This is a genomic window from Pilosibacter rotomagensis, assembly GCF_045062245.2.
Classification (GTDB): Bacteria; Bacillota; Clostridia; order Lachnospirales; family Lachnospiraceae; genus Pilosibacter.
This window is the reverse complement of sequence record NZ_CM170323.1, coordinates 485,858-716,543: the sequence shown is the minus strand read 5'-3', so window position 1 is coordinate 716,543 and position 230,686 is coordinate 485,858. Positions and strand designations below refer to the sequence as shown.

The window sequence follows — 230,686 nt, the reverse complement described above, 5'->3', positions numbered from 1 at the left end:
TATGCTGATGTGCTGGATTGCGTATCTCGCCCTTTTCTGGTCGCGCTCATGCACTTCAATCCTGCTGATAAACTCGTTGAGAATGGCGGGTGTAAGGTCGGTAAAGGCAGCATGGCGTTCCGTCAGCTTCAAAAACTTCTGCGCCCGTCCTCCCGCGTTCTCATAAGCGGATAGCTGCTCTTGGAGCGTGGCAAGCTCCGCTTTCAGCGCATAGTATTCTTCCGAATACTTCTGCGACATCTGCTCATAACGGTCTTGTGGGATCGTGCCGAGGGCATTGTCCTCGTAGAGCTTATTCAGCACCTTGTCAATCTGTTCAAGGCGCGTCGTGATTTGCGGAATACGCTTCTGCTGCTTCTTGGTCTGGTCGGTCTGCTGCATGGCAAGGTTCTTTTTCACTAAGGCTTCAAACTCCGCCCGGTTGCTGATGGAATAGTCCTCGATTTTCTTCAGCACTTCCGCGATGGTCTGCATGAGCAAGTCCGCGTCCATGATGTGCGGGGAATGGCATTTGGGGTTCTTGGCTTTCCCCTTGTGGTACTCGCTGCAATAGGCAACATGGCGCTTGCCGCCGTTCCGGTAATCAATACGAATGTGCATTTTTGCACCGCAGTCCTTACAGAAAAGCAAGCCGGACAGAGGGTGGATTTCCCCGTCCCCGTTGGGGCGTCTGACGGATGCGTTTTCCAAAATCCGCTGTACGGTTTCAAAATCGCTGCGGCTGATAATCGGCTCATGCACATTTTCTGTGATGTGCCACTGGCTCCGGTCTACATAGTGGTTATGTTTATCCCGGAAATGCTTTGTAGTCTTGAAGTTGACTACATCGCCGCAATACTCCTGCCGTGTGAGGATATTGGTCAAGGTGGCTTTGTTCCACTTGCAGCGGTTATCCTCGTTGAGCGTCTTATTTTTACAAGTTCCCCGCCCCCGGTCTTTCATATAGAAAGTGGGGGTAGGGATTTGCTCGTTTTTCAGATGCACGGCGATTTGGTTGCGGTTCTTCCCACCGATAAACAGACGAAAAATCAAACGGACAACCGCGGCGGCTTCCTCGTCGATTATCCAAAAATCCTTGTTGTTCGGGTCTTTGACATAGCCGTAAGGGGCTTCGGTGACAATCGGCTTTCCGCTCATGCCTTTGGTCTTAATGCCTGTTTTCACTTTTTTGCTGATGTCCTTTGCGTACCACTCCGACATGATGTTGATAAAGGGCGCAAACTCCAGCGTGTCGGGCTTCTCGCTGTCTATGCCGTTGTTGACCGCGATAAAGCGCACATTGTTCCGTCTGAATATCTCCATCGCGTTGCCGACTTGGAGATAGTCGCGCCCCCAGCGGGTAAGGTCTTTCATAATGCAGACACCGATTTTCCCGTTTTCCACATCGTCCATCATGCGGGAGTAGGCGGAACGGTCAAAAAACCTGCCGCTTTCGTCATCGTCGATGTAGTGCCGGATATTGGTTAGGTGCTGCCCTCTGGCATAGTTCTCCAAAAATATTTTTTGGTTCTGTATGCTGTTGCTCTCGCCGCCGTCCCTGTCCTCGTCGCCCACGGAAAGGCGGGAGTAAAGGGCTGTAATTTTGCTATAATCAGTCATGTGCATAACCTCCTGTGCGTCCATGTATGTGTCATTTACACTTAAAATTATGCACTCCAGCGGGCCGAACCATATTCCAAACCATGTCGATATTTCTTGGCGTTCTTGCTTTTAAGATACACCGCCAGCCTCAGACTGCCTCCACAACACAGTCCTACCAACAAGTCCAATGGATGCAGGCTTGGCCAGAAACTTTGCAGCGCCCCAGGCAGAACCGCAATCAGCGAAAGAAACTTTTCTGAAGCATCCGCCCCTTGTGCCATTCGCCATGCCTCTCCAAAATTGGTAGCAAACAGCCCCAGCAGGATATACGGCATATTCAGCAAAATGAGCTTTTTGATGTCCAATGTCTTTTTCATCGTTCCAGCTCCTTTCGCTTGGTGCGATCCACCACAGCATTTTTAACCATCTCTTTGAACTGGTTAAGTTTTGCCAGTACGGACGGGCGCTCTGTTTTCGTTGCCTTTTTGACCTTTTTGTTGGTGTACTCTGTAAAAGCTGCTGTCAGAGCATCTGCATCACGGCCTTTGAAAAAAATCAGGTACTTTGGCGGAGAACTGCTGCGGTCCTTTTTCACCGCATAATCCACACCATATTTCCGGGCGATTTTCTCAAACTCCTTGATAGAGGGGTCTGTGATCTCAATGTTGGATATTCCCTGATTCTGCCCGACAAGCTGCTTCACAGTCTGTTTTCCATGCGGAACAACCGGCGCATCACGGCTTCTCTGTTTTTCCAGCTTCTTTTCCTTTCGATGTGCCATGTACTTGCTTATGGCAGCCTTAAACATTCTGCCGGTAAACTTTGTTCCACTGACAACCAGCGTCAAAGTTCTGTTTTCCACTTCTTCCTGCATTTTCTCGCCTCCTTTCCACGAAGTTTGCAGGGAATCTCTTTTTTTGCTAAGGCGGAACCACCAGCCGCCGCAGAAGATAACGCTTCATACCGCCCTCCTTAGCGTAACTGGTCAGAACGGTCATAGTGCAGATTGCCCTGACGTACCTTTGCGTGGCTCAAAATCTTAATCTGCCCCTTTTCCTGACTATCCAGCGCTTTTTCATAACCGGTATCCGACAGGAACAGGCGGGTTCGTTCGCCTTTCCAGCCAACAGGGGAATCGTTCGTCAGCACATCAAAAATAATCATGTGCCGGGTGTCCTCCGCAAAACGCTGGAGATCCATATATCCATGACCGTGATAATTCTGCGCTCCTGCCTTTGCCCGCATTTCTTCCATCAGCTGCCCTATGGTCTTTCCCTCAGACATCATGCTTGCTCCTTTCTCCCGGCAGTTCCGGGCAATAAAAAAGCGACCATTTACCAGCCGCCATACAGATCGTGATTTACTTGTGAGGTGTAATGATTGCTTATCGTGGTCGGTGCATTGAACAGAACGGTCAGAAGATACTGCTTCATGTTACGAATTTCCGTGGTGTTCTTCTGTAAACAGTCCATGACAAACTCAATGTGCGAGTTATCCAGCTTCAAGAATCTGGAACGAACGATTTCATGCGGAAAATCACTTCCTGCAATACGGGTGGTCTTTCGCTTTGCACAGACCGTTTCCACGATTAGCTCCACAATCTCATCCAAATCCTCCCGATAAGTTTCATACTGCTGACACAGGTATTCATACCCGATATTCTCCTGAATCAATTCCCGATAACTCTCTATCTCTGTGAGTGACATCGCATCCCTTCCTTTCCGTTCCGGCAGACAATCTGCCGCGCAATCCCGGAAGGGAATGGAATCGGTACTTGATCCATAAATATTTTGTTTTTGAGTATTTGATTTCTCTATATTTAATTCTGCGGGCTTTTCCGTATCCGGTTTATCCATATACGGGTTTTCCGTATCTGGTGAATCCGTATCCGGTTTTCTAAGCTGTGGCTGCTCGTATATGACATACTCTGTATCGCTGATGCGTCCCTGCCGGTCACGCAGCTTGTGCCGTACAATATAACCGGCGGCCTCCAATTCCCGCAACGCAGCGCCTATGGCATCCACGCCCTCCTTACAGATCTTTGCAAGACCACGGGTGGTGTAATTCCAGTCCTCTGGCAAAGACAGCATCATGGAAAGCAGCCCCTTGGCTTTTAACGACAGGTTTGCATTTCGTAAATGATGATTGCTCATCACAGTATAATCACGGGTCCGTTCAATGCGAAAAACGGCCATCGACCTCACTCCTTCCGAATTTTGGGTACAAAAAAACCGCAATCCTCATTCCAAAGAATTGCGGTGTTCAACACTTTTCAAATTTTCTTGCATAGAACCAAAACAGCGGCTTTCGAGGACGCGCCTCTGTAAATGGCTCCTCCTGGGCGAAAGGAAGTGTTTGCATCACTCGGTCAATATCCGTTGATTCCATGTCATGCTGAGATTTGCAATCTTCCCGGATTGCTTCTTGAATTTCCTTTACCGTACACATAGTCATTCCTTTCCTTTCGCTGTATGGGTTTATGAGCGGCGGCGTTTTCCCGGTTTGAAATCGAGGATATGTCCCTCAATCACACGAGCGTAACGCTTGATCTTAATCTCCCGACGCTGCTGGCTTTGCAGGGCAGCCTGATACCCGTCCTCGGTCAAAAACAGCCGCATTTCCTCTCCGGGGCTGCCGTAAGCTGTGCTGGGACGCAGGACGGAAAACTCAATCATCCAGCGTGTGTTATCCCAAAACCTCTCCACGGCGAGAATGTTGTGTCCTTTCAGCTCACGGGCTGAAATATCCATCATAGGCGGCTCCTTTCATCGTTCCTGGTCTCTCTGACGCTTTTTCTGCCATGCCTCCAGCAGCTTGATGATGGTTTCCTGCATCCGCTGGGGCGTATAGCTTTTAGGAAAATACTTCCGCAAGGTGTCAGAGGTAAATGTCACTCGGTCCAGATCGCTTTTCTTTTCCTCACCCATGATGACACGCATCATATCGAGGGTCAGATGCCCCTCCTGACTGTATTTTTTAAGCCGCTGGGCTTGAGAAAGAGAAGGGGTAGCCTGTTCGCTGTCCATCGCGTCCAACAGGTCTACCTGTTCCTCCTTTTTGAGAAAGGACAGCTCATAAGCAGGATTTAAGGCAATTTTCTTTTCATCCACCATGTCCATCAATTCAGGAATCAGCTCTGTCAGACGGATATAGCGCTGAATTTGATTTCGACTTTGCCCCACTTGTTCAGCAAGCAACTGGTCTGATCGCTTTTGTGTCCCAACTTGGGACACATTTTCTTTACTCGGTCTGCCAGCCTGTCTTTTCATGGCATCCAGTTTCATCTTGTAAGCAAAGGCTCTTTCACTTGGGAGGAGACTTTCGCGTTGCAGATTGCTGTCAACCATAATGATCGTGGCGGCATCATCATCTAAATCCCGAACAATGACCGGCATGGTCTCCTTTTCTGCCAGCTCACTGGCTCTGTGCCGCCTGTGTCCGGCCACCAGTTCATAACCACCCTCCGGGTCAGGGCGGGCAATCGCAGGAACCAGCACACCATACTGTTTGATACTGTCTGCGGTTTCCATCATTGCTTCGTCATCCTTGACTTTGAATGGGTGGTTCTTAAAGGGATGCAGTTCAGACAGCGGAATCTCCTGAATCTTTTCCAGCTTTGCATCCTGACGGCCTTCTTCGGTGGAGAACAGATCATCTACCGAGGCCAGCTCTATTTTTTTCGCGCTGCTTTTCAAGTTTCAACACCTCCTTCGTCAGATTTCGATACCCCTCTGCCACCTTGCCGCCAGGGTCATGGGCGAAAATACTTTTTCCCTCTGCGCTGATTTCCTTTGCACGGACAGAATGGGGGATCTCTGTGCCGAATACTTTGATCTTGCTGCCATAGGTCTCCCGCAGGAGCGCGGAAATCTCTTTGGCAAAGTTGGTTCGGCTGTCCACCATCGTCAGCAGGATACCGTCAATCTGGAGCTTGGGGTTGATTTGCCTCTTTACCTTGTTTACCGTGGAGAGCAGCTGTTCCAGCCCTTTAGCGGGCAGATACTCTGCCTGAACGGGAATGATGATCCTATTCGCAGCCGCCAGCGCATTGACCGTAAGCATCCCCAACGAAGGCTGACAGTCAATCAGGATATGGGAATATTGTCCCTTCAGTGTGTCCAGGTATTGCCGTAAAATCGTTTCACGGCTCATGGCATTTACCAGAGAAACCTCCATACCGGAAAGCTGAATATCCGCAGGCATCAGGTCAACGCCTTCTGCATGATGCAGAATACCTTCTCCGGGGCGTATAGGCTGATCCATCAGAATTTTGCCCATTGCATCCGACAGTGTAAATGGCAGCTTGTCCGGTTGCGGATTTCCCAAGCTGATTGTCAGGCTTCCTTGTGGGTCCCCGTCGATCAGAAGCACTTTCTTTCCGGCCTGTGCCAGACCTATTCCCAAGTTCGCACAGGTTGTTGTTTTGCCAACGCCGCCTTTCTGGTTGGCGATGGCGATGATTTGCGTGTTCATTGACTTCACCTCATTTCTAATTATTGCTGTTGCTTCTGGAAATAGAAAAAGCCGCCACTTCAAAATTAACAGTGAAGTGACGGCTCTTTCTATCGCCGGAATACGAGTTCCTGAAATGAAAAAAGCACCCAGCATTTATACTGTGTGCTACATCAAATTCATATTCAATTATTCAAATTAGCTCAAACTATGCCAAACTGCCACAGCCAAAAAACGAGGGGAAGGAGGGCTGAAAAGCACCCCAAAAATCGGCTCTCGGTTAACCACTTTGGGAACCACTTTCCCCTCTTTTTGCCCTCTTTTTAGCCAGTTAACCACTTGCGGACCACTAAAAATTGGATGAAACCGGCTCTCGTTTTGCCAAATTTGGTCAAACCATATCAGCCCGTTTAGATATAGCAAAAGCCCGGAAAACCTTGATTTTCCGGGCTTTTTGAACCATTTTGATATAGTCTGAGCAGTCGATTATCGCTTGCTGAACTGCGGAGCGCGACGAGCTGCTTTGAGACCGTATTTCTTTCTTTCTTTCATACGCGGATCTCTTGTTAAGAAACCAGCTTTCTTTAATACCGGACGGTACTCGATGTCTGCGTGAAGCAGAGCTCTGGAGATACCATGACGGATAGCGCCTGCCTGTCCGGAAACTCCGCCGCCGCGAACGTTAACGATAACGTCGAACTTATCAGCTGTCTCTGTTGCTGCTAACGGCTGACGAACGATGAGCTTTAATGTCTCAAGACCAAGATACTCATCGATATCTCTCTTGTTGATTGTGATCTTACCTGTTCCCGGTACAAGATATACTCTTGCGATAGATTTTTTTCTTCTGCCTGTTCCGTAATATTTTGTGCTAGCCATTATGAATTTCCTCCTTTCAGACCTCTAATTAAAATTTGATTTCTAAAACTTCCGGCTTCTGTGCTGCCTGCTCGTGATCCGGGCCAGCGTAAACGTGAAGTTTTGTGATCATGCTTCTTCCTAAAGGTCCCTTCGGGAGCATTCCCTTAACTGCTAACTCGATAACCTTCTCCGGCTTCTTCTCGAGCATTTCTCTTAAAGTTGTCTCTTTCATTCCGCCTACATAGTCGGAGTGGCTGTAGTAGATCTTCTGGTCTAACTTCTTACCTGTAACTTTGATCTTGGAAGCGTTTGTTACGATCACGTAATCGCCGCAGTCGATGTGCGGAGTGTAGATCGGTTTGTTCTTTCCTCTTAAGATCTTTGCTACTTCTGATGTCAGACGACCTAATGTATATCCTGTAGCGTCAACTACGTACCATTTTCTCTCAATTGTTGCTGGACTAGCCATAAAGCTCTTCATGGGTTGACCTCCTGTTTGTACTAAATCAATCAATGTTCCTTTATCGTAAAATACTGTCTCCGGGGCTTTGGCTACAGCATTTTCAACCGATGTCACAGTTATACATTATATTATACATGGTCGGGTGTGTCAACCATTTTTCTTCAAAATTTCGATTAAATTTTGCCGAAAAACCTATATTTTATCGTGGTTTTGGCATGGTCCGCTTAATCGTTCCCCGATACACGATCTCAGCCACAACTGCTGCCGCAAACTCCGTGATCCAGAACGCGTTCCAGACTGCGCCGCCGCCGAACAGATGGCAGAGAATAAAGGCAGACGGAAGGATGACTACGATATAGCGGAGCAGGGAGATCACAAGGGACTGGACACCCATGCCGATTCCCTCCAGGGCACCAGACGCTGTTACTGAGACCGTTGAGACGATGAATCCGGCGCTGATGATCCGGAGGGCCGCGCCGCCTGCTGCGATGGTCTCCGCGTTGTCGGTAAAGGCACCAATCAGCGTGTTGGAGATCGTAAGGCAGAGCACCGTTCCTGCTGCCATAATTACGCCGGCCATAGCTAACGTTATCTTATAGATCTTCCCGACTCTCTCACGCTCTCCGGCGCCGAAATTGTAACCGATCACCGGGCGCATGCCCTGGATGATGCCGCTGGCCGGGAAATAGAGGAAGGTCTGCAGTTTATAGTAAATTCCAAGAATAACCACATAGCTTCTGGAATACTGCGCCAGCAGACCATTTAACACAAAGATCATGACGGAGGGCAGCGCCAGATTGAGGATCGCCGGGATCCCAATCCCGTAGAGCTTCTTCATCGTATTTCCACCGGGAATCTTATACCTTGCTTCCAGCTTTACCGGAACCGGACCTCGGAAATAGAAGGCAAGGTAGACTGCGAGCGAGATAAGCTGCCCCACACCTGTGGCAATTGCCGCGCCGGAGATTCCCATTTTCGGAAAGAATGCCAGTCCAAAGATTAAAATCGGATCCAGGATAATGTTTGTGATGCAGCCGCCAAGCAGGGCAATCATGGACACCTTCATCCGCCCCACTGCCTGAAAGATCTTTTCGAAAGCCAGTCCTGCCATGATGATCGGTGAAAACAGGAATGCGACGGATGCGTAGCGCACACCGTACCGGATGACCTCCTGATCGCCTGTGAATCTCCTAAGGAATCCTGGCATGATGACGATGCAGATCACAGAGAGGATGATCCCGTGGATCACAGACAGGACAACACCCTGAGTCGCTGCCCGGCGCGCTTCATTCTCTTTTCCGGCACCTCTCGCTGTGGCGATCAAAGCGTTGATCCCCACCCCGAAACCGATGGCCATGGCATTGATGAAATTCTGGATCGGAAATACCAGAGACAGCGCTTCCATGGCATTCTCGCTGATCCGGGCAACAAAATAACTGTCTACTATATTATAGAGGGAATTCACCAGCATGGACAGGACCATGGGCATTCCCATTCCGAGGAGAAGAGGAAAGATCGGCTTCTCCTTCATGAAAGTTTCATTCATGATTCTAACCTCCCATATAATTTTTAAAGTAACGGTTCCATATGTAAAACTTCGTTGATATAAGCAATAAAAAGAATGTACCTCGACACATCATTGGCACGTAGTTCCTTTTTGTTTAGCGGGAAGTTCTATCGGAATTTTCTGTTAAACAAAAAACGCCACACAACCACCCATAAAGCTTTTAGGTGATTGTGTGGCGAAAAAAGTTCTTCTCTAAAAATCCACACGAGTTTTAACGTCTGGTAGAATAACATAGATTTCGGATTCTGTCAACTATCCGGAGCCCGAAGACTCGGTGATCCGAACCTCTCACTCTCTAAGGCCCGAACATCTCACTTCCGCATCTGTCCGGCAAAATCTGCCATGTCCGATGCTGGCAGCTGATCACGCATCTGCGATGCTGCGATTCCTTCTGTTTCACAGCGATTTCGTACCTTGCTTCTTTTTCTCCAGATAATCATTTAACTCCGCGTTCTTCACATTTGTGATAAACATATGACCCGGGGCGTGGGTGATGACGATCGGCGGCTTCGCCCGCTCGACGGCTGCCTGTGGGGTCACGCCGCAGGCCCAGAATACCGGGATCTCGCCCTCGCGGATCTCCACTGGATCTCCATAGTCCGGATGGTCGATATCCTTGATGCCGATCTTTTCCGGATCGCCCATGTGGACAGGACCACCGTGAACATTCGGGAACTTTTCTGTAATCTCTGCTGCCTTCTTTGCGTTCTCCGGCGTCATCGGGCGCATGCTGCATACAAGCGGACCTTCAAACACACCGGCTTTCTCGCATTCGATGTTCGTCTTGTACATCGGAACATTTCTGCCCATTGAGATGTGGCGCACGTCGATTCCGGCCTGTAAAAGCGCCTCCTCGAAGGAAAAGCTGCAGCCGATAAGAAAACCAACGAAATCATCCTGCCAATATTCAGAAGCATCTGTCACCTCATCGACCTTCACGCCGTTTTTATAGATAAAGTACCGCGGAATATCGGTAACGATATTCGCTCCCTCGCCCATATCATGAACCAGCGGGGAGCCGTCCATGATCTCGAGGATCGGACACGGTTTCGGATTGCGCTCCGCGAACTTTTTAAAATCCTCCGCGTATTTTTTCGGCAGGATCACAAGGTTTGCCTGTGCGTATCCCCCGCACATTCCGGCTGTCGGTTCTGTGATCTCACCGTCACGGATCTTTTTCCAGATCTCTTCCGGTCTTGCCGTTCTGTAATCTCCCATTTTTCACTACCCCTTTCTCCTATGCCGTTCTTTTCCTTTCCGGCATCTTAAGGTCCCTGTTCCCCATGACCCATTCTGCTGAAATGCTTCGCCGATCAGGTCATTTTCCGGTCTGCATCTTCATATTTCTTCTTACCGGAATCTCACAACCTCTTTTTCAAGCTCCACAAGAAACTCTTTTCCATTTACCGAGATCTTATAAGTTCCCGCCTTTACCCATGCGGTCTTGTTCGCCTCGGATGCCGCTGCGATCGCCACCGCCTGCTCATCATCCGCCGGTTCCACCGGGGTATTCAGTCTCTTCGCAAGCGCGTCAAACTCTTCTTTTTCCTTACAATAGAGAGCCTGCGCCTCATCCACCGTGACTTTCTCAAAGTGGATCTTCATTCCCGGCATACACTGGGCAAGCACCGGAAGATCCACAGAGATCACATTGGCGATCTTTGTGTAGCCGCCTGTGGTCTGATGGTCCGCCATCATGACGATAGGATTTCCGTGGGACGGAACCTGGACAGCGCCGAAGCTGATGCCGTCAGTGATGATGTCACCGCCGTTTTTATGCTCGATCACATCGCCTTCCATGCGACAGCCCATGCGGTCGTACTCGTTGGAGATCGTGTAGGTGCTGTTTAAGAAGGTGTTGATTCCCTTATCTGTAAAACAGTCGTCCTGCGGGCCCATAACGACTCTGAGGGTCCATTCCTTTGCCCCGTAGGACGGAAGTCCGTATACACGCTCGGCCATATGCGGGAGCCAGGATGCAGGAGCGCGGAAAGCGATCTCATCGCCGGTTCCTAATTTTCTTCCCTCGTATCCGCCGACTTTTGATTTCAGGTTCGTGGATCTGCTTCCCATAACGACCGGGATATCAAGTCCGCCCGCAAAAGCGATATACGCACGGCTTCCGCCGTACATGCCCATGAAGCTCAACGTCTGGCCCGCTTTTACCAGAACCGCACGGTATCTCTCCACCGGTTTTCCGTCGATCTTTGCCCCGAGGTCGCCGCCTGTCACCGCGATGATCTCATCTTCTGTAAATTTCATCGTCGGGCCCATCATCGTGATCTCGATGACCGCCTCGTTCGTATCATTTCCAACAAGGATATTGGCGAGTGACGCTGCCCTGGTATCCATGACACCAGATACGGACATTCCAGTCTCCTGAAATCCGTAACGTCCCATATCCTGAATCGTTGTCAGGAATCCGCCGTTTATGATCTGAATGCCCATCACTCCGCCTCCTTATCATATACTACATACTGATATGTATCGTTCTCCACCTGTTTTTCGATGGCTTTGTACTCTTCTTCCGTCACCGGGCGGAATTTGATATACTGTCCGGACTCCAGGAGTACCGGTTTTTCCCGCTCGGAATCATACAGCTTTAACGGAGTTCTTCCGATGAGCTGCCAGCCGCCCGGGGATGCCACCGGATAGATTCCAGTCTGCTCTCCGGCGATTCCCACGGAGCCGCCCTCGATCTTTACGCGCGGACTCTTCAAACGCGGAGTCGCGATACGCTTGTCCATGCCGCCGAGGTACGGGAATCCCGCGATAAATCCCAGCATGTAGATCAGGTACTCTTCGGAGGAGTGGATCTTTACGACTTCCTCTTCCGTAAGTCCGTTATGCTCTGCCACATTCGCAAGGTCCGGTCCCATCTCCCCGCCGTAAAGCACCGGGATCTCGATCACCGTTGGCGGCGGGATCTGGATGCTGCCCATGGAGGACAGAACCTGCTCAAATTTTTCTGTCAGTGCTGAGAACCGGATCACTTCCGGCTTGTATACAACAAGAAGGGAACGGTAGGTCGGTACGGTCTCGACGATTCCCTCAATCTGTTCTTTCTCTAACGCGATCTTGAATGCGCGGATCTTCCGGTTGATCTCCGGACTGATCTCATTTCCAAATTCCACGGTGACTGCACAGTCACCGGAAACCAGATATCTTACATTTCCCACAGCGAGTCTCCTCTCTATACATTTGCGGCTGTTTGACATTTGTAAAATGTCAAACAGCTGCACTCTTTTTCCTATAAACTTAAATTTTTGATCTCGACGCCTTCCGCGATCAGTGTCTCACGGATATTCTTTACGAACTCCAATGCCTTTGGGTTATCTCCGTGAACGCAGATAGAGTCTGCCTTGATCGCGATATCGTTTCCGTTGATGGACTCGACTTTTCCTTCTTTTACCATACGGATCACACGTTTGATCGCAAGGTCTTTGTCCTTGATCACTGCGCCCGGAAGCTTTCTTGATACGAGAGTTCCGTCATCGTTGTAAGCGCGGTCAGCGAAGACCTCACTTGCAGCGCGGAGACCGACTTTTTCTGCTGCCGTGATCATCTTAGAACCTGCAAGTCCCATGAAGATGATGTCCTTATCTACCTCATAAACTGCCTCACACATTGCGATGGCTAACTTCTCGTCAACAGCTGCCATGTTGTAAAGAGCGCCGTGCGGTTTTACATGCTGGATCTTTACGCCGTGGGCGGTACAGAACGCCATGAGAGCGCCCAGCTGGTAGCGGACATAAGCTTTCGCTTCATCCGGCGTCACTGCCATATTGCGGCGTCCGAATCCCACAAGGTCCGGGAATCCCGGGTGTGCGCCGACGGCTGTTCCGAACTCTTTCGCCAGAGCAACGGTCTTTTCCATCACCATCGCGTCACCTGCGTGCCAGCCACATGCCACGTTTGCGGAGGAGACGTACTTTAAGATCTCCTCATCCATTCCGATCGTATAATTTCCAAAGCTTTCTCCAAGGTCACTGTTTAAATCTACACGGTACATAATATTTCCTCCTTGCTTTCCCTGCCCGTATTTTCTAAATTTCCTATCTACTATTTTAAACGACTTGCATCACAATCTCAATACATAATTAACCGAACATCTTTAATATTCCCGGAAGAGCTTTGATTCCGGAGAATCCTGTGAGCAGTACCACGCACACGCCTAAAACGATGAGGATCGTCGGATGCTTGTAATCCTCGCCGACGATCTTCTTGTTTCTGCTCGCGAGAAGGATCGTTAAGAGGGTCAGCGGAAGGATCAGTCCGTTTAAAGCGCCCGCAAGTACGAGAAGTGCTGCCGGCTTTCCGAGGATCGCCATGATCAGTGTGGAGGCTGTGATAAATCCGATCACGAACCACTTTTCATTCTTCATGATAAACGGATGAAGAGTCTTTAAAAATGAAACCGATGTATAAGCCGCGCCGATGACGGATGTTGTAGCGGCGAAGAAAAGAACAAGACCAAAGATCTTATATCCGATCACGCCAGCTCCGAGACGGAACGCGTCTGCTGCCGGATTTGAAGCGTCGAGTGTCACATCCGGGTTTGCTGTCACGACACCGAGAACCGCAAGGAACAGCAGGATCCTCATGATTCCGGAAACGCTGACACCCATTAAAACGGACTGGCGTACATGCGGAAGATCTTTCTTTCCGGAATATCCGGCGTCAAGAAGACGGTGCGCACCGGAGAATGTGATATATCCGCCGCAGCTTCCTCCGAGAAGCGTGATGAGCGGAAGGACAAGGGCACCCACATCGCCCGGGTGGAAAATACTGCTCACAGCGTCCCCTACCGGAGGTTTGGATTTGATCGCCACATAGAGAACTACGATGATCATGATACTTCCAAGGTATTTTGTCAGCTTATCCATGCTGGCCTTCGCGTCCTTGGAGAGGAAGATCAGGATTCCGATGATTCCCGCGATAAAGGTTCCAACCGTCGTCGGTATTCCGAACAATACGTTGAGTCCCAGGGCTCCGCCTCCGACATTTCCGATGTTGAATGCCAGACCGCCGAGGGCAACCATGAACGCGATAAAGTATCCGAGCCCCGGAAGGACTTTATTTGCAATATCCTGTCCGCGCATGCCGGACACACCGATCACCGACCAGATATTTAACTGTGTCGTCACATCCAGCAGGATCGTACAGATGATCACCAGCGCGAAAATGCTTTTATACTGAGCCGTAAATGTGGAAGTCTGTGTCAGGAAGCCCGGTCCGATCGCGGATGTCGCCATCAGGAACGCAGCTCCCATCAAGGTCGTCATGTTGCTGTGTTTTTTCTTTTCCCCCATAAATGAGTACCCCTTTCGTATCTTTTCTACAACTGATGCCTTTATTTTATCTGACTTTTTAGTGATATTCAACTATATTTTTCGGTTTCGGAAAATATTTTTGAAATTTTCAAAAAAATCGTGCGAATCCGCTCATTTTCAGCGAGCGATTTCGCACGATGTGAATTTTTGCACGTTTTCAATTGTTCAGCAGATCTGCGCCCTTCCGCGAGGGCCGTAAGATTTCAGTCTTCCTTATCAAGTCTTCTCTTCATGGAGAATCTTGTGATCCCCAAAAGGGCCGCCGCTTTTGTCACGTTGTTTCCGCAGAGCTTCAGCGCCTGGTCCATGTAGATCTGTTCCAGCATGGAAACCTCCTGATCGAGACTGATCGGTCCTTTCCGAAGATCCTTTAGCGCAAACGGCTCTCCTGTCCGGGTATCATCTTTCCAGTCCACCCGTTTTAATTCCACATGTTTTTCAAGCACGTCCCCCTGACAGAATAAGAAGCAGCGCTCAAAAATATTTTTCAGTTCCCGAACATTCCCTTTCCAGTCATACAAAAGCAGCTCCCGCATAAAATCAGGATCCACATGGGTGATATTCTTTCCAAACATGCCGTTATAATATTTCAGGTAATAATCGCAGAGCGCCGGAATATCCTCTTTCCGCTCCCGTAACGGCGGGATCACAAGCTCCATGACATTGATCCGGTAGAAAAGATCTTCCCGGAATTCCCCCTGCTTTACGGCGTGTTCCAGATTCCGGTTTGTCGCCGCGATCACCCGGGCATCCACTTCGATGTCCTCCAGGCCACCCACACGCTTGAACTTCTTATGGTCCAGGAACGTGAGGATCTTTGTCTGCATGGACAGTGGAAGTTCCCCGATCTCATCCAAGAACACGGTTCCGCCTGCTGCCAGCTCGATCAGGCCCTTCTTCGTCTTCATCGCACCCGCAAAGGCCCCCCGCTCATAGCCAAAGAGCTCGCTCTCCATCAGATGTTCCGGAATTGCGCTGCAGTTGATGCGGACCATCAGGTGGTCCCTCCGGTCGCTGCAGGCATGGATCAGGGACGCCGCAACCTCTTTTCCCGTTCCGGTCTCGCCCCGGATCAGAACATTCACCGTGGAATTCTTTCCAAGAAGTCCGATGTGGCGCCGGATCCGCATCGCGGCATCGCTGACTCCGATAAATTCCTGCGTTTTTCCCTTTAGGAACTCCAGGGATTCCCGATCCTGCATCTGACCAATGCAGCGGCTGGCGATCCGGTCGATCTCGTCAATATCAAAGGGCTTTAAAATATAGTCGTAAGCGCCGCGCTTCGTCGCCTCCACCGCCTGGGCGACAGAGCCGTACGCCGTCATCAGGATCACCTGAACCTCCTCATCGGCGGAACGGAACGTGGAGATCTCGTCGATCCCGAGGCTGTCCTGCAGGCGGTTATCCAGGAGGATCACCTGCGGATGGAACGTTTTCATCTTCTCGAGAGCGTCCTTCACCGTTTCCGCCGACTGGGTCTCGTATCCCCGGTCCTTCAGTCCTTCCTCCAGCGTAAACCGGATCAGAAATTCGTCATCAACGATCAGTACCTTTTTCATGTTCATCCCTGCTTTCAAAAATCAGGCGCACCGTTGTTCCGCAGCCCGGAGCGCTTTCCATTTCCATTTTGCCGTGGTTCTGCTCGATCAGCCGGTTTACGATCGCCAGACCGAGCCCGACGCCGTTAATGCTCTTCGTGTAGAACGGCTCTCTTGCACGTTTCAGTTCCTCTTCATTCATTCCTTTTCCGTTGTCGGAGACGCAGAATGTAGTCATACCTCCGTCGGAAGACACTGAGAGACGGATCTTCCCCGTGCCGTCCCGGCTGACCGCCCGCATGCTGTTCGTCAGAAGATTGTACAGCATCTGGCGCATTTCATTCTCATCGGCAAACACCTCACATGCCGCGCAGTCTGTCTCGAACGTGACATTCTGCTGTTCGCACTCCTTCGCGTAGATAGATGCCACCTCCCGCAGCACCGCATCCGCCGGAAAGACATGTCTGTGGTTTTCCTTCTTTACCGACAGCGTAAACAGGTCATTGATCAGCCCGGTCACCCGGTCGATCTCATGGAGCATGCTGTCGCAGAGAAGCTTTTCATTCTCCTTCACCGCCCGTCCGCCCAGGACCTGGATCCCGGAACGGATCCCGGCCAGCGGATTCTTGATCTCGTGGGCCAGCGCCGATGACATCCGGCTCGTATACTCCATTTTTGTGTAGTTATCAAGGTTTTTCAGAAGATCCTCAAAAGTTCTCGCCAGCTGGCCGATCTCGTCCTTTCTCGCTGTCTCCGGGAAACTGTACTCCCGGAACCCGTCCTTGTTCTCATCGAGCTTTTTACACGCTGCGCCCATGCTGCGGATCGGTTTTGTGAGACTCCAGGCGAGGAACACGCTGACCTGGACGATAACCAGGAGACTGGCCACAGCGCCCACAATGACGTAATTCTGTTCTTCTAGGATCGCGTTCTCGAATGACTTTTTATCCATCCAGTATTCCAGACGCCACCCCAGGGAATTTCCACTGTCCGCGTACAGGAGTTCCATGTTCCCGTCCGGGATCTCCTCGTCACCCGTGATGACCGTACCGTCGGCAGCCATGATCCGCACCGCCGGATCATAATAGAAATTATACTTCTGCTGGATCTCATCCTCACTCAGTTTTCCCTGCAGATAGTAAATATCCGCCTCCATGCCGCGGATCGTGGTCCTCGCGTACTCTTTTCTGTCCTTAAGCTTTTCTGTATATCCATTATACACCGAAATAGCACAGAATGCACAGACCACCAGAATTCCCACCGTGACGAACGGCAGCATGATCTCATGCTCGATCCTGCAGAACCATGATCGAAACAGTTGTTTTTTCTTTCCGCTCATTCTTCTGCCCCTCTCTTCTTCTCAAACATCGGGATCACAACATAGACCGCCGCTGCGCACAGTGTTGCCGGAAATGCCCAGTATATCTGGAGATCCATTTTCCAGAACAAGACAGAGCAGATAAGTCCCGTAAAGAACGCTCCCACCGCCCCGGCTTTCGTTCTCCGTTTCCAGTACAGTCCACCGTAGATCAGAGGGGCAAGCGCCGCCGAGAATAATCCCCAGATGTCCGCTCCGAAGGACAGCATGTCCTCCGGCGGATTTACGGATAAGATCAAAGCAGCCGTGCCACCTATGAAGATAAATACCCGCGCCAGGATGAGGATCTGTTCCTCCGACATCTTCTTTTTTGTGATCTGGGCAGCCACATCGTAGGACAGCATGCAGCCGATCAGGTGAAGCTGGGAGTTCGCCGTTGAGACACAGGCGCCGATCACGCTGATCAGAAAGAAACCGCTGAACGGTGTGTTCATGAGATTGACCACTGCATAGATAAATACGTCATCCGCGGAGCAGTAATTTTTCAGCTGCGGAAAGAGGATCCGCAGTCCAAGACCGATCTGGGTCAGTGCAAAGTACAGCACGCACAGGAATATCAGTGCATGCAGGATCATATGTTTTGCGGTTTTTTTATCCTTCGCCGCCAGGATCCTGACCATATACTGGGGATTCGATGCCAGTCCCATTCCCCAGCCGAAGAACATAGAGATATATACGAAGATTCCAATCTCCGCTGTCTGATTTTCAAAAACGCCCTTGCTCTTTATGAGTTCATGCACAGTCTGATCCGTCAAAAACCAGTGTCCCGGAACATTTTTTACGATAACCAGATACAGAACCCCGATGCTCACAGAGAGCATAATCAGATTGAGGCAGTCCGACTTCGTGACGGAGTTAAAGCCGCCGAAGCTCGAATAGAGGATAAAAAGATAGACAAGAAAGACAGCTACCTTGTAATTGATATTCAGCAGGCTGGATACCGCGATGCCAAATCCCTTGATCTGGATCATCAGATAGAAAATATAGCCGCAGATCATAAAAATGGCCGATGCTGTCTGCAGAAATTTTGAATCATGCTTTTTTCCAATCAGCTGTGGGATCGACAGGACATCATTCTCGTATAGCCGGTCCGTCATCAGATACAGGAGACCCGCGCCGATAAACCACGGGATGACCGACGACGCGATGACAGAGAGTCCGCTGTGGTATACGTTTCCCGTAAATCCCAGAATCGTCGCCGCGGAGACCCAGGTTCCGACAAATGTGAAAAACAGGCGTTTTTCGTCATTTTTTCTCTCACCGACGAAAAACTTGGAGAGAGAATCGCTTTCCGAAAAGGAGAGCTTTCCGATGACCAGGAACACAACGGAATAGATCACAAAATAGATCAGCTGGATCAGTACCTGGTTCATAGCGCCCTCCCCGTATATTCCGTTCCGTAGCTGCCGTCATCCAGCCTGCGGAGTCGGTAATATCCATAACTTTCCGTCTCCGACACCTCATATCCATCCGGAATCGTCACAAACACTTCCTTCGCCCCATTCCGGTATGCCTGATGCACCATGCGGCGGATCAGGCGGGGGAGTTCTTCGGGTTCGGAGAACCTGATCCGCACGCGGGAAACTCCGTCGGATTCCAAGCTGGTCTGGTCCAGAACAGCGTCCCAATGTTCATTTCTCCCAATGATCTCCTTTGGGATCTCCCTCTCATACTCGATTCCCACAAGTGTCAGCCCCTTCGCCGGAGCAGTCTGTCCCGCCTCTTTGCGGTTTCTTGCCTCCAGTACCTCTTTCACATGTTCCGGCTCCCACTCACCGGTTCCGACTTTTAACAGGGTTCCCGCGATGATCCGCACCATGTTGTAGAGGAATCCGCTGCCGCAAAGGCGGATCGTTACGATGTCCTCATCATTCTTTTTCACCTCGGCCCCGTAGATCGTCCGGACCGTCTCCTCCGCCTGGTGGTTTGCGGCGCAGAAGCTGATGAAATCATGTTCCCCGATGAGATATTTTGCCGCCTCATTCATCTTTTCCACGTTTAACGGGTAATAGCAGAAATGGGCGTAGAGGCGTCTTGTCGGGATCTCGATCTTACAGTTTAAGATCTGATACTCGTAGGTCTTTACGCAGTTCTGCTTTCTCGGATGCCAGTCCAGGGGAACCTCCTCGGATTCCACCACACGGATATCCTCCGGAAGTCCGCGGTTTACCGCGTAACAGAATTTATCTCCCGGGATCCGGCTCTCCGTGTCGAAGACCGCCACGTTTCCTCTTGCATGGACACCGGAGTCAGTCCGGCTTGCCCCAATGACGCAGACAGGCTCTTTCAGAAGATCCGAAAGAGCCTTATTTAACATCTCCTCTATGGTAACGCCATTGGGCTGGAGCTGCCAGCCCTTGTATGCGGTGCCGTCGTAGGCAATCGTCAGTTTGATTCGTCTCATAGCTTTATTGTTTTCCCTCTGCTGCCCGGGGATTCCCGGGCAAATTTACTTTTATACAAATCCAGCAGCTAATTTGCAGCCGAATCCAATTCTGCCCGGTTTTCCGGATAGAATCAGATATCAAATTACCTTTTCCCAGCTGAAATCGCTCATTTCTTGTAACTATTCAGTACCTTCATAGTTACGTGCAAAAATCCATTCCAGATCAGCTTCGCTGATGGGATTTTTGCCTTCCAGCCTATGTTTCCTTACGGTCAGCGCAGCAAGTGCGCAGACCTACTGAACAGTTACCATTTCTTTACAAAACGACCTTAAGCAAAATTGCCACCACAAAATACACCAGATACGCCCCATAAACCATGTGGTCCCTCTTCGCGTACTTAAGCGGTTTCATCTTCGTTCTTCCCTCGCCGCCGCGGTAGCATCTCGCCTCCATGGCCATCGCGAGGTCCGTGGCACGGCGGAATGCGGATACGAAAAGCGGTACAAGAAGCGGTACCATGGATTTCGCCTTCTGGATCAGATTCCCGCTCTCGAAGTCAGCACCTCTCGCCATCTGCGCTTTCATGATCTTATCCGTCTCCTCAATTAAGATCGGGATAAACCGGAGCGCAATAGACATCATCATGGACACCTCGTGGACCGGAACACCGACCTTCTTTAAAAATCCAAGGCTCTTTTCCAGACCGTCTGTCAGCTGGTTCGGCGTCGTTGTGAGTGTAAGGATCGTGGATCCCATAACGAGATAAACAAGACGGATCGCCATGAATGCCGCAAACCGGAGACCTTCCCAGGTCATCTGCAGGAAACCGATCTTAAAGATCGGGGTACCCGGCGTCAGGAACAGGTTAAAGCTGACGCTGAGGAGAAGCAGGAACATGATGGATTTTAAGCCGCGCACCATGAATTTTACCGGGACATTGGAGAGCTTGATGGCAGTGATCAGAAAGATCGTCGCCGCAAGGTATGCCCAAAGGTTATCCGCGATAAATAAGGTTACAATGTATACAAGAGTTCCAAATAATTTTGTTCTCGGATCCAGCCTGTGAAGCAGGGAATCAACCGGGTAGTACTGTCCAAGTGTGATATCTCTTAACATGTCTTTTCCTCCCCGGCTGTCTTTTCTGTGATGTCCGCATTCCCAGAGGCTGTTCCGGCGGCGTTCCCATGACCTGCGTTCTCGGAAACTGCTCCAGCTGTGCTTACCTGAGCTGCATTTCCGGAACTTTTTCCATTCTTTTCGTGCCAGATCTTAAGGATCGCATTCTTCGCCTCTTCCACCGTCGTGATATCCGGATCCAGCGGGATCCCCTTGTCGATCAGCTTGTGCACCACATAGGTGATCTGCGGAGCCGCAAGGCCAATGGCTTCCAGCTCTTTATAGTGGCGGAATACTTCCTTCGGGGTTCCGTCGAAGACCTTCTCGCCGTGGTTCATGACTACAAGACGTGACACATATCGCGCCACATCCTCCATGCTGTGGGAGACGAGAATGATCGTCAGCCCCTGCTCGTTATGGAGCTTTTGTACGAGTCCTAAAATGTCGTCGCGGCCTTTCGGGTCGAGGCCGGCTGTCGGCTCATCTAAGATCAGGACCTCCGGCTTCATTGCGAGAACACCCGCGATAGCCACTCGACGCTTCTGTCCGCCGGAGAGGTCGAAGGGGGACTGCTTATAAAAGCTCTCATCGAGTCCCACCATGTCAAGCGCCTCTTTCGCGCGCTTCTCGATCTCCTCCTTCGGGAGTCCCAGATTCTTCGGTCCAAAGCAGACATCTGAGAATACATCCACCTCAAACAGCTGATGCTCCGGATACTGGAAAACAAGCCCCACATGGCTGCGGAGCTCTTTCATGGAATATCCCTCTTTATAAATACTCTCTCCGTTATAAAGGATATCTCCACTCGTTGCCTTTAAAAGTCCGTTTAAATGCTGGGTCAGGGTTGATTTTCCGGATCCGGTATGACCGATGAGGCCGATAAACTCGCCATCATGGATCGTAAGATTTACATCCTTTAAGGCATACTGCTCAAATATCGTTCCCTGCCCGTATATATGATTCAAGTGTTTAATTTCGATTGCCATATTTCCACCATTTCTCCACTATTTTAAGAGCGGAACAAGTTCGTCCACAAGCTCGTCGATGGAAAGAATTCCATAAGGAAGATCCATTCCGGCTTCCTTTAATTCATCTGCCAGTTCCGTTACCTGCGGCACATCGAGGCTGTATTTTTTCAGTTCCTTGACTCTGGAAAAGACCTCTTTCGGGGTTCCGTCCATCACGACATGTCCACCGTCGATAACGACTACGCGGTCCGCGTCGATGACCTCTTCCATATAGTGGGTGATCAGAACTACCGTGATCCCTTCCTGACGGTTCAGTTCATGAACCGTTTTAATGACCTCACGGCGTCCGTTCGGGTCTAACATCGCTGTCGGCTCATCCAGAACGATACACCGGGGCTTCATCGCCATAACGCCAGCGATAGCCACGCGCTGTTTCTGTCCACCGGAAAGCTTATTCGGAGACTGAAGTCTGTAGGCCGTCATGCCGACCGCCTCAAGGCTCTTGTCGACCCGCGCCCAGATCTCCTCCGTCGGAACTCCCATATTCTCCGGGCCGAATCCGACGTCCTCTTCCACCACGTTTCCGATGATCTGGTTGTCCGGGTTCTGGAATACCATTCCCGCCGTCTTTCGTACATCCCAGAGATGCTCCTCGTCGTCCGTCCTCATTTTAGAAATATAGACTGTTCCATCCGTTGGAAGCAGGATTCCGTTCATCAGCTTCGCGAAGGTGGATTTTCCGGATCCGTTATGTCCCAGAATCGCTACAAAATCGCCTTCCTTGATATCCAGAGAGACGCCTTTTAACGCATGGCTGACCTCATCCTTGTCTTCCTCTTCATCGTGCCTGATATAGTCAAAGATCAGGTTCACTGCTTTAATGATTCCCATAGAAATCCTTTCTCGTTTTTCATAAACTTCAAGTGACTGCGGCGCCGCATACACCTTCAGGCTGCCGCGACAAATGTTTACACGTTTCTAAATTTTAGTTGATATCTCATAGTAAGTCAAGTGTTTTCGCATGGTTCCAGGAGCTTACCTCTTCAGATATGTGAAAACGGCATGCCACAGGATTTCTCCCATGACATGCCGTCCATCATTCCTTTCTAACTTACCCAGAGCCCCGATGCATCCAACGTATATCCGTCGATCACAGTGGACGCTGCCATCGCTCCGTTCGCGTTCAGGTAATACCACTGTCCCGGTGCTGTCTGGCGCCAGCCGATAGCCATCGCGCCGTCGGCATCCATGTAGTACCAGACACCGCCGATCTGCTTCCAGCCGGTCACCATCTTTCCGTCACTTCCGAGGTAATACCACTTATTATTGACCAGTCTCCATCCCGTCGCCATGTATCCGTTCTCGTCGAAATAATACCAAGTTCCGAGGATCCGGTACCACTGGGAGGTCACGATCTGGCCATTCTCGTCCACATACTTCTTTCCGTCCGCGTAATTCTTCCAGCTGCCCTCCGTGTCACCCAGGTCATCCAGGTAGCGGTCGGAGGAGACGATATACTCGCTGCTCTTGCGGTACTTCGCATCGTTCGTTGTCTTTCCCACCGCGCGGATCTCGTAATAGTAGTTTCCCTCTCTTCCCATATACTCGGAGAGGTCCTTGCTGGTTCCCGTCGCATCGATGGTCCGGAGATAATAGTCATCCCGGTACAGGCGGATCTGATATCCCGTCGCATAATCGACTTTCTTCCATACCGCTTTCATATGGTTCGAAGCGCTCCAGCCGGCTTCATCCGGGGACTCCAGCCATACCACCGGGTAGTAAGTGACTGTGACCTTCAAGTCATCATCCACTTTCACTGCCTTACTCAACGTCGCACCGGAGATCTGGCAGGACTTTGAACCGTAGCTGGAGGAGAACTCTCTTCCGCTGGAGGAAAGAATCAGCGTTGCCGTCACTTTCGTTCCAGGATTCCATTTTTCTACATCCTTGCTCCACTCCACGGATGTGATCTCGATCCCGTAGCTGCTGCAGCTGATCTCCGGCTCCTCGATCACGCCGGGATCTTCATACTTGTCTTTAAAGGTGATCCTTATAGAATTCACCGTCGGCGCAGCCAGTGCAGGAAGAACCATCCATATCGTCATCACGATCAGAATTCCTGCTGCCGCAAGCCATTTTCCAAAAGTTTTCTGTCTCATAAGGTGCTCCTTTCCTGTATTTTCAGTCTGCTGGAAAATATTCCGACGATTTTCACCGCATAACCGCATGCCCTGCAGGTTCAGATCTTTACTGCGGTTTTCTCCAGATACCGTCCTGATCTAAATAGAAGGTATCGATCACTTCATTGACCGCCTTATGTCCATCCGGATACAGGTAGTAGATCTGTCCGTCGATGTTCTGCCATCCTGTGAGCATTCCGCCGTCGCCGCCGAGGTAATAAGCCTTATCACCCAGCGTGATCCAGCCGGTCACCATAACTCCGCTCTCGGAGAGATAATACCAGGTATTGTTGTAGAGAAGCCAGCCCGTCTGCATCTTTCCGTCACCGTTCATGTAGTAATAAACGCCGTTCTTCATCTGCCAGCCGGTGAGCATCATTCCGTTTGCGTCAAATAAATACCAGATATTTCCGATAAATCCCCAGCCGTTCTTTAAATAAGTTCCGTCCGGGTAACGATAATACCAGCGGTTTCCGTCGAGGATCCAACCGACCGCATTCCCATTTGACGGGGCCTGCTGGGAATTTCCGGAATTATTTGTGCTGCTGTTGTTGCCGCTTGACGGCTTTTTCTTTGCCGCTCTCGCCGCGTCATTCTCATCGATATAGACCTCATCGGATATGGTCCAGTCGCTCTTTGACGCGTACTTGGATACCTCATCGTTTGACGGGAGCGCGCGCACCTTAAAGGTGTAGGTTCCCTTGGAGCTCATATACGGAAAGAGATCACAGCTGCTGGTGTGGATCTCGCCGCTCTTGTAGACGTTCTTGCTGCCGCGGTAGAGGTACACCTCGTAGGACGCGTCCTCAACGGCCTCCCACTTCGCGAGTCCGAGATCGGAGCTTCCGGACTTTGTGGTCTGCCAGTATGCCTCGCCCGGCGCGTCAAGATCGCCCTTTGCCGGTTTTGTCTTTACGGTAACCACCAGACGGTCGGAAGATGTTCTCGAAGCGCTGACAAAAGTTCCGTTCTTTACCTTTACCTTTGAGGAAGTGTAGGAGCTGCTGCTGAACCTATAGTCATTTAAAGTCTTTAAAGTAACTTTCATGGTGTAGGTTCCGCCGATCTTCACGTCGTTCTTTGTGGAAGACCACTTTGCGGATACGATATCATATTTATCGTTGTTCGGGATCGATACCTCGCAGTTATCAGAATTGTATCCCACATCGAGATCCGGCAGGGATTCCCCCACCGTCGGTGTCACATCCAGCGTGATGCTGACACTGTTCACATAACTGGTCGCCGCAAACGCTGTCTGCGCCCCAGATACCGCAAACACGACCGCCATGACCCATGCGGCCATCCATGTACTTATTTTTTTCCATTTTCTTTCTGCCATAGGATTGCCTCCCCTCAAGTATCTTTCTTTAACTATATTATAAGGTTGGACAATATCTCCCGTCAACTTACGATATTCTGTCTTTTATCGGCAAATCCGTGGCAAATCAAGACTTTAATCCGTTCTCAGAGCATCAATCGGGTTCAGCTTCGCCGCACGGCTCGCCGGCATGTATCCGAAGATGAGTCCGATGGCAACCGAAACAGTAAATGAGATCACAACTGCCGTCATGGTCGGCGGCGCGTCGATTCCCATGAGGGCGCCGATTCCCGTACTTGCTAAGGCTCCGATCATGATTCCGATGATTCCGCCGATGGAGCTTGTGACCAGCGCCTCGATGACGAACTGCAACATGATCACGCTCTTCTTTGCGCCGAGGGCCTTCCTGATGCCGATCTCCCTGGTTCTCTCTGTCACGGACATCAGCATGATGTTCATGACACCGACGCCTGCAACTAACAAGGAGATACCCGCGATACCGCCCAGCATCATGCTCATCATGGCAATCTGCTCATTTAAGGAATCGAGAAGGGAGCTCATTGCTGTCACCGTGTAGAGGTTTTCGCTCTTCATCTTTTCATAGAGAAAATTTTTAAGTTCTGTCGTGCATGTTTCCGTGTCGTTGATGTCCCGCGATGTGAAGGTATAGTTGTTGATCACAGCATTTCTCGCCATCTTCACAGCTCTGGAATACGGGATCCACACAAAGTCATCCATACATCCGTCATCGAACTCAGAGCTGCTCTCCGTCTGCCGTTCCACAACGCCTACGATGGTGTAGCTGTCACCGTTTAACTTGACCGTCTCGCCCACGGCGTTCTGGGAGCCACCGTAGAGTTCCTCCGCCACATAAGCGCCGATGACCGCGACTTTTCGTCTCGCCTCCATGTCGGAGTACTGGAGATTTCTGCCATACTCGATCTCGTAGTCCTTGATTGCGAGATAATCCTCACTGTAGCCGCCGACACTGGTGGAATCCATGGTGTCAGAGTCATGTTTTACCGTGACGCTGACGGACACGTTCGGGGACATGTTCTCGTAGAGGTCTGAATGTTCCTCGTAGAACTCATAAAATTCGTCCACATCGATGGTTCTTGAGGCCACCGCCTTGTACTGGACCGTGATCTGGTTTACGCCCATGGAAGAAAAGCTCTCCACCATGTAGGACATATAGCCGTTGACGATGCTGACCAGGATGATCACCGACGCGACTCCAATGATGATGCCGAGCATCGTCAGAAAGGACCTCAATTTGTTGCCCCAGATACTTTTTAACGCCATTTTAAATGATTGCAGCATACTCTTTCACATCCCCGTCGAAATTGATCTTTCCGTCATGGATCCGCACCACCCGCTTCGCCTCCAGGGCGATGGAGCTGTCGTGGGTGATCATGACGATCGTGTTTCCTTCTTCATTGAGTTTCTTTAAAAAATCAAGCACTTCCCGGCCCGTCCTGGAGTCCAGGGCACCCGTGGGCTCATCCGCCAGGATTAAGGACGGATCTCCTGCGAGAGCCCGCGCAATGGAGACTCGCTGCTGCTGGCCGCCGGAGAGCTGGTTCGGAAGATTCTTCCATTTTTCTTCAAGTCCGACCCTTTTCAGGGAATTCATAGCCCGCTCCCGACGTTCCTTTTTGTCATAACCGGCGTAGAGAAGCGGAAGTTCCACGTTTTCTAAGAGATTTAACTTTGGAAGCAGGTTGTACTGTTGGAATATAAAGCCGATCATGCGGTTTCTGATCTCCGCCAGCTCGTTGTCGGACATATCCGCCACGTCCTCGCCGCCGAGGAAATATTCGCCCTCCGTCGGGACATCCAGGGCGCCGATGATGTTCATCAGAGTTGATTTTCCGCTTCCAGATTTGCCGACGATGGCGACGAACTCGCCTTTGTTGATGGAAAGGCTAATGCCGTCGTTGGCGTGGACTTCCTCGTCGCCCATGTAGTAGATCTTGTAGATATTGCGCAGCTCTATCAGGGGTTCCTGCTTTTCCAACTCCTCATGAACTTTTGAAACTGCCTCTTCCTGTTTCATCGGCTCTTCAGACATTTTTTTCTGCTCTGCGGTATCTATTTGTATTGAGAATTCAGTCTTTTCCATACAATTTATCTCCTATGCACTACTGAGATCTTCGTCCGCTGCCGTTGCCGCCGCCATTTCCGCCGTTTCCTCCAGGACCGCCCGGTACGCCTCCGCCCATATCACCGCCAGGACCGCCCATGCCGCCCATCTGCATCTGATCGGTCTGCGTCGAGCTTCCGGAATCGGAGGAAATGTAGACCTCGTCCCCCTCAGAGAGGCCGGAAAGGATCTCCACATAATCGTCGTTGATGATTCCAGTTGTCACCTGGACCGCCTCGAAGCCGTCCGGGACGTTGCTGCTGCCGGATTTTCCGGAGCCGGTGCTCTTCTTCACATACACTCTGTTTCCACGCATCAGCGCACTCGCCGGGATCACCAGAGCATTCTCAGAGCTGTCGAGAATGATCTTAGCATCCACGTTCATGCCAGGAAGAAGACTTCCCGTATCGTCCAGTGTCACTGTCACCGGATAGTTTGTGACACCGTTGGAGTAGCTGCTCTGCAGACTCACATTTGTGACGGTTCCTGTGAATGTCTCACCTTCCACCGCGTCTGCCGTGATCTCCACAGATTGTCCGACCTTGATGCTTGAGACATCGAGTTCATCCACGGACATCTCCAGTGTCATGGTGGACAAGTCATAGATCACCGCCATGGTGGTCGTTCCGCTGGAGCTCTTGGAGATCTTATCCCCAACCTTCGCGTTTTTCGTGATCACTGTCCCCGAGATCGGCGCTGTGATCGTATAGTCATCCACACTGTCCTGAGTGTTGCTCAGCTTGTTCTCCGCGTTTTCCAGGTTGTCATCTGCGCTCTCCACTGCATCCTTGAATTCCTTTAAATACTCTTCCGCCGTCTTCGCGGTCACCTGGAACAGCTCGGAGTTTTTCTCCACATAAGAACCTTCATGAATCAGAAGGTTCTCGATCTCAAGGCTCTTGTTTCCGGAGATTTCCACGCTCAGGGTCGTCTCCGTCTTCGCGGCGAATGTTCCCTCGGCGCTGCAGACAAATCCATCGACTTTTACGGATGCCGCCGTATCTGTCGTAAGTCCGCCAGGATTGGATACCTCAACGGTCACGTTCTTCACGAGGCGTCCGCCGGAAAGTGTTTCCTCCATGCTGCTGACAACCGTGACGGTTCCGGAGATCTGCTCGCCGGTGTCCTCCAATATCACTGCCGCCTCATCACCCACGTTGATCTCCGCCGCCTCGCCTGAGAGGAACGGGACTGTGATCTTCATAACAGAGTCATCATAGAGATCCGCGATCTTCGTTCCATTATTTACCTTATCGCCCTCTTTGATATAGAGAGTCTTGATATATCCGGACGCTGTGGAGCGGTATGTATTTCCGGCGATCCGCGCTGTCTCCTCGGCGTAATTGGACTGTGCCGTCTGGGCACTTTCCTTCGCGCGCTGGAGACTTGTCTCTGCAGAGCTCAGATCAGAGTCCATGGAAGTCGCGTCGATCCGGTATAGGATCTGGCCTTTTTCCACAACATCGCCCTCCTCAAAGTTTGCCTCGATGACCTCGCCTTCCACCAGTGATGTCACCTCGTAGGTGTCCTTCGGAGACAGGGCGCTGGACGCCGTGAGCTCTGAACTGATGTCCGTCCGCTTCACTGTCGCCGTTGACACAGACTGGTCACCCTGACGTTTCTGGCTCGTGGTCTTTTTCTTATAGAGGAAAAATCCGCCAAGCAGCACTGCCAGAACCACTATAAGCACGATCACGATCCTCCCGCTTTTTCCTTTCCGTTTTTTCCGTTTCTTATCTACGGCCACCTTTTCGTTCTCCATACTCATTCCTTTCCTGTCTATTGAAATCTTCCGCTTCTCTTAACTATGTTCCAGATCTGAATTTCCTTGCCTTAATTTTCTCTACCCGCATTCCTTCTGCGGTATTTCTATTTCATGTATTATATGTATATTCGTAACTAATCAATAATCTCCGACAACATCTACAACCGTATAAGTCGCATTTTCGTCGCTTCCGCTCTTCTCCCACACGATGGCAACCTTGTCATTCACCTCAAACTCTCCGTAGACGGAGAACAGATACTGGAGCTCCGACCCGCTGATCTGGAACTCATCGCCCTCGCCGCCGTTGTCCTGGTAATCGGTGTTTAAGACCACCTTCACCGGTGTGAACGGGTCGCTGGAATCGTAGTAGATCGCCTTGATCCGGCCCTCCGTGGCGCCTTTGTTCTCACCGCCGTTGGAATAGGCGAAGATCATCTTTGTCTCCTCGTGGTAATAGATCACGGTGGCGTAATCGTTGATCTCGCTCTCATCGGACACCTCGCCGTTTAAAAACATGGTAGCGTCTTTCAGGGAAAACGGAACAAGACTCTTTAAGTTCCGGCTGTCATTGTCTAAGATCTTCGGTCCCTTTAAACTGTTATCCAGGATCGAGGATGTATTGATCTCGCCGTCGGAATTGTAGGTCAGGTCAAATATCTTACTGCCGTACTGGTTTCCTTCTTTTGTCTTCGCCTTCATCAGGTTATAGAACAGGTTGATGCAGTCTTCCCTCGTGAGGACCTCGTCAAGATCACGATAGATCCCAGAATCCAGGGACAGGGACTTGAACTTCGCAAGGCGGCTCTCCTGAAGACTTCCGGAGAAATCCTCGTTTGTGTATCCTAAGACTCCCAAAACTGCCTTGATGGCATCCCGCATCGTGATCCCCTCGTCCGGCTTAAAGTTTCCTCCGAGATAACCGGACATCCAGGAATTTGTCGCCGCGGTGCGAATCGCTGAGGAGTATTGGGATTTCGCGGAAACATCTGCGAACACGGACACGGTTCCCGTGGAGTTCGCTGTCTCACGGTAATTGGACGCCTTTACGAGAAGCTCCGCAAACTCACCTCTCGATACGTTTGTCTGATAGTTGCTCGTACTCAAAATTCCAAGCAGTCTCACTGTCTTCTTTCTCATCTCAAATGTGGTGCTGGCCGCATAGGCGTTTACCGTCATCCCCGCGCCCACCGCGCAGACCGTCAGTACCGCCGCTATCATCTTTCCTCTTCTCATTCCCATTCTCCTTTCATCCACCTTGATCGCCAGATCAACATCTCCATGTATTTTTTTCTAATAGTCTCACAGACCCGGTTTCTGTACTTTTAAAGTACATACAGTCAGAACTCCTTGCATTTTTCTTACTGTTTATTTCAATTTCCGTAATAACTCTACCGGAAATTTGTGATTCATCTGTGTTTGACCTGTGTTCAAACTGTGAAAGAAGGCACGCAAAACCGGGCATTTCTGCGTCAAAACTGTGGCGAACGGATTTGCGAGCAGCCGCCTGCCCGTCCCTGGCCGCTACAAGCCTACGCTTATATGCAAAGAAGACCCGGCGCAGATACCACTTTCGGTACCCACTCCAGGTCTTCTCCCTATTCTCACACCCCCGGCAGCCGCCCGATCACATCGATCCCGGCGAATACCAGAAGTCCGTTTTTTATGATAAAATTTAAGATCACGATCCCCGCCGCTGCGTAAGCGATCCGGTCATCCAACTCCGGTCGGAATCTCCTGTTTCCCGTGGCAAAATACAGGATCCAGGAAACCGCAGCCCACACAGCTACCGATGCCATATACGGCACCACCGGATGGTACAGAAAACTTAGTACCGGATGCCCTGAAAGGAGTGCCCGGACGGCTCTCGTTCCCCCGCATCCCGGACAGTAAAGCCCGGTCATCCTCTGAAACAGGCATGGCATCTGGAACCATGTCGGGATCATAATCTGGCTGCGATCTTCTGGCGCAGTCCACCGACCTTTGCTGCTGCCGCGTCGAACTCTTCCCCTGTCATCTCACCGGTCAGAACCGCGAACTCATCTTTTCCTTCCAGTGTCACAAATTTCACGTCACCGAAAGCTGCCGCAACGGCCTCTTTCTTTGCTCTCTCAGAACCCTCAAACCGTGCAAAGTACTTTCTGGAAAGCTCAGCCGCCGGATGTACCTCAAGCTTCTCGCTGCTCCAGCCGATCTTCTCCGGCTCATCGCCGAAGCGGACTGCGGAGATCATATCCCCGACAACGGCGCTGGCTGTCGGCAGTTTTCCTGCTCCGCTTCCATAGAACATGGACGCACCCAGCATATTTCCCACAACGAGGATTCCGTTGAACACATCTGTCACCGCATACAGCGGGTCTTTCGCATCCACGAGGACCGGCGCGACCTCCAGATAGATCTTTCCATCTTTATTCACGCTGGTTCCGAAGAGCTTGATCGCCGCACCCATATGTGCCGCGTAGCTGGAATCCATGGAAGTGATTTTTGTGATTCCCTGGGTCGGGATCTCCTCGTAGTTTACTTCTTTTCCTGTTGCGACCGCAGTCAGGATCGCGATCTTTCTGCAGGTGTCATATCCTTCAATATCTGCCTCCGGGTTGCGCTCCGCGTAGCCCAATTCCTGGGCGCGCTTTAACGCCTCCTCGAAGCTCCATCCCTCTTCATTCATCTTTGTGAGGATGTAGTTTGTCGTTCCGTTTAAGATACCGGAGATTTCTAAAATCTCCTCGCCGCCGAGGCTCTCCACAAGCGGGCGGATGATCGGAATACCGCCGCCGACACTTGCCTCAAACAAGAAGCTGATGTTCTTTTCCGCGGCGATCCGGATCAGCTCTGTCCCATGGGCCGCAACCAGTGCCTTATTGGAAGTCACCACATGCTTTCCCGCGAGCAGGCAGCGCTTTACAAACTCGTAGACCGGTTTTGTTCCGCCCATGGTCTCCACAACGATCCCGATCTCCGGGTCATTTACGATCTGTTCCACATCATGGATCACAAGCTTCTCCACAGGACTTCCCGGAAACTCCCTGAGATCCAGGATATATTTTACTTCGATCGGCTCTCCAGCCTTTTTCTCTACGCTTTTGCAGTTCTTGTCAAGAACCTCATACACGCCAGAACCGATGGTTCCGTATCCCATAATTGCCGCTTTCATCCGTCTATTTCTCCACTCCTAAAATTTTTACGTTCTGCACGCCCTTTAAGTGCTCGATCTCCTCAACCATACCGGCAACATTTCCCGTATCTGAGAGAACTTCCACGCTGAGCGTTACCGTCGCGGATCCGTTTACCGGGATCGTCTGGTGGATCGTAAGGATATTCGCGCGGTAATCCGCAACGATGTGGAGCAGGTCAGACAGAAGCCCCGGCTCGTCCATCATCTGGGTCACAAGTGTCACTGTCTTTCCTCTCGTGTTGTCGGAAAACGGAAGAATATCATCCTTATACTTATAGAAGGAACTGCGGCTTAAACCGACCTGTTCCGCCGCCTCCTGCACCGTCATGTTTTTGTCCGCCTCGAGGAGACGTTTCACCTCAACGACTTTCTGAAGGACTTCCGGCAGCGCTTTGTCACGAACCACATAATACTTGTTTTTTTTCTCCATATATCAGACCTCGCAAGCTAAAAATTTCTTTTTTATTACCGAAATCATACTTTTCGTCCATTGCTCTGGCACGTTACCATATGTGCGTCCCAGAAAAACATGTGTACGCAAGAATCTTAGCATATTTTGGATGCTTATGCAAGCAGATGTTTGTGTGTTTGCCCCTGCCGCTTGACATTTCTCCTTTGCAGGACTTACACTTAATTCATATTAAACCTAAGGAGGTTTCCATATGTCATCCATGACCATCGCCCAGCTTCAGACCCACGTATTTTCCGATAAAATGCAGAACATCGAGGCTCTGCGCCCTCTGATCCAGAAAGCAAAAAATTCCGGCGCAGATCTCGTCTGCCTTCCGGAAATGTTCAACTGCCCCTATGAAACACCGAATTTCCCTGTTTATGCAGAAAAAGCAGGCGGACCGGTCTGGCAGGCGCTCTCTGACCTTGCAAAGGAATTCGGGATCTACTTTTCCGCCGGATCCGTCCCGGAATGTGACCAGGACGGACATGTTTTCAATACCGCCTATGTCTTTGACCGAAGTGGAAAGCAGATTGCCCGCCACAGAAAAGTCCACCTCTTCGACATTGATGTAAAAGGCGGACAGTATTTTAAAGAATCTGATACTCTGACTCCCGGAGACTCCGCTACCGTATTCGACACGGAATTTGGAAAAATCGGTCTCTGCATCTGTTTCGATATACGCTTTCCGGAGATCTTCCGACGGATGGTGCTGGAAGGTGCTGATATCGTCCTTGTTCCGGCAGCCTTCAATATGACTACCGGACCGGCACACTGGGAGCTTACCTTCCGTGCCCGCGCTCTGGACAACCAGATTTTTGTCTTCGGAACTTCTCCGGCGAGAGATCTCTCCGCCTCCTATCAGGCCTTCGGTCACTCTATCGCTGTCTCCCCATGGGGCAGAGTCTTAAATCAGATGGATGAGCACGAGGGAATGCAGATCACTACCATTGATCTTGACGAGATCACGTCCGTCCGGGAGCAGCTTCCACTTCTGAAAACACGAATGGAGAATCTGTAAATCAGGTTCTCCATTCGTTTAAGTTTCCTTTTTATGCTTACAGATGCTCTTCCATCTCACTATTGCGATGAACACCGGTGATCGCGTACTCCGCCCACTCCGCAATATTTGTTGCATGGTCACCGATCCGCTCCAGATATTTGGCGATCATCAAGACATCAAGAATCTGTTCCTGAGTTGCCTCACCGTTTAAGATACCATCGGCAAGTTCTTTTTTGACCTCATTAAAAAGGTTATCGATCACATCATCGTATTCAATAACTTCTTTTGTCTTTTTGAGATCTCCGTTTGCAAAGCTCTCGATGCTCTCACGAACCATAGATGCAACGGCTTTTGCCATCTCGCCAAGTCTTGTGGCCTTTACCGGAGCGGAAAGATCGGTCGTCTTTACGATCTCAGCGATATCGCCTGCCTGATCACCGATCCGCTCCAGATCCGTGATCATTTTTAAGGTGGAGGAAATCGTTCTGAGATCACTTGCCACTGGCTGCTGCTCTAACAGGAGCTTCAAGCATTTGCTCTCGATGTCCCTCTCCTTTAAATCGACATTCGCGTCCGCTGCCAGAATCTTCGCTGCCTGTTCCCGATCCATGTTCATCAGTGCCTCGTACGCTCCGTCGATCATGCTCTCGCAAAGATTTCCCATCTCCGCGAGCATCTTATGCAGCTCTTCCAACTGTTTTAAAAATGCATCTCTCATAATCAGCCAAACCTCCCTGTGATGTAACTCTCTGTGCGCTCATCTCTCGGGTTCGCGAACAGATCGCCTGTATTATTGTACTCGACGACCTCACCTAACAGGAAGAACGCGGTCTTATCAGAAATACGCGCTGCCTGCTGCATGTTGTGGGTGACGATCACGATCGTGTACTTATCCTTTAACTCCATCGCCAGATCTTCAATTTTTGATGTGGAGATCGGATCCAGAGCAGAGGTCGGCTCATCCATCAGGATAACCTCCGGCTCTACTGCCAGAGTTCTTGCGATGCAGAGTCTCTGCTGCTGTCCGCCGGAGAGTCCCAGAGCACTTTTATTTAGGCGATCCTTCAGTTCATCCCAGATCGCCGCCTGCCGTAAGCTTCTCTCAACGATCTCATCGAGATCTGCTTTTTTTGTGATTCCGAAGATTCTCGGGCCGTAAGCCACATTGTCGTAGATGCTCTTCGGAAACGGATTCGGCTGCTGGAAGACCATGCCGACCTTGTGACGCAGTGTGATGGCATCCATATCTTTAAATATGTTCTTTCCGTCAAATTCTACTTTTCCCTCGATCTTCACACCCTCCACAAGATCATTCATGCGGTTTAAGGTCTTTAAAAATGTGGACTTTCCGCATCCGGACGGTCCGATGAAAGCTGTGATCTTATGTTCATCGATCTGCATGTTGATATCCTTCAACGCGTGGAAGGCGCCGTAATGCAGATTCAGCTTTTCGATATCAAATTTCGGTTTTATCGCTGTCATATATTTTTCCTCTCTAAAACTGTCATATGCCGGTCTCATGTATTGTTTCGGCTGTACGGCGTCTCCTTACGCTTCCTCGCCGGAATTCTTCTTCTTTAAGTGATGGCTCCACACATTCGCACCGATGCTGAATGCCAGAACCAGGATCATAAGGACCGCGGAGGCGGTGTTCGCCAGTGCCTTATCCTGACCGTTTACCTGAAGGTTCCAGATCTGGATCGACAATGTCTCTGCCGGGCGGAACGGGTTGAACGGGCAGGTCGGGGCTGCCAGGTTCCAGTTGCCCCAGCGCAGGTCACTTCCAGACCCTGTGGTGTAGAGGAGCGCCGCCGCCTCACCGAATCCACGTCCTGCCGCCAGGATGACGCCTGTCATGATGCGTGGGAGACATGCCGGAAGAAGTACATGGAAGATGGACTGCCATTTTGTCGCTCCAAGACCTAAACTCGCCTGAAAATATCCCGCCGGGAGTCCCTTGATGGCATCCTCGGTGGTCGTCGTGATAAGCGGAAGTGTCAGGATCGATACGGAGAGGGCACCCGCCATCAGGCTCTTTCCCATTCCGAAGAATACGAGGAATACCAGATATCCGAACAGGCCCACAACGATGGACGGAAGGGAAGAAAGTGTCTCGATACACATTCTCAGAAACTTTGTCATTTTTCCCTGTTTCGCGTACATGGCCAGATAAATTCCGGCGCAGACACCGAGGGGGATGGATACCAGCAGGGAGATAAATACGAGATAGATCGTGTTGAACAACTGGTTTCCGATGCTTCCTTTTCTCGCGAAGCGGAACATCTCCGGCTTTGCCCCCATGAGACCGCCGATGATGACCTTGCCCGCAAAGCCGATCAGAAGAGCGAAGAAGAAGATCGCAACCAGGTAGAAAATGACTGTCATAACGCGGTCCACACCGCGTGAACGTCTGATCTTACTTTCCATGGTCTAATTTTCCCCCTTTGCTGCGAACTGCTTTACCGGCACTGCCGTCGTGCTGGTTTTCACAGATGTGCTTGTTTTTTCTTCTTTCTCCGGCTTTACCGCTGTCACATGATGGATCAGGAAGATGAAGAACAGGGAGATTGCAAATAACAACAGTGCCATGGTCCAGAGTGCGGATTTCATCTCGCCGCCCTCCATGGCGTTGCCCATCTGGGCCGCGATCTCGGTGGTCAGAGTCTTTGTCGTTGAAAAAATGCTTGTGGGAAGCGCTGTTGTCTGACCGATGACCATGGCAACCGCCAGGGCCTCACCGAAGGCTCTCGCGAGACCTAAGATCACACCGGAAATGATTCCAGGCGCTGCCGCCGGAACTACGATCCGGTATATGGTCTGCCAGCGGGTAGAGCCGAGTCCGTACGCCGCCATTCTGCATTCCTTCGGTACGGAGTGAAGGGCATCCGCCGCAACACTTGTGATCGTCGGGAAGATCATGACCGCTAAGACCAGACCTGCTGCCAAGATGGAATGTCCCACCTGACGGTCAAACAAGATCTTGATCGCCGGTACAAGCACCGTAAGCCCCACCCAGCCATAGACAACAGACGGGATCCCGGCGAAGATCTCGACTACCGGGCGGTAGAATTTCTCGCCAAACTCCGGGGAGATCTCCGTGATGAAGATCGCTGATCCCAGGGAAAACGGAGTCGCGATGAGAAGCGCCAGGCCGCAGGTGCAGAGCGACCCAGCGATGAAGATCAGCGCACCGATGCTGCCGCCGCCTGCCATATTGTCCTCCGGTGCCCAGTCTGCAGATCCTAAGAATTCCAGGAAGGAATGTCTGTAAACCAGGAATGTGGATGATCCCTTGTATACAAGGAACGCGCCGATCACGATCGTCAGAAGAATTACGAACAGTCCACAGACGGTCATCAGATCCCGCCACAGATATTCTCTGACGAACATGCTTTTTTCTTTACCATTCTTCATAAGTCCTCCTGCTTCCTATATTCGAAGCAAATTCTATCATAAATCATATCGGGGCGGGCCAGATTCGTCTGCCCCGCCCCTGTTTCGCAGCTCTCTTGTCCATGTCCTCTTTTTTCTTTCATCCGGTCGGATCATGGCTCACTGCCCGGTCTTAAGTTTTGTCTCAATTAATGCTCAGTATTTGTCATCTTGGAAGATACGCCGTATCCTAAGGATTCCATCTTTGCGCCGTACTCATCGGACATGATGTAGTCAAGGAATGCGCTTACAACTTCGTCCGGCTCACCCTTTGTATACATATGCTCAAATGTCCATACCGGATATTTTCCAGCGTATGTATTTTCAAGTGTCGGCTCTGCGCCATCGATCGCTACGGTTGCAACTCCCGCATCACCTGTCAGATAGGAAAGTGCTACATATCCGATTGCACCCTTCGTATCTTTTACATTCTGAAGAAGAACACCGGAATCATCTGTTTCCATGGAAGTGTTGGAAGCTTCCTCATTTCCGTCGAGCGCGTATTTCTGGAAGGTTGCTCTTGTACCGGAAGATGTCGGTCTTGTTACAAGGACGATGCTCTCATCCGGTCCACCGACTTCTTTCCAGTTTGTTGTCTTTCCTGTGAAGATGTCGATGAGCTGCTGTTTTGTAAGATCCTCAACGCCGCCTTCTTTTACATCGTTATTTACGATTGGAGCCATTGTGACTACGCATACCTGATGATCAACAAGCTCTTTTGCCTGTGCTTCGTCAAGCTTTGCGGATGCCTCAACATCGGAGTTACCAATATTTACGGTTCCCTCGGAAACCTGCTTTAAGCCCTCTCCGGATCCGCCTGCATCGATCGTGATGGAAACGTCCGGGTATTTCTCGATAAACATGTCTGCCGCATCATCAACCAGCGGTTTTAATGCGGAAGAACCTGCCGCTGTGATGGAACCGGTGAGCGCTGCTGTCTCGGTTGCTGCTGTTGTATCTGCTGCCGCTGCGGTCGTGTCTGCTGCCGCTGTCGTCGCTGCTGCTGTTGTGGATGCTGTACTGCTGCTTCCGCATCCTGTCATCATGCTGACTGCTAAAACTCCTGCACCTGCAAGTGCCATTACTTTTCTTGTTTTCATAATCTTCTCCTCCTCAAAGGTCTTTGTTTTTGTTTTTTCTTTCTCTGTACAGTAATATTTTTATCACGAAACAAAAAATGCAAAAACCATGATTCGGTAACTAGTTTGTATAATCTATGTAAATTGTAAATTCAAAATTTCGTTTAAAAATATAGCCGGGTAAAACCAGTTCTCTCAAACAAGTGAAAACACGCTTCGCGAGTTTCCCCTTGTTATCCCGACAGTCGCCAAGGTCTCGCGCAAGCGCGGACTTTGGCTCGTTGTTCGCGTAAATACAGAAAAAAACGCACCGCCTGACCGCCCGGAATTTTCACTCCGGACTCATCAGACGATGCGTCTTTTCTCTTTATGATCCTGAACTTTTTACATTCTTCGGTCCGCCATAGCAGCTTCCCGCAGCCATTCGATCACCATGATCCTACAGGAGCGGCTTTCCGGCCCTCCTGCGCTCCTTATACTCCTGCTGCCGGACCTTCCGGTGCGACTGCACCACCTGGAACCGTCACGGAGCTCTGTGCTTCTGACTGGGATGCCGGACCGGCGCTCGTTGTCGCCTCCGGTACTGCCGCGGTGGAATGCTCATATCCCGGTCCGACCGGAACTTCCGCTGTTGTCTCCTGCGGATTTGATGGATGGAATGCCTCTGTGGAGGTCTCTGCTTCATCCGTCGGGCTCGCCGCATGACTCTCCGTCGGTTTCACATAGATATTTCCATGCTCATCCGTCTCATAAGCCGCGCTGCTGCTCTCATGACTTCCGGAAGAAGTCTCGATCGGCTTTCCATCTGGTCCCGTCTCAGTCTCCTTTGTGCTCTCCGATTCTTTTCTCGACTCATTGAGCATGGATTCCATCTGGGACTCTTCCTGACTCTCCTTCTTGCTCTCTTCCTCGGCAGAAAGTGTCGTAGACTCTGTCGCTCCCTTCGGGATATAGCCCTGATCAGTCGCTACATGGTCGATCTCCTTGCCTGCCTTGCTGAGTCCTGTAGCCGAGGCGATCTTGCTGCTGATCGTCTGAACAGTGCTCGACGGTGTGTAGTTCTCCTCCGCATAGAGGAAGTTATGGAGACTTGTCACGTTGCTGACAAGCGTCTGCGGGATAACGCAGGCCGCGTTGTTTTTTCCGATCTTGATCTTCTTCTCTCCGCGTGCTGCCGGGAATCCCATGCTGTCGCCGAGATGATACTTTGTGATATTCTTCACCATCGGAAGAAGATCATTGACATTGATGTTTGTTGCACACATTGCGGACATATTTCCCACAAGGCTGTTTAAGGTCGCGAAATCTGCTTTCTTTGCCTTCTCAAATGCCTTCTGGATGACAAGTCTCTGACGCTCGGTACGCGCGTAGTCACTGTCCATCAGACGGAGACGTCCGTAAGCAACGGCCTGGACACCGTCTAAGTGGTTCACACCGGCGCTCTTCAACTGAACAGATCCGATTCCGGTACCTTTTACAGTCTCTGTGATAAATGCGTTAATATAATAAAACTCAGATTTACTGATATCGATATCAACACCGCCAAGGATATTGATTGCAGTCGCGACTGCTTTCCAGTTGAATGCAACATAGTGTGTGATATTGAGATCCAGGTTTTTATTCAGTGCCTTGACCGCCTGTTCCGGACCGCCAAGAGCGTATGCCGCGTTGATCTTATTATATGTGTTTTTGTCACTCACATTCAGGTAAGTATCACGGAATACGGATGCCAGTTTGATCTCACCTGTCTCACGATTTAAGTTTGCGATCATGATAACGTCGGACTGGCTTCCCTTTCCGGTCGATCCGTCACGGGAATCCAGACCAAACACGGCGATGGTCCAGTATCCTTTTTCCATCTTATCCCTCATTTCCAGAGAGATATTCTCATTCAGAACATCTTTCAGATCGAACTCATTCTGTCCGTTCATTTTTCCGAAGTTGTGCTGGATATATGCGTAGACAGCTCCGGAGAACCCAAGCACCAGAACGATCAGTGCGATCAGAACACCGATGATAATCTTTTTCTTTTTGTTTCCGTTTTTGCGTCTCTTGTGGTTATGGGAACCTGCGCCATGGCTCTTCGCTGCTGCGCGCCCTGCCCGGCTTCCCGGATCCGCACTCATGGAATACAGATTTTCTGTCTCGTGGGAATGATGCTTTGCAGCTGTCTCCCTTTCGCTCTCACGCCGTCTGCTTTTTCTTGCGCGCGAACGGTCTAATTCGTCTTCATAATTCATGTCATTTGTCCTCGTATTAGTAAGCGTTTTTATTGATGAATCCCTTGAAAACTGTTAAGAACATGATCTTGAAATCAAGACCAAGCGTCCAGTTCTCGATATAGTAGAGATCGTGCTCGATCCGCTTAATGATCGAGGTATCTCCACGATAACCATTCACCTGTGCCCAACCGGTAAGACCGGGACGGACTTGATGTTTGATCATATATCGCGGGATTTCTTCCTTAAATTTTTCAACGAAAAACGGCCGTTCCGGTCTCGGTCCCACAAGACTCATATCCCCCATGAGAATATTGAAAAACTGTGGAACCTCATCGATGCTTGTACGGCGGATGATTTTTCCGATGAGAGTTACACGGGCATCTCCCTTTGTCGTCCAGCGGCTCTTTTCCTTACTTGGATCCTGGACCGTCATGGAACGGAACTTATACATCTTAAACGGGCGGTTGTGAAGTCCGACCCGTTCCTGACAGAAAATGATCGGTCCCGGAGATGTCAGTTTGATGAGCAGTGCCACGATCAGCATGATCGGGGAGAATAAAACGATCCCCACGATCGCACCCACGATATCCACAGCTCTCTTGATCGCTGCATTCACCGGATCATTTAGCGGAACACGGCGGATGTGGATCACCGGTAGTCCCTGGAGATCCTCCATATAGGGGATCGTCGGGATAATATTCCCATAATCCGGGATAAATTTCGTGTGTACGCCGGATTTTTCACAGAGCGCAACAATATGGCGGAGCTTTTCATATTCGCCAAGGCTCAGTGTAACGGCGATCTCATCGAGACTGTTCTGCTCTAAAATATAATCAAGGTCCTCGACACAACCGATGACCTTAACTCCCTTATACTCACTTCCGCGTTCCTTCGTATCATCAATGATCCCGCGGATCCTGTATCCCCATTCCGGATTCTTATTCACCCGGTCGATAAAACCTTCTGCCGCGGAGGAATATCCTACCAAAAGGATATGTTTCTGATTGTATCCTTTCGAGCGCATGGACCGGAGCACGATCCGGATCCCGTTCCGCTCGATCGTCATAAATGCCACGTTCAGAACGTAGAAATATACAACCAGCCTCTGGGAGAAGTTGTAGAGGTGCGGCTCTTTTCTTCCCAGGTACAGGACAAGACCGAAAATTAAAAATCCGATCGAGTTTGCCTTAAAGATCTTTCCGAATTCGTTTCTGCGCCCAAGCACACGCTTTGGGGTGTACAGTCCAAATAAGGAGTACAAAAGCAGATACGCCGGAATAATAACGAGCAGCGCGCCAAAATAAAATCCGACCTCAAGTGTCCGTTTTCCAAGCTGGTTCGCCCATCCGCTTCCGATCACGATAAACCATGCGAGCAGATAAGAGAACGCGGTCACGCAGGCATCAAGCACCACATGAAAACGGTTGAGGCTCTTTTGATTGTCTTTGATCATATGATTTCACCCTGTTTTCCAAGGAAAATGCTGCCGGTTTTATTGTTCCGCAGCATTGTAATGGTGACAGCCCGGTCAGAGCATAGTACCGCCATCGTAAAATTATGCATACATAGTATACATAAATTTTTCCTGTTTGCAAATAAACGTTTTCTTAAGAAAATCTGAGATTTCCGTAAAATATCGGTTACAGTACGCGGACATTCCCTGTCCGCGCACTGCAGCAACCGTTGAATTGCAATTCAGGCTTTGACTTTCAGCTTTGCTGCCTGTCTCCTGGAAAACTCATAAATATAAACTGCGGTGCCGGCGATCAGCTCGATCTGGATCCCGATCTCCCGCTTTAATCTTCCCTTAAAGGAAGGAACACGCTTACAGTTTTTCAGTGTTCTGATCCCCTCAAGGAACCCGGCCACATAATCTTTTCCGAATCCCATCTTCTTAAAGAACAGGAATTTCACAAAAGTACCGGCCAGAAGACACGGGGAATTCAAGAGCAGCTGCCACCCCCGCATATTCTTATAATTTAAATAGACATTGTTTCTCGCCGCAAGTTTTACCTTGAAGGAGTTATATTTGGAACCGCTGGTCCCGCTTCCCACATGGTACACCACCGCTTCCGGACAGAACACATTGTCATATCCGTAAAGCTTCGCACGATATCCCACATCGATATCCTCAAGGTACGCGAAGTGCATCTCATCGAAGTATCCGATCGTCTCAAACACTTCCCTGCGGTAGATCGCCGCGCCGGCACAGGCCGTAAACACGCGGCAGCTTTTTTTATAAAGACCTTCCGGACGTCCAACGCCTCGCTGGAATGCCCACCCGAGAACGCTGTACATATCTCCGGCATCGTCCATGAGATCCGGATGATACATCTGGATCATCTTGCTGCTGACGGAAAAGATCTTCTCCGACCGGTCCATGGCCCGCTCCAGCGCTTCCACATAGTGCGGAGCCACTTTCGTATCGTTATTTAAGAGGATCACATACGGAGTATCCGCCGCCTTGATCCCGACATTGACCGCACCGGAAAAGCCGGTGTTCTCCGGAAGAAAGATCGACGGGATCTGTTTCTCCTTCAGCCACTCCACACTTCCGTCCGTGGATCCGTTGTCCACCACAAGGATCTTAAAATCCTTTGTCGTCTGTCTATCCAGAGCCTCAAAGCACGGTTCCATAAACGAGAGTCCGTTATAATTCGGAATTATGATCGTTGTCTTCATTCGTCTAACGGTACCTCCAGTTTATATGGTTCCCCGATCTTCTCCTTTTTCAGGTCGCGCAGAGCAAAATTTGATTTCCGCAGCGTCAGGTTCGGGTTGTAATAAGGATCTCCGTTCTTTAAGATATCCGGCCAGCGCTTCGCGAAGGTTGCGATCTCGCGGTTGAATCTCGCCACTTTCTCCGGAGTGTCCTCAAGACCGCGGGACTTCGATTCGTAATGATGCAGCACCGCATACGGAGCATAGACCACGAGTTTTCCGATCTTTCTGACCTTCATGCAGTAGTCGATATCATTGAATGCGACGGCAAGTTCCTCCGTAAATCCGCCCACGGCGTCAAATACGGAGCGCTTGCTCATCATGCAGGCCGCTGTGACGGCGCTGTAATCCTGGGCGCACATTGCCCGGTTGAAGTAGCTGTTCTCAGATTTGTGGAGACCGATAAACGTGTGTCCCGCGATGCCGCCGAATCCGATGACAACGCCGGCGTGCTGGATCGTGTCATCCTCATAGAGAAGTCTTGCGCCGACAATTCCGACGTCCTCTCTCTGGGCAAAGCCGAGCATCTCCTCGACAAAGTTCTTTGCGATCAGCTCGATATCGTTGTTCATGAACAGAAGGTATTCGCCCTTTGCATGCTGTACGCCGAAGTTGTTGATCGCGGAGTAGTTGAACTCCCGCTCCCAGCGGACAACGTGTACATTCGGGAATTCCTTCTGGATCTTCTCATAGTAAGTCCATGTCGCCTGTTCCGTGCTGTTGTTCTCCACAATGACAAACTCGAGGTTCTTGTACGTCCCTTCCGTCAGCATCGGGCGGATACAGTTGTCGAGATCGACGGTGTGGTCCTTGTTCGGGATGATCACGGAGACAAGCGGATCTCCCTTGATCTTAAATGTCGTGTGATAAATGCCGTAGTCCACGCCTTTTTCCACTTTCTCCGCCTCGATCCCCACTCTCTTATAGTGGTCCATAATCGCGCGGGAACCGGCTGTGAAGGCGTAAAGCTTGCTCTCCGGGTTGCTCGCCGTGGAATTCGGATGGCAGCGCCAGTGGTATAAGACCTTCGGGATATGGCAGATCTTCTCTGCATTCTCCGTACAGCGGAAGATAAAGTCATAATCCTGGGCTCCGTCATACTCCGCCCGGAAACCGCCGACTTTATCAAGCAGTTCTTTCTTCACCACGAACAGATGGCAGATATAGTTGACGCTCGTCAGAAGGTCTGGATTGAAATCCGGCTTAAAATGCGGGTCAAACAGTTCATCTCCATCCATATCCAGCTTGTCCTCATCGGAATAGAGGACATCACATGATCTGTTTTCATTCAGTTTTTTCGCGCACTCGAAGAGCGCATTCGGTGTCAGACGGTCATCATGGTCCGCAAGGACAACAAAATCGCCCTCCGCCATCTCGAGAGCCGCGTTGGTATTACCGGAAATTCCGAGATTTTCGCCCAGAACCTTATACCGGATCCTCGAATCTTTCTCCGCATATTTCTTTAATACATTCTCAACGCTCTCTCCTGCCGGGCTGCCGTCCGCGATACAGAGTTCCCAGTTCGCGTAGGTCTGCTCCACGATGGAATCCAGCATTTCCTTTAAAAACTTCTCCGGAGTCTTATAGACCGGGATCACGATAGAGAACTTCGGCATATACTCAAAGGTCTCTTTTTTCTGCGCTTCTAGCTCTTCCTCCGACGGTTTTGTGAGATTCCACCACTCTGCGTAGTCGTAATCGTCATCGATTCCCTGGATCTTATGCTTTGATTTTAAGATCAGGGCCTTCAGACCATTCTCTTTCAGGAAATCCCAGGCAACATGAACCGTCTCCATATTCATCAGGTTCATGAGTTTCTGGACTTTGCGGTTCGCCGCTCCTGTCTTTTTGCGGATCATCATATCGCTGTATTTCACGCGGGTCGTCTTCTTCTCCCCGCAGATTACAAGATAGTAGATCTTTCCATGTTCATACGGGAAACGGATATCAAACCCGAGATCGCGGTCGATGATCTTTTTGTAGTAGATCTGGCTCACGTCGTCCCGCCTTGTCGGAACGATCTTCGCATCCACCGGATTCCCCGCTTCGTCCTCGATCCGGTATGTGATCACGGAATCCGGGTCATTTTCCACAGCCCAGCCATTTAACTGGATCGTCTGCTCACGGACTCTCATCACTTCAACACTGTATTTCATACTTCCTCCTGCGCAGCCGGCGTGTCAAAATTGATCCGCTCCTCCTCGACAACAAGTGGACGGTGCATCACACGGGTATTGATGCTCATGATATACTCGCCGAGCAGTCCGATAAAGAAGATCTGGACCGAACCAAGGAAACACATTCCGATCAGAAGCGGCGCCATACCTGCCGCAAAGCGGTCCCAGTAGAGGAGCTTCATGATCAGATATACCATTCCGACAAGAAAACTGATCCCGCCGCAAAATGCGCCAAAGAATGTCGCAAGGCGCAGTCCCGCTTTCGTGTAGGAGGTGAAGCTTAACATCGCCGCATCGTATAATTTATAGAAGTCATTGTGAGTCTTCCCCGCGCGGCGCTTCGGCTGTTCATACGGGATCTCTTTTCTCTTAAATCCAAGCTCCGCGACAATTCCGCGAAGGAACGGAGTCGGATCATTCAAATTTCTTAACACTTCGATAAACTGTCTGTCATAGAGACCGGATCCCGTGAAATGTTCGATCTGCTCTACATCAGACAATTTACGGATCAGTTTGTAATAGCAGCTTCTGAGCCAGTACATGACCGGATTTTCTTTGCTGCTCGTCTTGATCCCGATAACGATCTTATAGCCATTCTCCCATTCATGGACATACTTCGGAATCAATTCCACCGGATCCTGGAAATCTGCGACCATGGAGATCACGCAGTCACCGGTTACCTGAAGGATTCCATAATATGGGGAGTTGAACTGTCCAAAGTTTCTCGCATTGAAGATCGCCTTGATCTTCGGGTTCTTTGCACAGAGCATCCTGAGCAGTTCTCTCGTCTTATCCGTGGAGTCATTGTCGATAAAGACCAGCTCGTAGTCGTACTGCGGCAGCTCTTTTGTGATGATGCCGATGACCGCTTCACTGATCGGAACGACATTCTCCTCCTCGTTATAGCATGGAATCAAAACGCTGATTTTTTTCATGTTATATTTTCTTCTTCCTTAAATAATTGTTACCTGATCTTTAACTTTTATCATTGTAACCATTTTTTCTGTTTTGTCAATACCGGGCAGTGTTCACGGCATTTTTTGTCGATCCGGATCCGCTATGCACCACCGCAGCCGGTCCTGCCCGAGTTTCCCCGTTTTTCCTCTCTATACGGTCCTTTTCCTGAGTGCGATCATCCGGGTAATGCCGGTCTTAAAGTCGACTTCCGGCTTCCATCCCGTCACCGCCTTTAATTTCTCAATGGACGGCATCAGGTTGATCAGACCTTCCGCATTTTCCCCGCGGGTATTGTATCGGGTTTCGCCCTTTCCGCCGCAGAGTGTATGGATCTCCTCCACGAAATCCTTTAATACCTTTGTCTCCGCGCCTCCGAAGTTAAAGACAGGATTTGAGATCCCCTCAAATGCCGTTTCCTCCGCCTCGCAGAGCGCCGCCATTCCTCTCGCCAGATCATCGATATAGAGGAAATTCCAGTTCTGCGTGCAGGCGCCGAGGGACATCTCCCTATTGTTCAAAAATGCGTCCAGACAGGATTCGACTAACGTCCACGGGTGGTCTCCCGGTCCGTAGGCGCTGAAGATCCGCGCATGAATGTAACGCAGGCCGAGCTCCCCGCAGAGCGTTTCGCCCTTTTCGCGCATCGCGAGCTTCGCTTCGCCGTAGAGGGATTTCGGCTCGCAGGCCGTCTCCTCCGTGATCAGATCCCGGTGCATTCCGTATTCTGCCTGGGATCCGGAGAACAGGAACTTTTTACATCCCAGTGCCTTCGCAGTCCGGATCGTCTCCAGGGAGATCTCCAGATTTTTTTCCTGAAGCGCCCGGTCTGTTCTCGACGCACTTCCGGAACCGCCCCAGCCGAAGTGGCAGAAGACATCCTGCGGCTTTGTCACTTTTTCCAGAAGCTGTTCCGGCTCGGAGAGATCGTTTTCAGTCACGAGAAGCCGCCCGGATAAAAGCGCCTCCTCGTTTCCGTCAAGGATCATGCCGAGTTTTGAGGACGCGGGGCGCGCGATGGCAGTCACCGTATGTCCTCTCCGCAAGAGTTCCCGAACTGTCGCCGCGCCGACAAAACTCGTCGCGCCTGTCATGATGATATTCATATTATGCTGCCCCTTTCCTCTGGCAAACGCAGCTGTTCAGTACCTTCACAGCTACGAGCAAAAATCCATTCCGGATCGGCTGCGCCGATGGGATTTTTGCCTTCATTCCTATCCTTTATTAAGGTCAGCGCAGCAAGTGCGCAGACCTGCGTCACTGACAAACCTACTTATTTTCCACCAGCGGGATATACATATTCTCCTTGAGTTCCTCCTCCGGAAGGAACGGCGCAAGATCCTCAAGCGGTACAGATACCATCGTTCCGTCCGGCAGCATCTTCGCAGATGCCTTTGGCTCAAATCCCTGCTTCATATCAACAAAGATCTCACAGATCACCGGACCTTCCGTCGCAAGTGTCTTCTCCACAGCAGCATCAAGCTCGCTGTTGTGATGCGCCGCCACATACGGATAGCCGTAAGCCCAGGCAAGTTTCTCCATACTCGGGAAGCTTAAGTCATGGCTGTCCACGCCGATTCCGATGAGCGGCTCATGGAAATGGGTCCTCTGGGTCTGACGGATGGAGTGGTAGCCGCCGTTGTTGATCAGGAAGATCTTGATCCCCATATGGTGATGGATGATCGTCTGGAGTTCCTGAAGGTTCATCTGGATGCTTCCGTCACCGGTCACAAGGATAATATCCTTTGTATGGTCCGCCACCCATGCACCGATCGCCGCCGGGAGGTCGTAACCCATGGAAGCGATCGCAGAGTTGCTGATAAACCGCTGTCCTTTCTTCATCTCATAGGCATGTCCGCCTACCACGCACGCGGAGCCGTTGCCCACAACCGTGATCACATCCTCCTCCACGCGTTTGCTGATCTCCTTGATCGCCGCGTAGACGTTTGCCGGCTCATCGTCTCCGGCCTCATAATGTTTCGGCAGAACGACCGGATATTTTTCTTTCCAGGTCTGGCACTGACGGATCCAGCTGTCCACTGCCTCTTTGTCCTTTGCACCGCCGTTCGGATCAAATTCTTCCTCATCGAGAACGAGTTCCAGCTTCTCGAGAAGATCCTTTACGTCCGCATGGACCGGCATATCAACGTGGACCGTCGGTTTCTTTAACTCTTCCGCGTCGATGTCATTGTAGATCACATACGCTGCTCTCGCCCATGTCGGGTAATTGTAGCCAACCTGGCGGATGGAAAGACGGCTTCCCAGCGATAATAAGAGGTCGCTGTTCTGAACCGCAAAGTTTCCGGCGCGGTCGCCCATATGTCCGGCACGTCCCACATAGAGCGGATCTGTATCGTACATGCAGTCGATGCTGTTCCAGCCGGTAACAACCGGGATCCCGAGCTTTTTCACGACTCTTGTAAATACATCAAACGCTTTTCCGATCCGGATCCCGTTTCCGGCATTGATCACCGGACGTTTTGCCTCGCGGACCTTCTTTAAGATCTCTCTCGCCTGTTCTACTGTCACAGGATCCGGAAGTTTCACGCGCTTTTCTCCCTGTCCGCTCACATCGGACGGGATCATAGCCGGTTTTCCTTCAATTTTATTCATCATGCAGATCGTGCATCCGGAACATCCGGTTCCATGTCCGGACCAGCCGGTGCCGCCCGCCTCGTAATCATCTTTGTCGAATCCCAGTAAGGATTCCGTCTCGATATACGCGCCCTGGACATTTAACGGGATGTCCAGCCAGCACGGACCAGGTCTTCCTGTCTGTGCCAGATAAAGGGCCTTTTCCAGGCAGAAGCGGATCCGCATCGGATCCAGCACCATCTCGCTGTACTTTGTCATACAGTCGATTGCCTTTGTGATCTCAAATTCCTGATCTCCCATCGCGCGGATCCCCAGACCTGTGCTGTGGGCCGTCGTGTCGTAGCGGACCTGTCCGGATAAAACGAGCATCGGGATCGAGTCGAGCCAGCCGCCGACAACGCCCGTGATCGCATTTGTTCCGCCAGGGCCTGTCGTCACACAGAGCGCGGCGATCTTGTTGTGGATTCTCGCATACGCCTCCGCAGCGATGGCGCATGCCTGTTCATGGTGGTTAAAATAGCAGTGAAGTCCCGGCTGATGTCCGAGTCCGTCATCCAGGTGCATCGCACCTCCTCCGGTCACCATAAATGCATCGGTGATCCCCTCGTCTACCAGCTTCTGGGCAATATAATCAGAAACTTTCATTCTCATAAGTGAAACCTTCTCCTCTCTCAAACTGTCAAATTCCAGCCATATTGACCTTCCTTTTCCCCCAGACACATGGCTGAGTCTGCGCCGGGTATACCTTTCTCGATTATACCATGCGGACCGCATACAGTCCAGTAAATCATGTTTTTAACGGGATTTTCAGGGGCTTCCCGGGGCATTTTTTCCCCTTTGTTTTCCGTTTTTTCCACCAGGTGAAATCCTTTCCACGGTGTTCCAGATATGCCAGGAACCCACACTGGAATTCCGTCATCACAGACTGTTATAATCAGCCGGTAAACAAAAACAACTGTACGGCATGATCTCAGGAGCTGCTGCCAATCCGTCCTGTCCACAAGCTTCTGACCTGCCGGACAAGAGCATGATTTCATATCAAAAAGGAGAGAAGGATATTATGAAAAAACAGACAAGGATCGCCGCTGTCTTATCCGCAGCAGCATTCATGACAATGGTCTCCGGGCTGCCGGCTTACGCTGCATCCCACGGCTGGGTGACAGAAGGAGATGCGAAGGTCTATTACGATGAAGACGGGTACCTCACCACCGATGCGTGGAGAAAGCGCGGGGAGGACTGGTACTATCTTGGTGAGAACGGTCAGATCGTGACCGATGCGAAGATCGACGAATATTATGTGGACAGCGAAGGAAAAATGGTGACAAGTGCATGGGTAGAATTAAAGAATGAGGAAGATCCGGACTCCCCGGAGACTCCCGATACCTTCTGGTACTACTTTGAAAAGGATGGAAAGTCCGCTGTCTCCAAATGGGTAAAATTTGACTCTAAATGGTACTATTTTGACGAGTCCGGCCATATGGCGACAGGAAAGACGGAGATCGACGGAGCTACTTACTATCTTGGAACAGAAAAAGACGGGGCGATGAAGACCGGATGGATCCGCCTGGAGGAAAACAGTCATGTGCCGGGATCTTCTGAGAGCTGGTACTACTTTAACTCCGACGGAAAGATGGTGACTACCCAGTATGACAAGAAGATCGACGGAAATTACTACACCTTCATCGACGGAAAAATGCAGACAGGCTGGGTCCTGATGCCGTCCGGGAGCGATGCGGACGCGACCGGCAGCAATGCAGCTGTCCCGAACGTTACAGATTATCAGTACTACGGACCGTCCGGGGACGGAAAACGCGCCGAAGGTTTTCACTCCATTGAGGGGATTTCCGGGATCCACGAAGCCGACGAGGTGTACACCTTCTGCTTTAAAGCAGGAAAACCATACGTTTCCACGAAAAAGGGGAATTCTCTCTTCACGATCAACGCAAAAAAATACGCCTTCAGTGATCTCGGCATCATGCAGACCGGAAGACAGATCGTGAATGTGGCGAACGATGAGATCGCGAACTTCTGCTTCGGCGAGGACGGCATCATGAAGACAGGAAAACAGACGATCTTCAATGAGGAGACGGGTGAGACCGAGAACTGGTTCTTCCACACCGACGGCGACAAGAAAGGTCAGGGATACCATGGACTCCGCGACGGCATCCTCTATGTATACGGAAAGAGACAGGACGCCACTGCCGACCAGAGATATGCACCGGCGGACTTAAACGGCACCACCTACCTTGTCGGAACAGCCGGAAATGTACAGAAAGCGTCCGCTTCCTCCACTTCCACAGCGAAACCGGAGCTTGGACGTGGATATAAAGATATCAAAGATGCGAACGGAACGATCTGGACTGTAAATACGGCCGGTGTCGTCCAGTAAACAGGACATTGAATTCCTGCGAAATAACCGCGGACCTGCTGCCTTTCGCAGCCATCCGCGGTTATTTCTATCCACGGCTGCCCGATCAGTTCTGTGCAGCCGCATTCTCCTATTTACTTTCTGTAATATACGCTTTTACCAGGCGGTTCAGTGTACCTTTCATCTGTACCACAATGTCCATCAGCCTGTCGTTCTCTTCGCGAAGCCTTTGGTTTTCTTCTTCCAGAGCACTTTTGTAATGTCGTTCCATGCTCATTGTTTTCGTCCCCCTTACGCCTCGTCCGCAGCCGCCCTTTCCCGCGTCTGCTTCCTTTTTCTTAAATATATAATACATTTTTCCAGAATTGAAAAGTAGTTTTTGAACGCAAGTTTCGACAGCTTTCGAAAACGCAAAGCGACAGTCCCACTCAAAAGCAGAACTGCCGCAAAACTCATCTTTTATATGATATGAAGTTTTTCAAATGCCCATGCGATCCCGTCGTCCTCCACGTCCTTCGTGATAAAGGTCGCGTAAGGTTCCAGGCCTTTCGCGTGTTTTTCCATGATGATGCTGTTTCCGGCATAGCGGATCATCGCCAGGTCATTCATACTGTCACCGAAGGCGTAGGAATCTTCTCTCGCGACCCCATAGTGTTTCAGGATCACTTCCATCGCCGTCGCCTTATCATAGCCTGTCGGCACACACTCATAGAGTCCGTGTCCCCGGTCGATCGCGGTCATATCCGGCGCCAGGATCTTTAAGAAGCTCTCCGCATCACTATTCTCATCCGCCAGAACACAGAACTTGTCAAAATCGACTTCTTCCGTGTTCCAGTCTGCGCTCGCAAGTCCCTGGTTTTTATATACAACGTTCTTCACATGTTCGATCTCTTCCATGTGGGAGACGCCGACCTGGACCGTACAAACCTTCGGTCCCTCAAGGATCCCGTCGAGTCTGCACGCGAGGATCGCTCTCTGGAGCTCCATCCGGCGCTTCGCGGAGATCTTTCTGTGAAGCAGGGCTTTTCCTTCCGCTTCTATGTAGGTTCCGCATCCGCAGAGGTAACCGTCGACCGGTACTTTCCCCTCAACGTCCTTCATCAGGCATCTCGTCCGCCCGGAATTGATGAATATCAGATGTCCGGCGCGGCGCGCCTCGGTGATCGCAGCCGCCGCGCTCTTCGGAAGCTCTTTCGACGCATCCACTAAGAGCGTTCCGTCAATGTCAAAAAATAATGCTTTTCTTTTCATATTGTTCTCTTATCGCATTTCTGCTGTCAGTATCTCTGCTCAGCACTTTGCAGAATAGCCGGACCATTTCCTGTCCGTATTATTTTGCTTCCGTACTGCTTTCGCTTTCCTCTGCAACAGTCTCTGCTTCTTCTAAGATATTCTCTGCTTCCGTTGTCTCTGCAGTGGTCTCCGGCGCTTCAACGTAAGTAGAATTGCCGATCAGGTAGTAGTAGACAGCACCCATATCAAAGATCTGGTTTGCGGAGTCCTCACCGTATGTTGCCGTCATCTGCGCTGCATTCTTGAAGTAATTCATAACAGCGAGCTTATCTTTCTGATCTTCAGTCGCAGAGAGATTTTCCTGTGCCTGAATCGCGTCTAAAACGAGCTGCTGTTTTACAAGGTTTTCAGCAGTATCGCGAAGTCCATCCTCATCCGTTCCGAGGAACATGCTGAGGAACTGGTCAAACTCAAGACCATAGCTGCTCGCATAGCTGGAGTATGTGGTCTTTAACTGGTTGAACATGTCATCAACAGCGTCCGGATCTGCTGTGACTTCGGAGTTATTGATCACTTCATTTAAGAGCTCACTTCCGGCTGCGTTGAAGAACTGGCTGTCGGCCTCCGCCTGGAGATCCGCACACACTTCCTCTTTTAACTGATCAAGAGTCGCTGTATCATCGTTGTAGTAACGTTTTGCGAGGTCATCGTCCACCTTGCTCTCGGACTCAGATTTTAACTGGTTTAATTTCACATGGAATACGACTTCCTGTCCTGCAAGATCTGCGCTTCCGTAGTTATCCGGAAACTTTAAGTTTAAGTCTTTCTCATCTCCGACGTTCATGCCGATCACACCGTCCTCAAAGCCGTCAATGAAAGTTCCGCTTCCAAGCTTCAGATCGTAACCTTCTGCAGTTCCGCCGTCAAACGCAACGCCGTCCTTTGTTCCGGAATAATCGATATTCGCGGTATCGCCTTCCGCAGCCGGGCGCCCCTCGATCGTTACCGGATACTCTGCGCAGAGCTCCTTTAATCTTGTCTGGACCTGTTCATCCGTCACTTCCTCTACCTTTGCAGAATAAGTCAGGTTCTTATAATCTCCGAGAGTCACGCTCTCCTCGTCGTGAAGCTCTTCCTCGGATTTTGTCTCCGTCTCAACAGTTGCAGCTGCTGACTGCTCCTCAGACGCAGAGCTGCTCTCTGTGTTCTGACTCTTATTTCCGCATCCTGTTACGATCACAGCCGCTGCTGCAACACAGAGACCTGCTTTTATGATTTTTTTCATGTTTTCTTTTTCCTTCCATTCTGTCTCATATTTCCCGCGTGTCTCCCGTTTTCCGGAACATCCGCGCGTAATACTCATTCTAACATACCGTCACGCGAAAAAAAAGAGTGTTCACAGAAATTTAAGACATGTGTTAGAAAACAAGTGAAAAAACGCTTCACGAGTTTCCCCTTGTTATCGCGACAGTCGCCAAGGTCTCGCGCAAGCGCGGACTTTGACTCGTCGTTCGCGTAAATAAAAACACTCTGCAAAGATCTTCCATGTCTTACGTCCATCAGGATCTCTTCCAGAGTGTTTTTCAATAATGTTTCAATTTTTTCAAAACGGGGCGTTAGAAATGTCCTTCCGACTCCTGGACACAGCTCCTGCCGGTCCAGCCGTCATCCGCATTTATTTATAGAACGCACAGAACGCCTTATATGTATTGTATACATCAAGCTTCGAAGCCAGCTCAAACGGTGCGTGCATGGAAAGGATCGGAACGCCGAGGTCCACAACATCCACATCCATCATCGCCACATACTGGGCGATCGTTCCGCCACCGCCCGCATCGACTGCACCGAGCTCACCGGTCTGCCAGTACACACCGTTCTCTTCCATGATGCCGATAACCTTTGCCATCGTCTCCGCGCTTGCATCGCTGCTGCCGGACTTTCCTCTCGCGCCTGTATATTTTGTGAGCACGCAGCCTTTGTTTACATAACTCGAGTTTCTGCTCTCGTATACACTCGCGAACGTCGGATCATAAGCCGCGTTTACATCGGAAGAAAGGCAGATGGAATGGCGCAGCACAGTCTTTGTGTCCGCCCCGAAGCTCTCCGCGAGGTCCTCGACCGCATGATGGACATAGTCCGAGTGAAGTCCCGTATTCCCGACAGAACCGATCTCCTCTTTGTCCGTAAGGATCGTAAATGTCGTGTGTTCCGGATTCTTTGTCCCGATCTCCGCCATCAGAGCTGTGTACGCGCAGACGCGGTCATCCTGGCCGTAAGCTCCCACAAGTCCGCGGTCAAGTCCGATATCGACTGCCTTGTATGCCGGGACCATCTCGATCTCCGCACGGGTGAAATCTTTTTCCGTGATCCCGTAGCGCTCGTTCAGTAACTTCATCGCAAGAAGCTTTGCCGGATTTTTGATTTTCTCGTTCTCCTCGTCATGGTACGGGATCGAACCGATGATAATATTGAGTTCCTCGCCCTTTAAACCTTCCGCGAGCTTTCTCCCGTTCTGTTCGGAAGCGAGATGTGGGAGAAGATCTGTCACGCAGAATTGCGGATCGCCCTCATTTTCGCCGATGGAGATCTCAACGACCTCTCCGTCAGCTTTTACAACGACGCCATGCATGGATAACGGCACGGTCCCCCACTGGTATTTGCGGATCCCGCCGTAATAGTGCGGTTTTAAATATGCGATCTCATCCTTCTCAAACAGCGGATTCGGTTTTAAATCCAGGCGCGGGGAATCGATGTGGGCACCGTTCATCCTCAATCCCTCGTTCAGATCTTTTGTTCCGATTGTGGAAGCAATGATCGCCTTCTTCCGGTTGTTCCAGTAGATCTTATCCCCTGCTTTGTAGGAAGCTTTCGGATCAAATTTCTGATATCCTGCGTTTTCCAAGAGTGTAACTGCTTTTTTCACGCATTCTCTCTCTGTTTTTCCCTCATTTAAGAATGTCTTATATCCCTCACAGAAATCCTGTGCCTCCGGGATCTGCTCCGGCGCTTTTTCGCCGATATGCGGAGCTTCCCAGAGAAGTGCTTTTTCAAGATCTTTGCCGTTCATTCTAAAAATCCTCCGTATGTGTAATAGTATCCTATTTCGGGAACAGCTCTTTGCTGTCCAGCATCAGTGTAAACGGTCCGTCATTCAGCAGATCCACCTTCATATCCGCTCCAAACTCCCCGTGCGCCACTTTTTCCACATGCTTTTTGCACTGTTCCATAAAATATTCATAGAGACGGTTCGCATGGTCCGGCGCTCCTGCACCGGTAAAGCTCGGACGGTTGCCCTTCCGGCAGTCTGCATACAGTGTAAACTGGCTCACCACAAGGATCTCGCCGCCCACATCCTGAAGAGAGCGGTTCGTCTTTCCGTTCTCATCCTCAAAAATGCGGAGTCTGCAGATCTTGTCCGCCATTTTATCTGCGATCGTCTCATCATCCTCATCAGATACACCGAGAAGGATCAGGAATCCCTGTCCGATGGAACCGGTCTCCCGCCCGTCCACATGTACCGACGCATGTTTTACTCTCTGTAGTACGACTCTCATCTATCTTTCCTCCAGACTGGCCGCTCTGCATCCGCTTTTCCGGAGTGCAGATCTTTCGTCTTGGAACTTTCTGTCACCAAAACAGCCGAAAACGGTCTATGTCGGACCGTTTCCTGCAAGTTCCTCCTGTTTTCTTTCTGCTTTCTCACGCTCGCGGCGCTTTTCTTCCTCACGCCTGCGCTCTTCCTCCTCGACGGCCATGATCGCCTGGTTTAAGGAGAACATCTTCATATCCAGCATATCCACCATATCTGCACAGGACTTTAACTCCCGTTCCAGATAATCCGGTGCCTTTCCCTCAAACTTATAAGCGATCTTGTGTTCCAGGGACGCCCAGAAGTCCATCGCGATGGTGCGGATCTGGATCTCGACCTTCGTATCTCTCTTTCCCTCCGACAGATAGACCGGGATCGTCACCACCATATGGTAGCTCTTATATCCGTTCGCCTTCGGATATTTAATGTAGTCCTTGACATGCAGGACTGTAATATCCGCCTGTCTGGCGATCATATCCGCGATGGGATAAATATCGGACATAAAGGAACAGATGATCCGGATCCCCGCGATGTCGTTTAAATGCTCCACCATGTTATCGATCGTGACCTCACATCCATCGTGCTTCAGCTTTTTCACGATGCTCTCCGGCGTCTTTAACCGGGAAGTGATGTGTTCGATCGGGTTGTAATTGTATAACTGGATAAATTCATTATTTAAGATCTCGATCTTCGTGTTGATGGATTTTAACGCGGAGCTGTATAAAAACATCGTTGATTTCCACTGATCGATCTGATCAAACTCTCCAGACTCTTTCGTCATGCTGACGCCCCCTTTCTTTGCAGCCGGGAACGTTCCGTCCATGCGACCATGTCTTCACGCTTTCCTGCTACAGCTTCAGACCCTTTAAGAGATCCGCAAGACCTGTGCTTGCCTGACCTTCTTCCTTATATCCGTAGGTGTCCTCAGCTTCTCTCTCCGCTTCCTCCTCGATCAGCTCTTTCATGGACAGACTGATCTTGTTGTTCGCGGTGGAGATGATCTTTACTTTTACGTTCTGTCCCTCTTTCAGCACCGCACCCGGATGTTTGATCCGCTTTGTGCTGATCTGGGAGATGTGAAGGAGACCGGTAAGTCCGTTTTCCAGCTCAACAAATGCGCCGTAATCCTTTAAGGTCTCGACCGTGCCGTTCATGACAGCGCCGACTTCACATTTTGCGATCTTTTTATTTGTCTCTTCCTGTTTTTTCTCTCTCGCTGCCTCGCGTCCGGATAATACGAGACGGTGTGTCTCCTCATCTGCCGTGATCACAGTCACTTCGATCGTCTTTCCGTCGAATTCCTTTAAATCTTCCACATACTCGTCGCTGAGGCGGGAAGCCGGGATAAAGCCGCGGATCCCTTCCAGATATGCGACAGCACCTGCGTTTACGATCTCGGAGATCTTTACCGGAACGACCGTGCGCTCTTCCATCATAGTCTTCAGTTTATCCCACGCAAGGACCTGGTTTGCCTCCTTTTTGGAGAGGACCATGTTTCCTTCCCCGTCATTTGTCGCCATCACGGTCGCCGTGATCTCATCACCCGGATGGATCATCTCCGCCATGTTGAAATCAGGATCTTCGCTCAGATCTTCTTTGCGGATCACGCCGTCCGCGTAGGTCTTTAAGTCCACGATCACCGCGTCATCTGTCACATCAAGCACGGTACCAGTCACAACATCGCCAACTCTAATTTTTTTAAGGGAAGCTTCTAACTCCTCTTTGTAATCGTCCATGGATTCCATATTTCATCTCTCCTTTTCTCATCCTCCATTTTTATTCCGCTTATTTCTATAAAAAGTCCATAAGAATGGATGATAATTTCTTCCTCTATTTAACCATATTCTGTGAATATTTGCCATAGTTTTCATAAAAATTTTATGATAAAATGTGCATAGTGATTACTGTACACAGGTAGGAATTTTCTGAACTGAAACAGGAATTTTCTGATATTTTTGGAGGCATTTACCATGAAAGATTATGCTGATCTGCATACCCATACCATCGCGAGCGGACATGCCTACGGAACCATCACGGAGATGGTCCATGCCGCTGCATTAAAGAACCTGCCGATCCTCGGCATCACCGAGCACGCCCCGTCCATGCCGGGAAGCTGCGGGGAAATGCAATTCTGCAACTTCAATGTGATCCCGCCGGTCTTAGAGGGTGTCCGTCTTTTATTCGGATGTGAATTAAACATCGTGGACTACAGCGGAACCATCGACCTGTCAGAGCGGATGTTAAAGCGCTTATCCTACACAGTCGTCAGTCTCCATGACCTCTGCCTGAAACCGGGAACAATGGAAGACAACACCTTCGCGGTGCTCACAGCGTTAAAAAATCCGTATGTCACGATCCTCGGACATCCGGATGATGGAAAATTTCCACTGGACTATGAGGCGGTCGTAAAAGCCGCAAAGGACAACCACCGCATGATCGAGCTCAACAACACCTCCTTGACACCAGGCGGTTCCCGCATCCACGCATATGAAAATGACAGGATCATTCTCCCGCTCTGCGCCAGCTACAAGGTTCCGGTCATCATGAACAGCGATGCACACTTTACGACATCGGTCGGCGACCACGCGCGCGCGGAGGCCCTCTTAAAAGAGTTAAACTTCCCGGAAACACTCATCGCGAACTATCACCCGGAGATCCTGAAGGAATATATCCCGGACCTGGCGGATTTTCAGGGCTGAACATCTCGTATCGAAATGGCAGAAATTCTCCTGCCCCGCCAGCGAGATCCATAAACCGATGTTTTTTACAGAAAAATGAGCACAAAAACGGCTGTGAAGTGATTCTTTTCTTCACAGCCGTTTTTCTTTCGTAAGAAACCATGTTTCAGGTTATTTTTCTGGACCTGCTCACCGGAACCCGTTCCTGTCAGATCTTTGTTCCACCGGGCAGGCGGTTTTCAGAGCTGAACCTGCGCTCTACTTTAACAGTTTATCAACCTTCGCCCACAGCGCCTGCAGTTCCTTCTGATCGCTCAGACGGTCCTTCTGGATCCGGATAATGTTCTCGAGCGCCGCATTCGCGCCGTCCGCGTTTAATTTCGCGTCACAGGATTTCTTCGCCTTTGTGTAAGGGTCCATACTCTCCTGATCTTCTTCCTGCTCCGCCTGGAGCTTCTGGATCTTATCCACAAGTTTTACCGCCTCATCCGACGGATTCTTCACATCCTGCCATTCCAGCAGATGCGTATTATTCTCCGCATTGATCGTATCCAGAGCGATACTGTTCTTTAACATCGTTTTCCAGTTGTCTGAGATTGCTGTCTCATACGTCTGCTTCGCAGTCTTAGTATCCGCAAAGGCCGTAAGCGGCATTCCCGCAAGACATACCAGAAGACCGAATAAAAATAAAATCTTCTTCATCATTGTGTCCTCCTGTGATGTAAGCTGATAACAGATTTCCAAAAATCCGCAGATATTTTCCATGTTTTCATGTACAGAGAATCCTTCCTCTGAACTGTTACCATCTTATCACACTTCCGTCCATTCTTCTACGGCAAAGCTGCGGCAATCCTGCGGCAGTATGATCGTAAACACGGCACCGTCCGGCGAGCTTTCTGCCGCGATATCGCCTCCCATATATTCCATGGAACGCTTCGCGATGGAAAGCCCCAGCCCGTGATTTCCGTTCTTTCCTTTATAAAAACGGTCGAACAGATGCGGCAGATCATTCTCTGCAATCCCCGGTCCATCGTCGCGGATCGTAAGTTTCAGCTGATCCCCCGACTCTTCCACAGAAATCTGAACCGTCTCCTTTGCATAGCGGATACAGTTTGATGTCACATTTGAGAACGCCCGCCCGAGCAGCATCACATCCGAGATAATCTTATGCTCGTCTCCCGGCAAAAATTCCAGTTTTATTTTTTTCTGGTAAGCAAGACCTTCCAGCCGCTCGATCTGATCCTCGATATATTCCCGGATCCCCAGCTCCACCAGAACGACCTGGTAGCGCATCTGGTCCATTCTCGTGAGCGTCAGGATCCCGTCGACCACCTCCGTCAGACGGCTGCTCTCATCCAGAATCACTCCTGCTGCCTGGGATGTATCTTCAAAGACACCTCGCTGGATCCCCTGGGCATAGCCGCTGATGGACATGAGCGGGGTACGGAGTTCATGGGACGCATTCTGGAAAAAGACGCGCTCCGCCTCGTCCGCCTTCAAAAGATTGTCCTGCATCTGGTTGATCTCATTCTCCAGTTCATAAAGCTCTTTTACGTTTGTCCCGGTCTCCACCTTTTTAAACTTCTTTTCACCGATCCCGCGCGCTGCCTCACAAAGGCGGCTCACCGGATTTGAGATACTTCCAGCTACAAACCAGAACAGCACGATGGAGACTCCCGCCATGACCCCCATGATCATGAGCACCAGTCTCGACACTTCATGTAAGATCACGCTTGTATCATGGATCGGGCAGTACAGCAGGATATTCTGGACACGCCCCGACCGTTTCTGCCCCACATCAAGAAAATAGAGCATGTATCTCGTATCTCCGATCATCTCCTCGGAGATCTCCCCGCTTTCAAACGAAGGATCATTTCCTGTCATTCTTATCAGGAATTCCGAGTACATCTGGGTCATCTCCGGCTGATCATCGTAGTTTTTCGGATACAGTACGCGGTAATTCTTTCCGATCACCAGCATCTTCGTCTCACCGGACTCCGTCTGGGCCGAGTTTCTCAGGGCATTCAGGAGACTTCCGCGGTCATCCTGTGCGCTGTTCTCATCCGGCACATCCACGTTGCTGTACTCCTCCGTAAGTTCCTCCACGTTCTTCACCATCTGCCCCAGATCCCGCTTCGCATTGTAGCTCATATGTCCGTCCAGCGCATAGCTGAACACGAACCATGCCGCCACCGGAAACGCGATCAAAAGCAGCATCACCGGGAGGAAGATCTTCATCCGGATACTTAATTTCATTCCTCTCCTCCACTCGTCAGGCGGAAGCCATATCCCCATACCGTCTCGATCTTCACAGTACTCTTCTGGTCCTTCAACTTCTTTCTGAGACGTTTCACCATATCATCCACAGCTCTCGTGTCTACTTCCTTGCTGTTCACCTTCCACAGGGATTTTAAGAGGTCATCGCGGCTCGCCGCATGTTCCTTCCGCTCCAGCATGTGGCACAGAAAATCAAATTCCAGCGGAGTCAGGGCAAAATCCTCATCCTTTAACTTCGCAGCGCGGCGCTTCGGGTAAAGTCTGATATCCCCGATCTCATAGGAATCCTTCGACTCATCCTCCTGTCCGGAGAACGCATCCACGCGGCGGAACAACGCTTTGACTCTCGTCACGAGTTCCAGCGGCAGGAACGGTTTCACCATATAGTCATCACTTCCGAGAGTGATCCCCGTGATGCGGTCCAGCGGGGAATCCTTTGCGGAAACGATGATGATCGGAACATGGCTCGCCTTCCGGATCTGCGTGCAGACCGTCAGTCCGTCCATTCCCGGCATCATAATGTCCAGGATACAGAGATCCGGAGCTTTTTTCTCAAACGCCTCCAGAAGAGACTCTCCATCCCCGAAACACTCCACCTCATATCCCTCTTTTTCCAGGAAATTCTCTATCAGAAAACAGATGTTTTTCTCATCATCCGCGACATAGATCAGTTTTGACATATATATTTCCTCCTGATTTTTATCTATCCAGATAGTTTTCTCGCATTACTGTCATGATTATATCACGTTCTTCCTCGCATGGTAAATATCTGCCGCAGAATTGCCGCAAGACACAGGAGTATTGCCCTCTGTGCTTTTTCCATTTTCCCAATAACTACCAGCGGTGAACTTCCGAACAGGAGCACCTTGATCCGGGGATCTGGCTCCTCTTAGGTCCCGGGTGACTGCGTTGGAAAAAAGATGACACTTGTTTGAGCGCAGCGAGTTGTGTCATCGTTTTTCCGTCTTTAGCAGTCTCCCGGGAGCTTAGAGGAACCATCCCCGCATCCCTGAGTGCTCCTGCTCGGAAGCTCACCGCGTACTTTCGCCAATACAATCATATCATATTTCCCATTGTACTTTTCCAGAAACTGTAGTAAACTATCCCTATAATGCGGTGCAGTGTAAAAGACTCCGGCATCGCCCACACCCTAAAAGAAAGGACGGACCCCACATGAACAAAGACCTGGAACTTCTCACCCGTGTGATCGACGAGAAATCTGCAAAAATCCTGGATGCCAACGATAAGATCTGGGAATACGCGGAACTCGCTTTCCACGAGACAAGATCAGCAGCCCTGTTAAAATCCATCTTAAAAGAAGAAGGCTTTACCCTGACCGAGGGCGATGCCGGAATCCCAACCTGCTTTACCGGAACCTTCTCCTACGGAACCGGAAAACCGGTCATGGGAATTCTCGGAGAGTACGATGCACTCTCATCCTTAAGCCAGAAAGCAGCAGATCCGCACAAAGAACCTCTGACGGAAGGCGCTCCCGGCCATGGATGCGGTCACTGCGCACTCGGAACCGGTGCGCTCGCAGCAGCGATCGCTGTGAAAGAATACCTGATCGCAAATAAGAAAGACGGAACGATCATCTACTTCGGCTGCCCTGCTGAGGAAGGTGCCGGTGCCAAACAGTTCATGGCCCGCGCCGGAATGTTCGACAATGTTGATTTCGTATACTCCTGGCATCCGGCAACAAAAAACGCCGTCGAATGCAACCACAGCAATGCGATCATGGGTGCAAACTTCTATTTTAAAGGCGTTGCCTCCCATGCCGGCGCGACCCCGTATCTCGGAAGAAGCGCTCTGGATGCCGTAGAACTCATGAACGTCGGCTGCAACTACTTAAGAGAACACATGATCCCGGAGGCAAGAATCCATTATGCCTACATTGATGCAGGCGGAACTGCACCGAACGTTGTCCAGGATCACGCAACGATCCGCTACGAGGTCCGTTCCCCGTGGGTATACCAGGTAAAAGAGCTCTTCGAGCGCGTGAAAAACGTTGCCCGCGGCGCCTCCATCATGACCGATACCTCCGTGGAGTGTGAACTTTCCATGGCATTCACGGAATACCTTCCGAACAATGCCCTCGCAAAAGTTGCCGATGAGTGTTTACAGGAAGTCGGTGCTCCGAAATGGGATGATGCAGATTACGCGATGGCGAAAGAATTCTTAAATACCTATCCGGAAACCACAATGGAAAATATCCGCACACAGATCATCGAGACTTACGGGGAAGACCGTCTCGAAGAGATCCTCGAAAAACCGCTGGATTCCGAGATCCATCCGTTCAACCCGGATAAGATCAAACTGACCGCCGGTTCCACCGATGTCGGCGATGTCGGCTATGCAGCACCGACCTTAAACATCAACATTGCTACCGCGTGCGTCGGAAATGTAGGACATTCCTGGCAGATGGTTGCCCAGTCCTGCAGCCCGCTGGCCCACAAAGGTCTCTTGACTGCCGCAAAAGTCCTGGCTCTCTCCTGCATCCGAACGATGGACCGCCCGGACGTGATCGAAGCGGCAAAGAAGGAAGTCACAAAGCGAAACGGCGGACACTACACCTGCCCGCTGCCGGATTCCGTGCAGCCGCCGCTTGATACATACTAAAATTCATATAAAGAGGATCTGCCCTAGCATCTTTGCTTCAATTTCAGGAGGAATTAACCATGAATATACTGATCGCCGCGGATTCCTTTAAGGGAAGCTGCTCTGCCCGTGAAGTCACTGACACCATCGAATCTGCCGCAAAAGCCGTGATCCCCGATGTGGCTGTCACGAAAATTCCCGTCGCTGACGGCGGTGAGGGAACTGTAGATGCCCTCGTTGCAGCCATGAATGGAACAAAGGTCCGCGTTCCCGCGCATGATCCGTTGGGACGGGCTATCACAGCCGAATATGGACTTTTGCCGGATGGGAGCGCTGTGATCGAGACTGCGGCAGCCTCCGGACTTACCTTGTTAAAGCCTAAGGAGCGGGATGCTCTTTGCGCTTCCACGTTCGGAACCGGAGAGCTGATCCGACATGCGTTGGAACATGGCGTAAAAAAGATCATTTTAGGTCTCGGAGGAAGCGCCACGACCGATGGCGGTGCCGGACTGGCTCAGGCGCTTGGAATTTCCTTTCTCGACAAGACCGGAAAAGAACTCGCCCCTGGCGGTGTTCATCTAAGCGAACTTGCTCAGATCTCCACAGCTGGTCTGCTGACTGAGGCAAGCGAATGTGAATTTGTCATTGCATGCGATGTGAAAAACCGACTCTGTGGATCTTCCGGAGCTGCTGCCATTTTCGGTCCGCAAAAGGGAGCCACTCCTGATCAGGTCCGGATCCTGGATTCAGCTCTGGATCACTATGCATCTGTATTAAAAGATCAACTGAAATGCAGCACAGCGGAAACCGATGGCAGCGGTGCTGCCGGCGGCCTTCTCTGCGGAATTATCCCGTATTTTCCGGTTACGATCTGTTCCGGGATTGATCTCGTCCTGGATCTCACAAATTTCGATGAGCACGTGAAACTCGCAGACCTTGTCATCACCGGAGAAGGCCGGATCGACTCCCAGTCCGCACTCGGAAAAGTCCCGGTTGGCGTTGCCTCCCGCGCAAAAAAGATCAGGAACGTCCCTGTCGTTGCGATCGCCGGTGCAAAAGGCGAGGGCTGTGAAGCTCTCTATAAATTTGGGATTGACGCGATCTTCGATACTGTCCCCGGCATCATAACACTTGAAGAGGCCATGGAGCATGCAAAGGAGAATCTGGAGCGGGCTGCTGAAAATGTTCTTCGGATTTTCCTCGCGGGCAGTCAGGAGCAACTCCGGTAATTTTTGTTCTCACATTTACGGAATCTGTATGGACCTGCATGTGAAATCCAAAAACGCTGCCGCAACCGTAACCGTTCCCGGTATTGTCTCCACCAAACACCGGTCAGCGCAGACAATCCACTTTGATCCACACTGAACTGCATCGTTACTCCACATATTTTCCGGATCTATCCGGACAGTTGCCAAGGTCTCGCGCAAGCGCGGACATTGGCTCGTTGTTCGCGTAAATAAAGGCTCTATATCAATAATCAGGTGGGATTCCAGGAATCCACCACCGATCGATATAGAGCCTTTTGACTTCATTTTTCTACCCTTGTCTCACAAGTTCCGCACTTCTCACCGTATTGACCAGATACCGGATCACCTCCACCGGATAATCTCCGGCCGCAGTCTCCCCAGTCACCATAACGGACGAAGCACCGTCCAGCACCGCGTGGAAGATATCATTCACCTCCGCGCGGGTCGGAACAGGGTTCCGCTCCATGGACGCAAGCATCTGCGTCACCACCATAAACGGTTTTCCGGTCGCCTGGCATTTCTGCGAGATTTCTCTCTGCACACTGGGAAGGTCCCAAAGATGGACCGCATTTCCAAGATCTCCTCTGGCAATTACGATCTCATCGGCTCCCGGAAGCAGCTCTTCCAGTTTCCGTACTCCGTCCAGATTCTCGATCTTTGCAAAAAGCTTCACATCCTCAGCTCCGGCTTCCTGCAGAGCATTTTTTACACATTCCAGATCTTCCCGTCCCCGCACAAACGGCTGCATGACTCCTGTTACGCCCATCTCTTTCGCGAGCCGGATATTTTCAAGATCAGCTTTTGTCAGTGTCGGAGAATTGATCTTCGCTCCCGGAAATGCTGCACTCTTTCTGCTCTTCAACAGTCCACCCCAGAGTACCTTTGCGAAATATCTCCGTTTTTCTCCACTTCCCGGCTTTATATTCTCCGAATTTTCCACAACCTTCAGGTGAATTTTCCCATCATCGAGGAGAATCTCCTGCCCTGGAATCAGGTATGGGATCGTAATATCCGGCAGCTCGATCCGGGCAGACATCCTCTGAGCAGATGTCCGGTTTTGCACCGGCGAACTTTCACTGTTTTTCTTTTTATCGGCCGTTTCCGTTAATTCTTCTCTGCTGTTTTTTTCTAAAAATTCAACAACCTTCTGATCTTTCTGATCCGTTGCTGAACGAATCAGATCCATATCCCCACATCTGTCATTTCTTTCATTTTCAGTCTTCCAATCAGCCGCCGCACAGATCTCCACGATTTCTTCATTCTTCAGCAGGATTGGCTCCGCAACCGCCCCTGTGCGAAGCTCCGGTCCCTGAAGATCGATCAGGAGCTGCGGCTTCACCCCGCATGATTCTGCCGCCCACTTCATCTTCCCGATCAGCTCCCCGGACTCTGCCAGTGTCACATGGGATAAATTCAACCTCATTCCGGTCATTCCAAGCGCAAACATTTCCGTCAGGATCTTTTCATCCTGACATGCAGGCCCCAGTGTTCCATAGATTTTTACCATTGTAATTCTTCCCCCACTCTCCTGATAACCATTCTGTTCCAAGAATAACATAAGGCATCGCACTTGTCACTCACATCTGGTAAACAGGTAACTCTGCGCAGTTGCATCAACGATCCTTCGCGATCCCGGATTTTCCGAGCAGGAACCATCTGTTATTCGAATTTCGTAAAAACAGTTTTCAAACGTGGCAAATCATCCGTTTCGAATTTTGTACATAATTGCTTCCGGCGCCTTGGATCCACATAAATATGGTTTTCTTCTCATTCCGTTACACATAGAAAAACGGCAGCCGGATCTATCCGATCTCATGATCGAAATTCCAACCGCCGTTCTCACTCTTTTACTTTCTTTTACACCTGGATCCGGTCTGCAACCTCGCATCCGATTGCAAGTCTGCATCCATCATTTCCGATGATCATCCAGTCATTGTTCTGTTGGATCACGTCAACCGCATTCCCCTCGCAGAAATCGTGGCGGTGAAGAAAATCCATCACCTGCTGATTTCCAAGCATCCATTTAATCGTGTACCGTTCCCCGGATTTCGCTGTTGATAAAGCCTGCATGATTACGCCCCCTGATTCTATACTCTACAATAAGTTTCCTTTTATGTTCGCTATATATTGTCTGACATCTTTCTCTGCATTATTCTTTTTGTATCTTCTTTTACAGGATACTCTTCAAACTATCGGTTAGTCAAGCATAAAACCAGTTAGGGGCAGATAATCTTTTCACGCTCTATGAAACAACACTTCTTCTTTATCTATGTGCATTTTGGACAGATACACTCTTATCTTCTATATCAGCTGTGACATAACATGCTCCATCGCATTATAAACTTCCAATGCCGTTTTTCGGTCCGATAATAGCATTCGAAAATCCGATCTTTGTAGGTTCTGGTTGGTTCTCCAAGGATGCGGATCAAGCGTTCTGTTGATGTTTTTTCAAAATACAGAAAAACCCGCAGAACTTTGTTCTGCGGGTCTCTTACGCTTGGACACAAATATCTCACGGAGATACTATATATTAAATTTCGAATTAATTACTCGATGATTGTAGCAACTCTACCGGAACCAACAGTTCTGCCGCCCTCACGGATAGCGAAACGAAGACCCTGCTCCATAGCTACCGGATGGATAAGCTCGATTGTCATCTCAACGTTGTCGCCCGGCATGCACATCTCTGTACCTTCCGGAAGCTCGCAAACGCCTGTAACGTCTGTTGTTCTGAAGTAGAACTGCGGACGATAGTTGTTGAAGAACGGTGTATGACGGCCACCCTCGTCTTTAGTAAGAACGTAAACCTGAGCTGTGAATTTCTTGTGGCAGGTTACGGAACCCGGTTTAACAAGACACTGACCTCTCTGGATCTCTGTTCTCTGAACGCCACGAAGAAGAGCACCGATGTTATCACCAGCCTGAGCCTGGTCAAGGAGCTTACGGAACATCTCGATACCAGTTACAACTGTCTTACGAGTCTCCTCGTGAATACCAACGATCTCAACCTCATCGTTGAGTTTAAGAGTACCACGCTCTACACGGCCTGTAGCAACTGTACCACGACCTGTGATTGTGAATACATCCTCGATCGGCATAAGGAACGGCTTATCTGTGTCACGAACCGGATCCGGAATGTAGCTATCTACAGCGTCCATAAGTTCCATGATCTTGTCGCCCCACGGACCGTTCGGATCCTCAAGAGCCTTAAGAGCGGAACCCTGGATGATCGGAGTGTCATCGCCCGGGAACTCGTACTCGTTAAGAAGGTCTCTGATCTCCATCTCTACGAGCTCAAGAAGCTCCGGATCGTCAACCATATCGCACTTGTTCATGAATACTACGATGTACGGTACGCCTACCTGACGGGAAAGCAGGATGTGCTCTCTTGTCTGAGCCATAACACCATCAGTAGCAGCTACAACGAGGATAGCACCATCCATCTGAGCAGCACCAGTGATCATGTTCTTTACATAGTCAGCATGGCCTGGGCAGTCAACGTGTGCATAGTGTCTCTTCTCTGTCTGATACTCAACGTGAGCTGTGGAGATTGTGATTCCACGCTCTCTCTCTTCCGGAGCTTTATCGATATCTTCAAAGTTCTCAGCTGTGTTACCTGCAACTCTTGCTGCAAGAACTTTTGTGATTGCTGCTGTTAATGTTGTTTTACCATGGTCAACGTGTCCAATGGTACCAATGTTACAATGCGGTTTGGTTCTTTCAAACTTAGCTTTTGCCATTTTAAAACGTCCTCCTTAATTTGCGCCCATTGGGCTATTATATTTAACTTAGGCTGAATACTATTATATTCTATTCGAAAAAGTTTTTCAAGCCTATTCTTGCTATATGCAAGAGGAAACCGGAAATAATCCTGTGGGATTATTTCGCAGCGCCCTTTCTCTCAGCGATGATCTTCTCCTGAACGCTCTTCGGTACCTGCTCGTACTTCTCGAAGAACATGGAGTAGTTACCACGACCCTGTGTTCTGGAACGAAGGTCTGTGGAGTAGCCAAACATCTCAGCAAGCGGAACATATGCCTTAACCATCTTGCCGCCGCCGATATCTTCCATACCCTCGATACGTCCACGACGTGCGTTAACGTCACCGATAACGTCGCCCATGTACTCCTCAGGCATTGTAACCTCAACCTTCATGATCGGCTCAAGAAGTACCGGGTTGCCTTTCGCCATAGCATCCTTGAATGCCATGGATCCGGCAATGTGGAATGCCATCTCGGAAGAGTCGACCTCGTGGTAAGATCCGTCGTATACATCTGCAGCTACGCCGAGTACCGGGAATCCGCCAAGGATACCAGCCTTTGTAGCCTCCTCGATACCTTCGCCGACAGCCGGGATGTATTCCTTCGGAATAGCACCGCCGACAACGGAAGAAGTGAACTTGAATGTCTCTTCGCCGTTCGGATCCATCGGTGTGAAGTGTACTTTACAGTGACCGTACTGACCACGACCACCGGACTGCTTCGCGTACTTGCTGTCTACATCAACAGCCTTAGTCATTGTCTCCTTGTAAGCTACCTGCGGAGCACCAACGTTTGCCTCTACCTTGAATTCACGAAGGAGACGGTCAACGATGATCTCGAGGTGAAGCTCACCCATACCGGAGATGATTGTCTGGCCTGTTTCTGTATCTGTATGAACACGGAATGTCGGATCCTCTTCAGCAAGCTTTGCAAGAGCCTCGCCCATCTTATCCTGTCCGGCTTTTGTCTTCGGCTCGATTGCGATATCGATAACCGGCTCTGGGAATACCATGGACTCAAGGATTACCGGATGCTGCTCGTCACAGATTGTATCACCAGTCGTTGTGGACTTGAAGCCAACAGCTGCTGCGATATCACCGGAGTAAACCTTGTCAAGCTCGTGTCTCTTGTTTGCATGCATCTGAAGAATACGGCCAACACGCTCTTTTTTGTCTTTTGTTGCATTTAATACGTAGGAACCGGAATTCATTGTACCGGAGTAAACACGGAAGAATGCAAGTTTACCTACGAACGGGTCTGTCATGATCTTGAATGCAAGTGCGGAGAACGGCTCATCATCGGAAGAATGACGAACAACCTCGTTGCCCTCAAGGTCAACACCTTTGATCGGCGGGATGTCAAGCGGAGACGGCATGTACTCGATGATCGCATCAAGGAGTTTCTGTACGCCCTTGTTTCTGTATGCTGTACCGCAGCATACCGGAACTGCATCACACTCACATGTAGCTTTACGAAGAACCTTCTTCATCTCGTCAACGGTCGGCTCTTCACCCTCAAGGTACTGCATCATGAGGTCATCATCAAGCTCGCAGATCTTCTCAACGAGCTCGCTGTGGTAAAGCTCTGCATCATCCTTCATATCTTCCGGAATGTCTGTTACGGAGATATCATCACCCTTTTCATCGTTGTAGATGTAAGCCTGCATTTCGAAGAGGTCGATGATTCCCTTGAACTCGTCTTCCTTACCGATCGGGAGCTGAATGCAGATTGCATTCTTGCCAAGTCTGTTGCGGATCTGATCTACACAAGCGTAGAAGTTTGCACCAAGGATATCCATCTTGTTGACGAATGCCATTCTCGGTACATTGTAGGTATCAGCCTGACGCCATACATTCTCAGACTGCGGCTCTACACCACCCTTTGCACAGAAAACGCCGACAGCGCCATCAAGTACACGGAGGGAACGCTCAACCTCAACAGTGAAGTCTACGTGGCCTGGTGTATCGATGATGTTGATACGGTGCTCAAGTGCGCCAGCCTTCGGCTTTGTCTTTTCCTGGAGTGTCCAGTGACAAGTCGTAGCTGCGGATGTGATTGTGATACCTCTCTCCTGCTCCTGCTCCATCCAGTCCATGGTAGCTGTACCTTCGTGAGTATCACCGATCTTATAGTTAATACCAGTATAATAAAGGATACGCTCTGTCGTTGTTGTCTTACCAGCATCGATATGAGCCATGATTCCGATATTTCTGGTTCTCTCTAACGGATATTCTCTTCCAGCCAAGGATTTTTCCTCCTATTAGAATCTGTAGTGAGCAAATGCCTTGTTAGCCTCAGCCATCTTATGCATTTCCTCTTTCTTCTTTACAGATGCGCCTGTGTTGTTAGCTGCATCCATAATCTCGTTTGCAAGTCTCTCTACCTGGGTCTTCTCGCTTCTCTTACGGGAATAGAGAGTGATCCAGCGAAGGCCTAATGCCTGTCTTCTCTCCGGCTTAACCTCGATCGGTACCTGGTATGTTGCACCACCGATACGTTTTGCCTTAACTTCGAGAACCGGCATGATGTTGTTCATAGCCTCTTCGAATACTTCTACAGCGTCCTTACCGGTCTTCTCAGCGACCTCTTCGAAAGCGCCATAAACAATCTTCTGAGCAACGCCCCTCTTACCATCAAGCATGATGTTGTTGATCAGCTTGGTTACAACTTTGTTGCTGTAAAGCGGGTCTGCTAATACGTCTCTTTTCTGAGTATGTCCTTTACGTGGCACGTTACTTCCCTCCTTAATTATAAAAATTATATCATCGGTACTCACATGTTTCCATAAAATGTGTTCGCGCGCGGTTTTCTATCTATTTCCTGCAACCACAGGTCAAATACCACCGGCACTAATATGCGTTATCTGCATTCACTTTATTCCTGTTAGTGATCCCTCTTGCGGTTGTTCAAGCTATTGACCGTTCTGCTTGAGACGGAATACCTGAACTCCGCTGCGCTACATTTGAGTAGCAGTTATTACTTTGTAATAACCTTATTTTTTATCTTTCGGTCTCTTTGCGCCGTACTTGGAGCGAGCCTGTCTTCTGTTGGCAACGCCTGCAGTATCAAGAGTACCTCTGATGATGTGGTATCTGGTACCCGGAAGGTCCTTAACACGACCACCACGGATCAGAACAACGGAGTGCTCCTGAAGGTTATGTCCCTCACCCGGGATATAGCTTGTTACTTCAATACCGTTGGAAAGACGTACTCTGGCAATCTTTCTAAGAGCGGAGTTCGGCTTCTTAGGAGTTGCAGTCTTAACAGCTGTGCATACACCTCTCTTCTGCGGAGCAGATGTATCTGTGGCTTTCTTATGAAGGGAATTGTATCCTTTCTGGAGTGCCGGAGCTGTAGATTTCTTTACAGCAGTCTCTCTACCTTTTCTTACTAACTGGTTAAATGTTGGCATTCTTTTCACCTCCTGTGATATTGACTGTTGGTTGCTGCTTTCAGCCTTTATGCGCACAAAAAAACGGGACGTACCCGATGCACGCCCCATTATTATATACAGAGATTTTCCGCATGTCAAGGTGAAACCTTAAATTTTCTTTGAAAATACGGCATTTTCCGACCATGACACGCCTGGATGAGTTGTCTCATTTTTAACCTTTGTGATTTTTGCTGTTTTTGTCTGTTTTCCAAGCGGATTTTCCATCATTTTTATCTCTCGGGATCATCCGTTTCCTGCCCCATTCCACAGCCGCACATCCCGGGCATGCGCCTGTGTTGTCAGGTACCGCATCCATGGTCCAGTACCATGCTGCCGTTCACAGTATTTTCTTACTATTATTTTTCTCCCAGGCAGAACATGTCCACCGTCACATCTGCAAGGAGATTTCCTTTCTCATCTGTCACCTCACTCCGCACGATCGTGATCGTACGGCCACGGCGGACCAGGATCCCCTTCGCATGGACAGTCCCCTCCGATACGTTCCGGATAAAATTCACATGTGCGCTCTGAGTCACATACTTCTTTCCATCTGCTCTCGCCGTCAGTCCCGTGACCACATCTGCGAGTGCGTAGAGCATTCCGCCATGTACCATTCCCATCAGGTTTGTGACGCCATGTGTGATCTTCATGCTGATCTCGCTGCACTCCGGTGAGATCTTTTCGATCTTCATATTCGTATATTCCATAAAGGGATTATTTTTTACATATTCGTCCGGATCGATCCCGTACTGTATCTTTTCACTCATTTCTGCCTCCTGAAATTCTGTCATAACGTGCTGCGCAGTTTTCTGCTGTCATGAAACACGCATGTTCACCTGCTGTCTCCGACTGCATTTTATCATATGTAGTTCTTCCATGCAAGAACCGGAGAAGAGATCCGGCTGTAGATCTCCTCTCCGGGCATTCTCAATCATCGACTGCCAGAAGACCTGCAGTCCGAAGGCTTGCCATCAGGGCATTCAGCTGAGCTACCACATCTTCCGTGCTCGTCGCGTCCGCGACCGGAGCTGCCGCTGTCACGGTTCCTGCCGGGCCTGTTGGACCAGTTGCTCCCGTTGGGCCTGCCGGGCCGGTTGCTCCAGTCGGTCCTGTCGGGCCTACCGCTCCGGTTGCCCCTGTTGGACCGGTCGCTCCCGCCGGACCCTGCGCTCCTGTCGCTCCAGCCGGACCCGCCGGGCCTACTGCTCCGGTTGCTCCTGTTGCTCCCACCGGGCCCTGCGCTCCTGCCTCTCCGGCCGGGCCTGTCGGACCCGTCGCTCCCGCCGGCCCCTGCGCTCCTGTCGCTCCAGCCGGACCTGCCGGACCTGCTGCTCCGGTTGCTCCTGTTGGACCCTGCGCTCCTGTCGCTCCAGCCGGACCTGCTGCTCCGGTTGCTCCTGTTGGACCCTGCGCTCCTGCCTCTCCAGCTGGGCCTGCCGGGCCTACTGCTCCGGTTGCTCCGGTTGGACCAGTCACTCCTACCGGACCTTGCGCTCCTGTCGCTCCCACCGGGCCCTGCGCCCCTGTCGGACCAATCGGCCCCTGCGCACCGTCATATCCAGGAAATCCCTGCGGACCGGTCGGTCCCTGTGGCCCTATCGGCCCCATCGGCCCTGCTGGTCCCATTGGCCCCGGGCATCCCTGCGGACCTCTCGGCCCCATCGGACCTCTGCAGCAGCAGTTTCCACCCGGCCGTCCGCAGTTTCCGCCGCATCCCGCGCCCTGGCATCCATTTTCACAGCGATTTCGCTCCCCTATACAGCCGGCATCACGATAAGGATCATAATCCATATTTCTCATATCTGAATCTCCTTCTCCTTATTTTTCACGAATATTCCGTAACCGGATATCCGTTTACTATACTTTATGCTGCCCGTCCATATTCGTTCCTGCTCTCTTTATCGCTCCATCCGCGGCCTTGATCCTGCCGCAGCATTTTTATTTTCTCATTCCGATCCGTGCAAAATATTCCCGGTTCTTTCTGCACGCTTCCGTTCCCGGATGGCATCGTTCCGCCAGCTCGTTATACCAGCACGCTTTTTTTCTCTCTCCCATCCGGTCAAGGCATACGCAAAGCTGGAGATACGGAATATACCCGCGGTATTCCGGCATGATAAATCCTTCCTCCCCGGCCAATCTTCCCGTTTTCAGTGCCTGGCGGTACCAGAATTCCGCATCCGCATACCGCTTTCCGGAAAAGAACCACCATCCAAGATCACAGCAGAGTTCCGGTCCCGGAATTCCTTCCCGCAGACCCATGAGCAGAAAAAAAAGTGCCTCATCCCGCTTTCCCAGCTGATACATGCAAAATGCCCCGTGCCTGCACGCATCTATCCGGTCGATGTGCCAGCCGTCAGACCTTTCCAGATAAGTCAAAAACACACCGGCCGCCTCTTTATATCGTTTATGGTAATACAGTTCCTTTCCATAGTAATAGTGTTCACGCGCAGTCAGGCCCGCGATTTTTCCCTTCTCCCGTATCATCTTTTCAAAGATCCTGAGATTGCGGTCTGGATCTCCCGTCCCGATCTTCCGATGTTCGATCAGAATATCTTCCCGCACTGTCTTTCCAAACGGTTCGATCACCTCATGGATCCGCCCTTTCCATACCGCTCTTTCGCATCTTCTCAGAAGACGTTCCCGATAAAAGAAAAATGACGGACTTCCGCTTCCGTCATATCCAACCGCATATTTCATCATCACCACGTCCGGTTTCTCCTGATCCAGACGCATTTTTAGTTTCATCAGTTTCTTTTGCTCTTCTTCCGTGATCACATCATCCGCATCCAGCCAGAAAAGATAGTCTCCCGTTCCTTTCTGAAACGCAAAATTCCTCGCCGCCGCAAAATCATCGATCCAGGGAAAATCATAGATCTGATCCGTAAACAATGACGCGATTTCCTTTGTTTTGTCGTTTGAACCGGTATCGACAATGATGATCTCATCCGCAAAATCTTTCACACAGGAAAGGCATCTTCCAAGGACCTGTTCTTCATTGCGGACGATCATGCATAAACTGACCGAAGCCATACATTCCCTCTGTTGTCCCTTTTTATCAATATATGAGATCCTGTAAAATCTGTCCGAATATTTCATATTTTATACCGGCAGCTCTCTTAAAGTTCTCTCATGTTGTGTGAATCCATTGTGTGAATCCATCTGCCCCCGGCGCACCGTATATAAACAGGCGCTGCCTGGATCCATAAGGATTCAAAGGCAGCGCCCGTTTTCTCCGGCATTATTTCCGGCATTCACTCTTCATTTGTATTTATTGCAGGTTTGTCCCGTCTGCCGTCTATCCGCAGAGCCCAGCCTGATGTACCGTTTTTACTCCTGCTCCTCACCTGTCAGATCCAGAAGATTCAGCTCCTCAAATCCGTCTGTGGACGGGAGTTCAAAGAGAACTTCCTTACCCGGATTCTTGCAGTCCATGTTCATGTCGATCTTGTAGTTCATCACATCGACCTCAGATGTCTCCATATCTGTAATGTTCATTGTAACATCCATGAAGATCTTCATGTTCTCGTAGTAGCCATCTTTGTTGATCGTCATCTCGCCGTTTGCCTCGTTGACCTTCATGTCCATGCCAACACCGAGAGTCGCATATGTCTCTGCTGTCGCACCGGTGATCGCCTGGATCACTTCATTGATCTTATCTTCGTTGATGTTGTAGGCAAGTTTCTTTGTATCGCCGTTCTGATACATTCTTAGACCTTTGATCACATCTGTACCCAGGTTCATATCGAGCTGGGTCGCCTGCTTTGCAGCATCTTCCAAAGACATCGGCTGCTTATATTTAATTCCCATCATGTCCACATACATGTTGCCGCCCGTATAGAACATCTCGATCGGCACCTCTGTTCCCAGTGTATTGGATGTTCCGTCGCAGAGGAATTCGATGTTTCCGTCTTCCGTCTCCCTCATCTTGATGTTCATGTCCATAGTCATATCCAGAGTTTCATCAAGATAAGATGTTGTAATCCGGTAGTTCACATCGATATTTTCGCTCTTGAGCGTTTCATTTAACTGCTGCGCTTCCTCGTAAACTTCCATGGCCTCCGGATCATTCTCTTCCACATCAGTCGGAACCGACTTCACCTGGGTTACACTGTTTACGCTCCACGCGCCATTCTTGTCGATCTCATAACCGTCCGCACGACCGTAATCAGTCATCGCATATCCGGTATTTCCGAAATAATAGCACTGTGCCCAGCCGTCATGATCACCATCCAGCCAGTACCAGCCGTTTCTACAGTAGGAACCGTCATCATTCTGGTATTTCCAGCCGTTCATGTCTTCCTGCCACTCACCCGCAAATGCAGGGAACGAGAGTGCCATTGCAAGCGGCATCGCAGCTGTCAGGACCATTTTCCACTTTTTCATAAGAGAGACCTCCTTGTTTTTACCGTCCGGACGCCTTTCCGGCGCAGGACCTTTTTCGCCTGTATCTTCAGGCAGCATCTATTGACAATATAACAGGTTCCGCTCTCTTCCGCAATTCATTTGTATGTCGGATTTATATTTTTTCCGTAATTCTTCAGGATTCTGTTATCATTTCTTTCCTATTCTGTATACGACTGCTCCGCCTGGATCACCGCATAATAGTTGCTCCACTTCTCTGTGATCAGCTTCGCGATCCCTTTCTTTACTTCCTCGTTTGTCTTTCCATATTGGAACGGAACGGCTGCGTCGAAGATCAGGTTCGTGTGGGTTGGTCCCTGCACCATCCGGAAATCGTGGATCGTGACACCCGGGAAATTTTCCCGGATCATCTCCACGACCTCTTTTTTCGTCTCGTTAATCTTCTCGTCATTGACAACGATCGGGTCCATATGGATCACAGCTTCACAGCCGAGTTTTCTCTTTAATTCTTTCTCGATCCTGTCGATCACATCGTGGATCTCAAAAATATCGCTGTCACCGGATACTTCCCCGTGCAGGGAGATCATGCGTCTTCCCGGGCCGTAGTCATGTACCACAAGATCGTGGATCCCAAGGATCTCCGGATGCGCGAGTACGATGGACTTGATCTCATCGACAAATTCTTTTGACGGTGCCTCTCCGAGGAGTGGATTTAAAGTATCCTTCGCAGCGCCATATCCCGCGTAGAGAACAAAGCATGCAACCAGACATCCGCACCATCCGTCCACGTTGACTCCCGTCGCATACGCGATCCCCATCGAGACCAGGACTGCCGTTGTCGCGATGGAATCACTCATACTGTCCATCGCTGTCGCCTTCATCGTCTCCGACTGGATCTTCGTTCCCACGGAACGGTTATAGAAGAACATATATGCCTTCACGCAGATAGAGACAATGAGGATTCCGACCGCCAGAGTGCTTGTCTCGACCGGTTCCGGATGAAAGATCTTCCCGACCGATGTCTTTAAGAGCTCAAATCCCATCAGGATGATGATCATGGAAACGCCGAAGCCGGACACATACTCGATCCTACCGTGTCCGAACGGATGGTCCGCATCTGCCTTCATGCCGGAAAATTTGAACCCCACCAGGGAGATAAATGATGATCCTGCATCTGACAGGTTGTTAAACGCATCCGCCGTGATGGCGATCGATCCGCTGATCACTCCCGCCAGGTACTTGCCGGCAAACAGGCAGACGTTGAGTGCGATCCCGACGATGCTGCAGAGCATTCCGTAGGCGCGGCGCACATTGCCGTCTCCGACCTGATCTCTGTTTTTTATAAATAAGCTCGATAATATTGTAATCATATAAAACACTCCAATCAGTCTGTACTTTGCATACAGACTATAAAACATAAGCCTGAAATTCAGGTCGAACCATCATAAGATCCGCAAATGAAAGAAATCCTTCCAGATATCCCCTGGTAAAAGTTGCCTGTCTCTAACCTTCCGTATACTCAAACAGCGAGGAAAAACATGATCTCGCATGTTCTCCTCGCTGTTCTTATATGCATCAGCCTATGGGAAAGTTCCTGTTTCCAGGAGCTTCCCCACAATATAAACTTGTCTGTTCTGAAAACCTGCACGATCGCCTGTTTTCATAAAGCTTTACACATTATAATCGATTATTCATCAACTTCCTGTGTGTCATCCTCGTTGAGAATGATCTTCTCAGCCTCTTCAATCGGAGCTTCTGTCTCCTCCTGCGGCTCAGCAGCAGTCTGAACTTCCGGCTCCGGCTTCTTCTCCTCGATCTCGCCGGTGCTGAGCTTGATGTTGCGGTAACGCTTCATACCGGTACCAGCCGGGATGAGCTTACCGATGATAACATTCTCTTTCAGACCGATCAGGTGATCTACTTTGCCGTTGATCGCAGCCTCAGTAAGAACCTTGGTGGTCTCCTGGAAGGATGCAGCGGATAAGAAGGAATCGGTTGCAAGGGATGCCTTTGTGATACCGAGCATGACCTGTTTGCCCTCTGCCGGCTGTTTGCCTGCAGCGATGAGCTCCTCGTTCATCTCGTTGAAATCAAGAACATCCATGGATACGCCCGGAAGAACGTCGGAATCGCCGCTCTCCTCGATACGGATCTTCTTTAACATCTGACGCACGATCATCTCGATATGCTTATCGTTGATCTCTACACCCTGTAAACGGTAAACACGCTGTACCTCACGGATCATGTAATCCTGTACGGCACGAACGCCCTTAACCTTTAACAGGTCGTGCGGGTTGATGCTACCTTCTGTGAGAACGTCACCGGCCTCGAGAACCTGTCCGTCCGTAACTTTGATTCTGGAACCATACGGGATCAGATAAGTCTTGGAGTTTCCGGTCTCCGGATCAGTAACGATGATCTCACGTTTCTTCTTGGTATCTTTAATTGTGACAACACCACCAAATTCAGCAATGATCGCAAGTCCCTTCGGGCGTCTTGCCTCGAAAAGCTCCTCGACACGCGGAAGACCCTGTGTGATATCGCCGCCGGCAACACCGCCGGAGTGGAATGTACGCATGGTTAACTGTGTACCCGGCTCACCGATGGACTGTGCGGCAATGATACCAACAGCCTCGCCGACCTGTACCGGCTGACCTGTCGCCATGTTCGCGCCGTAGCACTTGGAGCAAACACCGATATGGCATTTACATGTCAGGACTGTACGGATCTTAACGGTATTTCTGCCGAGCTTCTCAAGAACCTTGATAACGGCTGCGGCACGTTTCGGTGTACACATATGGTTTGCCTTGACAACAACTTCTCCGGTATCCGGATCTGTGATCGTCTCAGCGATATATCTGCCTGTTAATCTCTCCTGGAGAGTCTCGATCGTCTCTTTACCGTCTGTAAAGCCTTCGATCTCCATGTACGGGATCGTTCCTTTTCCTTCGCAGCAGTCTGTCTCACGGATGATGAGATCCTGGGATACATCGACAAGACGTCTTGTCAGGTAACCAGAGTCGGCTGTACGAAGAGCGGTATCGGACATACCTTTTCTCGCACCATGTGCGGAGATGAAGTACTCAAGTACGTCAAGACCTTCACGGAAGTTGGACTTGATCGGGAGTTCGATCGTGTGACCGGTTGTATCCGCCATAAGTCCTCGCATACCAGCAAGCTGCTTGATCTGCTTATCAGAACCACGGGCTCCGGAGTCCGCCATCATGAAGATGTTGTTGTATTTATCAAGACCTGTCAGAAGGTCATGTGTTAACTGGTCATCGGTTGCTTTCCATACATCGATAACTTCTTTGTAACGTTCTTCCTCTGTGATAAGACCACGGCGGAAGTTCTTTGCGATACGGTCAACCGTTGCCTCAGCGTCCGCAAGGAGCTGTTTCTTGGTTGCCGGGACAGTCATATCGGAAATGGATACGGTCATAGCGGCTCTTGTGGAGTACTTGTAACCGATCGCCTTGATATCGTCCAGAGTGATCGCTGTCTGAATCGCTCCGTGTGTATTGATGACTTTCTCGAGGATCTGCTTTAACTGTTTCTTCTTTACGAGGAAATCGATCTCCGGCTTTAACTCGTTGCCCGGGATCGTTCTGTCGACAAATCCAAGGTCCTGCGGGATGATCTCGTTGAAGAGGATACGTCCTACAGTTGTATCAACGATGCCTGTCATCGTTCTTCCGTCCGGAAGTGTCTTTGTCACACGGACTTTGATTCTCGCATGAAGAGTAACGGCTCCGTTCTCATATGCAAGAAGTGCTTCGTTCGGGCTCTTGAAGAACATGCCTTCGCCCTTTGCGCCCGGTCTCTCCTGTGTCAGATAGTAGATACCGAGGACCATATCCTGGGAAGGAACTGCTACCGGACCACCATCGGACGGTTTTAACAGGTTGTTCGGGGAGAGAAGAAGGAAGCGGCACTCTGCCTGTGCTTCCATCGTCAGCGGAAGGTGAACCGCCATCTGGTCTCCATCGAAGTCCGCGTTGAATGCGGTACAAACGAGCGGGTGAAGCTTGATTGCCTTACCTTCTACAAGGATCGGCTCGAACGCCTGAATACCAAGACGGTGAAGAGTAGGGGCACGGTTTAACATAACCGGATGCTCTTTGATTACATCCTCGAGAACATCCCAGACCTCTGTCTGAAGACGCTCGACCATCTTTTTCGCGTTCTTGATGTTGTGTGCAGTTCCGTTTGCAACGAGTTCCTTCATAACGAACGGTTTGAAGAGCTCGATCGCCATCTCTTTCGGAAGACCGCACTGGTAGATCTTAAGTTCCGGTCCAACGACGATAACGGAACGTCCGGAATAGTCAACTCGTTTACCGAGAAGGTTCTGACGGAAACGTCCCTGCTTACCTTTTAACATGTCAGAAAGGGACTTTAACGCACGGTTGCCCGGTCCTGTAACCGGTCTTCCGCGTCTGCCGTTATCGATCAGGGCATCAACAGCCTCCTGGAGCATTCTCTTCTCGTTGCGGACGATGATGTCCGGAGCGCCGAGTTCGAGAAGTCTTGCGAGACGGTTGTTACGGTTGATGATTCTTCTGTATAAGTCGTTTAAGTCGGATGTCGCGAAACGTCCGCCGTCGAGCTGTACCATCGGGCGGATATCCGGCGGGATGACCGGGATCACGTTCATGATCATCCACTCCGGTCTGTTTCCGGAGCTGCGGAATGCATCAACAACCTCAAGGCGCTTGATGATTCTCGCTCTCTTCTGGCCGGAAGCCTCCTGAAGAGCTTTTCTCAGCTCTTCGGAGTCTTTATCCAGATCGATATTCTTTAAAAGTTCCTGGACTGCCTCAGCACCCATTCCTACGCGGAATGTGCCGTAGCCGTACTTTTCAACAGCATCGCGGTACTCTTTCTCGGAAAGGACCTGCTTTAACTGAAGTCCGGTATTTCCTGCATCCAGAACGATATAGGAAGCAAAGTACAGAACTTTCTCGAGGACTCTCGGGGAGATGTCCAGGATCAGACCCATACGGCTCGGGATACCTTTAAAATACCAGATATGGGATACCGGAGCGGCAAGCGCGATATGTCCGATACGCTCACGGCGCACGCTGGACTTCGTTACCTCAACGCCGCAGCGGTCACAGATAACACCTTTGTATCTGATTTTCTTGTATTTACCACAATGGCACTCCCAGTCCTTGGTCGGTCCAAAGATTCTTTCGCAGTACAGACCGTCCTTCTCCGGTTTTAAGGTTCTGTAGTTGATGGTCTCCGGTTTTTTAACCTCACCATGGGACCATTCCAGAATCTTTTCCGAAGAGGCAAGTCCGATACGGATCGCGTCGAATGTCATCGGCTGATAAGTTTCATTTGTCTCAGGCATGAACGGTACTCCCTTCTAATTATTTGTCGTCATCCTCGGTATAATCGTCATCGACATAGTCGTCTTTGGCACCGTCGTTTGTATAGTCATCGTCTTCCACATTGACAAGCTCGTCGCCCTTGAATTCCTGCTTCTGGAATCCGTAGTCGGATAAGTCTTCCTTATCGTTGTAGCGGCGGTCTCCCTCGATGATGGAACGAAGATCGTAGTTTGTATCAGAGTAGTCGATGTTCTCAGACATATCGACTTCCTCACCATTGTCACGCAGCACTCTTACATCCAGTCCGAGAGACTGTAACTCTTTTAAGAGTACCTTGAAGGACTCCGGAATACCCGGCTCCGGAATGTTCTCGCCCTTGATGATCGCCTCGTAGGTCTTTACACGTCCAACAACGTCATCGGACTTCACTGTCAGGATCTCCTGAAGTGTGTAAGCCGCGCCGTAAGCCTCAAGAGCCCAAACCTCCATCTCACCGAAACGCTGTCCGCCGAACTGTGCTTTACCACCGAGCGGCTGCTGTGTAACGAGTGCGTATGGGCCTGTGGAACGTGCATGGATCTTATCGTCAACCAGGTGATGCAGTTTCAGGTAGTGCATGTGTCCGATCGTAGTCGGGCCATCGAAGTATTCGCCTGTACGTCCGTCGCGGAGCTGTACCTTACCGGTACGGCTGATCGGAACGCCCTTCCAGAGAGCACGGTGATCAAGGTGCTCACCGAGATATTCCATAACCTCCGGACGAAGGATCTCTTTATACTTCTCCTGGAATGCATCCCATTCCATGTTTACATAATCGTTTGCAAGCTCCAGTGTATCCTGGATATCATTCTCGTCTGCGCCATCGAATACCGGTGTGGAAACATTGAATCCAAGTGCCTTTGCTGCAAGGCTTAAGTGGATCTCAAGGACCTGTCCGATGTTCATTCGGGACGGCACGCCTAACGGGTTTAATACGATATCGAGCGGACGTCCGTTCGGAAGGAACGGCATATCCTCTACCGGAAGTACACGGGAGACAACACCCTTGTTACCATGACGGCCGGCCATCTTATCACCAACAGAAATCTTACGTTTCTGAGCGATGTAGATGCGGACTGTCTCATTTACGCCAGGAGCAAGCTCGTCGCCGTTCTCTCTTGTGAAGAGTTTTGCGTCGATGATGGTTCCGTATGCGCCATGCGGTACTTTTAAGGATGTGTCGCGGACTTCTCTTGCCTTCTCACCGAAGATCGCACGAAGAAGTCTCTCTTCAGCTGTCAGCTCAGTCTCTCCCTTAGGAGTTACCTTTCCAACTAAGATATCACCGGCACGGACCTCAGCGCCGATGCGGATGATTCCGCGCTCATCCAGGTCTTTCAATGCGTCATCGCCGACACCCGGAACATCTCTTGTGATCTCTTCCGGTCCTAACTTGGTATCACGGGATTCGCATTCATATTCTTCAATATGAACAGATGTGTAGACATCATTCATAACAAGTTTTTCACTTAACAGGACCGCATCCTCGTAGTTGTAACCTTCCCAGGTCATGAATCCGATCAGCGGGTTCTTACCAAGTGCGATCTCGCCATCCTTTGTGGACGGTCCGTCCGCGATAACCTCGCCTTTCTCTACATGGTCGCCCTTGTAAACGATCGGCTTCTGGTTGTAGCTGTTGGACTGGTTGCTTCGTGAGAATTTGATCAGGCGGTAAACGTCGCGGTTTCCGTCAGAATCTCTCTTGATGATGATCTCGTTGGAAGCGGAGCGTTCAACAACGCCGGCATTCTTAGCGACTACGCAGACACCGGAGTCAACGGCAGCCTTGCCTTCGATACCGGTACCAACAACCGGAGCTTCTGTGGAAAGCAGCGGTACAGCCTGACGCTGCATGTTGGATCCCATCAGGGCACGGTTCGCGTCATCGTTCTGTAAGAACGGGATCATGGAAGTAGCAACGGAGAATACCATTCTCGGGGATACGTCCATGAGGTCGATCTGTTTCTTCTGGAAGGAGGAAGTCTCCTCACGGAAACGACCGGATACGTTGTTGTGGATGAAGTGGCCTTCCTCATCGAGCGGCTCATTCGCCTGTGCTACGATGTAGTTATCCTCTTCGTCAGCTGTCATGTAGACAACATCGTCGGTAACACGCGGGTTAGCCGGATCGCTCTTGTCTACGACACGATACGGAGCCTCAACGAAGCCGTACTGGTTTACCTTCGCATAGCTTGCGAGGGAGTTGATAAGACCGATGTTCGGTCCCTCAGGAGTCTCGACCGGACACATACGACCGTAGTGGGTGTAGTGTACATCTCGAACCTCGAATCCTGCACGCTCTCTGGACAGACCGCCCGGTCCTAACGCGGAGAGACGTCTCTTATGCGTAAGCTCGGATAACGGGTTGTTCTGGTCCATGAACTGGGACAGCTGGGAGCTTCCGAAGAACTCCTTCACTGCTGCAGTGACCGGTTTGATATTGATCAGGGACTGCGGAGTGATTCCGTCGATGTCCTGTGTTGTCATTCTCTCACGTACAACGCGCTCCATTCTGGAGAGACCGATACGGTACTGGTTCTGAAGGAGCTCTCCGACTGCACGGATACGACGGTTTCCAAGGTGGTCGATATCATCCTTTACGCCGATGCCGTACTCAAGGTGCATGTTGTAGTTGATGGAAGCAAGGATATCTTCCTTTGTGATGCATTTCGGAACAAGCTCGTGGACGTTGCGGCGGAGTTCAGCTTTTAACTCTTCCTCGTCATCCCCTGCTTTTTCCAGAATGTCTTTTAATACCGGGTAATATACTAACTCTGTGATACCTACTTCTTCCGGATCGAAGGACACATATGCGGAAAGGTCAACCATAAGGTTGGAAAGGACTTTCTCCACGCGCTCTTCTGTCTGGATCCATACATACGGGATCGCAGCGTTCTGGATCGCGATCGCCTGATCTTTTGTGATCGCTTTTCCTGCTTCCGCAAGGATCTCGCCTGTTTCTGTATCAACGATATCCTCGGACGGAATCTGTCCGACGATACGGTTCTTCATATGAAGCTTCTTGTTGAATTTATATCTGCCGACCTTTGCGAGATCATATCTTCTCGGGTCGAAGAACATGCCGTTTAACAGGCTCTCAGCGCTGTCGACAGACAGCGGCTCGCCCGGACGGATCTTCTTATATAACTCAAGGAGACCATCCTGATAGTTGTCGGATGTATCCTTTGTGAAGCTTGCGAGAAGCTTCGGCTCCTCACCGAAGAGATCGATGATCTCAGCGTTTGTACCATATCCGAGCGCACGGATCAGGACAGTTACCGGGACCTTTCTGGTACGGTCTACACGTACATAGAACACGTCGTTGGAATCTGTCTCATACTCTAACCATGCTCCACGATTCGGGATTACGGTACAGGAATATAATTCTTTACCGATCTTATCGTGATCGATACCATAATAGATACCAGGGGAACGTACCAACTGGCTGACGATAACACGCTCTGCACCGTTAATAACGAAGGAGCCGGTATCTGTCATTAATGGCAGATCGCCCATGAAAATCTCGTGTTCATTGATCTCATCTTTATCTTTGTTGCAGAGTCTCACCTTGACTTTCAAAGGTGCGGCGTAAGTTGCATCACGCTCTTTGCACTCTTCGATCGTGTATTTGATGTCATCTTTGCAAAGCGTGAAGTCTACAAACTCCAGGCTAAGATGTCCAGCAAAGTCAGCGATCGGAGAGATATCGTCAAAGACCTCTTTCAGGCCCTCGTCGAGGAACCACTGATAAGAATCCTTCTGGATCTCGATCAGGTTCGGCATCTCAAGAACTTCTTTCTGTCTTGAGAAGCTCATTCTTACGCTCTTGCCGGACGGCACCGGACGCATTCTGCTTTTCTCCATTTGACGTTTCACCCCTGTTTTCTTTCTCTATAATCAATAACTAATTTTGGGCATACTGGTACCATATGCACATGATACCACAATAGTGCACATTTCATACTACCATGGGGTTGTCAATCTGTCAAGCACTTTTTTACAAAGTTTTCCTACTCTACGCTTGTGTAATACCCCGGCGCATACATCTGGATCGAGTAGAAATCATCCCCTGACGGGCTTTCTTTACTTGCAAAAATCTCCGGTCCATAAGCTGTGGTAAATCCGTTGACACTGTCATCTGTCTTACTAACGATCATATCCTCGGTATTGATCAGTTCCTGATATACCTCCTGTCCATTTAGATCCGTATCCAGATAGCCGAATTCCTGGAATGTGGCTTCCAGCACGTCCGCGATCTGGTAGAAGGCCTCCTCGTCGCTGCTGTAGGCACCGATTCCATGGAGATCGTCCGTTGCCGTGTCGGCGTAGATGGTAATGCTTCCCACATACTCCCCATCACGGCTCAGATAATAGGCCTGATCTGTGTTGTACCAGCTCATATCGTCCGAAGCATAGTTGTAGCTGTATGTGTCCTCCATCGACCACTCAGAAAATCCGTACTGCGGCAGGAGCCGGTCCAGGGCGGCCGTCACATCCGCAAGCTGGGCGTCATAGTGACCGTAGTTTGTACAGTTTGTTCCGATGGCCCGCACCTCCTCGTCGGAGAGCTCGCCCTCCCCAAGGACCTCCACGGCGTTGGAATCGGCAGAGGACCAGAGATCGCCGCTGGACGAGTCGAAGATGTTCTCGATCCCGTAGATCGATTCCCGGATCGCATGGGTGATAAGGAACAGCAGGTTTCCGCCGACGGAAAATACCAGCCAGATGATCACGACGATCAGAATGCCGGTAAACGGCTTCTTCCGTCCCCGCTCGGAGTTTACGCGGTCCATGATGTTCTTCGCGGACTGGCTGCTGTAAGTTCCACTCTGGCAGGTATCTGCCTGGCTGCGGTACTGTCCAAGCTGGCTCTTCATATTTTCGAACGCATTCCGCTGTCCCGTCATCCGGTTTCCCATATTCTGGAATGGATCCGCTGTCTTCTTCTCCCGAGCTGGCTTTTTCTTTCCGCCCTGTATTCTGGTTGATGTCCCATTCCCTTTAAATATGCCCGCGTACGAATCTGTACCGGACGTGCTGCTTCCAGGGTATTCGCTTCCGCCATCATGGTACAGGCAGTCTGACTCATGGCGAGGATGCCTCTCATTTAAATAGTAATCCACATCCTGCACATATGGATGCCACACGATCCTTTTGCATCCGCTGCAGTATAGACCCGATGTCATTTTCTGGTCGCAGTATGGACAATATCTCTGTTTCATCCGTTTTTCCTCCTGTCGGTATTCCTCTTTTCAGGTCATTTTAATTTTGTATTTTAAGCCCAACAGCTAAATTTCTACTCTCATTTTAACATAGGTTTCCAGTGTACACAATCGAGATTTCACATCGTCAGCCCAATGCCTGATTCTTGTTACAGTACACGGGCACTCCTTGCCCGCGCACTGTAACAGGATTTTGCCGATGCTTCGCATTCCGAATCGGCAAAATCCACTACCACCACTGTATTGTACGGAATTTTCAGTTCAGAAAATTCCTACCCATGAAAAGTAACTGATTCTTTTCCCAAAACGAAAAAAGACTCAGAGCAGCCACTTTGCATGGTCTCTGAGTCTTCTCACACTGATATACTGCTTTTACCGGTTCAGGATCTCCATAAATTCTTCCCCTGTGATTGTCTCCTTTTCGAGAAGATATCCGGCGAGTTCGTTTAATTTTGCTGCATGGTCTCTTAAGATTCCCATCGCCTTCTCGTACTGTGCCTTCACGGTAGCGATCACCTCGTCATCGATGGCTTTCGCTGTCTCCGGTGAGCATGCGAGGGAGGTGTCTCCACCAAGGTACTGGTTCGTCACGGTCTCAAGGGCAACCATACCGAACTGGTCGCTCATGCCGTAGCGGGTCACCATAGCGCGGGCAAGCTTTGTGGCCTGCTCGATATCGTTGGAGGCTCCGGTCGTGATGGAGTGGAACATAAATTCCTCCGCCGCACGGCCGCCGGTCAGGGTTGCGATCTTGTTGAGTGCCTCCTCCTTACTCATAAGAAGGCGCTCGCCGTCCTCCACCTGCATCGTATAACCAAGAGCACCCGATGTTCTCGGAATAATCGTGATCTTGTGTACCGGAGCGGAATTGCTCTGGCACGCAGCCACCAGGGCATGACCGATCTCGTGATAAGCGACGATCCGGCGTTCATTTTCAGATACGGACGCATTTTTCTTCTGGTAACCGGCGATAACAGTCTCAACGCTCTCCTCCAGGTCAGCCTGGGATACAACGCGGCGTCCCATGCGGACGGCACGGAGCGCGCCCTCATTGATAATGTTCGCAAGCTCGGCACCGCTGGCTCCGACAGTGGCTCTCGCGATGGCGTTAAAGTCAACGGACTCATCCATCTTGACATCTTTTCCATGTACCCGCAGGATCGCCTCACGGCCTTTAAGATCCGGAAGCTCCACCGGAATTCTTCTGTCGAAACGGCCCGGTCTTAAAAGAGCCTTATCGAGGGTCTCCGGACGGTTTGTGGCCGCCAGGATCACAACACCCTTTCGTCCGTCGAATCCGTCCATCTCTGTAAGAAGCTGGTTTAAGGTCTGCTCACGCTCATCGTTTCCACCCATGCCGCTTCCGTCACGCTTTTTACCGATAGTATCGATCTCATCGATAAAGACGATACACGGAGCTTTCTCATTTGCCTGCTTGAAGAGGTCCCGGACCTTCGCGGCACCCATGCCGACGAACATCTCAACGAACTCGGAACCGGAGATTGAGAAGAACGGAACGTGCGCCTCACCGGCAACGGCCTTTGCAAGTAATGTTTTACCTGTTCCTGGAGGGCCTACGAGAAGGGCGCCCTTCGGAAGTGTGGCACCGATATCGGAATATTTCTTCGGGTCATGAAGGAAATCAACGATCTCCTTTAAGGCGTCTTTCGCCTCCTCCTCACCTGCGACATCCGCAAATGTCACACCGGTCTCGCTCTCCGCGTAGATCTTTGCATTGGACTTTCCAAATGTCATCGCGTTTCCGCCCATGCGCTTCGCCATGCTGCGGCTTAAGATCTGCCCGAGCCCAATCATGATCACGAACGGAAGGATCCAGTTCACGAAAATATTCATGATCGCTGACTCTTTTCTCGGAATCACTTTATCGAATGTGACGCCCTTGCTGTACAGGCGATCTGTCAGATCCGGGTCATCCCAGAGTCCTGTCTTGTAGACCTGCTCTTTTCCATTGCTGTCTTTCGCGATAAACACGTACTCGCCGTTCGTGTCATCTTTCTCTACCTGTGTGACCTGGTTATTGTCTACCATAGCCAGAAATTCGTTGTAGCCGACTTCCTTTACCTGACTTTTCAGTGCGGACGGGAATACGAGTCCGTTTAACAGGACCGTCATGACCAGAATTATGATCATATAATAGAAAAATCCCTTAAATGAATTGAGATCATTCGGGTTCGGCTTTTTTCCGCCGTCTTTGGTACCCATACGTGTGCCTCCTTGATTTTCATTTTTCTGCAGAGCTTTTCATCGCATCCGAGCCTCTGCTGTTACTTTTTCTGTCTTTTACATGCTTTGTTTTCTGAAGATCTGCGTGAGATGACACCCTGTCATTTCGTGTGATATTTATCCTATATCAGGAAACATTGAAAGTCAATGGAATTTATGGAAGTTTCTGAAATGTTATATTTTTTTTAGAAATTACCATTTTTCTTTCTGGCTGACAGAGTTTGCAGGTTTCCAAACTTTTTTTATTGTTCTTCTTGACAAACAATCCTTTTCGTACTATGATACCCATAACCAAACAAGAAAAACCGTTGAGAAAGAGGAGTACATTTTCGATCATGTTTTCACAGAGAGCTGCAGGCGGTGGGATTGCAGTATTGCACTGGAAATGGAATGGACTTTCGAGGGCAGTCCTGAATTTTAGTATGGACTGACGGCTACCGCAGTCGTTAAGAAAGCGGCGTATATGTTGGTATACGAAAAAAGCGGACCGAAAGGTCAAATTGAGTGGCACCGCGGATATGAAATTCGTCTCAAGGATCAGATTTAAATCGATATCTGATCCTTGGGATTTTTTTATACCTAAAGGACCTGCCGACGGCAGCTCCCTACAGATGTATGGCAGCAAAAATACATGCTCTGTACAAGATATCCCACACCACGGCACCTTCGCTCCACACCTCCAACAACTACTGGACCGCATGACCGGATCGGAAAGACCCGGAATGCAGTTACGAATCATCTCAATTAAAAAGTAGAAGAGGAGAACAAAATTATGAAAAAATCGATCAAAGCAATCATCGCAGCAACATTCACCGCAGCACTTCTCGCAGGCTGCTCTTCAAACACAGCTTCCACAACGACTGCCGCTGAGACGACAGCTGCCGAGACAACAACTGCCGAAGCAACAACTGCAGGATCCGCAGACGCAGCGGATACCGCTCTCGCAGACGGTTCCTACACGATCGGCATCAACCAGTTCGCTGTTCACGGCTCTCTCGACAACTGCCGGGAAGGTTTCATCGAAGGTCTCGCCGAGAACGGATTCGTGGAAGGCAAAAATCTTACCGTATTAGAAGAAAACGCACAGGCTGACCCAGGGTTAGCAGCACAGATCAGTACAAACTTCGCCGGACAGAAGGTGGATCTCATCTGCGCGATCGCAACACCGAGCGCCCAGAGCGCATACAGCGTCGGCAGAAAGAATGATATTCCGGTCATCTATACAGCAGTTACCGATCCGGTCGCAGCTGAACTTGCAAACGCAGACGGAACACCGGTCGGTGAAGTGACAGGAACAAGTGATAAGCTTCCGGTTGAACAGCAGCTCGAAATGATCCGCGCGATCCTTCCGGATGCGAAGAAGATCGGTATCATGTATACAACAAGCGAAGTAAACTCCGCTTCCACACTCGCAGAGTATAAGGAAAAAGCTGCTGATTACGGTTTCGAGATCGTTGAGTCCGGCGTTTCCTCCACAGCAGACATCCCGCTGGCAGCTGACAGCCTCTTAGAACAGGTTGACTGCTTAAACAACTTAACGGACAACACCGTCGTTGCTTCTCTTCCGCTGATCCTTTCCAAAGCAAACGCAAAGAACATCCCGGTATTCGGAAGTGAGATCGAACAGGTCAAGATCGGCTGCCTCGCTGCAATGGGTCTCGATTATGTTGATCTTGGAAAGCAGACAGGACGCATGGCTGCCGAAGTCTTAAAGGGCGAGAAAAAAGCAAGCGAACTGAACTTTGAAGTCATCGAGGAAGCAGCTTTCTACGGAAACTCCAAAGTCGCTGAGGATCTCGGGATCACATTCCCGGAGGACCTCTCCAAGAATGCAAAAGAATTATTCACTGAGATCACCCAGTAATAATTCAAACAGACACAATGTCAGGAAGTCCGGCAAAGCATTTCATCCGCTTTGCCGGACTTTGCACCAGAATGTAACTGTAAAAGTAACTGTTCAGCAGAGCTGAACACCCACTGTAATAACCGCGATAAAATATAGGTTATTGATTTTCGGAGGATAACATGGCAATCTTATTAGGAATCTTTGAGGAAGGGCTGATCTACGCGATCATGGCCCTGGGCGTATACATCACCTACAAGATCCTGGACTTTCCGGATCTTTCGGTCGATGGAACATTCCCCCTGGGCGCAGCGCTGACCGCAGGGCTGATCGTGAAAGGCATTTCCCCGGTGTGGGCATTACCGCTCTCTTTCTTCGCAGGCGTGCTCGCCGGATGCGTGACCGGCTTTATTCATGTAAAATGCAAGGTCCGCGATCTGTTTTCCGGTATCATTGTCATGACCGCTCTCTACTCCGTAAATCTTCGGATCGCCGGAATGAAAGCCAATCTCCCGTTCCTGTCCCAGGATACGATCTTCGACAATGAATGGACGAGAAACAGCCTGCCGGCATCCGTGAGACCGTACATCGTTGTGATCATCCTTGCAGTGATCACCCTGATCTGCAAATTCGTCCTCGACTGGTACTTAAACACGAGATCCGGATATCTGCTCCGGGCAGCCGGAGACAATGACGCTCTCGTAACCTCTCTCGCGGAGGACAAAGGCCGCGTGAAGATCATCGGTCTTGCGATCGCGAACGGCTTCGCAGCTCTCGCCGGAGGAGTTCTTGCTCAGAAGCAGGCCTTCTTCGATATCTCCATCGGAACCGGAACCATGGTCTTCGGTCTCGCAAGCGTCATCCTCGGAACCCAGCTGTTCCATCGCTTTGGAAAATTAAAAGCGACCACCGCGGTCATCGCAGGCGCGATCCTCTACAAGGCATGCGTCGCTTTCGTCATTTCCATGCGCATCGTAAAAGCAACTGACCTGAAACTGATCACTGCAGCGATCCTTCTTCTGATCCTGATCATCAGTGATTCCATGAAGAGAAAGGGGGCACATCATGCTTGAATTAAAGAACATCAATAAATATTACAATGCAGGCACCGTGAACGAAATGTGCCTCTTTAAGGATTTCAACCTGAGCATCGCCGACGGCGAGTTCGTCTCCGTAATCGGCAGCAATGGATCCGGAAAGACTTCCATGTTAAACCTGATCTGCGGCAGCATTCCGGTCGACTCCGGAACGATCACGATGGGCGGAGTCGATATCACAAAGATGCCGGAGTACAAGCGCCAGCGCCGCATCGGCCGCGTCTACCAGCACCCGGCAATGGGGACCTGCCCGAACATGACGATTCTGGAGAATATGGCACTCGCCGATAATAAAGGAAAACCGTTTAACCTGCTGCCTGGGACAAACAAGTCCCGCATCGATTTCTACCGCGACCAGTTAAAGATCTTAGGACTCGGTCTTGAGGATAAGATGGGCGTGAAGGTCGGCGTTCTCTCCGGCGGCCAGCGCCAGGCGATGGCACTTTTGATGTCCACGATGACCCCGATCGAATTTCTGATCCTCGATGAGCACACTGCAGCCCTCGACCCGAAGACCGCCGATATCATCATGGAACTCACAGGAAAGATCGTTGCGGAGAAACACCTGACAACGATCATGGTCACCCACAATCTCCGCTTTGCTGTCGAGTACGGCGACCGTCTCCTGATGATGCACCAGGGACATGCGGTCATGGACAAAAAGGGCGATGAAAAGGCGAACACGAAGGTAGATGATATCCTCGACATGTTCAACGCGATCAGTATCGAGTGCGGAAACTGATCGGGAAATATCAAAAATCCATTCCAAATCGGCTTCACCGATGGGATTTTTGCCTTCAAGCCTGTGTTTTATTACGGTCAGCGCAGCAAGTGCGCAGACCTACTGACCAGTTACAAAGTATCAGTAAAATCCAGTTACAATACACACACTGAAAATCCCCACACACGGTAACGAAAAAGAGCGATGAACTCCGGGATCCGACATCAGATTCCAGAACTCATCGCTCTTTTTATTCTGTAACTGTTCCTGTGCTTTCCTCAGCTTCTCGAGAATCCCAGCGTCTTCTCCAGTTCTTTCTTAAATGCCAGCACATCCACGGCAAGTTCCGCGATCCGGGCATCCGTCATCCGGCTCACCGGTGCGGAGATGCTCAGGGCGTAGACCGGTTCTTTATGGTAATCCGGAATGCTGACCGCGATGCAGCGGACGCCTTCCTCATTCTCCTCATCATCCATCGCATATCCGACCTTCCGCACTGTCCCGATCCGTTCCATGAGATCCTGAAACTTTGTTACAGTGTACGGTGTCAGGGACACGATCTCTGAGCTGTTCCAGATCTCTCTGATCTCCGGATCCGGCAGCTCCGCGAGCAGCGCCTTGCCGACGCCGGAGCAGTACAGGGGGATCCGGCTTCCGACTCTCGATACCATCCGGATCGAGCTGACGTTGGATTCCACTTTATCGATATACACGGCCTCCGTTCCCTCTCTGCGGACGAGATGGACCGTCTCTCCGGTCTGCTCCGACAGTTTCTTCAGTGACGGATGAACCAGAGAAGCCATGTTCGTCTGTTCCAGGATCTTGCCTCCGATCTCCAGGAACTTCAGAGACAGCGCGTATTTCAGGGATTCCTCGTCCTGCCGGATATAGCCCATATACTGGAGGGAAGTCACGAGCCGGTGCGTCGTGCTCTTATGGAATCCGAGCTGCGCGCTCAGATCCATGATCCCCATCGGACCATTCTCCGCCAGACACTCGATCACCTGGAACAGGCGCTCTGCGACCTGGATCGGATTTTTTCCTGTTTCTTCCATTCTTTCTGTTCTCCTATCTACCCCGACAGTTCAGTTTTCTGTCAGGTATTTACACGCTTCCTCGTAACTGTTCAGTAGTTACCACAACGGTATCATACGGAATTTTCAGTTCAGAAAATTCCTATCCGTGAAAAGTAACGTTCAGTACCCTCACAGTTACGATTTTTCTTAATAAGACTCTGTGTCCGGAACCCGGTCTGAAAAATGACCAACGGATTCCGAGCACCGGCCCGTCATTTATATGAATCGTGTTTTCTTTGTCATTTCCACGAACTCTCTGTTCGTTCTTGTTCGTGCGAACATGTCCAGGATCTTCTCCACGGACTCCTCCGCTTTCATGGAGTTTGTCGCCTTGCGGACGATATCCACAGCTTCCGCCTCCTCGCTTGTGAGCAGGAGATCGTCGCGGCGTGTACCGGACTTTAAGATATCGATTGCCGGGAAGATCCGCTTCTCGGAGAGCTTGCGGTCGAGTACAAGCTCCATATTGCCGGTACCTTTAAATTCCTCGTAGATAACGTCATCCATACGGCTTCCGGTATCGACAAGTGCGGTTGCAAGGATCGTCAGGCTTCCGCCCTCTCTCATATTTCTCGCTGCTCCGAAGAAACGCTTCGGCATGTGGAGTGCCGCCGGATCAAGACCACCCGAAAGAGTACGTCCGCTCGGCGGAACAACCAGGTTATAGGCTCTTGCAAGTCTTGTGATACTGTCTAAGAGGATCATGACATCACGCCCATGCTCTACCAGACGTCTCGCGCGCTCGATGACCATCTCAGAGACACGTTTGTGGCGCTCCGGGAGCTCGTCAAACGTAGAGTAGATGACTTCCACGTTCGGTCCTACAACGGATTCCTTAATGTCTGTAACCTCCTCCGGGCGCTCATCGATCAGAAGAATGATCATATGCATATCCGGATAGTTGGTCGTAACTGCTTTTGCAACCTGTTTTAATAAGGTTGTCTTACCTGCTTTCGGCGGGGATACGATCAGACCTCGCTGGCCTTTACCGATCGGAGCAAGGAGGTCCATGACTCTCATCGCTGTCGTATTTTTTCCACCTCTGACTTCCAGATTCAGTCTCTGGTTCGGGAAGATCGGGGTCAGATCCTCAAAGTTCGGGCGGTGCTCCACAACACTCGTCGGATAGCCGTTGATCGTCTTTACATAGAGAAGTGCCGCAAATTTCTCTGTCGCGGATTTCACTCTCCGGCTTCCGCGGATGATATCGCCGGTCTTCATGTTAAAGCGGCGGATCTGGGAAGGTGCCACATAGACATCGTTATCTCCCGGAAGAAAGTTCTCACAGCGGATAAATCCGAAGCCATCCGGCATGACCTCTAAAATTCCGTTTGCCTCGATCCCGCTGTCGAGATCCTGAAGATCTGCCTTCGGTTCCGCGGTATAACTCTGAGCACCCTGGTTTCTTGTCTGGTAACCAGTCTGATAGGTTCTTGAGCTCTCCTGAATTTCCTGGGCATCCGGCATGCCGCCCTGAGTCTGGCGGTCCTGATAGTTTCCCTGAGTCTGGGAATCCTGCGCAGATGACTGCCCCTGGTAAGCATTCTGACGGTCCTGGTAGCTGCTCTGGCGGTCCTGGTAACTGATCTGGCGATCCTGATGACCACTCTGACGGTCCTGATAGCTGCTCTGACGATCCTGGTAATTACTCTGGCGATCTCTGTAATTGTTCTGACGGCTCTGGTAGCTGCCCTGCCGGTCATTTCTCATCTGGCGCTCCCCACGCTCCTGACGGTCATTTCTCTCATATCGTTCCGCACGCTCGGTTTTCTCCGGACGCCCCGTGCGGTCCTGGAAGACCGCCGGTCTCTCCGATGCCATTTTCTCCTGTCCCGCACCTCCGGAAACATTTCCAGCAGCCGGCGCTTTCTCTTTCTGCGCTGCCGCCTGCATCGGTGCTGCCGTATTCTCTCTATTTTCATTATTTTCTGCCGGTACTTTTGCGCCGCCGGCACTTTCCGCCGCCTCACAAAGGCGATCGATCAATTCTGCTTTTCTCAAGCCGCTGATATTCCTGATTCCCTGGCTCTTTGCCAGCTCTTTTAACTGGGTCAGCGGTAATGTTGCTAATTTTTCACGCATAATAATACTCCTTCATCCTTATTCCGGTTTTATCATCTCGTTGGGAATCAAAAAAAGATCATAACAGCCTCCCCGTCTCCGGATCCGCTGCCTTGGAACCATTAGATTTGAAACTTTTCTCCGATCGGATCACCGCATTTCAGCGATATCGGAGGACTTTTTCGAAACTGCCCGGGAGCAAAGAAGCAAGTATCGTTTCCAATACTTTCCTCCCAGGCTGTTCTGATGAGTATATCTCATTATAACGCACACATAAAAAAATGGAAAGAGGAAATTTCACAATTTCCTCTTTCCCTGATCCTGCTTATTCCATCTCTCCGGCTTCCCTCTGTTACAGTACACGGGTCCTCCAGTGCCCGCGCACTGTAACAGGATTTTGCCGATGCTTCGCATTCCAAATCGGCAAAATCCGCGACCACAACGGTATCATACGGAATTTTCAGTTCAGAAAATTCCTACCCGTGAAAAGTAGCTTCCCGCTTTATAAACTCCATATGCTCCCTGATCTTCTTTTCATACCCATTCTCCGACGGTTCATAGAATCTCATTCCTTCCATCCCGTCCGGCAGATACTGCTGGGTGACATAATGATTCGGATAGTCATGTGCATATTTATAGCCGAGTCCATGTCCCAGCTTCTCCGCGCCTTTGTAGTGCTTATCCTGAAGATGCGCCGGAACCGGCATCGTCCGCATATTCGCTACAGCCTTCATTGCATTCTGGATCCCCACATAGGCCGCATTGCTCTTCGGAGCCGTCGCGACATAGGCGGCCGCCTGGGAGAGAATGATCTGGCTCTCCGGCATTCCGATCCGCTCCACCGCCTGCGCCGCGCTCACCGCGACCACAAGCGCATTCGGATCCGCATTTCCGACATCCTCGGAAGCGCAGATCATGATCCTGCGGGCAATAAACTTCACATCCTCACCTGCATACAGCATTCTGGCCAGGTAATAGACCGCCGCATCCGGGTCCGATCCACGCATGCTCTTGATGAATGCAGAGATCGTATCGTAGTGGTTATCCCCGTCATGATCGTAGCGAACCACCCGTTTCTGGATACATTCCGCCGCGACATCGATCGTGATATGGATCTTTCCGTCCTCCGACTTGTCCGTCGTGAGAATTCCGAGCTCGACCGCATTTAACGCCGCTCTCGCGTCCCCGTTTGCCACATCCGCAAGGAAATCCGCCGCCTCATCCGTGATATCGGCTCCATAAGTTCCCATCCCTTTTTCCGTATCATAGACAGCCCGGATTACCAGTTCCCGGATATCCTGCTTTTCCAGCGGTTTTAACTCGAAGATCCTGGATCTGGAAAGAAGCGCGTTGTTCACCTCAAAATATGGATTCTCCGTCGTCGCTCCGATCAGCGTGATCGTCCCGTCCTCCACGAACGGCAGGAGATAATCCTGCTGCGACTTATTAAAGCGATGGATCTCATCCACGAAAAGGATCGTCTTCTGTCCGTACATGCCGATCGCATCCTTCGCATTTTTCACGATCTCTTCCATATCTTTTTTTCCGGCAACAGTGGCGTTGATCTGCTCAAAGCGCGCACTTGTCGTATGCGCGATCACCTTTGCGAGCGTCGTCTTTCCTGTTCCGGGCGGTCCGTAAAAGATCACCGATCCCAGCTTGTCCGCCTTGATCGCACGGTAAAGGAGTTTATCCTTTCCGATAATATGTTTCTGACCGACCACCTCGTCCAGAGTCGTCGGGCGCATTCTGGACGCGAGGGGCGATTCCTTCTCCATCGTATTTTGTCTCATATAATCAAATAAATCCATGAAAACTGCCTTTCCCGAATGTTTTAATCGACCATCAGTTCGTCTACTGTAACAAAAGTATACCCTTTCGCCGTAAGGTTGTCAATGATCCGGAGCGCAGCTTCCACGGATGTCCGGAACTCATCATGCATCAGGATGATGTCCCCGTCCTCCGTATCTTTTAAGACTTTTGCGGTCACTTTTTCCGTGTTCTTCAGACGCCAGTCGATGGAATCGACATCCCAGAATACCGGGATCATGTCCACCGCCTCCTCCAGCTTCGCATTCCAGCTTCCGTATGGCGGGCGGACGTACTCCGGCATGACTCCGGTCACTGCCCGGATCTTCTCCCCGGTTTCACAGATTTCTTTTTTGGCATCCGAAAGCGGTTCTTTCGTGAGATCCTTATGTGTCATACAATGGACACCGATCAGATGGCCATCCTCCGCCATCTGCTTTACGAGATCTTCCTTTCCGTCAATGCACTCGCCGACAAGAAAAAAGGATGCACGGATCCCGCGTTCCCTGAGACCGTCCAGGAGCGGCTTTGTGTATCTGGAATTCGGACCATCATCGAATGTGAGCGCCACGTATTTTCTCATATCGGTCTCCTTCTCCCGTACCATGTCCGATTTTCCCGCTGCAACTTCTCTCTCTTTTCTGCCGTTTCTTTTTTCCTGCTCCCCTGACTCCCTCTCTTCTTTATTTCTTTCATGATACACGTCTCCCTTAAAATCCTTTTCCCCATCTTCTCCTTTCCACATCCGCAAGGTCACGCCGCACAGGATCAGATCCACAACTACGATCACCAGAAACAGAACGATTTTCTGTCTGAATTTCATTGATACCTCCTGCCTACCTGTTTTCCCATCTCATTTTATAAATATATGCGCGTGATCGTTTTCCTTTCCTCTCCCAAAGAGAAATACACATGACACTCCCAAACAGACAGAACCCCTGAAACAGCGATATTGGGGATCGTCTGCCTCAGGGGTTCTGCGCTCAATATGTATCATCTTTTCCCTTATGGGGATCACGGCCGGAAATGCGGATTTTTTCGCTGTGGCGAGGCAGCGGGCCCTTCGGCCTTCCATTTCTCCTGCGGGCATCCATTCCGCAGAAAAACCGGTCTTTATCACATCCACCACGATGTGAATCTATCAAAGTGGGGGAATCTGCAAATTCAACCAGACAACTTTACAGCTTCCAAAAGCCGGACGTCGTTGTCCAAGTGGGTGGGCTCGGGATCCCTGTGAGTGGATCCCGGGTCCGGAAAAGGATGGGTACAATAACTAAAAATTAGTTTGTTTATCTTTCTTTTTGTTTTTGTGTTTTTATTATAGGCCATACTTCATAGAATGTCAATCATTATTTCAAACTTTTTGTGTGAAAAAATGTTATATAATTGACAAACAGTTTGTTATATGGTATTCTGAGATCAGTTAAGAGTTTCAGAGGTTTGTTCGCCTCTGCTTTGTTAATATTTTCACGTAATATTCCGGCAGTGTATTTCGGGGGGAATGCCTGATCCGGTATCTGTCTCCATGGAGGTACACATTTATGGAAATTTCCCAGTATCTTGATTTCGACTTTCTGATCCGTTTTCTCGAAGGGCTCCAGAAATTTCTCGGTGAAAACAGCGAGATCCTGATCCACGACTACCGGAAAGGTTACGATCACACGATCGTCTATGCCCTGAATGCCACGCTCAGCGGACGCGATGTCGGCGGTTCTCCGAAGGGTGGAATGATCACACAGTTCGGAAAAGATATCGAACCGATGAAGGAAAGTCTCCAGACCTTCTCAAACGGTCAGAAAGATCAGTTTTACAAATCCTTCACGACCCTGATCCCGGATGAGAACGGCAAGATCATCGGAGCTGTCTGCGTAAATCTCGATGTCTCCGACTTTTTAAATGCCCAGCGTGCGCTCCATGCGTTCGTCCAGTATCCGATGACCCACCATGCACCGATGAGCGACAAAGACGCGCTTGCGACCAAGAATGTGGACGATATCCTTCAGTATTATATGAATCAGGCAGAACTCCTCGTCGGAAAGCCGATGGGACTCATGAACAAAGAAGAAAAAATCCGCGCCCTGGATTATCTCGACCAGAAAGGTGTCTTCAAGATCTCCAAGACGAGCGTACTCCTCTGTGAGACGCTGAAGGTTTCAAAATACACGCTTTATAATTATCTTGAGGAGGCGAGAAGCAGCCGAAATACTGCTGATGATTCACAGTAATTATTTCAGATTCTATCTGCATTTTAAGATAGCAGGGTCAAAAGTCGGAAATCCGATGCAAGCTTGCCTGCAAGAGCTTATTTTCCGTAATCTCGCCCATGGCCTTTGCGATGTCGCGGAAGCGGTTCGCATTGCCGATCAGGTTGAACTCTTCCACATGCGGGAGAAGGATCGCGTTGCAGACACCGTGCGGGAGATTGTACATACCGCCGAGCTGATGTGCCATCGCATGGACATATCCGAGGGATGCGTTATTGAATGCGATACCTGCGAGATACTGTCCGTAAGCCATCTTGTCGCGGGCCTTCATGTAAACTCCGTTTGCAACTGCCTTCGGGAGATACTGGGTGATCATCGTGATCGACATCAGTGCTGCCGCATCGGTCAGCGGGTTTGCATTTGTGGAGACATACGCCTCGATCGCATGGGTCAGGGCGTCCATTCCGGTTGCTGCTGTCAGGGCCGGCGGCATTCCCACCATAAGGTTCGAGTCGTTGATCGCGATCTGCGGAGTCACGCGCCAGTCAACGATCGCCATCTTTACATGCCGGCTTGTATCGGTGATGATACAGAAACGGGTGATCTCAGAAGCAGTTCCGGCTGTTGTGTTGACTGCGATCATCGGGCATAACGGATTGCTGGAGCGGTCGACACCTTCGTAGTCTCTGATGTTTCCTCCGTTTGAGGCAACCAGGGCGATCGCCTTCGCACAGTCGTGGGAGGAACCGCCGCCGAGGGAGATGATGGAATCACATCCGTTCTCCCGGAAGACATATCACAGTCACATCTTTCTCTTGCTTCTGTCTTACTCTCCCATACAATAAAACGTAAACTCTCCCTCTGCCAGCACCTTCCCGGTTTCCGACTCCATCACCTGGGATTTTGTGAAGCAGACGGTTTTTCCTCGCTTCGTGATCTTTGCGACTCCGCGGAGCTTCTTCGCGCTGCTGCCGCGGAGGAACCGGAACGAACTGTCCAGTGTCACGTATTTTCTTCCGTCATTCCTCGTCACAAGTCCTGCTGCGATCTCCGCCATCACAAACATCAGTCCGCCGTGGACTGTCTGCATGGCATTTAAGGAATCCTCCGTAACCTCCGCACACACTTCGGCTGCGTCCTCGGACAAAGCGACTGCGCGGATGTTGTTGTGGATCATGAATGGATTGGTGCGGTTTACGCGCTCCATCTGTTCTACGAATGTTTCTTTTGGCTGTTTTTCTGTATCCATCTTATTCCTCCTGCTGCTCTCTTCGTATTTTTGTGCTGAATGACATGATCTCATCTATTTCGTACAGTTCGCCGCATCGATCGCGATCGCCAGCATGAGCGCCATGACCTCATCCTTCGGATCCACGATGTCGATCACATAGGTATCGCCCCATTGAAACGGCTTTTTTGAAATATGGACCGCCACACAGCACGCCTCATAGACATCATATTCCCACGCCAGAAAGTCTCCCTCACACCGCCATCCGTTGTAATCCAGCTCATAGCGCGGCTTGAAAAAGGAAAATTCTTTCTGAACACTTCCGGCCTCTTTTCCTCCGATTTCGATATCAAAACACGGCAAAACCGCAAACAGCCGCTGTTTCACCATGCCAACTTCCTTTCCACTCTTATCATACACGTGGATCTGATGCCCCAGCGCAAAAAATTCCGCTTTTACGAAATACTTTGGGTTCTCATGTTCATCATAGACGTCATAGGTATCGGTCCATGAGAAGACTCTTTGTTTGATCAGTAACTGCATAGTGGCCTCCTTTCCGACTATCTGTTTGCATCCCATCTTGCAAATACTTCCTCCACCGCCGCCAGATATTCCGGCACATGCTGCGATTTACGGATCTTTTTGGCGAGTTTTTCGCTGTCCGGCACTTCTGCCAGCATGTAGCTCCAGAGATCTTTCATCCGGAACAGAAGATTCCGGTCGCCGGACATGGTCTCGCGGTAGTGTTCAAAGAGGGCGTCATGGAACTCGCGGATCCTCGGCAGGATGTCCCCTTTGTTTCTATTCCCTTGAGTCTGTAACTGCCCATCTGCTTCAAAAATCCTAACTCCGTTTTCAAGACGATCCGTACAAGCTTCCGTCTCTTCCTGCAAGATCATCTCCGCCAACGCCGGATTCCGGATCAGTCCACGCCCGATCATGACCGTCCCGACTGTTGGAAACTTTTCCCGAAATTCTTTTACCTTCTCCACGGTAAACAGATCCCCGTTATACACGACCGGATTCCTGCTCTCCTTCAAAATGTCCGCAAACACATCGAGATGCGGGGTTCCTTTATAAAATTCCTTCTGGATCCGGGGATGGACCGTCAGTTCATGGATCGGGTAGCGGTTATAAACCTGCATGAGTTCCGGCCACTCTTCCACCTCATTCTTCCCGATCCGTGTCTTTACCGAAACGAGGAATTCACCATTCCGCACTGCAGCATCCGAAAACACCTCATCAAAAAAGCGGTCCAGATCATCCGGGTAGAGAAGAAATCCGGAACCTTTCTTCTTTGCCGTGACCGTTCCGGACGGACATCCGAGATTCAGGTTGATCTCCCGGTATCCCATCTCTGAGAGTTTCTTCGATGCAAGAAGAAAATCCCCAGCCCTGTTTGTCAAGATCTGCGGAACGACCGGTATCCCGGCATTGTTTTCCGGCAATACATCCCTCATCTCCTTCACGCTCATCCCCTGTTCCGGTCCCGGCGCCAGAAACGGAGTAAAATATTTCTCCACACCGCCAAAATATTTGTGGTGCAGGTTTCTGTATGGATAGGTTGTAATCCCCTCAAGTGGGGCAAAATAGATATGCATGTCTTATGTTCCTCGTATCGTTCGTTTGATTTTTCATTATCGTACCACATTTTATTGCTACAGGCAAATTTCTCTCCTTTTCTCTGGAAAACCTGTCCCATTTCCACTATACTATAGGTACACGGAAAGATCATCTTTCCGCTACCACAGCACTTTCCTTCTGCGGACCTTTCCTGAGCAGCCTCCGCAGAACTGTTATGGCAACATGCGCTTGGCTTGAATATTTTTGGAGGTGTTTTCGTTATGACAGATTTAAGTATTCATGAATTATCCCTTGGATTCGCTCACGATAAACAGATGCTGACCGATTTTCTCGCAAAGCATCATTTAAATTATGAGGATGATATCGAGGCGGCATTCGGCGTGTTCGATGCCGATGAGAATCTGACCGGCTGCGGATGCTGTGCCGGGAATCTTTTGAAATGTTTTGCGGTCGATGAAAGTCTGCGCGGGCAGAATGCGCTCGGAAGTCTCGTCTCCCGCCTTGTGGAAAACCGCTTTGCCGCCGGTCATTACGATCTTTTTGTCATCACCCGGCCGAAAAATAAGGTACTCTTTACCTCCTGCGGATTCTATCCGTTAGCGGAGACAGAGTCCGTTCTGATGCTGGAAAACAAGAAAAATGGACTCGACAATTTCTATAAAAAGTTTCTTGCCGGAACCGAAGATTCCGACAACATCGGCTGCATCGTCATGAACTGCAATCCGTTCACAAAAGGCCATCTTGCACTGATCACCTACGCGGCCAGAGCCTGCGACCTGCTCCACATCTTTGTGGTCGAGGAAAACCGCTCCCAGTTCCCGTTTGCGGACCGCCTGCGCCTTGTCCGCGAAGGAACCGACCACCTTGCGAACGTCATCGTTCATCCGTCCGGCCCATATATGATCTCCAATGCGACCTTCCCGACCTATTTCTTAAAGGAAGGCGAAGACGCCGCAAAGATCCAGAGTGAGCTCGATATCACCCTGTTCGCCTCCCGGATCGCACCGCTTCTTCATATTAAAAAGCGCTTTGCAGGGGAAGAACCGTTCGATCCGGTGACGAGAAATTATAACGAAGCCATGATCCGGATTCTGCCCCGCTATGGGATCTCCTTCATAAAGATCGACCGGATCACCACCGAAGGCCCGGACGGAAAACCGGAAGTTATCAGCGCTTCCCGCGTCCGCAAGCTCCTCGCCGAGCATGGCGTAACGGATGAAGTACTTTCCCTGGTGCCGGAATGTACTGCGAAGTATCTGAAAGAAAAGTTTTCTGCTGAAAGTACGCACTAAGGCAGGAATCCGTTTCAAATCGGCTGCGCAGACGGGATTTTTGCCTTCAGACCTACTGAACAGTTACTTCTTTTACAACATGGGAGGTATCCATGAACCTGACTGACGTGATCACCGGCACTCCGGTGACTTCCGAAGAACTCCGCGCCGCGAGAAACCGGCATATACTGAAAAAGTGGGAGTTGCTCTCCGTGGGATGCGGTTCCTGCCTTGTGGAATTTTCCTTAAATATTGCCGGAGCGGTGAAAGTGTTTCCTTTCGCCCGTGCCGCGTTTCGCGAGGAACTCCGGGAATTGCAGGAAAAACTCGGCCGCTTCTCCATAAAAAATACAAAGATCTGTGAAGAGCCAACCGGCGATCACGCCTTTTTTCTCCTGGATTCCCCGGAAATCCCGGTCAAACAGTTTCTCGTCTCCATCGAGGAGAGTCATCCGCTCGGCCGTCTCTTCAATCTCGATGTATGCGGACTGGACGGAGTTTCCGTAAAGCGGCAGGATCTTCATCTCCTTCCCCGCACCTGTCTGGTGTGCGGAGGGGATGCGAATACCTGCCTGGCCCAAAAACGCCATTCCATGGAACTCATCCAGTGGCAGACGGTAAAACTCTTTAACGATCATTTCAGGGACCGCTCGGCAGATCTTGCCGCCTCCGCGGCGGTCCGCGGGCTGCTCTACGAGGTCTCAACAACCCCGAAGCCGGGACTTGTAGACCGGAATAATTCCGGTTCGCATTCGGATATGGACTTTTTTACATTTCTGGACAGCAGCGCTTCCCTGATCCCATGGTTCCGGGAATTTTTCTGTCTCGGGTGGGACCATGCAGACGAGGCGGACGAACAGATCTTTGAGCGGCTCCGCTATGCCGGGCAGCGCGCGGAGACCGCCATGTTCTCCGCCACGCACGGGATCAACACCCACAAAGGTCTTGTCTTCGCCTCTGCGATCCTCTGCGGGGCGCTGGGAAAAGTCCATTCAGGAAAGAGTCTGCCGCTTCCGGCCGAGGAAGTTCTCAGCGAATGCAGGAAGCTTGGAAGCTGTTCCCTCGGTGATCTGGCAAAACTTTCCAATCATCAGAACAAGCTGTCCCACGCTTCTTCCATTGATGTGAACTCGCAGGATAGCCGGGGTTCTATGCCGATGGACACCAAAAATCATCCCCCACAAGCTGAACCATCCGCCTTGTCGAACGGCGAGCGAATCTTCTCCGCCTACGGAATCCAGGGAGCCAGAGGAGAGGCTGCTGCTGGTTTTCCTTCCGCTGTCCGGATCGGACTTCCGGCACTCAAAAAATGGCTTGCCGCCTGTTTTTCCTTAAACGATGCGGCCGCCATGGCACTCCTCACCCTGATCTCGGAGGTCGATGACACCAACATGGTGCACCGCGGCGGTCCGGAGCTCGCAAAAAAAAGCAAAGAGCAGGCAAAACACCTGCTCTCTGCTGTCACGAATGATTCATTCAAAGAAATATTGTCTTCACTGGACGAACAGTACATCGCCATGCACTTAAGTCCCGGCGGATGTGCTGATCTCCTGGCCGTCAGCCTGATGTTCCATTTTCTGGAAACATGCGGGATGATCAGCCCTGTTATTTCATCGTCACTTCCACACCGTCGTCCTCCGTCCATGTGATCTCGTAGGTGTCCGCTGTGTAAGTGAATCCCTGGATCTCCACCGATGCAGTGTCGATCTTCTTTAAGGAAACCGTAAAATCCGTACAGTCATCCGTGTCCTCTCCCACATATTCGTAGAGGAGACTGTCCGGATCATTCGGTTTCTTCATCAGATCTCCCGAAATCGCTGACAGGCGATCCAGGCTGATTGTTCCGGAAAGACCGTACTCCGCCTCGCAGATCTTCAGTGCCTCCGCGATCCGGTGTCCCTTTTCATAAGCTACCGCGTTCTTCGCGCGCTCCACATATCCATTGTAGACTCCGATGCTCACAGATGCAAGGATCACCATGATGACGATGACTACCATCAGTTCCACCAGGGAATATCCGCCCTGATCTTTTTTCTTTCGTTCTCTGAAGTTTCTGAAATCCCATATTTTCTTCGTCATACTCTGCCCCTGCTTTCTCTCTGCCCGGAGCAATCCGATGACGCGCCTATTCTGTTGTCACGAAACCTGCTCTTTCATGTTCTCGCCCCGGTTGATCTTCATCGTTACAGTTTGTTTATAACATATGGTCATATCGCATTCTATTGTCCGAATTCCGTCAATCATTTCGATTCCAGCACTGCCATCGCGATCTTTTCCGGTGTGATCGGCAGCTCATAAAATCTTGTCCCTGTTGCATTGTAGATCGCGTCCGCCACTGCCGGGAGCGGGGTGTTGATCACGACTTCACCGATCGATTTCGCGCCGAACGGTCCCTCATTCTCATAGCTCGACTCAAAATCGATCTGGATCTTTCCGATATCCACGCGGGTCGGGATCTTATACTGCATCAGGGAATTTTCCGCGAGCTTTCCAAGTTTATTGTAGGTAATATTTTCCGTGAGCGCCATTCCGATCCCCTGCAGGATCCCGCCTTCCGCCTGGACTCTCGCAAGATTCGGGTTCACCGGCGTTCCGCAGTCGACGGCGGCGGCATAATCGATGATCTTCGTCTCACCTGTCTCAAGGTCCACCTCGACCTCCGCGGCTCCGACCATAAACGGCGGCGGAGAGATCGGGGAGCTGTTCGTCACGGTCGCCTCGAGAGCGATCCCGTTTCCGCACATGGAGGCGGTGGCGATATCTGCAAGGGAAACCTGCGAAGTTTCTGAGGATTCCGCGGATCCGCTATTTTCCGGACTACCAGCACCGTCTTTTGCAGCCAGCTCAGCACCAGTTTTTATGTCTGTTTCTTCACTCCTGCCCGGAACATTGCTGCCTGCTGCTCTCTTTTTCTCTCTCCGTACAACCTTCCCGTCAAACACGACCTCATTCTCCGGGCAGTTCATCATCTGTGCACCGAGTTTGCAGATCTGTTCCCGAACCTGCAGTGCACACTTTTCGACCGCCTTTCCCGTGACATACGTCGTACTGGACGCGTAGGAACCGGAATCATACGGCGAAGTATCCGTGTCCGCGCCGAACACCGTGATCTCATCGACAGAGCACTCGAGAACCTCCGCCGCGATCTGCGCCAGGATCGTATCACAGCCGGTTCCCATATCGGCTGCACCGATCGACAGCGTGTAGAATCCGTCGTCGTTCACCTTGATCGTGGCACTTCCCACATCGACGGACGAAATACCGGATCCCTGCATCGCCATTCCCATGCCGACCGCGCGGACCTTTCCGTTGCCCATATCGCGGACCGGATATTTTTCGTCCCAGTGGATCATCTCTTTCACACGCGCAAGACAGCGATCAAGCGCACAGCTCGTATTGACCTGACCGTAATAGGCCGACATCACGTCGCCCTCTTTGATGATGTTCTTCTCGCGGATCTCAAACGGATCCATGTGAAGCTTCGCGGCAAGTTCGTTCACCGCGGACTCCACCGCGAACAGTCCCTGTGTCGCCCCGTATCCACGGTACGCCCCGGCAGACATCACGTTCGTGTATACAACATCACTCACAAACCGGAATGCCTTCGCCTTCCCGTAGAGCGGGATGGATTTATGCCCGGAAAGTCCGACCGTTGTGGGACCATGTTCCCCGTAAGCGCCCGTGTTGGACAGCGTGTACATGTCGATGCCGTTGACGACCCCGTCCTTACTTGCACCGAGACGCACATGGACTTCCATCTCATGGCGCGGTGTAGAGGCGGTCATGCTCTCCTCGCGGGTAAAGATGATCTTTGACGGTTTCTTTGTCATCCAGGTCACATAAGCCGGATAAACCTCGCTGATCGATGTCTGCTTCGCACCGAATCCGCCTCCGATTCTCGGCTTGCTGACGCGGATCATGGACTTCGGGATATGGAGCGCATTGGCGATGATCCGGCGGCAGTGGAATACGATCTGGGTGGAGCTGACCACGTTGAGGCGTCCGTAAGCGTCGATCGTACAGAACGTCCGGAATGTCTCCATCATCGTCTGCTGACATGCCTTCGTGTGATAGACATGGTCGATCACAACATCGCTCTCCCTCAATACTTTCTCGATATCTCCCTCTCCCGATTCGTCATGGGCGCACAGATTTCTCTTATTGTCCGCCCCGACCGGAACAAGACTCTCCCAGTTGTCCTCCGGATGCACCAGGATCCTGTTGTCCTTCGCCTTCCTGAAATCAAGGAGCGGTTCCAGGACCTCGTACTGGACTTTAATGAGCTTTAATGCCCGGTCCACACATTTTTCATCGCGACCGGCAACGATCGCGACCACATCCCCGACGTAGCGGACATGCCGGTCAAGCAAGAGTCTGTCATACGGACTCATCTCCGGATATGTCTGTCCTGCCTGCGTGTACCGCTTCGCGTCCTGCGGGATATCTTCCCAGGTATAGATCGCCTCGATCCCGTCCACTTTCATCGCAGCCGTCTTATTCAAGGAAGTCACGATCGCGTTCGCATGCGGGGAGCGCAGGAGTTTTACGATCAGGCAGTCCTTCGGAGCGATATCGTCCATGTATACAGGCTGTCCGGTCACAAGCTGCATCGCGTCCTTTTTCCGGACAGGTTTATTTACATATTTCATAACTTTCGTCCTCTTTCTGTATTTGTAACAGTCTCACATCATTTGTTCTGCGTGTTGTCACGGTCCGACTGTCACACGCGCGCCTCACCGGACCGTCACCCGTTCTTTTCTTTCTTCCATGCGAGAAATGCCTGGATACCGCGAAGCTGTCCCTCGTAGCCGGAGCAGCGGCATAAGTTGCCCGCCAGATATTCCTTGATTTCCTCCGTATCCGGATATTCGTTTTCCCGGAACAGTGCCAGCGCGTTCATAATGAAGCCAGGATTGCAGAATCCGCACTGCTCGGCGCCCTGATCCGCGATAAAAGCGCCGAATTCCTTCGCTTCGTCCTGAAGTCCTTCCAGCGTCGTCACACTTCTTCCGTCTGCCCGCGCCGCAAGAACGGAGCAGGAAAGCACCGGCTTTTCATCTAAAAATACCGTGCAGAGCCCGCAGTTCGACGTCTCACATCCGCGCTTTACACTGTAACAGCCGTGATTCCGCACAAAATCGATCAGAAGAAGGTCTGCGTCGATCTCCTCCGAGATCTTTTTTCCATTTAATGTTATCGTGATGTTCATGTATGATTCCTCGTTTTTATCTGTTTCCAGTTTCTTTATGCTCCATAACGGACTGAGTTTCTTTCAGCCAGACAAAGCTTTCTTCTTTCAAACCGTTCTTCATCCGTCTGTTCTTATTCCCCAAACTTACATACCGCCCGTCTCACCAGCACCCCGGCCAGATGGTTCCGGTACTCCGCGCTTCCTCTCGTGTTGGAGCCGGTCACGATCTGTTCTTTTACACACTTGGCAGCATACTCCGCGATGTTTTCCACATTTTTGTCCTTCATATCCTCATTGGACAGCGCAAAGAGAACCGCTTTTCCCGGTCTTGCCCCGATCGCGAACCGGTATCCAGCTTCTGTCTTTGCCGCGGCACAGGTGAGGACCGGAAAATCGGTCTGCGTGTTGCGGACGGACTGGTAATCAAACGATGCCGCTTCTTTTTTTACGATCAGCCGGACCAGGATGTCCCGGTCATACGGCATTTTTGCGTACTCTCTCAACGGAATGATCCCGCCTTTGTAAAGCTCCACATAGCTGTCCATCGCCAGAAACATCGTCAGCACGTCGGAAAATCCGTATCTTCCGTAAATACTTCCTCCGACCGTCGCGAGATTCCGGAACTGGACGCCGACGATGTGGCGCACCGACTCCCGCACAGCGCCGTCCGTATACCCGTTAAGTCCCGGATCAAGTTCCAGATCTCTCAATGTGACCATGCAGCCGATCCGGAATTCATCCTCCGTCTCCTCGATCGTGTCAAGTCCGAGCCCGGACAGGTCGATCGCCGTACCGATCTGCATCTTTCCCATCTTCAGCCAGACCATGCCGCCCAGGACCCGGTTGCTCTTTTTCTGGTTTAACTGCCACGCCTCTTCCAGGCTTTCCGCTTTTTTATATTCCCTGATGACTCTCATACCATTGCTCCTCATGATCCCTCAGAATATGCAGTTGTTCCCGCCTTTTCCTGCTCTCAAAAAAGTCCGGATCCCTGTATTCTGAAGCGTTCTTCAAAAATTACTTTTATTTTAACATACTTTCTGCTATAATTCCGTTATAGTCGGAAAAATACAACGATATTCCAGCAAAAAAAGATCGAAAGAGGACAAAAGATTATGAAAAAAAATCTCAAACAGCTCTCCTCTCTGCTCTTAGCTCTCGCATTATCTGTGAGCGTAACTGCATGTGGAAGCAACACCGCATCAACAACAACTGCTGCCGCTGAGACGACCGCAGAATCCACCGAAGCAGCTTCTGAATCCGCTTCTGAGACTTCCGAGGCCGCTGTCTCCGACATGGAAGTCACCTATCCGGTTACCATCACCGACCATCTCGGCCGTGAGGTTACGATCGAGAAGCAGCCAGAATCCTTTGTCAGCGGCTACTATATCTCCACAAGCCTGATGATCGCGCTTGGTCTTGACGACAAGTTAGTCGGCGTCGAGGCAAAAGCGGACAAAAGAAATATCTATAAACTCAGCGTTCCGGAGCTCACAAGTCTTCCGTCCGTCGGAACCGCAAAAGAGTTCGATCTGGAAGGCTGCGCAGCATTAAAGCCGGATCTTGTAATTGTTCCTGTGAAATTAAAGGATTCCATCCCGGCAATGGAAGAGCTCGGTCTCACCGTGATCGCTGTCAATCCGGAGGATGACGCAAAGCTGATGGAGACGATCGACATGATCTCCACCGCAGCAAACGTAGTAGAAAAAGGACAGACACTCGAATACTGGATCTCTGATACCACTGCAGAGCTTGTCCAGTCTCTCGAGGGAAAAGAAACTCCGTCCGTATATCTTGCAGGAAACAGCGCTCTGTTACAGACTGCTGGTCCGGAAATGTACCAGTCCACTCTGATCGAGCATGCAGGCGGCGTCAATGCAGCTTCTGAGATCACAGATACCTACTGGGCTGATACTTCCTACGAGCAGATCCTTTCCTGGAACCCGGATTACATCATTCTCGCAGCAGATGCAGACTACGATGTGGACTCCGTTCTGAACGATTCCGCTCTTGCTGACTGCACAGCCGTAAAAGAAGGACATGTTTACCAGATCCCGAGCGACATCGAGGCACTCGATTCCCCGGTTCCGGCAAGCTTTTTAGGAAGCTACTACGTCGCTTCCGTTCTTCACCCGGACGTTGTAACTGAAGACGATTTCAAGACAGCAGAGAAGAATTTCTATGAAACATTCTATGGATTCACTCCGGAAAGCGCAAACTAATTCCAACCGAACCATGGCAACCTTAACACTGGCGATGACTTTTATGGTCATCGCCTTTGTTTCTGCCCTGAGTACCGGAAAATATCCGATCACATTATCTGGCCTGGCTGCCGGGGATCCGATGGCGCTCCGTACCTTCACGGTTCTCCGCCTGCCGCGCGCTGTCATGGGACTCGTCGGCGGTTTTGGACTCGGGAGCGCAGGATTTGTCTACCAGACGGTCTTCCGGAATCCGCTGGCATCCCCCGACATCATCGGTGTCTCCTCCGGAGCCAGTGCCGGTGCGGCTTTCGCGATCCTGTTCGTCTCCGCCGCCGCGCCGTCCACAACGCTCTTCGCATTTTTCGGTGCTCTTCTCGCCGTCTGCCTTTCCCTCGGGCTCACCGCTCTCTCCCCGGTCCGGGACCATTCTTCCATCGTTCTCGCGGGGATCGCGGTCCATGCTCTCGCACAGACCGTTCTCATGCTCTTAAAGCTCACGGCAGATCCGGAAAAACAGCTCGCCTCGATCGAATACTGGATCATGGGAAGTCTCTCCGGCGTCACCGCATCGAAAATCCCGTTTCCGGTCGTGATCATCCTGATCTCCTCCGCGCTGGTCTTCCTGCTCCACCGCCATCTTCTGGCACTCTCGGTCCGTGAGGATGAGGCCCGCATGCTCGGCGTATCTGTCCGGAAAACACGTTTTTTCGTTCTTTTTCTCGCCACACTCACCGTCGCAGCCGCTGTCAGTGTGACCGGACTCATCAGCTTCGTCGGTCTTCTCGCTCCGCACACGGCAAGACTCCTGACCGGGCATAACCGGAAGTCCGCATGCTTTCTCAGCGGTCTCATCGGGAGTTTCCTGCTCCTGACCGCGGATATTCTTGCAAAATCACTCGCTGCAGTGGAGCTTCCTGTCAGTATCTTTACTTCGCTCCTCGGAGCGCCGTTTTTGATCTATCTGATCCTCTCGGAAAGGAGGCGCTGATCATTATGTCTGAACATGTTTCCATTCAGGACCTCTCCGTCTCTCTGGGCGGTCATCAGATCCTAAACCATCTTTCCCTTTCGGTTGAAAATCCCGGGCATATGATCGCGCTTCTCGGACCGAACGGGAGCGGAAAGACTACCCTTTTGCGGGCCATATGCGGAGAGCTTTCCCACAGCGGCCATGTTCTCCTGAACGGGCAGGACCTCACAGCTCTCTCTCCAAAAGCTCTCGCAGGACTCGTAAGTTATATTCCGCAGCAGAGCGGGATCTCCATTTCCATGAGTGCGCTGGATGTTGTGCTCATGGGATTTTACTCCCGGTTGAAACTCTTCGAACAGCCGTCTGCCAAGATGCGGGAGGCAGCCCTCCAGGCGCTCGCTTCCGTCGGAATGGACGATTTTGCGAATCGGGATTACTTAACACTCAGCGGTGGGGAACAGCAGCTCGTGATCCTGGTGAGAACACTCATTGAAGATACTTCGCTCCTGCTCTTTGATGAGCCGGACAGTTCGCTGGACCTTGGGAATAAGTACCGGATGATGGGGCTGATCGCAGATATCGTACAGGCGGCACAGGGCGGTAGATCTGCTTCCCCTGCCTTTTTTCCCTATAAAAAAGAACCTGTCTCGACACATTCTCACACTGGGCCCGATTGTTTGCAACAATCTCACTCTTTGCGTGAATGCACATCATTGGCATGTAGCGCCGATGAACCAGATGGGCTATCTTACTCAACCGGAAAAATTCTCACAGAAAAAACTGCAATTCTCTGTCTCCACGATCCGACACTCGCACTCGCATACTGTGATATCCTGCTGCTCCTAAAGGACGGCACGCTGATCCACACGCTGCATCCGAAGACGGATCCTGTCTCCGTCATGGAGCAGGCTTTTTCTGAGATCTACGGGGAGGTGCGTCTGGTTCCGCTTCCTGATCCATCAAAATGCGCAGGGAATCGACTCGTTCTCCTGCCGGTTTTATAGCTATAGCCCCGTGATCCTGGTTGTATTTTCCATAAAACCGGCTCATGATCCTGTTCATAGGAAACCTCTGGATTTTCCTCATGATCCCTGCGCACCATACCACTGATGTACCCGAAAGAAGGTGATCTTTTCATGAAATCTGACATCCGCGTCTTTCTATGTGACAACGACAATCTCCGCTTCTTCGGTGAAGGTCCCTGCCGCCTGCTCCACCTGATCGAGGAGACCGGTTCGCTGCGGGCGGCAGCCCTCTCGATGGGGATGGCATACACAAAAGCGCTCCATCTCATGAAGCGTGCGGAAAAGAATCTTGGTTTTTCACTGACCGCCAGAACGATCGGCGGAAAAGGCGGCGGCGGGAGTGTCCTGACACCGGAAGCAAAGGAGTTTTTACATGATTATGAAACCTGGCGGAACGCCTGCATTCAGAGCAGCCGCGAGCTCTATACTCAGATCTTTTCTAAATATAGCCGAAACAACAGCGGCGCAGACGGCGCAAGAGAATTCCCTGGGAACTGATAGCGATCCGGTTCCGGTCAAAAAGCGGCATCTAATCATCACCGGAAGCCGCAGAAGTGGGAAGAGCACACTGCTGCGGGAAATTCTGACATTGCCGGATTTTCCGGCTGATACGATTTCCAGTGAAATATCTGAAAGTCTCCGGAATCCTGTCTCCGCCGACTCCTCTCTGCCCGGATCCTGCCTGCCGGTGTTTCACGGATTGCGAAGACATATCTCAGACATTCCGTTTTTGCCTGGTCAAGCCGAATCCCGCCTGCAGATGTTTCCCGGCTTTACAACACATGCTTTCAAACAGGATCGCGTTGAGCTGACTGACAATCTGACCGGAGAAACCTCGCGGATCGGAATTTACCGTCCAAAGTTCTCTTTCCATGCCTTTCCGGCAGATTCTGATTCCGGAAAATCGGCGGCTTCATCCGCTTCTTCCGGCAATCAGATGGTTCCGGATCTCAACGGTTTTCTCGGCGGCGGTCTTGCTTCCATAAAACGGGCGATCGACTCTCCCGCCGCTTTCGCCGTCATCGACGAACTCGGCTACCTTGAAAGCTCCTGCCCGGAATTCTGTGATGCCATTTTCCACCTGTTCGATACAAAGCGGGTGATCGCTGTTCTCCGCAGCCAGTCCACGCCGTTCCTCGACGCCCTGCGTGCCAGAGACGATGTCTATGTCTATGACCTTGACCATCCGGTTCTCCCCGTCGGCTGTGTGATCATGGCATCGGGGCTTGGAAAACGATTCGGGTCCAACAAACTGATGGCTGATTTTAACGGAAAACCGCTGATTACCCGGATCCTGTCCGCCACAGACGGACCGCTCTTCGCGGCACGGATCGTCGTGACGAGATCTCCGGAGGTCGAGTCTCTCTGCCGGGAGCGCGAGATTCCGGTCCTGCTCCACACGATGCCGTACCGGAACCACACGGTAAAACTCGGTCTCTCCGCGCTGTTGGGAAAAAATCCAGATCTCGCCGGATGCATATTTGCACTCGGGGACCAGCCGCTTCTCTCGCAGGAAACGATCGAAGCGATGGTATTGACATTTGCTACTCAAGCTTATCGTTCGTGCGGCGAAATTCTTCGGCTCGCATCAATGGAGCATGGAGAGGTCAAATTCCCCGGGAACCCGATCCTCTTTGATCGCCGGTATTTCAATGAGCTTCTCACACTCCCGGACAACTCCGGAGGAAATGTACTCCTGAAAAAATATCCGCAACATGTCCGTTATTTCCCGGCTGCCTCTCCGCTGGAGCTTGCAGATGCCGATACACCGGAGGAATTGGAATATCTGAAAAATTTTTAGAAGTCTCTAATGTTTTTTCTTCATGTACCACAACAAGTGAAAACACGCTTCACGAGTTTTCCCCTTGTTATCGCGACAGTCGCCAGGGTCTCGCGCAAGCGCAGACTTTGGCTCGTTGTTCGCGTAAATAAAACCGGAGATCATCCAGGACATACATTCATCCTGGATCACCTCCGGTTTCTTTTTATCATTCTATTATCTTTTTATCTCTGACCTCTACAGGTTCTTATCATCCTTCGGAAGCAGCAGGTTTAACAGGATCGCAACCAGCGCCGCCGGAACGATTCCGGAACCGCCGAAGATCAGCTGGACAGCCTGCGGTGTCTGCGCAAGAATTGCCGTGTTCGCTCCCATTCCATATCCGACACCGAGTGCGACTGACACGATCGTCAGATTTCTCGGAGTCATATGTTCCTTTGTGATCAGCTGGATTCCGCTGACAACGATCGAGGAGAACATCATGACTGCAGCGCCTCCTAAAACAGCCTGCGGCATGATGGAGATGATCGCACCAAGCTTCGGGATCAGTCCGCAGAGGATCAGAAAAACTGCTCCTGATGCCAGAGCTGTTCGGTTTACGATCTTCGTCATCGTCACAAGTCCCACATTCTGGCTGAAGGAAGTATTCGGCAGAATTCCAAATAATGCTGCAAAAGAAGAACCGATTCCGTCACAGATCACGCCGCCGGAAAGTTCTTTGTCGGTTGCCTCCCGGTCCATTCCGCCTTCAATAACGCCGGAAATATCACCGACTGTCTCAACAGCGGTCACGATAAACATGATGATGATCGGTGCGATCGCACGGACATCAAAGACCGGCCTTACCGGAAGAAATTCCGGGATACTGATCCAGCTGGCTTCCGCCACTTTATTCCAGTTTAATACCCATGCTTTTGTATATTCTGCTCCATCCGCGGTAATCCCTGAATTCGGAAGGAGCAGTCCCATAATAACCGCTGCCGCATATCCGGCAATGATCCCGATGAGGATTGCAGAGTTGCTCGCAAGACCTTTCGTCCAGTGTTTCACCATGAGGATTACGATCAGTACGAACAGCGCCAGCAGCAGATTTTCCGCCGATCCAAAGTCTTTTGCACTGCTCCCGCCGCCAAAAGAATTCACTCCGACAGAAATCAGGGACAGACCGATCGATAAAACAACGGTTCCGGTTACGACCGATGGAAAAAATTTCCGCAGTGGCTTGATAAAAGCACCGAGAACTCCCTCAAAGAGACCTCCGATGATCGACGCTCCCATGATCGCGCCGTATGTTGCAACTCCGCCGCCCATTGTATCTGCGACACTCTTAAATACGCCGATGAATCCGGAGCTTGTTCCCATGATGATCGGGACTTTTCCTCCGATCGGTCCGATCGCATAGAGCTGTACCAGAGTCACAACTCCTGCGACAAACATCGCATTCTGCAGAAGGCTGACCTGCAGATGTGCAAATTCTTCGCTTCCGCTGATCCCACACGCACCGCAGATGATCAGAAGCGGTGTCAGGTTGCCGACGAACATCGCAAGGACGTGCTGGAGTCCTAACGGGATTGCCTGCTTCAACGGCATTTTTCCATAAAATTCATAGGGTGCCCGGTTGGATGTGTTTTCTTCACTCATACATTTTCTCCTTTACGTAAAGTTCCGGTTCTTCTGTTATCATTCTGCCAGACAGTGAGACCGGATTCTTTTTGTTTTTTCTGCCACGATCTGCGATCGGGTTCCCATTTCCGCAGTCTTATTAGCAGTATTTATGTAGTGCATCGTTATTATAAGCACAAGTTTGAAAGATGTAAATACGTAAATGAAAAAAATTTCATTTAAACCTTACAACAGTTGTAGCGTCAATGTTTTTATTGCTGGTATAAGCACTGGTAAATCATGGCCAAATATGCTATCCTAAATTGATCAGATACCAGGGTCAAAAGGTCGGAAATCTGATGCAAGCTTGCTTGCGAGAGGATTTTCGAACTCTTGACCCGCCAAAAACATGAATTAGTAGCCATTTTTCGTAGAAAAATGAGCGGATTATGAATGTTTTTGAGGATTGCGGGAGTGCAAAGCACGGAGCAATCCGGTATCATAGGGGGCAAAAGACCTTTTGACCCCAACATCTAGATCATTTATCACGATAACCAAGAAAGGTCTATACATACAATGGAACCATACTACTATAACCACATGGACCGGGAACGCCAGTCCGTCTACCGCGCCATGCACCAGGGACTTTTGAGTCTCGCTGACTCATTTCAGGTCCCGAAGATCGACGGTCATGCGCTGAGCGACATCTTCTTTGAACTCCGCCTGGACCACCCGGAACTCTTCTGGGCCGCAAGCTTCAAATATAAATATTACGCAGACTCTCCCAATCTGATCTTTATTCCGGAATATCTCTTCGAAAAGAGCAAGATCAAAGATCATCAGAAAGCGATGAATGCTCGGGTAGAAAAACTTGCCCGTCCGGCTGCAAAGCTTTCCGAAATCGAGAAAGAAAAATATATCCACGATTTCATCTGTGAAAACATTCATTACGATAAGCTGAAAAAGCCGTACTCCCACGAGATCATCGGTCCCCTCGGACACGGCGTCGGCGTCTGTGAGGGAATTGCCAAATCCGTCAAGATCCTCTGTGATGCTCTGGGAATCTGGTGCATGATCGCCCTGTGCGGGAATAATCCGGAAAAAGGCATCAAATACCGCCATACCTGGAATATCGTAAAGATTGGAAAAACTTATTATCACCTCGATGCAACCTTCGACAACAGCCTCGGAAAATGCTTCGAGACCGGTGCGGAGATCCGATATGACTACTTTAATCTCGATGATAAAGCCATCTTCCGTGACCATGAACCGCTGATTGCCCCGGCTCCGGCCTGCACCGACGGCGATCATTTTTACTACAAGGAGAAAAAACTCTCCTTCACAAAGCAGGAGGAAGTCTACAAACGTGCCCTACAGACTGCGAAGAAAAACAGGACCTTCACCTTCCACTGGCGAGGCGGCTATCTGACCCGCGAAGTCTTAAAAGAGCTGATCGAACTCATCGAAAAAGCCGGAACCGAGCAGAATAAGACCGCCCACATCCAGCTAAACTGGCCCCAGGCTGTACTCAGGTTCCACTACGCTGATGATGTTTCACAGGCTGTCGTCACGATGGACGAGGCGAATGAAGGGGAAGATGGTACCATGTTATCTGACATATAAGTTATCACATAATCTCTACTTTCTTGCTAATATCCCGCGCAATATTAGCAAGAAAGTACACTACAAAAAACCGCCCGCTGCCAGCAACTTTACTGGCAACAGGCGGTTTTCGCATACCTACATATGAAATTTTTATTTTCCCGTGCTCTCCAACAGCTGTCCGATCTTCGAGACGAAGAGGTCGAACGCCACATCGTTCTTTCCGCTGTTGATCACGATATCCGCGAGAGCTCTCGTCGGCTCAACGTACATGTAGTGCATCGGTTTTACGGTTGTCAGGTACTGGCTGATAATGCCTCTCAAGTCTCTGCCGCGCTCTTCCACGTCACGAACGATCCGTCTTAAAATTCGTTCATCCGCATCGGCCTCCACATATACCTTGATGTCCAGAAGATCCCGGATGCGCTCATCCGCAAGGAGCAGGATCCCTTCCACCAGGATGATCGGCCGCGGCTCGATCTTTATGATCTCATTTGAGCGGTTGTGCTGGCTGTAATCATAGACCGGACATTCGATCGCTCTGCCGTCCTTCAATTCCTTCAAATGCTCCACCAGAAGATCCGTCTCCAACGAATCCGGATGGTCATAGTTGACCTTCACACGCTCTTCAAACGGAATTCCGTCCTGTCTGCGGTAGTAATTATCATGATAAATAACTGCCACATCGTCCCCGAAATACTGTTTGATCCTGTTCGTAAAGGTCGACTTTCCGGAGCCGGAACCTCCGGCAATTCCGATAATAACACTTTTCATTTCTGATCACCTCATAAAACGAATGTACCCGGTTCATCCCGGGTACGCTGCTACCCTACTGCACAAGACCAAATTCTTCCGGCATAAATCTCGGGCAGATATTCTCCGAAGTACAGATCACGGTCGCTGCAAGTCTTGTTCCGATCCTGCAGGAATCCTGCAGGCTCTTTCCGTAAGTCAGACCGATGCAGACACCTGAGAAAAACGCGTCTCCGGCTCCGGTCGTATCGACAACATCCACTTTTCTTGCCGGATAGATCCCGGTACTTCCGTCTTTATCCACATAGAGAGCGCCGTCCCCGCCCATGGTCACAACCATGCGGGCAATCTGCGCTGAGCGGACGCGCTCCGGAAGGACCTTTGCGAGCTCCGCCGCTGTCATGTGTTCATAATCCTCGGAAAAAAGGATCCCGGCTTCCTGCTGGTTGCAGACAAAACATGCTGTTCTGCGCAGGAAGTCCCGTCTCTCGACTGCGATCGTCATGTTGGACACGAGTGCGTAGACCTCTTTCCCATACTTTTCCGCATACGCAAATGTCTTTTTCACGATCTCCTTATCCGTGTCGATCTCGATCGCGATGCTGTCCGCGTCCTTGAAGATCTCGTCCCCATACTCATCGAGGATCTGCTCGATCGGCTTATGATCCGGTCTCTTGGAAATGGAGGCGACAACATCTCCTTCATGGTCGAAAACGGCAAGCCATGTTCCCATTCCGTTCTCAACCTTTTTCATATACTTTGTCTCAACTTTATGGCGTTTCAGCTTCTCGATCACATCATCACCCATCGCGTTGTTGTCCACAGCGCTGATGAACGTCGGCTTTAACTCGATGTTTGCGATATTCTCCGCCACATTTCTTGCTACTCCGCCATGGATCTGAATGACCGTTCCGGCATTTCTTCCCTGCGGGATATACGGGGATAAGGAATATCCCTTAATATCAATAAAAACATCTCCGATTACAACGATTCCCATCTTATATATTCTTCTCCTTTATCTCTAGCATAACACTTTCACAACATCTGGGGCAGTTTCCCATTCTGGACTGCCCCAGACAAAAATTTTTCCCTGATCTTATCTCTGTCCCTTATCATACGGGATTCCTTCCGCCTTCGGTGCTCTCGACTTCTTCGAAGAAACCGCCAGGACCAGAAGAGAAATGATATACGGAAGCCCGCGATCAGGTCTGTAGTCCGAGCTGCCTGTATTCTCCGTCGTCACCTGGTTCGATCCGCATCCGGCAAGCAGAAATGTCATCATGGACGCCGCAAGAAGCAGCGCTGCCCCTTTTTACATTTTTGCATCCTTCTTCTCCTCCGTTACTCATACTCTTTTTCCAGTCCGTGCAGGAACTGCACAGCCCCGCTGAACAGCCGCTAATATATGCGCTTTACCCAGTATAAAAGGGATTTCGGGAAAAGTAAACAGGTTTCTTCTTTCTGACGAAAAAAGGGACAGATGGATTTTTTGTCCATCTATCCCCTGCCTGTTCCGCTTTTGCTCCCGCCAGACACTCTCTGCTCTTCCAGCTCTGTCACGCCTGTGTCTGTTTTGATTTCTTCGCCATTGTATAACTTCGATCACTTCATTGTCTGATAAGGAAATTCACACGGATATAGATACTTCTCCCAAGTCATCTGACACCCAGGAGCGGCGTACGCAAAAGACTGTACTTTTCATCAACGAAGTGGTCAAGCAAATTCGTCCTCTGAAAAAGCATTACCCAAATATGGATATTCATGTAGACACTCACGGTGGTATCCGAACTGATCAAGAAGCTCTGAACAGTATCCTCTCCCTGCTTCAGATGGAAGGCATCACAATCCCGGAAAAAAATATTCACAGCGTTGAATACTCCAGACCTCGCGCTGTTTTTACCTCTGCTTCTGAAATTTTTAAGATCATGAATTTCGTATCCGGCATTCATGAATGTATCTATTACGGACAAACTGCATCGCTGAAGCAGGCGATCGCACCGGAAAAATCCCATTCGGATACTGCTCTTAAAAGCAGCAATAGCGATGAACAGGAAGTTTTAGCAAATATGCAGACGATTGCGGAAGGTATTCAGCTTTGCGATGTTACAAAATTCGAAACTGGGTTAAAGAATCTTTCTGATTCTCTTCCGAAACTGGGAAAACAGAATAATTCTCTCCAGAATGTCGGTTATCTCACAATGTTCCAGGATCTGATCCGTGACAGCTATGGTCATAGTCTTCTGAATAACAAAGACCGCCGTGTTATTGATGAGATCAGATGGTGTACCGAAAAGGGCTTCATTCAGCAGGCTCTTACTCTGGTGGAGAGCAAAATGCCGGCTGTATTTCTGAAAAATGGATTTTTAATTTCTGAGAAGCAGAAAGAAGAAAAAAATGGTCAAAAAGCAGTAACTGCTTTTTCTATCTTTAATTCAAAATCAAAGGATCCAGTTCTGAGTGACGATTTTCTGAGCTATATCACCCAGAAGAATTCACCTAAAAAAGGGTGGGAATCTGCAGAAAACTATATTGTGCAGGCGGTCGGATATACGAAACGTCCTTCCAAGAAGGTCCCATTTGTACCGCTGAAAGAGCGGACCAATTATCTCGCGCTGGAGGCATATAACTCTAATCCGGTTATATCCGTCCTCAATACAAAAGATAATACGTTTCCGGTTCGCAAATATTATATCGCAGAAAATCCGAAATCCTACCGGAAGATCAATATTCTTCTCCGTCTGCATATGCAGTTAAAGGATGAACGAAATAAGACAAATCATGCCGGCAACGACAGCAACCGTCACTCTATTGCGGTCATTTGTCACGCATTGGAATCTTATGTGCAGATTTACGAGGCGATTGAAAAAGATTTAAAGGCTTGATTACTCCTTATATAAAGTCTGCGGTCCGCATCCCGCGCGGCGTACCTAGTCATCTGTAATGATCTTTGTCTTTTCGCAAGCGTATAAAAACATCCCGGTCACATTTCCCACGTGACCGGGATATTTTTATACGCCTATTCCACCTCCCTAATCTCCACCTCGCCGCCCTCCTCGCTCAGCAGCCGGTTCATCCTCGCCCGTCTGACACTCTGGCACCGATTTTCTATTCTCCCGATCACCTCTTCACTTTTCCGTACCTCCTCCTGGTACTCTCTCGTGATCCGCCGGTAGTCCTCGTCCTGAAAGACATCGTACCGTTCCGTCACGACCGGCTGCTGACCTCTGCGGAAAACAATCTCCCGCCCGACCGGCATGTGCAGCACTTCATTTACCGGGACATTCAGCCGAATACTGATGCTCTTTGCGGTATCGATATTGTTTCCGCCGAGATATACATAGCTGTCGCAGTTATCCAGGATCGTGATCGCGTCGCTCCCATACATCTGGTGAAGCTGCGCCTCCGACTGGAGAAGGATCGTCGAGGACATTCCCTTTTCCCGGAAAATCGAGATATACTCCGGAAAGTTTGCACACCGCCCGCCGGTGGCAAAATCGTCGAAGGAAATATGGACCGGCCTCTTCAACGTACCGGATGGCTTTTTCTCCGCGATCTCAAACAGCTCTTTCACCGCCTGGGAGATGAACATCTGGGCAAGAGCGTGGAGTGATTTTTTTACCGGACTTGTCGTCACGAAGATCACGCTCTTTTCGTTCGCCACATTCTGGAAATCGATAACCGGTCTTGTCTTCATCACTTTGCAGATCCTGGATGTGAACATTTTATCCATCGCAGTGTTTAATGATGTATAAATGCAGCGGGCAGTCCGATCCGGATTCTCCCGGAATGTATTCCAGTATTTTTCGATACAATACTCCGGCCGGCTGGCAGCCGCTTCTTCCATCACCTTATCGAAGCTGGTCGTGATTCCTGCATTTCCTGCTGAATAGATACCCATGCTGCTCTGAAACCGGACAACATCGGCAAAGCAGTCCCTACCAAGTGCCAGAAATGCTGCACACTCCGCAGTGAGAAGCGAGATCGCGCTGTCATCCCAGAACGGGTCCATTTTCGAGTTGCTTTTTTTCGCATTTGCGAGCACGATCGCAGATGCCAGATCTGTGATGTCCTCCTCGGTTTTTGTATATTTTAATGGGTCATAGCAGCAATTCGAATTTTCCGGCTCCGCGAAATTCAAGTCATACACAGTATATCCGGCATTTTTTAATGGATTTCTATACTTGTCGACCAGACGCCGCTTCGTCGCAACAACGATCATGTTGGAGGATCCGGCTCTCAGAAGCTCCAAAAGCTCCGGCTCCAGGATGGAAACCGTTTTTCCGCATCCGGAACCGCCGACGATCACGCGGTTATTGTTGACTCCTGTGATTTTGCTGTCCGCGCTGTAGGAACAGTTCTTTCCTAAAATAACTCGTTCTTTTTTCATATACGCATACCTCCAAACTATGTAACAGAATTTTAAACTGCATCTTTACTGCACCGGCCTGTACACTCCCCCTGCACGTGCCTTTTTGCGCCGCAGCAGTTCACAGTCTCATGTTTTCTCAGACGTGGATCAAAACCATCCCGCATCTGCTGCACCGATGGCTTTGCCTTCTATCTCCGGGCAAATCTTATTTCCTTGTACTATGGAATCCCAGATAACTCCGGCGAGGAGCATTTACAGAATCGGTTCCAGGATCTTCTCAAATCCCACGATCTCATCGCACAGTCCGAATTCGACGCTTTCCTCCGGGCTGAAAAAATGGTCGTAGGCAGTTGCTTTTTCAATCTCCTCCTCACTCCTTTTTGTGTGCTTTGCAAGAAGACGGTTGATCCGCCCCTTCATCTCCAAAAGTCCCTCCGAGATGGAACGGATCGAGGACGAATTCCCGGCAACCTGCTGCCCAAGCATCGGTTCATGGATCATCATCTCCCCATGCGGCAGGATATATCTTCCATGCGATCCGCACGCAACGATCACGGCCGCCATGCTGTACGCATGTCCGATGCAGTAGAGCTCGACCGGTGCCCGGCTTCCCTGGATCGCATCGTAGATCATGAGACCGGAGCTGATCTCCCCACCAGCACTGTTGACCAGGACACGGATCGCCTTCTCCGTGCTCTCCTGATTCAGGATCAGGATCTGACGGACAAACTCCCCCGCACTGCCCGCATCGATCTTTCCCTCCAGAAAGATCAGCCGATTTGACAGCAGTCTGGAATCTGCCGAAACCTGTGTGATACCGCCTGCGCTTTTCAGTAATGTGTTCATATGTGTCCTCCTTCATATCGTAAAGTGTGCTTTCTGTTATGCTCTGTGATTCTTATTCTATGCTCAGGCTCTCACAATTTTTGGACACAAAAAGGCAGGGGCAGATGAAACACGATTGCTTCATCTGCCCCTGCCTGTGATATTTTTATTATGATGTCTTACATATCTGTTTTCTCTTCCCTATTTCGTCTGCACCACTCCATTGACCGTCCATACACCGTCTGCGTTCACAGTGCTGCCATCAATGACAGTATTTCTCAGCAGTTTTCCGCGGTAGCCATCGGAAACCGGGTTGAAATAGTAACATCTCTTAACACCATTTGCATCCGGGATCCATAACCATCCAGTCTGCATTTTACCTTTGGTGTTGTCAGAGATCGGATTCAGGTAGTAAATGTTGCCATCCGGATCAGTCTGTGATGTTTTATTCTTTATGACTCTTGATTCCACTATTTTATCTATTGGTTCGCATTTCTTGTTTTGCCCAATTTATCATGAAATTTTATATCATTCGCACCTTAAGACTGCAAGACTATTGATCTCCCATTTCCCGGAAAATTGATCAGACCACACCGCATGGGCGGTTCTTCTGTTAGTGGGAGTTTTTACAGCACATAGCAATCATACCGAATTGCCTTCCCCTTCAATGTATAGGAAGGTTCTCTGCCTGCTAGACATTCACTTTTCAATGGCCGCTTAACGATAATTCTTGACGGACACACTTTTAGTGCCGCATCAAAAAGATCTGTTTCCTCCGAGCATGGCGGCTCCAGCTTCTGGATCAGCTGAAGTTTTTTATTGATCAGACTGGATTTCTGTCTCGCAGGAAACATCGGATCCAGATAGATCACATCTACCGGATCCAGAAGCTTTGACATGCTTTCCACACTATCTGCCTCCACTACTTTCATGCGGCCGGCGATATCCTTTAAAATCTGATTCTTTTTCGCACGACGGATGGCATCCTTCAGAAGTGCAGCGACCACCGGATTCTGCTCATATAATGTCACCTCATACCCCTGTGCAGCCAGTAAAAAAGCATCCTCTCCCATACCTGCAGTGGCATCAATTGCTTTCCGCCCTTCTTTCTCGGAGCTTGCCGCCTTTACCAGCATCTCATGCTGCAGTCTTCCATTGGTGACTCTATGCATCATTGTCTCCGCAAAGTCCCCCTGATAAGTCAGCCCGAATCCTGACAGTGACACTCCCTTGGAATCAAAATGAATCGTCAGATATTCTCCCGGCTTATCCACGATCGGCGCTCCTGTTTTTCTGGCAAAAGACTCTGCCATATCTCTCTGCCCACCTCTTCCGAGGCAGACTACGATCTTGTTGTTCATTTTATTGTTCTCTCTTTCGCTTTCTAGTGAACCTCATTTGCAACTGGAATACTGCTGATTTTTTTCATCTGCCATCATAATCTTTTCCATGTCAAAAAATGTGCGTAATTATAAACTTCCTCCAAAGGATCTGGAAAAGCTCCAAATTCAATAATGGAGCGGGATTCTAAGAAATCCCACCCCAACTATCGACATAGAACCACCGCAACACAGTGCCAAAGTTCCGCCATCTGTGTCAATATCAGCGGTCCTTCCGATTTCAGCCTATATGTGATCCCACACGCTTCTAGTTCTTTGCAGAACATCTCAAAATAGTCCGTCTCTTCCCATTACCGTAATATCCAGGGAAATATATTGTCATCCAACCGGATTTCTCTCAGGTCTTCTTTATAACTTGCTTCCATAGTTCTCTAATTCATGAAAGATTCCCATGACATAGACCGTTCTTATATCTTCATTTACCCGATAAATCATAAGCTATGCCATGCCCGGTATTTTTGCCTTCCGGTATTCCTTTTTTCGAAGCACATAATCGATACATGCTGGAAATTGCCATGGATCTTCTTCCAGACGATCATAAATTTCTTCGATTCCCGAAAGAAGATGTTTGGCTGTCTGATCGCTTTTTAACGGATTCAACAGATAAGCCAGCAACTGATCCAAATGTTCAGATGCCTTCTGCGTAATTTCCAGTTTATAACCCATATTTCTCCCTCATGGATGCAAGCTGCTTTCTCGCATTCATCGTCTGCCCCGCTTCTATCTGGCTCTCCGACTCCTCCAGCTCCTTATAAACTTTTGACAACTTCATCATCCGTTCATAGTTTTCCATACTCATGAGCACCATGTCACCATACCCATTTTTCGTAATAAAGATTGGTTCTTTTGTAGAATGACACATTTCTGAAATTTCTGAAGTGTTTTTTAAATGACTGATTGGAACAATTTGCGGCATAAAAGCACCTCCTTTATGTAGTTTAATTGTACCATAATTATACCATGTATGCAATTTTATATTATTTCATTGGGTATGTGATAAACTTCCATTGTTCATTTGGAACGCCTCCTCTGGTTTTGAGTTTGGCTTGCGACATCATATTGCAGGAGGCTTTATTTAGTTGTCCTCACCGACTGCACTTATTCCATTCTCCCAAGAACAGCTGAAAGCTTAAGTTTTTCATTTAGATGTAGAGAAAAATTGTTTCAACTCACAATCCACAAGAAGGCTGACTTTGAGGGCGGCAGAAAAGTCGATTACCTGATTTTTGTTTTAACTCACAGCCCCGCAAGGGGGCTGACGATTCAGCGTTCCTATACCAAGCCAAAGTGTTCGTTACAATACGACGAATAATTTTGACACAAAGCAAACAATCTCAGTTACTTTTTTGAAAACAAAAAAGCGACTGAATAAATCAATCGCCTTTTTACATAAGCAAATATATAATAATGTTTTTCAACTCACAGACTTTCATCTGACAATTAACAAAGGGTGCAGAAATATATTCCCGCATCCTCTGTTAACAATAGTATTTTATTCAAACTCGGCAAGTCCAAAGATGTTCTTAAATATATTTGTTTAAGTTTTGTATCTTTTTTGCCGTTATTTTATTTCTGTTACATATATTATTTTGGCTCACTGATTTTCTGTTGCCAATTTGTTGCCACTTCATTATAACCGCTTAGGTACTGATTGACAATTCATATTTTGAATTATATTTTAAATTTCAATTCAGCATACCCTTTCTCTCCCTTATCTCTTCCATGTCTTTTTTATTGCTTCGACGTCTAAAGAATGCCATTCCTCTTTCCATAATTGCAGATAAGGTATATCGGTTGATGACGGTTTTAAATCGCATTCTTCTACCTGAACAATTGACGGTAATATCACTGCATCTCCAATAAGTAAACATTCCCCGGCTCTTAAAACTGGCATTTTATCTACAATGTTTCCTAATGTGTCTGGCAACAATCTTTTCACATAATTCTGATCTGCAGGATTAGTCAAACGTAATGACAAAAAATTATTACATTGTGAAAAAATTGTTTCGGATATTTCAGATGGACGCTGACTTGCCAACATCAGTGAAATTCCATATTTTCTTCCTTCTTTAGCAATACGTTCTATGGATTCTCTTGATGCCCGATATTTTGCCATATCATTATTAGGAACATACTTATGAGCTTCTTCATATACTAATAATATTGGCACATCATTGATAACCTCACCTTCTCCCGTACTATTTTCCGCTCTCATCCGCTTATAATAATATCCAAATTCAAATAAGATTCTTGAGATTAATGAAACAGTTATACTCAATACATCAAATGGAACACCACTCAAATCTAAAATTGTAATATTTGATTTTGCCTCTTCTTGATATCCTAACAGTTCATGTAATGTTTCTTCAAACGAAATTTTCTTTGAAGCTTCTCCGAATAGAAATTCTAAACGCTTGTCATTTATTTTATTTTCCAATCTATCTATAAAATTTATCAGGCTTCCGTTATTTGTTCCAGATGCAGAAGATCCTGTATATTCAACTTCTTCCTCAAATAAACATTCAGCTTTTTTAGTATCATAATTATGTGTTTCTCCATCTGCTGTTTTATACGGAATATTATTATTTTTATCTTTCTTTTCATTATTTCTATTTTTGATATACATAAGTATTTCATCGACATCAAAAAAGAGCGGTGAATCGAAATGTATTTTTTCCTTTAAAGCAGAATCTCCATTAAAATGTTTTTTTCGGTTATTAACAATTGCTTCTTTCAATACATTTCTTTGTCTATGATCATTGGCCTCTGTATCAATAAAAAGCTCTTGTAATTCATCACTATTTAACAACCAGTACGGCAATACTAAATTAGATATATCAATAAAATTAGCATTCGGAAATGCAGTATGATACTCCGAATGAATATCAAAAACAACTATATGCGAATTATTTAATCCTTGATATGTTCCCTTTTTTGAACTAATTGCCTTTTGAAGTATTTTTGCTACAGAATGAGATTTTCCGGATCCTGTTGACCCAACAATAGCTATATGTTTATTAAAAAATTTATCTCCATCTACTGGCACTGAAATAGTTCTATCTGTAGATAATGTTGAGAAACTAAACTTTTTTTCATCTTCTAATGATTCTTCAAAAATTTTTTGAATTTCTTCTTTTTTGGCAGGTTCAACCTTTTTAGGTGGGATTGCAATTGTATCTCCACCTCGTTCAAATCGCCCATTTCGAATTATGCCTAAAGGATTCGCTTCCAATATATATTTTCTATTTGCTTCTCCGCTTTGATTAACTCCGACTTCAATATTGAAATTTTCAATAATTGCTATCAATACCGCATTATCATTATCTGCAATCCGAAGATATGACCCTACCTTAAGTTTTTCTTCTGCTAATTGAAAATTTTCTAAATCATCAACTGATATTTTTACCTTATTCGGCAGAACTGCAATAACTTCTGCATTAAGTTTTTCGTTTTCTTCCATCGTTCTTCCCCCTAAATCATCATATAAATATCTTCTGTTTTAGAAATTTGTATTCCATAGCAAAGATTTTGATTACTTTCATAAAATGGTTCTTTCAAATAGAATTGATAAATCACTTTAGTTCCTGTTGCTTTTTCTAAAATATCATCCAAATTTTCAATATGGTTAATTATTTTCACCTTTATGTCATTTACGTAATTTGCCCTCCGTATAATAGAATCAGCCATAAATTCTGCGCCTAAAAAATCATGTCCATCCCATAACCGTATATCTTCTCGTTGTAATTTTTTCTTCAAACCAACTAATCGTTCCTGACTAATTCCATTCAAATAAACATATGGACAAAATGGTTTTATTTCCCTTCTGGATAGTTTACTCCAATTTTTTGATATCTTTGCAATCAGTGAAACAATTTGTGCATCATTTACCGTTGTATCACATTCAATCAAAAAAAATCTTTCAAATGGAGACACATTTCTTTGTGAAAAATACTGTTTCCGTATATCGGCACAATAATCTCGTATTCCCTTGAACTGTAAATACCATTTATCAAACAACATTTTTTTATTGTTAATTTTGTCCAAAAACTCTCTTTTGCTTACAATTCTCTCACACATTTTCTGTTGTACAGCTATTTCTTTAACTAATCTAAGAGCATTATTATAATAGTAATATTCTGCCTCAAATCTATCACATCCAAAAATCTTTTCTAAACCACTTATTACTTTATCCTGCTGTTCCTGATAATCTTCCGCATTAATATCAACATCTACCTTATCCAAGAACTCCTCTATATCTTTATCAGTTAAGTTTAGTTCCTCATGTAACACATGTACCACTTTCTTTTCAGTATATGTAAACAAATTCTTTTTTGCAAATTCTACAGTTAACATTCCTGGATATTTGTCTTGCCCCGATTGATATTTGCCATACAGTTTATATCGTATTTTTCTTTTTTCTGGAGTTCTATTGACATAATCTTTAAGCATAAGCCTAATTGGTTTTGCAATAACCGAATGATTATATTCTGTTTTTGCATAATACTTACACTGTACGGCAACCATTTCTTTTTCTTCAAGAATATCAACGTCTTCTATTCCCTCTATTGTCACAGTATCCTCTTCATTTACTAAACTTATTAATTGAAAAATAAAATAGTCAAACTGATAATAATATCCTTTTATTGTATCTACTGCATCCCTGCTTCTTGCCATATACTTTATCCTCTTTTTAATCTCCTATGCTGCATCTTCTTCCATATTCCCCTCGCCATAGAACAAGTCTCCTCATTAACATGCAAATACTCGCCTAAAATACTATTATCTACAAGATCCAAAGCCTTCTCGATATTCTCTCCATTACGCACAATTTCATCTACCTGATATAATATTTCCTTAACCTTTTCAATTGGAACACAATCCAAAATAGGAACCAATACATTTCCTACTTCTCCCGGCAATATTTCTAATACCCCACCACCATAACTACGTCCACAGATTTCCGTAAAAGCAAAAGAAATACTATTATAATACGATAAAACTATTCTCTCTGGCTCAATATCATTATTAAATTTTATCCTATGCATAGTATCTGTAGAAACAGCATCGCAACAATTCAACACGAATTTAGGATATAGATTATTTCTGCGAAGGAAAAAAGCATCCGGCACCCATACAGATGGTATTTGATACCATTTCTCTCTGATTTTACATTTATATCCCGTGTTATCACCATTCTTCTCGCCAAGTTCAATATATTTTTTTTGTCCTTGACTATATTTTTCTATTGGAGTATCTGGAAAATCAATCAAATAAGCTGCTTTTCCCTGATCAACATTTTTCTTCCAGTCATCATATTTGAAAAAGACACTATGTGCATGAGAACTTCTTCCTATCAATGGTCGAACAACATTAGTTAAATCATATACTTCAACCATTTTTTTATCTACTGAAAAGTACTTATTATTTCCTGTTGTGATCCCCACATTAATAATACCGGTTTCAGACAACGTTTGAAATCTATCATCATTTTTCAAATCTAAAATCAGTTGATTTTCTTGCTCTGTTGTAAAGTATTTTGTCCACTTTTCATGCACATGGCTAAGTTTCTGAAAACCATTCGCATATATATTAAGATTTTCTAAATCATCAAGGTTATTTAATTCTATAATCCTTATGCCTTTTTCTGAATCTCCTTTTTCTCCAATAAAAACTACCACTTCTTGTTCAATGCCTGGGAAAACCAATTCTTCAAATGTTAATAATGTTATTTTGGATAACTTATTAGACAAAAACAATCTTAAATCTTCCGCATACGCAACCTGTAAAATTTCCGCTGGAATTACAAACGCAATTTTCCCATTATTACTCAACATATGAACGCAAGCAACCATGAATCCAACCCATGTGTTTATCAGCTTATTGGCTTTCATTCCATGACTTGTTAATATTTCAGCCATTTCCATTCTTTGCTTTTCTTCAAGATATTGATAACGTATATACGGTGGATTTCCAAGTATCAAGTCATACTTATTTATATCCTTATATTTTTGATAAAACTCAAAAAAATCTCTATTCACAACAGATACATTTGGATTATTTTTTAACTTCGCAGCCACTTTTTTGGCTTCATTTTTTTCGATTTCTATTGCAGTCACTTTTCTATTTTGAGTCAAGAACTGCGTTTCAACTAATGCGTCCACAAACACCCCATCTCCGCAACTGGGTTCTAATATTGATTTAATGGATGCATCCTGCTTAAAAAAATCCACCATTTTTTCTGCCAATTTTAGTGGTGTATAATAAGCACCTCTTAATTTCTGTTCTGTACTGTCTTCTTTTAATATCATTCTCTCACCTAAAATTGCAAATTATAAATTTTTGTAATATTATCTTCAATTTGTTTACTTAAATTTTCCTTTTCGGCTTCTATTACACTAATAGATGCTTTATCTTTTTTCTGTTCTAATACAATATTCAACTCATTTATTTTCTTTGTTGAAGTAAGCACTGATTCATATAACGCTTTTTGCTTTTCATCATCAAAATCTAATTCAACAAAAGGTATTTTCTTTAATAGGTATGTTCCTCTCGCTATAAATCCACCTTCAAAATCACTTCCCATAATTTGAAATAGTTTTTCTGTATATGGATGATTCAACCATGCTTGTATATACCTTAAATCATATTTTGAATCAGGCAGCTTTGCTATTGCACAATATCCCGCTGTGCCACCAGAAGCAATGAGCATATCATTTTCATCATATGCATACATTGGTTCTTTACTTAAAATTCTAACAATTAACTTAGGAGTATTTACAAATGCAGTCAAAGCCTGTGTTCTTCCATATTGATACCAAGTATCGGCTGTTGCATTCTTTATGTCACGACCTTTTCCACCATTTAAACATTTAGGAACTAACAAGTCATAACAGTCCTGTAGGTATTGATATGTTCCAGGATACTCTTTTTTCATAATCTCAACGTTGATCAAGCTACCATCTGCATTATATGGAAAAATAATATGCTTATCCGTTTTTAACAATGAATATGTACCCATTCCTTTTTCATCAGCCTTAGTTGGTTTAAAGAAAGGCTTCAAAATACGCTTTTCTATATGGTATCTTTTTTCAAACTTATCAACAATTATTTCGTCTTCTTTTTCTGAAACAATTTCATCTTTACTAAACCAATATACCGGTTTAGGTCTTTCTGCACTTGTTTGTATTCCATTAAAAATATTTACTATTTCACCTAATGGTTTCCCATTTTCTTCTACCGTTGCAATCATTTTCATGAATTTAATATCTGTAGTTAATCTCCACGGATTTTCATCTAATAATTCATTCTTTATCCTAATACTTTCCTGTTCTTCTCCAGTCCACAGATCAATTAACGAAGTAACATTTGTATATTCCATCTGCTTACTGCTTTCTTTGCATAACGTAATTATGCAACTATAAATAGTCTTATCAGGGAAAAGTTGCATATCTCCAAAATCATCTAATTTAGATACATGTTTAGATATTATCCGACGCAGTTCTTGTCCTGCTCCTATTTTATAAAATTTATTCGGCACGATATAACACATTTGACCATTTTCTTTTAAAAGATTAAACGCTTCTTCAAGAAATAAAAAATATTTATCAAATTGTTTATATGCACTTTTATATTTCTTCTTATAAACTGCAAATTCTGCTTCTGTCTCTAAGGTATGAATATCTTCTGTTTTTACATATGGTGGATTACCAATAATAGCGTCAAATCTTGATCCGCTATTGATCATGCTCCATTCAAACGGTTTTATATTGCACAATGCCTCTATTGACATATCTTTTCCAGATATATCTTCTCTGCAAATCAATGAATTCCCATTTTTTATATTAGAACTTAAATCTGGTAAAATCGGAACGCATTCTTTCACAGATGCTGGTGTTTCATCTTCTATTAACTTTATTAATAAAGAAAATTTGCTAACTTCAACAGCATGAACATCAATATCTACGCCATAAATACATCTCGTTAAAATATCCTTTTTATCAGTTAATGGCAATTTCTTTTTTCCATTACTCAACTCTAATAAATGTTTTGAATCGTGCTGCATATACCATTCTGTACAATAATCAACCAAAAATTGATATGCCTCCTCTAAAAATATTCCCGATCCACAAGCGATATCTGCAATTTGAATATCTTTTATTTCTTCTGGCGTTTTTTTCTCACAAATTGGAGCTAATGTATTTTTTACCATATATTTTACAATTTCGACAGGTGTCGATACCACTGAACGATATTTATACTCTTTCTTCGCAGCCAATATTATATGGTCATCTCTTTCAACAAGACTTTCTGTAAGAAAACTCTCATATATTTTTCCTAAAATTCCTGGCTCAATAATGTTAAACATATATGGAGTCTTCGGATAATATAGTGAAAGAATCATATTAAAAATAATATCATTATTCAAATCAAAAATAATATTATCGCCCGCAAATAGCTTAGAATTATATTTTTTATCAACTTCTTTAAAAACTTTTGTTAATGCCCTCTGCAACTCTACTTTATTCCGTGCAGTTTCTTTTAAACTTTGATATAATGGCAGATTTCTGTCTTCACAAATTCGTAAAAAGATAATTTGATTTATAAATTCTTGCACTACATCATTCAAAACATCTGTATCTTTGTATGTATTATCTGTACGATACAAGTAATCACCAATTTCAAGTCTCCATTCATTAATTTGCTTTAAGAAGACTTCATCTACTTCTGTTGAATATCGTTCTTCGTTTGGAAATTTATCCTCAACATATTTATCATATTTTCCAGTATAAACACTTTCTCTTGAAATCAACTCATATATTTCTTCATACTTCTTTAAATACTCTAAATAGTGATATTTTCGATACAACGATACCGTCGCAGAATCTCCATCCTGTGGCTTATTTGTAACATCATAAATCATCATATCCTCAAAATTTGTTAATATGGACAATTTATGTTTTGCATTCCATCCATAACGTCTTGCCTGAATAGCCGGTTCTTGTTCTTCTTTTATATTTACTGCCGGTTTCTTAGCTTCTACAAAGATTTTTGATACACCATTTAAGGTTAATGTATAGTCTGGTCTATCTCCACTGTTTGAAAATTTTTCCACAACGACTTCTTTATATTGCGGAGACGTTCCTTTTTCATTATGTACATCCCAACCAAAGCTCTCTAATAATGGACTTATAAATTCATCTCTACAATCTTGTTCATTAAACTCTCTTGCATTTCTATAAAACTCCATATTTTTTTGATACTGGGCTATTAGTCTTGATAATCTTTCTTTATTATTCATATTTACATTCCCCACTTATCGTTAAAATTACAATGCACTTTTACCACTTTTTACCCACTCGTCTACTTCGGTTAATTTAAATTTCCATAATCTTCCAATTTTGTGCGCCGGTATATCTGTTTTTTTAATCCAATTTCTGATTGTATCTTTTGTCACACCCAAATATTCTGCAGTTTCCTCTAAACTACACCATTTATCTATTAAATCACTCATCTTATCCTCCAGGCCTATATATCTTGCATAATAAAACTATTCTTAGTTTAACTCATTTCCACCCAAAAAGCAACCGTATGTTCTATGATTTAATAGTATTTAATGGGAATTTAATGGGAAGGAATCTATTCCTTCCCTGACATCATTCTAGTTCATATATACAACATTCATTAGCACAATCTCCTCCGCACATGCCCGGATATTATTCATTTTCCCAACCCATACCATCTGATCCTGCATCTTCAGTTCTTCTGTCACTCCCTGCTTTTCTTTCATCTGCTCCACCAGTCTGTCCATCATCTGATTACACTCCTCGTCAACCTGATGCAAGTGCTCATTTAACTTTCCAGCAAGTACCAGCTCCAGATATAATCCTTTCCCATGCTCTTTCAAGTAAGTTTTTCTCAACATTCCATACTTTCCAATCGGATACTCTGTCTCTTCCGGAAGATACAGGTCTGGATAATACAGACCGTCCTTTCCTAAAGTATAGCTGATTCCATTTTCTCCCATAATGTGTTTCTCCATGATTGTCCTCCTATCTTGCTCCCCGATCTTTGTTCTGACTACGGGTATGCGGTTTATTTTTCTGTTCATTCTGTATTTCTTGTTTCTTTTCTGCCAGCTTTGCTCTAATACCACGTGCTACTGGCTCTTTGCCAGTTTCTTTCTTCCATTTTTCTATTGCATTTCGATACTGGCTATACTCAGTTTGAGAAACCTTAAAATCTTTTAAAAATTCCTGTACACTTCCATATCCGATTTTCTGCACAATCATTGGAAGATAATCTTTCATATCTCTGATCTGACTTTTCAGTTCATCAATTTCTTTCTGCAATTCTTTTTTCTTTCTTCTTTTAAACCATCCCTTGACTTCTGACAGTTCTTTTTTCTTTGCAGAAAGCTGTTTTTGTTTCTGTTGAATTGCAGTATTTTGTTCGTCCAGTTCTTTCTTAACTTTGAAAAATTTCGGATACTTCGATGCAAGCCTCGTCATTTCTGGCTGCTTCGGTTATGCCTTTTCTTCTTTCATCTTCACACTTTCTGGTACGATATTTTCTGCAATCCTCTCTGTTTGCTCAGGTTCCGTTGTTCCTGCCTGTGCCACGTTTGCCTGTTCCGATACTTCCCTGGGTTTCTTAAACAGCACACTTGCTATTAAAAACTCCAATGCCTCAACAGCCACTGTTACAACTCTGGAAAATAATCGTGGTCTGTTTCCACGACGGGCAATTGATTCCCTGATTGGCTCCGTGATTTCTTTCCGCTTCACTTCCATTATCTTCGGTTCTAGCACTCCACTAATCAATGCCATATCAACAGCTCTGTTCCATTCCCAGCGTTTTTGGTTATCCTCTTCTATTTCCTGTGCCTTCGGATTGTTCTTTCCAATTTTCTTTGTTGCAAGATACACGCCACCACGCTCAAATACCTGTAGTTTCTGTTTCTCGTCCTGCACATAAATATTGATTAAATCTGTATAAGAATGCTTTACCTCATCCAGAAATGAATTGCTCTTGAAGCGTTCATCTTTCGCAGTAAACAGCTTCTTCTCATAGACTTCTCCTTTCTTCACAACACTGCAGCCTTCTCGGATCTCGCCATCTTCTCCTAATACTTCTCTCTTGGTTCGGACATGTTTTCCATGTTCATCATAAAACATATTTCTACTGGCAATCTTAATGATTGGTTCATCCAATAACTTCCGTTCTGCAAATATCAAATGAATGTGATAATTAGTCTTTCTTTTATTGTGGTGCAAAGCAGCAATACACTCTGTTCCATAATTCTGTTTAAAATGATTTGTAAAAAGTTGCAACAATCTGTCTGGCTGATATTCTGTAAAACTCTCTGGCAAAGCAATAATCAATTCTCTTGCCTCAATACATTTTCCTTCTGTCCCGCTTTTTACAAATTCTTCCTGATTACATTTTGCAAGTTCCCGCCAAAATTTCCGTTCTGTGGTTTCATAAACTGCATAGAGGTTTTCCTGTTTTGCATGACTGGATATATAAGTGATTCTGCCTTTTACATTGCTTAGTTTTGTCATTTGAATAAATGAATTTCTTCCGATAGGCACTCCCTCCTTGTCTTCGGCAAAATAAATTCTGCCATATCATTTGTGAGTGGATGCATCGGCATCCGTTTACGAACTATCCGCCTGTCGGCGGAACAGCTCCCGGCAGGGCGAAATATTCTGAGTACAAATCTTTAATTTGTGCGATGGGTGTATTTCGCTCTCAAACGCCGAGGGCTTTGTGAGATGCTTCTTACATCTACCACAACTTGGCTTTCGCTTTTCATTTTGGGCGTATCCGCCCTCTTTTTCTGCCCGTATCCGGGCTTATTTTTTTCACTAACAACAAACCGACTATTACTCTTCCTTTCTGCTTTATTCCGGTATCCTTGCCCGTACATACTCCAGATCTCCACAATATGGTGTTCCAACCAAATACCATTCTCTCGCCAGATTCATTTCCATTCGCATCTTTACCCACTGATCATCAACTAGAACTTCCAGACATTCTCCGCAGTGAAATCCTGGAGCAATCCATAAGTCTGATGACAATAATCCATATCTTTTGTTATAACTGTTGTAACCTAATCTTCCTTCTCTCATGGTGTCATTCTCCCTTCATTTATCATTTCCATAGGGACGCCCTGAATTAGGACCCCCTTTTGAAAAGTTTTTTCCTCGCCAATCAACTACCGGCTACACCTTACAAACCTTCTCTTTGTCTGCTATTTACAGGTGCGTGGCACGCTCCTGTCATAAGGTCATCAAGCAGAATCTTTACCAACGAAAGTTCTCATGCATTCCACACTTATCCAAATACTCTTGTCTTGCCTTTTCCCGTTCTTCCTCGGTTGGTGCTGTTTTGAATGTTGTATATAACTGACGTTTTACCATACTGTCTAATTTTTCCATCAATGCTTTTTCTATCTCCGGCAGATATTCCTCATTCCCAGCAAGATGGTACTGGAACAATGCCAGTAATAAATCTTTTGGTATCTGCACCTGTGATTTTCTTTCCATGTTTCTCCTTTCCGTGACGGTCGTGACGATAGTGACGATATTTTCACTACCGACACGCTATATAAAATACCGTCACAACCGTCACATATCGTCACGCTTGTTTTCCAACAAAGGCTAATCTGATCTTTCTTCCATCATGTCCTCGTTCCGCTTTATACTGGATTCCATATTCCAAAATCAGACGTTCCAAGCTGACATTTAATTTTCGTGATAATGCGTTCGGCTGCATTTCCACCTGCAATACTTCCACAAACTCTGTTGCTGTTCCTACCCACTCTGGCGTAGTTTCTGTTACAAGTTCTTTGATTTTTTCCAACACTGGATCTTCTGGTTCTTTCCAAAGTTCTGTTTCTGTCTTGGTAAGTTCCCAGACACATCTCTCCCGATTAAAGTTCAACCACAGTTTCTGGTCCTGCTGGTCACGCCCTGCCACTTCCAGAACTGCCTTATTATCTGTCCGTTTTTCTTTCTGCATGACGAATGCTCCATCCGCAGCTCCAAGCAATCCATTCGTACCTGAAATCATATCGAAACTATCTGAAGATTCCATTTTCCTTGTATGATGCACAACCAGAAAACAGATGCCATATTTATCACTGAATGCTTTCAGCTTTGTTACAATCTCATAATCGCTGGCATAACTGAATTTATCTCCACCGACCTCTCGAACCTTCTGAAGAGTATCAATGATAATCAGTCTTGCATCTTTATGCTCTGTCACAAACGTTACAAGCTGCTTTTCCAGTCCGTCATTGAGTGATTTGGATTTTGTAGCAAAATAAAAATTCTCACTGCCTTCCATTCCAAACATCTGTGATAACCGTTTTTGCAATCTTGCATAATCATCTTCCAATGCCAGGTACAGAACCGTTCCCTGTCTGACTGAAAAGCCCCACAATGGAATTCCTTTACTGATGTGATATCCGATCTGTGCCATAAAGAATGATTTTCCAATTTTCGGTGAACCAATAAACAGGTACGTTCCGTTATACAGAAGTCCATCTATAATCGGCAGTTTTGGTGGATATGCGGTGTCGTATAATTCCATCATAGAAACTGTTTCCAGATCATCTGGATTCTTTTTATTTGCTGGTTTTGCTGTATTTTCCACATTATTTGTGGCTTGCAGATTGCCCTTACCGGGCAAATCTGCTATACTTTGGTTGGTTAATTTATTACTTGATGACTGTTCCACATCTGCGCCAACAGATGAAATCGGAGCAGTCATTTTTTCTTTTTCTGTCATTCATTTTCCCCTTTCAATCCATACAATGTCTCTGCAACCAATCTCAGGGTACTCAGCAACTCTTCGTTCTCCTCACTGCATTTTTCCAGACGTTTCAGTTCTTCATAAATCTCTGCCATCTGATTTCGCAATGCTTTATAGACTCTTGGGTTCCCCTGTACCACAATTTCCCGATCAGTTAATCGTTTTGTGATATAGTCCTGCTTGCTAAGTCCTGACAATCGGACACATGCATCAATCTGCTCTGCTTCTTCCGGTGATACCCGGAATGCTACGATTTTGTTTCTCCATCTTCCTTTACTGTCCAGATTCTTCTCCATTTGATTTTTCCATCCTTTCAATGTCCAACTGTTCTGCCATCTGTGTCTGCTCACTTGGAAACAAATGTGCATATCGGTAAGTGATATCAATGCTCTCATGTCCCATTCGATCTGCAATTGCTAATACCGTAAATCCCATATTGATCAATAACGATACATGGGAATGTCTCAAATCATGCACACGGATTCGCTTCACCCCAGACACTTTTGATCCTCTGTTCATTTCATGATGCAGATAAGATTTGGAAATCGTGAAAATCCGTTCGTCCTCTTTCGGCTCATACAGCATTTTCAGATAATCCTGCATCTCATCACATATAAATTGTGGCATCTTGATAAATCTGTTACTTTTAAATGTCTTTGGTGGGGTAATCACATCTTCCCGGTTTAATCTTTGATATGATTTATTAATTCGCAGTGTATGCGTTGTAAAGTCAAAATCCGCTGGTGTCAGGGCAAGCAACTCTCCTTCACGGATCCCACACCAGTAAAGCATTTCAAAAGCGTAGTAAGAAACTGGTTTATCCATCATCACATCTGCAAATTTCAGATATTCTTCTTTTGTCCAGAACAGCATTTCCTTATATTCCTCTATTGCTATATTTCCAGCTTTCTGTGCCGGATTAGAAGGCAAATGATAAAAATCAACTGCATGATTGAAAATGGCACTTAGCTGGCTGTGGATTTTCCGCAGATATGAAGCAGAATACCCTTTTCCATTCGCTCTCTTAAATGCAAGCAAATGATTCTGCCATGCAATCACATCTTTTGGTTCAATTTCTGCAATCTTTCTCTCCCCAAAGTATGGAAGAATTTTTGTTCTGGCAATATTATTCTTAGTTCCCCATGTGTTATCCCGGATTCGTTCCTTTTTATCTTCTACATAGATTTCATAAAAACTTGCGAAAGTCATATCCAGTTTTGCATCATACTTTAACATTTGTTCGTGTTCCCACATCTGCGCTTCTCGCTTCGTAGGAAATCCTCGTTTTGAAGTCTGTTTCGTTTTCCCTGTCCAGTCGGTATACCGATAAACCACTCGCCACTTCCCAGTGACATTATCTTTGTAAATACTCATACAAATTCTCCTCTCTCTTACACTTCGCTGTAACATACTTTTTTACGGAAATAATTGGTGTTTACTCTGCCAGCTACCGTAAGATAACCCAGCTTCTGTAATTCATCATTTAACTGTTTGACAATCTTATAAGCATAAGACTTGGAAACTCCCAGTTCCGCTGCAACTTCTTCTACTGTCATAAAAGTTCTGTTCGTCACATCGCATCTCTCCTTTCTATCTTAACGTAATTTGTTTAAGTTGTTACATTTGCATGATACTAAACATTTTGATTTAAGTTAAGCAATTTTATGCGAATATTAAATTCTTTTGTTTAAGTTCTTCTTGCTATCCGAAATTGCTCATGCTATACTGAACCTAAACAGAATTGTTTTATTTTCTATCACAATTAATTATGGCAACACGAATGACCACTATAAGGAGGCAAACAAAAATGGCAATCGGACAACGTATCAAATTTTTTCGTAACCGCAAGGGCATGACACAAAAGCAACTCGGACAACAACTTGGATTCATGGGAAAAACCTCAGATGTCCGCATGGCTCAGTATGAATCTGAAGCCAGAGTTCCTAAGATTGATCTTGTAAAACAAATCTCTCAGATCTTTGATATCAATACTCATGCCTTAACAGTTCCAGATATTGATACTCACATAGGTCTGATGCATACACTATTTGCACTAGAAGATATGTATGGTCTAAAGGTAAAAAATGTAGATGGGCAGCCTCATCTCTGCCTTGACTCTTCCATATCTGCTCCCGGCTCATCTGTCGATGAAATGTTTCGTGCATGGATGGAACAAGCTGACAAACTGGAAAACAGTGAAATCAGCAAGGCAGAATATGATGAATGGAGATATAAGTACCCGGAACTGGATACTTATCAGAAACGTGCCAAGGTACCATCTCAGGAACTGAGTGATTACCTCGTAAAAGAATTGACTAAAAAAGAAAAATAAGAGAAAAGAAAAAACCTTACCGATATTCAGTTTTTTACTTCTGAAAATCAGTAAGGTTTCTTTATATACGTTATGAAATAAAATTTTTATCTTTTGAATAATCGTAAAATGTTGCCATTTTGTTGCCAGTCACTAAACAAATTTGTTTGTAACCCGCATAAATACTGGGTTTTTATAATTGCGTGGATTATTCAAACTCAATCGTAGCCGGCGGTTTCCCCGTGCAGTCATACAGTACGCGGTTTACGTGCGGCACTTCGTTGACGATTCGGCTTGCGACGGTTCCGAGGACATCCCACGGGATCTCTGCTGCCTCTGCGGTCATGAAGTCGATCGTATTTACGGCTCTCAGCGCGATCGCGTAATCGTAAGTTCTCTCATCACCCATAACGCCTACGGAGCGCATATTAGTCAGTGCTGCGAAGTACTGACCGATATTGCGGTCGATTCCTGCCTTTGCGATCTCTTCGCGGTAGATCGCGTCAGCCTCCTGTACCATCTTTACTTTCTCCGGTGTTACGGCGCCGATAATACGGATACCAAGTCCCGGGCCCGGGAACGGCTGACGGTATACGAGCTTCTCCGGAATTCCGAGTTCCAGACCGGCCTTACGAACCTCGTCTTTGAAGAGGTCGCGGAGCGGCTCAATGATCTCTTTGAAATCAACATAATCTGGAAGTCCTCCGACATTGTGGTGGGATTTGATCACTGCGGACTCTCCGCCGAGGCCACTCTCAACAACGTCCGGATAAATTGTTCCCTGTACCAGGAAGTCAACGGCGCCGATCTTCTTTGCCTCTTCCTCGAATACGCGGATAAACTCTTCGCCAATGATCTTTCTCTTTCTCTCCGGCTCCTCAACGCCAGCTAATTTATCGTAGAAACGCTGCTGGGCATTTACGCGAATAAAGTGCAGATCATACGGGCCGTTCGGTCCGAATACTTCCTCGACCTCGTCTCCCTCGTTCTTGCGGAGAAGACCGTGATCAACGAATACACAGGTGAGCTGGTCGCCGACTGCCTTTGCGAGCATAACGGCTGCAACAGAAGAGTCAACTCCACCGGATAACGCGCAAAGAACTTTTCCGTTTCCAACCTTCTCACGGATCGCCTTGATGCTGTTCTCGACAAATGCATCCATCTTCCATGTTCCGGCACATCCGCAGACTTCGTAGATGAAGTTGTGGAGCATCTTTGTACCTTCCTGAGTATGAAGAACCTCCGGATGGAACTGGATCGCATATAATTTCTTTTCCGCACATTCCGCGGCTGCAACCGGGCAGTCCGGAGTATGTGCGACGATTCTGAATCCAGGTGCTTCTTTCTCGATGTAGTCATTGTGGCTCATCCAGCAGATCGTCTTCTCGGATACATCTCCGAAAAGCTTGCTTGTCTTATCCACAGTCACTTCGATCTTGCCGTACTCACGGACCGGTGCCTTGCATACATGTCCGCCGAGAACGTGGGACATCAGCTGCGCGCCGTAGCAGAGTCCGAGTACCGGAACGCCCATCTCAAAAAGTTCCTTGCTGCATGTAGCAGCACCTTCCTCATAAACGCTGTTCGGACCTCCGGTTAAGATGATTCCTTTCGGATTCATTGCCTTGATCTGTTCGATCGGAGTCCGGTAGGAGTAGATCTCACAGTATACATGGCATTCACGGACACGACGGGCAACCAGCTGATTGTACTGGCCGCCGAAGTCGATAACAATAATTTTTTCCTGATTCATCGGGTGCCTCCTGAAATATGTGCATGTACTTCTTGATAACTGCCCGGCAATCCGCATCGATTTGTGCCGGACAGATATAAATTTTCCTATTTGGAACTAATTATAAGGGATTCATAGAAACTTGGCAAGTGCTTTCCCTCAAAACCTGTACTTTAATAAGTATGAAGGTTACTGTACTCGGGTAGGAATTTTCTGAACTGAAAATTCCGTACAATACAGTGGTGGTAGTGAAGGTTCCTGTACATAGTCAGGCATATTTGCACCTCGTGCAGGCAGCAACATTATTTCTCATACGTTCCCTTTTTAAGAATTTTCCCGTCTCTCATCATAGGCACGCCCATAGCGATCACCGTATCAAGAGAGAGATCTTCATTCATGATCAGGATATCCGCATCACTTTCTTCCTTCACAGCACCCTTTTTCGGATATAATTCCAGAGCCATCGCCGGATTCTTGGTTCCGAGAGCCAGAAGTTCCTCCAAATCCATATTTTCTTCTTTTACCATGTAGACGATCTGACGGTAGATCGTATCCACATCGGAAACACCGATCTCCACAAGTTTTCCTTCTGCATCATAGTTAGACCAGCTTCCCTGTCCGTCGGAGCTCATGGTCACCTTCTCCATTGGAACTCCTTCTTTTTTCGCTTTCTTGACAGCATCTGCAACAGAGTGGAACTTGCTTTCAGATTCCCCACAGGTGAGGTCGATCGTTCCGCCCATCTTCGCGAACTTAAACGCATCCTCTAAGAGGTTCGCGTTGCGTCCCACGTGAGTCGGCTGAAATGTTTTCGGCGGGATCGAGGTGCGCTCTAATGCCTCAAATACCGGTTTCAATGCTCTCTTGTCTCCGCCCATATGAAGGCAGATAAATCCAGGTTTTCCACTCAGCATTCCTGCGGTGCGGACATCACTGGCCAGACGGATCAGTTCCTCTGTCGTGATATTCGGCGCACGGTGATCGGAGATCGCAAGCTTCACTCCAAGGATCTCATCGATAAACATGATGTCCTTGCTGACACTTCCGGTCACGGTCGTACTCGGATAACCATAGGCTCCGCAGATCGCATAGGCGGAAATTCCCTCTTCTTTTAACGCTTTTACCTTTGCTAAAAGATTCTCCACACTTCTGCTGATTCCGTCAGTTCCCAAAAGTCCAAGTACAGTTGTCACACCACCCTTGATCAGGCTGGATAGCTGGACCTGCGGTGCCTGAGTGTGGAAGCTTCCCTCTCCACCGCCTCCGGTCACATGGACGTGGCGGTCGATAATACCCGGAGTCACGATCTTTCCGGTTCCGTCGATTACTTCACATCCCTCATACTCCGGCAGATGATCCGCAATTCTTTCGATCCTTCCTCCGGCGATCAGGATATCCTTCACTCCGAGATATTCCGGTGCGTAAACTTTTGCGTTTTTTACTAACAGCATGGGCTTATTCCTCCTGTGTGATCCCTGTTTTACATAACTGCCCGACAGCTGGAAATTAGTTACAGGTCAGCCAAACCAGAGCATGGATGAACTGTAATGGAAATTACTGTCGGGCATTTATGTTTTTCTTATTACTTCAGTATAGCATACCGCCGGAAGTATTCCAAGTGATGATTCGAAACTTTCATTTTTTCCTAAAATGAAAATTTAAATTCCACTTCTCCAAAGGGCGGTGGAGTTTACTCTTGCACAGTTGATATTTACTCATGCATACTGATATGATACTTTAATCGTCCTTCTGACAGCAGTAGAAGGAGTTTGACTATGAGTAAATATATCCCAGGCAACCAGAAGCATCTCACCATAGAGGATCGTATCTATATCCAGAATGAACTGGATAAGGGTACATCCTTTAAAGATATTGCCCGCTTTCTCTGTAAGGACCCTACTACGATTTCAAAAGAAGTGAAGGCCAGAAGAGCCTCCGATTGGTTTCACAAAGGGACTTTTCTTAATGCGAAGAACTTCTGTACCAAGCGTTTCCGTTGTAAGAAAACGAATGCCTGCAATAAGATCCTTCTTTGCGGCGTTAAATGTGCTTCCTGTCCCACCTGTAACCAGACCTGTCCGGATTTTCAAAAAGAATGCTGCAGCAAACTTGATCGGGCTCCCTACGTCTGCAATGGATGCAGTAAAAAGATCAATCATTGTACGATTGCCCACAAATATACCTACAATGCCAGGTTCGCTGATCGGAAATACCGGGAGTGTCTCAAGGATTCCAGGTCCGGAATCGCTATGACCAGACAGGAACTCCACAAAAAGGATAAGATCATCACTCCTCTGATCGATCAGGGCCAGTCTCCTTACCAGATCGTTGCAAACCATCCGGAATTGAATCTTTCCGTCCGCAGCGTTTACAACTACCTTGATATGGGACTTCTGACTGCCAGAAACGTTGATCTGAAACGTAAAGTGAAGTTTAAACCCAGAAAAGTCCATAAATCACAGATATCTGACCGCCGTGTCTTTAATGGCAGAACTTACGCTGATTTTCAACAGTTGCACCTGGAATCTTTTGTAGAGATGGACACCGTCCACTCCGCTGTTGGTTCCTCTAAAACACTGCTTACCTTCTTTTTTACAAGGGAAAAGCTGTTTCTTGCGTTCCTCATGAACCGGAATACGGAAGGATCTGTACGACTCGTTTTGGACCGTTTAGAAAAGCGTTTTGGTACCTTCGATTTCCTGACTCTGTTTGAATATATCCTCACCGACAGAGGCGCTGAATTCGGTGATCCTGATTCTCTCGAAACCGGTGTTACCGGTATCCAGAGAACCAACATTTATTACTGTGATCCCATGAGAAGCGGACAGAAAGGCGGCATTGAACAGGCACACACCATGCTCCGCATGATACTGCCGAAACGAACTACCTTTGAATTCCTGACTCAATGGGATGTGAATCTAATCACCAGCCACATCAACTCAACACCGCGGGAGAGTTTGAATGGGCGTACACCGTATGATGTCGCCCTGGAGGCTTTTGGGGAAGACGTCTTAAAAGCATTTCAGCTTAGGCGTATTGACCCTGACAAAGTCATCTTAACACCTAAGCTGATCCGCTATAACCACTAACCCATGAAGAAATCTGCTGTCAGACTGGAAGTAAACTTTTCACATTTTTCAAATGTGGCTGGTGGAATTTAGTCGTGCACACCGACCTCCAGCAGCTTGTTTGCCATACAGAAAAACAGAAAATTTCGCCATAGATTACTTGTATTATAGCATAGATTCCGCTTTTCTTCTTAAAAATCACTAGATTATAAGCAACTTTTAAAAGAGCGGTGGAATTTACTTTTGCACTGGAATTTACTTTTTCAAGTCAGCACTTTCATTTTTTTACTCATCTGAACCGGTATCTCCATTCTCAAGATACCTCTTGACATACTGCCCCGTATAGGACTCCGGAACCTTCACGATCTCCTCCGGCGTTCCCTTCGCGATCACGGTACCGCCCAGATCTCCGCCTTCCGGTCCCATATCGATAATATAATCCGCGGTCTTGATCACATCCAGATTGTGCTCGATCACAACCACCGTATTTCCACCTTCGGAAAGCTTTCTTAAGATTTCCACCAGCTTATGGACATCCGCGAAGTGGAGTCCTGTCGTCGGCTCATCAAGGATATAGATTGTTTTTCCGGTTCCGCGTCTGGAAAGCTCTGTGGCGAGCTTGATCCGCTGCGCCTCTCCGCCGGAAAGCTCCGTTGAGGGCTGTCCAAGACGGATATAGGAAAGTCCCACATCGTTCAATGTCGCGATCTTTCTCGCGATAGACGGCACATTCTCAAAGAACTTTAACGCCTCCTCCACAGTCATATTCAGCACATCGTAAATGCTCTTTCCCTTATACTTCACTTCCAGAGTCTCACGGTTGTACCGCTTTCCGCCGCAGACCTCACAGGGCACATAGACGTCCGGCAGGAAATGCATTTCGATCTTGATGATTCCGTCACCGCTGCAGGCCTCGCATCGGCCGCCCTTTACATTGAAGCTGAACCGTCCCTTTGAGTATCCCTTCGCCTTCGCGTCGGTGGTCGCTGCGAATAGATCACGAATCAGGTCAAACACACCGGTGTAGGTTGCCGGATTCGATCGCGGAGTTCTTCCGATTGGAGACTGGTCAATGGCGATGATCTTATCCAGCTGTTCCACGCCGTCGATTCCATCGTGGTCTCCGGGGATCGTCCGGGCGCGGTTCAGCTTTTTCGCCAGTGCCTTATAGAGGATCTCGTTGATCAGGGAGCTCTTTCCCGATCCCGACACACCGGTCACGCAGGTCATAATTCCAAGCGGCACATCCACATCGATATTTTTCAGGTTATTCTCCCTCGCGCCACGGATTTTGATCCAGCCTGTGGGGTTTCTTCTCTCCTTCGGCACCGGAATTTTGATCCGGCCGCTTAAATACGCACCGGTGATCGATTCTTTACACTTCATGATCTGGGCTGCCGTTCCCACAGCGACCACATTTCCGCCGTGTTCCCCGGCCCCCGGACCGATATCCACGATACAGTCCGCCGCCCGCATCGTATCCTCATCGTGTTCCACGACGATCACACTGTTTCCGAGATCCCGAAGATGTTCCAGCGTTTTCAACAGCTTATCGTTATCTCTCTGGTGCAGTCCGATACTCGGCTCATCAAGGATATAGGCAACCCCCACAAGTCCGGAACCGATCTGGGTCGCCAGACGGATTCGCTGTGCCTCGCCGCCGGAAAGGGTACCCGTCGCCCGGGATAAGGACAGATAATCCAGTCCCACATCGATCAGGAAGCTGATCCTCGCCCGGATTTCCTTTAAAATCTGTTCACCGATCATCTTCTGCATCTCAGATAGCTTCAGATCATCGATAAACTCCCTGAATTTTACGATGGACATATTCGTAGCCTCGTAAATATTCAGCCCACCTACCGTCACTGCCAGAGAAGACTGCTTTAAACGCTGTCCATGACAGGTGGTACACGGTGTGATCCGCATAAAACTCTCGTACTCTGCCTTGCTGGCCTGGGAGAACGTCTCCCGGTAACGGCGATTCACATTCTCAATCAGGCCCTCAAAGGCCACGTCATAAACGCCGGTTCCGCGCTGTCCTGTATAGTGGACCTTTACTTCCTTTCCGCCGGTTCCGTAGATCAGGATATCATGGATCTCCTTCGGATAATCTTTAAACGGAGTATCAAGATCAAAGTGATACTCTGCCGCCAGGGCATCCAGAATCGCCCTCGAAAAGCTTCCCGGCTTCGCGCAGGACTGCCAGCCGAGGACGACGATCGCTCCCTCGTTGATGCTTAAAGACTTATCCGGAATCATAAGGTCTTCGTCAAATTCCATCTTATATCCCAGACCGAAACAGTCCGGGCAGGCACCAAACGGGTTGTTGAAGGAGAAGCTTCGCGGCTCCACCTCCTCGATGCTGATCCCACAATCCGGGCAGGAAAAGCTCTGGCTGAAGTTAATCGGCTCGCCGCCCGTCACGTCCACGATCATCAGACCGTCGGACAGCTTCATCACCGTCTCGATGGAGTCCGTCAGACGCTTCTCGATCCCCGGCTTCACAACGAGACGGTCCACAACGATCTCGATATTGTGCTTGATATTCTTCTCCAGCGATATCTCTTCTGACAGCTCATGAAGATTTCCGTCGATCATCACGCGGACATAGCCGCTGCGTTTCGCCTGTTCCAGAACCTTCTCATGACGTCCTTTTCTTCCACGGACCATTGGCGCTAAAAGCTGGATCTTCGTCCGCTCCGGCAGTGTCATGATCTGGTCCACCATCTGGTCCACGGTCTGTTTCCGGATCTCCCTGCCGCACTTCGGGCAGTGGGGGATACCGATCCTCGCGTACAGAAGACGCATATAGTCGTATATCTCCGTCACAGTTCCTACGGTGGAACGCGGGTTGCGGTTCGTGGATTTCTGGTCGATGGAGATCGCCGGGGAAAGTCCCTCGATGCTCTCAACATCCGGTTTTTCCATCTGGCCTAAGAACTGGCGGGCGTAGGAAGATAAAGACTCCATATAGCGTCTCTGTCCCTCCGCGTAGATCGTATCAAATGCCAGGGAAGATTTTCCCGATCCCGAAAGTCCAGTCAGGACTACCAGCTCATTTCTTGGGATATCCAGGGAAATATTTTTTAAGTTGTGCTCGTTGGCACCTCGTATTTTTATATATTGCTTCGGCATTGTGTCTCTCCTCTTTGCCATGTCTGCTTTTGCTTTATCATTCTCACGGAATTTCCTGAGTATACGTTTCGTCAGAAAATCCGGATATTCTCGTATGTTACGGACTTATTTCCTGTTACGCCCAGTATATCACATTTCGTTTTTATATGCAAACGTTTGTTCGTTTTTATATGAAGGTAAAATTATTCACCTTTCACAAAATACGCACAACAGCAAGAGACCCCGACAGCAAACTGCCGGGATCTCTCTTTATGGGGTTCTATGAAATTTTACATCATAAGCTCATTAAGCTTTTTGTATTCATTCCTACCAGGAAACTTCCACATGATATCCGCCGTTCTGATCCTTCGTGATCTTATATTTCACGCCATCCGCGTCTGTCACGGTTCCGCTGGTCTTTACCTTACCGGATTCGTTGACTACATATGTCTTTCCGTCAACGGTGACTTTCTCGTACTTCATTCCTTCTTCCGCACTCACAAGGCGTCCGTTCTCGTAGAGACTTCCGTCCTTCACACCCGTGAATCCGTCGCCTCTCTTTCCGATACTGCCTGAAGTCGTAAAGTAGAATACTTCGTTGTCATGGTTATCGTCATTGACCACGATCCGTCCGGTCTTCATCTTTCCGTCGCTGTCAAAGTAGAACTTTCTGCCATCACTCAACTCCACAAGACCTGTCTTCATGCGGCCCTTCTTATCGAAGCAGTAGGTCTCTCCCTTGATCTTCGCTATTCCGTATCCGCAGGCCTCCGTTGTTTTATAGGATGTGGAGTATGCGCGGCCATCTTTAAAGTAGTACCAGTTTTCCTCAGCGTCATCCGGGGATGCCATATATCTCCAGCCGTTCATCTGCTGTCCGCCGCTGCGGAAGTAGCGAAGGGCATTGACATCGCTGTTGGAGAGGTCGTCACGTCCTGTAGATGTGTAATCAGACTCATTTACCCAGCCAGTCAGCATTCTTCCGCTGTGGTCAAAGATATAGGTCTCACCGGAGATCTTCAGTTCACCATCATAGATCAGCTTTCCACTGGAATTAAAGTAGTACCAGTACTCACCCCAGTCATCCTCTCTGTCCGCCAGTTTTCTCCAGCCCGTCGTCATAGCTCCGGAATCTTCTAAATGATAGATCTTACCATCGATCTCCACCCAGCCGATATCCAAAACGGAGTCCGTAAAGTGGTACCACACGTCATTGATCTGTTTCCAGCCGTTTGTGTACGCCTTTCCGTTTGCTCCGAAATATCTCCATCCGCTTTCGTTCCAGCGGCTGTTGTTGATGTACTTCCATGTGTTTGTGATCATGACACCATTCTCATTTACATAATAGGTATCATCGATCAGGCTGTTTGTCTGCATCACTCCATTATAATCCATATAATACCATGCATCTTTGGAGCATACCCAGTCATTCCGAACGAGGCGTCCGTTGTTGTCATTGTAGTAATACCATTTTCCATTCTGCTGTGACCAGTCCGCAAAGGAAGTCGTCGCCATTCCTGCGGTTAAAATCATCGCTGCAACTGCTGCACCTGCAAAATATCTCTTCTTCATAGAAACCCTCCTCTTCTAAATATTTCCGTTTCCGGAATATACTTTTTCACTTTCCCACCGGTTTCCTTTTCATCGTTCCCACGGTGGCTATTTGTTTTCGATATCTCCGTTAGATATCTTTCGTTTTTTGTTTGTACTTGTATTATACAGAAAACTTCCTAAAAACTCTTCTCTTTTTCCTTACATTTCATTAAAAATATGACGCAAAAATGCGGCAAAAACAGGATTGCATTCCCATTTCTGCCGCATTTAAAATTTTCTTATGATTTGCCGCCGGACACTGCAGTTTCTCCCTATGTCTTACCGCAGCACTGAACGTATATCCGACATTTTTATTTTACTCTGCATCTCCAAACAGACGGTTAACTGCACTGAAGATACCTCTTAAGGATGCTCTCGTGATGTTGGAGCTGATGCCGACACCGTATGTCACCTTTCCGGTCTTCTGATCCATCAGGTGGATATAGGAAGCCGCCTGTGCCCCGGAACCGGATGTCAGCGCATGCTCGCTGTAATCGAGAACCTTGATCGAGATACCAAGCTCCTCCTCCAGTCCGCGTTTCACAGCATCGATCGGGCCGTTTCCGACACCTTCAAACTGTTTTGTCTCGCCGTGGTCAGAGTAGGTAACAACAGCAACGGTTGTGAACTGGTCTCCGGACTCGAAATCTGTGATCTTACACTTGCGGAAGTGGTACGGTTCCTTGCGGTCGAGATACTCGATGCGGAACTCTTCCATGATCTGATCCGGCGCAACCTCACCCTGCTTCTCTGCGATCTTCTGGATCACATCCGCGAACTCCTTGTGCATGCCGCGCGGAAGCTTGAATCCAAAGAAGCTGTCCATAACGAAAGCAACACCGCCCTTTCCGGACTGGCTGTTGATACGAACCACCGGCTCGTACTCTCTTCCGATATCGGACGGATCGATAGGCAGATACGGAACCTGCCAGATCTCGCTCTTTCTTTCCATAAGCGCATGCATTCCCTTGTTGATAGCATCCTGATGGGAACCGGAGAATGCAGTAAATACCAGCTTTCCAGCGTACGGATGACGCGGATCGATATGCATCTTTGTGCAGCGCTCGTATACTTCCGCGATCTTCTTGATATCGCCGATCTCAAGCTCCGGATCGATTCCCTGAGAGAACATATTGTAGGCGATGGTCAGGATATCCACGTTGCCGGTACGCTCACCGTTTCCGAACAGGGTTCCCTCAACGCGGTCAGCGCCTGCAAGCATTGCAAGTTCTGCCGCAGCAACGCCTGTTCCGCGGTCATTATGCGGATGAACACTTAAAACGATGCTCTCGCGGTTCTCCAGATGTTTGCTCATCCACTCGATCTGGTCCGCAAACACGTTCGGTGTCGTCATCTCGACAGTGGACGGAAGGTTGATGATCATCTTATTGTCCGGTGTCGGTCCCCATGCTCTCTGGACCGCGTTGCAGATATCAAGCGCATAGTCCATCTCTGTTCCGGTAAAGCTCTCCGGGGAATACTCCAAGATCACTTTTCCGTCATAATCTTTCATGTACTTCTTTACCATATCGACACCATCGATTGCGATCTGCTTGATCTCCTCACGGTCCATATGGAATACAACATCACGCTGTAAGGTGGATGTAGAGTTGTAAATATGCACAACTGCCTTCGGGATTCCCTGAATGGACTCGAAGGTTCTCTTTAACAGGTGATCACGGCACTGGGTCAGAACCTGAACCGTCACATCGTCCGGGATCAGCCTGCGTTCAACGAGCTGTCTTAAAAAGTCAAATTCGATCTGGGAAGCGGCCGGGAAACCGATCTCGATCTCCTTGAAGCCCATCTGCACCAGCATATTGAACATTTCGATCTTCTCTTCAACGACCATCGGCTCTACAAGTGCCTGATTGCCGTCGCGCAGATCCACGCTGCACCAGATCGGCGCTTTCTCGATCTCTTTATTCGGCCACTCCCGCTCCGGGTAATTCATGACCGGTACTCTCTGATATCTCTTATAATTCATCATAGTTTCTTTCCTCCGCTTTTCTGATAAAAGTCATTTTCATCCCTGCATTTCATGAATTTTTGTAATCATGCAGTCTTTCCAGGCACTGCAGTTTCCCTCCAGCTTCATAGTCGCAGGCCACGGAGTCGGTAAACCACGCTGTACTTCTCAATTATAAACAATGTTACGCTTTTAGGTCTAACCCCATTTTCATCAGTCCTTTTTTGTGAAATTCAATCGACGGACGCATTTTCGACCATCCATTTCCGTTTTTTCATTATATCACTGTAAAAAAGGAATCGCAAGAATCTATGCCATAACATTTAGATATAGGAGATATGCAAATATTGCTGTTCACGCCTTGCACAAACAGTAACTGATTTTGCCGATGCTTCGCATTCCGAATCGGCAAAATCCACTACCACCATATGTAAAATGAGGCAGCGAACTTCCTCACTGCCTCATCGTTCATCTTTTATATTTCAAGCAATCAGCTTTCTGACACATGCCCTTTTTTCTTCAGCACGTCGATCACCTGATCCACATATTTCTCACAGATCTCCGGTGTCTCCGCCTCGACCATCACGCGGATCAGCGGTTCAGTCCCGCTCTGGCGTAGAAGAAGTCTTCCGTCATTTCCGAGCGCTTCGTCAACGGCTTTTCCGGCTGCCTGTACATCCGGGTCGTTTAACGCCGCCGCTTTGTCTGCTACACGGACATTCTTTAAAAGCTGCGGAAGGATCGTAACCTCAGAAGCAAGCTTTCCAAGTGTCTCCTTCTTCTCCAGCATGACTTCCATGATCTTTAAGGAAGTTAAGATACCGTCACCGGTCGTCGCATACTTGCTGAAAATGATGTGTCCGGACTGCTCACCGCCGAGACAGTTTCCGGTCTTTGACATGTTCTCATACACATACTTGTCACCGACCGCTGTCTTCTCATAGCCGATACCCTCGCGGTCCAGCGCTTTGTAGAGACCGAGGTTTGACATGACCGTCGTGACAATCTTGTTGTTGCGTAAAAGTCCCTGTTCCTTCATGTACTTTCCACAGATGTAGAGGATCAAGTCGCCGTCCACGACATTTCCGTTCTCATCCACCGCCAGGCAGCGGTCTGCGTCACCATCGTATGCAAATCCGACATCCAGGCCTTTTTCCTTCACGAATTTCTGAAGATTTCCGATATGCGTGGATCCACAGTCGCGGTTGATGTTGAGGCCGTCCGGCTGGTCGTTGATCACATAAGTGTCTGCACCGAGAGCGTCAAATACGCTCTTCGCAACGGAGGAAGCGCTTCCGTTGGAGCAGTCGAGACCGACCTTTTTGCCCTTAAAAGATCTTGTCGCGATGGAAATCAGGTAGCCGATATAACGATTTCTTCCTGCCGCGAAATCCTGGGTTCTTCCGATATTTTCTCTCTTAGCGAGCGGAATTTCTTCCATCTCACCGTCTAAGTACTTCTCGATCTCCTCGATGACGCTCTCCTCGAGCTTTTCACCGTTTCCGTTCATGACCTTGATGCCATTGTCATAGTACGGGTTATGGCTGGCAGAGATCATGATCCCGCAGTCGAAATCTTCCGTGCGGATCACATGGGACACGCTCGGAGTTGTCGTCACATGTAAGAGATAAGTGTCCGCTCCGGACGCTGTGAGTCCCGCTGCCAGGGAATACTCAAACATATAGCTGGAACGTCTTGTATCTTTTCCGATCACGACTCTGCAGCGGTCTCCCTTTGCCTGTTTTCCGTAATACCATCCAAGAAATCTTCCGACTTTATATGCATGCTCCACGGTCAGATTTACGTTCGCCTCTCCGCGGAAGCCGTCGGTGCCAAAATATTTTCCCATTCCTCAATCCTCCATGACCCGCGAACCTTATAGAGAACCGGATATTGCCGTTGTCTGATATCCCGGTTCTCTATAAGGTCCGCAGTTTTCTATCTATATACAGATTATTCTACTGAGAGCAAAAAGTCTTTTGCTTTTCTGATGTTTTATTTCTCAGATAAGCAGGCTGCCGAAAATATATCATCGCCGGCAGCCATATGCCTTTTATAGGCAACAACCTGTTACAGTGCGTGGGCATGGAGTGCCGTGTACTGTAACAAAACGGCAGTTCCTACCAGGTAATTTCCTTCAGATATCTTGCAACGGCATCCTTCCACTCCGGAAGACGCTCAAAGCCGTTCTCTGTGAGTTTTTCCTTGCTCATACGGCTGTTCATCGGGCGTTTTGCCTTTGCAGCCGGGTACTCATCGGAGTGGACCGGTGTCACCTTGACATCCATTCCTGCTGCACGGAAGATCTCGCAGGCGAACTCATACCAGGAGCAGAGTCCTTCGTTTGTCGCATGGTATCTGCCGTATTTGTCCGTCTGGATCATATCCACGAGAAGTCTTGCGAGGTCGTAAGTGTAGGTCGGGGAACCGATCTGATCGTCAACGACCGAAGCAGCTCCGCGCTCTTTTCCGATCCGGAGCATGGTCTTAATGAAGTTCTTTCCGTTTACGCCGAATACCCAGGCGATACGGACGGTAAAGAATTTCTCTACCAGCTCCTCGACTGCAAGCTCTCCCTCATATTTGGACTGTCCATAGACATTCAGTGGATGTCTCTCGTCATCCGGCTCCCACGGGCGGGTTCCCTGTCCGTCGAATACATAGTCCGTGCTGATGTACATCATCTTGATGCCGAGTTTTTTGCAGACTTCCGCGATGTTTCTCGTTCCGCCTGCGTTGACTTTCATGCACACGTCCACATTGTCCTCAGCCGCATCGACAGCAGTGTAAGCTGCGCAGTGGATCACTGCATCGACATTGGCCTCCGTGATCACGCGGTCACATGCCTCTTTATCGGTGATATCCATCTCAGCGAGGTCCACTCCGATCGGAGTGATCCCGCGTTTTTCCATCTCGTTTACTACGTCATGACCAAGCTGGCCTTTTACGCCTGTCACTAAAACTCTCATATCTGTCTGTTCCTTTCGTAAAAAATCAGCCCTGCCCCAGAATCCTCGGTGCAGGGCTGATTTATGATCTTACTTACTTTAAATCTTTTCCAAGACGGTCGCCGTACATGTTGTCGAAGTAGTTGCTGTACTCTCCGCTTAAGATATGCTTCCACCAGTCCTCGTTGTCCAGATACCACTGGATCGTCTGCTGAATACCGGTATCAAAGTTGTATTTCGGCTTCCAGCCAAGCTCTGTCTCAAGCTTTGTCGGATCGATCGCATAACGTCTGTCATGACCCGGACGGTCTGTTACGAATTTAATGAGGCTCTCCGGCTTATTTAATGCCTTTAAGATCGTCTTAACGACCTCAAGGTTTGTTCTCTCATTGTGTCCGCCGACGTTGTATACTTCACCGACACGGCCCTTGTGGATGATCAGGTCGATCGCCTCGCAGTGGTCGGAAACGTGGAGCCAGTCACGGACATTCTCGCCTGTTCCGTATACCGGAAGTGCCTCATCAGCAAGAGCGCGGCTGATCATCAGCGGGATCAGTTTCTCCGGGAAGTGGTACGGACCATAGTTGTTGGAGCAGCGGGAGATCGTCACCGGAAGTCCGTAGGTTCTGTGGTAAGCGAGAACAAAGAGGTCTGCACTTGCCTTGGAGGAAGAATACGGGCTGGATGTGTGGAGCGGTGTCTCCTCTGTGAAGAAAAGATCCGGGCGGTCAAGCGGAAGGTCTCCGTAAACCTCATCGGTGGAAACCTGGTGGTAACGCTTGATTCCGTAGGTGCGGCATGCGTCAAGCAGCGTTGTAGTTCCCATAACATTTGTGCGGACAAAGCTCTCCGGATCTACAACGGAACGGTCAACATGGCTCTCCGCTGCGAAGTTTACAACGATATCCGGTTTTTCTTTTTCGAAGAGGTCGAATACGAATTTACGGTCTGCGATGTCGCCCTTTACGAACTTGTAGTTCGGCTTGTTCTCGACCGGCTTTAATGTCTCAAGATTTCCGGCGTATGTTAAGAGATCGAGGTTTACGATCTGGTACTCCGGGTATTTGTTTACCATATGGTGGATGAAGTTGCCGCCGATAAATCCGGCGCCGCCTGTTACGATGATTTTCATGTGTTTATTTCTCCTTCATGAACATGATCCTGACTGCAAAATTTTCATATAGAAATACACTCAGCTCATGTTCCATCCTTTCCTGTATCAGTTCAGAAGCTTTCACTCAAACGCTTTGTGTTTGGGCGTGAGTGCGCTGAAAGCCTGCTGTTTTTTCTCTTTACTTATCTGCGTGTCCCGGCAGTTTGTCGATATATTTTCCGTCGATGACATCCTTTAAGTACTGGCCGTACTGGTTCTTCTTATAAATCTCGTATGCGGCCATAACTTCTTCCTTGGAGATCCAGCCATTCGTGTAGGCGATCTCTTCCAGACACGCGATCTTTCTGTGCTGGTGGGTCTCGATGGTCTTGACGAAGTTTGTGGCCTCAACTAAGGACTCGTGGGTACCGGTATCCAGCCATGTGAAACCCTGACCTAAGAGTGTTACATCAAGCTCACCGTTCTCAAGATAGATCCGGTTCAGGTCTGTGATCTCAAGCTCGCCTCTTGCGGATGGTTTTAAGTTCTTTGCGTACTCCACAACGCGGTTGTCGTAGAAATAAAGACCGGTTACGCAGTAGTTGGACTTCGGCTTCTCCGGCTTCTCCTCGATAGAGATCGCCTTTCCTGTCTCGTCGAACTCAACGATACCGAAACGCTCCGGATCATCTACATAGTAGCCGAATACGGTTGCGCCTTTCTCCTTCTCTGCGGCTGCGCGGAGACGCTTCTTTAAGCCCTGTCCGTGGAAGATATTATCTCCTAAGATCATCGCAACAGAGTCACCATTGATGAATTTTTCACCGATGATAAACGCCTGGGCAAGTCCGTCCGGACTCGGCTGTACAGCGTAGGATAAGTTCACGCCGAACTGCTTTCCGTCACCTAACAGTGCCTCGAATCTCGGGGTATCGTCCGGTGTGGAGATGATGAGGATATCCCTGATTCCTGCGTTCATCAGCACGGATAACGGATAATAGATCATTGGTTTATCATAAATTGGTAAAAGCTGTTTGGAAGTTACCTTCGTGAGCGGATACAGTCTTGTGCCGCTTCCGCCGGCAAGTATGATTCCTTTCATATGCTCTCCTTTTCTCATCTGTTTTTGGGCACACTACGCCCTATACTAGGGACATTATAGCATAAGTGACTTATATTTTAAAGGGACTTCCTCTTATAAATCTCTTAAAAAACAGGAAGATTTTTGTTAGTTTTTACAAAATGATGTGCTTTGGAGCCCGCCGAGAGTCCTCCATGCTCCCGCTAACATATTGTCAGTCCGCCCTATGTCCACATTTTTCACCAGAAAACCGCCCACTTTTCCATGTTTTCGCTCTCCACCTTGTATTTTACACGCTGTACCCAAAATGCTGGACACTTTTCCTGATCATGCGATGTATTTTCTTCTTACATACATTGCTCCGTCTGCTGAACAGTCACAATATTTTCCCCATCTTCCGCTTAAAAATCAGAACTTTTCCTAATTGCATAACGTAAAAAAATATGTTAAAACGTGTATTATATTTTTTCTTTACATAGAAAGATCTCCATGTTCTGCAATTTCATTTATTTTCAGGAGGATGTATCTACATATGAATAACCGTCTTTTCAGCCGGAAAGACCTGGTGCGCCTGATCATCCCGCTGATCGTAGATCAGTTTCTTCAGGTTGCCGTGGGACTTTCCGACTCGATCATGGTGGCGCGTGTCGGGGAAGCTGCCGTCTCCGGAGTTTCCTTAGTCGACACGGTCATGCTGCTCATCATCAATATCTTCACGGCTCTCGCCACCGGCGGCGCCGTCATCGCCGGCCAGTATCTCGGCAGAAAAGATCCGAAAACCGGATGTGAGGCAACTGCCCAGCTCTTCAACTTTACGTTCCTGTTCTCGATCTTCATCATGATCCTTGGATACCTCGGGCAGAACGTGATCCTGTACCATGTCTTCGGAAAGATCGAACCGGAAGTCATGAAGGACAGCCGCACGTATCTTCTGATCGTTCTCGCCTCGATCCCGATGATCGCCATGTACAATGCCGGAGCCGCAATCTTCCGTGCAATGGGAAACTCCAACATCGCGATGAAGACTTCGCTTCTCATGAACTCTATCAACGTGTTCGGAAACGCGCTCCTGATCTTCGGATTTCACCGCGGCGTTGAGGGCGTTGCGATCCCGACGGTCGTATCCCGCGGCGTGGCGTGCGTAGTAATTCTTGTCCTGTTAAATAACCAGGAACATGCGCTCCACATCCTGCACCCGTATCCGTTTAAGATCAAATGGGATGTGCTGAAAAAAATCCTCTATATCGGGATCCCGAACGGTCTGGAAAACAGTATGTTCCAGCTCGGAAAGATCGCCGTGCTGAGTCTTGTCTCCGGTCTCGGAACTGCATCACTCGCGGCAAACGCAGTCAGCAACAATATCGCAAACTTCGCGATCCTGCCGGGAATGTCCTTCGGATTCGCACTCCTCACGGTCTGCGCCCAGTGCGTCGGCGCCGGCGATTTTGAGCAGGTGAAGTACTATACCAAACATATGATGCGCGTCGAGTATCTGTGCCTGATCGCGTCCAACCTGATCGTGATCCTTTCCCTGCCGTTCATCCTTTCGATCTACAACCTCTCCGATGAGGCTGCAATGTACACAAATGACATCATCCTGTACCATGCCGCCTGCGTTGTGACGATCTGGCCGCTGTCCTTCACACTTCCGAACACACTGCGCGCCGCGGCCGATGTGAAAGTGACCATGGTCCTCTCCATCATCTCCATGTGGGTGTTCCGGTTCGGTTTCAGCTATCTGCTGACTATGGAGTTTCATATGGGAATCTTCGGTGTCTGGGTTGCGATGACGATCGACTGGCTCGTGCGCGGGATCTTCTTTGTCTGCCGGTATAAGAGCGGGCGGTGGCAGAAAATCATTTTCTCGTAAAAAAATAACAAGTAAAAAGACCTTTCGAAACAGATATTTTTTATAAAATGATCTGCTCTCGAAAGGTCTTTTTTATCTCTTAGTTCTCGCTCATCTTCGCAAGCTTCGCCGCCTGGTCAGCCGCGATCAGGCTGTCAATCAGCTCCTGGAGATCGCCGTCCATGATTGCGTCGATCTTATAGAGTGTCAGCTTGATCCGGTGGTCGGTCACACGTCCCTGCGGGAAGTTGTAGGTACGGATCTTCTCGGAACGGTCGCCGGTACCGATCTGGCTGCGGCGCTCCTCCGCCTCCTCATTCTGGCGTCTCTCAAGCTCCATATCGTATAACTTGGAACGCAGTAAGCGGAATGCTTTCTCCTTGTTCTGCAGCTGGGACTTCTCCGTCTGGCTGTAGATCACGATTCCGGTCGGGATATGGGTCAGACGAACCGCAGAGTCTGTGGTGTTGACACACTGTCCGCCGTTACCGGACGCACGCATGACATCGATACGGATATCTTTGTCATCGATCACAACATCGAACTCCTCTGCCTCCGGCATGATTGCAACCGTCGCAGTGGACGTATGGATTCTTCCTCCGGACTCGGTCTCCGGGACACGCTGTACACGGTGAACACCGCTCTCGTATTTTAACTTGGAGTACGCGCCATGACCGGTGATCATGAACTCGACTTCCTTCATGCCGCCGATCCCGCTCTCGCTGACGTTGATCATCTCTGTCTTCCAGTGCTGGCTCTCCGCGTAATGCACATACATGCGGTATAACTCGGAAGCGAATAACGCTGCCTCGTCTCCGCCTGCACCGGCACGGATCTCAACAATAACGTTTTTCTCATCGTTCGGGTCCTTCGGGAGAAGCAGGATCTTTAACTCCTGTTCCAGCTCCTCGATCCTCTTCTTCGCGTCGGCAAGCTCTTCCTTCGCAAGTTCCTTCATCTCCTCGTCGCTCTCCTCGTCGAGAAGTGCCAGGCTGTCCTCGACATCCTGTTTCGCCTGCTTGTACTGCTTGTACGCATCAACGATCGGTGCCAGATCAGCCTGTTCTTTCATCAGCTTGCGGAATCTTCTCTGGTCCTCCGCCACCGACGGGTTGTTTAACTCCAGCATCAGTTCCTCATAATGCCGCAGCATATCATCCAAACGGTCAAACATTGATATACCTCCTCATACACCTGCAGCCTGCCAGGTCCCGCACACGACGCGGTCCTTTCCCGGCAGATCCTTGATCACTTTTGTATCCTGAAAACCATGGGCATCCAACAGTTCCTTCACTGCGGCTCCCTGGTCATATCCGATCTCAAAATATACATGTCCGCCCGGCGTCAGATGCTTTCCGCACTCTTCTGCCAGGATCCTGTAAAAATAAAGTCCGTCCGCGGTTCCGTCCAATGCGCCCCGCGGCTCATGGTCCCGCACTTCCGGTTCCAGCTCCTCGATCACAGCGCTGGGAATGTAGGGCGGGTTGGAGACGATCACATCGAACTTCTCCGACGGCTGGAATGCGCGGAACATGTCCGTACGGCGGAAATTTACTGTCTCCGAAGAGTTGCTTATATCTAATGCTCCAGATAACTTGGAATTTGCAAAATTATCATATTTATTTTGACTGTCTGATAAATTTTGCCAATTTTGTTCTGGAGTGTCAGCACAGTTTTTGACGCTGACCAGCTCAGTATCTCTGTCCATCCCTAAGATATCTTCCGCATTTTTCTTTGCGACCTTCAGCGCTTTCTCCGAAATATCCGCACCTTCCACATGCCGGTATCCACCGAGTTTTTTCAAGCTGATCGCAATGCACCCGGAGCCGGTACACATGTCAAGAATGGAACAATTCCTGTCTTTCTGCTCGTTCAATACAAGCTCCACCAGTGTCTCCGTATCCTGTCTCGGGATCAGCACATGCTCATTCACGAAAAATGAGAGTCCCATGAACTCCTGCTGTCCGATGATCTGCTGGAGCGGGATGTGGGATGCGCGCTTCTTTAACGCCGCGTCGTAGGCGTCCAGCTTCTGCTTCAGAGGATCCGGGTTCTCTTCTGAGCTATTTCCACATTTCACACGATCAGCACTATGTTCCGGCACACTTTTCCCCTGCGCTGCACGATCCGTGATCCGGTCTCTCGCACACATAAAGTACTGTGCCCTGGAGATCCCGAAGATCTGCTCAAACAGGTACCAGGAGTCGAGATCTGCCTCTGCGATCCCGGCGTCCTTTAAAACCTGTTTTCCGTAATTCAGGACATCAGCCCAGATTTTTAATGAATCTCGGGACGTCGCCAGGCTCTCGTTTTCTGCGGTCTGCCCACAGCTGTCCGCCATGTTTTTTATGTGCTCACTCATGCCGTGATCTCCTGCGCATTCTCTCCGCTCCGGCCTTCCTTTTCGAAGTATCCGTCCGGATACTGCTCCGGGAAATTCTCTTCCAGATATTTCTTCCAGTCAAACACTGCCTCCACCGCAGCGATCGCCACCTCGATCATCGAATCGTCCGGCTCCTTCGTCGTAAGTCCCTGCATCCACATGCCCGGGCGGCTGACGATGTCCATGATCTTCGAGTTGCTCGTTCCCGCAAGGCGGAGAACCTCATAGGAAACGCCTGCGATCACCGGGATCAGAACGATACGGCTGACGATGCGCAGCCAGATCGTGTCCACGCGAATCACCATGAAAAACAGGATACTGATCACCATGACGATCAGAAGGAAGCTCGTTCCGCAGCGCTTGTGCTCCTTGGAGCTCTTTCTGACGTTTTCCACGTTGAGCACGAGTCCATGCTCCAGACAGTTGATGCATTTATGTTCTGACCCGTGGTACATGAACGTCCGCTTGATGTCATTCATCCGGGAGATCACTTTGATATATGTGATAAAGATCCCGATCCGGATACAACCCTCAAGGATTGCCATCACAGTCTCAGAGTGGATAAATTTCCGGAAAATCCCCGCGATCAAAAGCGGAAGCACCATAAAGATCGCAATCGCCATCAGGACGGAGAATACCATCACCGCCGACATGACGATGTTGTCCACTTTTTCGCCAAATGTATCGATTAAAAATTTCTCGAACTTTCCCGGTTCCTCATCTTCCTCGTCGTCCTCAAAAAAGCTGGCCGACCAGGTCAGCGATCTCATTCCCAGGATCATGGAGTCCGCGAAATTAAAGATTCCTCTCACAAACGGCAGGGAGAAAAACTTTACTTTTTCAGTCATACTCACATAGGTATCTTTTTTTACGACGATCTCACCATCCGGCTTTCTGACAGCCGTGGCATAATTGTCCTTATTCTTCATCATGATACCTTCTAATACTGCCTGTCCCCCGATACCGGAATATTTCAAGATTTTACCTCCATATATGTCTCATAGTGTCATACCAGAATCGCTCCGCACTTCGTGCTCCCGCGATTCTCCACAAGCATTCACAATCCGCTCATTTTTCTTACGAAAAATGGCTGCTTGTTCATGTTTGTGCGGGAATCAAAGATAAAAAATCCCCTGCAAGCAAGCTTGCGTTGATTTTTTCTCCTTGATTCCCTGTATGACAAAAAAGGCTGAGTTTTCAGAGTTATCCAAAAGCTCAACCTTTCACTAATCAAACCTTATTTGTCTGTTTTCATACCATACTTACGGTTGAACATCTCGATACGTCCGCGAGCGGAAGCAGCCTTCTGCTGACCAGTATAGAATGAATGGCATTTGGAACAGATTTCTACGTGAATGTCTTTCTTGGTAGAACCAGTTACAAATTCATTACCGCAGTTGCAAACGACCTTGGCCTGATAGTAATTTGGGTGGATTCCCTGTTTCATGATTTTCACCTCTTTAAAATTTTTGGTACATGACTGACAGTCACGTTACGTTAATAAAAAATAATACAGCTTTACAGCCATATGTCCTGTTCCGCCAGAACAGCTTAATAATTATAGCATATACATACTGCTAATGCAAGTGGATTTTCCTTGATTTTTTGTGATTTTAGTGGATTATCCACAATTGTTCTCACGAGTCCTGCTTTTTCCCCATTATCTCCCCGTAAAACAGGTTAAGGCAGACCGCGGGCAGAGTTTTCCACCGGCAGCCAGCCTTTGCCTTCCTATAAAATCACTGCGTCATAAACCTCTTCCGGCTTTGCATCAAGAAGACGTTTTGCCATATCCCGCTTCATCTGTGCCAGGATCACCTCTTCTTCCTCGGTGCGGTTTGGTTTTCTTGCCATCTCAATAAAATCCTGACGTACAAAGCCCGGGCGAATGGTGACAACCACCGTCTTTCCTCTGTAGCTGAACCGGAAATAATATCTTCCATGGGGGCTTTCCAGAATGCCTGCTGCCTCCGGCAGATCTTTGTCCACATGGATCTGTCCGTCAGTAACGCAGCGGGTAACCATCTCGAAAGCATCCCGTCCTCCAGGACCCGGAAATGCGGTAACGAGCTCGATTTCCCTGCGCTCCAGAAGTTTTCCGTCATCAAGCAGCGGAAACGCTCTCTGCATGACCTGAAACGCGTGTGCTACACCGCCCGGATATCCTACTCCGTGATACTTTAACAGGTCCTCGAAGCTGAATTCAAGTTTCTGTCCCTTTTCAAGCACTGTAATCTTTTCCATTTTTATTTCTCCTTTTTCTTAAGATTCCTCATGTATTATTCCTGTCTGTTGTCCAGAATTTCAGAGACCTGTTCATCTGTCAACTCATACTGATAAACAAGCTCGAAGAATTCCTTCACTTCCTCTTTCATGTCCATATTAGCGAAAATATCCGGGTACTGGATCTTTGCAGCCCACTTGACCATGAGCGGTGTCTCCACACCTGCCGGATCCCAACGGTAAGCGCCGATCGGGATTTTATAGACCTGATGATTCTTCACTGCATTGATAACGGACCAGTCTCTTCCTTCCTGTTTATTCTCAAGAAGATCAGACGGCATCAGATCTGAATGGTTTCCAATATAGATAATATCCGGATTCCATAAAAGCATCTGCTCCATATCAACCTCTGCCATTTTTCCCGTCAGATCTTCCGCCGGATTTTTAGCTCCGCTCGGAATCATCCAGTGGTTATACTGTTTTACGGACACATTCATATCACTGTAAAGCTCAACGACTGTCGGTTTGTCCTCTTCTGACACATCGGCAAGGCATGAGGTGACCTCCTCGATTCCCTCGTCAATATACTGCACCAGCTGCTCTCCGCGCTCTTCTTTCTGGCAAACAGCTGCAATGATCTGAAGATTTTCTTTTACACTGTCCAGTTCCGCGCTTCGAAGTGCCACAACTTTAAGTCCCGCGTTTTCCATCTTCTCGATTTCCTTGTCTTTCGTTGAATAGATGAATACAACATCCGGGCGCAGTTTCAGGAGTTCCTCAACATTTACGGTGGAATCCTTTGTACACCAGTCTGTCTCTGCATTTTCCAGCTGCGGGTACATGTCCTTCAGCACGCTTTCATTGTACGCTGTGATGGAAGATGGGTTGCAGCCGACGATATTGTCCGTTGCGCCCTCGATCGCATAGTAGATGGACGGGAACGGCTTGCCGACTGTGGCAACACGCTCCGGAACCGCGTCAAATTCGATCTCCTTTCCGCGCACATCTGTGACTGTATAGCTTCCGCTCTCCGTCTCAGCTGCCGCTTCTGTCTGCGTCTCAGGAACTGTTGTCGCAGCCGCCTCCGTACTCTGGCTGGCATTGTTTCCGCTGCAGGCAGTCAGCACAAATGCAGCAGCTCCCGCTAAAACGAATCCCATCATTTTTCTCATGTCTTTATTCCTCCGTTAGTTTTCTAAATTTATAATGCTATATGAATACCTTATTTAAACACTTAAAGGATAAACCTCCATCAGATCTGCCGCCTCTTCCCGCAGGATATACGGTCTCTGGCGCAATCCTTTTCCAGTGTCGATCCGCTCTTTAAGAGAAGTACCTCTAATTCTCTCTTTCAGACATGTCTGCACTTTTTTCAGTTCCGCCTCACTGTAAGGCGCTTCTTCCAGAACAGATAATGCCTCATCGATCTGTTCCTTTGAATTAAAGGTTCCCAGAACGGAATGTACCCATGGGATCGACAGCACATAGCTGTAAGCCGCCTGCACGAGACTCTGATCTTCCCGGATCCGTATCGCGTCAAAAATATGGGAATATTTCAGAATATCTCCCGTTGCCAGCGGATTCATGGCTATGGTTCCCGCCCCGCTTTCCCATGTTGCTTTCAGTCCGTCCGCCCGGTACGCGCTGTTGACCACATTGAACCCCTGCACACTGTAGTCAAAGGGATACTCTTTTACGATCGGTTCGAGTTCCTGATTTTTCATATGCGCGGAGATCGCGATATGTTTTATCAGTCCCTCTTCTCTGGCCCTCTCCATCTCTTTGAGTGCTCCATATGCCTTCGCGCCGCTCCATTCTACGCCGCTTTTAACGCCCCAGAGGCAGGTAAACGCATCGATGCTGTCCACACCAAGCCGTTTCAGGGAATTTTCCAGATCCCGTCTAAATGTTTCATGATCTCCTGCATGTGTCTTTGACATGATGAAGAACGGGCGGCCTTCCTTTTTCATTTCTTTTACCGCCTCTCCCAGTATCAGTTCCGAATATCCTTCCCCGTAGGTGACGGATGTCTCAAAAAAATTGATTCCTTTTTTATAGGCATATAAGAAGTTTTGAACATGTTTGTCCATATCTGCCGGATCGTTCAGATGATGGGTCCCCATGGAAATTCTGGACACGGAAATTCCTGAACGTCCTAAAACTGTATACTTCATTTTTCTCTCCTCTCTTCCTCATCTTCCCGGTCATTGTCAGTGATCCGGTAAGGTGCGATCGTTCGGTAGGTTCTTCCTTCCGCTGAAAAATCCAGAATTCTGGCATGCGTCTGGAAAAATTCTTCCACATTGTTTTCGGTAATGATCTCCGCCGTGTCTCCAAACTTCTGCCGATAATTTTGTCCCAGCAGCAACGTCTTATCTGACAGCTGCAGCGCATGGGCCGGGAAATGTGTGTTGATGATGCAGGCCGTATTCTTTTCCTGATTGATATACGAGATCGCGTCCAAAACCCGCAGCTGGTTCTTCATGTCCAGATTTGACTCCGGCTCATCTAAGATCAGAAGTTTCGGTCCTGAGACCAATGCCCGCGCAAGCATTACCATCTGCAGCTCGCCGCCGGACAGTTCGTTGCAGTACCTCCCAGCAAGTTTTCCGACACCCAGTTCCTTTAGCATCTCATTAGCCCGGTCAAAATGATCTTTTTTCGGGGTATAGAAGAAACTGTTCTCTTTGTCGAGCCCCATGACGACCATTTCCAGAACTCCATAGGAGAATGCGCTCCGTTTTGCCTGCGGCACATAGCTGATCTGTTTCCAGAGTTCTTTATCGGAATATGCGTTTAAATTCTTCTCAAGGATCCGCGCCTCTCCCCTGTTCCATGGCAAAAAACCCATGATGCATTTTAGAAGAGTCGTTTTTCCCACACCGTTCGGACCTAAGATCGTCATGATCTTCTGCTTCTCCAGGCAGAATGAGACATTCCTCAAGATTTCCCTTTGTCCATAAGAAAAACTGCCATTGTTTACTTCCAGTATCATTCCCTGCCTCCTGACGTTTTTCTGAGGATCACGGCAAAAAATGGAGCGCCGACCATCGCTGTCAGAATGGATAGCGGAACCTCTCCCGCTGTTGCCGCCCTGGCTGCCGTATCGATCAACAGCAGGTAGATCGAACCCATAAGAGCACTTGCCGGAATCAGTGTCCGGTGGTCATTTCCGATCAGAAGTCGCGCAATATGGGGAATCACCAGCCCGATCCATCCGATAATGCCGCAGACGGACACGGTGACCGCAGTCATGATCGTCGCGATCAGGATCACGGCGAGACGAAGCTTTTTGACGTTGATTCCTAAAGATCTGGCTTCCTCCTGTTCCAGTGAAAGCAGGTTCATCTTCCAGCGAAGGATCATGGCCACTGCCAGACACGGAATCTCAATTGCTGCGCAGAGCAGGACATCCCTGTATGAGACATTTGCCAGACTTCCCATCAGCCACATGGTGATCGTCGGAAGCTTGTCCTCCGGATCCGCGATGTACTTGATAAAAGAAACTAGCGCATCAAACATGGACTTCACAATAACGCCCGATAGCACCAGCACGAACAGTTCGCTGCGCCTCTTGATGCGTGACAGGTTCAGAACGACCACCACTGCCAGAAGGCCGCAGCCGAGTGCGGTCACCTGTGTGGCAGCCATGCCGCACGATAACAGGATCGCCAATGCCGCGCCAAATCCAGCTCCCGAAGAAACTCCGAGAATATCCGGGCTTACGAGCGGATTTCCGAAAACGGCCTGATAAATCGCGCCGGAAACAGAAAGCCCGGCTCCCACCAGAATTCCCATAAGGATTCTCGGAAGACGGATACTCAGTATCACACTTGACTCGTATACATCCATTCCATCGGTCTTTCCGACGAACGATCTCCCTATAATTTCGAATGCCCGAAACGGACTGATCGGATAGCGTCCTACACAGATCAGTACCAGAAACAGGGCGATCAGAGCGATGATCATGATGAACATCGCCGGTCTTTTTTTATTTTCCAGAATTCCTCGATCCATTGTTGTCTCCTTACACATGGCTTATCTGTTAGTTGTGACTAATTAGATATGGCTAACTATACATCATTTTCTGAATTTTGTAAAATAAATTAAATTATTCATTTATAAATAAAAGCTATGATATATTAAAAATGAGCCTGGCACATTCTTCCGCCGAGCGCGGTCGCTTGCGACAATCTACATCTTTGCGCGAGTGCGCATCAAAAAAGACGGCCCGCTATCGGACCGCCCCGTAAAATTTCATGATTCCTTTTATAAACTGCTGCACTTCTTCCTGCTTCCAGCTATCTTTTGTCCAGGCAATGCAGATTGGAACAGACTTATCGCCTTCCAGCTGTTTTCCAACGATTCCATCATTCTGACAGATTGCCTCCGCCGGAAAGTACCCTGTCGCCATATTTGCGGCGATCATCTGAAGCGCCGTGCTCTGCTGATCGTATCTCCATAAGACCTGCGGCCCCTCCTCATAACCTGCCTGTAAGAACAGCTGCCGTAATGCCTCTGTCTTGTGATGATCGTGTTTTGTGGATACCATCTTTTCTTTCGCAATCATCGGTACTGTGATCCGCTCTTCGTGTGCCAGCGCATGGTTTTTCGAGACACAGTACAGCATTTCTGTAGTCTTAAGTTCCGCCCATTCCAAATCATTTTCCATTGGATCTCCACCGTGATTCAGGACCAGAACGGCATCCAGCTTCTTGTCCCGCAGTTTCTCGATCAGCTCTGATGTAGAATCCACGGTCACTTTTATCTCCACATTCTGATACTTTTCGGCCTCATTTGAAAAATACTCCATGTAGACGGCAGAACCCGCAGATTTTGTCAGTCCGATCCGCAGATTTCTCGTAAGTTTTACCATACTATGTACTTGGTCATCGAATTCCTTCGCGTGATCCAGCATCTGAGACGCATATTGGTAAAATCCTTCCCCCGCCTTCGTGAGTCGGATACTTTTTCCTTCCTTATCCACCAGGCGGACCGCATATTCCTTCTCCAGTTCACGGATCGCAGCCGTGACCGCGGGCTGCGTCACAAAAGATTTTTTCGCGGCCTGCGTAATGCTGTGGCATTCGCAGACCATGCAGTAGTATTTCAGTTGTTGTAATGTCATTTTTTCACCATGTATTGATCTATTAGGACTATAAATGTTTAAAATATATAAGTTAGTTCTTGCTAACCGTATATATTATACTACATGGTTTTTGATGTTGCAAGTCTCTGAACAATTCTCACAGTATATCAGTTCTATTCCGGTTACTGTACACGCCTTGCGCAAACAGTAACTGATTTTGCCGATGCTTCGCATTCCGAATCAGCAAAATCCACTACCACCACTGTATTGTACGGAATTTTCAGTTCAGAAAATTCCTACCCGTGTGCAGTAACCTATTCCGTCCGTTCACATTTCTTTAATTTTCCCAATCTTATTTTCTGCAATATACGTATTATAGAACTCTTCAAATACATCTGCTGCAAGACAGACGGTTTCCAGACAGCGCACATCGTCTTTCTTATAGATCTTTACCAGCTCTGAGCAGTCTGTGTTTCCAAGCTTCTTGCGGAATTCCTCTACAAGGTCCGCGCACGTATCCTTAAAACCATCGGTCGCATGGGCACGGGTATTTACCGTCAGCCGTCCCAGTGCTGCCATCGCACCGCATAATGCGCCGCAGGATGATCCGCATCCCATTCCGCCGCCAAACGCACTGACCAGCTTGAAATCGTCTTCCGTAAGACCGATCCCGTATTCCTCGTCAATACATCGTAAGATCGCCTCCGCACAATTATAATCCTGTTCCAGATAGTATTTTTTTACGTTATCTCTCAGCATATTCTCTTCCTCCGGTTCTTTTTTCTGACTGAGTCCCAATTCTCTCTTAAAGTACTTTAATGATGAAAAATGATATCGACGTTCAAATTCTCTTTCATGAAGCTTTTTTATTCCTTTTATATGTTCGACATAATCATCAACAAATTTTATCACAGAATCTACTATCTTTCCAATATTATATATAATTTCTTTGTATTCGTCCTGATCAACAACAACGATACCTTCATTTATAAATTCTTGATTGGTGACAATTACCAACTTTGTAAAATCCAGCCCTGAATGATGCTTTCCCGATCTTTCTGATGCCTGGAAATGATACGCATATTTATGACGTATTTCAGTCCGTAAACGGTACACATATAAAGTATCCATGTTGTTTAACAAGAAGCCATGAATATGGTCTATCCTCTTTGCTTAAAATTTCTTCATATATTTTAGGTGAATACCTCTGATAGAATTCTTTGCTTAATTTCTTTACTATAAATGAGCAAATACCGAAAAGTGCACAAAAATTATAACTTATTGTGCACGTAACATGGACATTGGTCCGCTTAGTATTCTTTATGTCTGCATGTGATAGACTTAATAGTGCAGTTTTTCAAATTTGCTCATTTATAGTTCTTTATATAAAATTTAGTTGATGTACTCATGGTAAGAATCCCCTAAGAAAAATAGACTGGTATAGAAAAGGGAGGATTTCTCCTCCCTCAAAGATTCTTCGCTCGGTCATTTTTTATTTTACCGACGAGTCAGAACCGTCACTCGTCTCATTGTTCGGTCACTTTTTATTTTACCGACGAGTCGGAACCGTCACTCGTCTCATCTGCGAAGGAAAGATTAACTCTTTCACTGATAGTATAATGGATTTCTTATCGAAATACTATTAGCATTTTTTACAAAAAAGAACACTTGAATTTTACATGCTGCTGTCCATGCGGTACGCCGACAGTAACGGATTTTCTGCATTTCTTATTCCCTATCCTTCCAACTTTCGCCCTCCCGACAGCACTCTCCACACTCCCGGCAGGAAGCGGACAAAGAATTTGGCGAGGATGTAAGAAACCATCACGGCGATCGCAGGAAGCAGGAAATAAACAATCAACGCGATTCCCGCAGCGGATACAGATCCGGCAAGCTGTCTTGCCGCAACAGCTATTCCTTTGTTTACGAATCGTACAACGATATAATGGATCGCATAAAGGAACATGCTTTGGCGCATCCATGGACGGATCTTCGGAAGACGCACTCCGCAGGCAAAGGCCCAGCACGTCATCGGCACAGCCATACGATAAAAGCAGGTCCAAAGGACGGCTGCTTCAGGTGCCATCGTCCTCCGGTAACAAAATACAGAGATCACGACTCCCGCCAGACCTTCTGCAAAACAGCGCCTTCTCACATAGTCCGGGATGACACTGGCTGTATTTCCATCTTTGTCCTCTGGAGCAGCTTTCTTTTCTTTCGTTCCATGATCTTCCTCCCACCCGGCTGCTTCTTCCTCCATACTTCTCTCCACCAGCCCGCGCCGATGGACTGCAAAGTATGCAGCAACCGAATAGTAAAGCAGGGCGTCCGTATTCGGATGGCGCATATCCAGATGGAGATGAACTGCAAATACAAGTCCCACGATCCAGAAAAGACCGATCGCCCGATTCTTAACAAGTGCGTAGATCAGCGGTGACACGATGATCAGGAAGATCAGCTGATAAAGATACCAGAAAATCGGCGCGTATGCATACTGTGAGACCGCCCGCCAGATCTCCTGCACGGAAAATGGAATGATGTCACGTCCGACCACGGATCGTATGGCGAGAAACCGGGATGCTGCCATATAGCCCAGATAGTAGATGATATTCCAGACTACATAAGGGATCAGGACGCTGAATACCCGGCTCTTCCATTTTCCGGTCAGCTTCTCCCAGGAAAAATTCCGGAAAAACAGGTAGGAGGACAGCAGGAAAAAGCCAGGAACGGCGATTTGTCCCAGTCCCACCGACACGAAATTTTCGATCCGGTCCGCAAGACTCCATATCCCATCCCGCGCCCCACCGGAAAACAGATCCACATTATAAGAGTGGACCCATATCACAAATATGCTGAATAGAAACATCAGCCATGATATCTGGTCATGAAATCGTTTTTCTCCACTTCCTGTCACCATACGCACTCCCCGCAGTTTTCTTTTATCTTATCATATAAAATATGACATTTCCAGACAGACTATCAAAGAATCCAAAATCAAGTTGAACGTCCGTGAGGTTTGACAGATCTCTCATTTCGCATTAATATTTGTGATGTCAGGGGCAAAAGGTCCGAAGCCCGACACAAGCCTGCTTGCAGGAGGATTTTAACCCTGATCCCCGCCCAAACATGTGCAAGCAGCCATTTTTCAAGCTTCAACACACCGTATCGGTGTGGGAAGTCTTAGTAAATAAATAGCGCACCTAACTCATCACTGAAGTAACGAGAATGCGGTGCGCGTTTTTCAAAACTATCCTTTTGAAAGAAGGTCCTTATATGTACATTTTTCTCCAGTCCATCCTGCGCATGACCGCATGGCCGATGACACCCCCGGTGCCTTATTCTGCCTTTCACATTCTGCTGACCGTCTTTGGGGCAGGATTTGCGGTCTTTTTTGCGCGGTTGTTCGGCAAAAAAATACGGTCCATGGCATCGCCTGAACCGTATTTCCGCCATATTTTCTTTTCCTGTGGAGTACTTCTCGCACTCATGGAACTCTATAAGCAGGCATTTTTATATGTCATCGAATTTCATGGGCATTTCGACTGGTGGTATTTTCCATTCCAGCTATGCAGCATTCCCATGTACATCTGTCTTGCTGCACCGCTCCTTCACTCCGAAAAAACACTTCGCCGCGCCGCTACCTTCCTTCAGGATTTCGGGCTGCTGGGTGGAATCATGGCTCTGGCTGTGCCGCCAGGACTCATGCATCCGTACTGGACGATGACGCTCCATGGCTTCCTGTGGCATTTTATTCTGCTCTTCCTTGGACTTTTATCCTGTATGTCAGGCATCGCCAGACATGAACGGCGGGATTATATGAATATTCTTCCGTTCTTTTTCCTATGCTGTGTAATCGCCTGCGTGATCAACATCGCCGTAGGTCCCACCGCTGACGCTGACATGTTCTACATATCCCCATTTCATCCGTCCTCGCAGCCGGTTTTCCACGAGATCGCGTGTACGGCTGGTATCTTCTGGGGAAATCTGCTGTATGTCGTATCCATGATTGCTGGTGGATTTCTAATGCACAAAATTTCATCGCGCTTTTATAACTAACACCCCCTCCTCTGGCTTAGGCTCTGATTTGTTAATCACATGCAGAACCTTCCACTGGCAGCGTCTACCTGATGCATGTCTGCGAAAATAAAAGACCGATATCTCATTCCATCATAATGGTTTGACATATCAGTCTTTTTGATCATATCCTAATCTAAGACTTTTATTTCAAGCACTTATTAACCCACTCAATAAAGTTCGTCACAGAGTCCCCGGCACTCTCTGCCATCGTATGGCCTTCCCCCCAGATCGTCGCAAAATCCACATCTGCGCCATAATTTTTCAGCGCCAGCGCCAGATTTACTTCTGTCGTGAGAGAGGTATCGCTCTGGGCGATTCCGGTGCGGATACGCCAGTAATCGGCAACCGCAGATTTCTGATAACCATCATAATAGCCTGAGAGGTAATAAAGCGGATTGTACATGTTTCCCCTCTCAGTCACCGTCTTTCCCTCAGAATCTGTCTTCTCCATTGCTTCCGTGAATGCCGCGCCGTAGGTCTCGTCATTCTTTAAAAGGTCTGCCAGCGTAGCGTCAAAGTGGGACGTCGTTCCATCGCCGTATCCAAATAAGGTATTCTCCGCTTGGCTCTCATCCAGGGCATCAAATGCGCCGATTCCCTTAGAGGCACGTTTGCATGCGTTTGTAAAATCTGCGATGCTGGTAATCGTTGCCGTGTTGGCCACACTGTCATAGTTGATCCATATTCCATCCGCATTCAAAGCATCGATGTAATCCTGTGCTGTCTCATAGGTGCCAGAAAGTGTCACGCCTCCGGTAGAGAGATTCCGGTCAACACCGTCCATGGCGTAAAAGTCAGGAGTTCCCTGGCCAGCATTTCCGTTTGGTCTGCCGCTCTGTTTTCCGTCTGCCGGAGCATCGCCTTTCTGCATGTCATCAGGCATTCCGTTTCCGTCCTGCAACGCTCCATCCGGCTTCTGTCCGCCCTGACCTCTGCCGCCGCCCTGGCGTCCTTTTTTCGTCTCCACCGTATACGGGAACGTGGTATCTTCCAGAAAATTATTCAGTGATGTCTCCACCACACCTTTCAGATACTCATAATATGTGCCAGACTGATAGATTCCCTCCTCAGACTCCGTCAATGTCAGCACATTTCCCGAAGAATCCTTGAGTCCCAGATCATTGATATACTGCGCAAATGCCTCTGCCATTCCGTTCGACAGTGTCTGTTCCTTCTCCGTGAGGTCTGTTCTCGTATTTCCAAGGTTCCACTCATACGCCTCATCCGCGTAGTCAAGTTCCGTGATCGGGCACCAGCACATGGAACCTGTCACTGCATCACTGACGCCGGAAACTGCCCCGATTACGGTCAGATACGGCTCATAATCTTCGCTGTCGCCGGTTGCACCCAAAAGTGCACTCTGTGCTCCGCCGCCGCTCATTCCGAAGGAGAATACCCGGTCCACATCGCCCGGGATCACGCCGTCATTGTAGCGAATGTACCGGATCGCCGCTTTCAGATCTGTCACACCCGCCGGAGCTCCTGCATCGCGTCCGCGGCATCCTGCTGCCACATAGATAAATCCGGCATCCGTGTAGGACGCGGAATCTGTCACATAGTCTGTCGGAGCTGCCATCGCGGAATATCCCGGCGTGTTGACCGGGATCATGATCGGTGCGGAATCCGCTGTGTATCCTTTGACTGCCGCCTGGTTATTGATCGTACATGTAAAGGTTCCGTCCCCATTATCTTTCGCATTCATATATGCCGCCGGGACAAAAATTCCCAGCGTTTCATATTTCTCATCCGCCGGATCTGCACAGTAAGAAATCCCTGTCTGCCAGTACACCTTATCGTCAGAATTATATTTCCACTTCGTAGAGTCGATCTGCGGCAGTGATGTCACCGCCGTCTCCCCGGCCCGCTCAGTCGCTGCCTGACTCGTCTCCGTTTCCGTCTGCGCCGCGCTGCTTCCGTTTCCTGCAGCATTATTGCTGCATCCGGACAATACCAGCGCCGCCGCTAAGAATAACCCGATCCTTCTTCCAACTCTCACCATGATCTTTTCTCCTTTTCCCACATCATTATGTTCCATGTTTCTGAAACCGGATCATGACGCACTTCACACTCTCACATCCGCGCGTTTCTCTGCTCAATTTCAAACAGGCGTCTCTGACGCCCAATATGCTCAATATATTCACAGGACAATGATCTCATTCCCTGATTCTGTTATTTTTATAGCTTAAAAGCAGTTTGTGAAAATCCTGTGAAAATATTGTGTTAAATTTTCTAATAATCGTGTCTTTTTTGCATCAAAGTTAAAAAAAATGTGCCGCGTCACATTCTCGCACCGAGCGCGGTCGCTTGCGACGATCTTCATCTTCGCGCGAGTGCGCATCTTAGGCACGCAGTGCCTTTTATTTCATAGTAAGTTCCATCTGGATTTCCTATAAAACAAGTAAAAACACGCTTCGCGAGTTTCCCCTTGTTATCGCGACAGTCGCCAAGATCTCGCGCAACCGCGGACTTTGGCTCGTTGTTCGCGTAATAAAAGAACTCCCCGGCAGCCTCATCAGCCACCGGGGAGCTCCCTGTGCAATCTATGAAATGAAATTTCGGGCAGATCGCCCGGATCAGACATATCTTCCGCTATTTCCTTACTCTACATGAAACGCGTCCATTCCCGGATAAACAGCGCTCTCACCGAGTTCTTCCTCGATCCGCAGAAGCTGGTTATATTTCGCGACACGCTCAGATCTTGACGGAGCACCAGTCTTGATCTGGCAGGTGTTGAGAGCAACGGCCAGATCGGCGATCGTTGTATCCTCGGTCTCACCGGAGCGGTGGGACGCGATCGCGGTGTATCCGGCACGGTGTGCCATCTTGATCGCTTCTAGGGTCTCGGATACCGAGCCGATCTGGTTCAGTTTGATCAGGATGGAATTTCCGCAGCCGAGCTTGATCCCTTTGGAAAGTCGCTCCGTGTTCGTCACAAAGAGGTCATCGCCGACCAGCTGCACTTTATCTCCAAGTTCTGCCGTCAGCTTCTTCCATCCTTCCCAGTCTTCCTCATCCAGCGCATCTTCAATAGAAACGATCGGATACTTCTCCACAAGCTTCTTCCAGTGCTCGATGAGCTGCTCGGATGTGTAAACAGTTCCCGCCTTCGGGAGCTTGTACTCACCGACTTTTCCGGTCTTCCACTCGGAAGAAGCAGCGTCCATCGCGATCCGGAAGTCACTGCCCGGCTCATATCCGGCTTTCTTTACCGCCTCAAGAATCGTCTCGATCGCTTCCTCGTCGGACTTTAACGCCGGAGCAAAGCCGCCTTCATCGCCGACCGATGTCGCAAGTCCACGCTCTTTTAAGATCGCAGCCAGCGCATGGAAAACCTCCGCACACCATCTCAGCGCCTCCTTAAAGGACGAAGCGCCGACCGGCATGACCATGAATTCCTGAACATCAAGTCCGGAAGAAAGTGCATGGCAGCCACCGTTCACGATGTTCATCATCGGGACTGGAAGACGATTTCCGTTGATCCCGCCGAGGAATCTGTACAGCGGGATATCTAAGGAGATCGATGCCGCACGTGCGCATGCGATCGATACTGCAAGGATCGCGTTTGCTCCGAGCTTTGACTTGTCTTTTGTTCCGTCCGCCTTGATCATGGCCCGGTCAACCGCGTAAATATCGGACGCGTCCATTCCTGTCAGTGTCTCATTGATGATCGTATTGATATTTTCAACCGCCTTTGTCACGCCTTTTCCGCCGTAACGTGCCTTATCGCCGTCTCTTAATTCCAACGCCTCAAACTCACCGGTGGACGCCCCGCTCGGCGCGGTTCCTCTCCCGATTGTTCCATCTGCCAGATATACCTCCGCTTCCACCGTAGGATTTCCGCGGGAATCCAGGATCTCTCTTCCAATGACTTTCTCGATTTCCAGATAATTCATCATCATTAACTCCTTTCGGGTATTCATGAAGGCCGCTTTCCCGCCAAGTCAGGTGGGCACGCACCGACATGATCTTGTCTGCAGGTTCTGCTCACAGCAAGAGCCTGAGAATTTTGCATTAAGCATTTAATACTGCATCGCGCGCAGGTTAGTATATGCTAACTGTTATAATTTTATCATACTCAATTTTTCATTTCAAGGGAGCACATCTAAAAAAGGAAAGATTGAGAAAAATTGTCATAAGTACAGAAAATCCATGCTGAAATCCTACATCAACAACTTTCTCCACGCCTGTTTTCTCTTGATGTGCCGTCCTAAAAATCTGACTGTAAACTCTTTCCGGCATATAAAAAAGACTACCCTACATTCCTAGGATAGCCCTTTTTCCCGTCAATATTCATATTTTATAACAATCCGGCATTCTACCTGCCGACAGTTTCTCCTGACATTTTCATCAGCCCGACACATGCAGCAGATCGATCAGGAACAGCATCGCAAGACCATAATAAACAATGATCGCAACAAGGTCATTCACCGTCGTGATCAACGGACCGGAAGCGACCGCCGGATCAATATTGATCTTTTTAAATAACATCGGGATCAATGTTCCCACCATACTGGAGATCACCATCGCTGTCACAAGTGAAATACCAACACAGCCGGAAACCATCATCGCGTGATGAATCGGATATCCCTTGATCACGCAGATGTAAAGCCCCAGGAAGATCCATGCCATAAATCCAAGGAACAGACCGTTCGCAAAACCAATCTTCATCTCCTTCACAACCAGCATCAGCTTCTGCTTTGTTGTGAGCTGCTCATCCATCAGGACACGGATCGTAACAGCCAGGGACTGGGTTCCAACGTTTCCTGCCATGTCGAGGATCAGGGACTGGAAGCACATGACGATCGGGATCACGGCTACGACAGACTCAAATGCGCCGACAACCGAGGAGACGATCATTCCGAGGAATAACAGCACGATCAGCCACGGGAGTCTCTTTTTGATACTCTGCGGCAGCGTCTCATTTAAGTCTTCCTCCGCGGTCAAGCCGGCTAACTTCGCGTAATCATCGCCCATCTCATCATCGACTGCCTCAACGATGTCCTGGGAGGTGATGATGCCGGCAATGGTTCCGTTTTCCTGCAGCACCGGAATGGAATCCTCGGCATAATCCCTGATCTTATCGATACAGTCGCTGACCTTTTCATGGTCCATGACATACGGGTAAGAGTGACTGATAATGTCCTCAAGATCCGTATACTCTCTCGCAATGATCAGATCTTTCAGATCGATCGCGCCGTAAAACTTATCTTCCTCATCGATCACATAGATCGTCGAGATATTGTCGTTCTCTCCCGCCTGCTCGACCAGTTCGCGCATCGCCTGGCGGATCGTCAGATGGTTGTGGATCATGATGAAGTTGGTCGTCATGCGGCTACCGATCTCGTCATCATCGTATGAGAACAGGAGTCTGACGTCATCGCTGGCTTCCTTATCCAACATGCCGACGATCTTGTGTTTCGTCGTCGCATCCATCTCTTCGAGGACATCGACCGCATCATCGGAGTCCATCTCGGAGACGATCTTTGCGGCACTCTCGATCGGGAGTTCTTTTAAATACGGCTCCGCATCATCCAAATATGCGAAGATCTCTGCGACACGCTCCACACCGATCAGCGGGTATAATTCCCGTCTCTCATCCGGCGTCAGCTTTGTGAGCGCATCTGCGATATCGTTATCATGATAATCGGATAACCGGTCGATCAGTTCCTCTTTCGGAAGTCCGCTGCGGATGATATCGACCAGTTCTTCCACGTAGTGTTGTTCTTTTAAAACTTCTGTTTCCATGTCTGCCTCCTTTTCTTTTAAGACCGTTTCATAAAGATCCGGTCTTTTTTTTACCGGAGTGAGCTGTTTTTTCGTGAATCATCGGATTGCTTCCGTTCACGAAACATCTCTTTTTTACTTTCTCCGGTTACATGCCGCTATAATTCCGGCAACAAAAGAACACCGCCCGGGGGGACATCCCCGGCGGGGTTCAACCGTCATCGCTGTGATGGACAGGCTGTTCCCATGCGGTGTTTCAAAAGACATAACAATATGGAATCCAGCTTTCGGGATCTGTAACCATTCAGCAGGTCTGCGTATCCACTGCGCGGATCTGCTGAACAGTTACCGGAAAACGGATCATACGGAATTTTCAGTTCAGAAAATTCCTACCCGTGAAAAGCAAACCGATAGCCGCATTCTGCGTCTGTCTGTATGTTACACCGCATTTCGTACTTCGCCCTGTACTATCGCAACTATCCATGCAATTCACCTCCGTTAAATTTCATAAAAACTGCTGTGTGCGGATACCATTTCCGCCCACAGCAGTATAACATTTTTCTATGGGAATTGTAAAGTAAAAATATGGCAAAAATCATGTAAAGGACCTCCCTGCCGGAAAGCACATTTCCATTCCCCAGCGGAGAGCTTCCGGGCAGGAGTACATTGATTCTACATATCCTATCTCATCAACACCACCGTCGCCAGAATACACGCAAACCCAACCAGATCCGCCGCCGTAAAACTGGCATGCAGCCAGACGACCGACAACGTTGCCGCTGTCAGCGGCTCCAGACACGCAAAGAGCGCCGCCTTCACCGGTCCCACCAGGGCAATTCCCTGTAAAAATAAAGTAAACGCCCCGACCGTACCGACCAAAACAATGACCGCAAGATAGAGGACCGCACGCCCATCAAGTCCAGCCGGAACCTTCCATACCTGGGCAATTCCACAGAGCACGACTCCCCCGATCAACATCCCAAGTCCGGTCACCGGAATACTTCCAAAACGTCCCACCGGAGCTCTGGAAAGCAGCGAGTAACTCGCCGCGCCGATGCCCGCCATCAGTCCCCAGAAGAGTCCTCTCGGTGTCAGCTCCATATTTCCTGGTTTTCCTCCTGTCGCGAGGAGCCAGACACCGATGAGTGCAAGCAGAATACAGAATACCGTCTTCTTATCCGGTTTCGTTCTTGTCGTCAGGCAGACATAAACTGCGATAAATACGATGGAGAGATTCTGGATCACCGTCGCCGTTCCGGAGTTTGTCCATTTGATGGCACTGAGGTACGCGTACTGACAGAGTGCAAGTCCCGCCAGAGCGAACAGAACGATCTCCATGATCCCCTTTTTATCTTTTCCAAGCGCTTTAAAATCCAGACTGTGCTTCGCAAGCGCAAAGAGTAACAGTAACGTTCCCGCCACAGTCATCCGCACAGCCGTCACCCAGGACGTATCGATCGGATACTGGGAAAACAACGCCTCCCCGCATGTCCCCGAAAGTCCCCAGCCGACTCCACCGGCAATACAGCAGAAAATTCCCAGCTTCTGCCTGTTCTTTTCCTTTGTTTCTGTCATAAGTTCCTCCCAATTTTTTAGTTGTAATATTACTTTTCATCAACAGTAATTTTTGTTCTGAAAATTCCACATGGCACAATCGTAACTCTTCACACATTCACCGATTATATGATTCACTTGACTTTTTCAGTATATCGGGTTTAAATGGTTCTGTATATCAAAATATCCATATATTTTATCAATATATTGAGATTCTCGTTTTTTATAACGTGAGGTTTTCCCTATGATCCGAAATAGACTGTCTATAAAAGAAAATCAGGAAGAAGATACGATCCGGATTTCAGATCTGCTTCCAGTCTCTGTCTATATGACCGATTTTTCAGACCGGAATTATCCCACTGTGCGCTGGCACTGGCATGAGGATTTCCAGCTCTGTATTATCACAAAAGGCAAAATTCGTTTTCAGACTGCCGGAAAGTCTTATTTTGTCAGCAAAGGAAATGGATTTTTTATCAACAGCCGGTCCGCTCATTTTGTAGAACCTGTCGAACCGGATTCTGCCTACTATTGTGTTGATTTTCTTCCCAGCCTGATTGCCGTGGAAGACAATCAGGCTCTCTATCAGGCTGTTATTGCCCCATTTTTATCCGGAAATCTGCCTCCGGCCTTTCTCTTTGACGCCAGCCATCCTGCCGGTGTCCGCCTCACCAGGACCGTAAGACGGATCGTGAACATCTCAGAGGGCGAACATTTCGATGGCTGGGAACTCCTGCTCCATGGAGAGATTCTCTCTGCCTGGCCGGACATTCTAAAACTTGCCAGATGTTCCGTGATGCCGGACACGCCCGGAAACAGTACCTCAAACGAGCGGCTCACTAAGACCATGGAATTTCTCCATGCACACTTTTCAGAAAAGCTCACCCTGTCCGAGATCGCCGCATCCATCGGTCTCTGCCCGGAGGAATGTGAGCGCTTTTTTAAGCGCATGACCGGCATGACGACCTTTCAGTATCTCCTGGAATACAGGATCGCAAAAAGCCGGGAATTCCTGGCAGATCCCAGTCTCGCAATTGCTGAGATCGCCCAGAATACCGGCTTTTCCTCACAGAGTTATTTTACAAGCTGCTTTAAAAAGATCGTTGGATGCACGCCAAACAAATACCGGAAGCAGTGAGTTGGTGATCTCTTCCAGCAAAATTCCGACAATTTCAATGATGTCGGAAATCCCGGGAATCACCTTCCACCTAAACATGGTCTTTCTGGGCGCATTTCCCAAACAATTCCCCAAAAGCAACAAAGCCGGTATCCCGGCAGTTCCGGATTCCTATCCAGCCAGAACTGCTCTAAATACCAGCTTCGTCACATAGATGCGGCTTTCCATTTAAGCCTGCATTCTCTCCAAAACTGTTACAGCACACGGGCACTCCGTGTCCGTGCCCTGTAACGGGATTTTCAGTTCAGAAAATTCCTACCTTTGAAAAGTAATCCAGAACATCCTCTTCCTCCGGAATACTCGGGATCCCGCCCGACTGCGTTGTTGAAAGACTCGCCGCCGTGCAGGCGAACTGACCGATAAAGGCAAGTTCTTCTTCCGTCAGTTTTTCCGGCGCTTTCCCGGTCTTTAAGAGTCTTGAAACCGCACTTCCTCCAAAGATATCCCCGGCTCCTGTCGTATCGATCGGTTTTACCTCCGGGCACTTTGCGTACGCCGCGCCATCCTGGTTCGCCAGGTATGCCCCTTTCGGTCCCATCGTGACCATCGCGAGACGGATCCCGAACTCATCAAGTAGCTTCTTCGCCGCCTCTTTCTCATCCGTGATGCCCCATAAGAACTCCACTTCCTCATCACTGATCTTCACCACATCGGCATGGGCGAGTCCCCATAAGATCTGCTCCTTTGCCGCATCCGGCGTCTCCCAGAGCGGAAGACGGAGGTTCGGATCGAAGGTAATAAGTTTTCCGTGTTCCTTCGCATATTCCACGCACTTTTTCGTTGCCTTGCGCACCGGATCATCCGTGAGACTTAAGGTTCCGAAATGGAAGACCGACGACTCATCGATCATGTTCAGGTCGATCTCCTCAAAGCTCAGTCGCGTATCCGCTCCCGGCTTTCTCGCAAAGCTGAAGGACCGGTCTCCCTCCGGAGAGAAGGTCACAAACGCCAGCGTCGTAAACACCGACGGATCGGTCACGATTCCCTTCGTCTCGATCCCAGCTTTTTCAAATGTCTTTAAGAGGAGCTTTCCGAACGCATCATCCCCGACTTTTCCGAGAAATGCCGTCTTCGCCCCATATTTATTCAATGCCGCAAGGAAATTTCCCGGCGCTCCGCCCGGATTCGCCTTCATCGTCGGATATCCGTCCGCATCCGTCTCCTTCGCCGCAAAATCGATCAGAAGCTCACCAAGAGCGATCACATCGTACATTTCAATACCTCCCTGCACTCATCTTCCAGTCGTTTTATCTCGTCTTTTCCGTCCAGGATCTGGAACCGGATCCGGTTCTCATGTTTTTCAAATGGTTTTAAGATCTGCGTCTTTCCGGCCCGTCCGTCAAATCCGCAGTTTGTCGGCTCCAGCGCCATCGCAAAATCCCCGGCCGCCGTGCTCTTCCACTGGGTCAGGTAGGGGATCGCTGACTTTTCAAACCGGATGCAGAGCCCGATCTGAAGCTCCTCGTTCACGAAAGCCGCGAACGTATTTCCGTTCTGATCTGCCGCCAGCTCATGCTGGAATACCTGCTCCGGAGCTCCCGGTTCCGGCTCATCCATGACGTTCCAGCGGCTTTTTCCTGCCTCTGCAGCCGCGTCGCGCGGTCCGGTCATGATCGACGGCATCACGATCCGCAGCCCCGGCACAAGAAACGGATATCCGGCATTGCAGTGATAGAGAAAACAGAGTGGCTGCTCCTCAAATCCCTGGTTCTCGATCTCGTCCGTGAACACGATCTCCCGCTTTCCGTAAACCATCTCCACTGTTCTCCTCAGCACGAGATTTTCTCCGAAGATCCGCGCCTCCCGCATCTCCCCGGACACCCGGATCTTATACGTTCCGTTCTCCCAGAATGCGTCCATGGACACCTTCTCGGCCGGAGTCGTCCGCATTCTCCCATGCGTCGGATATTCCACACCGTCCACCACGCGGTTTCCGTGGACGTTCCCGAGACCGCAGGTAAACATCGCACCGCCCATGATCGAGCGCACCGCCTCATCCCCCGCCGTATCGTAGGGATTCCGCCCCTGAAGTCCCGGTTTTGTGAGAAGACTTAAATTGATCCCTTTATACCGGATCCACGCCGGGTCCAGGCATTTATCTAGCATTAACGGCATCTCCACCGGCCCATTTTCCACAAGCGCACAGCGGAGTCCCGACGCCCGCCCGTCCTGAAATTCGATCCGGCGGATTCCGGCGATCTGCTCCATGTTCCCGCAGACCGCCATCAGTGTTCTCTGATCCGCCATCTATTTTGCCTCCGGATACTCGTTGCAGAGCAGGCGGTACGGCGCCTCATCCTCCTCGATCTTCGGGAATCTTCCCATTTTCTCGTAGAAGCGGTTGTCCACGTTGTCATCGTTGCACTGGCTGACCTCGCCTAAGAGAACCGGGCCGCTGCCCTCTTCCACCTCGAAATCATGGTACATGTACGGGTAGATGGAGATGCTCTCGCCAGGAGTCAGGCGCACCTGGGTGCCGGCCGGAACGACCATCTCTCTGCCATCCACATGGACATGGACATCGTTCACCTTGTCAAGGTCCTCATCCTTTGTCGAATTATATACACGGATCAGGACATTTCCGCCGCCGCGGTTGATGATGTCCTCCATCTTTGACCAGTGGAAGTGCATCGGGGAGTACTGTCCCTCTTTGATGTACAGGAGTTTTTCCGCATATGTCTTTGTGTATTTGTCCTTCATCTTCAGGTTGCCGTTGCGGATCGTGATCAGGGAAAATCCGACCTTATCGAAGTCCCCGAGACCGTAGTCCGTGATATCCCATCCTAACATGTTGTCGCGGATCTCATCGTAATCATGGCCTTTTTCCTTCCACTCTTCCGGTGTGAAATTGCAGAATGGCGGGATCGCGAAGCGATACTCCCTAATCATCTGTTCCATTTCTTTTAAAGCTGCGTTGATCTCACTGCGTTTCATGAAAAATTCCTCCTGTCCTTGATATGCAGGGAACGCCGATCCTTTCGGCCCGGCGTTCCCTGATCCTGCATGTCCAGCAGCCGTTTTCTTTCCAACTGCCATTATTTTAATTCATTTTTTCAGTTAGTTCCAGTTTATTTTCACTGATCGTAACTGTTCAGTACCTTCACAGTTACCACTGATCTTAATTCTTCTTCAGAACAGATACGCCTGTATCGCTGACAGCGCCGCCGAGCTCTTCGCCCTCTAACGCTCTGACAGCTGCCTTTACGCCCTCTTTACCCATAATATCAGGGTTCTGAGCCATTGTGCAGAGGAGATATCCGTCATTGATGAGGTTCATGATCGCATCGGATTTATCGAAGCCAACGCCTACGATATCTGTCTTTCCGGATGCCTTGATCGCATTACCGGTACCAGTCGTGGAACCTTCGTTGCAGCCGAAGATGCCGACAACGCCCTGTGTGATGTAGTTTTCAGCAATGGTCTGGGACTTCGCTGCATCACCTTCGCCGTACTGAGTTTCCATAAGCTCATAGCCCTTTCCTTCGAATGCAGAGCGGAAGCCTGCTTCTCTCTTAACGGTGGAGTCTGTTGCTGCGTTTACGTTTACGATACCGATCTTACCGGATGTGATGCCTGCTGCCTCGAGAGCCTTGATCATCTCATCGCCTGCTGTCTTACCAGCTGCCTCGTTGTCTGTGGAGAAGGTTGCCTCTGCCTCTACGTTTGCCGGAGAGTCAACATACACGATCTTCACGCCTGTGGAAGCGGCTTCCTTTAATGCGGAAGAGATCGCGTCCGGGCCGTTTGCCGCTACGATGATCGCCTCATAGCCGCCTGCAACTGCGTTGTTCACGCACTCGATCTGCTGTGCATCGTCCTTTGTGTTCGGGGACATGAAGCTTACGGTAACGCCGAGTGCCTTTGCCTCTGCCTGAGCGCCCTCATTTAAGGTTACCCAGTGCTGGTCGATGGAGTCCATTGTGATCAGTGCGATTTTCCAGTCTTTTGTTGCTGTCACATCTGTTGTGCCGGCTGCATCTTCCGCATTGTCTGCTTTGATGACAGAAACGCCTGTGTCTGTTGTTAAGCCGCCGAGTGTCTCACCCTGAAGAGCTCTGACTGCTGCATCAACACCGTCTTTCCCCATGAGATCCGGGTTCTGAGCCATTGTGCAGAGGAGATATCCATCGTTGATGAGGTTCATGATCGCATCGGATTTATCGAAACCGACTCCGATGATATCAGTCTTGCCGGATGCCTTGATCGCATTACCGGTACCGGTCGTGGAACCTTCGTTACAGCCGAAGATGCCGACAACGCCCTGTGTGATGTAGTTCTCAGCGATCGTCTGGGACTTCGCTGCATCGCCTTCGCCGTACTGGGTCTCCATGAGCTCAAAGCCTTTTCCTTCGAATGCCTTACGGAATCCGGCTTCTCTCTTGACTGTGGAGTCTGTTGCTGCGTTTACATTTACGATACCGATCTTACCGGATGTGATGCCGGACTCTTCAAGAGCTTTGAGCATCTCTTTACCGGCTGTCTCACCAGCTGCCTCGTTATCGGTAGAGAAGGTTGCCTCTGCCTCCACGTTTGCCGGAGAGTCAACATAAACGATCTTAACACCTGCGTCCTTCGCTTCCTTCAGGGAGGAAGAGATCGCATCCGGACCGTTTGCCGCTACGATGATCGCCTGGTAACCGCCTGCAACTGCGTTGTTCACGCACTCGATCTGCTGTGCATCGTCCTTTGTGTTCGGGGACATGAAACTTACGGTTACTCCAAGTTCCTTTGCAGCTTCCTGAGCGCCCTCATTTAAGGTTACCCAGTGCTGGTCGATGGAGTCCATCGTGATCAGCGCGATCTTCCAGTCGCCGACCTCCTTGGACGGAGCTCCTGTAGTCTCTGTGGCTTCCGCGCTGGCTGCTGCGGATTCTGCCGGTTTCTGGCTGGAACAGCCGGTGATGCTGGCTGCCGCAAGGGCTGCACAGCTTAACAGTGCGAACAATCTCTTTTTCATAAAAATCCTCCTTAAGATTTCTTATATGTAACCCCCGTATACCATGGGAGTTAGATATCCATGTAACGATATTTCCGGACCAGCATCCTGCTTATTCTCATGCAGGACCGCGGACCGACTGTTGCTGCAAAATGCCGCAGACACAAAACAGTTTTTTTTCTGTCTTATTTGGATGCTTTCTTTCCGAAGTTTCCGGAACGAACGACAACATCAAGAAGTACAGAGAATACAACGATGATACCGATGACAAGTCTCTGGATGCCGACCTGTGCACCGATCATGTTCAGACCATTCTCCAGTGTCTGCCATACAGCCGCACCGGCAAAGGTTCCGAGCAGAAGTCCTGTCCCGCCGAGCGGGGAGATGCCGCCGATAACGCCGGCTGCAACGCCGTACATCTCGTACATGTTTCCTGCTTCCATGTTGCCCATACCGGCCTGTGCGCAGAGGATGTAACCAACGACACATGCGCAGACAGCGCTGACCAGGTACGCTTTAATTGTTGTATTTACAACATTGACACCGGATAATTTCGCAGCGTCCACGTTGGAACCGATCGCGTAGATATGTCTTCCTGTGCGGGTCTTGGAAAGCAGGAAGAAGAAGATCAGAAAGATCACAAGCGCGATCCAGAAGGTGTTGTAAACACCGAGTGTCTTTCCATAGTAGAAGAAGTTCTGGAACTTATCGCCAGCCTCTTTTCCGATACCGGTCGCGATCGCGTCCGTGTTTCGGTTGTTGTTGACCATGTAGGCAACGCCTCGTGTCACGAACATGGTTCCGAGTGTCGCGATGAACGGCGGAAGCTTGAACTTTCCGACTAACATTCCGTTGATCACTCCGGTAACCAGGCAGCACGCCATCGCAACCGCCATCGCAACGAACGGATTGACGCCCATCGCCATCAGGGTTGCCGAGATCATGGCGCTCATTCCGACCATGGAACCGATCGAGAGATCGATGTTTCCGGTGATCAGAAGATAGCTCTGTCCGACGCCGATCAGAAGGTACTTTGACATGGAACGCAGAAGGTTCATGACGTTCTGTCCGGCAAATACTTTACGGTCGATGAGACCGAATGCTACATAGATGATGATCAGTCCCGCGAATGCCGTGATGACCGCGCCCATTCCGCGTGTCCCCAGGATCCGCTTTACTGTACTGTGCTTCTTTTCATTCATTCCCCTGTCCTCCCTCAGCTAACCTGTTGTTTCTTCTCAAATTCGGTAGCGAACTTCAGAACCTCATTCTGGCTTGTCTCCTTCGCCATGACTTCGCCGGTGATCTTTCCGTCGCACATGACGATGACGCGGTCCGCGATCCCCAGGACTTCCGGCATCTCTGAGGAGACGAACATAACGGCAATGCCCTGCTTCTTTAACTGGTTCATCAGGTTGTAGATCTCGACCTTCGCTCCTACATCGATGCCTCGTGTCGGCTCATCGAAGATCACGACTCTGGAATTTCTCGCCAGCCACTTTCCAACAACCACTTTCTGCTGGTTTCCTCCGGAAAGATTGCCCGCGTTGACCTCCACCGTCGGGGTCTTGATCAGGAGGTCCTTCACCGCCTTCTCGCAGAGGTCGTCCTCCTTTTTACTGCTGATCACGCCGAGCTTGCTGCAGATGAGGTCCAGGTTCGGGAGTGCCAGGTTATGACGGATGCTGAGTTTCGTGCAGAGACCGTCTTTTTTCCGGTCCTCCGGCGCCAGTACGATCCCCGCTTTGATCGCGTCCATCGGACAGGTGATTTTCACTTCTTTTCCGTCCAGCCAGATCTCCCCGCTGGTCTTCGGGTCAACTCCGAAGATCGCTCTCGTTGTCTCGGTACGTCCCGCTCCCATCAGTCCCGCGAATCCGACGATCTCGCCCTCATAGAGGGAGAAATTGATGTCGCGGACGAGATGTCCGGCATTTAAGTTTTTCACCTCGAAGATCTTCTTTCCTTTCGGGCAGGAGACTCTCGGGAACTGTTCTTTGATCTCACGGCCGACCATATTCGCGATGATCTGATCCATCGTCATATCCGCGAAATTTCCATCTGTGATATACTGACCGTCACGCATGATCGTTACCCGGTCCACGATAGCCTTCAGCTCCTCCAGGCGGTGGGAGATATAGACGATTCCGCAGCCGTCTGCCTTTAACTGGCGGATGATCCGGAAGAGCTCCTCGATCTCTTTCGCTGTCAGGGAAGAAGTCGGCTCATCCATGATCAGGATCTTCGCGTGGATCGAAAGTGCCTTCGCGATCTCGACCATCTGCTGTTTGGATACCGGAAGATCGCCGACGGTCTGTCTCGGGTCGATGTCGATCTTCAGATCTCCGAGGATCTTTGCCGCCTCTGCCTCCATCTCCCGGTCATTTAAGACGATCCCGTTGACCTTCTCTCTTCCGAGGAACATGTTTTCCGCAACCGATAAGTGGCGGCACATGTTTAACTCCTGGTGGATGATCGCAACGCCGACGTCCTGTGCCTGCTTCGGTGTCAGATTGTCATATTCCGTTCCGAATATGGTCATCGTTCCGCTGTCTTTTGTATAAACACCGCTTAAGATCTTCATCAGTGTAGATTTTCCTGCTCCGTTCTCCCCGAGAAGCGCCATGACCTCTCCCGACCGGAGTTCGAAATTTACATGATCCAGGGCTTTGACACCCGGGAATGTCTTGACGATGTCTTTCATTGAAACAATTACTTCGCCCATCTTCTCCCCCGCTTTCCAGTTCTATTTTGATCCGGTCTCCCGGTTCATTTTTTATGTGTGCGAAAATGTGTCCTGCACATCCTTTTACGGATGCATAGCGACACAGAGTGCCGCGATATCTCCGATCGATTCCCCGAGTCCCGCCGGAACGATCCGGCAGATCTCTGCGCCAGATTTCAGTGCCTCTTTCCGGATCTTTTCTTCCATGGAAGCTCTCAGATACTTCTCCGCCCGGACGAAAATACTTCCGATGACGATCACCTCCGGATTTAAAAGGTCGATCAGGATCGCCAGCATGCTTCCAAGATGTTCTCCTGTCTGCGCCCAGATCTTTTGCGCCTCCGGATCTCCTTCTTCCGCCCTTTTTCCTAGCTCCGCCGCGGTTCCTTTTCCGTACTGGGCGATCCCGCCGCCGCTCACATATCCTTCGTACGAGCCGGACTTTCCGTAGCCAACGTGTCCATCCTCAAAAAGCCGTACATGACCGATCTCCCCGGCCATCCCGCATGTTCCTTCGTAAAGCTTTCCGTTTAAGATCAGCCCCGCGCCGATCCCGGTTCCGAAGGTAAGAAAGATCATGTTCTCCGCGCCTTTTCCGGCTCCGAACTGCCATTCCGCCACGGCACAGGCATCCGCATCATTTCTTAAATATGCCGGAAGTCCGAACCGCTCCGTCAGCATATCCGTGATCGGAACTTCGTCCCATCCCGGAAGATTCGGAGGTCCCAGGATCACGCCCGTCCTGCTGTTTAACGGCCCGCCGCAGCTGACGCCGATTGCTTTCGTCTGATCTGTTTTCAGATCCGCAACGCTCTGAAAGATCATTTCCAGAGTTTCTTCCTTCGTTGTCGTTGCGAATCGCTTCTTTTCAAGGATTGTTCCGTTCTCGTCTCCACGAACGATGGCTGTTTTCGTCCCGCCGATATCGATTCCTATGTACTCGTTCATATAGACCTCCCCTGTTAGTTCCATCTTACATGAAAAATGTCCCCCATAACAGAGGACAATCCTACGGTTATGGGGGACAATATTTTGATGTATACAACAGGACGGGGCAGCTCCAATCCTACCTCACAATTCTCTTAAACTCACTCTTCTCATACACTGCCGCCACCTTCCCCTGCTCCACGACGAGCAGGCGGTCCGAGATATCCAGCGTATCGGAGATACTCGCGGTGATCATGAGTATCGCCGTCCCCTGTTTCTGGATCTGGCGCAGCACATTTAAGATCCTCATCCGGCAGAACATGTCGCCCTTTGCGAGCGGCTGGATGCAGACCATGATCCGCGGGCGCAGAAGATTCATCTTATGATAGAGCAGGGCAAACTGGTCTTCCTGCGGAATGTCGCGCACACAGGGCGCATCGATCACCGGTCCCACGAGCGACAGATATTCTGAATGGATACTCCTGTAGATTTTCCGCGGGATCAGGCTTTTTCTGAGTTTCCGGTCCAGGAGAAATGTCAGGTTCTCCATGTAGCTCTCATCCAGAAACAGCAGCCGGTTCACCCCGTCCGCCGGGATCACGGCGATCCCCTCATCGAGATAATCCGCCGCTTTTTTCTGTGTGTAGGTCACATGGTCCACCGTGATCCATCCTGATCTGCACCGCTTTTTTCCGGTCATCAGATCCATCATGTCCCCTGCGATCTTATTTTCCTTGTCGAGGATCGTCATACACTCACCGCGGTGCAGGATGAAGCGAAGACCATTTAAATTTCCGACTCCCACGGTGTGAAAGTGCAGGATCCCGTCATCCTCGGCATCCTGATCATTCTCCGTGGACATGATCTTCCATTCTGAGATGTACGGTGCCATCTTTTCGTCCGTCATCTCATCCCGCTCAAAGACCTTGTAGATGTGACCGTCCGAAAAAAGTGCGGTCCGGTCCGCGATCTTAAAGAGCTCCTGGTGGTGGTTTCCCACATAGAGCACGGAGATCCCCTCTTTCCGGATCTTCTTTAACATCTGCTGGAACTCGAAGAGCTCATACTGGCTCAGATAGTTCGCCGGGTTATCCACGATAATGAGATGACAGCCCGAAAGCAGCGCCTTTCCGAGTTCCACAAAGCATCTCTCAAGCTCTGTCAGGTTCTCCACTCTCTTTTCCAGGTCCACTTTCAGCCCTTTTTCCTCAAAAAAGCGGACCGCCTGGCTGAAGATCACCTGCTCATTGATAAAATATTTCCGGAAACCTTCCCGCAGGATAAAAAGGTTGTCCACAACGCTTAAGCCCTGCACGAGATGGCTCTTCTGTTCGATGAGCGCCACCTTATTGGACGCCCCACTGCTGTAGGCGTAGCTATTTACAACGTTTCCGTCATACCACACGGATCCCAGGCTGATCGGATCGTTCCGGCAGATCAGATCCACCATCTCTTTCTGGCCTTTCCGGTTCCGCGCCACCAGGCCAACGATCTCCCCGGCAAACATCTGGAATTCCAGATCATCCAGGAGCAGCTCTCCGTCCCGTTCAAGATCAACATGCGATATCCGAAGAAGTTCTTTTCTCATCGCCATCCTCCCTGACGATCCCCGTCGCGCACCAGCGGAAGCTCCACTATGACATCAGTTCCGATCCCCTCTTTGCTGTAGACATGGATTCCGTACTCCTCGCCGAAGAGGAGCTTGATCCGCCTGTTCACGTTCACCACCGCGATCCCGCCGCGGGCCGGCTTCTTCTCCTCCTCTTTTTCCGGGACATCTGTCTCCACATCAAGACGGCGCAGTTTTTCATTCAGTTCCTTCAGTTTTTCGTCCGTCATTCCGCGCCCATCATCGGAAATCCTGATGTAGAGCCGTTCCTCACTCGCACTGATCCGGATCACAAGATGACCTTTTCCGATCTTTCGCTCGATCCCGTGGTAGATGGAATTTTCCACGATCGGCTGCAGTGTCAGCTTCGGAAGTTTGCACTGCAGAAAATCCATCTCCGTGAAATCGTCGTCCGGATCCCGGTCATACTGGATCTTCAGGTCCAGTTTAGAACCGAATCGAAACTGTTGAATATAGTAATAATTCTCGATATTGGCAAGTTCGTCCTCCAGCGTCACGAGATTTTCCAGGTTTGAGATCGTGTAGCGGAAGAAGGTCGCCAGCGCCTCCGTCATCTCCGCGATGCTGTCCAGCCCCGCGATCAGCGCCTCACTCCGGATCCCCTCCAGCGTGTTGTAGAGGAAATGGGGATTGATCTGGTTCTGAAGCGCCAGATACTCCGCCTGTTTCTTCGAGATCGCGATCAGGTTGTTCCGGTCGATGATCTCGTTCAGGCGCAGGACTGCCTGCTCACTCTCCGGTGAAAACGGATAGCGGACCTTAAAAAGGTCCTCCATGACATAGCCCATGACAAACTGCTCATAGATCTTCCGAGTCTCCCGGTATGGGATCAGCACCGTCCGGTAAACGATCACCGCCAGAGCAGCGGAAAGCGCCGTAAATACAGCCGGGACCATCAGGGACTGCATTTCCCGGATGCACACCACCCACATTCTCACGAGGAATGTCCCGACCAGCCCGGCTGCGAGAAGTGCGCACCATTTAATCCGAACGGACAGGTAATTTTTCTCATCGGTATGTTTCTTCTCCATCATGAGTACAGCTTTCTGTATTCCTTGGGCTTTAAGCCCGCATATTTTGTAAAGGTCTTCGTGAAATACCGCACATCGCTGTAGCCGACCTTCCCGCATATATCGGCCACCGTGTCATTTGTCTCCTTTAAGAGCTTTTTTGCCATGTCCATGCGAACCTTCGAGAGGTATTCCAGAAACGTCATCCCCGTATCCTTCTTAAAGATCGTGCTGAGGTACGTCGGGGAGAGATCCACAACCCGACTGAGTTCTTCCAGCGTCAGCGGCTCTCCAAAATGTTCTTCCACATACTTTTTCACCACGCGGATCGGACGGTTTTCGTCCTGTCTCTTTAATCTCGCCGCCTTCTCGTAGGAGGTCGTGATCCGTCTCGTCAGATAATCGAAAAGCTCCGCCGCATCTGCACAGTTGTCGGCACTGACGCTGAAGTTCTCCATAAAGTTCTCTTCCACCGGAAGGCGGTACTTTTTCATAAAAAACAGGTACTGGTTGCAGATCTCCTTCGTCATCTGAAGGATCTCATGACCGCTGATCTCCTTCTCCGCCAGCATTTTCGTCTTCAGATAGAGCAGTTCTTCCCGCACTGCAAAAGAGTCCAGACTCTCGAGCGTGTGGGCGATCCGATCATTAAATTTCGCGAAGATCTCACTGTCCGCGAAGGACTCCCCGCTTTCGATCTTTCCTTCCATCAGCTTTCCCGTTCCTGCGAGCAGCCGCTCCTCGATGAGGAGTCTGGCATTTTTTAAGGAACTGCCGATCTCCGGGAGACTTCCCACGCCCTCGCCGAGCGCCAGCGTCACCGACAGGTTCTTTAAAATGTCCCCCTGGACCCGGATCTCCGAGAGCAGGGCTTTCATCTGTCTCCGGATCTGCATCCGGTCCTCTGCGTCATAGTTCAGCAGAAAGAAATGGAATCCGTTGAGCTCCGTATTCTCTGTCTCCATGACATAGTCTTTTAAAAATCTTTCCGCCGCAGACTGGACTTTCTCCGCCATAAACTGGACATTCTGCTCCTCATCGCAGACACGCCCATCCAGTTTTAAGATGGCGATGCAGAATTCCCCCGGCTCAAAACGATAGTGAAATTCCCGGTTGATCTCCAAAAGCGGCTGCGACAGGGTCTCCTTATTTCTTCTCCCCACAAGATCCTGTAAAAAGGCCTGTCTCAGGTTCTTCTCGTCGCTCCTGATCGCCAGTCTGGTCTTCTCCTCCTGGCTCAGCTGTTCCGTCTGCGCCCGGAAACGGGTGCTGAGGCGTTTTAATGTCTCCGTCAGCTCGTCCTTTTTTATCGGCTTTAAGAGATACGCATTCACCCCGTACCGGATCGCCATCTGCGCATACTCAAAATGGCGGTAGCCGCTGATGATCACAAACTCCGCATTCGGAGCTTCCTCTTTTCCGAGCCGGATCAGGTCCAGCCCATCATATCCCGGCATCCGGATGTCCGTGATCACGATATCCGGATGAACTTCCTTTATCTTTTCCAGCGCATCGATCCCGTTCTCCGCGACCGCTCCGACCTCCATATCAAGAGCATCCCAGTCCACCAGCTTTTCGATCAGCTGGCAGACCTTGCTCTCATCATCCGCGATCAGTACCTTTAACATCCTCGTTCCCCCCTGTTTCCCCCAAAGTCATATTAAGGTTATTGTACCCCGCCGGGCATGATTCCGTCAACCGGTATGAAGCGACGCTCTTCACGCTTTTCGGCTGAAGTCTGCCAAAAAAGTACTGCATTCTCTTTCCCCACATCTGGTCTGACCATTATTTCCCACTTGACACATACCACAACATCTGGTATATATATGTCATACCGATCATATGACTGACGGATAAGTGGTGAACCACGTGAAGTATGATCGAAGAAAGCCGACCGTCTGGGCGATCATAGCGCAGACTGTGGGTTATTTTTTTACCCTTTTTCAGTCTATCGACGTCTCTCGCACCGCGCTGTGATTCTGTAACAGCGAAATTTTCCAAAGTGATCTCGCCGCCTCATAAAACACAGACTTGAAGGTAAAAATCCCATCGACGAAGCCGATCTGGAATGGATTTTTGCTCGTAACCTGCCATGTATCCGAAGGGAAGCTCCGGGGGAGGTTCCTGTAAATGTGAAGGTACTGAACAGTCACGTGTATTTTAAAAAATACAAGGTAATGAGAAAATTTCTTATGAAAATGATTTTGATAATCATTCTCATATAATCTATTGTTTTTCTTTTTTCCCTCTGTTATAATGGCAAAGCATTTCTTCACAACGGAAGATTTCAAGATTTATCCGATTCGACAAAATGTACTGGTGAACGATCGCCTGCTTTTTCGGACCGGGAAACCGGAATTTCTGACAACCACAGGATTTCCGCAGCACATGAGATTGAAACATATAAGGAGGAACCATCATGTCTGAACAGAATACCCCGAACGGTACTGCTGACCTTTTCAAAAAAGCCTGGAGAGGATTCCAGGGTGCAAAATGGACCGATGAGGTCAATGTCCGCGAATTCATCCAGAATAACTATACCCAGTATGACGGAAACGAGGATTTCCTCTCCGCTCCGACCGAGGCGACCGATAAGCTCTGGGGTCGTCTTCAGGAACTCCAGAAAGAGGAGCGCAAAAAAGGCGGCGTTTTAGAGTGCGAGACTGAGGTCGTATCCAGCCTGACTTCCTACGGTCCTGGCTACATCGACGAGAGCTTAAAAGAGCTCGAGACCATCGTCGGCCTCCAGACGGACAAGCCGTTAAAGCGTGCATTCATGCCTTACGGCGGGATCAAGATGGCGGAGGAAGCCGCTGAGACTTACGGATATAAAGTAAACGAGAAATTCCACAAAATCTTCACCGAATACCATAAGACACACAACCAGGCTGTCTTTGACGCCTACACTCCGGAGATGAAAGCTGCCCGCCACTGCCATATCGTGACCGGTCTTCCGGACACTTACGGCCGTGGAAGAATTGTCGGCGACTACCGCCGTGTGGCTCTCTACGGAATCGATTTCCTGATCGAGGAGAAGAAAAAAGACCTGGAGCTCTGCGGAAACGGTGCGATGTACGATGAGATCATCCGCCAGAGAGAAGAGATCGCAGAGCAGATCCGCGCGTTAAAGGGCATGAAGGAGATGGCAAAGATCTACGGCTACGATATCTCCGGCCCGGCGACAAACGCAAAAGAGGCAATCCAGTGGCTGTACTTCGGCTACCTCGCAGCAGTCAAGACCCAGAACGGCGCTGCGATGAGCGTTGGACGTATCTCCACCTTTATTGATATTTATGTAAACCGTGATCTGGAAGAGGGAACTCTCACCGAGTCCCAGGCTCAGGAACTGATCGACCATATGACCATGAAATTCCGTATGGTGAAGTTCGCGAGAATCCCGTCCTACAACCAGCTCTTCTCCGGTGACCCGGTTTGGGCGACTCTTGAGGTTGCAGGTCTCGGACAGGATGGACGCCACATGGTCACAAAGACAGACTTCCGTTTCCTCCACACATTAGAGAACATGGGACCGTCCCCGGAGCCGAACCTGACCGTGCTCTACTCTTCCCGTCTTCCGGAGAACTTTAAGAAGTACGCGGCGAAGATCTCCGTGGATACTTCCTCCATCCAGTACGAGAACGATGACGTGATGCGTCCGGTATGGGGCGACGACTACAGCATCTGCTGCTGCGTATCCGCTACCCAGACCGGTAAAGAGATGCAGTTCTTCGGCGCCCGTGCAAACCTTGCAAAGTGCCTGCTCTACGCAATCAACGGCGGTAAGGACGAGAAGTACATGACAAAGGATGGAAAACCGATGCAGGTTGGTCCGGAGTATGCGCCGATCACCTCCGAGTATCTCGACTACAACGAGGTCATGCACAAATATGATCTCATGATGGACTGGCTCGCAGGAATCTATGTGAATATCCTGAACCTGATCCAGTACATGCACGATAAATATTACTACGAGGCAGCCGAGATGGCTCTCATCGACACCGACGTGCGCCGCACCTTCGCGACCGGTATCGCAGGTTTCTCCCACGTGGTGGATTCCCTCTCCGCGATCAAGTACGCAAAGGTCAAGGTTGTCCGCGACGAGAACGGCATGGCATCCAGTTTCATCACAGAGGGCGACTTCCCGCGCTACGGAAATGATGATGACCGCGCCGACGATATCGCAGTTTGGCTGTTAAAGACTTTCTTAAAGAAAGTGAAAAAGTACCATACCTACCGGAATTCCGAGGCGACAACTTCCATCCTTACGATCACTTCCAACGTGGTTTACGGTAAGGCGACAGGCGCTCTCCCGGACGGACGTGCAGCGTTCACTCCGTTTGCCCCGGGCGCTACCCCGTCCTACGGTGCGGAGCAGAATGGTCTTCTCGCTTCCTTAAACTCCGTCGCAAAGCTTCCGTATGAGTACGCACTCGACGGAATCTCCAACACCGAGACGATCGCTCCTGGTGCACTCGGCCATTCCGAGGACGAGAGAAAGAACAACCTGGTTCATGTTCTCGACGGATACTTTGACCAGGGCGCTCATCATCTCAACGTGAACGTGTTTGGTCTCGACAAGCTGAAAGACGCGATGGAACATCCGGAGAAACCGGAGTATGCGAACTTCACGATCCGTGTTTCCGGGTATGCGGTTAAATTTATTGATCTGACAAGAGAGCAGCAGCTGGATGTCATCGCAAGAACCTGCCACGAGGCAATGTAAATTTATCCATTTAAAAATCAGCCGGGAATGTTGTTTGTTCCCGGCTGAGTCTAAATTATGAAGGTTTTTTCTGGCTTGGCATTAGGGTTTTAATGTTTGCACTTTTGCACCGCACTGCTCATTTTATCTTTATTTTTATCCCCGGCAGATTCCGGGAGAAGGGAAACTTTTATATGGAAACAACAGGCTACATTCACTCCATCGACAGTTTTGGTTCCGTAGACGGACCCGGCGTCCGCTTTGTGACTTTTCTTCAGGGCTGCCATATGCGGTGCCGGTATTGTCATAATCCGGATACATGGAAGCTGGCAGGGAATCCTGCTGCGGCCTGTCCGCAGACCTCAGAAGCTGCCCATGGGAACAATTCCGCTGCGTCAGAAACCCGCCCTGACTCCGTCTCTTCCGGCTGCAATTACAAAGAGAGCACCCCGTCCGCCCTTTTAAAGCAGGCGCTCCGCTACAAGCGCTACTGGGGCAAAGAGGGCGGCATCACGGTCAGCGGCGGTGAACCGCTATTGCAGCTGGATTTCATGACGGAGCTTTTCCGCCTGGCAAAAGAAAACGGCGTCGGCACGGTGCTTGACACCGCGGGACAGCCGTTTACAAGAACAGAACCATTTTTCTCAAAACTTTCGTCTCTCATGGAGAACACGGACCTTGTGATGCTCGATTTAAAACACATCGATCCGGAAAAACACCGCGCGCTCACCGGCCACACAAACGAGAATATCCTGGACTTCGCCAGATACTTAAACGAGATTGGCAAACCCACGTGGGTCCGCCACGTCCTCGTCCCGGGCGTGACCGACGATGAAGAAAACCTTCGCGGTATCCGCGCGTTTTTAGACACACTGTCCAACGTGAAAAAGGTGGAAGTTCTCCCGTACCATACGCTCGGGATCTACAAATGGGAGTCACTCGGCATCCCGTACACCTTGAAAGATGTGGATCCACCGACGGCAGAGTCTGTGAAGCGGGCGGAAGAAATCCTGGGGTGTCAGAAATAAGTTTTTCCAACCAAATGCCGTTGATTCCCGTCAGCGTCAAGCTCTCATGCAAACACAGGCTTTGACTATTGCTCACATAACAAGTGAAAACACGCTTTGCGAGTTTCCCCTTGTTATCGCGACAGTCGCCAAGGTCCCGCGCAAGCGCGGACTTTGGCTCGCTGTTCACGTATTTCTTTTATCTTTTCTGATTATAAATTTCCTTCAGATTCTCAATCGCAAGAACCGGATCCATCGTATGAAACATCATGTAATTTCGTTTCATAACTTCGACCGGCGCTTGTTTATATATCTTTCTACTGTCCTCACCGCTGTAATAATGCCAATAACGGTAAATATAACCGATCCAATACAGAACATCTTTTGAATATACTTCTCCGCCAACTAAACTCTCTGTCTTGGAATTTCCGATGACCTCATCTAAAAGATACTCTTCTCCTGCCCATTGCATACGATTATACTCAGAATCCAATGCTTTTGCCGTCTCAGAATTCATGAACAATTTAATAAATTCCATACTACTGTAATTATGATCAGCTGACAGTTCAAAAAGTCTTCCCTGTATGTCACAGAGTTTTAAAGCTATCTCATTCATTGTTTTCCTCCGGCTTTGGCGTTATCCAGGATTTCATCAAAAAATAGTCCCTCACGGCGATAATTCTTACAGATACCGTTTGCAAGAGAAACTCCCCGTGCACGATTTTCCTCTGCAACCTCCTTAATAAATGCTCTCTCCAAATAGGAAAGCTCTATTTCCGCTTCAATATGGATTGCATCACATCCTCTTTGTGACACCGCAACGTACTGACTTCCCAATTGCAATGCAGAAAGACTGTGCACCAATGCTGCATCTGTGATATTTCCAATAAAGAAATTATCAATCACATAAAACATCCTGTCATTTGCAATGCTTCCAATAAGCAGATCTTTTCCGGCTGCCATATTTCGATACTTGTTATAAAATTCAGTATCCTTTATGCTCTCCATTCTTCCCCTGTTATATGCTACAAGCATTGCCCACTCAATATCTGCTGGTACATTCAGCAATTTAAGCTCATTCACATCGACAGAAACGATATAAAATTTTGATTTTTCATAGTCACAAATCAGTGTCAACGCCTGACCTGGATCTGTTCCCATATAAAAGCCTCTGCCAAAATCACACTGTTTCCGGCTCTTCGGCTCAATAACTCCTTCTATGCCGGATTTCGATCCATGATAAAGCAGCACCTTTCCGTGAACAGCTTCTATTTTTTTTGCCGCTTCCGCAATTTTCTCCAACGTCATATCATAAACCGGAACTGCCCGTGCCTTACACAGCTCATGCAATCTCATCTGTGCCAGTTTATTAGGAACAGCCCGGCCGTTTTCCCAACGGTTCACGGTTGCAAAAGACACATTCATATACTCTGCGAACTCGGTCTGACTCATGTTCAAATAAAACCTGATTTTTTTAATCAAATTTTTCATGTCGCTTCTCCAAAATATAACATTATTTATAATGTAAAATATATCAGATGTTATGTTTCGTGTCAATGTATCTACCAGAATCCACTTCATACCATGCTGTCAATATGTTGTCGTTTATTCTTTGCATCTTTTTTACTTCTCTCGAAACACCTCTTTTCAATAACACTTATCATAATGTTCACTTACATTTATATTATACACCAACCAGTCCAGCAACATGAAGAGCATTTACCTATAAAAATAGCGCATTATATTTAATGCGCTATTTTTACCATATGCTTTTATTTTCTGCTCTCTGCCAGCTCCCCAAGCTTCCCAAGAATCTCCTTCGCCTTCTCGATCATCGGCTCGCAGTTCTTGTTCTTCTTTCCTTTTTCCTGGTAGAACAGGACCGGTTTCTCGCCGCCCTGGGCGAAGCGGAGCGCGGTCTTGTACTCTGCGATCAGCGCCGGGATCTTTGTGACATCGAGCTTTGCCTTCGGGTAAAGTTCAATGCGGATCTCCTGGGTGTTGATGTCCACCTCGGTCACGTAGGCGCGGTGGGCCAGGGCTTTTAATTCCGCTACACGCAGCAGGTTATCCACAGATTTCGGAATATCGCCAAAGCGGTCGATCAGCTCATCCTGCATATCCATGTACTCGTCGTCCGTCTCGATGGCAGAAATTCTCTTATACACATCCAGTTTCAGATACTCGTTCTTGATGTATCCGTCCGGAATAAACGCGTCGATATCGCAGTCCACGACCGTCTCAAACGTCTCCTCTTCCTCCTGTCCGCCCTTCAGAGCGATGACTGCCTCATTGAGCATCTTGCAGTAGAGGTCGTATCCGACCGCCTCCATGTGTCCGTGCTGCTCCGCACCGAGGATGTTTCCCGCACCGCGGATCTCAAGGTCCCGCATCGCGATCTTGATGCCGGAGCCGAGCTCTGTAAACTCGCGGATCGCCTGGAGACGCTTTTCCGCGTCCTCCTTCAGCATCTTATCGCGCTTGTACATGAGGAACGCATAGGATGTCCGGTTCGAACGCCCGATCCGCCCGCGGATCTGGTAAAGCTGGGAGAGGCCCAGCCGGTCCGCATCCTGAATGATCATCGTGTTGGCATTCGGGATATCGAGTCCCGTCTCGATGATCGTCGTGGAGACGAGCACATCGATATCACCGTTGATGAAATCCAGCATGATCTTCTCGAGCTGGTGCTCATTCATCTGACCATGAGCGAATGCCACATTTGCCTCCGGAACGAGCGACGCCACATGGTTTGCCACCTCGTCGATGTTGTTGACGCGATTGTATACATAGTACACCTGACCGCCGCGGCCGAGCTCCCTGTGGATCGCCTCGCGGATCATCTCGTCGTTGTACTCCATGACGTACGTCTGGATCGGCACACGGTCCACCGGCGGCTCCTCGAGAACACTCATATCGCGGATCCCGATGAGACTCATGTGCAGCGTTCTCGGGATCGGCGTCGCCGTCAGAGTCAGAACATCCACGTTCTGCTTCATCTGCTTGATCTTCTCCTTGTGTGTCACGCCGAACCGCTGCTCCTCATCGACGATCAGAAGTCCCAGACTCTTGAACTGCACATCCTTGGAAAGCACCCGGTGCGTGCCGACCACGATGTCCACATATCCTTTTTTCAGACCTTCGATCGTCTTTTTCATCTCTCCGGGCGTCCGGAACCGCGACATCATGTCCACGCGGACCGGGAAATCCTTCATTCTCTGGACGAACGTATTGTAGATCTGCTGCGCCAGGATCGTTGTCGGGACCAGGTACACGACCTGTTTTCCTTCCTGCACCGCCTTGAACGCCGCGCGGAGTGCGATCTCCGTCTTTCCGTATCCCACATCCCCGCAGATCAGGCGGTCCATGATCTTCTTGCTCTCCATGTCCCGCTTCGTATCGTCGATCGCAGTGAGCTGATCGTCCGTCTCATCATAGGGGAACATCTCCTCGAATTCCTTCTGCCACACCGTATCCGGCCCGTACTGGAATCCTTCCGCATCCTGTCTCGCCGCATAGAGCTGCACGAGCTCCTTCGCGATCTCGCGGACTGCCGTGCGGACCTTCGTCTTCGTCTTCGTCCACTCGGTCCCGCCGAGCTTGTTTAACTTCGGAACCTTCGCGTCAGCCCCCGCATACTTCTGGATCCCCTCCAGACGGGTCGCCGGGAGATAGAGGTTTCCGCCATCCCCGTACTCGACCTTGATGTAGTCTTTGATGACATGGTCCTGCTCGATCTTCTCGATTCCCTTATAGATGCCGAGACCATGACTCTCATGCACCACGTAGTCGCCGACAGAGAGTTCGGAGAAGCTGCTGATCTTCTTTCCTTCGTAATTATATTTTTTTCGCTTTTTCTTCCGCTTTTCCACGCCGAACATGTCGCCCTCAGTGATGACGACGAACTTGATCAGCGGGTACTCAAAGCCCTTATGGAGTTTTCCGTAGGTAACCATGATCTCCCCCGGAGCGACCGGCTGTCCCGGGTCTTCCGGACAGAATGCCCGCAGGTCATACTCCCTTAAATCTCCTGCGAGGCGGCTCGCTCTGGTCCTTGACGCGGAGAGGAGGACAACGCGATATCCGTCCTTCTTCCATCTCGTCAGGTCCTTGATCAGGATCTCGAAGCTGTTCTGGTAGGAATTTAAGTTCTTTCCGGTCAGGCTGTACTTCGCCTTCGGAGTCATGCCGGGGAGTCTCTGGTCGAGTCCTGTCATGAAGATCGTGTGCGGCGTGTGCGCGTCCGCCAGGATCGTTTTCGAGGAAAACAGGAGGTCCGCCTGCCCCGGCAGGATATAGCCCTGTTCCAGGCGATGGGACATGCTCTCCCGGAACTCGGTCTCCACGGTCTCCGCTTTTTCTTTCATGCGCTGGGGTTCATCTAAAATCAATGCGAGACCAGATGCTTGTTTCTTTTCGGCTGTTTTTCCGGCCGCCCTTGCCGTTTTCTTTCCTGATGTCTTCGTCCCAGCTGTCCCAGTATCACTCTGATCTACGTTCCCGCCTGATTCTACTGTCTTCTTTCCTGCCTCTTCAGCTTCAGTTTCAATAACTCCCACTTCCGCCTGTTTTCCTGTTTCTGTCGCAGAAGACACCAAAGTGACCTTAGCGCCGACTTCTTTCATATAGTCAAGAAATGAAACCGTATCTTTACAGAAATACCTGATATACGCATCCAGCGTCTGGACATCAAAGCCCTCTTTTAAGGATTCCACAAGCTCCCCGACAGCCCGCCTGATCCGCGTCGCCTCCTCCGGCTTTTTCTGGTCGCGGAAGGTCTTTTCCTGCTTCTTTCCCTCCGCTTCCAGGCGCAGGATCCCGTCCTCGATATGTTCCTTCGTGAGGATCAGTTCTGCTGCCGGATAGATCGTGACCTCGTCCATCTGCTGGATCGAGCGCTGGCTCTCGGCGTCAAAGGAGCGGATCGAGTCCACCTCGTCTCCCCAGAGTTCGATCCGGACCGGAACCTCCTCCGTGAGCGGAAAGACATCAAGAATTCCGCCGCGGACCGAAAACTGCCCCATTCCATCGACCTGTCCCATGCGCTCATAGCCCATGTTCGTGAGCTGTGTCTTGATCTCCTCGATATCGAGCGTCTGTCCCGCCATGATGTTCAGGCAGCTCTCCCTGATCATGGAAAGCGGCAGAAGATGATCCATGAGACCGTCCACGGTCGTCACGACAACGCCGCCTTCGTCCTCCAAAAGATGTTTAAACACCTGCATCCGCTGTCTTGTCAGGAGATTTCCGTGGATATCAGAGCTGTAAAACAGAAGGTCTCTCGCCGGGTACAGCCAGGTATTCGGCTCAAAATAGCTGAAATCATCATAGATTTCCTTCGCCCGGTTGTCATCGTACGTCACGACAAGGCGCCACGGATGTTCCTTCGAGAGTTCATGCATGACATGAACTTTCTGGGAATCCGTCACGCCGCTGACCTGGATCGGACCTTTTCCTTTATCCATATCCTGTTTCATATCGGTATACTCCGCCAGCTCCGCGAGCGGATTTGCAAAAACTTCAGCCATGGTTCCTCCTGTTTTTATTCGTTTCCTGTCCGATCATATTTCTGATTCTATTCCAGTTAGTGTGCATAGGCATTCTCCGCACGCACACTGCGGCAAAATTTTGCCAATACTTCTTTTATTTTTCTTCTTTCTTCCGGTTATGATCATTCATCGCCTGCGCGATTCCGACATTCACGATCTCGCAGACTGCGTCGGCCGCTTCCTTCACGGCGTCATCCATCGTCGCCTGCTCTTCCTTTGAGAAGTGTCCGAGCACATAATCTGCAAGATCCATTCTCGCCGGTTTCTCACCGACTCCGACCTTCACGCGCGGGAATTCCTGGGTTCCGAGATGTGCGATGATGCTCTTGATTCCGTTGTGACCGCCGGCACTTCCCTTTGCGCGGATCCTTAACTGACCCGGAGCCAGACTGATATCATCGTACACGATCAGGATATCTTCCGGATCCACCTTATAATAATCGGCCGCCGCGCGGATACTCTCCCCACTGGAGTTCATATACGTCTGCGGCTTCATGAGGATCACTTTCTCCCCGCCGATCACGCCTTTTCCGCAGAGCGCCTTGTGCTTCTTCTCAGAGATGTCCGCCCCGATCTTCTCCGCCAGAGCATCCATCACCATAAAACCTGCATTGTGTCTTGTATTTTCATATTCCTTTCCCGGGTTTCCGAGACCTGCAATTATTAACATTTTTATCTCCTTTTTTTCTCCGCTCTCCGCGGCAGTAAGTTTTTATCGCTGTTCGTAACTGTTCCATATCTTCGCAGTTACCATTCTTTCATTCGTTTCTTTCTGCAACGCACTTAAGGGGGATTTTTCAGTCCCCCGGTTTTTCCATTTTATCAGCTTTACCTTGTCTGCGCAAGGCTGAACTTGGCCACATTATAAAAAGATCCTGCTGCCACACATGAGCAGGATTTCGGCCCCTTTTATTTGCCGGGAAGTTTCACAAGAACTCGCCGGTAAGCAAAAACTGCCGCCACCAGACACGATCCCGGATGAGATCTCTCTGATCTCCCGGAACGTCTCTGCTGACGGCAGTTTTTATGTGATATACTCACCTTTTCATACTCCGGCAGGTACCCCCTAAGTACCGTCCGTACATTTCCCCGGATCATGCTTTCGCATTATCTCCAGCATCCATTCGGTTGTACGGAATTTCATACTCTATAGCTTACCACATTTCTTCATATAATGCAATCAATTCCATTAAATACAGGGTTTTATGTGTCATATGTATGCTTTTTCTGAATTTGTCTGTATATTTTTTAACAAACTTTAATTTCTCTCCCGCTCCAGGATCGTATATTTCTTCTCCATCCGTACCGGATGCATACTCTCTTTCGTCCGTCTCAGATTTTCCAGTCCCATATCATCTTCCCGGTTCACCAGTCCTGTCTCCGGATATGAATGGAGCAAAAACTCTTTTTCCAGATAATTGTACAGACCACGAAGCTCAGTATCTGCCTTTTCCACATGTGTCACCGTCATATCAGTCTCCTTACACTCCGTTCCCATGGAAAATGCCTCCAGAATCCCGTTCACACGAACACCGGCAATCGTGATCTCCGCTTCCCTGCAGAATCGGATTGCTTCCCGTATCCCGGTCTCCTCACTGTCCAACCGGTTCAGAGCATCATCACTTTCCTTTTTCGATGACCAGCGATCCAGAAACTGTAAAATCTCCGGTTCATCCTCCGGTCCAAGAAGAACAAACTCTGCCCGGTCTCCATAGTCTCTCCGGAATCTGGAGATCCTGTTTTTCATTTTTGAATATTTCCTTCCGGGAAGAAGACGCATCTCCTCCCCGGAATAAATATAATCAAAGCTGTCCCTGTCCTCCACGACCTCATACTGAGCCGGATCCGGATCGATCGCCGCCAGCGCTGTCATATCGTTTCTTCGTCTTCTATATAAAATGCTGACTTTCTTCGCACCCAGTCTCTTCGCCGTTCGGACCGCATCCATGGACACGTTTCCGCCTCCGATGACAACGACTTCTTTTCCGGTCAGATCGATGATCTCGTCTTTTCCAACACGTCTTAAGAACTGTACTGCGGAGAGCACGCCGTCCGCGTCCTCGCCCGGAAGTCCGAACTACCCGTCCCAAAGAACGGTATCGCATATACTATTACTATCTGCACTGATTCCATTCTCCTCAGCATAGCTGAGGGATCAGACTTTTCATAAAAAAGAGGACCTACCAGAAGTCAATGTCCGCTGGCAGATCCTCTTTTTTAATTTCCAAGCATAATATTCAAAATTTCCAAATCCGTGGAGTGCATACCATCTCGTCCCATGCGTCCGATACTTCGGATTGTTTCTTCAACATCATCCTCCACCAGACCTTCACCTGGCTGGAATGCCCTGTCATGTAATCCCATTTTCATTCCAAGAAGCGCAGTTTGAAGGGCTGTCGAAATTTTAGCTGCGCAGGATGATTTCGCGCCATCACACACCATACCTCCAACAGTTGCGATGGTGTTGGTAATTGTCTCACAGACCACTTCATATGGATATCCAAGCATGTAGCAGATACCACAGGCTGCTCCGCATGCGGCACTCACAACGCCACAGTATGCAGACAGACTTCCGATATATTTTTTCTGATGAACTGCGATCAGATTCGAAACTACAAGTCCACGCAAAAGTTTTTCTTTTTCGATGTTTTTCTCCTTCGCGTAAACAATGACCGGCACGCTGACCGTGATCCCCTGATTACCACTTCCGGAATTGATGACCACCGGCATCGGACAGCCGTTCATTCTGGCATCCGAACCTGCGGCCGCAAATGCACGTGCCTTCAGACCCACCGTCGGCTTTTCGTTTCCGTCGATCAGGATTCTTCCAACCTCTGCTCCATACGGATGTTCCAGGCCTTCCCGGCAGATCGCCATATTGCACTCGATTTGGCGATTCAGGATCTCTTCAACATCCTCAATTTTTACTTTATCCGCAAACTCCAGAATATTTTTCACTGTGAGAAGCTGTTTGTCACCTGCCTTATGACCATTTTCCTCATCTGCCTCAGTCTTTTTCAGAACACTCATCCCATCTTTTTCCATCCGGGTGATATTTTTATGGGTCTTCTGAATCTCGACCAGCGCCGTATGCTCTCCGGCGCGCAGTTCCACTACAATGTAAAGAGTCGCCACGCCTTCGATCAGTTTACAGGTACAAAATTTCTGATTTAAAAGCTCTTTTGTCTTCTCCTGATCCTCTTTTGTCACACTCTCAAGCACTGCCAGATCCATATCTGGATCTCCGCCCACGATTCCCAGTACTGCTGCCACATCGATTCCTTTTAATCCGCCGGAGTTCGGTACCGTCACTCCCATGACATTTTTAACGATATTTCCGCTGCAGGACACTACACATTTCTCCGGCATCTGACCTAACAGTTTCCGCGCTTTTGCTGCCGCGTAGGCGATTGCGATCGGTTCCGTGCAGCCGAGCGCCATAATCAGTTCGTCTTTTAATATTTCAAGATGGTTTGTGTATAATTTCTGGTCCATTTTTTATTTTTCCTCATGATATTTTTAACAGTTTCTTAGCGCTTTTTCTCCTTCTGTTCTTTCTTTTTCGATTATTTTTGCTATAATAATTCATATCTTTCATCAATGTTACTGCAGAAAAAATTTAAGGAGCACACTATGAACTTTTTAAATCTCTACTACTTTCGCGTGGCCGCTGAAGAACTCAGTTTCACAAATGCTGCCAAGCGTTTATTTATATCCCAGCAATCCCTCAGCAACCACATTTCCCGCCTGGAAAACGAATTCGGTGTGATCCTTTTTAACCGTACCCAACCGATCACACTCACCGAAGCCGGAAAATCCCTCTATGCAAGTTCCAAGGTTCTGCTTCATCAGAAAGAACAGATTGAAAAAAGCATGCAGGATATCCGGGACTTCCGAAAAGGTGAACTGACTCTCGGAATCAGTACCTCCCGCGGAGCTGTCATGCTTCCAAAGATACTTCCAGAATTCCGCTCTGCCTTTCCCCAGATCAAACTAAATCTTGTAGAAGGTACAACAAAAGAGATCAACCAGGCATTGTTTGAAGGACGGGCAGATCTCTGCATCGGTTTTGCGATCAATGATCCAGAAAAAGTACACGAGGAACTGCTCCATACAGAATCTCTCGTCTGCGTTATTCCAAACTCATTTTTGCCGCGCTATCTGAAGATAGACTCCACTTTGATTCCGGGTTCTGTTCAAAGTTTCAACATTTTTGCCGACTGCCCGTTTATCAAAATGCCGAAACAGACATGGCTGGGCGAAATGTTTGAAAAATGTTGTGAAAGCTACAACATTGAACCGGAAATCCTCCTCGAGACCACCAGTATGTCCACCATGGTTTCCCTCTGTTCTTCCGGAATCGGTGCCATCGTGCTTCCCGAAATCTTCGTCAGCCGCCGTATGACATTCTGGAATTCCTTCGACTGGAAAGAACAGGTGTCTGTCTTTCCGTTAAACTATCCGGCGGGCTACCGGCCGATCACAATCGCTTACATGAAAGACCACTATCTCAGCCGAGCCGCCGATGAATTCATCCGGATGGCACAGGAAAAGTTTTCCTGCTAAGCGTAGATCGGATGGATCTTCGCCTCCACATCATCTTTCGCTTTGCGGATAAATTTTAAAGTTTCCTCATTTAACGGATAGCGGATCACACAACCCGGTGTTAAGATCTGACCGCAGCCACCCATCAGTTTAAAACACTCATAAATCTGATGATGGATGGCATTGCGGTCATCTTTTGTGATATCGGTGCGGTTTAGTCCGCCCATAAGGCATTTTCCAGACTCAAGCGCCGCCTCATCCACTGACGGATATGTCTCCCATGCATGCCAGTTGAAGACCTGTACCGGATAATCCTTCAATATTTCCATCATGATATTACTTCCATGGGCATGCAGTGTGTTCATCCATCCATCTTTCGCCGCATTCAGGACCTCCAAGTCATAAGGAACGCCAAATTCCTTATACTGTTCTGCAGTCATAAAATTATAAGTACTGCTCTGCGCCGCAAAAAAGATTCCGTCCGCACCGGCTTCCAGCGCTGCCCGAGCCATATTGCAGGTCGTCTCCGTAATCACTTTCAGCGCATGATGAACTGCATCCCCGTCACCATTTTCCAGATACTGAAGAAGTGTATTTCCGGACAATTTATTCGCTGTTGTCAACGGGCTGAATATCGTGAAAATGACTGGCACATCCTCATTCTTTACCTTATCGAGAACAAGTTTCAATCCTTTTAATTCTCTCGCAAGACTTCCTTCCTTTACAGAACACGGTTTCAGTTCATACCAGTCCTTCGCTTCGTGGATCGGTGTTTTTGTGACTTTCGCCACTCCGCCTTTCGCAATATCTGAATAATCAATCTCACAACCGAAGTCTTCGATGGCGTACATTCCGTTATTCATAGTCTTTATAAAGTCGATATCATACTTTTTATAAAACTCATATGTCTTTTCCGCTAAAAGTTCCGGATTCAGATCGATTCCCGGAAGATGGGTCCAGAATGAATATGGAAGTTTGTCCGGTTTTTCCCCTGCAATAGCTGCCTGAATTCTCTCTTTCTTTGTCATCATATAGCGACCTCCTTTAGCCGTTCACGTTTTTGTTTTCGATGCCAGTATAAGAATTCAGATTACAAATGTCTAACAAGTTTTGTTCTTTTATTCACAATCATTCAGTTGTAATTCGGTATGTTTTTTGTTCATTTTTTTCTTTTTTATCCATTTTACAGTCATTATATTGTGATATAACACGGAAAAGCTGTTTGTTTTCTGACATAAAATTCACTAGAATGAATGTAACAAAAGCAAACGCGTTTCTTGCTGGACCAGTCTATTATGACGACAAAATTTTTTAGTTCTACTATAAAAGGAGGATCTCACATGAAAAAAATATTTGCACTTATGACCGCAGGAGCTTTAGCATTATCTCTTAGCGCATGCCAAGCTTCCAGCCAGCAGACAACAGACACCACAACAAAATCTGCTGATTCCACTGATACTGCAGCCGCCAAAAACGATGGTTCTTTCCCAAGCGAAACGATCACTCTCGTCTGCCCGTTCTCAGCCGGCGGCGGAACCGACATTGGTGCCCGCAATCTTGCACAGGCTCTTTCTAAAGTAATGGGAGTCAATGTTGTCGTTGAAAACCAGACAGGATCTGGCGGATGGGTCGCATGGACCGATCTGATCCAGGGCGATTACAAAGACGGTTATACGATCGGTCTGATCAACCATAACTATGCGATGGGTGAGCTTGATCCGGATAACCCTAGAAAATATAATCTCGATGACATCACTGTCCTTGCAAACCAGGCTCTCGACTACAATGTCATGGCGATCCGTTCTAATGACACACGGTTCTCCGATATTTACAGCTTTATCGAGTACGCCAAATCCAATCCTGTTCTCGTTTCCGCCCAGGCAACAGGAATTACCGACGGAGACGCAACAACTGCTGAATGGTTCAACAAGACCTTCGGAACCCAGATCACCGTTGTTCCGGTAGACGGAGCTTCCGACAGCCGCGGAATGTTCTTATCCGGTGACACAGATATCTTTTTTGCATCCATCTCTGATGTCATGGCTTCCTATCAGTCTGGTGAGATGAAGGTTGCATGCATTTTTTCCGACGAACGCAGTGACTTCATACCGGATGTTCCTACGATCAAAGAGGCAACCGGTGAAGACTTTGTCGCATTCGCAGCTCGCGGATACTTCTATCCGAATGGTGTTCCACAGGATATCGTCGACACGACCACTGACGCATTATTAAAAGCAATGGAAGATCCTGACTATATCGAAAATATGGCTGCTCTTGGTCTTCAGCTCGACAATACCTCCGGTGAGGACTTCAAAGAACTTCTTGAGAGCCAGATTGAAACCAGAAAAATGATCTGGAACGTACAGTAACTGATCATTCCCACATAAGAAAAGGAGTTTATCCATATGGCAAAAAAGTTTCATCGCGACGTATGGGTAGGAACCGTTCTTCTCATCTTCTGTATCGCAGTGTTCTTTACTGCGGTACAGATTCCTGGACAGGCTTCCTATCTTCCGATCACTCTGTCCCTGTTAATGGGATTATGTTCTGTATTTATTATTCTGAAAGGTCTCCGGCTCACCAAGGAGCAGGATGGGGATTTCCACTACTCCATGACTATAAAGAGCAGTAAATACGCATTCCTGTTCATGTTTTTTATTTTTATCTATTTCCTTGGCTTCCGCTATATCACATACTGGATCGCGACACCGATCTTTATGCTGCTTTCCATGAAATATTTAAAGCTGAAGTCCTGGAAAGTAAACATTGTGATCACCGTTCTCTACACCCTGATCTGTTATGTTGTTTTCGTTATCATTCTTCATCTCCCGATCTATAAAGTCGGCATTCTCGGACAACTGTTCCGTTATATTTAAGGAAAGGAGCTTATAAAATGGCAGAATATTTATCACTCGCATTGAGTTCGTTCCTCTCCATTGATGTCTTTCTCGGACTGCTCGTCGGTGTTGTAGGCGGAATGATCATCGGAATTATTCCCGGATTGGGACCGTCCGTCGGTATTGCCCTGCTGCTGCCGATCTCATTTTCCATGAGTCCCACAGCTGCCCTTGTCATGATGACCGCAATGTACACAACCGGTGTGTACGGCGGATCCATCACTGCTGTTTTGTGCCATACACCAGGTACCGCGGCATCTGCGGCGACCACACAGGATGGCTATGAAATGACGAAAAAAGGCCGCGGCATGGAGGCCGTGTCCGTCGTAACCATCGCATCCGTTGTCGGTGGTATCATTGGTGCCATCTGCCTGATCTTATTTGCCCCGGCACTCGGAAGAATCAGTCAGATGTTCTCCTGCCTTGAGTATTTCCTCGTTGCCTGCTTCGGTGTTCTCGTCGTTGCCGGACTCACAGGAGATAACCAGGCAAAAGGAATCTTCGCCGCTCTGTTAGGTCTTCTGATCGGCTGCATCGGCATGGACTCCATCAGCGGTGTGTCTCGATTCACGTTCGGACAGCTCTGGCTTGAGGATGGTCTTGACTCCACACCGATCCTGATCGGATTATTCTCAATCTCCCAGGTTCTCATCCTCGTTGAAAAGCTGATGACAGGAACCGGTGCAACCATTGTTGACGACCCGGCAGCTGCCTTAAAGGGAAAGCGTTGGGAAAAAGGCAATGCCGGTCTATTAACTCCTACCATGTTAAAAAGTTCTGTTATCGGTGCATTTATCGGATTTATCCCTGCTGCCGGCTGTTCCATCGCCGCATGGATCAGTTATGGTCTTTCCAAACGGACTTCTAAAAATCCGGAAGAATACGGAAAAGGTTCCATTGTCGGAATTGCTGCCTCTGAGGCCGCAAACAACGCAGCCTGCGGCGGTGCCATGATCCCACTTTTCACTTTAGGTATTCCTGGAAGCCCGGTCACAGCAATCCTTTACGGAGCGCTTCTCATGCATGGCTTACAGCCTGGCAGTGACCTGTTTACAGGTTCTAAGGCTCCAACTACTTATGCGATCTTCCTTGGTTTCCTTTTCGCGAATGTGCTGATGGGAATCATCGGAGTTTCCATGGCAAGACAGATGGCAAGAGTCTGCCTCGTTCCAAACTCTGTTCTCGTTCCGATCATCGTTGCATTATCCTGCATCGGTACTTATGCACTGAGTAACAGCATGTACGAAGTTATCATCATGCTCGTGTTCGGTCTCATCGGATACCTTATGAAAATCTACGGATTTGAACCGGCACCTCTGGTTCTCGGCGTTGTCCTTGCCGATATTCTGGAATCCAACTTCCGCAGAACCTTGATCATGGCTGCACCGAAGGGCGGACTCATCCCGTATTTCTTCTCCCGCCCGATTGCAATCATCATCCTGCTTGTAATCATTGGTTTCGCAATGGTTCCTGTTTTAAAAAACGTACTCACTAAAAAACAGAAGCAGTAATTTTCACTCATCCCCCTCTCTCCGGCAGGATATATTGTCCAGATATCCTGCCGGATCTTTTTATTATTTGTTTATGTTTGCAAAAACTGTCGAAAGTAAAAAGTTTTTTGCACTATAATGCAATTACTTGATTATTTCACCAGTTTATGCCATACTAATACTGCAGGAGGTGATAGACATGATAGGTTCCCATGAACTCAGGCAGCGTGACAGTTACCTGAATAAGCTGATAGGTTTTCAAGATACAGAACCGGTCAAAGTGATTACTGGTATTCGCCGCTGCGGAAAGTCCAGTCTGTTAAAGCTGATGGTTCAGCATTTGAAAAATACCGGTGTTCTTCCGGAACAGATCCTTGAAATGAATTTTGAATCCTTTGATTTTCGCAGGATGAATGCCGACGATATTTATCGCTATGTAAAAGAACGTATTGTTCCCGGAAAGCGGATGTATCTCTTCTTTGATGAGCTGCAGAGGATCGAAGCATGGGAGGACGCGGTAAACGCCTTCCGTGTAGATTTTGACTGTGACATCTATGTTACTGGATCAAACGCTTACCTTCTTTCTTCGGAGTATTCCACCTACCTCTCCGGGCGGTGCGTAGAAATCAGAATGCTGCCGCTCTCATTCCATGAATTTCTTGATTTTCACGGCTTTGAAGTACATGAAATACAAAGCGCGCTCGGGGGACTCCGCAAACAGGTATTCGACAAAAACGGGGAACATTATGAATTGCGTGAGGTATTTGATGCCTATATAAGATTCGGCGGAATGCCGGGAATCGCCGATGTCGGTCTGGATCAGGAAAAAGCACTGTCTCTTCTTGACGGTATCTATTCCACGGTAGTCATCCGTGATATTTTGGAACGTGAAAAACGCAGGGGGCAAAAACAGATCACAGACCCCACGCTTCTGCGCAAGATCATCCTGTTCCTTGCCGACAATATCGGCTCCAGCGTATCCATTTCCTCCATAGGCAACACTTTGATAAACGAAGGGCTCCTTGATGATGGTAAACGCAAGGGCGCTCCTAGCGCACATACTGTGCAGGCATATGTGAATGCACTTCTGGAAAGCTATTTTTTCTATGAGATCAAGCGCTTTGACATCAAGGGAAAGGCATACCTCCGCACGTTGGGAAAATACTATATCGTTGACATCGGCCTTCGCAATTATCTGCTGGGCTTCCGTAATCGTGACAGCGGTCATGCCATCGAAAATGTCGTTTACTTTGAATTGCTTCGCAGGGGTTATGATGTAGCGATCGGCAAGATCGGCAGCGCCGAAGTAGACTTTATTGCAACGAAAGCCGATGCTAAAAAGTATATCCAGGTGACAGAATCTATGATGAGTGAGGATGTACGCAATCGGGAACTTACACCGCTGCAAAACATCCGTGATAACTACGAAAAAATCGTTTTATCGCTTGAACCAGGGCTTGATGCTTCCTATGACGGCATCAGATCCGAAAATCTCATAGATTGGCTGCTCAGTCAATAAACGCTGTATTTCAGAGCGCAGCCAAATAAACTCCGCATATTCATTCATGAGCCGCCAAAAGGCATAGCATCCAAGATCTTTCGATACAGGAAAAGCACGCAGACGTTTTTGCATCTGCGTGCTTTTCCTATATCCGTAATTTAACTGACACTTTAATTATTTTTCCAATGCTCCGTATGCAATAACATATGCGCCTTATGGGACATCGGCTTTCCAAAGAAATCGCTGTAGATCTCCCTGATATCCGGGTTCTCATGGGAGTAGCGCAATTTTGCTTTTGCGTCCAGCGCATAGAGCTTTCTGCCTCTCGTAAACGCCCGCTCCTCGCCGTCGTGGATCGGCTGTCCGCCGCCGCCGACGCAGCCGCCCGGGCAGGCCATGACTTCGACAAAGTCGTAGTGGACTTCCCCGCGCTCGATCTGCTGCAGCAGTCTCCGTGTATTTCCAAGGCCGCTGACTGCCGCCGTGCGCAGCTTAATGTCTCCGATCTCAAACTCCGCTTCCTGGACTCCTGCGTTTTCCTGGAATCCTTCACTGCGGACCGCACGGAACGCGTCTGCAGGCGGGTTCTCGCCCTTTAAGGTGAAATATGCGGTGCGCAGGGCCGCTTCCATAACGCCGCCGGTCGCTCCAAAGATCACGCCCGCTCCGGTTCCCCCATGCATCGGACTGTCACTGGGGATTTCAACGAGCGTATCCGGACGGATATGGGCGGAGCGGATCATCTTCACGAGTTCTCGCGTCGTGAGGACCGCATCGACATCATGTCCGGCATACTCCCCGTAGAACAGGTCCATCTCACGCTCGCCTTTCTTTGCCACGCACGGCATGATGGAGAGCGTAAAGATCTGATCCGGAGAAACTCCGAGTTTTTCCGCAAAATATGTCTTCATGACCGCACCGAACATCTGCTGCGGGGATTTCGCCGTGGAGAGGTAGTTCACCATATACGGAAACTGGCTCTTCGCAAATCGAACCCAGCCAGGGCAGCATGAGGTGAACATCGGACGGTCTTTCAGTTCGCCGCTTGTGAAACGGCTGATAAACTCCGTGCTCTCCTCCATGATCGTGAGATCCGCGGAAAATACCGTATCAAACGCGTAATCGACGCCCATTCTCTTTAATGCGTCGAAGATCTTTCCGACCGGAGCGTCCGCGCCGGAGAGTCCAAGTTCCTCGCCCCAGGCCGCACGCACCGCCGGGGCAACCTGCGCCACAACGATCTTCTCTTTATTTTCGATCGCTTCCCAGACTTTTTCCGTATCGTCGCGCTCCGAGAGGGCGCCGACCGGACAGTGGGTGATACACTGACCGCAGAGAGCGCAGTTCGCTTCCCCGATCGTCTTATGTCCTGCGACATTCACGGTCGTTCTGGAACCGGTTCCTTCCACATCCCAGATCCCGAGTCCCTGGATCTTATCACAGACCTGAACACAGCGCATGCACTTGATGCACTTCGCGGAATTACGGACCAGCGGGAAATTCTTATCCCACGGCTGATATTCCGGTTCCTGCTTAAACGGGATTTCCAGAATATTCAGATCATATGCCACCTGCTGCAGACCACAGTTTCCGTTTCTCGGACAGACCACGCAGCGGTTATCATGCTGGGACAGCAGCAGCTGGACCGTATTTCTTCTGTGATTCCGGACCTTCGGGCTGTTCGTATGGATGACCATGCCTTCCTTCACGAGGTTGTTGCAGGAGGTGATCAGTTTTTCCTTTCCTTCCAGCTCCACAACACAGACTCTGCAGGCCGCGATCTCGTTGATCCCCTTTAAATAGCAGAGCTTCGGGATCGGGATCCCGTTCTTCTCGGCAGCTTCCATGATCGTAATATTTTCCTCTGCCGAAATCTTTTTTCCGTCGATCGTAATATTTACCATAATGTACTCCTGCCTCCTTTAAAGATTCCGTATCCGAAATGATCACAGCGCAGGCACCGTCCGGCTTCCTGCTTCGCCTCCTTCTCGGTCATGCACTTCTCGACTGCCTCGAAATCACAGACACGCTCGCCTGCTTCCCGCTCCATTAAGTTCACACGTCCGCACGGAGTCTTGTCCTTTAAGCTCGCCTCCGGAATTTCCACTCCGCTCGTGATCTCGTGGTGGTAACCCAGGTATTCATCGATGTTCGCCGCAACAACCTTCGCTGCTGCGATCGCTTTAATTACAGATGCCGGACCGCTTGAGCAGTCGCCGCCCGCGAAGACGCCCGGCATGTTTTCAAATGCACCGCTCTTTAAGGTCACGATCTTTCCGCGGGATACCGGGATCCCGGCTTTCTCGAAATGTCCGGACTCGATATCCTGTCCGATCGCCTTGATCAGGACATCACATGGAATGTAGACATCCGGCTCTCCGGTCGGCTTCACGCTGGCGCGGCCGTCCCTGATCGCGCTGATCATCTGCGGGGTCGCGTAGATGCCATGGATCTTGTGGTCTTCCCCGACATCTAAGGACGCTGGAGCCTTTAAGGTCACGATCTCGATCCCCTCCGCGATCGCGCCCTCGATCTCACCCGGCAGCGCCGTCATATCGTTTCTCCGTCTTCTATATAAAATACTGACTTTCTTCGCTCCAAGTCGTTTTGCCGTGCGGACTGCATCCATGGACACGTTTCCGCCGCCGATGACAACGACTTTCTTTCCGGTCAGGTCGATGATCTCGTCTTTTCCGACACTCCGCAGGAACTGTACCGCGGAGAGAACGCCGTCCGCGTCCTCACCCGGAAGTCCAAGCTTCTTATCCGTGCTGGCGCCGATCGTGATGAGCACCGCGTCATACTGTTCCCGCAGTTCCTGGATTGTGATGTCCACACCGATCTTTAAGCCATATTTTACTTCCACGCCGGTCTTTAAGATCGCGTTGATATCGTCATCCAGCCGATCTTTCGGGAGACGATAGTTCGGGATCCCGTACCGCAGCATACCGCCGAGCTTCGGCAGCATCTCGTACACGGTCGTCTGATGTCCCATGAGCTGTAAGTAGTAAGCAGCACTTAAACCTCCCGGACCGCCGCCGAGGACAGCGACCTTTTTCCCGGTCGACGGAGCACATTTCGGCGGATCCACAACACCCGCGTAATCTGCCGCGAACCGTTTCAGTCCCCGGATATTGACCGCATCGTCGACCATGTTTCTCCGGCATCTCGCCTCACACGGATGCTCACAGATAAAACCGCAGGTCGTCGGGAACGGGTTGTCCTTCCGGATCAGGCGGATCGCATCGGCATATCTTCCTTCTTCCACGAGCGCCACATAACCCGGAATGTCCACATGGGCCGGACAGATCGCGACACACGGGACCGGTTGGTTGTATGTACAGGTACAGCGGCCTTTCTTGATGTGCTCCACATAGTCATCGCGGTAGCCGATCAGCCCCTTATAGACCATGTTCGCCGCCTCATAGCCGATCGCACAGTCCGCGGAATCCATGATGGAAAGCGCCGTCTTCTCCATGAGATCCAGCGTATCCATTGTCGCTTTTCCGTTTAATACGTCACGGATCAGCTGGTTTAACTGCCCGAGACCGATCCGGCACGGAACGCATTTTCCGCACGTCTGCGCGTGGCAGAGCTCCAGAAACGCTCTCGCCATATCAACAGGACAGAGCCCAGGCGGGCTCGATTCGATTCTTCTCTCCAGATCTTTATAAAGTCCCTCCATCACGATCCGCGCGCGGGTCGGGGACATGATCTCCAATCTGCTCATATGATTCACTCCTCTGCAATTTTTTCATCGGTCACACCTGCTCACGCAGGTATGCCTGCTTTCCCCTCTATGGCTTATTGAATTTGTTTCTTAACATATTGTCGATTTTATCACGTAATTATTAAATAAATCAAGTCTTTTATGCACTTTACTTAATAATCTTTTGTTTAACGTTAATTTTTAGACAATTTTGCCGGTATTCTTACCCATATCAATGATCTGATTTTCGTTTCTCTCATCTTGCGTGTCGGGGAGAACTATGATACGATAAAGAATGGTGTGCAAGGAACGCTCCCTGTCCTGGTGTCCGTATATGCTCACCCGAAAGGAGACTTGTGATATGAAATCCGGAGAACACTTTGACGTGATCATCATCGGCGCCGGCCCGTCCGGTATCTTCTGCGCCTATGAACTGATCAAAGAAAAACCAGAATTAAACATCTTAATGATCGAAAAAGGAAGACCGATCGAAAAACGCGTATGTCCAAAGAGAAAAACAAAAGTATGCGTTGGCTGCAAACCATGTTCCATCACCACAGGCTTTGCAGGAGCCGGAGCTTTCTCCGACGGAAAACTCTCCCTTTCCCCGGATGTCGGAGGAAATCTGCCGGAGATCTTAGGATACGATAAGGCGACAGAGCTCATCAGGGAATCCGACGATATCTATCTGCAGTTCGGCGCTGATCAGAACGTATACGGTGTTGACAAACAGCAGGAGATCCGCAAGATCCGTAAAAAGGCCATCAATGCAAACTTAAAACTGATCGAATGCCCGATCCGTCACCTCGGAACCGAGGAAGGCTACAAGATTTATACCCGCCTGCAGGATCACCTCCTCGCAAACGGCATCCACATGGAATTCAACACGATGGTAAAAGATATCATCATCGAAGACGGAGCTGCAAAAGGTGTCATTACCGATAAAGACGAGGCATACTACGCAGACGAGATCGTCTCCGCCATCGGTCGCGAAGGTTCCGACTGGTTCTCCCACATCTGTGACGACCACGGGATCGATACTGAGGTCGGCACCGTTGATATCGGTGTCCGTGTCGAGGTCCGCGACGAGGTCATGGAATTCCTCAACAAGAACCTCTACGAGGCAAAACTCGTATACTACACACCGACCTTCGACGATAAAGTCCGCACCTTCTGTACGAACCCGTCCGGTGAGGTTGCGACCGAGTATTACGAAAACGGTCTGGCTGTCGTAAACGGTCATGCTTATAAATCAAAAGAATACAAGACAAACAACACCAACTTCGCGATCCTGGTATCCAAGAACTTCACAAAACCGTTCAAGACCCCGATCGAGTATGGTAAACACATCGCCCAGCTCTCCAACATGCTCTGCGACGGAAAGATCCTCGTCCAGACCTTCGGAGACTTCCAGAGAGGCCGCCGCACCACAGAGGAGCGTCTCTGCAGAAACAATATCATCCCGACCTTAAAGGATGCTGTTCCGGGCGACCTTTCCTTAGTTCTCCCGCACCGCATCATGGTCGACATCAAGGAGATGTTAAAAGCTCTGGACAAGGTAACTCCGGGTATCGCCAGTGACGAGACACTGCTTTACGGCGTGGAAGTTAAATTCTATTCCAACAAGGTCGTTGTCGATAAGGACTTTGAGACAAACATCCACGGTCTCCGCGCCATCGGTGACGGTGCGTCCGTGACCCGCGGTCTTCAGCAGGCATCCGCGAATGGACTTTCCGTTGCGAGAAGTATCTTGGCGAGAATGGATCAGAAATAAATGATAAAAAGAGCACCTTACGATCAATGTTTCAGGGATTTTTCTTTCTGACATTGTGATGATAGGGTTACAGTACACGGGCACTCCATGCCCGCGCACTGTAACAGGATTTTGCCGATGCTTCGCATTCCGAATCGGCAAAATCTGCTGCCACAACTGTATTGTACGGAATTTTCAGTTCAGAAAATTCCTACCGTGTACAGTAACACGATAGGTGCTCTTTTTCTTAGTTCAATTCGAGTTCAGCTTCTGTATTCCAGTCAGCGCGAACTGACAAACTTTCTCAAAATTTCTGTTCTCTGCCGTTTGTTTCGATCGATATCGGTATATTGTCTGCGAAGAATGTGTATATTCGCAAAATGTTTTTTCACTTTCTCGGATGTGCCCCCTGGTACGCCTCCCGGACTGTATTTTCCGTCGCATATGCCGTATACATCTGCGTGGATGCCAGGTCGGAATGCCCCATCATGGTCTGAACAGCGCGCATGTCAGCGCCGTTGCTCAAAAGATGGACCGCAAAAGAGTGGCGCAGGGTGTGCGGTGTGATGTCCTCCTCGATCCCGGCCCGCTCCCCATAATATTTGATCAGCTTCCAGAAGCCCTGACGGCTCATGACTCCTCCGCTGCAGTTTGTAAAGAGAAGTTCCGAACTCATTCCCTTTAAGAACGTCTCCCGCGAGGCCTCCAGATACTTCGCCAGCGCATTTTTCGCCGCATGGCCGAACGGGATCATCCGCTCTTTATGCTCATCCCGGCAGGTGATAAAGCCGACCGCCATATTCACGTCTGAAAGCTTCAGGCTTACAAGCTCCGTCACACGGATCCCGGTCGCATATAAAAGCTCCAGCATCGCCTTATCACGGATCTCTTTCGGATTCGCACAGGACGGCTGGTCCAGAAGTCTCGTCACCTCATCTACTGTGAGGATCACTGGCACCTTCTTTTCGATCTTCGGTGCATGGATCGATTCTGCAGGATCCCTCCGGATCATTCCTCTCCTATGCATCCAGCCGAAAAATGACTTTGCGGACGCCAGGGACCTTGAGACCGTCGATGCCGCCTTTCCCTCTTTTCCCTGAAAAAGGAGATAAGAATTCAGCGCGATCTTTGTTACCTTTCCGCACTCCGTGATCCCGTTCTCTTCCAGATAATCCGCCATCTTCAGAAGATCCCTCTGATAAGAAAGCGTTGTATTTTTTGACGCTTGTTTTTCCTCCTCCATATAATGGATGAAGGTCTGAATTTCCTCTCTCATACCTTTTCCCCGTTCATTTGCGGCCACTGTAATCCACTGTTCCCTTATTTTTCCCGGCAAAACCAATATTTTTCTACATTATATCCCCATTTTATGGCAAAATCAAACGGATTTTTCCCACTTGAATCCCTTTGCAGGGAACTCACGCAGCCCGGAAACCTTTTTCAGTACCTTTTTGCAGCAGTTCCGTGCCTTCATCCTCACTTGTGTCTACGAAAAGAACCGAAAAACTCCTGCTGAAACTTCCGGATTGATCAAAGTCTCTGCTGCGATTCCGAGTGCTGTCAATAAGATCATACTCAAGATCCGGGATTGCTCATTCCCCCGCACCGGTTCCCGGACCACGATCCACAAGAGATACGCCGCCAGCGCATAAAAGATCCCCTGTGGAAAGATCAGCCCAAAAAAGAGCAGGATCCCGCTGAATCCGCTGTGCATCGTCAGGGCACAGACGATCACTGACGCCTGAAACGATACGCAGACTGCCGACGCATAGTAGATGATCCCGGACAGCGACGTCTGGCAGATCAGGATCCCCACCAGGATCCACACAAAGCGCTTCTTCAGAATGCCTGCGAACAGGCTGTAATAATCCACTGACGACAGCTCCGCAGGCGCAAAGATCCCCGCAAACCATTGTTCCAGCGTATTCTTCATCTCCATGCTCATGTGATTGCAAAAAATCGTTCCCGCTGCAGTCCCAACAAATAAAAAAAAGGACAGCCAGAACAACTGACTGTCCAATAGTCTCCGGTGTCTGCGGATCCCAGTCATAGCGCTGCCGCCCCTGTTCCTTTTTCACAGTGTATGCGCACAGTCCCATGCTTTATCCACAATATTGTTTCTGATTTTTTAGTCTTCCAGTACCGGCTCTTACCGGATTCCTTCCTTCTGGGCATACGCAAGGATCGCCGCGATCGTCTTTGCGTCCGTCATCTTCCCGCTGTAGATCAGATCCAGAAGGTCCTTCACTTCCCACTCCTCCACGTCGATACTCTCGTCTGCGTCGAGGTGCTGTTTCGACGGGATCAGATCTTTCGCGATATAGACGCCGATACGCTCGTCACAGAATGCCACCGTTGTATTGACCGTCATCAGGAATTCCAGATTTTCACTGCGGAATCCCGTCTCCTCCTCAAGTTCTCTCGCTGCACACTCGATCTTCGGCTCATCCGGCGCATCCAGCTTTCCCGCCGGGATTTCCAGAGTAAAGCGGTCCAGGGCGTTCCGGTACTGGCGCACCATCAGGATCTTTCCGTCCTTTGTCACCGGAAGAACAGCGGCAGCGCCGTCATGATGGATATAGTCATAGACTTCCTCGATCCCGTTCGCAACGACGGTGTCCCGGTAGATCTTTAAGATCATTCCTGTATAGGCAAGTTCACGTTTTAAACGAATTGTCTTTTCCATGTTTCTTTCGTTTCCTCTCACTTTATGCTTTGTTCTGATCCACAGTCAATCATTTCACAAAATCCGACATGTCTGCATAGAACTGTCTGCGATTTGCTTCTTGTTCGCAATTTATCTCATTATCTGTGAATAATAGGAGAATTCTTTTTACAGCAATCAGCCCTTTAATTTCTTATTCTTCTCAAAGTTCGCATCGCAGGCCTTGATGATCGCACCGCGGAATCCATTCTCTTCCAGGGCGGCAAGTCCTTCGATCGTTGTTCCGCCCGGAGAGCATACCATATCCTTTAATTCGCCCGGATGTTTTCCTGTCTCAAGGACCATCTTCGCGCTGCCGAGCACCGCCTGGGCAACCATCTTGTAGGCAGCCTGGCGAGGAAGTCCGTTCTTCACGCAGCCGTCAGCCAGCGCCTCGATGAACATGTATACATATGCCGGTGAACAGCCGCTGGCGCTTCCCACAACATCCATCAGCTTCTCGTCCACCTTCTCCATCTTTCCGAAAGAAGTGAAGAAACCGTCGATCACCTGTTTTTCCTCGTCCGTAAACAGGTTCTCATCATAGCTCACACCGGACATTCCCTCGCCGACCATCGCCGGGGTGTTCGGCATCGAGCGGACAATTCTCGCCTCGTCTCCGAGTCCTGCCTGAAGATCCGCGATCGCATATCCGGCCGCGATGGAGATCACAACCTGATTTTTACGGATCTTTCCGTTTAATTCTTTAAACACAGTCGGAAGAACCTGAGGTTTTACCGCGAGGACCAGATATTTTACCTGCTCTGCGCACTCGGTTGCTGTGAAAACGTGGGCAACGCCCGTCTCCTCTGTGATCTTCTGCATCTTCGCTTCATGAGCGCTCGTAAAAAGCAGCTCCTCCGGCTGATATGTCTTTAAAAGTCCCCGCATGATCGCGGTTCCCATATTTCCCATGCCGATAAAACCAATTTTTGCCATATGAAATTTCCTCCTAAAAATGTATCTCGACACATTCTCGCGCCGAGCGCGGTCGCTTACGACAATCCTCATCTTCGCGCGAGTGCGCATCTTAGGCACGCAGTGCCTGTTTGTTATCGCGACAGTCACCAAGGTCTCGCGCAAGCGCGGACTTTGGCTCGTTGTTCGCGTAAATAAAAAAGCCGCAGCCATACAGATCCTCTCTGCACAGCAACGGCTTTCAATTTTATTTCGCGTAATCGGTAACTCTGGACTCGCGGATCACGTTGACTTTGATCTGTCCCGGATATTCCAGGCTTTCTTCGATCTTCTTGGATATGTCTCTTGCGAGAAGAACCATATCGTCATCGCTGATCTGCTCCGGCACTACCATAATGCGCACTTCGCGTCCCGCCTGGATCGCAAAGGACTTATCAACTCCCTTGAAGGAGTTTGTAATATCCTCAAGCTGCTTTAAGCGGTTCGTGTATGTCTCCAACGTCTCTCTTCTTGCGCCCGGTCTTGCAGCGGAAATCGTATCTGCTGCCTGAACGATGCAGGAAATAAGGTTCGTCGGCTCAACATCGCCATGGTGAGATTCCACAGCATTGATAACGATCGGGGATTCTTTGTATTTCTTACACAGTTCCGATCCGAGCTGTACATGGGAACCTTCCATCTCATGGTCAACGGATTTTCCAATGTCATGTAATAAGCCGGCACGCTTTGCCATTCTGACGTCCACACCGATCTCGGCTGCCAGTAAACCGGATAACTGTGCGACCTCGATGGAATGCTTCAATGCGTTCTGACCATAGCTGGTCCTGAACTTCATCTTGCCGAGGAGCTTGACGAGCTCCGGATGGATATTGTGAATGCCGACCTCAAGGATCGCAGCTTCACCTTCCTCGCGCATCATGTTTTCAACTTCCTTCTGCGCTTTCTCCACCATCTCTTCAATTCTCGCCGGATGGATACGTCCATCCACGATCAGTCTCTCAAGAGCAATTCTTGCGACTTCACGTCTTACCGGATCAAAACCGGATAATACGACAGCTTCCGGTGTATCATCGATGATGAGTTCCACACCTGTCATTGTCTCAAGAGTACGGATATTACGTCCCTCTCGTCCAATGATGCGGCCTTTCATCTCGTCGCTCGGGAGCTGTACAACAGAAACTGTTGTCTCTGCAACATGGTCAGCAGCACATCTCTGGATCGCTGTAACCACGTATTCCTTTGCTTTCTTGTCTGCTTCTTCTTTTGCCTTGGCTTCTAATTCCTTGATAAGCTTTGCAGTGTCGTGTTTTACATCTTCCTCAACAGATTTCAGAAGATATTCTTTCGCCTGTTCGCTGGTAAGTCCGGAGATCTTCTCCAGTTCTTCCTGCTCCTTAGCAAATAATTCCTCGACCTCGGAAGAACGTTTTCTTAAAGTTTCTTCCTTCGCGGCAAGACTGGATTCTTTTCTCTCCATTGCCTCAGATTTTTTGTCAAGGTTTTCCTCTTTGCTCAGTACGCGGCGCTCATAACGCTGGATCTCGGCTCTCCGTTCTCTGGTTTCCTTTTCAAGCTCGTTTTTCGCTTTTAAATTCTCTTCCTTCGCTTCCAGGAGAGCTTCTTTCTTCTTCGTCTCGGCGACCTTCAATGCTTCATCTATTATTTCTCTGGATTTTTCCTCTGCGCTTCCGATCTTACTCTCGTAACTTTTTTTATGGTGAGCCACAGCTATCTTCCAGGTAATAGGAGCCACAATAATTGCTGCTATCAACATGCTGATTATTGGTGACACAGGAGCACCTCCTTTATTTAGTTTTCATTGTACTAATTACAACACTTCAATTCTAAACTGTTTTATGCATTATGTCAAGTATAATGCCCGCATTCCAGGGACTTCTGTGCATCCCCACGAAGGTTGTCGAACTGCAGTCCGCGGGCTCTCTCAGCCTCTGAAAAGCAGCACTGCAGTTCCTGTTCACCGATCAAAAACAGCTTCTCACTCCCACTGTTTCATCGCACTGTTGATCGCGTCATAAGAAAAGCCTTTTCTCGCCAGGAACGCGTAGATCTTCTGACGCTTTGCCGGGTCCGGTTCCTCCGGATCGTAGTTTTTCTTTCTCAGCAGTCCGAGGATCTGGGCAGACTCGTCAACTTCCATATCCTCGAATATCATTTCCACCAGATCATCGCTGACACCTTTCTGGCGGAGGTCAAATTTCATCTGGCGGATACTCTTTTTATGTCCGTTTTTCTCTACATACCGCCTTGCATAGTCCTCATCATCCAGATACCGGTAATGTTTCAGAAAAAGGATCGCATCTTCAACAGAGGCTGGCAAAAGCTCCTGTTCCGCCAGCTTCTTACGCATCTCATTTTCTGTTTTTCCGGAAAACTGGAGATAGTAGAGTCCCTTATTTCGGGCTTCCCGAAACTCCTCCGGGATCGCCTCCCCATCTGCACCGGCATACATTTTATGTTCCCGGTGTTCTTCCTGTATCCACTCTCTCATCCGTGTGTTTCCTGTATCTTTCTATCTACAGTTATTCTTCTCCCTGTTATTCAGAGAAGTCCCTGTACTGTCTGCAGGAATGCTGTTTCTGACGTTCCGTGAAAGGTAACGCTGTTCCTGCTTTTTACTCGTCTGCCTCTGTCTCCGCAGCCAGTGTCTCCTCCGGAGCTGTCTCTGCAGCCATCTCACCCGGGACAACGTGCTGTGCTTCCAGTCCGTGGAGCTCTCTCACCTGGTTTTCGATCTCCTCACAGATCAGCGGATTCTGCAGCAGATAATTCTTTGCGTTTTCACGTCCCTGACCGATCTTTGCGCCCTTGTATGCATACCAGGAACCGCTCTTCTCAACAATATTCGCATCGGCAGCGAGATCAAGGACATCACCCTCACGGGAGATTCCTTTTCCGAACATAATGTCAAACTCGGCTTCTTTAAATGGCGGCGCGATCTTGTTCTTTACGACCTTTACACGGACATGGTTTCCGATCACCTCTCCGCTCTGCTTTAAGGACTCGGTTCTTCTCACATCGAGACGGACGGAGGAATAGAACTTTAACGCACGTCCGCCGGTCGTTGTCTCCGGATTTCCGAACATGACGCCAACCTTCTCACGGAGCTGGTTGATAAAGATCACGATACAGTTTGTCTTGCTGATGATCGCGGTCAGTTTTCTTAACGCCTGGGACATTAAACGGGCCTGTAAGCCGACGTGGGAGTCACCCATATCGCCGTCGATCTCTGCTTTCGGAACAAGCGCCGCTACGGAGTCCACGATCACGATATCGACGGCACCGGAGCGCACCATTGTTTCCGTGATCTCCAGCGCCTGCTCGCCGTTATCCGGCTGGGAGATATAGAGGTTATCGATATCAACGCCGATATTTTTCGCGTATACCGGATCAAGTGCGTGCTCCGCGTCGATAAATCCAGCGATACCGCCGCGTTTCTGTACTTCCGCTACCATATGGAGAGCGACCGTCGTCTTACCACTGGACTCCGGCCCGTAGATCTCTACAACACGTCCCTTCGGGACTCCGCCGAGGCCGAGAGCGATATCAAGGCTCAGAGAACCGGTCGGAACCGTCTCGATATTCATATTTGCGCCGGAATCTCCGAGTTTCATAACGGAACCTTTTCCGTAAGCTTTTTCGATCTGTGTGAGAGCCGCATCAAGGGCTTTTAATTTATCATCTTTATTCATATTTTTCCTCCAAAATCCGGAACTGCACTTTTTATTTTCCGGATAACAAAATCGATCAGAATCCAGGCGGTCTCCCGTAAAATCTGCAGGATCAACGCAGATGCCGCCCGATCAGTCATTAGATGCGAACAAGTGTTCTGTACTCGTTAATCATAATATAATCCCTGTAAAAAGTCAACCATTTCTTGTTGTTTCTTCGCATTGCGAAGCAGTATACTTCCCTCCCGTCTCCTTTCGTTTTATTCATTTGGCTTTCCACGATTCTTTCGGCGACCCGCCGGTGTGACGATCTGCAGCACATATTTTTTCGTGCTCACTATATCAGATCGGTGATCCGGATAAACTCCGGAAAGATTTCAGATATGGGTACTATATCGGATTTCCATCCGGCTGTCAATCGGCATCCTTCACAAATTCCGGGGAGATTTTTTTACATGTACCACTTGTTATCGCGACAATGCCAAGGCCTCGCGCAAGCGCGGACTTTGGCTCTTTGTTCGCGTAAATCAAAAAGACGGCAGCCCATGCCCACAATACACAGTCTGCCGCCTTACGCTCAGCCTTTCCGGCTGTCAATATTTCATTTTAAAAGACTTCTGCGTCTACCGCTCCTTCGATGCTCTCACCACGAGCCCGCTGAGTGCCAGCAGTGCAAGGACGTTCGGGATGACCATCAGACCGTTGAAGAAGTCTGCTAAAGACCATACAAGCTCCAGCTTCAGGCAGGAACCGATCACGATGCAGACAACAACAATCATGGAGTAAAGCTTTGACGCTTTCTCACCGAACAGGTACTTCACGTTGACAAGTCCGAAGAAATGCCAGCTTAAGATCGTGGAAAATGCGAAGAAGAACAGGCACACCGCGACGAAGATGATGCCGGCGCTGCCGAATCCTTTCATGAATGCCGCCTGTGTAAGCGCTGTGCCGTCCTTTCCGCTGCTCATAACGCCTGTCGTGAGAACGGAAAATACAGTCAGGTTCAGGACGATAAATGTGTCGATGAAGACGCTGACCATCGCGCAGAGTCCCTGATGATGCGGGGATTCCGCTTTTGCTCTCGCATGTGCGTGCGGTGTGGAACCCATACCGGCCTCGTTGGAGAAAAGGCCGCGGGCAACACCATAGCGGATCGCCTCGCGCACTGTGATTCCCGCGCCTGCGCCGAGAACTGCTTCCGGTGCAAACGCCCCCTCAATAATGGAAAGGAACGCTGCCGGAAGAGCCGTGATGTTCATGCAGATCAGAATCAGGCTGCCGACGATATAAACACCGGCCATGATCGGAACGATCTTCTCAACTACCGTTGCCAGACTCTTTGTTCCTCCAAGGAAGATCACCGCTGCGATCACTGCGACAACAATGCCGACGATCACCGGCGAAAGTTCCACATGGAATACCTGAAATGCTTCCACAAACGCTGCCCCGATGGAATTGGACTGAACCATGTTTCCCATAAAGCCCAGAGCAAGAATAATAAATACCGCGAACAGAGCTGCGAGTCCTTTTCCGAACGTTCCTTTGAACGCCGCTTTGATATAGTAGACAGGGCCTCCTGTCACCTCGCCGTTTACCTCTGTCTTATATGTCTGTGCCAGAACTGCCTCCGCATAGATCGTCGCCATTCCGAGGAATGCGCTGACCCACATCCAGAAGATCGCACCAGGTCCGCCTCCGATGAGGGCTGTCGCCGCTCCTGCGAGGTTTCCGGTTCCTACCTGGGCAGCGATCGCCGTGGCGATGGACTGGAACGGGGTCATCTCACCTTTCTCATGCTTTTCGCCGTTCATGCTGAAATGTCCGAATACCTGGCGGACGCCTTCTCCGAACTTTCTGACCTGGATGAATCTTAAGCGGATCGTGTAGTAAAGCCCTGTTCCGCATAAGAGAATGATCAGGAGAAAGCTCCACAGAAAATCATTTCCTTTTGTTACAAGCTGCATCAGTGTGTCCATTTTTGTTATCCTCCTCTTTCATGATCATAGCCGCGGCCCCTGCAATCAATTCCCCGGGCTCACGCGCAAAAAATAAGAGCTGATAAGATATCAGCTCTCCAAAGAGTAGAACATTTGCATACAACGGGGATTTTCCCCATTGTGGTTATTTGTATGCCCTGTCCTTTTGCCTGAGAGATCAACCGGTACCATGGACATGAACCGGTCTTACACCTTCGGCGCTCCATTCGGAGACTCTCCAGAGTGTCCATGCGGACGTTTGTCCGTCTGGACTGCACTTATGCATAACATCCTATCACAATTTCTTCTATACATCAACGTATTTTTAAGCTAAACTAATGAATTTTGTAATTTTTG

At 49.0% G+C, this 230,686-nt stretch carries 186 protein-coding genes, 5 pseudogenes, 2 riboswitches and 1 other annotated feature (1 of these 194 only partly in view); of the genes and pseudogenes, 31 read left to right on the top strand and 160 right to left on the bottom strand.

Going from position 1 to position 230,686, the window contains the following annotated elements; all coding sequences use genetic code 11:
• From ACI3EW_RS03130 to ACI3EW_RS02975, 32 genes and pseudogenes are all read right to left on the bottom strand, one after another.
• Positions 1 to 1,623 carry the 5' portion of a DUF4368 domain-containing protein gene (locus tag ACI3EW_RS03130; protein WP_483880006.1) on the bottom strand. The gene continues 252 nt to the left of window position 1, outside the view, so only the first 1,623 of its 1,875 coding nucleotides appear in the window; the start codon lies at positions 1,621 to 1,623; its stop codon lies off the left edge, out of view.
• A gap of 32 nt (positions 1,624 to 1,655) precedes the next feature.
• Positions 1,656 to 1,958: pseudogene (locus ACI3EW_RS03125) on the bottom strand (recombinase); the annotation flags it as partial.
• Positions 1,955 to 2,455: a PcfB family protein gene (locus ACI3EW_RS03120; RefSeq protein ID WP_007886614.1), complete on the bottom strand. Its 501-nt coding sequence runs from the start codon at positions 2,453 to 2,455 to the stop codon at positions 1,955 to 1,957. The pseudogene ACI3EW_RS03125 and the gene ACI3EW_RS03120, both read right to left, overlap by 4 nt.
• A gap of 98 nt (positions 2,456 to 2,553) precedes the next feature.
• The gene (locus ACI3EW_RS03115; RefSeq protein ID WP_008728385.1) at positions 2,554 to 2,865 is read right to left on the bottom strand and encodes a DUF5720 family protein; all 312 of its coding nucleotides are present in this window, start codon (positions 2,863 to 2,865) and stop codon (positions 2,554 to 2,556) included.
• Positions 2,866 to 2,915: 50 nt separating this feature from the next.
• Positions 2,916 to 3,776, bottom strand: coding sequence for a DUF6017 domain-containing protein (locus ACI3EW_RS03110; RefSeq protein WP_007886611.1), 861 nt, complete (start codon positions 3,774 to 3,776; stop codon positions 2,916 to 2,918).
• A 282-nt stretch (positions 3,777 to 4,058) separates the two neighbouring features.
• Positions 4,059 to 4,334: a DUF5720 family protein gene (locus ACI3EW_RS03105; protein WP_005335947.1), complete on the bottom strand. Its 276-nt coding sequence runs from the start codon at positions 4,332 to 4,334 to the stop codon at positions 4,059 to 4,061.
• Positions 4,335 to 4,346: 12 nt separating this feature from the next.
• A complete protein-coding gene (locus ACI3EW_RS03100) occupies positions 4,347 to 5,276 on the bottom strand; it encodes a ParB/RepB/Spo0J family partition protein (protein ID WP_014078513.1) in 930 nt (309 codons plus the stop codon).
• On the bottom strand, positions 5,233 to 6,054 hold the full coding sequence (locus ACI3EW_RS03095; protein ID WP_004797470.1) for a ParA family protein: 822 nt from the start codon (positions 6,052 to 6,054) through the stop codon (positions 5,233 to 5,235). The genes ACI3EW_RS03100 and ACI3EW_RS03095 overlap by 44 nt, the downstream gene beginning before the upstream one ends.
• A 465-nt stretch (positions 6,055 to 6,519) precedes the next feature.
• Entirely contained in the window at positions 6,520 to 6,912 is a 393-nt protein-coding gene (rpsI, locus tag ACI3EW_RS03090; RefSeq protein WP_021905542.1) for a 30S ribosomal protein S9, read from the bottom strand.
• Between the two features lie 28 nt (positions 6,913 to 6,940).
• The gene (gene rplM, locus ACI3EW_RS03085) at positions 6,941 to 7,375 is read right to left on the bottom strand and encodes a 50S ribosomal protein L13 (RefSeq protein WP_015553390.1); all 435 of its coding nucleotides are present in this window, start codon (positions 7,373 to 7,375) and stop codon (positions 6,941 to 6,943) included.
• 181 nt (positions 7,376 to 7,556) lie between these two features.
• Positions 7,557 to 8,903 (bottom strand): MATE family efflux transporter, encoded by a 1,347-nt coding sequence (locus tag ACI3EW_RS03080; protein WP_118529965.1) that lies wholly within the window; start codon positions 8,901 to 8,903, stop codon positions 7,557 to 7,559.
• A 417-nt stretch (positions 8,904 to 9,320) separates the two neighbouring features.
• Positions 9,321 to 10,142 carry a putative hydro-lyase gene (locus ACI3EW_RS03075; RefSeq protein ID WP_118529967.1) on the bottom strand — a complete coding sequence of 274 codons (822 nt, stop codon included), beginning with the start codon at positions 10,140 to 10,142 and terminating at the stop codon, positions 9,321 to 9,323.
• Between the two features lie 132 nt (positions 10,143 to 10,274).
• Positions 10,275 to 11,372 (bottom strand): 5-oxoprolinase subunit C family protein, encoded by a 1,098-nt coding sequence (locus ACI3EW_RS03070; RefSeq protein ID WP_118529969.1) that lies wholly within the window; start codon positions 11,370 to 11,372, stop codon positions 10,275 to 10,277.
• Complete coding sequence (pxpB, locus tag ACI3EW_RS03065) at positions 11,372 to 12,103, bottom strand: 5-oxoprolinase subunit PxpB (protein WP_118529972.1); 732 nt, start codon at positions 12,101 to 12,103, stop codon at positions 11,372 to 11,374. Before pxpB ends, ACI3EW_RS03070 begins: the two co-directional genes overlap by 1 nt.
• Positions 12,104 to 12,174: 71 nt before the next feature.
• The gene (locus ACI3EW_RS03060; RefSeq protein ID WP_015553386.1) at positions 12,175 to 12,936 is read right to left on the bottom strand and encodes a LamB/YcsF family protein; all 762 of its coding nucleotides are present in this window, start codon (positions 12,934 to 12,936) and stop codon (positions 12,175 to 12,177) included.
• A gap of 88 nt (positions 12,937 to 13,024) precedes the next feature.
• Positions 13,025 to 14,236, bottom strand: coding sequence for an NRAMP family divalent metal transporter (locus ACI3EW_RS03055; RefSeq protein ID WP_015553385.1), 1,212 nt, complete (start codon positions 14,234 to 14,236; stop codon positions 13,025 to 13,027).
• Between the two features lie 224 nt (positions 14,237 to 14,460).
• On the bottom strand, positions 14,461 to 15,816 hold the full coding sequence (locus tag ACI3EW_RS03050; protein ID WP_118529974.1) for a sigma-54-dependent transcriptional regulator: 1,356 nt from the start codon (positions 15,814 to 15,816) through the stop codon (positions 14,461 to 14,463).
• A complete protein-coding gene (locus ACI3EW_RS03045) occupies positions 15,794 to 17,134 on the bottom strand; it encodes a sensor histidine kinase (RefSeq protein ID WP_118529976.1) in 1,341 nt (446 codons plus the stop codon). Before ACI3EW_RS03045 ends, ACI3EW_RS03050 begins: the two co-directional genes overlap by 23 nt.
• Positions 17,131 to 18,546 (bottom strand): sodium:solute symporter family protein, encoded by a 1,416-nt coding sequence (locus tag ACI3EW_RS03040; protein WP_485663265.1) that lies wholly within the window; start codon positions 18,544 to 18,546, stop codon positions 17,131 to 17,133. Before ACI3EW_RS03040 ends, ACI3EW_RS03045 begins: the two co-directional genes overlap by 4 nt.
• Positions 18,543 to 19,577, bottom strand: a complete 1,035-nt coding sequence (gene truA, locus ACI3EW_RS03035) for a tRNA pseudouridine(38-40) synthase TruA (RefSeq protein WP_405581043.1) — start codon at positions 19,575 to 19,577, stop codon at positions 18,543 to 18,545. The genes ACI3EW_RS03040 and truA overlap by 4 nt, the downstream gene beginning before the upstream one ends.
• A 298-nt stretch (positions 19,578 to 19,875) precedes the next feature.
• On the bottom strand, positions 19,876 to 20,676 hold the full coding sequence (locus tag ACI3EW_RS03030; RefSeq protein ID WP_215704642.1) for an energy-coupling factor transporter transmembrane component T family protein: 801 nt from the start codon (positions 20,674 to 20,676) through the stop codon (positions 19,876 to 19,878).
• Positions 20,670 to 21,662, bottom strand: coding sequence for an energy-coupling factor transporter ATPase (locus ACI3EW_RS03025; protein ID WP_405581046.1), 993 nt, complete (start codon positions 21,660 to 21,662; stop codon positions 20,670 to 20,672). The genes ACI3EW_RS03030 and ACI3EW_RS03025 overlap by 7 nt, the downstream gene beginning before the upstream one ends.
• Before the next feature lie 18 nt (positions 21,663 to 21,680).
• On the bottom strand, positions 21,681 to 22,535 hold the full coding sequence (locus tag ACI3EW_RS03020; protein WP_015553378.1) for an energy-coupling factor transporter ATPase: 855 nt from the start codon (positions 22,533 to 22,535) through the stop codon (positions 21,681 to 21,683).
• A gap of 215 nt (positions 22,536 to 22,750) precedes the next feature.
• A complete protein-coding gene (locus tag ACI3EW_RS03015; RefSeq protein ID WP_182426754.1) occupies positions 22,751 to 23,803 on the bottom strand; it encodes an N-acetylmuramoyl-L-alanine amidase family protein in 1,053 nt (350 codons plus the stop codon).
• An 88-nt stretch (positions 23,804 to 23,891) separates the two neighbouring features.
• On the bottom strand, positions 23,892 to 25,163 hold the full coding sequence (locus ACI3EW_RS03010) for a PspC-like choline-binding domain-containing protein (protein ID WP_118529989.1): 1,272 nt from the start codon (positions 25,161 to 25,163) through the stop codon (positions 23,892 to 23,894).
• 114 nt (positions 25,164 to 25,277) lie between these two features.
• On the bottom strand, positions 25,278 to 26,462 hold the full coding sequence (locus ACI3EW_RS03005; protein WP_118529991.1) for an ABC transporter permease: 1,185 nt from the start codon (positions 26,460 to 26,462) through the stop codon (positions 25,278 to 25,280).
• Complete coding sequence (locus ACI3EW_RS03000) at positions 26,446 to 27,198, bottom strand: ABC transporter ATP-binding protein (RefSeq protein ID WP_118530351.1); 753 nt, start codon at positions 27,196 to 27,198, stop codon at positions 26,446 to 26,448. The genes ACI3EW_RS03005 and ACI3EW_RS03000 overlap by 17 nt, the downstream gene beginning before the upstream one ends.
• 85 nt (positions 27,199 to 27,283) lie before the next feature.
• Positions 27,284 to 29,047, bottom strand: a complete 1,764-nt coding sequence (locus tag ACI3EW_RS02995; RefSeq protein ID WP_118529993.1) for an efflux RND transporter periplasmic adaptor subunit — start codon at positions 29,045 to 29,047, stop codon at positions 27,284 to 27,286.
• A gap of 141 nt (positions 29,048 to 29,188) precedes the next feature.
• Positions 29,189 to 30,283: an S-layer homology domain-containing protein gene (locus ACI3EW_RS02990; RefSeq protein WP_182426755.1), complete on the bottom strand. Its 1,095-nt coding sequence runs from the start codon at positions 30,281 to 30,283 to the stop codon at positions 29,189 to 29,191.
• Between the two features lie 368 nt (positions 30,284 to 30,651).
• Entirely contained in the window at positions 30,652 to 30,993 is a 342-nt protein-coding gene (locus ACI3EW_RS02985; RefSeq protein ID WP_118529997.1) for a DUF2752 domain-containing protein, read from the bottom strand.
• A complete protein-coding gene (locus ACI3EW_RS02980; RefSeq protein WP_405581053.1) occupies positions 30,990 to 32,201 on the bottom strand; it encodes a homoserine dehydrogenase in 1,212 nt (403 codons plus the stop codon). Before ACI3EW_RS02980 ends, ACI3EW_RS02985 begins: the two co-directional genes overlap by 4 nt.
• A 4-nt stretch (positions 32,202 to 32,205) precedes the next feature.
• The gene (locus tag ACI3EW_RS02975) at positions 32,206 to 32,652 is read right to left on the bottom strand and encodes an ACT domain-containing protein (protein WP_021905563.1); all 447 of its coding nucleotides are present in this window, start codon (positions 32,650 to 32,652) and stop codon (positions 32,206 to 32,208) included.
• Positions 32,653 to 32,884: 232 nt separating this feature from the next.
• On the opposite strand from ACI3EW_RS02975, the gene ACI3EW_RS02970 reads away from it, so the two are divergent.
• Complete coding sequence (locus ACI3EW_RS02970) at positions 32,885 to 33,694, top strand: carbon-nitrogen hydrolase family protein (RefSeq protein ID WP_215702081.1); 810 nt, start codon at positions 32,885 to 32,887, stop codon at positions 33,692 to 33,694.
• A 37-nt stretch (positions 33,695 to 33,731) separates the two neighbouring features.
• On the opposite strand, the gene phoU is transcribed toward ACI3EW_RS02970, so the two are convergent.
• The 13 genes from phoU to ACI3EW_RS02905 all read right to left on the bottom strand — a co-directional run bounded on the left by phoU (position 33,732) and on the right by ACI3EW_RS02905 (position 49,857).
• The gene (gene phoU / locus ACI3EW_RS02965) at positions 33,732 to 34,394 is read right to left on the bottom strand and encodes a phosphate signaling complex protein PhoU (RefSeq protein WP_118530003.1); all 663 of its coding nucleotides are present in this window, start codon (positions 34,392 to 34,394) and stop codon (positions 33,732 to 33,734) included.
• A 2-nt stretch (positions 34,395 to 34,396) separates the two neighbouring features.
• Positions 34,397 to 35,158: a phosphate ABC transporter ATP-binding protein PstB gene (gene pstB, locus ACI3EW_RS02960; RefSeq protein WP_118530355.1), complete on the bottom strand. Its 762-nt coding sequence runs from the start codon at positions 35,156 to 35,158 to the stop codon at positions 34,397 to 34,399.
• Between the two features lie 66 nt (positions 35,159 to 35,224).
• Positions 35,225 to 36,103 (bottom strand): phosphate ABC transporter permease PstA, encoded by an 879-nt coding sequence (gene pstA / locus ACI3EW_RS02955; RefSeq protein ID WP_118530005.1) that lies wholly within the window; start codon positions 36,101 to 36,103, stop codon positions 35,225 to 35,227.
• A gap of 3 nt (positions 36,104 to 36,106) precedes the next feature.
• The gene (gene pstC, locus ACI3EW_RS02950; RefSeq protein WP_118530007.1) at positions 36,107 to 37,090 is read right to left on the bottom strand and encodes a phosphate ABC transporter permease subunit PstC; all 984 of its coding nucleotides are present in this window, start codon (positions 37,088 to 37,090) and stop codon (positions 36,107 to 36,109) included.
• Positions 37,091 to 37,257: 167 nt separating this feature from the next.
• Positions 37,258 to 38,208: a phosphate ABC transporter substrate-binding protein gene (locus ACI3EW_RS02945; protein ID WP_118530009.1), complete on the bottom strand. Its 951-nt coding sequence runs from the start codon at positions 38,206 to 38,208 to the stop codon at positions 37,258 to 37,260.
• Between the two features lie 452 nt (positions 38,209 to 38,660).
• Positions 38,661 to 40,427, bottom strand: a complete 1,767-nt coding sequence (locus ACI3EW_RS02940; RefSeq protein ID WP_243022236.1) for an LCP family protein — start codon at positions 40,425 to 40,427, stop codon at positions 38,661 to 38,663.
• A 16-nt stretch (positions 40,428 to 40,443) separates the two neighbouring features.
• A complete protein-coding gene (locus tag ACI3EW_RS02935) occupies positions 40,444 to 41,862 on the bottom strand; it encodes an undecaprenyl-phosphate glucose phosphotransferase (RefSeq protein ID WP_118513715.1) in 1,419 nt (472 codons plus the stop codon).
• 242 nt (positions 41,863 to 42,104) lie between these two features.
• Positions 42,105 to 43,091 (bottom strand): glycosyltransferase family 2 protein, encoded by a 987-nt coding sequence (locus ACI3EW_RS02930; protein ID WP_118530011.1) that lies wholly within the window; start codon positions 43,089 to 43,091, stop codon positions 42,105 to 42,107.
• Positions 43,088 to 45,286 carry a glycosyltransferase family 2 protein gene (locus tag ACI3EW_RS02925; RefSeq protein ID WP_405581063.1) on the bottom strand — a complete coding sequence of 733 codons (2,199 nt, stop codon included), beginning with the start codon at positions 45,284 to 45,286 and terminating at the stop codon, positions 43,088 to 43,090. Before ACI3EW_RS02925 ends, ACI3EW_RS02930 begins: the two co-directional genes overlap by 4 nt.
• Complete coding sequence (locus ACI3EW_RS02920) at positions 45,283 to 46,242, bottom strand: glycosyltransferase family 2 protein (protein ID WP_118530015.1); 960 nt, start codon at positions 46,240 to 46,242, stop codon at positions 45,283 to 45,285. Before ACI3EW_RS02920 ends, ACI3EW_RS02925 begins: the two co-directional genes overlap by 4 nt.
• Before the next feature lie 171 nt (positions 46,243 to 46,413).
• Positions 46,414 to 47,367, bottom strand: coding sequence for an NAD-dependent epimerase/dehydratase family protein (locus ACI3EW_RS02915; RefSeq protein WP_215702087.1), 954 nt, complete (start codon positions 47,365 to 47,367; stop codon positions 46,414 to 46,416).
• A gap of 163 nt (positions 47,368 to 47,530) precedes the next feature.
• Positions 47,531 to 49,507: a thiamine pyrophosphate-binding protein gene (locus tag ACI3EW_RS02910; RefSeq protein WP_405581067.1), complete on the bottom strand. Its 1,977-nt coding sequence runs from the start codon at positions 49,505 to 49,507 to the stop codon at positions 47,531 to 47,533.
• A gap of 20 nt (positions 49,508 to 49,527) precedes the next feature.
• Positions 49,528 to 49,857, bottom strand: a complete 330-nt coding sequence (locus tag ACI3EW_RS02905; RefSeq protein WP_405581070.1) for a hypothetical protein — start codon at positions 49,855 to 49,857, stop codon at positions 49,528 to 49,530.
• A 59-nt stretch (positions 49,858 to 49,916) separates the two neighbouring features.
• Between ACI3EW_RS02905 and ACI3EW_RS02900 the strand changes: the two genes are divergently transcribed.
• On the top strand, positions 49,917 to 51,245 hold the full coding sequence (locus ACI3EW_RS02900; RefSeq protein ID WP_485663264.1) for an N-acetylmuramoyl-L-alanine amidase family protein: 1,329 nt from the start codon (positions 49,917 to 49,919) through the stop codon (positions 51,243 to 51,245).
• A 109-nt stretch (positions 51,246 to 51,354) separates the two neighbouring features.
• Here the strand turns inward: ACI3EW_RS02900 and ACI3EW_RS02895 are convergent, their stop codons facing one another.
• The 7 genes from ACI3EW_RS02895 to ACI3EW_RS02865 form a co-directional block, all read right to left on the bottom strand.
• A complete protein-coding gene (locus tag ACI3EW_RS02895; protein ID WP_182426457.1) occupies positions 51,355 to 51,501 on the bottom strand; it encodes a hypothetical protein in 147 nt (48 codons plus the stop codon).
• Between the two features lie 182 nt (positions 51,502 to 51,683).
• On the bottom strand, positions 51,684 to 52,475 hold the full coding sequence (locus ACI3EW_RS02890) for an HAD-IIB family hydrolase (RefSeq protein WP_329751808.1): 792 nt from the start codon (positions 52,473 to 52,475) through the stop codon (positions 51,684 to 51,686).
• 79 nt (positions 52,476 to 52,554) lie between these two features.
• Positions 52,555 to 53,742: a trigger factor gene (gene tig / locus ACI3EW_RS02885; protein WP_405581823.1), complete on the bottom strand. Its 1,188-nt coding sequence runs from the start codon at positions 53,740 to 53,742 to the stop codon at positions 52,555 to 52,557.
• Between the two features lie 390 nt (positions 53,743 to 54,132).
• Positions 54,133 to 55,524 (bottom strand): aminopeptidase, encoded by a 1,392-nt coding sequence (locus ACI3EW_RS02880; protein ID WP_215702091.1) that lies wholly within the window; start codon positions 55,522 to 55,524, stop codon positions 54,133 to 54,135.
• 31 nt (positions 55,525 to 55,555) lie between these two features.
• Positions 55,556 to 56,011, bottom strand: coding sequence for a D-aminoacyl-tRNA deacylase (gene dtd / locus ACI3EW_RS02875; RefSeq protein WP_118321724.1), 456 nt, complete (start codon positions 56,009 to 56,011; stop codon positions 55,556 to 55,558).
• Positions 56,012 to 56,107: 96 nt separating this feature from the next.
• Positions 56,108 to 56,827 carry a GTP pyrophosphokinase gene (locus tag ACI3EW_RS02870; RefSeq protein ID WP_118530362.1) on the bottom strand — a complete coding sequence of 240 codons (720 nt, stop codon included), beginning with the start codon at positions 56,825 to 56,827 and terminating at the stop codon, positions 56,108 to 56,110.
• Between the two features lie 67 nt (positions 56,828 to 56,894).
• Entirely contained in the window at positions 56,895 to 57,791 is an 897-nt protein-coding gene (locus ACI3EW_RS02865; protein WP_118321723.1) for a S1 RNA-binding domain-containing protein, read from the bottom strand.
• Positions 57,792 to 58,016: 225 nt separating this feature from the next.
• Between ACI3EW_RS02865 and ACI3EW_RS02860 the strand changes: the two genes are divergently transcribed.
• Entirely contained in the window at positions 58,017 to 58,745 is a 729-nt protein-coding gene (locus ACI3EW_RS02860; protein WP_118297442.1) for a phosphatase, read from the top strand.
• A 237-nt stretch (positions 58,746 to 58,982) separates the two neighbouring features.
• Here the strand turns inward: ACI3EW_RS02860 and ACI3EW_RS02855 are convergent, their stop codons facing one another.
• From ACI3EW_RS02855 to ACI3EW_RS02845, 3 genes are all read right to left on the bottom strand, one after another.
• Entirely contained in the window at positions 58,983 to 59,429 is a 447-nt protein-coding gene (locus tag ACI3EW_RS02855) for a hypothetical protein (protein WP_405581816.1), read from the bottom strand.
• A 105-nt stretch (positions 59,430 to 59,534) separates the two neighbouring features.
• Positions 59,535 to 60,980: a sensor histidine kinase gene (locus ACI3EW_RS02850; RefSeq protein ID WP_405581813.1), complete on the bottom strand. Its 1,446-nt coding sequence runs from the start codon at positions 60,978 to 60,980 to the stop codon at positions 59,535 to 59,537.
• A complete protein-coding gene (locus tag ACI3EW_RS02845) occupies positions 60,977 to 61,681 on the bottom strand; it encodes a response regulator transcription factor (RefSeq protein ID WP_405581810.1) in 705 nt (234 codons plus the stop codon). Before ACI3EW_RS02845 ends, ACI3EW_RS02850 begins: the two co-directional genes overlap by 4 nt.
• 493 nt (positions 61,682 to 62,174) lie before the next feature.
• Here ACI3EW_RS02845 and ACI3EW_RS02840 point away from each other — a divergent pair, with 493 nt between their 5' ends.
• Entirely contained in the window at positions 62,175 to 63,620 is a 1,446-nt protein-coding gene (locus ACI3EW_RS02840; RefSeq protein ID WP_329751805.1) for an amidohydrolase, read from the top strand.
• 59 nt (positions 63,621 to 63,679) lie between these two features.
• Complete coding sequence (locus ACI3EW_RS02835; RefSeq protein ID WP_405581806.1) at positions 63,680 to 64,828, top strand: glycerate kinase; 1,149 nt, start codon at positions 63,680 to 63,682, stop codon at positions 64,826 to 64,828.
• A 307-nt stretch (positions 64,829 to 65,135) separates the two neighbouring features.
• Here the strand turns inward: ACI3EW_RS02835 and ACI3EW_RS02830 are convergent, their stop codons facing one another.
• From ACI3EW_RS02830 to ftsH, 15 genes and pseudogenes are all read right to left on the bottom strand, one after another.
• Entirely contained in the window at positions 65,136 to 66,353 is a 1,218-nt protein-coding gene (locus ACI3EW_RS02830) for a pyruvate kinase (RefSeq protein ID WP_252197332.1), read from the bottom strand.
• 350 nt (positions 66,354 to 66,703) lie between these two features.
• Positions 66,704 to 66,916, bottom strand: coding sequence for a FeoA family protein (locus tag ACI3EW_RS02825; RefSeq protein WP_215702097.1), 213 nt, complete (start codon positions 66,914 to 66,916; stop codon positions 66,704 to 66,706).
• Positions 66,917 to 67,392: 476 nt separating this feature from the next.
• Positions 67,393 to 68,586 carry an elongation factor Tu gene (tuf, locus tag ACI3EW_RS02820; RefSeq protein ID WP_118530051.1) on the bottom strand — a complete coding sequence of 398 codons (1,194 nt, stop codon included), beginning with the start codon at positions 68,584 to 68,586 and terminating at the stop codon, positions 67,393 to 67,395.
• 139 nt (positions 68,587 to 68,725) lie between these two features.
• A complete protein-coding gene (fusA, locus tag ACI3EW_RS02815; protein WP_021905591.1) occupies positions 68,726 to 70,852 on the bottom strand; it encodes an elongation factor G in 2,127 nt (708 codons plus the stop codon).
• A gap of 15 nt (positions 70,853 to 70,867) precedes the next feature.
• Positions 70,868 to 71,338, bottom strand: coding sequence for a 30S ribosomal protein S7 (rpsG, locus tag ACI3EW_RS02810; RefSeq protein WP_021905592.1), 471 nt, complete (start codon positions 71,336 to 71,338; stop codon positions 70,868 to 70,870).
• Between the two features lie 261 nt (positions 71,339 to 71,599).
• The gene (gene rpsL, locus ACI3EW_RS02805) at positions 71,600 to 72,019 is read right to left on the bottom strand and encodes a 30S ribosomal protein S12 (RefSeq protein ID WP_118297453.1); all 420 of its coding nucleotides are present in this window, start codon (positions 72,017 to 72,019) and stop codon (positions 71,600 to 71,602) included.
• A 377-nt stretch (positions 72,020 to 72,396) separates the two neighbouring features.
• Positions 72,397 to 72,807 (bottom strand): PaaI family thioesterase, encoded by a 411-nt coding sequence (locus tag ACI3EW_RS02800; RefSeq protein WP_118297454.1) that lies wholly within the window; start codon positions 72,805 to 72,807, stop codon positions 72,397 to 72,399.
• 484 nt (positions 72,808 to 73,291) lie between these two features.
• A pseudogene (locus ACI3EW_RS02795) lies at positions 73,292 to 73,831 on the bottom strand (collagen-like protein); the annotation flags it as partial.
• A 147-nt stretch (positions 73,832 to 73,978) separates the two neighbouring features.
• Positions 73,979 to 75,070: a glycosyltransferase family 2 protein gene (locus ACI3EW_RS02790; RefSeq protein WP_118530370.1), complete on the bottom strand. Its 1,092-nt coding sequence runs from the start codon at positions 75,068 to 75,070 to the stop codon at positions 73,979 to 73,981.
• Between the two features lie 297 nt (positions 75,071 to 75,367).
• Positions 75,368 to 76,423, bottom strand: a complete 1,056-nt coding sequence (locus ACI3EW_RS02785) for a DUF6612 family protein (RefSeq protein ID WP_147352714.1) — start codon at positions 76,421 to 76,423, stop codon at positions 75,368 to 75,370.
• A gap of 179 nt (positions 76,424 to 76,602) precedes the next feature.
• A complete protein-coding gene (locus tag ACI3EW_RS02780; RefSeq protein ID WP_118530055.1) occupies positions 76,603 to 77,772 on the bottom strand; it encodes a cation diffusion facilitator family transporter in 1,170 nt (389 codons plus the stop codon).
• A 317-nt stretch (positions 77,773 to 78,089) separates the two neighbouring features.
• Complete coding sequence (gene rpoC, locus ACI3EW_RS02775) at positions 78,090 to 81,761, bottom strand: DNA-directed RNA polymerase subunit beta' (RefSeq protein WP_118530057.1); 3,672 nt, start codon at positions 81,759 to 81,761, stop codon at positions 78,090 to 78,092.
• 19 nt (positions 81,762 to 81,780) lie between these two features.
• Entirely contained in the window at positions 81,781 to 85,644 is a 3,864-nt protein-coding gene (gene rpoB / locus ACI3EW_RS02770; RefSeq protein WP_118321711.1) for a DNA-directed RNA polymerase subunit beta, read from the bottom strand.
• Between the two features lie 146 nt (positions 85,645 to 85,790).
• Positions 85,791 to 87,002, bottom strand: coding sequence for a hypothetical protein (locus ACI3EW_RS02765; protein WP_405581795.1), 1,212 nt, complete (start codon positions 87,000 to 87,002; stop codon positions 85,791 to 85,793).
• A gap of 372 nt (positions 87,003 to 87,374) precedes the next feature.
• Complete coding sequence (gene ftsH, locus ACI3EW_RS02760; protein WP_118530061.1) at positions 87,375 to 89,225, bottom strand: ATP-dependent zinc metalloprotease FtsH; 1,851 nt, start codon at positions 89,223 to 89,225, stop codon at positions 87,375 to 87,377.
• A gap of 320 nt (positions 89,226 to 89,545) precedes the next feature.
• Positions 89,546 to 89,782: a binding site (T-box leader), on the top strand.
• Positions 89,783 to 90,018: 236 nt separating this feature from the next.
• Between ftsH and ACI3EW_RS02755 the strand changes: the two genes are divergently transcribed.
• From ACI3EW_RS02755 to ACI3EW_RS02745, 3 genes are all read left to right on the top strand, one after another.
• Positions 90,019 to 91,110, top strand: a complete 1,092-nt coding sequence (locus ACI3EW_RS02755) for an ABC transporter substrate-binding protein (RefSeq protein WP_118321708.1) — start codon at positions 90,019 to 90,021, stop codon at positions 91,108 to 91,110.
• A 161-nt stretch (positions 91,111 to 91,271) separates the two neighbouring features.
• On the top strand, positions 91,272 to 92,162 hold the full coding sequence (locus ACI3EW_RS02750; protein ID WP_485663263.1) for an ABC transporter permease: 891 nt from the start codon (positions 91,272 to 91,274) through the stop codon (positions 92,160 to 92,162).
• On the top strand, positions 92,155 to 92,928 hold the full coding sequence (locus ACI3EW_RS02745; RefSeq protein WP_485663262.1) for an ABC transporter ATP-binding protein: 774 nt from the start codon (positions 92,155 to 92,157) through the stop codon (positions 92,926 to 92,928). The genes ACI3EW_RS02750 and ACI3EW_RS02745 overlap by 8 nt, the downstream gene beginning before the upstream one ends.
• Before the next feature lie 257 nt (positions 92,929 to 93,185).
• On the opposite strand, the gene ACI3EW_RS02740 is transcribed toward ACI3EW_RS02745, so the two are convergent.
• The 4 genes from ACI3EW_RS02740 to ACI3EW_RS02725 all read right to left on the bottom strand — a co-directional run bounded on the left by ACI3EW_RS02740 (position 93,186) and on the right by ACI3EW_RS02725 (position 98,676).
• Positions 93,186 to 93,962, bottom strand: coding sequence for an IclR family transcriptional regulator (locus tag ACI3EW_RS02740; protein ID WP_118297464.1), 777 nt, complete (start codon positions 93,960 to 93,962; stop codon positions 93,186 to 93,188).
• 237 nt (positions 93,963 to 94,199) lie between these two features.
• Positions 94,200 to 96,065 (bottom strand): transcription termination factor Rho, encoded by a 1,866-nt coding sequence (rho, locus tag ACI3EW_RS02735; RefSeq protein ID WP_215702104.1) that lies wholly within the window; start codon positions 96,063 to 96,065, stop codon positions 94,200 to 94,202.
• 455 nt (positions 96,066 to 96,520) lie between these two features.
• Entirely contained in the window at positions 96,521 to 97,855 is a 1,335-nt protein-coding gene (locus tag ACI3EW_RS02730) for a replication-associated recombination protein A (protein WP_215702105.1), read from the bottom strand.
• Between the two features lie 23 nt (positions 97,856 to 97,878).
• Complete coding sequence (locus ACI3EW_RS02725; protein WP_405582323.1) at positions 97,879 to 98,676, bottom strand: polysaccharide deacetylase family protein; 798 nt, start codon at positions 98,674 to 98,676, stop codon at positions 97,879 to 97,881.
• 718 nt (positions 98,677 to 99,394) lie between these two features.
• Between ACI3EW_RS02725 and ACI3EW_RS02720 the strand changes: the two genes are divergently transcribed.
• The gene (locus ACI3EW_RS02720) at positions 99,395 to 100,078 is read left to right on the top strand and encodes a helix-turn-helix transcriptional regulator (protein WP_405582320.1); all 684 of its coding nucleotides are present in this window, start codon (positions 99,395 to 99,397) and stop codon (positions 100,076 to 100,078) included.
• Positions 100,079 to 100,139: 61 nt separating this feature from the next.
• Here the strand turns inward: ACI3EW_RS02720 and ACI3EW_RS02715 are convergent.
• The 4 genes and pseudogenes from ACI3EW_RS02715 to ACI3EW_RS02700 form a co-directional block, all read right to left on the bottom strand.
• Positions 100,140 to 100,850: pseudogene (locus tag ACI3EW_RS02715) on the bottom strand (iron-containing alcohol dehydrogenase); the annotation flags it as partial.
• 33 nt (positions 100,851 to 100,883) lie between these two features.
• Positions 100,884 to 101,306 carry a PaaI family thioesterase gene (locus tag ACI3EW_RS02710; protein ID WP_118530076.1) on the bottom strand — a complete coding sequence of 141 codons (423 nt, stop codon included), beginning with the start codon at positions 101,304 to 101,306 and terminating at the stop codon, positions 100,884 to 100,886.
• Positions 101,307 to 101,360: 54 nt separating this feature from the next.
• Complete coding sequence (locus tag ACI3EW_RS02705; RefSeq protein ID WP_118530374.1) at positions 101,361 to 101,828, bottom strand: LURP-one-related/scramblase family protein; 468 nt, start codon at positions 101,826 to 101,828, stop codon at positions 101,361 to 101,363.
• A 17-nt stretch (positions 101,829 to 101,845) separates the two neighbouring features.
• Positions 101,846 to 102,886 (bottom strand): tRNA dihydrouridine synthase, encoded by a 1,041-nt coding sequence (locus tag ACI3EW_RS02700; protein ID WP_329751794.1) that lies wholly within the window; start codon positions 102,884 to 102,886, stop codon positions 101,846 to 101,848.
• A 243-nt stretch (positions 102,887 to 103,129) separates the two neighbouring features.
• Between ACI3EW_RS02700 and citC the strand changes: the two genes are divergently transcribed.
• A complete protein-coding gene (citC, locus tag ACI3EW_RS02695) occupies positions 103,130 to 104,161 on the top strand; it encodes a [citrate (pro-3S)-lyase] ligase (RefSeq protein ID WP_118530080.1) in 1,032 nt (343 codons plus the stop codon).
• Between the two features lie 92 nt (positions 104,162 to 104,253).
• Complete coding sequence (locus tag ACI3EW_RS02690; RefSeq protein WP_405582314.1) at positions 104,254 to 105,789, top strand: triphosphoribosyl-dephospho-CoA synthase; 1,536 nt, start codon at positions 104,254 to 104,256, stop codon at positions 105,787 to 105,789.
• Here the strand turns inward: ACI3EW_RS02690 and ACI3EW_RS02685 are convergent.
• From ACI3EW_RS02685 to ACI3EW_RS02670, 4 genes are all read right to left on the bottom strand, one after another.
• Positions 105,746 to 106,219 (bottom strand): type IV pilin protein, encoded by a 474-nt coding sequence (locus ACI3EW_RS02685; RefSeq protein ID WP_118530084.1) that lies wholly within the window; start codon positions 106,217 to 106,219, stop codon positions 105,746 to 105,748. The two genes, ACI3EW_RS02690 and ACI3EW_RS02685, sit on opposite strands and share 44 nt — an antisense overlap.
• Positions 106,220 to 106,380: 161 nt before the next feature.
• The gene (locus ACI3EW_RS02680) at positions 106,381 to 108,789 is read right to left on the bottom strand and encodes a xanthine dehydrogenase family protein molybdopterin-binding subunit (RefSeq protein WP_405582311.1); all 2,409 of its coding nucleotides are present in this window, start codon (positions 108,787 to 108,789) and stop codon (positions 106,381 to 106,383) included.
• 95 nt (positions 108,790 to 108,884) lie between these two features.
• Positions 108,885 to 109,349 (bottom strand): (2Fe-2S)-binding protein, encoded by a 465-nt coding sequence (locus ACI3EW_RS02675; protein WP_118297480.1) that lies wholly within the window; start codon positions 109,347 to 109,349, stop codon positions 108,885 to 108,887.
• Between the two features lie 113 nt (positions 109,350 to 109,462).
• Positions 109,463 to 110,248 (bottom strand): FAD binding domain-containing protein, encoded by a 786-nt coding sequence (locus ACI3EW_RS02670; protein ID WP_485663261.1) that lies wholly within the window; start codon positions 110,246 to 110,248, stop codon positions 109,463 to 109,465.
• A 198-nt stretch (positions 110,249 to 110,446) separates the two neighbouring features.
• Here ACI3EW_RS02670 and ACI3EW_RS02665 point away from each other — a divergent pair, with 198 nt between their 5' ends.
• The 5 genes from ACI3EW_RS02665 to ACI3EW_RS02645 all read left to right on the top strand — a co-directional run bounded on the left by ACI3EW_RS02665 (position 110,447) and on the right by ACI3EW_RS02645 (position 115,331).
• A complete protein-coding gene (locus tag ACI3EW_RS02665; protein ID WP_405579220.1) occupies positions 110,447 to 111,553 on the top strand; it encodes an ABC transporter substrate-binding protein in 1,107 nt (368 codons plus the stop codon).
• Positions 111,513 to 112,523 carry a FecCD family ABC transporter permease gene (locus tag ACI3EW_RS02660; protein WP_405579217.1) on the top strand — a complete coding sequence of 337 codons (1,011 nt, stop codon included), beginning with the start codon at positions 111,513 to 111,515 and terminating at the stop codon, positions 112,521 to 112,523. Before ACI3EW_RS02665 ends, ACI3EW_RS02660 begins: the two co-directional genes overlap by 41 nt.
• Before the next feature lie 5 nt (positions 112,524 to 112,528).
• Positions 112,529 to 113,509: an ABC transporter ATP-binding protein gene (locus tag ACI3EW_RS02655; RefSeq protein ID WP_405579214.1), complete on the top strand. Its 981-nt coding sequence runs from the start codon at positions 112,529 to 112,531 to the stop codon at positions 113,507 to 113,509.
• Positions 113,510 to 113,641: 132 nt separating this feature from the next.
• Positions 113,642 to 114,028, top strand: a complete 387-nt coding sequence (locus ACI3EW_RS02650; RefSeq protein WP_118530094.1) for a winged helix-turn-helix domain-containing protein — start codon at positions 113,642 to 113,644, stop codon at positions 114,026 to 114,028.
• 232 nt (positions 114,029 to 114,260) lie between these two features.
• Complete coding sequence (locus ACI3EW_RS02645; protein ID WP_405579211.1) at positions 114,261 to 115,331, top strand: NTP transferase domain-containing protein; 1,071 nt, start codon at positions 114,261 to 114,263, stop codon at positions 115,329 to 115,331.
• A gap of 216 nt (positions 115,332 to 115,547) precedes the next feature.
• On the opposite strand, the gene ACI3EW_RS02640 is transcribed toward ACI3EW_RS02645, so the two are convergent.
• The gene (locus tag ACI3EW_RS02640; protein WP_118530098.1) at positions 115,548 to 116,951 is read right to left on the bottom strand and encodes a uracil-xanthine permease family protein; all 1,404 of its coding nucleotides are present in this window, start codon (positions 116,949 to 116,951) and stop codon (positions 115,548 to 115,550) included.
• 537 nt (positions 116,952 to 117,488) lie between these two features.
• Here ACI3EW_RS02640 and ACI3EW_RS02635 point away from each other — a divergent pair.
• Entirely contained in the window at positions 117,489 to 118,535 is a 1,047-nt protein-coding gene (locus ACI3EW_RS02635; RefSeq protein WP_118321689.1) for a transglutaminase domain-containing protein, read from the top strand.
• 132 nt (positions 118,536 to 118,667) lie between these two features.
• Here the strand turns inward: ACI3EW_RS02635 and udk are convergent, their stop codons facing one another.
• The 3 genes from udk to ACI3EW_RS02620 all read right to left on the bottom strand — a co-directional run bounded on the left by udk (position 118,668) and on the right by ACI3EW_RS02620 (position 120,549).
• Complete coding sequence (udk, locus tag ACI3EW_RS02630) at positions 118,668 to 119,288, bottom strand: uridine kinase (RefSeq protein ID WP_118530100.1); 621 nt, start codon at positions 119,286 to 119,288, stop codon at positions 118,668 to 118,670.
• A gap of 55 nt (positions 119,289 to 119,343) precedes the next feature.
• Positions 119,344 to 120,264 carry a carbohydrate kinase family protein gene (locus tag ACI3EW_RS02625; RefSeq protein ID WP_118297490.1) on the bottom strand — a complete coding sequence of 307 codons (921 nt, stop codon included), beginning with the start codon at positions 120,262 to 120,264 and terminating at the stop codon, positions 119,344 to 119,346.
• A gap of 99 nt (positions 120,265 to 120,363) precedes the next feature.
• Entirely contained in the window at positions 120,364 to 120,549 is a 186-nt protein-coding gene (locus ACI3EW_RS02620) for a YgdI/YgdR family lipoprotein (RefSeq protein WP_405579226.1), read from the bottom strand.
• A 469-nt stretch (positions 120,550 to 121,018) separates the two neighbouring features.
• On the opposite strand from ACI3EW_RS02620, the gene ACI3EW_RS02615 reads away from it, so the two are divergent.
• A complete protein-coding gene (locus ACI3EW_RS02615; protein WP_405579205.1) occupies positions 121,019 to 122,149 on the top strand; it encodes a hypothetical protein in 1,131 nt (376 codons plus the stop codon).
• Positions 122,150 to 122,283: 134 nt separating this feature from the next.
• Here the strand turns inward: ACI3EW_RS02615 and ACI3EW_RS02610 are convergent, their stop codons facing one another.
• From ACI3EW_RS02610 to ACI3EW_RS02515, 20 genes are all read right to left on the bottom strand, one after another.
• Positions 122,284 to 123,654, bottom strand: coding sequence for a type IV secretory system conjugative DNA transfer family protein (locus tag ACI3EW_RS02610; RefSeq protein WP_118530104.1), 1,371 nt, complete (start codon positions 123,652 to 123,654; stop codon positions 122,284 to 122,286).
• Positions 123,655 to 123,888: 234 nt separating this feature from the next.
• Positions 123,889 to 124,482, bottom strand: coding sequence for a ClpP family protease (locus ACI3EW_RS02605; protein WP_118530106.1), 594 nt, complete (start codon positions 124,480 to 124,482; stop codon positions 123,889 to 123,891).
• 180 nt (positions 124,483 to 124,662) lie between these two features.
• A complete protein-coding gene (locus ACI3EW_RS02600) occupies positions 124,663 to 124,932 on the bottom strand; it encodes a hypothetical protein (RefSeq protein WP_118530108.1) in 270 nt (89 codons plus the stop codon).
• Between the two features lie 155 nt (positions 124,933 to 125,087).
• A complete protein-coding gene (locus ACI3EW_RS02595) occupies positions 125,088 to 125,822 on the bottom strand; it encodes a class I SAM-dependent methyltransferase (RefSeq protein WP_118530110.1) in 735 nt (244 codons plus the stop codon).
• 477 nt (positions 125,823 to 126,299) lie between these two features.
• Entirely contained in the window at positions 126,300 to 126,527 is a 228-nt protein-coding gene (locus ACI3EW_RS02590) for a type II toxin-antitoxin system RelE/ParE family toxin (protein WP_118530128.1), read from the bottom strand.
• The gene (locus ACI3EW_RS02585) at positions 126,517 to 126,777 is read right to left on the bottom strand and encodes a type II toxin-antitoxin system Phd/YefM family antitoxin (RefSeq protein WP_118297493.1); all 261 of its coding nucleotides are present in this window, start codon (positions 126,775 to 126,777) and stop codon (positions 126,517 to 126,519) included. The genes ACI3EW_RS02590 and ACI3EW_RS02585 overlap by 11 nt, the downstream gene beginning before the upstream one ends.
• Before the next feature lie 795 nt (positions 126,778 to 127,572).
• The gene (gene herA / locus ACI3EW_RS02580) at positions 127,573 to 129,321 is read right to left on the bottom strand and encodes an anti-phage-associated helicase HerA (RefSeq protein ID WP_118530130.1); all 1,749 of its coding nucleotides are present in this window, start codon (positions 129,319 to 129,321) and stop codon (positions 127,573 to 127,575) included.
• Positions 129,322 to 129,332: 11 nt separating this feature from the next.
• Positions 129,333 to 130,535 carry a DUF4297 family anti-phage-associated protein gene (locus ACI3EW_RS02575; RefSeq protein ID WP_118530132.1) on the bottom strand — a complete coding sequence of 401 codons (1,203 nt, stop codon included), beginning with the start codon at positions 130,533 to 130,535 and terminating at the stop codon, positions 129,333 to 129,335.
• A 5-nt stretch (positions 130,536 to 130,540) separates the two neighbouring features.
• Positions 130,541 to 132,169: an Eco57I restriction-modification methylase domain-containing protein gene (locus tag ACI3EW_RS02570; protein ID WP_118530136.1), complete on the bottom strand. Its 1,629-nt coding sequence runs from the start codon at positions 132,167 to 132,169 to the stop codon at positions 130,541 to 130,543.
• 8 nt (positions 132,170 to 132,177) lie between these two features.
• Complete coding sequence (locus tag ACI3EW_RS02565) at positions 132,178 to 135,159, bottom strand: Eco57I restriction-modification methylase domain-containing protein (RefSeq protein WP_118530139.1); 2,982 nt, start codon at positions 135,157 to 135,159, stop codon at positions 132,178 to 132,180.
• A gap of 27 nt (positions 135,160 to 135,186) precedes the next feature.
• Complete coding sequence (locus ACI3EW_RS02560) at positions 135,187 to 135,372, bottom strand: helix-turn-helix domain-containing protein (RefSeq protein WP_055284203.1); 186 nt, start codon at positions 135,370 to 135,372, stop codon at positions 135,187 to 135,189.
• 147 nt (positions 135,373 to 135,519) lie between these two features.
• Positions 135,520 to 135,900, bottom strand: coding sequence for a TnpV protein (locus ACI3EW_RS02555; RefSeq protein WP_118530143.1), 381 nt, complete (start codon positions 135,898 to 135,900; stop codon positions 135,520 to 135,522).
• Between the two features lie 10 nt (positions 135,901 to 135,910).
• Complete coding sequence (locus ACI3EW_RS02550) at positions 135,911 to 136,369, bottom strand: coiled-coil domain-containing protein (protein WP_243022240.1); 459 nt, start codon at positions 136,367 to 136,369, stop codon at positions 135,911 to 135,913.
• Positions 136,370 to 136,384: 15 nt separating this feature from the next.
• Positions 136,385 to 137,452, bottom strand: a complete 1,068-nt coding sequence (locus tag ACI3EW_RS02545) for a MobA/MobL family protein (RefSeq protein ID WP_483879998.1) — start codon at positions 137,450 to 137,452, stop codon at positions 136,385 to 136,387.
• 312 nt (positions 137,453 to 137,764) lie between these two features.
• Positions 137,765 to 137,992 carry a DUF5348 domain-containing protein gene (locus ACI3EW_RS02540; RefSeq protein WP_118530146.1) on the bottom strand — a complete coding sequence of 76 codons (228 nt, stop codon included), beginning with the start codon at positions 137,990 to 137,992 and terminating at the stop codon, positions 137,765 to 137,767.
• A 174-nt stretch (positions 137,993 to 138,166) separates the two neighbouring features.
• The gene (locus ACI3EW_RS02535) at positions 138,167 to 138,409 is read right to left on the bottom strand and encodes a hypothetical protein (protein ID WP_055284201.1); all 243 of its coding nucleotides are present in this window, start codon (positions 138,407 to 138,409) and stop codon (positions 138,167 to 138,169) included.
• A gap of 91 nt (positions 138,410 to 138,500) precedes the next feature.
• Entirely contained in the window at positions 138,501 to 139,655 is a 1,155-nt protein-coding gene (locus tag ACI3EW_RS02530; protein ID WP_118530150.1) for an AAA family ATPase, read from the bottom strand.
• The gene (locus ACI3EW_RS02525; RefSeq protein WP_005340449.1) at positions 139,652 to 139,975 is read right to left on the bottom strand and encodes a plasmid mobilization protein; all 324 of its coding nucleotides are present in this window, start codon (positions 139,973 to 139,975) and stop codon (positions 139,652 to 139,654) included. The genes ACI3EW_RS02530 and ACI3EW_RS02525 overlap by 4 nt, the downstream gene beginning before the upstream one ends.
• A complete protein-coding gene (locus ACI3EW_RS02520) occupies positions 139,953 to 141,053 on the bottom strand; it encodes a site-specific integrase (RefSeq protein ID WP_118530154.1) in 1,101 nt (366 codons plus the stop codon). Before ACI3EW_RS02520 ends, ACI3EW_RS02525 begins: the two co-directional genes overlap by 23 nt.
• A gap of 17 nt (positions 141,054 to 141,070) precedes the next feature.
• The gene (locus tag ACI3EW_RS02515) at positions 141,071 to 141,253 is read right to left on the bottom strand and encodes a helix-turn-helix domain-containing protein (protein ID WP_026650251.1); all 183 of its coding nucleotides are present in this window, start codon (positions 141,251 to 141,253) and stop codon (positions 141,071 to 141,073) included.
• A 233-nt stretch (positions 141,254 to 141,486) separates the two neighbouring features.
• Between ACI3EW_RS02515 and ACI3EW_RS02510 the strand changes: the two genes are divergently transcribed.
• Positions 141,487 to 142,011 (top strand): helix-turn-helix domain-containing protein, encoded by a 525-nt coding sequence (locus tag ACI3EW_RS02510; protein WP_118530157.1) that lies wholly within the window; start codon positions 141,487 to 141,489, stop codon positions 142,009 to 142,011.
• Between the two features lie 187 nt (positions 142,012 to 142,198).
• On the opposite strand, the gene guaA is transcribed toward ACI3EW_RS02510, so the two are convergent.
• Both guaA and iadA read right to left on the bottom strand, forming a co-directional pair.
• Positions 142,199 to 143,743: a glutamine-hydrolyzing GMP synthase gene (gene guaA / locus ACI3EW_RS02505; protein ID WP_118530161.1), complete on the bottom strand. Its 1,545-nt coding sequence runs from the start codon at positions 143,741 to 143,743 to the stop codon at positions 142,199 to 142,201.
• A gap of 281 nt (positions 143,744 to 144,024) precedes the next feature.
• Positions 144,025 to 145,173 carry a beta-aspartyl-peptidase gene (gene iadA, locus ACI3EW_RS02500; RefSeq protein WP_117470439.1) on the bottom strand — a complete coding sequence of 383 codons (1,149 nt, stop codon included), beginning with the start codon at positions 145,171 to 145,173 and terminating at the stop codon, positions 144,025 to 144,027.
• A 324-nt stretch (positions 145,174 to 145,497) separates the two neighbouring features.
• Between iadA and ACI3EW_RS02495 the strand changes: the two genes are divergently transcribed.
• On the top strand, positions 145,498 to 146,811 hold the full coding sequence (locus ACI3EW_RS02495; protein WP_405578622.1) for an IS30 family transposase: 1,314 nt from the start codon (positions 145,498 to 145,500) through the stop codon (positions 146,809 to 146,811).
• Between the two features lie 264 nt (positions 146,812 to 147,075).
• On the opposite strand, the gene uvrA is transcribed toward ACI3EW_RS02495, so the two are convergent.
• From uvrA to rfbA, 7 genes are all read right to left on the bottom strand, one after another.
• Entirely contained in the window at positions 147,076 to 149,925 is a 2,850-nt protein-coding gene (uvrA, locus tag ACI3EW_RS02490; protein WP_405579187.1) for an excinuclease ABC subunit UvrA, read from the bottom strand.
• Positions 149,926 to 150,231: 306 nt separating this feature from the next.
• Entirely contained in the window at positions 150,232 to 151,476 is a 1,245-nt protein-coding gene (locus tag ACI3EW_RS02485; RefSeq protein WP_118530167.1) for a PspC-like choline-binding domain-containing protein, read from the bottom strand.
• Positions 151,477 to 151,813: 337 nt separating this feature from the next.
• On the bottom strand, positions 151,814 to 153,487 hold the full coding sequence (gene leuA, locus ACI3EW_RS02480; RefSeq protein WP_015552509.1) for a 2-isopropylmalate synthase: 1,674 nt from the start codon (positions 153,485 to 153,487) through the stop codon (positions 151,814 to 151,816).
• A 469-nt stretch (positions 153,488 to 153,956) separates the two neighbouring features.
• Positions 153,957 to 155,315, bottom strand: a complete 1,359-nt coding sequence (gene glmM, locus ACI3EW_RS02475; protein WP_118530169.1) for a phosphoglucosamine mutase — start codon at positions 155,313 to 155,315, stop codon at positions 153,957 to 153,959.
• A 271-nt stretch (positions 155,316 to 155,586) separates the two neighbouring features.
• Positions 155,587 to 156,435: a dTDP-4-dehydrorhamnose reductase gene (rfbD, locus tag ACI3EW_RS02470; RefSeq protein ID WP_117483302.1), complete on the bottom strand. Its 849-nt coding sequence runs from the start codon at positions 156,433 to 156,435 to the stop codon at positions 155,587 to 155,589.
• Positions 156,436 to 156,508: 73 nt separating this feature from the next.
• On the bottom strand, positions 156,509 to 157,546 hold the full coding sequence (rfbB, locus tag ACI3EW_RS02465; protein ID WP_117483303.1) for a dTDP-glucose 4,6-dehydratase: 1,038 nt from the start codon (positions 157,544 to 157,546) through the stop codon (positions 156,509 to 156,511).
• Positions 157,547 to 157,706: 160 nt separating this feature from the next.
• Positions 157,707 to 158,609: a glucose-1-phosphate thymidylyltransferase RfbA gene (gene rfbA / locus ACI3EW_RS02460; RefSeq protein WP_015552504.1), complete on the bottom strand. Its 903-nt coding sequence runs from the start codon at positions 158,607 to 158,609 to the stop codon at positions 157,707 to 157,709.
• Between the two features lie 511 nt (positions 158,610 to 159,120).
• Between rfbA and ACI3EW_RS02455 the strand changes: the two genes are divergently transcribed.
• Positions 159,121 to 160,458: an MATE family efflux transporter gene (locus ACI3EW_RS02455; RefSeq protein WP_405579178.1), complete on the top strand. Its 1,338-nt coding sequence runs from the start codon at positions 159,121 to 159,123 to the stop codon at positions 160,456 to 160,458.
• A 79-nt stretch (positions 160,459 to 160,537) separates the two neighbouring features.
• Here the strand turns inward: ACI3EW_RS02455 and prfA are convergent, their stop codons facing one another.
• From prfA to ACI3EW_RS02390, 13 genes and pseudogenes are all read right to left on the bottom strand, one after another.
• Entirely contained in the window at positions 160,538 to 161,611 is a 1,074-nt protein-coding gene (gene prfA, locus ACI3EW_RS02450) for a peptide chain release factor 1 (protein ID WP_118530173.1), read from the bottom strand.
• Between the two features lie 12 nt (positions 161,612 to 161,623).
• The gene (locus tag ACI3EW_RS02445) at positions 161,624 to 162,799 is read right to left on the bottom strand and encodes a N5-glutamine methyltransferase family protein (protein ID WP_405579174.1); all 1,176 of its coding nucleotides are present in this window, start codon (positions 162,797 to 162,799) and stop codon (positions 161,624 to 161,626) included.
• Complete coding sequence (locus tag ACI3EW_RS02440; RefSeq protein WP_118530175.1) at positions 162,796 to 163,797, bottom strand: DUF1385 domain-containing protein; 1,002 nt, start codon at positions 163,795 to 163,797, stop codon at positions 162,796 to 162,798. Before ACI3EW_RS02440 ends, ACI3EW_RS02445 begins: the two co-directional genes overlap by 4 nt.
• A gap of 260 nt (positions 163,798 to 164,057) precedes the next feature.
• Entirely contained in the window at positions 164,058 to 164,267 is a 210-nt protein-coding gene (gene rpmE, locus ACI3EW_RS02435; protein WP_015552500.1) for a 50S ribosomal protein L31, read from the bottom strand.
• Between the two features lie 284 nt (positions 164,268 to 164,551).
• Positions 164,552 to 165,064, bottom strand: coding sequence for a hypothetical protein (locus ACI3EW_RS02430; protein WP_215702139.1), 513 nt, complete (start codon positions 165,062 to 165,064; stop codon positions 164,552 to 164,554).
• A 35-nt stretch (positions 165,065 to 165,099) separates the two neighbouring features.
• A complete protein-coding gene (locus ACI3EW_RS02425) occupies positions 165,100 to 166,215 on the bottom strand; it encodes an ABC transporter substrate-binding protein (RefSeq protein WP_405579169.1) in 1,116 nt (371 codons plus the stop codon).
• Between the two features lie 54 nt (positions 166,216 to 166,269).
• A complete protein-coding gene (locus ACI3EW_RS02420; protein WP_118600147.1) occupies positions 166,270 to 167,217 on the bottom strand; it encodes an aldo/keto reductase in 948 nt (315 codons plus the stop codon).
• Positions 167,214 to 168,038: an ABC transporter ATP-binding protein gene (locus ACI3EW_RS02415; protein WP_215702141.1), complete on the bottom strand. Its 825-nt coding sequence runs from the start codon at positions 168,036 to 168,038 to the stop codon at positions 167,214 to 167,216. Before ACI3EW_RS02415 ends, ACI3EW_RS02420 begins: the two co-directional genes overlap by 4 nt.
• Positions 168,035 to 169,060: a FecCD family ABC transporter permease gene (locus ACI3EW_RS02410; protein ID WP_118600149.1), complete on the bottom strand. Its 1,026-nt coding sequence runs from the start codon at positions 169,058 to 169,060 to the stop codon at positions 168,035 to 168,037. Before ACI3EW_RS02410 ends, ACI3EW_RS02415 begins: the two co-directional genes overlap by 4 nt.
• A gap of 217 nt (positions 169,061 to 169,277) precedes the next feature.
• Entirely contained in the window at positions 169,278 to 170,171 is an 894-nt protein-coding gene (locus tag ACI3EW_RS02405; RefSeq protein WP_405579163.1) for a LysR family transcriptional regulator, read from the bottom strand.
• A 288-nt stretch (positions 170,172 to 170,459) separates the two neighbouring features.
• Complete coding sequence (locus ACI3EW_RS02400) at positions 170,460 to 170,891, bottom strand: C-GCAxxG-C-C family (seleno)protein (protein ID WP_215702143.1); 432 nt, start codon at positions 170,889 to 170,891, stop codon at positions 170,460 to 170,462.
• Between the two features lie 48 nt (positions 170,892 to 170,939).
• Positions 170,940 to 171,263: pseudogene (tenpIN, locus tag ACI3EW_RS02395) on the bottom strand (type III toxin-antitoxin system TenpIN family toxin); the annotation flags it as partial.
• Positions 171,264 to 171,867: 604 nt separating this feature from the next.
• Entirely contained in the window at positions 171,868 to 173,049 is a 1,182-nt protein-coding gene (locus ACI3EW_RS02390; protein WP_215702144.1) for an acyltransferase family protein, read from the bottom strand.
• Positions 173,050 to 173,357: 308 nt separating this feature from the next.
• Here ACI3EW_RS02390 and ACI3EW_RS02385 point away from each other — a divergent pair, with 308 nt between their 5' ends.
• Positions 173,358 to 174,188: a TMEM164 family acyltransferase gene (locus tag ACI3EW_RS02385; protein ID WP_483879997.1), complete on the top strand. Its 831-nt coding sequence runs from the start codon at positions 173,358 to 173,360 to the stop codon at positions 174,186 to 174,188.
• A 163-nt stretch (positions 174,189 to 174,351) separates the two neighbouring features.
• Here ACI3EW_RS02385 and ACI3EW_RS02380 read toward each other — a convergent pair whose 3' ends face one another.
• The 4 genes from ACI3EW_RS02380 to ACI3EW_RS02365 all read right to left on the bottom strand — a co-directional run bounded on the left by ACI3EW_RS02380 (position 174,352) and on the right by ACI3EW_RS02365 (position 181,508).
• The gene (locus ACI3EW_RS02380; protein WP_405579158.1) at positions 174,352 to 176,208 is read right to left on the bottom strand and encodes a subtype A tannase; all 1,857 of its coding nucleotides are present in this window, start codon (positions 176,206 to 176,208) and stop codon (positions 174,352 to 174,354) included.
• A gap of 598 nt (positions 176,209 to 176,806) precedes the next feature.
• Positions 176,807 to 178,102, bottom strand: a complete 1,296-nt coding sequence (eno, locus tag ACI3EW_RS02375; protein WP_118530385.1) for a phosphopyruvate hydratase — start codon at positions 178,100 to 178,102, stop codon at positions 176,807 to 176,809.
• A gap of 454 nt (positions 178,103 to 178,556) precedes the next feature.
• On the bottom strand, positions 178,557 to 179,954 hold the full coding sequence (gene mgtE / locus ACI3EW_RS02370; RefSeq protein WP_215702147.1) for a magnesium transporter: 1,398 nt from the start codon (positions 179,952 to 179,954) through the stop codon (positions 178,557 to 178,559).
• Between the two features lie 660 nt (positions 179,955 to 180,614).
• Positions 180,615 to 181,508 carry a DMT family transporter gene (locus tag ACI3EW_RS02365; protein WP_405579155.1) on the bottom strand — a complete coding sequence of 298 codons (894 nt, stop codon included), beginning with the start codon at positions 181,506 to 181,508 and terminating at the stop codon, positions 180,615 to 180,617.
• 223 nt (positions 181,509 to 181,731) lie between these two features.
• Here ACI3EW_RS02365 and ACI3EW_RS02360 point away from each other — a divergent pair, with 223 nt between their 5' ends.
• Positions 181,732 to 182,622 (top strand): AraC family transcriptional regulator, encoded by an 891-nt coding sequence (locus ACI3EW_RS02360; protein ID WP_405579152.1) that lies wholly within the window; start codon positions 181,732 to 181,734, stop codon positions 182,620 to 182,622.
• A gap of 283 nt (positions 182,623 to 182,905) precedes the next feature.
• On the opposite strand, the gene ACI3EW_RS02355 is transcribed toward ACI3EW_RS02360, so the two are convergent.
• From ACI3EW_RS02355 to ACI3EW_RS02310, 10 genes are all read right to left on the bottom strand, one after another.
• Entirely contained in the window at positions 182,906 to 183,874 is a 969-nt protein-coding gene (locus ACI3EW_RS02355) for a carbohydrate kinase family protein (protein WP_118530195.1), read from the bottom strand.
• Complete coding sequence (locus ACI3EW_RS02350) at positions 183,862 to 184,908, bottom strand: aldose 1-epimerase family protein (RefSeq protein WP_405579149.1); 1,047 nt, start codon at positions 184,906 to 184,908, stop codon at positions 183,862 to 183,864. Before ACI3EW_RS02350 ends, ACI3EW_RS02355 begins: the two co-directional genes overlap by 13 nt.
• Positions 184,909 to 185,595 carry a D-lyxose/D-mannose family sugar isomerase gene (locus ACI3EW_RS02345; RefSeq protein ID WP_118530200.1) on the bottom strand — a complete coding sequence of 229 codons (687 nt, stop codon included), beginning with the start codon at positions 185,593 to 185,595 and terminating at the stop codon, positions 184,909 to 184,911.
• Positions 185,596 to 185,779: 184 nt separating this feature from the next.
• The gene (locus tag ACI3EW_RS02340; RefSeq protein ID WP_405579146.1) at positions 185,780 to 187,618 is read right to left on the bottom strand and encodes a substrate-binding domain-containing protein; all 1,839 of its coding nucleotides are present in this window, start codon (positions 187,616 to 187,618) and stop codon (positions 185,780 to 185,782) included.
• 164 nt (positions 187,619 to 187,782) lie between these two features.
• The gene (locus ACI3EW_RS02335; RefSeq protein ID WP_142411936.1) at positions 187,783 to 188,799 is read right to left on the bottom strand and encodes an ABC transporter permease; all 1,017 of its coding nucleotides are present in this window, start codon (positions 188,797 to 188,799) and stop codon (positions 187,783 to 187,785) included.
• A gap of 14 nt (positions 188,800 to 188,813) precedes the next feature.
• The gene (locus ACI3EW_RS02330) at positions 188,814 to 190,322 is read right to left on the bottom strand and encodes a sugar ABC transporter ATP-binding protein (RefSeq protein ID WP_329752164.1); all 1,509 of its coding nucleotides are present in this window, start codon (positions 190,320 to 190,322) and stop codon (positions 188,814 to 188,816) included.
• Positions 190,323 to 190,406: 84 nt separating this feature from the next.
• The gene (locus ACI3EW_RS02325) at positions 190,407 to 191,270 is read right to left on the bottom strand and encodes an ROK family protein (RefSeq protein ID WP_405579141.1); all 864 of its coding nucleotides are present in this window, start codon (positions 191,268 to 191,270) and stop codon (positions 190,407 to 190,409) included.
• 118 nt (positions 191,271 to 191,388) lie between these two features.
• Positions 191,389 to 192,837 (bottom strand): ATP-binding cassette domain-containing protein, encoded by a 1,449-nt coding sequence (locus ACI3EW_RS02320; protein ID WP_405579138.1) that lies wholly within the window; start codon positions 192,835 to 192,837, stop codon positions 191,389 to 191,391.
• Complete coding sequence (locus tag ACI3EW_RS02315) at positions 192,834 to 193,913, bottom strand: sensor histidine kinase (RefSeq protein ID WP_405579135.1); 1,080 nt, start codon at positions 193,911 to 193,913, stop codon at positions 192,834 to 192,836. Before ACI3EW_RS02315 ends, ACI3EW_RS02320 begins: the two co-directional genes overlap by 4 nt.
• Entirely contained in the window at positions 193,910 to 195,517 is a 1,608-nt protein-coding gene (locus ACI3EW_RS02310; RefSeq protein ID WP_405579132.1) for a response regulator transcription factor, read from the bottom strand. The genes ACI3EW_RS02315 and ACI3EW_RS02310 overlap by 4 nt, the downstream gene beginning before the upstream one ends.
• A 204-nt stretch (positions 195,518 to 195,721) precedes the next feature.
• A riboswitch (ZMP/ZTP riboswitch) is annotated at positions 195,722 to 195,800 on the top strand.
• 508 nt (positions 195,801 to 196,308) lie between these two features.
• Here ACI3EW_RS02310 and pflB point away from each other — a divergent pair.
• Both pflB and ACI3EW_RS02300 read left to right on the top strand, forming a co-directional pair.
• A complete protein-coding gene (gene pflB / locus ACI3EW_RS02305) occupies positions 196,309 to 198,612 on the top strand; it encodes a formate C-acetyltransferase (protein WP_405579129.1) in 2,304 nt (767 codons plus the stop codon).
• A 173-nt stretch (positions 198,613 to 198,785) separates the two neighbouring features.
• Entirely contained in the window at positions 198,786 to 199,619 is an 834-nt protein-coding gene (locus tag ACI3EW_RS02300; protein ID WP_329752158.1) for a radical SAM protein, read from the top strand.
• Positions 199,620 to 199,797: 178 nt separating this feature from the next.
• Here the strand turns inward: ACI3EW_RS02300 and ACI3EW_RS02295 are convergent, their stop codons facing one another.
• The 7 genes and pseudogenes from ACI3EW_RS02295 to ACI3EW_RS02265 form a co-directional block, all read right to left on the bottom strand.
• Positions 199,798 to 200,214: a hypothetical protein gene (locus ACI3EW_RS02295; RefSeq protein WP_118530214.1), complete on the bottom strand. Its 417-nt coding sequence runs from the start codon at positions 200,212 to 200,214 to the stop codon at positions 199,798 to 199,800.
• A complete protein-coding gene (locus tag ACI3EW_RS02290; protein ID WP_405579125.1) occupies positions 200,211 to 201,089 on the bottom strand; it encodes a DUF3990 domain-containing protein in 879 nt (292 codons plus the stop codon). The genes ACI3EW_RS02295 and ACI3EW_RS02290 overlap by 4 nt, the downstream gene beginning before the upstream one ends.
• Before the next feature lie 281 nt (positions 201,090 to 201,370).
• Entirely contained in the window at positions 201,371 to 205,126 is a 3,756-nt protein-coding gene (mfd, locus tag ACI3EW_RS02285) for a transcription-repair coupling factor (RefSeq protein ID WP_405579122.1), read from the bottom strand.
• Between the two features lie 115 nt (positions 205,127 to 205,241).
• Positions 205,242 to 205,817, bottom strand: a complete 576-nt coding sequence (gene pth, locus ACI3EW_RS02280) for an aminoacyl-tRNA hydrolase (RefSeq protein ID WP_117470477.1) — start codon at positions 205,815 to 205,817, stop codon at positions 205,242 to 205,244.
• A 588-nt stretch (positions 205,818 to 206,405) separates the two neighbouring features.
• Entirely contained in the window at positions 206,406 to 207,020 is a 615-nt protein-coding gene (locus ACI3EW_RS02275) for a phosphatidylglycerol lysyltransferase domain-containing protein (RefSeq protein ID WP_252197340.1), read from the bottom strand.
• Positions 207,009 to 207,221, bottom strand: a pseudogene (locus tag ACI3EW_RS02270) (FAD-dependent oxidoreductase); the annotation flags it as partial. The pseudogene ACI3EW_RS02270 and the gene ACI3EW_RS02275, both read right to left, overlap by 12 nt.
• 143 nt (positions 207,222 to 207,364) lie before the next feature.
• Positions 207,365 to 208,642: an L-cysteine desulfidase family protein gene (locus ACI3EW_RS02265; RefSeq protein ID WP_117471328.1), complete on the bottom strand. Its 1,278-nt coding sequence runs from the start codon at positions 208,640 to 208,642 to the stop codon at positions 207,365 to 207,367.
• A 138-nt stretch (positions 208,643 to 208,780) separates the two neighbouring features.
• Between ACI3EW_RS02265 and ACI3EW_RS02260 the strand changes: the two genes are divergently transcribed.
• Positions 208,781 to 209,713 (top strand): LysR family transcriptional regulator, encoded by a 933-nt coding sequence (locus tag ACI3EW_RS02260; protein ID WP_158553099.1) that lies wholly within the window; start codon positions 208,781 to 208,783, stop codon positions 209,711 to 209,713.
• Here ACI3EW_RS02260 and ACI3EW_RS02255 read toward each other — a convergent pair.
• Complete coding sequence (locus ACI3EW_RS02255) at positions 209,710 to 210,723, bottom strand: uroporphyrinogen decarboxylase family protein (RefSeq protein ID WP_242990637.1); 1,014 nt, start codon at positions 210,721 to 210,723, stop codon at positions 209,710 to 209,712. The genes ACI3EW_RS02260 and ACI3EW_RS02255 overlap by 4 nt on opposite strands.
• Positions 210,724 to 211,032: 309 nt before the next feature.
• Here ACI3EW_RS02255 and ACI3EW_RS02250 point away from each other — a divergent pair, with 309 nt between their 5' ends.
• The 4 genes from ACI3EW_RS02250 to ACI3EW_RS02235 all read left to right on the top strand — a co-directional run bounded on the left by ACI3EW_RS02250 (position 211,033) and on the right by ACI3EW_RS02235 (position 215,598).
• Entirely contained in the window at positions 211,033 to 212,061 is a 1,029-nt protein-coding gene (locus ACI3EW_RS02250) for a Bug family tripartite tricarboxylate transporter substrate binding protein (protein WP_405579114.1), read from the top strand.
• 36 nt (positions 212,062 to 212,097) lie between these two features.
• Positions 212,098 to 212,568: a tripartite tricarboxylate transporter TctB family protein gene (locus ACI3EW_RS02245; RefSeq protein ID WP_117471325.1), complete on the top strand. Its 471-nt coding sequence runs from the start codon at positions 212,098 to 212,100 to the stop codon at positions 212,566 to 212,568.
• A 17-nt stretch (positions 212,569 to 212,585) separates the two neighbouring features.
• Complete coding sequence (locus ACI3EW_RS02240; protein WP_117471324.1) at positions 212,586 to 214,100, top strand: tripartite tricarboxylate transporter permease; 1,515 nt, start codon at positions 212,586 to 212,588, stop codon at positions 214,098 to 214,100.
• Between the two features lie 178 nt (positions 214,101 to 214,278).
• On the top strand, positions 214,279 to 215,598 hold the full coding sequence (locus ACI3EW_RS02235) for an ATP-binding protein (protein ID WP_215702162.1): 1,320 nt from the start codon (positions 214,279 to 214,281) through the stop codon (positions 215,596 to 215,598).
• Between the two features lie 152 nt (positions 215,599 to 215,750).
• On the opposite strand, the gene ACI3EW_RS02230 is transcribed toward ACI3EW_RS02235, so the two are convergent.
• Both ACI3EW_RS02230 and ACI3EW_RS02225 read right to left on the bottom strand, forming a co-directional pair.
• Complete coding sequence (locus ACI3EW_RS02230) at positions 215,751 to 217,484, bottom strand: [FeFe] hydrogenase, group A (protein ID WP_405579108.1); 1,734 nt, start codon at positions 217,482 to 217,484, stop codon at positions 215,751 to 215,753.
• Entirely contained in the window at positions 217,478 to 219,310 is a 1,833-nt protein-coding gene (locus ACI3EW_RS02225) for an NAD(P)-binding protein (RefSeq protein WP_405579105.1), read from the bottom strand. Before ACI3EW_RS02225 ends, ACI3EW_RS02230 begins: the two co-directional genes overlap by 7 nt.
• A gap of 313 nt (positions 219,311 to 219,623) precedes the next feature.
• On the opposite strand from ACI3EW_RS02225, the gene ACI3EW_RS02220 reads away from it, so the two are divergent.
• A complete protein-coding gene (locus ACI3EW_RS02220) occupies positions 219,624 to 221,063 on the top strand; it encodes an NAD(P)/FAD-dependent oxidoreductase (RefSeq protein WP_329752148.1) in 1,440 nt (479 codons plus the stop codon).
• Between the two features lie 367 nt (positions 221,064 to 221,430).
• Here ACI3EW_RS02220 and ACI3EW_RS02215 read toward each other — a convergent pair whose 3' ends face one another.
• From ACI3EW_RS02215 to ACI3EW_RS02180, 8 genes are all read right to left on the bottom strand, one after another.
• Positions 221,431 to 222,318, bottom strand: coding sequence for a site-specific tyrosine recombinase (locus ACI3EW_RS02215; protein WP_405579102.1), 888 nt, complete (start codon positions 222,316 to 222,318; stop codon positions 221,431 to 221,433).
• Between the two features lie 210 nt (positions 222,319 to 222,528).
• Complete coding sequence (locus ACI3EW_RS02210; RefSeq protein ID WP_405579099.1) at positions 222,529 to 222,975, bottom strand: hypothetical protein; 447 nt, start codon at positions 222,973 to 222,975, stop codon at positions 222,529 to 222,531.
• Between the two features lie 216 nt (positions 222,976 to 223,191).
• On the bottom strand, positions 223,192 to 223,728 hold the full coding sequence (locus tag ACI3EW_RS02205) for an NUDIX hydrolase (RefSeq protein WP_118321973.1): 537 nt from the start codon (positions 223,726 to 223,728) through the stop codon (positions 223,192 to 223,194).
• Positions 223,729 to 223,884: 156 nt separating this feature from the next.
• The gene (gene proC, locus ACI3EW_RS02200) at positions 223,885 to 224,685 is read right to left on the bottom strand and encodes a pyrroline-5-carboxylate reductase (RefSeq protein ID WP_405579096.1); all 801 of its coding nucleotides are present in this window, start codon (positions 224,683 to 224,685) and stop codon (positions 223,885 to 223,887) included.
• A 226-nt stretch (positions 224,686 to 224,911) separates the two neighbouring features.
• Positions 224,912 to 226,438, bottom strand: coding sequence for a ribonuclease Y (gene rny / locus ACI3EW_RS02195; RefSeq protein WP_118299048.1), 1,527 nt, complete (start codon positions 226,436 to 226,438; stop codon positions 224,912 to 224,914).
• Positions 226,439 to 226,660: 222 nt separating this feature from the next.
• Positions 226,661 to 227,173 carry a regulatory protein RecX gene (locus tag ACI3EW_RS02190; RefSeq protein ID WP_405579093.1) on the bottom strand — a complete coding sequence of 171 codons (513 nt, stop codon included), beginning with the start codon at positions 227,171 to 227,173 and terminating at the stop codon, positions 226,661 to 226,663.
• A gap of 124 nt (positions 227,174 to 227,297) precedes the next feature.
• On the bottom strand, positions 227,298 to 228,374 hold the full coding sequence (gene recA, locus ACI3EW_RS02185; protein WP_118530250.1) for a recombinase RecA: 1,077 nt from the start codon (positions 228,372 to 228,374) through the stop codon (positions 227,298 to 227,300).
• A gap of 602 nt (positions 228,375 to 228,976) precedes the next feature.
• On the bottom strand, positions 228,977 to 230,329 hold the full coding sequence (locus ACI3EW_RS02180) for an alanine/glycine:cation symporter family protein (protein WP_405579089.1): 1,353 nt from the start codon (positions 230,327 to 230,329) through the stop codon (positions 228,977 to 228,979).
• Between the two features lie 148 nt (positions 230,330 to 230,477).
• A riboswitch (glycine riboswitch) is annotated at positions 230,478 to 230,581 on the bottom strand.
• Between the last annotated feature and the right edge of the window lie 105 nt (positions 230,582 to 230,686).

What these genes read in the sequence shown, in the direction of transcription:
- ACI3EW_RS03120 (WP_007886614.1), bottom strand. Translation starts at nt 2,455, where the DNA reads ATGCAGGAAGAAGTGGAAAACAGAACTTTGACGCTGGTTGTCAGTGGA.
- ACI3EW_RS03115 (WP_008728385.1), bottom strand. Translation starts at nt 2,865, where the DNA reads ATGTCTGAGGGAAAGACCATAGGGCAGCTGATGGAAGAAATGCGGGCA.
- ACI3EW_RS03110 (WP_007886611.1), bottom strand. Translation starts at nt 3,776, where the DNA reads ATGGCCGTTTTTCGCATTGAACGGACCCGTGATTATACTGTGATGAGC.
- ACI3EW_RS03105 (WP_005335947.1), bottom strand. Translation starts at nt 4,334, where the DNA reads ATGATGGATATTTCAGCCCGTGAGCTGAAAGGACACAACATTCTCGCC.
- ACI3EW_RS03095 (WP_004797470.1), bottom strand. Translation starts at nt 6,054, where the DNA reads ATGAACACGCAAATCATCGCCATCGCCAACCAGAAAGGCGGCGTTGGC.
- rpsI (WP_021905542.1), bottom strand. Translation starts at nt 6,912, where the DNA reads ATGGCTAGCACAAAATATTACGGAACAGGCAGAAGAAAAAAATCTATC.
- rplM (WP_015553390.1), bottom strand. Translation starts at nt 7,375, where the DNA reads ATGAAGAGCTTTATGGCTAGTCCAGCAACAATTGAGAGAAAATGGTAC.
- ACI3EW_RS03080 (WP_118529965.1), bottom strand. Translation starts at nt 8,903, where the DNA reads ATGAATGAAACTTTCATGAAGGAGAAGCCGATCTTTCCTCTTCTCCTC.
- ACI3EW_RS03075 (WP_118529967.1), bottom strand. Translation starts at nt 10,142, where the DNA reads ATGGGAGATTACAGAACGGCAAGACCGGAAGAGATCTGGAAAAAGATC.
- ACI3EW_RS03070 (WP_118529969.1), bottom strand. Translation starts at nt 11,372, where the DNA reads ATGGGCATTCAGATCATAAACGGCGGATTCCTGACAACGATTCAGGAT.
- ACI3EW_RS03060 (WP_015553386.1), bottom strand. Translation starts at nt 12,936, where the DNA reads ATGTACCGTGTAGATTTAAACAGTGACCTTGGAGAAAGCTTTGGAAAT.
- ACI3EW_RS03055 (WP_015553385.1), bottom strand. Translation starts at nt 14,236, where the DNA reads ATGGGGGAAAAGAAAAAACACAGCAACATGACGACCTTGATGGGAGCT.
- ACI3EW_RS03050 (WP_118529974.1), bottom strand. Translation starts at nt 15,816, where the DNA reads ATGAAAAAGGTACTGATCGTTGATGACGAATTTCTGATCCGGTTTACG.
- ACI3EW_RS03045 (WP_118529976.1), bottom strand. Translation starts at nt 17,134, where the DNA reads ATGAGCGGAAAGAAAAAACAACTGTTTCGATCATGGTTCTGCAGGATC.
- ACI3EW_RS03040 (WP_485663265.1), bottom strand. Translation starts at nt 18,546, where the DNA reads ATGAACCAGGTACTGATCCAGCTGATCTATTTTGTGATCTATTCCGTT.
- truA (WP_405581043.1), bottom strand. Translation starts at nt 19,577, where the DNA reads ATGAGACGAATCAAACTGACGATTGCCTACGACGGCACCGCATACAAG.
- ACI3EW_RS03030 (WP_215704642.1), bottom strand. Translation starts at nt 20,676, where the DNA reads ATGTTAAGAGATATCACACTTGGACAGTACTACCCGGTTGATTCCCTG.
- ACI3EW_RS03025 (WP_405581046.1), bottom strand. Translation starts at nt 21,662, where the DNA reads ATGGCAATCGAAATTAAACACTTGAATCATATATACGGGCAGGGAACG.
- ACI3EW_RS03020 (WP_015553378.1), bottom strand. Translation starts at nt 22,535, where the DNA reads ATGGGAATCATTAAAGCAGTGAACCTGATCTTTGACTATATCAGGCAC.
- ACI3EW_RS03015 (WP_182426754.1), bottom strand. Translation starts at nt 23,803, where the DNA reads ATGAGACAGAAAACTTTTGGAAAATGGCTTGCGGCAGCAGGAATTCTG.
- ACI3EW_RS03010 (WP_118529989.1), bottom strand. Translation starts at nt 25,163, where the DNA reads ATGGCAGAAAGAAAATGGAAAAAAATAAGTACATGGATGGCCGCATGG.
- ACI3EW_RS03005 (WP_118529991.1), bottom strand. Translation starts at nt 26,462, where the DNA reads ATGCTGCAATCATTTAAAATGGCGTTAAAAAGTATCTGGGGCAACAAA.
- ACI3EW_RS03000 (WP_118530351.1), bottom strand. Translation starts at nt 27,198, where the DNA reads ATGAAACAGGAAGAGGCAGTTTCAAAAGTTCATGAGGAGTTGGAAAAG.
- ACI3EW_RS02995 (WP_118529993.1), bottom strand. Translation starts at nt 29,047, where the DNA reads ATGGAGAACGAAAAGGTGGCCGTAGATAAGAAACGGAAAAAACGGAAA.
- ACI3EW_RS02990 (WP_182426755.1), bottom strand. Translation starts at nt 30,283, where the DNA reads ATGAGAAGAGGAAAGATGATAGCGGCGGTACTGACGGTCTGCGCGGTG.
- ACI3EW_RS02985 (WP_118529997.1), bottom strand. Translation starts at nt 30,993, where the DNA reads ATGATCCCGACATGGTTCCAGATGCCATGCCTGTTTCAGAGGATGACC.
- ACI3EW_RS02980 (WP_405581053.1), bottom strand. Translation starts at nt 32,201, where the DNA reads ATGAAAGCGGCAATTATGGGATACGGAACCATCGGTTCTGGCGTGTAT.
- ACI3EW_RS02975 (WP_021905563.1), bottom strand. Translation starts at nt 32,652, where the DNA reads ATGGAGAAAAAAAACAAGTATTATGTGGTTCGTGACAAAGCGCTGCCG.
- ACI3EW_RS02970 (WP_215702081.1), top strand. Translation starts at nt 32,885, where the DNA reads ATGTCATCCATGACCATCGCCCAGCTTCAGACCCACGTATTTTCCGAT.
- phoU (WP_118530003.1), bottom strand. Translation starts at nt 34,394, where the DNA reads ATGAGAGATGCATTTTTAAAACAGTTGGAAGAGCTGCATAAGATGCTC.
- pstB (WP_118530355.1), bottom strand. Translation starts at nt 35,158, where the DNA reads ATGACAGCGATAAAACCGAAATTTGATATCGAAAAGCTGAATCTGCAT.
- pstA (WP_118530005.1), bottom strand. Translation starts at nt 36,103, where the DNA reads ATGGAAAGTAAGATCAGACGTTCACGCGGTGTGGACCGCGTTATGACA.
- pstC (WP_118530007.1), bottom strand. Translation starts at nt 37,090, where the DNA reads ATGAAGAATGGTAAAGAAAAAAGCATGTTCGTCAGAGAATATCTGTGG.
- ACI3EW_RS02945 (WP_118530009.1), bottom strand. Translation starts at nt 38,208, where the DNA reads ATGAAAACAAGAAAAGTAATGGCACTTGCAGGTGCAGGAGTTTTAGCA.
- ACI3EW_RS02940 (WP_243022236.1), bottom strand. Translation starts at nt 40,427, where the DNA reads ATGAATTATGAAGACGAATTAGACCGTTCGCGCGCAAGAAAAAGCAGA.
- ACI3EW_RS02935 (WP_118513715.1), bottom strand. Translation starts at nt 41,862, where the DNA reads ATGATCAAAGACAATCAAAAGAGCCTCAACCGTTTTCATGTGGTGCTT.
- ACI3EW_RS02930 (WP_118530011.1), bottom strand. Translation starts at nt 43,091, where the DNA reads ATGAAGACAACGATCATAATTCCGAATTATAACGGACTCTCGTTTATG.
- ACI3EW_RS02925 (WP_405581063.1), bottom strand. Translation starts at nt 45,286, where the DNA reads ATGAAATACAGTGTTGAAGTGATGAGAGTCCGTGAGCAGACGATCCAG.
- ACI3EW_RS02920 (WP_118530015.1), bottom strand. Translation starts at nt 46,242, where the DNA reads ATGAAAAAAATCAGCGTTTTGATTCCATGCTATAACGAGGAGGAGAAT.
- ACI3EW_RS02915 (WP_215702087.1), bottom strand. Translation starts at nt 47,367, where the DNA reads ATGAATATCATCATGACAGGCGCGACGAGTTTTGTCGGCGCGGCGACA.
- ACI3EW_RS02910 (WP_405581067.1), bottom strand. Translation starts at nt 49,507, where the DNA reads ATGAGAATGAAAGTTTCTGATTATATTGCCCAGAAGCTGGTAGACGAG.
- ACI3EW_RS02900 (WP_485663264.1), top strand. Translation starts at nt 49,917, where the DNA reads ATGAAAAAACAGACAAGGATCGCCGCTGTCTTATCCGCAGCAGCATTC.
- ACI3EW_RS02895 (WP_182426457.1), bottom strand. Translation starts at nt 51,501, where the DNA reads ATGAGCATGGAACGACATTACAAAAGTGCTCTGGAAGAAGAAAACCAA.
- ACI3EW_RS02890 (WP_329751808.1), bottom strand. Translation starts at nt 52,475, where the DNA reads ATGAAAAGAAAAGCATTATTTTTTGACATTGACGGAACGCTCTTAGTG.
- tig (WP_405581823.1), bottom strand. Translation starts at nt 53,742, where the DNA reads ATGAAAAAAATCATAAAAGCAGGTCTCTGTGTTGCAGCAGCGGCTGTG.
- ACI3EW_RS02880 (WP_215702091.1), bottom strand. Translation starts at nt 55,524, where the DNA reads ATGAACGGCAAAGATCTTGAAAAAGCACTTCTCTGGGAAGCTCCGCAT.
- dtd (WP_118321724.1), bottom strand. Translation starts at nt 56,011, where the DNA reads ATGAGAGTCGTACTACAGAGAGTAAAACATGCGTCGGTACATGTGGAC.
- ACI3EW_RS02870 (WP_118530362.1), bottom strand. Translation starts at nt 56,827, where the DNA reads ATGACGAAAGAGTCTGGAGAGTTTGATCAGATCGATCAGTGGAAATCA.
- ACI3EW_RS02865 (WP_118321723.1), bottom strand. Translation starts at nt 57,791, where the DNA reads ATGGAATCCATGGACGATTACAAAGAGGAGTTAGAAGCTTCCCTTAAA.
- ACI3EW_RS02860 (WP_118297442.1), top strand. Translation starts at nt 58,017, where the DNA reads ATGAAAGATTATGCTGATCTGCATACCCATACCATCGCGAGCGGACAT.
- ACI3EW_RS02855 (WP_405581816.1), bottom strand. Translation starts at nt 59,429, where the DNA reads ATGATGAAGAAGATTTTATTTTTATTCGGTCTTCTGGTATGTCTTGCG.
- ACI3EW_RS02850 (WP_405581813.1), bottom strand. Translation starts at nt 60,980, where the DNA reads ATGAAATTAAGTATCCGGATGAAGATCTTCCTCCCGGTGATGCTGCTT.
- ACI3EW_RS02845 (WP_405581810.1), bottom strand. Translation starts at nt 61,681, where the DNA reads ATGTCAAAACTGATCTATGTCGCGGATGATGAGAAAAACATCTGTTTT.
- ACI3EW_RS02840 (WP_329751805.1), top strand. Translation starts at nt 62,175, where the DNA reads ATGAACAAAGACCTGGAACTTCTCACCCGTGTGATCGACGAGAAATCT.
- ACI3EW_RS02835 (WP_405581806.1), top strand. Translation starts at nt 63,680, where the DNA reads ATGAATATACTGATCGCCGCGGATTCCTTTAAGGGAAGCTGCTCTGCC.
- ACI3EW_RS02830 (WP_252197332.1), bottom strand. Translation starts at nt 66,353, where the DNA reads ATGGTAAAAATCTATGGAACACTGGGGCCTGCATGTCAGGATGAAAAG.
- ACI3EW_RS02825 (WP_215702097.1), bottom strand. Translation starts at nt 66,916, where the DNA reads ATGCAGGCTTTATCAACAGCGAAATCCGGGGAACGGTACACGATTAAA.
- tuf (WP_118530051.1), bottom strand. Translation starts at nt 68,586, where the DNA reads ATGGCAAAAGCTAAGTTTGAAAGAACCAAACCGCATTGTAACATTGGT.
- rpsL (WP_118297453.1), bottom strand. Translation starts at nt 72,019, where the DNA reads ATGCCAACATTTAACCAGTTAGTAAGAAAAGGTAGAGAGACTGCTGTA.
- ACI3EW_RS02800 (WP_118297454.1), bottom strand. Translation starts at nt 72,807, where the DNA reads ATGAGTGAAAAGATACAGTACGGGATCGATCCGGACGAATATGTAAAA.
- ACI3EW_RS02790 (WP_118530370.1), bottom strand. Translation starts at nt 75,070, where the DNA reads ATGGCTTCGGTCAGTTTATGCATGATCGTCCGCAATGAAGAACAGGTC.
- ACI3EW_RS02785 (WP_147352714.1), bottom strand. Translation starts at nt 76,423, where the DNA reads ATGAAAAAGTGGAAAATGGTCCTGACAGCTGCGATGCCGCTTGCAATG.
- ACI3EW_RS02780 (WP_118530055.1), bottom strand. Translation starts at nt 77,772, where the DNA reads ATGATTACAATATTATCGAGCTTATTTATAAAAAACAGAGATCAGGTC.
- rpoC (WP_118530057.1), bottom strand. Translation starts at nt 81,761, where the DNA reads ATGCCTGAGACAAATGAAACTTATCAGCCGATGACATTCGACGCGATC.
- rpoB (WP_118321711.1), bottom strand. Translation starts at nt 85,644, where the DNA reads ATGGAGAAAAGCAGAATGCGTCCGGTGCCGTCCGGCAAGAGCGTAAGA.
- ACI3EW_RS02765 (WP_405581795.1), bottom strand. Translation starts at nt 87,002, where the DNA reads ATGAAACAGAGATATTGTCCATACTGCGACCAGAAAATGACATCGGGT.
- ftsH (WP_118530061.1), bottom strand. Translation starts at nt 89,225, where the DNA reads ATGGGTACCAAAGACGGCGGAAAAAAGCCGAACCCGAATGATCTCAAT.
- ACI3EW_RS02755 (WP_118321708.1), top strand. Translation starts at nt 90,019, where the DNA reads ATGAAAAAATCGATCAAAGCAATCATCGCAGCAACATTCACCGCAGCA.
- ACI3EW_RS02750 (WP_485663263.1), top strand. Translation starts at nt 91,272, where the DNA reads ATGGCAATCTTATTAGGAATCTTTGAGGAAGGGCTGATCTACGCGATC.
- ACI3EW_RS02745 (WP_485663262.1), top strand. Translation starts at nt 92,155, where the DNA reads ATGCTTGAATTAAAGAACATCAATAAATATTACAATGCAGGCACCGTG.
- ACI3EW_RS02740 (WP_118297464.1), bottom strand. Translation starts at nt 93,962, where the DNA reads ATGGAAGAAACAGGAAAAAATCCGATCCAGGTCGCAGAGCGCCTGTTC.
- rho (WP_215702104.1), bottom strand. Translation starts at nt 96,065, where the DNA reads ATGCGTGAAAAATTAGCAACATTACCGCTGACCCAGTTAAAAGAGCTG.
- ACI3EW_RS02730 (WP_215702105.1), bottom strand. Translation starts at nt 97,855, where the DNA reads ATGGATTTATTTGATTATATGAGACAAAATACGATGGAGAAGGAATCG.
- ACI3EW_RS02725 (WP_405582323.1), bottom strand. Translation starts at nt 98,676, where the DNA reads ATGAAATTCAGACAGAAAATCGTTCTGTTTCTGGTGATCGTAGTTGTG.
- ACI3EW_RS02720 (WP_405582320.1), top strand. Translation starts at nt 99,395, where the DNA reads ATGGAAATTTCCCAGTATCTTGATTTCGACTTTCTGATCCGTTTTCTC.
- ACI3EW_RS02710 (WP_118530076.1), bottom strand. Translation starts at nt 101,306, where the DNA reads ATGGATACAGAAAAACAGCCAAAAGAAACATTCGTAGAACAGATGGAG.
- ACI3EW_RS02705 (WP_118530374.1), bottom strand. Translation starts at nt 101,828, where the DNA reads ATGCAGTTACTGATCAAACAAAGAGTCTTCTCATGGACCGATACCTAT.
- ACI3EW_RS02700 (WP_329751794.1), bottom strand. Translation starts at nt 102,886, where the DNA reads ATGCATATCTATTTTGCCCCACTTGAGGGGATTACAACCTATCCATAC.
- citC (WP_118530080.1), top strand. Translation starts at nt 103,130, where the DNA reads ATGACAGATTTAAGTATTCATGAATTATCCCTTGGATTCGCTCACGAT.
- ACI3EW_RS02690 (WP_405582314.1), top strand. Translation starts at nt 104,254, where the DNA reads ATGAACCTGACTGACGTGATCACCGGCACTCCGGTGACTTCCGAAGAA.
- ACI3EW_RS02685 (WP_118530084.1), bottom strand. Translation starts at nt 106,219, where the DNA reads ATGACGAAGAAAATATGGGATTTCAGAAACTTCAGAGAACGAAAGAAA.
- ACI3EW_RS02680 (WP_405582311.1), bottom strand. Translation starts at nt 108,789, where the DNA reads ATGAAATATGTAAATAAACCTGTCCGGAAAAAGGACGCGATGCAGCTT.
- ACI3EW_RS02675 (WP_118297480.1), bottom strand. Translation starts at nt 109,349, where the DNA reads ATGAACATCACGATAACATTAAATGGAAAAAAGATCTCGGAGGAGATC.
- ACI3EW_RS02670 (WP_485663261.1), bottom strand. Translation starts at nt 110,248, where the DNA reads ATGAGAGTCATCAGGGAATATAAAAAAGCGGAAAGCCTGGAAGAGGCG.
- ACI3EW_RS02665 (WP_405579220.1), top strand. Translation starts at nt 110,447, where the DNA reads ATGAAAAAAAATCTCAAACAGCTCTCCTCTCTGCTCTTAGCTCTCGCA.
- ACI3EW_RS02660 (WP_405579217.1), top strand. Translation starts at nt 111,513, where the DNA reads ATGAAACATTCTATGGATTCACTCCGGAAAGCGCAAACTAATTCCAAC.
- ACI3EW_RS02655 (WP_405579214.1), top strand. Translation starts at nt 112,529, where the DNA reads ATGTCTGAACATGTTTCCATTCAGGACCTCTCCGTCTCTCTGGGCGGT.
- ACI3EW_RS02650 (WP_118530094.1), top strand. Translation starts at nt 113,642, where the DNA reads ATGAAATCTGACATCCGCGTCTTTCTATGTGACAACGACAATCTCCGC.
- ACI3EW_RS02640 (WP_118530098.1), bottom strand. Translation starts at nt 116,951, where the DNA reads ATGAGTGAAGAAAACACATCCAACCGGGCACCCTATGAATTTTATGGA.
- ACI3EW_RS02635 (WP_118321689.1), top strand. Translation starts at nt 117,489, where the DNA reads ATGGAACCATACTACTATAACCACATGGACCGGGAACGCCAGTCCGTC.
- udk (WP_118530100.1), bottom strand. Translation starts at nt 119,288, where the DNA reads ATGAAAAGTGTTATTATCGGAATTGCCGGAGGTTCCGGCTCCGGAAAG.
- ACI3EW_RS02625 (WP_118297490.1), bottom strand. Translation starts at nt 120,264, where the DNA reads ATGGGAATCGTTGTAATCGGAGATGTTTTTATTGATATTAAGGGATAT.
- ACI3EW_RS02620 (WP_405579226.1), bottom strand. Translation starts at nt 120,549, where the DNA reads ATGATGACATTTCTGCTTGCCGGATGCGGATCGAACCAGGTGACGACG.
- ACI3EW_RS02615 (WP_405579205.1), top strand. Translation starts at nt 121,019, where the DNA reads ATGGATATTCATGTAGACACTCACGGTGGTATCCGAACTGATCAAGAA.
- ACI3EW_RS02610 (WP_118530104.1), bottom strand. Translation starts at nt 123,654, where the DNA reads ATGAAAAAAGAACGAGTTATTTTAGGAAAGAACTGTTCCTACAGCGCG.
- ACI3EW_RS02605 (WP_118530106.1), bottom strand. Translation starts at nt 124,482, where the DNA reads ATGAACACATTACTGAAAAGCGCAGGCGGTATCACACAGGTTTCGGCA.
- ACI3EW_RS02595 (WP_118530110.1), bottom strand. Translation starts at nt 125,822, where the DNA reads ATGAACAACAAGATCGTAGTCTGCCTCGGAAGAGGTGGGCAGAGAGAT.
- ACI3EW_RS02590 (WP_118530128.1), bottom strand. Translation starts at nt 126,527, where the DNA reads ATGGGTTATAAACTGGAAATTACGCAGAAGGCATCTGAACATTTGGAT.
- ACI3EW_RS02585 (WP_118297493.1), bottom strand. Translation starts at nt 126,777, where the DNA reads ATGCCGCAAATTGTTCCAATCAGTCATTTAAAAAACACTTCAGAAATT.
- herA (WP_118530130.1), bottom strand. Translation starts at nt 129,321, where the DNA reads ATGGAAGAAAACGAAAAACTTAATGCAGAAGTTATTGCAGTTCTGCCG.
- ACI3EW_RS02575 (WP_118530132.1), bottom strand. Translation starts at nt 130,535, where the DNA reads ATGGCAAGAAGCAGGGATGCAGTAGATACAATAAAAGGATATTATTAT.
- ACI3EW_RS02570 (WP_118530136.1), bottom strand. Translation starts at nt 132,169, where the DNA reads ATGATATTAAAAGAAGACAGTACAGAACAGAAATTAAGAGGTGCTTAT.
- ACI3EW_RS02565 (WP_118530139.1), bottom strand. Translation starts at nt 135,159, where the DNA reads ATGAATAATAAAGAAAGATTATCAAGACTAATAGCCCAGTATCAAAAA.
- ACI3EW_RS02560 (WP_055284203.1), bottom strand. Translation starts at nt 135,372, where the DNA reads ATGAGTGATTTAATAGATAAATGGTGTAGTTTAGAGGAAACTGCAGAA.
- ACI3EW_RS02555 (WP_118530143.1), bottom strand. Translation starts at nt 135,900, where the DNA reads ATGGAGAAACACATTATGGGAGAAAATGGAATCAGCTATACTTTAGGA.
- ACI3EW_RS02550 (WP_243022240.1), bottom strand. Translation starts at nt 136,369, where the DNA reads ATGACGAGGCTTGCATCGAAGTATCCGAAATTTTTCAAAGTTAAGAAA.
- ACI3EW_RS02540 (WP_118530146.1), bottom strand. Translation starts at nt 137,992, where the DNA reads ATGAGAGAAGGAAGATTAGGTTACAACAGTTATAACAAAAGATATGGA.
- ACI3EW_RS02535 (WP_055284201.1), bottom strand. Translation starts at nt 138,409, where the DNA reads ATGGAAAGAAAATCACAGGTGCAGATACCAAAAGATTTATTACTGGCA.
- ACI3EW_RS02530 (WP_118530150.1), bottom strand. Translation starts at nt 139,655, where the DNA reads ATGACAGAAAAAGAAAAAATGACTGCTCCGATTTCATCTGTTGGCGCA.
- ACI3EW_RS02525 (WP_005340449.1), bottom strand. Translation starts at nt 139,975, where the DNA reads ATGGAGAAGAATCTGGACAGTAAAGGAAGATGGAGAAACAAAATCGTA.
- ACI3EW_RS02520 (WP_118530154.1), bottom strand. Translation starts at nt 141,053, where the DNA reads ATGAGTATTTACAAAGATAATGTCACTGGGAAGTGGCGAGTGGTTTAT.
- ACI3EW_RS02510 (WP_118530157.1), top strand. Translation starts at nt 141,487, where the DNA reads ATGGCAATCGGACAACGTATCAAATTTTTTCGTAACCGCAAGGGCATG.
- guaA (WP_118530161.1), bottom strand. Translation starts at nt 143,743, where the DNA reads ATGAATCAGGAAAAAATTATTGTTATCGACTTCGGCGGCCAGTACAAT.
- iadA (WP_117470439.1), bottom strand. Translation starts at nt 145,173, where the DNA reads ATGCTGTTAGTAAAAAACGCAAAAGTTTACGCACCGGAATATCTCGGA.
- ACI3EW_RS02495 (WP_405578622.1), top strand. Translation starts at nt 145,498, where the DNA reads ATGAGTAAATATATCCCAGGCAACCAGAAGCATCTCACCATAGAGGAT.
- uvrA (WP_405579187.1), bottom strand. Translation starts at nt 149,925, where the DNA reads ATGCCGAAGCAATATATAAAAATACGAGGTGCCAACGAGCACAACTTA.
- ACI3EW_RS02485 (WP_118530167.1), bottom strand. Translation starts at nt 151,476, where the DNA reads ATGAAGAAGAGATATTTTGCAGGTGCAGCAGTTGCAGCGATGATTTTA.
- leuA (WP_015552509.1), bottom strand. Translation starts at nt 153,487, where the DNA reads ATGATGAATTATAAGAGATATCAGAGAGTACCGGTCATGAATTACCCG.
- glmM (WP_118530169.1), bottom strand. Translation starts at nt 155,315, where the DNA reads ATGGGAAAATATTTTGGCACCGACGGCTTCCGCGGAGAGGCGAACGTA.
- rfbD (WP_117483302.1), bottom strand. Translation starts at nt 156,435, where the DNA reads ATGAGAGTTTTAGTGACAGGCGTAAAAGGCCAGCTTGGTCATGACGTA.
- rfbB (WP_117483303.1), bottom strand. Translation starts at nt 157,546, where the DNA reads ATGAAAATCATCGTAACAGGCGGCGCCGGATTTATCGGCGGCAACTTC.
- rfbA (WP_015552504.1), bottom strand. Translation starts at nt 158,609, where the DNA reads ATGAAAGGAATCATACTTGCCGGCGGAAGCGGCACAAGACTGTATCCG.
- ACI3EW_RS02455 (WP_405579178.1), top strand. Translation starts at nt 159,121, where the DNA reads ATGAATAACCGTCTTTTCAGCCGGAAAGACCTGGTGCGCCTGATCATC.
- prfA (WP_118530173.1), bottom strand. Translation starts at nt 161,611, where the DNA reads ATGTTTGACCGTTTGGATGATATGCTGCGGCATTATGAGGAACTGATG.
- ACI3EW_RS02445 (WP_405579174.1), bottom strand. Translation starts at nt 162,799, where the DNA reads ATGAGTGAGCACATAAAAAACATGGCGGACAGCTGTGGGCAGACCGCA.
- rpmE (WP_015552500.1), bottom strand. Translation starts at nt 164,267, where the DNA reads ATGAAACAGGGAATCCACCCAAATTACTATCAGGCCAAGGTCGTTTGC.
- ACI3EW_RS02430 (WP_215702139.1), bottom strand. Translation starts at nt 165,064, where the DNA reads ATGGAAAAGATTACAGTGCTTGAAAAGGGACAGAAACTTGAATTCAGC.
- ACI3EW_RS02425 (WP_405579169.1), bottom strand. Translation starts at nt 166,215, where the DNA reads ATGAGAAAAATGATGGGATTCGTTTTAGCGGGAGCTGCTGCATTTGTG.
- ACI3EW_RS02420 (WP_118600147.1), bottom strand. Translation starts at nt 167,217, where the DNA reads ATGAAGTATACAGTTTTAGGACGTTCAGGAATTTCCGTGTCCAGAATT.
- ACI3EW_RS02415 (WP_215702141.1), bottom strand. Translation starts at nt 168,038, where the DNA reads ATGATACTGGAAGTAAACAATGGCAGTTTTTCTTATGGACAAAGGGAA.
- ACI3EW_RS02410 (WP_118600149.1), bottom strand. Translation starts at nt 169,060, where the DNA reads ATGGATCGAGGAATTCTGGAAAATAAAAAAAGACCGGCGATGTTCATC.
- ACI3EW_RS02405 (WP_405579163.1), bottom strand. Translation starts at nt 170,171, where the DNA reads ATGACATTACAACAACTGAAATACTACTGCATGGTCTGCGAATGCCAC.
- ACI3EW_RS02400 (WP_215702143.1), bottom strand. Translation starts at nt 170,891, where the DNA reads ATGCTGAGAGATAACGTAAAAAAATACTATCTGGAACAGGATTATAAT.
- ACI3EW_RS02390 (WP_215702144.1), bottom strand. Translation starts at nt 173,049, where the DNA reads ATGGTGACAGGAAGTGGAGAAAAACGATTTCATGACCAGATATCATGG.
- ACI3EW_RS02385 (WP_483879997.1), top strand. Translation starts at nt 173,358, where the DNA reads ATGCGGTGCGCGTTTTTCAAAACTATCCTTTTGAAAGAAGGTCCTTAT.
- ACI3EW_RS02380 (WP_405579158.1), bottom strand. Translation starts at nt 176,208, where the DNA reads ATGGTGAGAGTTGGAAGAAGGATCGGGTTATTCTTAGCGGCGGCGCTG.
- eno (WP_118530385.1), bottom strand. Translation starts at nt 178,102, where the DNA reads ATGAATTATCTGGAAATCGAGAAAGTCATTGGAAGAGAGATCCTGGAT.
- mgtE (WP_215702147.1), bottom strand. Translation starts at nt 179,954, where the DNA reads ATGGAAACAGAAGTTTTAAAAGAACAACACTACGTGGAAGAACTGGTC.
- ACI3EW_RS02365 (WP_405579155.1), bottom strand. Translation starts at nt 181,508, where the DNA reads ATGACAGAAACAAAGGAAAAGAACAGGCAGAAGCTGGGAATTTTCTGC.
- ACI3EW_RS02360 (WP_405579152.1), top strand. Translation starts at nt 181,732, where the DNA reads ATGATCCGAAATAGACTGTCTATAAAAGAAAATCAGGAAGAAGATACG.
- ACI3EW_RS02355 (WP_118530195.1), bottom strand. Translation starts at nt 183,874, where the DNA reads ATGTACGATGTGATCGCTCTTGGTGAGCTTCTGATCGATTTTGCGGCG.
- ACI3EW_RS02350 (WP_405579149.1), bottom strand. Translation starts at nt 184,908, where the DNA reads ATGGCGGATCAGAGAACACTGATGGCGGTCTGCGGGAACATGGAGCAG.
- ACI3EW_RS02345 (WP_118530200.1), bottom strand. Translation starts at nt 185,595, where the DNA reads ATGAAACGCAGTGAGATCAACGCAGCTTTAAAAGAAATGGAACAGATG.
- ACI3EW_RS02340 (WP_405579146.1), bottom strand. Translation starts at nt 187,618, where the DNA reads ATGAAAAAGAGATTGTTCGCACTGTTAAGCTGTGCAGCCCTTGCGGCA.
- ACI3EW_RS02335 (WP_142411936.1), bottom strand. Translation starts at nt 188,799, where the DNA reads ATGAATGAAAAGAAGCACAGTACAGTAAAGCGGATCCTGGGGACACGC.
- ACI3EW_RS02330 (WP_329752164.1), bottom strand. Translation starts at nt 190,322, where the DNA reads ATGGGCGAAGTAATTGTTTCAATGAAAGACATCGTCAAGACATTCCCG.
- ACI3EW_RS02325 (WP_405579141.1), bottom strand. Translation starts at nt 191,270, where the DNA reads ATGAACGAGTACATAGGAATCGATATCGGCGGGACGAAAACAGCCATC.
- ACI3EW_RS02320 (WP_405579138.1), bottom strand. Translation starts at nt 192,837, where the DNA reads ATGAGAAAAGAACTTCTTCGGATATCGCATGTTGATCTTGAACGGGAC.
- ACI3EW_RS02315 (WP_405579135.1), bottom strand. Translation starts at nt 193,913, where the DNA reads ATGATGGAGAAGAAACATACCGATGAGAAAAATTACCTGTCCGTTCGG.
- ACI3EW_RS02310 (WP_405579132.1), bottom strand. Translation starts at nt 195,517, where the DNA reads ATGTTAAAGGTACTGATCGCGGATGATGAGAGCAAGGTCTGCCAGCTG.
- pflB (WP_405579129.1), top strand. Translation starts at nt 196,309, where the DNA reads ATGTCTGAACAGAATACCCCGAACGGTACTGCTGACCTTTTCAAAAAA.
- ACI3EW_RS02300 (WP_329752158.1), top strand. Translation starts at nt 198,786, where the DNA reads ATGGAAACAACAGGCTACATTCACTCCATCGACAGTTTTGGTTCCGTA.
- ACI3EW_RS02295 (WP_118530214.1), bottom strand. Translation starts at nt 200,214, where the DNA reads ATGAATGAGATAGCTTTAAAACTCTGTGACATACAGGGAAGACTTTTT.
- ACI3EW_RS02290 (WP_405579125.1), bottom strand. Translation starts at nt 201,089, where the DNA reads ATGAAAAATTTGATTAAAAAAATCAGGTTTTATTTGAACATGAGTCAG.
- mfd (WP_405579122.1), bottom strand. Translation starts at nt 205,126, where the DNA reads ATGGCTGAAGTTTTTGCAAATCCGCTCGCGGAGCTGGCGGAGTATACC.
- pth (WP_117470477.1), bottom strand. Translation starts at nt 205,817, where the DNA reads ATGTTAATAATTGCAGGTCTCGGAAACCCGGGAAAGGAATATGAAAAT.
- ACI3EW_RS02275 (WP_252197340.1), bottom strand. Translation starts at nt 207,020, where the DNA reads ATGACAGCGCTGGCGGCGATCGATCCGGATCCGGCTCAGTATGAGGTC.
- ACI3EW_RS02265 (WP_117471328.1), bottom strand. Translation starts at nt 208,642, where the DNA reads ATGGACCAGAAATTATACACAAACCATCTTGAAATATTAAAAGACGAA.
- ACI3EW_RS02260 (WP_158553099.1), top strand. Translation starts at nt 208,781, where the DNA reads ATGAACTTTTTAAATCTCTACTACTTTCGCGTGGCCGCTGAAGAACTC.
- ACI3EW_RS02255 (WP_242990637.1), bottom strand. Translation starts at nt 210,723, where the DNA reads ATGATGACAAAGAAAGAGAGAATTCAGGCAGCTATTGCAGGGGAAAAA.
- ACI3EW_RS02250 (WP_405579114.1), top strand. Translation starts at nt 211,033, where the DNA reads ATGAAAAAAATATTTGCACTTATGACCGCAGGAGCTTTAGCATTATCT.
- ACI3EW_RS02245 (WP_117471325.1), top strand. Translation starts at nt 212,098, where the DNA reads ATGGCAAAAAAGTTTCATCGCGACGTATGGGTAGGAACCGTTCTTCTC.
- ACI3EW_RS02240 (WP_117471324.1), top strand. Translation starts at nt 212,586, where the DNA reads ATGGCAGAATATTTATCACTCGCATTGAGTTCGTTCCTCTCCATTGAT.
- ACI3EW_RS02235 (WP_215702162.1), top strand. Translation starts at nt 214,279, where the DNA reads ATGATAGGTTCCCATGAACTCAGGCAGCGTGACAGTTACCTGAATAAG.
- ACI3EW_RS02230 (WP_405579108.1), bottom strand. Translation starts at nt 217,484, where the DNA reads ATGGTAAATATTACGATCGACGGAAAAAAGATTTCGGCAGAGGAAAAT.
- ACI3EW_RS02225 (WP_405579105.1), bottom strand. Translation starts at nt 219,310, where the DNA reads ATGAGCAGATTGGAGATCATGTCCCCGACCCGCGCGCGGATCGTGATG.
- ACI3EW_RS02220 (WP_329752148.1), top strand. Translation starts at nt 219,624, where the DNA reads ATGCTCACCCGAAAGGAGACTTGTGATATGAAATCCGGAGAACACTTT.
- ACI3EW_RS02215 (WP_405579102.1), bottom strand. Translation starts at nt 222,318, where the DNA reads ATGAGAGAGGAAATTCAGACCTTCATCCATTATATGGAGGAGGAAAAA.
- ACI3EW_RS02210 (WP_405579099.1), bottom strand. Translation starts at nt 222,975, where the DNA reads ATGAAGAATACGCTGGAACAATGGTTTGCGGGGATCTTTGCGCCTGCG.
- ACI3EW_RS02205 (WP_118321973.1), bottom strand. Translation starts at nt 223,728, where the DNA reads ATGGAAAAGACAATTCGTTTAAAACGTGAACTTGCCTATACAGGAATG.
- proC (WP_405579096.1), bottom strand. Translation starts at nt 224,685, where the DNA reads ATGGCAAAAATTGGTTTTATCGGCATGGGAAATATGGGAACCGCGATC.
- rny (WP_118299048.1), bottom strand. Translation starts at nt 226,438, where the DNA reads ATGTTGATAGCAGCAATTATTGTGGCTCCTATTACCTGGAAGATAGCT.
- ACI3EW_RS02190 (WP_405579093.1), bottom strand. Translation starts at nt 227,173, where the DNA reads ATGAGAGAGTGGATACAGGAAGAACACCGGGAACATAAAATGTATGCC.
- recA (WP_118530250.1), bottom strand. Translation starts at nt 228,374, where the DNA reads ATGAATAAAGATGATAAATTAAAAGCCCTTGATGCGGCTCTCACACAG.
- ACI3EW_RS02180 (WP_405579089.1), bottom strand. Translation starts at nt 230,329, where the DNA reads ATGGACACACTGATGCAGCTTGTAACAAAAGGAAATGATTTTCTGTGG.